Here is a 230,686-nt window from a genome sequence, read left to right as displayed (position 1 = left end):
ATGGATCATAGTGGCGGCACCCGCCTCTCTGGTACGCTAAACCTCTTCCCGGTGTCCAAGATCGATTCGATCTAAGCCCCAGGAACCCTCCAAAATGAGCTCATTCTTAATCGTTGGAACGGGCGGAGTCGGCGGTCTGCTCGGTGGCCTTCTCGGCCTGGCAGGGCATGATGTCGCCTTCGTTGCCCGCGGTGCACATCTCGCCGCCATGAAGGAGCAGGGCCTCGTCCTGCGCGGTCCCGACGGAGAGCAGACGCTCCGCGTCGAGGGACGCATTCGCGCGGGAGAAGATCCCGCAGCCTTCGGCAAGGTCGACTACGCGCTCGTCACCGTCAAAGCGTGGCAGGTCGAAGAAATGGCTCCCCGCATTCGCGCGGCGTCGGCCATCGTCCCTCTGCAAAATGGCGTCGATGCCGTCCCCACGCTCGCGCGGGCGCTCGGCGACGAGCCGGTTCTCGGCAGCCTTTGCCACATGCTGAGCTGGATCGGGGGCCCTGGCGTCATCCAATGGATGAAGCCCCAGCCCGTCGTGACCCTCGGCGCCCGCACCGCCGCGCAACGCGCCACCGTCGAGCGCCTCGCCGGCGAGCTCATGAAGGCGAACATCACCACGAAGATCTCCGAGGACATCGACGCCGCCCTTTGGGAAAAGCTCCTCTTCCTCGCGCCCATGGGATCCGTCGGCGCGGTCACCCGCTCCTTTGCCGGTGTCTTTCGCTCGGTCCCGGAATCGCGCGCGCTGCTCGCCCGCGCCATGGAGGAAATCGCCGCCGTGGCCCGCGCACGTGGCATCCGTCTCTCGGACGACGCCGTGACCCGCACCTTGGCCTTCGTCGATGCGCTCCCGGCCGAAGCGAACGCATCCACGTACCGCGACATCATCGCCGGGCGCCCTTCCGAACTCGGCAACCTGACCGGCGCAGTGGTACGACTCGGCAAGGAAGCCGGCGTTTCCACCCCGACCAACGATTTTCTCCTCGCGGCCCTCCTCCCGCAAGAGAACGCCGCGCGTTCGCTAAAATAGACGTCTCGCTCGTTTAGCGAATCTTGTACAACGGTTGACCCGTGATCCGATTTCAGAACATCCGCAAAGTCTACGGAACGGGCGATCACATCGTGAAAGCGCTCGACGACGTGAGCCTTCACGTTCCCGTCGGTGAGATCTTTGGCGTGCTCGGCCAGAGCGGTGCCGGCAAGAGCACGCTCATCCGCTGCGTGAACCTCCTCGAGCGCCCCACGTCGGGCTCGGTCATCGTCAACGGTCAGGAGCTCACCACCCTCGACGCGGCGGGGCTTCGCAAAGCGCGCCAGCAGATCGGCATCATCTTTCAGCACTTCAACTTGCTCCGCTCGCGCACCGTGGCCGACAACATCGCGTTTCCCCTGGAGGTCATCGGCCAGCCGAAGCCGCAGCGGGACAAGCGTGTGAAGGAGCTGCTCTCCCTCGTGGGCCTCTCGGACAAGGCCAGCGCCTACCCCGCGCAGCTCTCGGGCGGGCAAAAGCAGCGGGTCGGCATCGCGCGGGCGCTCGCGTGCGAGCCCAAGGTTCTTCTCTCGGACGAGGCCACCTCCGCGCTCGATCCGCAGACCACGCGATCCATCTTGGACCTGCTGCGCGATCTCAATCGCCGCCTGGGGCTCACCGTCATGCTCATCACGCACGAGATGACCGTGGTGAAACACATCTGCGATCGCGTGGCCGTCCTGCGCGATGGCCGCGTCATCGAGCAGGGCCTCGTCGACGATTTGGTCGTGCAGCCCGGCTCGGAGATCGCGCACGAGTTCTTCCCGCGCATCGTTCCTCCCCAGCAGAAGAACGGTGGCATCTTTGCGACCATCACCTTCGTGGGCACCGCCGCGGAGGAGCCGATCCTCTCGTCGCTCCTGCGCAAGTTCGACGTCGGCGTGAACATCCTCGGCGGGGGGATCGAGACGGTGCGCGACAAGCGCGTGGGGCGTTTGCTCTTGGAGCTGTCCGGTCCCGACGCCGCCGCAGCGCGGAGTTTCTTGCAGGAACGAACCGGCTTCACGGTGGAATCATGAGCATCGACACGATGCTGTCGATGTTGTGGGAAGCCACGCTCGACACGTTTTACATGGTGGGCGCGTCGACCTTGCTCACCGTCCTGTTCGGCCTTCCGTTGGGGGTTCTTCTGATCCTCACGGAGCGTGGCGGTTTGCTCGCGGCCCCGTGGTTGAATCGGGTGCTCGGTGCCATCGTGAACGTCGGCCGCTCGCTGCCGTTCATCATCTTGCTCGTCGCGGTCATCCCGTTCACGCGGTTGCTCGTGGGCACCACCATCGGCACCACCGCGGCTATCGTGCCGCTGACGCTGGCCGCCGTGCCCTTCTTCGCGCGCGTCTGCGAAACGTCGCTTCGCGAAGTGGATCGCGGCCTCATCGAAGCGGCGCAGGCCATGGGCTGCACCGAAGGGCAAATCGTCTACAAAGTCCTCATCCCCGAGGCCCTCCCGTCCCTGGTGTTGGGCGTCACCATCACCATCATCAGCCTCCTGAGCTACTCCGCCGTCGCGGGCGCCGTGGGCGCGGGTGGCCTGGGCGATCTGGCCATTCGCTACGGCTACCAACGCTTCGACACGAAGGTCATGGCCGTCACCGTCGCCCTGCTCATCATCATGGTCCAAGCCATCCAGTGGCTCGGCAACGTCCTGTCCCAGCGACTGCGCACGAGCTGAAGTCATTTGGCGTCATTTGGAAGTGCGCGTGGCGTGAGGCACATGCATACGCATGGATCGTTGTGCATGGCTTCTGGCCGCTGGGATGGTGCTCTCTCCGTGTGTTGCGTACGGGCAAGAGCCGCAAGGTGTTCGCGTTCACCTCGACGATGGCGCCACGCGCCTCGAACGAAAGACGCTTCGAGGTTGGGAGCTCGCGTGTAGCTCGGGGTGCGATCGCGAGGTGCCGGCGGGAACCTATCGGCTGACGCGCGAGGAGGCCCCGGTGGATTCCACGAAGCTCGAGGCCGCATCGGTGCGCCAGCCCTCCGCCGCCGCCACGGAGCGGGGCGTTCGCATCGTCCCCGTGGGCGAGCCATTTTTCCTCAACCCGCAGCACAAACAAGACGTCAGCATCCACCCCAATGGTCAGCGACCAGTCTTCATCGGCCTGGGCATCTTTGGCTTGGTGTCCGGCAGCATCGCGGCGACGGTCGGCTCAGTCCTTTTCTTCGTCGACAGCCTCCGCTGCATATACGACGACTCGACGAGCTCCTCGTGCGAGCAAGACCAGAAGCTTCGGCAAACGGTGGACGGCATCATCGTCGGCGCGGGTGTCGCCGTGATCGTCACCGGCGCCGTCTTGTTGGCCGTCGGCGCCCACCAGCCCAAGGTCACGGTCACCGAGCGAGAGCGCAGCATCGCGGAGCACGTGTCGTCGTTCTCGTGGCGCACGCCCGAACCGAGCCGCGTTCCCGCTTCGACGGGCGCGATGACCTTCCCCCTGCTCAGCGGGAGCTTCTAGTCGACCGTCGGCCAATCCTCGCGCAGCGTCTCCGCGGCCCGCGCGATGTCGATGGCGTCGGGTGCACGTGGGATGTCCACCTTGTCGCCGCGCACCACCCCGTCGATGGCCGCGGCGAGCCCGGCCTCCACGGCGACCAAATCGTAGCCGCCCTCCAGCACCAACGCGATGCGCCCCTTGGCGCTCGCGTTCGCCTGGGCTGCCAGCGCATGCGCCATCCAACCGAACGCGCGCGACGTGAGCTCCATCTCGGCGAGCGGATCGCGCTTGGCGGCGTCGAAGCCCGCGCTCACCAGCACCAGCTCCGGCTTGAACGACTCGAGCACCGGCAAAATCACCCGCTCGAACGCCGCGCGGTAGACGCCATCGCCACCACCCGCGAGCAGCGGCACGTTCACCGTGTAGCCTTGGCCCTCGCCCTCGCCACGCTCGTCCGCCGCGCCCGTGCCCGGATAGAACGGGTACTGATGCGTCGAGAGATAGAGCACGCTCGGGTCGCGGTAGAAAATCTCCTGCGTCCCGTTTCCGTGGTGCACGTCCCAATCGACGATGGCCACCCGTGAAAGGCCGCGTGCCCGCGCATGCGCGGCGGCCACGGCCACGTTGTTGAGCAAGCAGAAGCCCATCGCTTGCGAGGCGCGCGCGTGGTGCCCCGGCGGCCGCAAAAGCGCGACCCCACGCGGGCAATCCCCGTCGATCAGCGCGTCCACCATCGACACGAGACCACCGGCGGCCTTGCGCGCCGCCCCCACGCTCCGCTCCGACACGTACGTATCAGGGTCCAGGTAGGCCCGCTGCCCGCGCAGCTCGGTGAGGGACTTCAGGTACTCGGGCTCGTGCACCCGAAGCAGCTCTTCGTCGGTCGCATCGCGGGGCTGCACGTGGGTCCAGCGAACACCGGGCCGCTCCAGCGCCGCACGTGCGGCGCGCAGCCTTTCGGGCCGCTCGGGGTGGTAGGCCAGCGGTACGTGCTCCTCGTAGACCGGATCGTCCAGGAGAAGACTCGAGCCGTGGAGTCGACGAGAAGCCGGGCCAGAAACGTCATTCGCCTTGGGGTGGATTTCTTTTTGCTCAGCCATCGTCCCTGGTCTTGCTCACATCAGTTGCGGCCGTCCCGACGCGAATGATAGCGTCCAAATGCGTTCGGGAGCAGCCCGGCGCACTCGCGGTCCGAGGGCGAATGCGAACCAAGATTATCGCTGTCAACGCGGTTATCGTTCTTTTGGTCGGGCTTCTGACGTTCGTTCTGGTGCGAAAAGCACTGGATTCGGCGGCTGGAAATCCCACCCAGATCATGGCCGAGGCCAAGCGCGACGCGCAGGCGGCATCGGCGCGACTGCAGCTCGATGGGCTGCGCATGGAAAGGTGGCTGGCCGGCAAGGCCTCTGAGCCTGCCACACTCGAGGTCCTAGCGAAAGCGAGTCCCGTAGCCCGGGGCGATGCGGCCACGAATCTGTGCGATGCCATCCTGAGCGCCGCCAAGCAGTCGCCGGTGTTTGCCGGCGCCGTGCCCTCCCTGGTCGTCCTGATCGACGCCCAGGGCAAGAGCATCGGGCGCAACGGCACCAACATAGGCCGGGGCGAAGACTACGCCGCCGCCTACGAGGGCCTGAAAACGGCGCTTACCAACGGCCAGAGCGGTTCCGACGCGTGGGCCAAAGCCGAGCGAAACGACCAGTACCTCGCCTCCTACGCCCCGGTGCGGGATGCGCAGGGCAGGGTCGTGGGCGCCATCGCCGCCGGCTTCACGCTGAACGACGAGCTCTCGCGCGTAAGTGACGCCACGACGGGGCGCGCCTTGCGCTTGGTCACCCCGCAGGGAAATGCCCTGCAAATCGCAGCGGCCGCCGCCGGTGGTGAAAACATCAACACGGCCATCAACGGCGACGCCAAGGACACCGTCAAAAACGCGCTCACCGCCGGGCGCGTCGGTGCGCAGCTGGTGGGCGACACCATCATCGCCGCCGCCGTGCTGGAGGGCTTTGGCGATGGCAAGCGTGCCGTCGTCATCTCCGCGCGCCCCGCGTCGCTCATCGAGAACGTGAACGGCCTGATTTTGCCCGGGATTTTCGGGGTGACCTTGCTCGGCTTGGTCCTCGTCGTCGTGGGCGGCTGGTTGCTCGGCAACTACATCACGCAGCCCATCGCCGTGCTCGAGGAGGGCTTGCTCGCCATCCTCAACGGGCAGGCGGACAAGCGCTTCCAGCTCGATCACCCCGATCTGGGTGGCCTCGCGTTCCGCATCGACCAGCTCTTGAACCAACTCATGGGCATCGAGGAGGACACGACCGACGAAGAAGGCCGTGTTTCCAAGGCCCCCACGGCGTCGAACTTCAACGACGCCATGTCCGTCGACGAGCGCCAGCTCGACAACGTGGCCCTGCAGCAGCTCGCCTCCGAGCCTGCGGAGCAGTACTACGCGCGCATCTACCGCGAGTACATCGCGGCCAAGCGCCAGCTCGGCGAGGCCGTCGAGCACATCACCGATCAGACCTTCCGGCAGCGCATTCAGGGCATGGAGCAGGAGGCTTCGCAGAAATACGGCAAGCCTGTCCGTTACCGCGTCCAACTCCGCGGGCGCGAGGTCACCCTGCTGGCGATTCCTCTGGGTTAAACCTGGGGAAGGTCGGTTGACTCACCCACGGTCTTGAAGAGGAGCCGGCTTCGCCTGGCGGCGAGCCGGTGGGCCCAACTTTGCGCCCGCTGGAATCCGTAGGGTGCTAAACAGGTTGCGCTCTTAGCAAGCGGGATCTGTTTCGAGGAGAACGTCGTGGGTTTGTTCGATCTATTCAAGGCCGGCTCGAAGGAAAAAGGCGAAAAGAAGGACCCCAAAGCGGCCGCGGCCGCCAAGTGGGCCGAGCGGGCCGGTGACAAGCGGGCACAGAATTACGACCGCCAAGAGGCCATCGCCGCCCTCGCCGAGATGAAAACGGGGGAGGCTGCGGCCGCGCTGCTGAAGCGGTTCACGTTCACGATCGACCCCTCCATCACGGATCAGGACGAGAAAGACACGGCGTTCGAGGGCATCATCGGCGCGGGCGAACTCGCCATCGAGCCGATCCGCGCATTCTCCGCCAAGGCCGCGAGCCTTTCCTGGCCGATGAGGATCCTGAAAGAGCTGCTCTCCGAAGAGCTCTTCGTCGAGGAGCTTCTCGCCTGGCTCGCGCGCTGGGACACCGAGTACGCGAAGTTCGTCGACCCGAAGATTCAGCTGCTCGCCGCACTCGAAGACTACAAGCACGCGAAGATCCGCGAAGCCGTTCAGCCCTTCCTCGAGGACGTGAACGAGACCGCGCGCTTCCACGCCGTCGCCACCACGTTCGCCCAAGGCGACGACGCCGCGACGCCATCCCTCGTCTCGCTCTTCATCGACGAAGAGAGCTTCCGCATCAAGAACAAGCTCGCCGACGGTTTCGTCGCCACCGGATGGTCCATCCCCGACGAGCAACGCGATTCGATGCGCAAGTCGCTCCCGCCTGGCTACTCGATCGACGCCACAGGCAAAGTCCGCAAGCGGTAGAGCGAAGAAGAGAATTTACAGGAAGACGGGAAGACGGGAAGGTCGTTCGTCGCGCGTGCCGCGGAACGCTTTTTTTGGAGTTTTCAGTGGGCCTACGGGGCCGACTGGAAACCTCAGAACCTTCCCGTCTTCCCGTCTTCCTGTGAATTCTCTCGAATCTCGAAATGCGAAAACGCCGGCCATCTCGTGAGAGACGCCGGCGTTTGCACGTTGGCAGCGGTGATGGCTACCGAATCTTCGGGCTCGTGGGGAAGTGGAAGCCCAGGGCGATGGTGATCATCTGATTGAACTTGAAGGTGCGATCTTCGCTGTTCACCTTGTCGTCCGGGAACTCGCCGTTGTTGCCGGTGCCGCGTGAATCGAAGCCGCCGCGGTTCCATGAGAAGGGGAAGGCGCGGTACTCGAAGCCGAGGGACATCAGCTTGTTCATGTAGAACGAGAGACCCAAGCCGAACGTCGGCGCGATGGCCGTGCGCGACGCGAGGTCGAACGAGCGTGCTTCGGTGCAACCCGGCTGCCCTCCGCCACCGCCACAGTCGCCGCGCTCTTTCAAGCCCACGAAGGCCACACCGCCGTGGATGTAGGCGTCCGTGTCGACGAAGATCTTCTGAAAGATCGCCAGCTTGCCGCGGAAGGGAACCAGCGTGATCTGCGGGGCTGCGATCCACTCCAACTTGCCGACTTGGTCGCCGAAGCTGCCCGGCGTCACGTTGCTCGACGTGAGCGGCGAGCCACGCGGCTTCGCCTTCTGATCGATCTGATCGGTCAAGTCCGTGGTGATGCTGCCCACTCCGTACGCACCCCAGACGCCGATGCCGATCCAGTCCTTGATGTTGTACTGGAGGCGCCCGCCGAGGAAGATCGTTCGCCGGTACTCGTCGAGGAACGTGAACGAAACCGTGGGAGCAAGCTCGAACCGACCTTCGCGATAGCGCCGCAGATCCATGACGGGCGGCTTGCCCGCGAGCGGTCCGGTGATCTGAATCTCTTGGGCTTCTGCGGTCCCCGTGCTCGCCATGAGCGTGCCCGCGAGAGCCGCAACGCCCGCCAACCGCGCAAAAAGAGCTCTCATTTGGGCAACCGGTAGTCCCAGCTAAAGGGAATGAAGACGCTCACACCGATTTGGGCCTGAACGTTGTTGGTGATCTGGTTGTCGCCGAACCAAGTACCTTTGTCGGATGCTGCCGATCCGGCGGCGACGGTGAGGTTTTCGAGTTTCTCGTTGAAGATGTAGTCCCGAACTTCCGCCGTGACCGCAAACCAACGATTGAGGAAGATGCGCAACCCGAGGCCCAAGTTGACCGCGAGCTTCATCTCGTAATCGAATTTTCGATTGTCCGGGTCGATGACCGGAATCGGCCGCGTGGAGATGGCTCCGACACCGCCCACTACGTATGCGTCGTAGTGGAAGATGAAGTCTCCGAACGCCGCAAACTTTCCGTACATCGGCACGTACGTGAAATTCAGCGCTGCAGAGAACTGATATTCATTCAGCGGCGCGGCGACGTGTGTGGCGCGGCGGTTTTCGAAGTTGAATTGCGAGTCGCTGTTCAACCCGGTGTACAAATTACCGTTCAAACCGATCGCGAGGACGTTCGTGAGATAGTAGTTGATCGCCAGACCCGGACCCGGGTGGCTCACGAACTGATCATTGAGCGTAAATCCGAAATACGGATTGAACTCGAAGCGGCGTGCGCGCAGTGCGTAAATCTGTTGCACCGCATAGATTTCCGCTTTGACGTCTTTCTTGGCCGCCGCTTTGACGTCTTCCGGCTTCGGACACGCCGAAGGATCGATGTCACAGATGCCGCCCGTGGCTCCTGCCGTCGGTGCGGCTGGCTGCGCAGAGGGCTGCGCGCCTGGCTGGGGCGAATCGAGTTCCAAGCCATCGGCGGGTGGGGGCGTAGCTGGTTGCGCAGGCTGATCGAGTTCGACCGCACCTCCTTGCGCGCCAGCCGGTGCACCCGCAGGCGGTGCTGCAGGCTTTTTACCGCCGGGCTTCTTCTTTTGCGCCATCGCGTTGGATGCGGACAGCACGAGCCCGGCGGTGAGCGCACCCGTAAGAAGCCACCGTGTGGCCCTCACCAGGTTAGGTCTCTCCCGCATGTTCTGCGGCCTTCGACATTGATTTGCCCGGACGTCCGCGGGCCTAGCCTGCTTCATCGTGACCCCTGTCAGGTTTATCCCGCCATAGCGGGACCCCGCTCACATTTGCCCCCGCTGTCGCGGGAGCCGCATCCGCACGCAACTTAACTTGCGAATAACCGTTTGGCCTTTTTCAAAAGTGCCAACCGAGCAACTTAACTGCTTATAAATATTGGGGAATCAGGCTTACGGCTAAAGTGTACACGACTATAGCATGTGCAAATTCAGCCAATCAACGACTATTCGCGATCACGCTGCTCTTGCTTCTTCATCCGGTTTGCCGAAGAGAGCCTCGACGAATTCGTCGGGGTAGAACTCACGGAGGTCTTCCGCGCGCTCACCCAGACCGATGTATCTTACAGGTAGTTTCAACTCGTCGCAGATCCCCAGCACGATGCCTCCTTTCGCGGTGCCATCGAGCTTGGTCAAGATTATACCCGTGGGGTCGAGAGCTTCTTTGAACAATGCTGCTTGGCTAAGCGCATTCTGTCCGTTCGTCGCATCCAGAACGAGCAGGATCTCGTGCGGCGCGCCATCCATCGCTTTCGCGATCGTTTTGCGCACTTTCTTAATTTCATCCATAAGTGGCGTTTTGGTGTGAAGGCGCCCAGCCGTATCGACGAGCAGAAGGTCGATTTGCGCCTCCTTGGCTTTGGTGGTCGCTTCGAACGCCACCGCGCCAGGATCCGAGCCTTCTTTGCCCTTCACCACTTCCGCACCTACGCGCTTGCCCCACACTTCGAGCTGGGCCACCGCAGCCGCACGAAACGTATCACCTGCGGCCAGCAAAACTGATTTCCCCTCGCCGGCGTACTTCGTTGCGAGCTTGCCAATGGTCGTGGTTTTTCCCACACCGTTGACGCCCACCATCATCGCAACCGACGGCTTGGTCGGAAAACGAAGCGGCCCGCCGTCGAGCGACAGAATGCGCATCGCTTCCGCGCGAAGTTCTGCCCAAACGGCTTCAGGATCAGCAAGCTCGTTGCGGTTCAATTTCTCTCGCAGACGTTCGAGCACCGTTTGCGTCGTTTTGACGCCTACGTCGCTCGTAAGCATGACTTCTTCGATCTGCTCCAAGATGGCCGGGTCGATCTCTTTCTTGCCGACGAACAGCGCCGTCAGGCGAGCAATGAAGCCCGTTCGCGTTGCCGCGAGGCCTTTGCGAATCCCCGCGACGTCGCGCTTGGCAGGCTTGGCTGCTTCCGGCCGCACCGAGTCGGCGGGCGCGAGATCCGTTTGCGAAAGCTCTTCAGCGACGGGGGGCGGCGTCGGCGCTTTCTTCGCGGGTGCCGGTTCGGCCTTCGCCGCGGGTTCGGCTTTCTCGCCTTTGGCTTTTGCCTTCGCCCCGGGGCCTGCTTTGGGAGGCGCACCGCTGTCGCGAAGGTTGGCCGGGCGCTCGAGCCGCTTGGTGGGCTCTTCGCGAGACTCACCGGTGGCTTTGCCCTCGGGGGCCTTCTTGCTGCGGAAGAAAAAGAGAAGCGCCGCTATCGCGACGACAACGACGACGGCGATGATCCATTCCATGGCTACGTTGAAGCTCCGTCCCGTCGTGCCAGGTCTTGCTGATGCTGGCCCCGGGGTTGCGACTATAGGAACCCCCACTGCCCCCGGTCAATTTGTTAAGGCCCGCGAAAAGATCGCCCGCCTAACCTTCCCCCCGCCTGCGGTAGTCGAGCTTCCCTCCACGGGGGGGTGTAGGTCCTAAGGATGGGGCGGGGTTGACCTGAGTTTGCTGCGCGGGGGGGATGTCCAGCTTCACCGCCCGGCCTTTCGAGGCGGGAGCGGCCGTGGGGGCCATTTTCTCGATGTCCTCTTCGCCCCGCGCGTCCACGTCTTCAGCACTGAACGCCGCGTGTTCGACCGCTTCTGCCCAGCGCGCCGTCACGAAATCGGCACCGGCGACGTCGCGCACGTGCCCAGGGGTCGGCTCTGGACGCTGGTCGAACGGCCGGCCCCGCACGCGCGCCCAGGCAATCAGCCGATCGAGCAGGGCCCGTTTGCGCGATACGAGGGAAATCTCGATTTCACCGGCAGGCGGTAGCTTTTGACGGAAGGCGGAATGGAAGGGCCCCTCGGCCACCAAACGCGCATCTTGTTCGATGCGGTTTGCATCGAGGGTAAAGCGTCCCTCCTCATCGGTGGTGATGCTGGCGGCGAGCTCGCGCTGGCCGAAGGTGGCATGTTCGATGACCACCCGCACATCGGCGATGGGCGTCCCATGGTGTGCGTCGATCACGCGACCGGTCCACCTACGCGGGTGAGCTGCGCTGGCCGGACGCACCACGTCCAGTCGTGCCTCGGCCGGTCGCTCCGCGGGCGCCTTGGCTTCGCGCGGCGGGAGCGTGCGCGCCGTGCGCCGTCCCAGCCTTCCCAACACCAAGAACGCCGCAACGGCGATCCCAGCGATCGCGAGCGGCAGTTGCCGCAGCGGGCTCGGACCTTGGAGCGCGACCATCACGGAGAGCGGTTCGTCCGGCTCGTACCAAGGTGCATCGGGCAGGTAGCGCACCGAGAGCATCGCGTTCGATGTCTCCGGCGATACGAAGCTCGAGACGACGTGCGCGTGTCCATTCTCCACGGGCGCGGCGCCGACGACGTGCTCGCCCAGGCGAACCTCCACGCTTCCTCCGGTGGCATCGCCCGCCCCGCGGATCTTCGCGTGCACATCGATGGGGATGCCATCCTCGGGGATGCCGGTGATGGTCGCGTTGCCCGCGACATCGACCGACAGCGTGACGTGCGTGTGCCGCTCGATGGGAATGGTGTGCATTCCGGTGCTGGTGTCGACGTCGCCCGCGTACGAGAGGTGAAGCTCGCCGGGACCCGGCGCACCGAGCTTCTTCGGATCGATGACGAAGTGCACGCGCCCGGCGGCGTTGGTGCTCGCATAACCGAGCGCGGCGTCCTTCTCGTTGCGCAATGCGAGCATGCGTCCCGCGAGGGAGCCGCCTTCCGTCTCGTCGATCGTTGCCACGGCATCGATCGCGAGGCTGCTTGCATCGATCATCAGCGAACGCGGCGCGGGATCGAAACGAAGCGAGATGGAGCGTTTGGCGAGATCGATCTCGAGATCCGTTTTCGCCCCTTCGAGAAGTGACGAACCTTGCGCGGAGAGGTGCGCGACGTAGTGATCGGCCGGCAATGGAAAGCGCGCACAGAAGCGTCCTGCATCGTCGACCTTCAGCGCACCCGCGCTGTCGGCGGGGGGGCGCGTCGGTGGATCCTCACACCCGGTGGGACGTTGCTCACCTTCCAGGCTCACCGCATCCTCACTTCGGGGTTGATCTCCCGTGCTGCGGACGCGCGCGAGTGAAACGGACACGGTCTCTCCGGCGAGGGCCTGACCGAGATCGTCCTTTAATGTGCCCGAGAGGACGAGCGCTCCATTTTGACGCGCAGCCCTCGCGTCGATCTTTGCGGCACCGCGCACGTGCACCCGCAGTTGCGCGTGACCCGTAGACGAAAGAAAGACAAGGGCACACACGCACGAGAAATACGTGCGACGTGCTCCGCAGAGGATGAGGCCAAGACGATGAAATGGATCCACGAGAGGGCTCTTCTTGAAGGAGCTCCCATGATACCTTGCTCAGCACGTTGATGAACGGAAAGCGCGGGCTCGCGTTGGCGTGGATGATGGGACTTTCGGTCCTTTTGCTCGTCGCCGCCGCCCCTGACATTGCGTTCGCCGAAGATCGCACGCAGTTCCTCATCGCGCGTCTCCAGTACCCGCCTGCGCCCGGTGTTGCGGACGACTTCCGTATTCGCACGAGTGCCGCACTCGGCCTGGGCTCCCTCGCCGACGCTGCCGAGCGGGACAAAGCCGTCACGCCGCTTTGCCAATCGCTCTCGTCCGATCCGAACGACATCGTACGCCAATCGGTCGCCGCCGCGCTCAAGCGCTTGAATCGGCCCTCGGCCGTGAGCTGCGTGCGCAACCGGCTGGGCAACGAGCCCAACGCGCAGGTGAAGATGCAGCTTCAACGCACCCTGGATGCGCTGGAGCCGTCGTCAGGAGGGGGCGGTGGCTCGCCGGGCCAGAGCTCGGGGCCGTGGACGCCCAAGTTCGTGCAAAATGCACGCTTTTACGTGGCCGTTTCGCCCATCACGAACAATACGGGCCGGCCGATCGAAGAGGTGGAGCGCGCGATCCTTCCCGCGCTTCGCAGCAAGATCGAGTCACTGGGTGGTTACCAGCTCGCCCCGGCGAAAGAAGGGATGGACGCCGCCCGCGCCACCATCGCGAAGCGTAAGTTGAAAGGCTACTACTTGGCCATCTCGGTCGAGAAGTTCGACTATGCGGGCGGTAACCTGCGTGTCCGGGTCAAGTGTGCAGTCTTCGATTACCCGGGCAAAAATCTGCGAGGGGAAGTGCCCGCGGGCCTCACCCAAGCAGGGGTTCGACCCGGCGATCACTCGGCGGAGCAAAACCTGATGGGTATGGCCGCGGAACGTGCCGCGGAGCTGTTCACACAAAATTTTCAGTGAGCAGTACCTCTAGGGGTAGGTGCCGGTCATGACTCGAAACTCTCCTCGAAGGCAAGCAGCGGCAGCGGGACAATCCCGGCGAGGCCGGCGTTTTGTCCACGGCCGGTTGCAAGGGCCGCGGAGCGTTCTGGCGGTTCTTGCTCGTAGAGTCGTGCATCTCACCGGCCCCGCCGGGATTGTCTCGCTGCCGCACCTCGCTGGCAGCCAAAGCTCAGGATTGGTACGAGATCCACGTTCGTAGAGTTAGATGTGATGTCGACAAACTGGCGCGGAGGGGTCGTGTCCGGCACCATGAAGGAAAGAATCCGATGACCACTTCCGCCCCCGTTGCGTCGTCCGCTCCCCCCAAGGCGGGTCGCCACCAACGTAACTTGCGCAACTACCTCATCGACTCGAGCTTTCAGCTTAAATACACGGGCTTCATCATCGCCGTGGCGCTGGTCATCAGTGCGATCTTGGGCGTCTTCCTTTTGAGCACGAGCCACAAGGTGGTGGAGCAGAGCGATCACGTTCTGGTCGAGAGCAAGAAGGTCTCGGACGTCGTCAAGATGACGATCCGCGACAACTACGCCGACAACCCCGAGCTCGCGAACGCCTTCAACGGCGAGGCCGTTCTCAACGAGCAGAAGCTCGCCGAGCAGCGCCAGTCGCTGGTGCAAAAGCAAAAGATCATGTTCGCCGCGCTGGTGGGCGGGCTCACGTTGATGGTCATCCTGATCGGGCTACTGGGGATCTACTTCACCCACAAAGTGGCCGGGCCGATCTACAAGATGACCATGCTTCTGCGCCAAGTGGGCGAGGGGAAGCTGTCTTTTCATGGTCGCCTGCGCCGGGGCGACGAGCTGCAGGACTTCTTCCAGACCTTCCTCGACATGGTCCAAAGCCTGAAGGCGCGCCAATTCCGCGAGTACCAATTGCTGGAGGCCGCCATCGAAAAGGCAAAGGCCGCCGGGGTAGGCGAAGACGCGCTCCACGACGTGGTCGTGGTCAAAGAAGAGATCAAAGCATCCCTCGACATCAAGGGCGACTTCTCGACCCCCGCCCTCTGACCCTCCGGAGAGAGTTCACAGGAAGACGGGAAGACGGGAAGACCAGAAGAGAGTTTCTGTAGGGTTTGCAGTTGGCCCGATTTCGCCGCTCGGCCCCCAAAAACTTCCCGTCTTCCCGTCTTCCTGTGAATCTCTCTTCAAGCCGTGATCGCGCCGGGGATGTACTCGACGTGAGGGCTGCCGTCGGGGGAGAAGGTGACGCCGGCGACGTCGATGCGCATGCGTGCAACGTCGGGGCGCTTCGAGAGGTGGCCTCGCCATAGGCGATCGGCGGCGTGGAGCAGGCGCATTCGCTTCTTGCCGGCCACGCTGGCGAGCGGCTTTTCGTAGGCCGTTGCGCCGCGGGTTCTCACTTCCACCAAAACAGCAAGGCCATCTCGAAGACCGACGATGTCGATCTCCAGATGGCCCAGTCGCAGGTTGCGCGCGGCGATGTCGAATCCTTGCGCCTGCAAGTACTCGACGACCGCGTCCTCTGCTTTGCGAGAGGCTAGGACCTTGCGGGCCTGCCTCTCGATTCGGTCAGCCGCCGCAGTCTTTCTTGTTCGTGGCACTGCACGGCACCGTCGACGTGGGGCTCGCGGAGTTGTACTTCGTGCCCGACTTGATGCAGTAGCCGCCGGAAAGTTCTTGGCTGAACTCTTTTCCGATGGAGGCCACGAGCTGCTCGCACGTAAATCCGTCGGGGCACTCGCAGTAGTTTGCGCCGTCGTCGGTGCTGCCGTCCGCGTTGGCGCAGCGGCAGGAGCAGTAAACAGCCTTCTCGGGGAGGCGATCGACCAGGTTCGGCTTCACCTCGGCGCCGATCTTCGGATCGGGGCTGCCGGTGACCTTCGAGTCGACCGTGCCCGGAAGGATGCAGTTGGGCAGGCCGTCTTCCCGCGGCGTTCCGTCGATCTTCTGGCCGAAGGGGCAGGTGACGCGGCCTTGGAAGTGATTCACCAAGCAAAGACGCGTCTGGCACTGGTAGCTCTTCGACTCGACGTTCACCTCGTCGACGTCGAAGCCGTTGAACGTTGCGTCGTATTCACGCTCCGGTCGGCACGGGTCACCGACACCTTGCGTGCTGTTACACCCGGGTGCCGCGATCGTGAAAAGAATGGCCGAGGCCACGAGGCCGAGCAGGCCCCGCGAAATGAGGAGGCGCGAGCTAATCATCGTGAGGGCTCTCTCTCTTTTGAAGCGGACTTCAAGGGATCCGCCGACCCAATACTAGATGCAGCTACCTGTTTTAACGGTAATCGACTTCTTCAAATAAGGTCAAGCGGCCCACCCATGCCTCGCAAATCTTTCACTGGTCACATCACTGGTCGCGGCGCTGATCATTGGACGTCGCGAGCGACGTACCTTTGGGCCGTTTCAATACATGCTTCGCCAGCGCTCTCGCGTGATGCCACCAGTCGGGTCGCGGTGGGAGAAGTAGGCCGAGGCTTCCATAAGTTCACTCGTCTCAATGGCCGATCTCGTCGCCATCTTTCTTCGCTTCGGCCATCTTGTTTTCAATATAATGACCTAAGCAGATCACGCTGTTGTTGGCCTTGTTTCACCTTGACAAGCAGCAAATCGCCTCCGTACCATCGCACGGCTCGGGGTGAATATCCTTTGAACATCGTTGACGTTTTTGGCTGCGTGGATCCCTTTTCCGGCGCGCTGTTTCGTGAAACGACGCGAGCATGAGGAGCAAATCGATGCGCATCTCCTGGTGGACGAGGGCGGGCCATGGCCGCGCTCTCAATAAGGTAGGCCTTGTTCTGCTGGCGTCAGCCTTCACCCTGGGCGCGCCGGGAATGGCCGACGCGCAAAAAGGAAAGCCGAAGAAGCCACCCGCGGCCCCCGCGCCTGCGAAGCCTGGTACTCCGGCGCCCCCGGCAACCCCTCCGACCGGGGGTTCGGATGTGGAGCTCGATCCCAAGGCGCCCGGAACGGCGCCCGCAGGCGGCCAGCCGGCCGCGGCGAAGCCGGTCGACAACTCACCGCCACCGCAGGCCGGTCAGATGACGCAGCAGGCGCAGGAAGCCAAGCGCCTCTTCGATGGTGAGAAGTGGCAGGAAGCCGCACTTGCACTCGACCGCGTCCGCAAAGGTGAGACCGGCGACGACGAGGGCAACAAGCAATTGGGGCAATACCACCTCGCCATTGCCCTCTATCGCATGAAGTTCTACCAGGCGGCCTACGGCATCTTCAGCGAGATCGCCGACAAGGGTAACCACCTGAAATTCAACGAGACGCTCCTCTGGCTCTCCAAGCTGGCCACCGACCTTCCCGAGCCGGCCGACATCGTCGAGCGCGTCGGTAAATACTCCGATGCACAAATCGAACGATTCAACAATGCCAATCAGCGCGATTTGTATTGGCAGCTAAATTATCTCCTGGGCCGGTACCGATATCGCAATCGCCAATATGAGGATGCGATTCGACTTTTTACCAAGGTCGACCGGCAATCGAAGTATTACGTCCAGTCTCAATTTTTCCAAGGCATCAGCTACGTCCAGCTGCGCAAGTCGGTGCCGGCGGTCCAGTCGTTCCAGCGCATCGTCGGCGCCATCGACGAGGGCGTGCAGGGCGTCGAGGACGAGGCGCGCATGCGCGACCTCGCGTTCCTCTCGATGGCGCGCACGTACTACTCGGCATCCGTTCGCCTCGACGAGAACAATGCGCCCACGATCGACAGCCAGAAGCTCTCGGCTGCGGTCAAGTACTGGAACAAGGTCGACGTCGCGAGCGAGTACTGGCTCGACGGTCTGTTCGAGGAGTCGTGGGCCTATTTCATGGCAGGCGACTACCCGCACGCACTTGGTAATATCCACACGATTGGCGCGCCGTACTTCCCCAATTCGCACTATCCGGAAGCGGAAGTCCTCCGTGCGGTCATCTACTTTGCGAACTGCCAGTATGACGACGCTCGCGTTATCGTCGCAAAGTTCCAGGGTAAGTATCAGCCCATCTACGACGAGCTGAACAAGGTTCTCGGGCGATTCAAAGGCGAGAACCAAGAAGAGGCCTTCTACAAGTTTCTCAAGGACGTGCGGGAAGACAAAGCCAACCTCGATCCTCGGATCAAGCCGATCGTCCAGAACGCGCTGTCCGACCGTCAGCTCCTGCGCAACCTCGAATACGTGAAGGTCCTCGACGACGAGGCCGCGCGGTTCAAGCAGCGGCCGGCGGGCTTCCAGTCGTCATCCCTGGGCGCGGACGTGAAGGATTCGCTCCAGCTCGCGCGCGACCTCGCGGTGCGCAACACGGGGCAGCTGGCCCGCGACCGCTACCAGCGAAACTTGGATGAGTTGAACGAACACCTGCGCAACGCCTCGAAGATCCTCATCGACATCACGGCGGCGCAGCGCAACCAGCTGGACGTAGCCATCTCCGGTGGGCAGGTCACGGCGGCCGAGTCGAAAGCCAACATCGTCAAGCCGGACGAGGAGCACGTCATCTGGCCGTTCGACGGCGAGTACTGGCGCGACGAACTGGGCTTCTATCGCCAGTCCATCACCTCGAAGTGCGGGAGGTAGTTTCTCATGAATAAGGTCATCGCGTTCGGGCTCGGGCTGCTGTCCCTCGCCGTGGTGCACTCCAGCACCACGCCCGTGGCGGCAGCCGAGACTGCGGGCGGCGCGTGCATCAACGATAGTGCACGCAAAGAGCTCACCGCATGTCCGGGGGCCGGTCCGAAGGAGTTCGACGTCGGCAAACACGGCAAGCAGCCGCAAGTGAATTTCCGCGGCGTCGCCCCGATTGATGCGAAGAAGAAGGGCGAAATCAAGCCGGGCGCTCCGACGGAGACGATTCCGCGCGATGAACGAAAGAGCCGCCTGCAGGCGCGTGCGCGCGCCCTGCTGGTGACGGAAATCCAGGGGTTGGAAAGCCTCTTCGCGTCGACGCCAAAGAGCTCGCCCGACCGGGTCGAGCTCGCGCGTCGTTTGTCGGAGGACTACGTCGAGCTCGAGAGCGCCGCCTTCAAAGAGAAGACGCAGGCCGAGATCGACCGCGACACGCTGAAGAAGACGAATCCGGCGGGCGCGGGGCAAAAGCAGACGCAGGCCAACTCCGCTGCGCAGATCATGAACGGCGCCCGCGGCAAGGCGCAGAACTACTACTCGCTCATCAAGAACGAGTACCCGAACTACTCGAAGCTGGACGAGGTCCTCTACTACCTCGCCTACGAGTACGAGCAGGCGAACGACAACGCCAATGCGCGAAAAGTCTACCTCGAGCTGATTAATAAGCGCCCCGATTCGAAGTACGTCCCCAATGCGTACCTCGCCTTCGGTGAGCTCTTCTTCAACGAGGCGATGGGCGATCCCAGCAAGTGGGACCTCGCCGCGCAGGCGTACACGGAGGTCATCAAGTACCCGCCCGAGAAGAACAAGGTGTACGGGTATGCCTGGTACAAGCTCGGGTACGTCTTCTGGAACCAGTCGCAGTTCGAGAAGGCCCTCAACGCCTTCAAGAAGACGATCGACTGGGGCAACACGTACAAAGAGCAGCCGGGCTCCAGCAAGCTGGCCGATGCCGCGCGCAAGGACACGATTCCGGTTTACGCGCTGAAGGGCAATCCCGCGGCGGCGTACAATTACTTCCACAACATCTCGGGCGATACGCCGGGCTCCGACACCAAGACGTTCCAGATGATGGACGACCTCGGCGTCAACTACCTGGACACCGGTCACTACCCCGAGGCCATCACGCTCTACCGCGACTTGATGAGCCGCGACCGCAACGGTGACAAGCACTGCGTCTACCAGGCGCACATCACCGAGGCGACGCTCGCGATGAAGTCCGGCAACAAGGACTTGGTCAAGACGGAGCTCGACAACCAACTCAAGAATTACAGCGAGTTCAAGAACGCCAACCACACCGCCGAGTCGAAGAAGGAGTGCGCGAACAAGACCGCGGCGCTGCTCACCGAGACCGGCATGGCCTGGCACTTGGAGGCCGTTGGTTCGCAAGGCCAGCGCGGTACGGGCGACCAGAAGGCGATGACCCTGGCCGCCTACCTGTACAAGAAGATTGGCGACACCTGGAACGCGCAGGACTTCGCGACCTTCGAGTTCCCCCGCATCGTCAAGGAAGACTGGCCGACGCTCTACAAGATCCGCTACGCGATGGCGGACCTCCTCTACTTCCAACAGAAGTGGGCGGAGTGCGGTCCGGCGTTCGACAAGGTCGTGGCCGAGAACCCCACGGGGCCGGATGCTCCGGAGGCCGCGTACGCCTCGGTGCTCTGCTACCAGAACATCTACGAGGCCGCCCACAAAGGCGGTGAGGCCCGCAAGGGCATGGGCAACGCGCCCGGCCAGACGAAGCAGACCGAGGCTCAGAAGAAGGCCGAGGAGGATTCGCGCCTTCAGCCCAAGCCGCTGACCGAGAACCAGAAGGGGATGATCACCGCCTTCAATCGGTACATCTGTTACATCAAGCCGGTCGACGCGCAGGGCCAGGAGCAGCTCGTCGAGGTCAAATACGCCCGCGCGCGTACGTACTTCGAGGCGCAGCACTGGGAAGAAGCCGGCGCCGCGTTCCGCGAGATCGCGCTGCAGAATGCCGACAAGGACGTCGGGATTTACGCCGCGCAGCTTTACCTCGAGGCCATCAACGTCATCGGCTCGCACTCGAACCCGCCGCGTCCGTCCTGCTACGACGACATGCAGAACGACGTGCCCAAGTTCGTCGAGCTGTATTGCACGGGTGAGAAAGAGAAGAAGAACGCCGAGCAGTGCGTGTCGCTCACCAAGGTGAGCTGCGACATCCAGCGCTTGAAGGCGCAGAAGCTGGTGGAGCTCGCGGACAAGGGCGGAGCCAACGCGGTTCAGACCTACGAGCAGGCGGGCAACACGTACTTCGAGTTGTGGCGTCGTTACGGCGAGGCGCAATTGAGCCAGGGGCAGCCCGGCCAGTGCGAGCGTCTGGACGAGATCCTCTACAACTCGGCCAAGGCGTTCCAGGCGGCCCGTCTCGTGGCGAAGGCCATCAAGGCGCGTATGACCCTGCTCGACCCGCGCTACAAGATGGACAAGTCGGACCTGGCGAAGAAGGCCACGTACGAGATTGGCGGGAACTACCAGGCCATCGCGGTCTACGACCAGGCGGCGGAGTGGTTCGAGAAGTTCGCCAAGGAGAATCCCAAGTACGAGAAGGCCGACCAGGCCCTTTCGGACGCCACCGTGCTCCGCCTCGGATTGGGTGACGAAGAGAAGGGCATCGCCGACGCCGAGATGTTCCGCAAGAACTACGGCGCGAGCAAGCCGACCCAGGCCGCGACGATCGCCTTCGCCATCGGCGCGCACTACGCCGAGAAGGAAGATTGGGACAAGGCGCAAAAGGCTCTGGAAGACTCCATCGGGTACATCGACCGCAACGCGGCGCCGGACATCCAGGTGCAGGCGCATGCGACCTTGGCCCGGGCGTACTTGAAGGTGCGCCATCAGAACAAGGATCGTTCGCACGCGGACTACGCGAAGGTGCGCAAGATCTGGGAGAACCCTGCGGACGCGGTGCGCAAGATCAACGATGCGTACCCGAACGAGGACGAGGCGCAGAAGCAAAAGCGCGTCGGCAAGGCCCTCAACGCGGTCGGCGAGTCGTACTTCGCGGCGGCCGAGGAGCTGAAGAAGGAGACGGTCGACAAGATCAAGTTCCCCGTCTACCGCGGCTCGGGCTCGGCGGACGACGTCCGGCGCCACATCAACACGCGCGTCAAGGAATGGCTCGAGAAGAAGGGCCCGGCCATCGAGGCAGCGGCGGCGGCGTACAAGAAGATCGTCGACCTGCAGCCGGACGCTCCGCCGAAGTGGGTCATCGCGGCCGGCTCACGCGTCGGTCTGATGTGGGGTGACTTCGTCGACTCGTTCCGCGCCGCTCCGATTCCGGAGTCGTGGAAGAAGGATGCCGAGATCCGCGGCGTGTACTTCGACGCGCTCGACGCGAAGAGTGAGCCCATCAAGGTGCAAAAGGCGAAGCCCGCGCTCGTGACGTGCCTCACCTACTCGGTGAAGTTCCAGTACTTCGACCAATACTCGCGTAGCTGCGAGGAGTGGCTCGCGAAGAACTACAAGGCCGAATACCACGTCGTCGACGAGCTGCGCGGTGCGCCGACCTTGTCGAACAGTGGTCTCGACGACAAGCCGCCGCCGATCACCCTCGGCGGGTTGATCTGGCACCCCGCGAACACGGGCCCCGCAGAGAAGGTGGCGGCGAGCAGCGTGGCGGCTCCGTCGGACGACCAGAAGGCGGACGCGAAGAAGGGTGACAAAGGCGCCGGTGGCAAAGGCGGGGTGAAGGCTTCGGCCTCTGCTGGTGGTGGCGGCGGTGGTGGTGCGCCGAAGCCGCCGAAGGGCGCGACGGTTCGGCCTCTACCCGGTGGGAAGAAGAAGTGATGGGGACCACGATGAATCGAAAAGTGAAAACGCTGGTGGCGTTGGCCGCCTTGGTCGTGGGTTCTTTCACGGTAGGTTGCGGCGGCGGGGCCAAGGGCGAAGGAGCGAAGTCTCCGGACACCGCGAAAGGCCCCACGACCCCGGGCAAGCCGGCGGAGGTCAACAAGGAGGCGCAGGACAAGTTCTTCGCCGCCATCGAGGTCCTCAACGGCCACGACAAAGCGGGCAACTGGAACGACGCGGCCTGCCAGGAGACGGCGAATCTGTTCAAGGCCGCCGCCGCCGAGCAAAAGGGCGGGAAGTTCCCCGAGGCGACCTTCAACGCGGGTCTCGCGTGGCAGCGCTGCGGGAACGACAAAGAAGCCAAGGCCATGTTCGAAAAGGCCTTGGCCGACGACCCGAAATTCCACCACGCCCGCGTGCAACTGGCGCTCTACCAGTTCAAGGCGGACGGCAACGAGGACGCGGCGATTTCATCGCTGCAGCAGTCGGTCCTCGACGCGCAGTTCCAGAACGTGCCGGCGCTGGTCAACTTGGCCATGTTCCAAATGCAGCGCGATGGCGCGGCGGCGGGCGATGGCTGCAAAGATGACATGGAGTGCGCGAAGAAGAATCTGCAGCGCGCCCTGGCCATCGACGACGCGTACATGCCGGCGTTCAACCAGCTCGCGCTCTACTACTTCCAGCAGGCGAAGAAGCGCGCCGGCGGCACGAAGGTGAGCTCGGGCCGCGGCAAGGGGCGCGGCATTGCGACCAACGCGGCGCTGGGCAAGCGCGCGGACGTGCAGCAGCTCGAGCTCGCGGCGCTGGTGTGCTCGCAGGCCGTTCGGAAGAATCCGAACTACGCACCGATCCACAACACGGCGGGGCTCATTCAGAACGAGCTCGGTCAGATCAACGGCGCGGTGAGCGAGTTCAATGCGGCGGCGAAGCTCGATCCGAAGTTCTTCGAAGCGCAGATGAACTACGCGTTCGTCAACCTCTCCTTCCGCGGGTTCGAGCAAGCGCAGGCGGCCCTCCGTCGCGCGCTGGACATGCGCCCGAATGACTACGACGCCCACTTGGGAATGGCGCTCGCACTTCGTGGACAGATCACCGACTCGAATTACGACGCGCAGGTGAACGCGGTGCAGGCCGAGCTCGATGCAGCGAAGAAGATCGACCCGAATCGCCCGGATGCTTTCTACAACGAAGGCATTTTGACCCAGGAGTACAAGGCCAAGGGCGGCGGTGGGAAGGACAAGACCATCGGCGCGCTCAACGCGGCGAAGAGCATTTATGGCGACTTCGTGGCGAAGGCCACCGGCCGCTCCGAATACGACGGCGCCGTGAAGCGCGCCAAGGAGCGTATGCAGGATATCGACGACACCATCGCCTTCTTGGCGGCGGGCGTCGACGACAAGAATGCCGCACCGCCCCCGGCTGCGGGCGCACCCGCTGCTGCTGAGCCACCGAAGAAGTGACCGGTTCCGAGGGGGGCCAACTATTCGGGAACTTGGCCCTCCGCGTGTTGTCCGTTCCAATAGGAAGAGTCGTTTTTGGTCAGCAAAGAAGTGAAAAAACATTGAGCGGAGAGATTGACCGTAGCGACTGGCGGGGGATACACTGTCACTGTAATCGCAACGTCACCGCATTGAGCGCAGGGCTCGCGGTTTTTATCGGAGAGACACACCCATGAACGGGAGCAAGCGGAAGTCGGTGATGGTCGGTTGCGTCGCGATGCTGGTTACGCTCGCTCTTAGCGTGCCTGCGTTTGCGCAAGCGCCTGCAGGTGCCCCGGCGCCCGGCGCCGGCGACACGAAGGCGGGCGCCAAGGCGTCGACGAGCAACGAGGGATACGGCTACGAGTTTTCCGACGATCCGTTGAGTGCGGGGGGATTCGGTCCCCAGGACGCGACCATCCGCGTGCGTCCGGGACCGGTGCGAACAACGCTGATTCGACCCCGTACATCGTTTGTGCCTGAGATGTTGAAGTCGGTGGAGAATCTGTAAACCATGGAAAGCCAAGGTAAGCCCAAGGTTGCGCTCACGTTTGCGCTCTACCAAGGCGATCAGCTCGTTCGTCGCGACACGATCGTCCAAGACATCGTCGTCAAGATCGGCAAGGACCCTCGAAGCCACCTGCGCGTGGACGACGAGCTCGCGTCGCGCATGCACGCGGTCATCGAGGTGGCCTCGCCCGCCGACATCACGCTGATCGATCTCGGCAACGAGCCCGGCACGATGGTGAATGGCCAGCGGGTCAACAAGTGCAAGATCCGGCCGGGCGATCAGATCCAGATCGGCTCCACCTTGATCCTGCTCGAGAGCGCCGAGCTCGCAGGCCAAGGCGCCACGAGCCAGATCGGGCAAATGGCACCTCCACCTCCGCCACCTGCACCGATCCCGCGCGTGCAAACGGCACAGGGGACGGGCTTTGCGCCGGTTCCCGCGTCGCAACAGGACCCGGGCTACACGGTGCCGGCATCGTCGGATCCGCGCGGCGCCAATCCGTTTGGCGGTCCGCCGTCTTCCGGTGGTGGCATCGCAGGTCGCGACATCCAGACCGGCGCTGCGGTCGCTGCCCAGGCTGCCCATGCCGGCGCTGCGGCGAATCCCTTCGCTGCGAATCCGTTCGCGGCGCCGCCGGGGTCGATGCCGTTCGCGGGACCGCCGCCGGGTGCGAGCCCGTTCTCGGCGTCTGCGCAATCGCCGTATGGACACACCGACGTCGATCCGAATGCGCCGCCGGGCACGTACACGTACAAGCTCGTCAAGAGCGGTCCGGAAGTGAACCCGGACGAGGTCGAGGTCGCGCACCTCGCCGCCATCGAAGTGATGATCCTGTGGGACACCAACGTGCTCCACGTTTCGCACCTCACGCCGCCGCGGTCGTTCTTCGTCGGCGAAGAGCAGATGGGCAACATCGGGTGTGACTACTTCATCCCGAGCGAGACCTTGGGAACCACGCGCGCGCCGATCGTGCTCGCGCGGGGCGGGAGTGCGGCGCTGGTCATCCTGCCGCGCACCACGGGCACCGTGGAAATTCCCGGGCAGCCGAAGCTCACCATCGCCGACTTGATCCAATCCGGGCGCGCGCGTCCGTCGAGCGAGATCAGCGGCGGGTACGAGTTCGAGCTTCCCGCGGGCGCCAAGGCCAAGATGGAGCTCGAGGGTTCGGGCCTCATCTTCCAGGTGAGTGCGGTGAACGCAGGCAAGGCCCCGCCGATGGGCGCCTTCGCGCAGTTCGAGCCGGCGGCGTACGCCTTCGTGGGTCTCTCGTTCTTGATCCACATGGGCATCGTGGCGGCGCTCGCGTTCTTCATGCCGAGCATGGGCGCGGACGACAGCGAGGCGATCGATCGGGATCAAATCCTGAAGATGCAGCACTTGCTGAACGCTGCGGCCGAGCGCGAGCAAGAGCAGCGCGACACCGAGGCGGTGCAGGACAACGCCGACAACAAAGAAGGCGGCACCGGCACGCGCGCCAAGGGTGAAGAAGGTTCCATGGGGAACCCGACCACCAAAGAGACGGGCCACCGCTACGGCGTGCAAGGTCCGCAGGACAACCCGGATCCGCACATCGCGCGCCAAGCGGCGCTGCACGAGGCGGCGGAATTCGGCATGATCGGCCTCCTCAACGTGGGCGGCGGTGCGGATCCCAATGCGCCGACGGCGCCGTGGGGTCGTGAAGATTCGCTCGGTACGGATCCGATGAGCGCCCGCGGCAACATGTGGGGCGACACCATCGGCGATTCGTTCGGCGCCGGCGGCCTGGGTCTCTCGGGCGTCGGCGAAGGTGGCGGTGGTCGCGGCGAAGGCATCGGTCTCGGCAACATCGGCACCCTGGGCCACGGCGCAGGAACCGGCACGGGCCAAGGCTTCGGCAACGGCCACGGTCGTCTCGGCGGCTCGCACCAGACGCGCGCACCGAGCATTCGCCAGGGCACCACGCAAGTGAACGGGCGTCTGCCGCCGGAGGTCATCCAGCGTATCGTTCGCCAGAACTTCGGCCGCTTCCGTCTCTGCTACGAGAACGGCATGCGCACCAACCCGAACTTGTCGGGCCGCGTCTCGGTCAAGTTCGTCATCGACCGCCAAGGTGCGGTGGCCACGGCCTCGGATGGAGGCTCGGAGCTCCCGGATCAGGGCGTCGTTCAATGCGTCGTCCGCGGCTTCGGGAATCTTTCCTTCCCGCAGCCCGAGGGCGGCATCGTCACCGTCGTGTACCCGATCATCTTCAGCCCGGGCGACTGACGTCGGTTACATAAGCAGCGTAGCGGCCGAGGTCTCCTGAGAAGGAGGCTCTCGGCCGTTGCGTTTTGTTGCTTCGAGCACGAGCGCGTGCGCGTGCAGGATCACGATCACGTGAACGTTCACGTTTCCGTTCTCGTGGTCGTGCTCGTTTTTCGTGCGCGTGAGCGTGGTCGTGCACACGCACGCGCTCGTGCTCGAAGACGCCGCGGTGCCCCCCTACGCCTCAACGCTCTCCTCACCCTGACATCCGAACCCCAGCAGAGTGGACTTTCTCCTGCTTGCCCCGCTACACTTTGAATCAAGGTTTTTAGGCGGATGTGGCGGGCTCTTTTCGCGGCCGTTTTCCTTCGGGAACGTGGCACATTCGAGGTTTTACGATGACGATGCGCATGAAGGTACTCGTGGGGCTCGTAGTCGGTGCGGTGGCCACGGTTTTCACGGCTGGCTGCAGCCGGAACAACATCGAGGCGGTGAACCTGTCCAACGAAGGGGACAAGGCGCGCGCGACGAACATCGATGAAGCGATATCGAAGTACGAGCAAGCCACCAATCTCGATCCGACGAACCATCGCATTCTCTGGAAGCTGGCGACGGCCTATCAGAAGAAAGAAGCGTGGGACAAGGTCGCATCGACGTGTGCGCGCGCCGAGAAGCTCGCGCCCAAGCACGCCAATTACTTCTTTTTGCACGGCTATGCGCTGGAGCAGCAGGCGGTCAAAGGCCCCACGGGCTGGGCCGATGCGAAGGGCCCGCTCCAGGCGGCCATCCAACTCGATCCCAATTACGCGGAAGCGCATTTCGAGTTGGCGCAGGTGCTTTTGCACACCGACGACGAGGCGGGGGCACTTCAAAATTATAGTGAGGCGATTCAGAAGAAGCCCGACGAGACCGTGTTTTACGGGCCGCTCGCGGACCTCTACATTCGACTCAACTTCTTCGAGCAGGCCGACGCCGTCCTCAAAGAGGCTGTCTCGTTCGCCAAGCCGGGCGACAAAACGCTCTTCATCATTCGCTCGCTCGCGGGCGAGGTGAAGGAAGTTCGAGGGGACTTCAACGGAGCCATCGCCGACTTCGACGCCGCAAAAGCAGCGTGCGGCTCCTGCAACGAGAAGGGCCAGCAGATCGCGTTCTTCAACTTGGGCTTCGCGTATTCGAAGGCGCAGCCTCCGCGAAAGAACGAAGCCGTGCAGCAACTCCAGAAGTTCCAAAACACGACCTGCAAAGGCGCAGCGGCCAATCGCTACGCCGATGAATGCGCCCAGGCTCAAGAAATCCTGAAACAGCTTGGCGGGAGCTGAAGCCTGAGGTTCGGAAGCAAGCCAGAACGCGCGACATTGCGCGACATGTATGGAGTCAGACCGACGATCTCTACGGTGGGGTCACCTCTTTTCGAGGTGGGCTCCCCGTTTGTCGCGGCGTTGGATCAAGGCTCACAGCACCTTCTGCGTCTGATAGCTTTACTGTCCGTGTCGTCCTCCCACAAAGGGCCCTCGCTTCCTTCCGCGGTGGCGGAAATTCGAGCCTCCCTAGGGTATGGGGGAGAGGCGGCCGCATGCCGGTTGTAATAGCCGAGGGATTTTCATGGATCTGCAAACGCGTATTTCGCTACTCGAGGCCAACCGGGATTGGCAGGGGCTGATCGAGGAGCTGGAGAAGGGCATCGCCGGGGCGGGGCAGAACGTCGCCAAGGCTGCGTTCCATCTCCGCTTGGGGCGCATCCTGGACGGCAAGTTCCTCTTGGGCGTGAAGGCGCTCAAGCACTTCCAGGACGCCTACAAGCTGAACCCGCAGTTGACCGAAAGCCTCGAGGCCGCACGCGGCATTTACTGGGACCTCGGCAAGCTGAACATGGTCCAGAAGCTCATCGAGTTGGAGCTCAAGGCCGTGCAGCAGGGCATGCCTGCGAGCCTCCTCCTCTGCGACCTCGGTGACGTGCTTTGCGACGTGGGCGATTACGACAAGGCGACGGCCACGTACGCCCGCAGCCTCGCGGCGAGCGGCGGCGCGAACAAAGAGGCCAGCGCGTGCCTCGAGGACGTGCAGGCGGAAAGCGGCTCGTGGCAATCGCAGGTTGCGGCTTTGCTTCGCGCCGGTCAGGCGGAGACGCAACCCAAGGCCAAGGCGCGCCTCTTTTTGCGCGCCGCGCGCATCACCAAGCGCTTCGCGCCGGACGAGGCCGAGTTGCAGCTCGGACGCGCGTACGCCGCCGACCCGCTGTCGAAGCCCACGGCCGCCGTCTTCGAGGGCCTGCTGTCCGAGCAGGGAAAGCTCGACGAGCTCGAGTCGGTGCAGCAAGAGATCCTCTCCGAGGTGAGCGATCGGCGCGAGCGCGCGCAGTACGCGATGATGTTCGGCAAGCGCTGGGTGCAGCGCCACCAGAACATCGACATCGGCGCCCGCTTCCTCGAGGCCGCGGTCAAGCTCGACCCGGACAACGAGGGCGCGTTTCACTTCTTGCGCGATGCGTACGGCAAGAAGGGCGGCGATTGGAACCGCGTCCTCACGTTGGCCGAAGAAGCGGCCACGCACGCGGGCGAGAATGGCAATGCGACGTTCCTGCTGGTGCAGGCGGGGACGATTGCGTGGCGCGAGATGGGCAATTTGATCCGTGCGCGCTCGTCGTTCGAGCGGCTGGTGACCATTGCGCCCGAGCACCCGCAGCTGCGCGCGTTCGAAGCGCAGATTGGTGAATCGTTGCACAAGGCGAAGGCGCCGCCGCAGGATGACGTGGCGTCCATCGCGCCGCCGCCGCAACTCTCGGAGCGTCCCCCCGCTTCGGAAGGTGTAAGCCTCTTGGATCGGTCCGTGCCGGAGGAGTCGCCTCCGCCGCCTGCGACCGACGTGGTGACCGAGCCTGCGCGCCCCGCGACCAGCGATGCGCCGTCGGCGGATCCCGAGCTGATCGTCGGCGAGACCACGGAGCAGGTCTCCATGGTCGACGAGGACGAGATCGGCCTCATCGAGTCGGTGTCGCCGCCCGCGGGAGCCGGGACGCTGATTGCGCCGCCTCCGCCCCCGCCGCCCGTTCCGTCGTCGCCGTCGTTGCAAGCGTCGCCTGCTGCGCCGGCCGTGCGCACGTCGTCGCAGCAGCTTTCCGCGGTGGGCCCCGCAAGCGCGCGCTTGCCGGTACCGCCGCCGAGTGGCCGCTTGCCGGTGCCGCCGCCGTCCACGCCCATGGTGACGGAGCCGCACATCTCCGTGCGCCCCGAGGCCGCGGCGCCGGCGACCGAGCCGCCGCCCGCGAAGCTCACGAGCGTGCCGCCTCCGGCGGTGAGCGCATCGCAGCCTCCCGGAGCGGCCCCCCAAGCCGGGCCTGGGGCCCCCGCGGACGAAGGAAAGATCGCCGAGCTGCGTGCCCTCGCGCAGAAGCAGGAGAGCTCGAAGCGCTTCAACGAGTACGTGAAGACGCTCTTGCAGCTCGCCGCGGCCGTGCCCGATGCGGAAGAGAAGGTCTCGCTCTACATGAAGGCGGGCGAGCTTTACGTCACCAAGTTCGCCAACCAGGCGGAGGCGGTGAAGGCCTACGAGCAAGTGCTGCTCTTGCAGCCGGAAAACTCGACGGCCGTCGACTACCTGCGGCAGATGTACGAGAAGCGCCGCGATTGGGAAAAGCTCCTCGGGCTCGAGCGGCGTGAGGCGGAAGCCCTCCCGCCGGGCGGCGAACGCGCGGCGAAGTACCTGGAGATCGCGAAGCTCGCCACCGAGCGCGTGAAGAAGCCCGACGTGTGCATCGTTCTCTGGAACGAAGTGCTCGCGAGCGACGACGCCAACGCCGAAGCCCTCGGCGCGCTCTCCATGCTGTACGAGCGCTCCAAGGATTACGAGAAGCTCGCCGACGTGCTCCACCGCCAAGCGGAGATCACGTACGACCCGAAGCAGAAGGTGGCCACGCTCACCAAACTGGGCACCATCTTCGGCGATCGCCTGAACAACGACGAAGGCGCGGTGCAGGCCTGGCGACAGCTCCTGGCCATCGACCCGTCGGATCGCAAGGCGCAGGAAGCCGTCAAGAAGAAGTACCTCGCGCTCGGCCGCTGGGACGATCTCGAGGTCTTCTACGCCGAGACGGGCAAGTGGGACGAGTTCATTCGCGTCCTCGAGCAGCAGGAAGGCAAAGAGCCGGAGCCGTCGGCGAAGATTGGTCTGCTCTTCAAGATTGCCCAGCTCTGGGCGGAGAAGAAGCAGAAGAACGATCGCGCCGCCAAGGCCTACGAGAAGGTGCTCGACCTCGAGCCGAGCAACCTGCAGGCCGCCGAAGCGCTCATCCCGATCTACACCGCGTCGAACAACAGCAAGGCCCTCGCCAACGTCATCGAGGTCAAGCTCGGTCACGTCGACGACGCGGAGATCAAGCTGCAGCTTTTCCGCGAGGTGGCTGGCCTCTACGAAGGCCGCGTTCGCGATCCCGAGCGCGCGTTCCAGCGCTACCTGTCGGCGTTCGAGCTCGCACCGCACGACGAGCAGGCGGCGCAGGACGTCGAGCGCGCCGCCAAGATCACCGGCGGCTGGGACAAGCTGATCGAGAGCTACACGCGGGCCATCGAGGCGGCGAGCCTCGAGCACAACGCGGAATTGGTCATCGTCCTGCGCCTGAAGCTCGGTCGCATCCTCATCGACGAGGTGGGGCGCATCGACGACGCGCTGGCGGCGTACCGCTCGGTGTACGAGGCGGACGGCGAGAACCAAGAGGCGCTGTCGGCCCTCGAGCGGCTCTATCGTGAGACGTCTCGTTACAACGAGCTTCTCGGCATTTACGAGAAGAAGCGCGACCTCGCGCACGATCACCAAGAGAAGAAGACGATCAACTACGAGATCGCCAAACTCTACGAGACGGAGATCAAGGACGTCGATCGCGCGATCGATACCTACAACGCCGTTCTCGAGGACGAGGCGACGGACGCGCGGGCCTTGGCGGCCCTCGACGTTCTCTACGGGCACCTCGAGCGCTGGCAGCCGTATGTCGACACGTTGCGCCGCCGCATCGACCTGGACAACCCGGAGGCGCAGCTCATCGACCTCAAATTCCGGCTCGGCACCGCGCTCGAGAAGCACCTCGACGATGCGGCGGGCGCGCTGGAGAACTACCGCGAGATCCTGTTCATCAACGCGCAGCACGAGGGGGCACGCCTCGCGCTCGAGGCGATGCTCGGTCACTTCTCCTTGAAGGCCGATGCGGCCGCCATCCTCGAGAACATCTACGAGGAGCGCCGCGATTGGGAGAAGCTCATCGAGGCCCTCGAGATCCTCGCGGTGAGCGAACACGACATTCAACGTCGCGTCCAACTCAAGAGGAAGATTGCGCGCATCAGCACGCAGTCGCTCTTCAACCACCCGCGGGCCTTCGAGGCCTTGTCGGCGGCGCTCCGGGACGACCCCGCGCTCCGCGACACGCGGTTCGAAATCGAGCAGGTGGCCGACGTCTCCGAGTCGTGGCGCCAGCTGGTCATGCTCTACGAGCACATCGCCGCGGAGCTCAGCGACGCGGTGCTGGCGCGCGAGTACTGGATGAAGGTCGGCGCCATCGACGAACGCCTCGGCGAAGTCGATGCGGCGGCGCGCGGTTACAACCAGGTGCTCACGCTCGATGCGGCCGACGCCGAGGCGCTGTCCGCGTTGGAGCAGCTCTTCACGCGCACCGATCGCTGGCTGGACTTGATCAACGTGATCCAGCGGCGCATCGACTTGGCCGTCGAGCCGGACCAGCGCGAGGCGTTCCTCGTGCAGACTGCACGTATCTACGACGAGCAACTGCACGATCCGCACGAGGCCGTGTCCTCGTACCGCAAGGTGCTCGAGCTCGACCCGTCGAGCCTGCGCGCGCTCGCGGCGTTGGATGCGCTCTTCAGCCGCCAGCGCATGTGGACGGAGCTGGCCGAGAACCTCGAGGCGCAGCTTGCGCTCGCGATCGACGACCAGGCGCAGCTCGCGCTCATGCTCCGCCTCGCGTCCCTGCGTGAGACCGAGATGGGCCAGATCGACGTGGCCATCGAGGGCTACCGCCAGGTGCTCGAGCGCGAGCCGACGAACGATCAGGCACTCGCCGCGCTCGAACGACTCGGTCAGGACGCGAAGTACGAGCTCACCATCGCCGATCTGCTCGAGCCGCTGTACCGGCACTTGGGCGATTACCAGAAGCTCATTGGCGTCCACGAAGTGCAGGTGCGTCGCAGCGACGATGCGATGCGCCGGGTGGAACTGCTGCACCAGATCGCCGAGCTGTACGAAGGTGCGGCGGGCGATCTCGATTCGTCCTTCGCGACCTTGGCGCGGGCCCTCAAAGAGGATCCGGGCAGCGCGGAGACGCAGCAGGGACTCGACCGCGTGGCGCGCGCCACAGGCCGCTTCCACGATCTCGCGCAGGTGTTCCAGTCCTTGGCGGCGGAGACCACGCCCTCCGACGAGGGCGGGCTCACCGAGCTTCCCAGCGCCCTCTACATGATGAGCGCGCGCGTTTACGAGTACGATCTCGGCGAGGTCGACACCGCGGTGTCGCTCTACCGCCGCGTGCTCGAGATTGCGGCGGGCCATCTGTCCGCGGCCGAGTCGCTCGAGCGCTTGTTCCGCGCGACGGAGCGTTACGCGGATCTGTCGCTCATCCTGCAAAAGAAGGCGGACATCCTCGAGGACCTGCCGGAGAAGAAGGAAGCCCTCTTCCAGGCGGCGGCCATCGAGGAGGACGTCCTCGAGCAGCCCGAGGCGGCGATTGCCGTCTACAACAAGGTCATCGACCTCGACAGCGACGATGTTCGCGCGCTCGATGCGTTGATCAAGCGCTACCTGGGCCTGTCGCGCTGGGCCGACTTGATGCGCATCTACGCGAAGAAGGCCGACCTGGTCGTCGACGCGGACGAGAAGAAGCGCATCTTCTACCAAGTCGGTGCGGTGTACGAGCACGAGCTCGGCGACGTCGAGAACGCGATCGACACGTACAACAAGATTCTCGAGCTCGATCCGGACGATCTGCAAGCGCTCTCGCGCCTCGACGTCCTCTACGAGCAAGCGCAGAACTGGCAAGAGCTGCTCGGCATCCTGACCCGCGAAAGCGAGATGACCGCCGACTCGGCGGAGGCCATCAGCTTCCAGTACCGCATCGCGGATCTGTACGAGAAGCGCCTCGACGACGTGCAGCGGGCCATCGAGCTTTACCGCGAGATCCTGCAGCAGATGCCCGACCACACGCCGACCTTGCAGGCCCTCGAGGGCCTCAAGTCGGGCGACCGCGATCCGCTCGGTGCGGCGGCGGTGCTCGAGCCGGTGTACGAGGCGGTCAGCGATTGGCCGCGCCTCATCAGCGTGCACGAAGTGCAGGTGCAGCACGCGAGCGACCCGTTCCAGAAGGTGGACCTGCTCCACCGGATTGCGCGTCTGTACGAGGACGCACTGGACAACCACCACTCGGCGTTCGACACGTACGCGCGGGCTCTGACGCTGGACAACGGCAACGAGCTCACGTTGCAGAACCTCGAGCGGCTCGCGATGGTCGTGAATCGCTGGCCGGAGGTGGGGCGCCTCTACGATGCGGAGCTCGACAAGCTGCTCGAGACGCCGGATCGCTTGGTGGAGCTCGGGCTGCGCACGGCGCAGATCTACGAGATGCAGCTCGACGACGTCGACAGCGCGATTGCGCGCTTCCGGCGCGTGACCGACTCCGACATGGAGAACCAGACGGCGATCCGCTCGCTCGATCGGCTCTTCCTGCAAACGGAGCGCTGGCACGACCTCGCGAACGTCCTCGAACGGGAGGCCGAGATTGGCCAGACGCCGGACGAGATCCTCGAGTTCAAGTACCGTTTGGGCCAAGTCGAAGAGACGCGGCTCGGGAACCTGGACGCGGCGATTTCCGCATACCGAGACGTCATCAATGCGGCGCCGGAGCACGAGCAGACGCTCGAGGCCCTGGAGCAGATCTTCGCGCGCGGTGAGAAGCAGGTGGAGGTGGCCGAGATCCTCGAGCCGCTCTACCGGCAGATGGGCGAGTGGAACAAGCTCTCCGATGTCATGGAGGCGCAGCTCTCGCACATTCCGCCGCAGCCCGTCGCCGATGCGGCGGGGCTCGAGCACGGTGGAGAAGAGGAGCGTCTCGCGCAGTACTACCGCATCGCGGAGCTGCACGAGGAGAAGCTGCTCGACACGGCGACGACCCTCGCCGTCTACATCCGTTCGCTGAAGGAGTACCCGCTCGACGAAAAGACGGGCGAGGAGATTCCGCGCCTGGCAGCCACCGTCGACGGCGGCTGGGAGGTCGTGGCCAACGCGTACGCCGACGTGCTCAGCGTGCACGACGACCCGAACGTCCAGCGGCTGGTCGGCAAGCGCCTGGCGAAGACCTTCGAAGACGAGCTGGCGGACGTCGGCAAGGCGGAGGAGACGTATAAGTACGTGCTCGGCGTCGAGCCGCTCGACGTCGATGCGTTGGCGAACCTCGATCGGATCTACCTCTCGCTCGAAGCGTGGAGCGAGCTGGCCCAGGTCCTCGAGATGCGCGTGCAGGCCACGAGCGACAACCTGGAGCTGGTGGAGCTCTACGCGCGCCTCGGCGAGATTTACGAGACGCGGCTCGAGCAAATCCCGGACGCGATCCGCGCGTACCGGCGCATCTTCGACGACCTCGAGAAGGCGCACGAGGGCGCGATCTTCGCGCTCGGGCGCATCTACGAGAATCTCGGCAACTGGGCGGAGCTCAATGCGGTCTACGAGCGCGAGCTCGAGAACGCGTCGGGCGACGTGCAGGAGGCGGACATCCGCGCGAAGATCGCGCACCTGGCCAGCTCGAAGCTCGGGCAGCCGGAGCGCGCGATCAACACGTGGAAGGTCGTGCTCGACTTGCGCGGTGAGGATCCGGAGGCGCTCGGCGCCTTGGCGAACCTTTACGAGAACCAGCAGCAGTGGCGGGACCTCGTGGAGATCCTCGAGCGCGAGTACGAGATTGCGCCGAACGACGACGATCGCGTGAACATCCTCACGCGGCGCGCGCGCGTCTTCACCGACAAGCTCGGGCGCGATGAAATGGCGCTCGAGGATTGGAACCGCGTCCTCGACATCGACTACGCGAACCTCGCCGCGCTTCGTTCGATTTCCGCGATTCGGCGGCGCCAGGACGATGCGAACGAGCTCGTGGCTGCGCTCCACCAGATCGTGGACCGCGCCTCGCAGCTTCTCGACGCGGACGAGCTGAAGGAGATCTTCCGCGAGCTCGGCAAGACGTACGGCACGGAGCTGCAGCAGCCGTACGACGCCGCCGATGCGTGGCGCAAGCTGCTCGAGGTCGGGGCCGACTTCGAGGCGATGGACGCGCTCGAAGCGATCTACCGCTCCGAGGAGAAGTGGCCGGACGTCATCGAAGTGAAGATGCTCCGCGCCGACGCGCTCGACGACAAGCACGAGAAGATCGAGGAGTACCGCACGGTCGCTTCGATCTGGACGGACACGCTGCTGGAGCCGGATTCGGCGACCTTGGCGTACCAGAAGATCCTCGACGTCGAGCCGACGAGCCAGGAAGCATTCGGCGAATTGGAGAAGAGGCACTCGGCCGGCGGGCGGTGGGAGCCGCTCATCGAGCTGTACCTCTCCTGGTTCGAGACGCGCAGCGAGACGCCGGATCGCACGGAGCTTCTGCGCAAGATCGCCCGCGTCTTCGAGGAGCACCTCGACGACAAGAACCAGGCCTTCGTGGCCTTGGTGAACGCGCTCGCGGAAGACTTCCACGATCGCGAGACGGCGAAGTACCTCGAGCGCATGGCGCAGGCCACCGGGCGCTGGGGCGAGCTCATTCAAACGGCAAACGGCTGGCTCAAGGAGCAGACGGAGAACAAGGAGAAGATCCGTCTCTGCCTGCACCTGGCCAAGTGGTACGGCGACGACCTCGGCCACCCCGAGTACGCGCAGCCTTACTACGCGCAGATCGTTGCGCTCGACCCGAACAACGTGGGCGCGCTTCGTCAGATGGGGCAGCTGTATCGGAAGAATTCCGATTGGCAGCGCCTCGGGCAATCGCTCACCCGTGCGCTCGACGTCGCGATCAACGACGTCGACCGCAAGGAGATCATGACGGAGCTCGGCGAGCTCCTCGATCAGCAGATGGCGCAGACGGACCAAGCCATCACGCAGTTCACGCGGGCCCTCGAGGTCGACGGGTTGTACATCCCGGCCCTCGAGAACCTGGAGCGGATCTACGCTTCACGCGGGCAGAACCGCGACCTCGTCGACGTGCTGTCGCGCAAGGTGCCGGCGCTCTCCGATCCGACGGAGATCGCGAACACCAAGCTGCGCATGGCCGGTCTCTACGAGACGAGCCTGAACGATCCTTCGCGGTCGGCGCAGGTTTACCGCGAGGTGCTCGACATCGATGCAGGGAATCTGCAAGCGATGCGCGGGTTGGTACGGGTCTACGAGACGCTCAAGCAGTGGCCCGAATTGGTCCGCGTGCTCGAGGCGGAGCTCGACGTGGTCTCCACGGAGCGCGAGCGCATCGACGTGTTGATGCACTTGGCGAAGCTGCAAGAGGAGCACTTCGTCAAGGCGGACATCGCGGCGCAGCGGCTCGAGCAGGTGCTCGAGATCGACGCGAACCACGAGGAGGCGTACTTCTCGCTCGAGCGCAACTACCGCAAGATGCGGCAGTGGCTGGAGCTGATTAACACCTACGAGCGCCACGTCTCGGCGACGAACGACCGCAAGACGAAGGTCGATCTCTACGGGTACATCGCGCAGGTTTACGCCGACGAGGTGCAGGATGCGGAGCGCGCGATCGACGCGTACCGCAACATCGTCGACCTCGACGAGGCGAACATCGAGGCGCTCGACGCGCTGGCGAAGCTCTACGACAAGGAGAACGACGCCGAGCAGTCGATCGAAATGATGACGCGCGTGGCGGAGCTCACGCAAGACACGCGGCAGCGCGTGGAGGCGTACTACCGCATCGGCAAGGCCCTCGACGAGAAGCTCGGCGACCGCGTGTCGGCGCAAGAGCGCTACGAGATGGCCATCGACATCGACCCGTCGCACTTGCCGTCGCTCGCGTCGGTGCGTGCGATTGCGATGGACAATGCCGACTACGACAAGGCGGCGCGCTACATCGACCAGGAGCAGAGCTACACGCAGGCGGCGCGTCAGCGGGCGCGTTTGCTGGTGGAACTCGGCAACCTGCGCGAGACCCAACTCGGCGATCACGACAGCGCGATTCTGGCCTTTGAGGCCGCGCGCGAGGCGGACGACGAGAACGAAGACGCCGCGATGCCGCTCATCGACGAGTACATCACGCGCGAAGAGTGGGACAAGGCGGAGCCATTGCTCGATCTGGTGGTGCGCAAGGCCAGCAAGCGCGATCGGATGGAGCAGCACGATCTGAACAACAAGCTCGGCCAGGTCTGCTCGGCGCTGGGCAAGGACGACAAGGCGCTCAAGGCGTACTTGGCGGCCCACCAGCTCGATCTGACGGACCAAGTGACCATTCGCGGTTTGGCGGAGGTGTCCTTCCGTCTGCGCGATTGGGGTGCGGCGCTCACCAACTTCCAGAAGGTGCTGACGTCGCTCTCCGAGAGCGAGACCGAGGAGCGCGCGAACGTCTACTACAAGCTGGGTTGCATCAAGCGCGAGCAGGGGCAACCGAAGCAGGCGATCAACAACTTCGAGAAGGCGCTGGGGGTCGACAACGCCCACCGCCCGACGCTCGAAGCGTTGGTGGGGCTCTACGCGGAGCTCAAGGACTGGAAGCAGGTCGTCGCGTACAAGAGGCAGATCCTCGACAACGTGTACGAGGGCGACGAGCGCTTCAAGATGCTGGGCGAGATTGCGGACATCTGGAACGACCAGGATCGCAATCCGCACAAGTCGATCGAGGCATTGGAAGAGGCGCGGGACATCAAGCCCGACAGCCATCCGCTGCTGCACAAGTTGCTCGCGCTGTACCAGGGGACCGAGAACTGGTCGAAGATGATCGACACCATCCAGCAGATTTCCGAGCTGGAGAAGGATCCGGTCCGCAAGAGCAAGTTCATCTACACGATGGCGCAGATCTACCGCGACAAGGAAGGCGATCACGATCGCGCGGTGGAGCTGTTCAACGAGGCGCTCGATCTGAATCCGACGTTCTTGGAAGCGTTCGAGCGCATCAACAAGATCCTCACGGCGAAGAAGGATTGGAAGGCGCTGGAGCGCGCGTTCCGGAAGATGCTGCGGCGTCTCTCGAGCGCGAACGCCAACAATCCGGACCTCGAGTACAACCTGTGGCACAACCTCGGGTTGATCTACCGCGATCGTTTGAACGACGTGGCGAGCGCCATCGAGGCGTTCAAGATGGCGACGCGCTACAAGCCCGACGAGGCGGTGGAGCGGCAGATCCTGGCCGAGCTTTTCGAGGCGACGGACCAGATGGAGGCAGCCATCGGCGAGCACGCCATCGTGCTGCAGAAGGATCCGATGCGGGTCGACCCGTACCGCTCCTTGTACAAGCTGTACTTGAAGCAGCACGAGTACGATCGCGCATGGTGCATGTGCGCGGCGCTGGCGTTCCTGCACAAGGCGGACGAGGAAGAGCAGCGCTTCTTCGAGGATTATCGCCCGCGCGGGATGATCCAAGTGAAGAGCCGGCTCGACAACGAGCAGTGGGTGAAGAATCTCTTCCACAAGGACGAGAACATCTACATCGGGAAGATTTTCGAGATGATCACGCCGGCCGCGATCGTCGCGAAGACGAACCAACTGCGCGCATCGCGGCAGCTGCCGGTGCTCGACAAGCGGTTCAAGCAGGATCCGGCGACGAGCACCGTGACGTTTGCAAAGACGTTCGGCTGGGCGGCGCAGGTTCTCGGTGTGAATCTGCCCGAGCTCTACGTGCGCAACGACGTGGCGGGTGCGCTGGTGGCGGTTCCGGCTTCGCCGCCGGCGAGCGTCGCCGGTCAGACCGTGCTCACGGGCTTCTCGCCGCAGGAGCTGACGTTCATCGTCGGCAAGCACCTCTCGTATTACCGCGGTGAGCACTACATCAAGAACTTGTTCCCGACCCTGAACGAGCTGAAGGTGATGCTCTTCGCGGCGATCAAGATCGTGATGAACGACTTCTCCGTTCCGGCGGAGATGGCCCAGGCCGTCGGGCAGACGGCGCAAGAGTTGGTGAAGTTCATGCAGCCGGTCCAGCGCGATGCGCTGCGGTTGGTGGTGCAGCGCTTCATCGAGGACGGCGCCAAGGCCGACTTGAAGCGGTGGATGCAAATGGTCGAAGTGACCTCGACCCGCGCGGGGTTGCTGCTCTGCGCGGACTTGGAGATCGCGAAGAAGATCATCAGCGCCGAGCCGCAACTACCGGGCGATTTGGCCCCGGCCGACAAGCTGAAGGAGCTCATCGTCTTCAGCGTGAGCGAGCAGTACTTTACCCTGCGCAAGACGCTGGGCATCGCGGTCGGCTAAGGAGAGAGAGAATTCACAGGAAGGCGGGAAGGGTTTTTGGGTTGGGCGCGGTGGCCCGGTTCCACGAACCTTCTCGCTTCCCGGTTTTGGTTTTGGATCCGTGACTGGGCCAACCTGCTTGCTCGAGACCTGAGCTTTGGGGTGCCGACGTTGGCATTTGCAGGCGCTCGGGGCTGGGATGAGCGACTCGCGGCGGTGGCGGCTGTCCGGGACAGGCGGATGGGCTGTCCGGGACAGGCGGATGGCTGTCCGGGACAGGGGGCGCCGGTGCGGCGCGGGCTCTTTTTCGGCGCAATACGGATTGGCACCGTGTTGGCAATGAGGCGGGTCAGACCTCGCGGGTGCGGAGCTCCGGAGACCAAGCTCGCAAGGTCGCAGATCAAGATGATGGGTTGCCGCAAGGTATGAGTGGGAGGCAACAGCCCTCCGCATGCCCGTTGACAGTTGGAGCCACCCCTACGGGGGTCCAGCCGGCGGGAACAACATGGGGAGCGGTGACGGGACGCGCAGCGGGTGCGGACCGGTGGCCGAAGACCTCGTTGGGGAAGCTGCGCAGTCAACTGCTCGCATCCACCGGACTTTTCTTACCCCTCATTTTTATCTGGCAGAGAGAACGCCAGAAGAAGACCGTCTGAGATTGCGCGGAGCGCGATCACGCACCCGTTTGTCCCCCCCTCCCACCGCCTTGCGAGTGCCACGCTCATCTGCACATCGGGAAACGATAGGGCGGGCGCCCTTGGTCCATAGGCCAACCAACAAGCGCACCGCTCACCAACAAAAAACTTCCCGTCTTCCTGTGAATTCTCTCTAGCGAACCGCGACGCGCTTGACGTATCGCTGGCACGGGACGGGGATGGGCTCGCCCGCGCCGCCGGCCATGTACACGAAATGGCCTTCGTCGTGCCAGCCTTGGCGCTCGTAGAACGCGCGGGCGCGCCCGTTGCCGGGAGAGACGGCGAGCCAGGCGCGTTCGTGGCCGTTGGCGGCGACGAGGCGTTCGGCTTCGTCGAGGAGAATGCCCGCGATGCCGCTGCCGCGGCGGTGGCCTGCGAGGTAGACCTGTTCCACCTCGTCGTCGACGACCATGACGAAGCCGACGACCTCGCCCTCGACGACGGCGACGACGGTGTCGCCGATGCGTTGGGCGGCGCGCTCGTAGAAGGATGCTTCGGTCCTCACCGCCACGAGCGCGTCCGGGATGTTGCCCAGGTGGCCGTCGCGCCAGCCTTGGTACCAGATCACCGCGACCGCCTCGGAGTCGCTGGGGATGGCGGGACGAAGGGTTACGGCACTTTCGGCGATCTTCGTCATCGTCGACGATACTAACGCTACTGGAGGTACTGGTCGATGAAGCTCGTATAGAGATCGACTCGCGTGTAGTTCGCCGTAAGCAGACAAAGAATGAGCCCGTAGGATGTCATGCCGACGATGGTCTCCTTGCCGTCGATGTTCAGCAGCGCGGGGCCGCCGGAGTCGCCGTTGCACGCTTTTTGAAGCAGATTTCCCGTCTCCAGCGTCTTGTCGTTCATCGACACGACCGACACGGTGACCTGACGCTTCGTGCCGGCGCCGGTTTGCGTCACGCCGTTGTCGAGTCCATAGCCCACGAGGCGCACGTTCTTGCCGACGACACTCGACGGAAGCGGTGTGCGGATGAACGGAATGGGCACGATGTTCGTGGGCTGGGCAAGGATCACGACGCCGATGTCGTGTCCGTTCGCGAGGTTCGAGGCATCGAAGGCCGGGTCCGCGTGGACCTCTTTGGTGGCGAGCCACTGCGACGAAGGAACCTGTTGGAACACCGGGCCGGGGACCACGTAGTGGATGGCGCCAGGATCGACCTCGGTGATGCAGTGGGCCGCCGTGAGAACGACGGTGGGCGAGATGACCTCGCCCGTGCAGAGGGCGCCTTGGGTGGCTCCCGGTGCGCGCGCATACACGGCGACGACGGCGGGATCGCCCGGGTCGACGGTGCCGCCCACGATCTCGTCCGACGTCTGCGCGGAGACGTCCGCCGTCTCGCCCCCGCACCCCGTGACCGACGCTGCCAAGACCGCGCTGACGTGAAAGATGAAAAGAACCGCGTGTTTCATCGCTCCCTCCAAATCGCGAATCGGTGGTGGAGGAAGGAGGTAACATGGCGGACTCTTCCATGTCCAGCGGATCTTTGTAGCTACAAATAGCGCTCGATGAAGTCGGTGTAGAGATCGACCCGCGTGTAGAACGCGTCGAACAGGCAGAAGATGTATCCGTACGACGTGATGCCGACGATGGTCTCCTGGCCGTCGATGTCGAGAAACGCCGGGCCGCCCGAATCGCCGCTGCACGCTTTTTGAAACAGGTTGCCCGTTTCCAACGTGACGTCATCCATCGAAACGATGGGAACGGTGACCGTGCGCTTCGTGCCGGCGCCCGTTTGGCGGAATCCGTTGTCGAGGCCGTAGCCCACCAGCCGGACTCGGTGCCCAACAGCCTCGTCGGGCAACGGCACCCGTAAAAATGGGAGCGGCCGGATGGTCGTTGGTTTGGCGAGGATCACCACGCCGATGTCGTGCCCAGCCTCGAGGTGCGCGGCATCGAAGGCCGGATCGGCGTGCACCTCCTTGACCGCGAGCCACTGCGACGCAGGAACACTTTGGAACTTGCCGCCCGGTACCACGTAGTGCACGGACCCCGGCGTAACCTCCGTGATGCAATGAGCAGCCGTCAGAACGACGGTGGGCGAGATGACCTCGCCCGTGCAAAGCGATCCTTTGGTTTCGCCGGGAACGCGCGCGTAGACCGCAACGACCGCGGGATCGGCGGCATCTTCGTTGCCCCCGATGATGGCGCTCTGGGACTGGCCGGTCATCTCGGACTCGGCGGCCTCCATGGTGCACGCCACGCACAGCATTGCTGCCGCGCAAATGAATGCGCCTTTCTTCATATATCGATATCCCCCTCGAGCAATAGGATGCGCTAACTCAAGAAAGGCGCAGCGAGTTCTTCGGAGGCTTTTCGCAGGCGCGCGCGTGCCGTGCGGTCGTAGGCCTGGGGGAGCGGGCGTGCCGTGCGCTGTTGATCGAAATAGAGTCCGTTGGGACTGTCGCTCAGGGCGTGGCGTGTGACGAAAAGGATCGCGTCGGCGCCTTCTCCCGCACTGCCGAGGGGGCGGACGCCGGCCTGGCGCACCATGTTCGTATCGAGGTACGTGCCGGGGTGAAGGGCGTGCGTTTTGATACGCGGGTGGCTCTCCGCGAGATCGAAGGCGAACAAGATTTGTGCGAGCTTGCTTCGGCAATAAGCTGACACACCCGAATAGTGGCGCTCGAGCATCAGATCGTCGAAATCGAGATCTTCCTGACCAATGGACGAAACATGGATGACGGCGCGCGGGATGCGACCTGCGGCGATGAGGTTTCGCGTCAGGACGAAGGTCGCTAGGTAATTGACGGCGAAGCGAAGCTCGAATCCGTCCTGGCTGATTTCGCGCTGGCTGCGGCTGCCGCCGGTGCCAATGCCGGCGTTGTTGATGAGCACATCGAGTTGGGGTACTTGGGCAACGATTTGTTTTGCGAGCTTCGCCGTGTCGGCCAGCGACGCGAGATCGGCTCGAAAGCCGCGCGGGGCGTTGACGCCGCGTTCGCGCAGGGAAGCGAGCGTGCGTTCGATTTTGTCGGCGTTGCGGCCGTGGACGTACACGATGGCGCCGGCGCGCCCGAGCTCTTCCGCGGTGACGGCACCGATGCCGTCGGTGGAGCCGGTGACGAGGATGTGGAGGCCTTCGAGGGAGGTCGCTTCCGTGTTCGAAGAGGGCATGGCGCTATTCTGGGGTTACGGAGGGGAATGCGTCACGCTCTTGAAGCAACGAGACGATGGCCGCCGTCGATTTCATAGACGGATCCGGTGACGAAGGCGGCGTGGGCGAGGAACCACACGAGCTCCGCGACCTCCTCGGGGGTACCCACGCGGCGAACCGGTAAGTTGGCGCGAGCGCGGTCGAAGAATCCAGCTTTGACGTCGGCCGGGACGTCGTTCCACCATGGCGTGTCGACCACGCCCGGAGAGATGCCGTTCACCCGAATCGGCGCGAGCTCCAACGCTAGAATGGGAATGACCGATTCGATGGCCGCATTGATGGCCGTGAGGCCCGCGGTGCCCGGAGCCACCGACCGCGCCGACGCGGCGCTGATGAAGGTGATGGAGCCACCTTCCTTCCTCAGCGTGGAGAGGGCGGCCTGCGCGACGTTGAGCTGCGGGAAGAACTTGCCCTCGAAGCCGGATCGCACGTCCTCGAGCGGTAGCTCGCGGAAGAGCCCCGCGCCTTTGCCGCCGCTGAGGGCAATGACCAGGTGATCGAAGGCGCCTTGGTCGCGAAAGAATGCATCGACGTCCTCCCGCCTGGATGCGTCGACCGATGCGATCTCCACGCCGCTCAGCCGGCCGCGAAGCCCTTCGAGCTTGGTGCGATCGCGCCCCACGGCCACCGTGCGTGCGCCGTGGCGATGGGCCAGGGCGGCCACGGACTCCCCGATGCCGGAACTGGCTCCGAATACGATGATGGTTTCGCTCATGATCGGGATCCTCTCATGGTGCTCGGGAAACTATTGTGAGACTAACAGTCTCGAAATATAACGAGACTCATAGTCTCGTCAACGGGTGGAGCCGAACATGGATCGTCCCAGGGTGGGCCGAAAGCGGAGTGAAGAGTCGAAAATGGCCATTCTCGCGGCCTCGCTGGAGCTTTTACGCGAGCGCGGATACGGCAAGGTCACCGTCGACGCCATCGCCGAGCGCGCGGGGGTGGGCAAGCAGACGATGTACCGCTGGTGGCCGTCGAAGGCCGACGTGGTGCTCGAGGCCCTCACGGAGACGGCACGTACCTCGATTCTCGATCGCGATTCGGGCGATCTGGAGTCGGATTTGCGCGCCTTTCTCACGGCGACGTTTCGCGCGCTGAATGGGCCGCAGGCTCTCGGTGTGGTGATGCGCGGCCTCATGGCCGAGGCCCAGCTCGATCCCGAGTTCGCTGTTCGCTTCGGCGAGTACATCGCCTGGCGTCGCGCGGTGCTCTCGAGCATCGTTCAGCGCGCGGTCGAGCGCGGAGACGTGGCCAAGGGCACGAGCATCGAAGCGCTGGTCGATATGCTCTTTGGAGCGATGTGGTATCGGCTCTTGTTGGACCGCCCCATTGGCCCAAAATTTGCGGCGACGCTGGCAGATTTGGCCACGCGCGCGGTGCGCTAATTAGCGGGGGACGGAATCGCATCGGAGTCGGAGGCCATCCTCCGACCCCGATGGCTCGATCTCGCTATTGCAAATACTGGTCAATGAACGCCGTGTATTTGTCCACGCGCGTGTAATAGCCATATCCAAGGCAGTAAATGATGCCGTACGAGGTGACGCCCACGATGGTCTCTTTGCCATCGATCTTCAGGAAGGCGGGCCCGCCCGAGTCGCCGTTGCACGATTTCTTGCTGAAGGTTCCCGTCTCCAGGGTCTTGTCGTCCATGCTGTTGACCGGGACGGTGACCTCGCGTTTGATGCCCGCGCCGGTCTGGCCGAAGCCATCGTTCAAGCCGTAGCCCACCATGCGCACGCTTTTGCCGACCGTGCTGTCGGGCAGCGGGGTGCGGACGAAGGGGAGCGGCGTGATCGACGTGGGCTGGGCGAGAATGAGCACGCCGATGTCGTGGCCGTTGGGCAGATTGCTCGCGTCGAATTGCGGATCGGCATGGGTCTCTTTGACGGCCAGCCATTGTGCTTCGGGGACTTCCTTGAATTTGAATCCCGGAATCACGTAATGCACCGAGCCGGCTTCGACCTCGGTGATGCAATGCGCGGCGGTAAGCACGACCGTGGGGGAGATGATTTCACCCGTGCAGAGTGCACCTTTCGTGGCGCCGGGAACCCGGGCGTAAATGGCGACGACGGCCGGATCGTTCGGATCGTCCACACCGCCTATGATCTTTTGGTCGGTCGACTCGTCCGTGGGAGCTTCATTGCGTGTTTCGGCGCTGCAACCCGCTGCCAACAGAGCGACCGCCCAAAGCCATGCTTGTTTCATCGCATTCCTCCATCACCACGGCGCACCGGCTTAGCCGTTCGCCTCACGGAAAAAATGGACGACGAGATCCCCGTTCCCCCGGGCAAACCCGTCGATGGGTGAAGGGATCGGCGTATCATGAACAATTCACACGCGTCCATCTCAAATCCGCAGATTGCCAATCAGCGAAACGCTATTTGCGGCGCTTACTAGCTGAAGAAGAGAATCACAGGAAGACGGGAAGACGGGAAGACGGGAAGACGGGAAGTTTTTGTTGTTTCCAATTCGCCCCGTGAGCGAATTGGAAACCTCAAAAAAAGCGTTCCGCGACGTACGAGCCGTAAATCCTTCCCGTCTTCCCGTCTTCCTGTTCAATCTCTCTGAGGCCGATTGACGCGCATGGTGTCGCGGTGGGTCGCGAAGTTCGTATTGGCTCGCGACCCTCGTGCGAAGTCGCGACTAAAATGCACCTTCGAGCGCCAGCCCTTTGGCGTTCGAAAGGACCATGGGGACGGGGCGGATGAATCCCGTCGACGGAGCCGGCGCGGCTTCTTTGCCGGCCTTGGAATTGTGCACGCCGGCGACGATGAGCCACGTGGCGCCGAATACTGCGCCGGCGATGCCCACGCCCAATGCGATATTGCCTACGGTTGCGTTCTTATCGACTTTGTCGTTGTTGTCGCGCAGCGCACTGCATGCCGCGCCGTAACGCGTCACCGTGTTTGGGTCGGTCGATGTGCAGGTTCCCTGGGTGCCACCGTTGCTTCGGATTTCGTTCGCCACGGAGTCGGCCGAATCCTGTGCGCTCTGCTTGAAGAAGTAGAACGCGAGGGCGGTGCCGAGGCCCGCGGCACCGATGCTGGCGCCCACGATACCGGGGACCAGCGACCATTTGCCGCTCGACTCGGCAGGCGGGGGCGTCGTGGTCCCGCCGATCGGTTCCGACGGCGGTGTGTCGAGTGCCGAGGGCGTGCTCGATGCGGGGCCACCGGGCGGCGTGGTCGTCGTGGGGGCGGGGACGGGCACCGGTGCAGCGGCGGCGGGGGCCTCGGGGGCGCTGAAGACGACCTTCACCTTATCGCCCGGGCCGGGGGTGACGCTCTTCACGTCGGCCGTGCCGTCGGACAGCTTGGCGCGGACCATATGCGTTCCCGGTTCGACATCCACCGCGTCGCTGAGTGGGGCGGCGCCGAGGGACGTGCTGTCGACGGAGATTTCGGCGCCGGTGGGGGCAGAGATTTCCAAGCGACCGAGCTTCGACCGCGCTTCGGTGAGGCCTCTTTCCGCGTCGCTGCGCTGGGCGGGGGTCATCGAGGTGGACTCCCGCAGGAACTGCTGGAAGTACTTCACCGCCTCCATCGGGTGGCCGCTCTTCAAACTGCTCTGCGCGAGGTTGAGCAGCACGGCGGGGTGCTTGCGCAGGGCGTAGGCTTGCAGGAACGCGGCACGTGCGTTCTCGTATTGGCCCTTGTCGTAATACTGGACGCCCTCCTGAAAGCGGGCGCGCGCGGCCTTCGTCGAGGCCTCGTCGGATTGAGCCCATGCCGGGCTGCCCACGCTCACGCTCACCAGGAGCGGCGCAAGCGCAACGATCAAACCCGCGGCGATGGATCGCGTGTGCCTTTTCATGTCGGAGCTAAACTAACCCACGGATTCGCAATCTTCGATCACGAATCCTCGTATCCCGAATCCGGTGGGTGTCGCTCGGTCAAAATGGAACGTCCCGCACGATCCCACCGGAGGCGTTCCCCTTGGGGGCAGGCTTGGATGCTGGCGATGGCGCGGGGGCAGCCGGGGCGGTGTTGTGCGAGGGGGCCACGGCGCGTGGTGGCGCAGGCCGGGACGGCGCGGTGTGCTCCTGCGCCGGCTCCTTGGGCGCGGGCCGCTCTCTCTCCTTCGCCACGGCGGGGTCTTTCGGCGCGGCCAGGGGCTCCTTCGGGGCCGCCACGGGTTCCTTCGGCGCGGCGACGGGGTCCTTCGGGGCGACGGCGGCGGCCTGCGGCTGCGCGGGCGGCGGAATGTCGACGCGGGCGTTGGAGACGCTCGGTGCCTTTTCGTCGGCCGGCGCGGTGACGCCGGCGCCGGCGCCGGGTGATGCTGCCGGTGCCTCCGGCTCCGAGGAACGCGTGGCGAAGAAGAAAACGGCGACGATGACGACCGCGGCCGCGGCCAGGCCGACGTAGAGACCTTTGCGCGATCGCTCGGCGGGGAACGGCTCGAGCTCCTCCGCGAGGCTCGTCTTCTGCCATTCCTTGACGGAGGCATCCACGGCCACCGCCACGTCCGACTTGGGCTGCGGTTCGCGCAGACCTCGGGACTGGGACGTCGACGGCTCCGGTGCCACGCTCCTGCGCGCCGGTGCCGGTTGCGACGGAGCACTCGCCCGAGGCGCCGCTTGCGGAAACACAGGTGGCGACGACACGCGTGGAGGCGGCGGCGCCGAGGCCAGTTCGCCGGCGGCCGGCACCGATGCGCGCACGATTTCCCCCGCGGCGGGCGCAGAAACTCCGTTGCGCCCGTGCGTGCCATTGTGCGACGACGCTTCCCCATTCGATTCGCCGCGCAGCTGGTCCCACTCTTGCGGCGTCAGACTGCGGTTGCCCATGGAGAAGGGGGCATCGTCGAGCTCCCACGACGGCTTGATGAGCGCCGCGAGACGGTCGAAATCCTCCGCGGAGGGCGCCTTCTCATGGGGCCCTGCCGGCTTGTGCATGGGCGAATCAGCCATGAGGGAGTAGCCTAACATCCGACGCGGTGTCCGACAAACGGGGCCCTTGCAGATAAACGGGCAAGCCCATCCACTCGCGTCGCGAATTCCCCGGGCGCCAGGAAGATGCGCTACCGAGAACGAAGTTCGTCGACTGCACGTGCGAGCTCCGGATCGATGCCGTTGTGGAAATCCTCGGCTGTGGGGGTTACCTCGATGTTAGGAACGATGCCGATCCCGTGAAAGCGAGACCCGTCCGTGTGAAGGATCTCCATTCCGGTGAAGGTGAAGGAGAGCGCACCGGGAAGAAATAGGGTCGTGATGTTGCCGTTCGTCCCCGCGCTCCGACGTCCGACGATGGCGGTGAGCCGTTTGGCATCGACGAGCATGGTCGAAAAGTTCTCCGCCGCCGAGATGGCCGATGGTCCGATGAGCAACACGATGGGGCCCGTGTACGACGGGTCCGTCAGCACACCGGGGTCGAACGACTGGGGAGAGAACGTCTGCGACGCGGGCCGGACCACGGGAACGTTGAAAATTGGCGAGGAGAACGAATACGGAATGAGCCGTGCGGCCGCCTCGTATAAGGAGACCGCCGGATAGCCGCGCATGTCGAGGATGAGCCCCTCGGCATCGCGAGCCTCGGCGAGCGTCTGGCGAAACGCGGCGGTGTCCGCAAGCGTCTCGGTCATCGTCGTGTAGTAAAGCTTCGGTGCACCCAGATCGCCGAGCCATCCGGGCGGGCGATGGGTCGCGGCGGTGCCGAACGCAAAGTAGTCGTCCGCCGAAACGGGTTGCACGGTGACGGCGCGATGCGTGCCATCGGGCGCACGAAGGCCGAATTCGGTGGGGCCGGGCAGCCTGAGCATGCTGCGCATGATCTTCAGGCGCAAACTGCCCTCGGTGGAGGCGGACGACAACGGCCTCTCGCGCGCATACCAATCGGCGACGGAGACGCTGCCGACGCGCACGATGGTATCGCCCGGGTGCACGCCTTCGGCGCTGGTGCGGCGCACGACGGGTTCGCCGTTCACGTCCTCGAGGACTGCCGCGAAGTAGCCGCCGGACACGGGGGTGGAGGAATAGTCCCCCGCGCCGACGTGCCCGTCGTGAAGCGCCTCGCCGAAGCGCCGCAGCAGGTTCCGCACGGAGACGCGATCCAGGCTGGGCAGCGCTTCCAGCGCGTCCATCGTTTCGTGCAAGCGCGCGTCGATGTGATCGCCCGTGACCTTGAAGTATGGGAAGAAGCGACGGGCTGCACCGTGCACGGCCAGCAAGGCTGCGCGGGCTTCGCCGAGGCCCAGCGCTTCGGGTTGTGGCTGCATCCCGGGAACGATGGGTTCGAGCTTCGGGCGGTTCGCCGGGCCGGTTGCCCGCGCCGGCGGTGTGCCGAGGTCCGCGGTCCGGCTTGCGCCTTGATCGAAATCCTGCGCCGGAAAATCGGCGGGCACTTCATCGGGCCAGCGCGCATCGCCGGCGTAGAGCTCTTGGGCGCGCCACGCGAGCCCGCCATTTTTTACGGCGGTCCATCGCGCCTCGGCCGCTTCGGCGCGCACGCCCTCGCCGGCGATCCATGCACGATTCGCCAGGCGCAACGTGATCGCGAGCTCCGCGGCCTCGGGGGCGAGCGCATGGCTCGTGAGAAGAACGATGGGAAGCTCCGAGGACCCCGTCGCCGGAACGGCGTTCTAGGCGACGGGTTGGATCGTGTTCTCGTACACGTTCTCCCGAACCTCGTCGGTCATCCCAAAGTGCTCGCGGACGTGGGACGTTGCGCGCGCCACGGGCGATGCGAGCGCAGGCGCCACCGCGGATTCGAGTGCGCTGCGCAAGCCGTCGGCGGCCGGTAGCCCGCGCAGATCGACGAGCACCGCGCGCGTGCTCGGCGGCAGCGATACGCGACCGGTTCCCGGTCGCACGATGGCGACCGGCCCCAAAGAGTGAACCCGCGCTTTGCCGAGTGGTTTCGCATCGGCCGTCAATGCGCACGCGGCCCCGCCGAGTTGCGCCGCATACGTCGACAGCGTGCGCTCGGACGGGTAGGGGCCGGGGCCGCCGAGGCTTGCGGCCAAGGCTTGATCGACTTCGTTGAAGGTCGGATGAACGCCGAAGTAGCGAACGTTCGCATGGGCGGTGGAAAGCGCGATGCGAGGATCGTCCGCGCTGGGCGGCCCCGCTGCGACGCGCGCGCACCAGTCTGCCGCGTTCAGCGCGTCGCGCGAGGAGGCCGGCTCGGTCGTGCCCGATGGTTCCGAGCACGCGAGGAGCGTGACAGCCGCCAGGAAGCTGGTGACCGTGAAGTTATAATATTTCATGACAGCCGAACTCTACGCTCCGATCCGAATCGGTCGGAAGGTAAAATTCAGCTTGAGCTTTAGAACTCTTTTCGGAGCACGTCGTCCCACTCATCGGCGACCTTGCCGACGGTTTCGAGCAGGTCCTCGAACTCCTCGTAGTCGAGCCCCGAAAGCCGGCGCAGGGCGCGGACGTACACTTCATCCTTCTGCGCGTCGATGGCGAACGAGGCATCCGCCGTGGTGAGGAAGGAGAGCTCGAGCAGGCGGCGGTAAAACCGTTCCTTGTGCGCCTTGGGGACGGCCATGACCGGTGCGAGCAGAAGCAGCACGCCGTGATCGCCCAGGACGTTGATGCCCACGCTGGCCGAGCCCTTTCGGACTTGCGTGTAGCCCGAGTCGTCGAGCTCATCGAGCGCCGAACCTGCGCGCTCGGCGAACTGCGCGAGGTACGCGTTGACCATGGTGCGCGCGTCCGGGAAAACCTGCCCGGTCGCGCGGTCTGCGTAGACGGGGGCGTTGGGCGACAAGACGTCCGACATGCCGCGAGATTAGCCTGCCGCGCGGGCTTACGGAAGCCTCGGCGCGGGCTCTGGACGCCAAGCGCCCCGGCGCATCACGAAGCGGGAGAGGCCGGCAATGCGCGGCTCACGCACCGAGTGCTCGGGATCGCCCGGGAGCACGAGCGCCATGGTGTCGCCCTCGGCGTCGGTGTGCCGAACGAGCTCCGGACAAATGGTGTCCAAGGTGGCGCCGTCCGCGAGGGCGAGCACCTCATCGACGCTCTTCTTCGTGGCGAGGACCTCCAAGGTGCGGTGCGTGGGGGGCGCCAGCTCGATGGTGCCCGCCTCGAAGCGCGCGAGCACGTCCGCGGGGGTCGCCCAGAAGCTTGCCACGGTCTCGCGTTCGTCGTGCGCCCCCTCCTGGCCCGGTGGCACGCGCGCGGCGAAGAACAAGGTGTCGAACCGCTTGCTCTGGGTCTTCGGCGTGAGCCACCGGCTGATGGGCCGGAGCGCCGCGAGATCCAAGCGAAGGCCGCTCGCGCGCACCAGCTCGCGCAGGGATTCGTCGTTCAGGCGCCGTCGCCAATCGAGCAAGGTCGCGTGATCCAAGGTGCCGCCGATGACCGGGAGGAGCGCGGCCTCCTCGAGGGCCTCCCGGCAAGCGGCCACGCCGAGCGGCTGCCACTCGGGGCGTCCCGGCTCGGTGCAGAGCGAGGTCCAAGCGGGATCGCGATCGGCTTCGTCCACCTTGCCGCCGGGAAACACGAGCATGCCGCCCATGAATTTGGTGTTCTGGTGGCGTTGAACGAAGAAGCACGAGACGGCATTTTCCGCGTCGCGCAGCAAGATCAACGTGGACGCATCGACGGGCGTGACGGCTTCTTCGGGGGGCATGGGAACGAGAGTCTACGCCCGGCGCGCGCGCCGTTGTTCTTCTTGTGCGCGCTCGAGCAGGTGCCGCTCGGCGTCGGCGTGATCCACGATCCACCACGTGTCGTGCGCCGCCGAGGTGCCGACGCACTCGAGCACCACCGTGGCTGCGCGATCCGGCTGGATGGCGGCGTCGGAGCGGCCGGGCAGCTCGACCACCGCACGCGGGACGTGCAGCCCTTCGAGGGTGCGCAAAAGGTGAAGCACGGTCTCGCGAAAGCGAGGTTCCTCGAAGTCGTCGCGCGGGCCGAGGCCGAAGACGAGCACTTTGTCGAAGGGCAAGCGCGGCCTGCCCGGTACACAGAGAACCTCACCGATCTCGCCGCGCAGGTAATCCGCGCGCTGGAGCGAGCTCAGTTTTCCGGCGAGGCGCCAGTCGAGCAACCCGGCGAGGCCGCGCATGGGCTTTTCATCCTGCCAGATGGCGCAAACCACGACTTCGGCGTTGGCTTCGTCGAGTCGGCGGAGATCGTGTGGCAGGTAGCGTAAGTCCATGCTGCGGCGGCTAGCGATCCATGTCCTTGCGGCCGAGTTCCTCGGCGATGCGATCGAGCACGCCGTTGACGAAGGAGCTCGAGGATTCGCTTCCGTAGGCTTTCGCCAGCTCGACGGCTTCGTCGAGGATGACCGCGCGCGGGACGTCCTGGCGGTGCTCGAGCTCCCAGGTTCCGGCGCGCAGCAGGTTGCGGTCGACCCGCCCCATGCGCTCGAGGCGCCAGTGCTTCGATGCGGCGGCGATGCGCGCGTCGAGTTCCTCCGTCGCCTCGTACACGCCACGCACGATTTCCTCGGCGTAGGCGCGGCCTTCCGGCTCGCCCTCGAAGTTGCGCCAGAAGAGGGCAATGGCCTCTTCGGCCGAGGCCCCGGACACCTCGATTTGAAAGAGCATCTGCAGGGCCGACTCGCGGCCCGAATGACGTGCGCCCATGATTTTACAGCCCCGCCTCGTCGAGCGCCTTGGAGAGCGACACCATTTCGATGGCCGAAACGGCGGCGTCCCATCCCTTGTTGCCGGCCTTGGTGCCGGCGCGTTCGATGGCTTGTTCGATGGTGTCGGTCGTCAGTACGCCGAAGGAAACGGGCACGCCCGTGGCGGCGGCGACGCTTCCAACCTTGGCGGCCTCTCCGGCCACGTAGTCGAAGTGCGGCGTGGAGCCGCGGATGACCGTGGAGAGGGCAATGATGGCGTCGAACTTCCGTTCGCCCCTAGGTCCGCTCGCGGACCGTTCTTGCTGCATCGCAACGTGGGCGAGGCGCTCGACCACCACGGGGATTTCCCAGGCGCCGGGGACGCGCACGATGGTGATGTTCCTGGGGTCGCCGCCGTGGCGGACGATGGCGTCGAATGCACCGCGCAAGAGCGGGTCGACGATGAAATCGTTGAAGCGGCTGGCGACGATCGCGAACTTGGCGCCGCTCGGCACGACGAGGTTGCCAACGATCGTGCGTGCGTCTTCGAGGGTGGGCATTTACGGAAGTCTCCCGGAGGAAGGTGCGGGCGGTACTTTGGATGTCATGGATCGAAGCGGGATGCTCTCGACGACCTCGAGCCCGTAGCCGGTGATGCCCGCAATCTTACGCGGATTGTTCGTCAGGAGACGGATCTTGTGCAGCCCCAAATCGAAGAGGACCTGGGCGCCCAGGCCGAAGTCGCGCAGTGGGTATTCTTTTTTCTCGTGGGGCGGTGCGGAAAGGGTGGCGTGGAGTTCCAGCTCCAGCTCGACGTTGCCCTTGGGTGGTAGGTACACGACGACCCCACGCCCCTCGGCCTCGATGTGGCGGAAGGCTTCCTTCAGGTTGCGTGCCCCCTCGCGCGGGGTGGAGGCGAAGGTATCGGCGATGAGCGAACCGGCGTGCATGCGGCACAAGACGGGGCCTCCGCCCTCGACGTTGCCTTTGACCAAGGCGAGGAGCTGCCGTCCGTCCGTGGCCGACTCGTACACAATGGTGCGCCACACGGTGCCGGTGGCATCGAGCAGGATGGACTGCTCGGTGAGGCGGCGCACGAGGCGCTCGGTCTGGAGCCGGTACTGGATCAAGTCGGCGATGGTGACGATGATCAGGTCGTGCTTCTTGCCGAAGATCTCCAGGTCCGGCATGCGCGCCATCGTGCCGTCCTCGTTCATGATCTCGCAGATGACCCCCGCCGGGGTGAGGCCGGCGAGGCGGGCGAGATCCACGGAGCCTTCGGTCTGGCCCGTGCGCACCAAGACGCCGCCGGTGCGGGCCTTGAGCGGGAAGACGTGCCCCGGGGTGACCAGGTCGTCGGGGCGGCAATCGGGGCTGGCGGCGAGGCGCGTGGTGAACGCGCGATCGGCGGCGCTGATGCCGGTGGTGACGCCGTGGCGTGCTTCGACGCTGACGGTGAAGGCGGTGCCCAGCGGAGGACCGCCGCGGCCGGGCGACTGCATCATGGGCAGGCCCAGGCGATCGATCTGCTCTTCGACGAGCGTGAGGCAGATGAGGCCTCGGCCGTGGGTGGCCATGAAGTTGATGGCCTCCGCCGTGGCGAATTCCGCGGCCATGCAGAGGTCACCCTCGTTCTCGCGGTCTTCGTCGTCCGTGAGGATGACCATTTTGCCGCTGCGGACGGCGTGGATGGCTGCGTTGACCCGCTCGAGAAGCCTCGGATCGATGTCCAACATGGGGGCCATGGTGTTAGCTCTTCTCCGCGGCGCCGACGCTGTCTACTTCGGCCGCGCGCAAAACGTATCGTGCGAGAACGTCGACCTCGAGGTTCACGCGGCCGCCGGGCTGCAATGCACCCAGCGAGGTGACTTGCGCGGTGTGCGGGATGATCATGACATCGAAGCGGTCGGCCCCGACGCCGTTGATGGTGAGGCTCACACCGTTGATACAGATGGAGCCTTTTTCGGCGATGAATCGGGCGAGGTTCGCCGGAAAGCCGAAGACCAATTTGGACATTTCGCCGACCGCTTGCCTCTCGAGGAGGACGCCGGTGGCGTCGACATGGCCGGACACGATGTGACCGCCCATGCGCCCGCCGAGGGGCATGGCTCGCTCGATGTTCAGGGTGGCCGGCAAGGTGAGCTCGCCAAGTGTGGTTCGCGCCAGCGTTTCCGAGGAGGCATCGCAGGCGAAACCTTGCTCGGTGATGGTTTGCACCGTGAGGCACACCCCATCGATGGCGATGGATTCTCCGATGACGAACGGTGAATCGGGCGCGTAACGTATTTCCAGGCGGGCATCCACGCCGACGAGGTCCCGTCGGATAAGTTGTCCCGTTGCTTCGACCAGTCCGGTAAACATGAGCAGATTTATTCCCCTAACCTAGCCGCTCAACCTCTAGGGGAAAAGGCCGTAGAGTAAAGGTAAACGTACATGGTGCCTCGACGGTTGCTTCTGTTCGCTTGTGTGTGCGTGGGGGCTGCGGCGTGCGGGCCGAGTTTTCAGACGATTTACGAGGGCGATGCGCGCTTCGAGCACTGCTACGCGCTGGAGGAGAATCCCAACGTTGCCCTGAAGCAAAAGGGGGAATGCTGGCGGGATTGGCTCGCCCATTACACCTACGGTCAAACGCACGATAAAGTGATGTATGCCGCCACGCGCGCGCAGGCCATCCGCCGCGCCCCCGAGCTGCCCACCGACGAAGCGTTGATGCACGCCGCCCCGGGCGAACGCGGTCAGCGCGACTGGACCGCCGGCCCCGCCCCCACCAGCGCGTTCACCCCTCCACCGAAGACGTGGGGGGATACCCCCGACGCGGGCTCCCCCAGCTGGATGAACGAGGGCAACTCGGCCTCTCCGGCCGCCGCGCACTCGGCGTCCCCCGATGCTTCCGCTTCCGCCTCGGCTTCCGTTTCCGGGCCGCCCGCCAGCGCGGAGCGCCCGCCTCTCGCCGCCTGCACCGGCGACTGCGAGGACAAATGGAGCGCCTGCCGCGGCGGCTGCAAAGGCGCCGCGTGCGAGGTGTGCACGCGCAGTTACAAAGGGTGCATTCGCAGCTGCGCGAAGTAGCCTATTCCGAATCCTTCGCCGGCTTTGGGTCGGACGGCAGGTCGAATGCGGCATGCAGTCGGTCACGATATTCCGCCGCAGTCATCGGACGCTTCATGGTATCGACAACACGCACGGCCAGCGTGATTTGCAGAACACGATGAACTCGTAAAATATGTCGATGTTCTCCGCCCAACCAAGAATATCGAATCGGAGACAATCCGGTGAAAGCCGGATTGTCTCGGGGCAGCAGGTTGAATTCCCAACTCACGGTGAAGCCTCCAACTCACATTCGGCCGCACTTGTGCTTGGGGTGCGTTTTTTTTTTTACTGGAAGCAAATGCTGGCGGCACGTGCCGCTGGGGCTCCTTCGACCGGAGCGGTGCTCTTCAAGGTCGGAGCCCCAGGACGATCATCGAACTAGTGCGCTTCTTTGGCGCGTAACTTCGTATAGCCGATGATGCCGTCGCGGATGACTTTGTTGGCTTCGTACGGGCCTTGGAACTCTTCCACGGTGACGGCTTTGTGTTCGAGGAGCTTGTAGTCCTCGAAGAATCGGCGCAGCTCGAGCAAGGTATGGCGGGGGAGTTCGCGGATGTGCGTGTACTCGTTGAAGGCAGGATCGTCGATGTGCACGGCGATGATCTTGTCGTCGAGTCCCTTTTCGTCGCGCATCTGCATCACGCCGATGGCCCGCGCGCGCATGATGCACATGGGGGCGACAGCCTCTTGGCAGAGGACGAGGACGTCGAGCGGGTCGCCGTCGTCGCAATAGGTGCGGGGGATGAATCCGTAGTTGGCCGGATAGTGGACGGCGCTAAATAGGATACGGTCGACCTTGAGAAGACCGGTGTCTTTGTCGAGTTCGTATTTGATGCGCGAGCCTTTGGGGATTTCGATGAAGCCCGGAAAGCCTTCTTCGATGGGCTCGGGAATGGGAATGTCGTGCCAGGGATGACTCATTCGGTAGCTCCGGTGTCGCGTGAGGCGTCTTGGTTCGTACCTGTATCGGCTGTATCGGGCAAACCCCCGTCAGGAAGCGCGGGATACGCTTCGATGACCACCCGCGTGAAATAGTCGGCGCACGTGTCGTTGTGGACTTGGATCAAGGGCGTTACGCCCGGTATCCCATTGTCCAACACCGTGATCTCGGCAAGGTTACCGCTTGCAAGTGTGTACTGTTTGTATTTGCCCTCTTCGCGAACGTTCGGGGCTTTGTCCGGGCTGATGTAAACGGATACCTTGGAGATATCGCGGCCCTCGAAGCCCCGCGCGCGGATGAACCACGAGCGTTGGGGAGAATAACTCAGCCATTCGGATGACTGAGAATTGCTCTCCCACGTGTTCGCATCGATGAGTTTTCCTTCGCCTTCATTCTCTCCGAAAGGACCGGCGCTGCCAACGCACTGATCGCCGTAGCAGCCGGTCGAGCCGCCGAGGAACATCAAACTACCGAAAAGGAACGTGAGCACCCCCATCGTTCCATAAGCCAAGAAGTTACGGCGCATTCAGCCTCCGAGAATCTCCGCCGCCCGCAGGGCGTGGTAGGTCAAGATGAAGTCGGCACCGGCGCGGCGGATGGATGTGAGGACCTCCATCATCGCGCGGTCCAAGTCGATCATGCCCGCGGCGGCGGCGGCGTGCAGCATCGCGTACTCGCCCGAGACGTTGTAGGCGGCGAGGGGGAGCGTGGTGGCTTTGCGCACCTCGCGGAGCACATCGAGGTAAGGAAGGGCGGGTTTGACCATGAGCATGTCGGCGCCCTCGGCCTCGTCGAGTGCGGCCTCGCGCAGGGCTTCGCGCAGGTTGCCCGGATCCATCTGGTAGCCGGCGCGGTCGCCGAACTTGGGCGCGCAATCGGCGACATCTCGGAAGGGACCGTAGAAGGCGCTCGCGTACTTCACCGCGTAGCTGAGGATGGCCGTGGAATCGAAGCCGTTCTCGTCGAGGGCATGGCGCAGGTGGCCCACGCGGCCGTCCATCATGTCGCTCGGCGCAACGATGTCCGCTCCGGCGCGCGCGTGCACGATGGACATTCTGGCGAGCACCTCGAGGGTGGCGTCGTTGTCGACCTCCAGCTCCTCGGTGCCCTTGCGCTTGCGCAAGACGCCACAGTGACCGTGGTCGGTGTACTCGTCGACGCACACGTCGGTGACCACGAGGAGATCCGGCACGGCGGCCTTCATCTCCGCCACCGCGCGCGGCACGGGCCCGTCGGGATCGCACCCGCTCTCACCGCGCGGATCCTTCGTTTTGGGCAGGCCGAACAAGATCACGGCGCGGATGCCGCGGCGGGCGATCTCGCGGGCCTGCGCGGCGGCGTGTTTGACGGGGAGCTGCGCCACGCCCGGCAAGGTTGCAATCGGATTGGGCTCGGTGACCGTGGCGCTGAAGAACAGCGGGTAGACGAAGTCGCTCGGTTCGAGCGTCGTTTCGCGCACCAGTTTGCGCATGTTCGGGGATACGCGAAGCCGCCTGGGACGAATGACGGGGAAACCCATGGCCCTCGTTTATCACGTAAGGTAAGCCGTAGAAATGACGGTCGTCTTCGTGGCTGCGCCGCCAGGTTGGAAAGATTGGCTCTCCGCGCGGGCCCACGACGCGCTCGCTAGCTGTGAGGCCGTGGTTCACGCGTCCGGGGTGGATCCCGATGTGCTCGACCTCGCCGCGAGCGCCACGCGGTGCGAAGGAGATGCGGCGCGTGCCATCGAGTTGGCGCGCGAAGGACGTTCCGTGGTGCGGCTGACGCAGGTCGAGGCGCTGGACGAGGTGGAGCTCGCAGCCAAGGCGGGAATCTCCTTCGAAATCGTGCCGGCGGCGCGGCCCGAGGGCGCGCTGACGCCGTTCGGTGGCGTGCCGCTCGGGGGCGAGGGAACGAGCTACGCCGTGCTGCACGCGCGGGACGGAGCGAGCCTCGCCGGGCGCGATTGGACATCGCTGGCGCATGCGACGGACACGCTGGTGGCGCACGCGTCGCGTGCGACGTTGGACGAGGTGGTGGCCGCACTGCTCGAGCACGGCCGTTCGCCGGATACGCCGGCCTTGGCGTTGACCGATCTCGGGCGGCCTTCGCAGCGCATCGAGGTGGGGCGGCTTGCCGACATCGCAACGCGGGCGCGTCGCCTGCCAGGGGATGCTCGCCTCCTCGTCGTGGGGGAGGCCGTGGCGCGCAGGCAGGTGTTCGCCTGGTTCGATCGGCGTCCGCTGTTCGGCAAGCGGGTGCTCGTCACGCGCACGGCCGAGCAGTCGCGCACCATGCTGACGATGCTGCGCGTGCGCGGGGCCGACGCCATCGCACAGCCTGTGATCGAGATTCACCCGCCGCCGGATCCGGCGCCGATGCAACGGGCACTCGGCAGGCTCTCCGAGGATTACGACTTCGTGGCGTTCACCAGCGAAAATGGCGTCGGGTGCGCCTGGGACGAATTGGTGCGGCAAGGCAGGGACGCTCGCGCCTTCGGAAAGGTGCAAATTGCAGCCATCGGCCCGGGCACGGCGGCGGCCCTGGAGCGTCGCGGTTTGCGGGCGGACATCGTCGCCAAGGAATTTCGCGGGGAAAGCCTTGCAGAAGGACTTATATCGCGTGCCGCAGGCGCGGCGGCGCCGCGCATTTTGATTGCCCGGGCGCTGGTCGCGCGGGACGCACTTCCGGAAGCGTTGCGCGCGGCCGGCTGGCAGGTGGACGTCGTGCCCCTCTACGAAACGCGATCGCCCGCACCAGAGAATGTCGCCAACTTGGCCCGAAAGCTCGAAGATGGTGCAATTGATGCCGTGACCTTCACCTCGAAGAGTACGGTCGACAATCTGTGCACGGCGCTGGGCGATGAAGCTTCGCGGCTTTTGGCGAAGCTCAAAGTCGCGGCGATCGGGCCTATCACGCGGGAGGCAGCCGAAGCGCGCGGGGTTCGCGTGGACGTGATGGCATCTCCCTACACCATCGAGGCCCTCGTCTGTGCCCTTGAGGCAAGCTTCGCGGGCGCGTATTCCTGAGATTAGCCTGATGTCACTCAGCTCGTTCGTCGTGCAGAACGAAATTGCGACGATGCGCCAAGCCGAGGAGGCGCTGGCGCGCCAGGTGCTTTACGGCGGGGACTTCATCACGAATTTGCTCGAGGTGGCCGCCATCGACGAGCGGAAGCTCACACGGGCCGCCGCCGAAGCCTACGGCCTGTTGCCTGCGCCCTCGGGCGAGCTTCCCGCGCCCGAGCGGCGTGCGCGCACCATGATTCCGGTGGATCTGGCCGCGCATCGGTCGCTCTATCCGCTGGCGCTTTCGTTCGATGGCGACGAGTTGGTGCTCGCGGTGTCGGAACCGCTCGCACCGGAAGAGGAAGAGCAGCTCAACTTCGCACTGGGGGTGCCCATCGTTCAGCGGATTGCCCCGCTCGTGCGCATCCGCCAGGCGCTGCACCGCGAGTTCGGTGCGCCGCTGGAGCGCCGGCTGGAGCGCCTGCTTTTGCGGCTTCACGGGGACAGCCGGGCCATTTCGAGCGATCTTCCGCCGCTGTTGCGTGACGCTCCTTCGCCCGAGGAGCCTCCGGCCCCGCCGCAGCGCACCGGCGAGCATGCGGTGATTCCGGACGTGACCCTGCCCCCGGCGCCGCCCGTGCCGGTGTTCACGATTCCCATCGAACCGCGGTTGCCCGACGAGGATCTGGACGAACCTGACGGGCCGCAGCAACACCTGAGGCAATCGGTTCCGCCGAGCGACATCCAATCGAGGATGGAAGTCGCCCCACCGCCGATGCGGACCACCCCTGTAGGTGCCGGACCGGTTTCGCCTCCGCCGTCTGTGGAGCCGAGTCCGAGCCGATTGGCGACCCTCGTTCGAGAGTCGTCCGTAATGCCGAGGCCCGTCCGCCGCCGGCGCGGGCCCCTCACGTTGGAAGCGGCGAGCGCCGAGCTCGAAAATGTGGCCGACCGCGACCACCTGATGGACCTCTTTTTCGACTTCGCGCGGCAGTACTTCGATTACTCGGCGATGTTCATCGTGCACACGGATCTGGCCGAGGGCCGTGAGGCGTTCGGTCCGGGGGCTTCGCGCGATCGCGTGGCGGGCATCGGTGTGCCGCTCGACCTGCCGAGCATCCTCGCATCCGCACGGGACATTCGCGCGCCCATCGTGGCCAATCCGGATCTGGGCGGGCTCGATGGCGTCCTTTTGAAGGATCTCGAGCGGCCGACGAAGCACACGATCATGTGCGTGCCGCTGGTGGTGCGCTCGCGGGTGGTGGCGGTTCTGTATGGCGATGCGGGCGATTTGGACATCGACCGCGATGCCGTGGCGGAGGTGCCGACGTTTGCGTTGCTCGCCGGGCAGACGCTCGAGCGGATGATTCTGAAGAAGAAGCTCGGTGGCTTCTCCGGTGCGGGGGCTGCAGGTGGGAGCGGCGGTGGTGCCGGGCGGCTCGCCGATCCGAGCTTGGTGCTGTCCAAGCGGGGCATGCGAACGCCGTCGGCCCAGGAGCGCGCGCTGCGTGCCGAGGCGCTCGGGCGGGCGCTCTTTTCGGGGGCGGCGACCATCCGTGCGAGTACGTCGACGCCACCGCCGTCGGCTCCGCGACCGGACCTCGTGCGCCAGGACGAGGCGGCGGAAACCGCTTCCGCTCCTGCGGCCGAGGAGCAGGAGCTGGCGGCGCTCGATGAGTCGGGAGGGGGAGCGGTCGAAGAACCCCAGCCCGAGCGCATTTCGTACAGCGAATCGGGCTGGGACGACGTCGTGTTCACGCCGGTGGCGGCGGAGGCCGCGCCTGCGGAGGCGGCGGCGCAAGAGCACGAGGAGCAGGCCCCGCGCGCGCAAGAAGCCGCCGCATCCGCCGGCCGGGCCCCGAGTCCGGACGAGGAAGAGATCTTCTCCGACGCAGCGGACGCCGTGGACGTGTCGGAGGATGCGTCGGAGGCCGAACAGCGCGCGCGTGACGCCGCGCTGAGCGACATCGTGGTGCCGCCGCGGACGCCGCCGATGCCGCACGCGGACGCGGAGGCGTTGCCGTCGGTCATCGTCGACGTGTCGCGCGAGCTCGAGCTCTTGGTCGAGCGCTACCTCGAGATTGGCGACGACGATTACGCCGAGGGCGAGCTGCTTCGCGAAGGGCATCAAGCGATGCCCGTGTTGATGGCGCGCTTTCCGGGACCGATTCTGCGCGAGCCCCCCGCGAACGAGAAGGAGCTTCCCATGGCCAGCGCCTGCGGGCCGGTGCTGCGCCTCATTGCGATGCAGCGGCGCGTGGCGCTCCCGTGGGTGCTCGAGCACGTCGACTCCCGCAATGAAGAAAAGCGCTATTGGGCGACGTTCCTCCTGCGCGAGCTCGCGTACGTGGATGCCATTCCGCGGCTGGTCACGCGCCTTCTCGACGTGAGCGATCGCGTCCGCCGCGCGGCGCGTTGGGCGACGGCGGGGATGGCGCGTCAGCACGGCGAAGAGACGGCGCGCGAGCTCGGCCGCGTGGTGCGCGATCCCACGGTGGACTCGAAGAAGCGCCTCACGATGCTCGAGGTGCTGGAGGAGATCCGCGAGCCGCTCGCCGTGCCGACGTTCATTGCGGTGCTCAACGACGACTCCGAGGACATCGCTGTCGCAGCGCGTCGTGCGCTTCTCGTCGTGGCGCGCCAGGACTTCGCGCGCGACACACGGCGTTGGACGCAGTGGTGGAATGCGAACTCGTCGCGCGACCGCATCGAGTGGCTCATCGATGCGCTCGTGCACGATTCGCAGGTGATTCGCCGCGCGGCTGGGGAAGAGCTGAAGGCCATCACCAAGGAGTACTTCGGCTATTACGACGACTTGCCGAAGCGCGATCGCGATCGCGCCCAAGCTCGGTACCACGAGTGGTGGATCACCGAGGGCCGCGCCCGCTTTATGCGGCCAACCTAGTCACCACTTTCGGGCGCAAAGCGACAGCGACAGGGAAAGAAGAAGTACCGGCGCACGCTTGCGGTCCGGCGATTCGGTGTCATCCTTCGAGGTCCCTTTTTTGGGGGAAGGGGCCGGGGTGAGGGCGTCAATGGCCGCGGTGGCATACGCGCTGCTTAGATAAATTGCGACGGTGCGAACGCGCATCGTTTTCCCCCGCATTACACCCATCGAAGAGGTCTTTCGTGTCGCAACTCCTTCACGCTCGTTGGCTCCTACCGTTCGCGGCTGTGGCAGCGGTTTCACTGTGCGCCCCCTCGCATGCCGAGGCTGCGAGCGAGGATACGCAGCTCGAGCGCCTGAACTCCGCAGGTCATACGCTGAAGTGGAATTGGAATCCGCCGGGTCGTCAGGAACGCTACGGTCACGCTGAAACGCTCGTGCAGGCCCCGCTCGCGGGTGTGCGCACGCAGGTTCTCGACTTCTCGCATTACAAAGATCTCTCGGGCGGCAAATTCAAACAGTCGCGCATGGTCGGCAAAGAGGGCGGCAACACCGACGTGTACTTCCAAGTCCCCGTGATGAAGGGACTGCTCTCGATTTGGTACGTGTCGCGTTTCACTCCCCCGCAGGTGCCGGCGCCGGGCGTCGAGATGGTCGAAGGCCGGTTCGTGCGCGGCAACATCAAGGACATGCACATTCAGCTGAAAATGCGGCAGATCGACGAGCGCTTCACGGTCATGTCGTGCGACCTGTACGTCGAGCCGAATCTGCCCGCCCCTCAGTCCGCCGTCGACGAGGAATTGCGCGATGCCTGTAAGGACGCCGTCGAGGCCATTCGCGACAAGTCCCAAGGCTTCAAGGGCGACGTCCCTTTCGTGACTCCCCCCGCGTCGACTCCCCCCGCGGCGCGCGCGGGGCAGTGACCGACTAGGGGCAAAAAAGCCCGCTGCGCTCTTCGTGAGCGCGGCGGGTTTTGCTTTTAACGCGCCGCGTAGGCGTGTCTTGCGTTGGGGGCGGCTACGCGCCGCGCAAGCGCGCGCGCCAGTCCGGGGGCAGGTCGAGGAAGCCGTCGTTGTAGAGGTAGTCGTACACCGCGTCGCAAACGAGCTCGCAGACGTCGCTGAAGATGCGCGGGTCGGCGACGAAGCGGATGGTCTCCGTGCGGAACTTCCCCTGGCTCTCGCGGACCTTCTTCAGCATCTCGTCCTCGGCAAAGGGCACGAGCCGCTGGAGGAAGCGCCGCTCGAACGCCTGCCGGAACGCCGGAAACGTGTTCGCCGCAATTTTATACCCGGCGCGGGTCTGCGCATCGCGCAGCCGCGCTTCCTTCACGACCTCCCACGCGAGTTCGCCGGTGGAGGGCGGGAGCTCGTGGGTGAAGAACTTCGTGAGCCCCTCGTTGAAAAGCGACACCAGGGCATTGAGCTCGGGGGTGGTGCGGCCAAGGAACTCGTGGCGGAGGTTCTTCATCCACTCCGCCAGCATGTCCTTCGAGCGGGTGAGAAGTTCCGGGCTGTCGTATTCGAACGACTCCAGTTGTTTCACCACACTGTCCTGATTTCGCATCAGTGCGTAGTAGAGCGCCTGCTCCGCTTGGCGCATGGTCTTGATCTCGGTGGTCGACCCGCGCAACTTCTCGTGGAGCTCGCTCTCGAAGAAGAGCCGCGCAAAGCGCTTCGAGGCCTCGCCCACCTTGCGCTCGATGACGCTAGCGAGCTTATCTTTGCGAAAAACCCGCGACAGCATGGTCTTGAGGCTCTGAATCAGCTCGATTTCGAGCTGCGCCTTGTCCCTGTCGGAGAGGGGCGCGCCGGAGGAGACGGGCCCTGGCAGGGATGCGCGGCTGATTCTCTGGAGCTCCTGCAGCTCGGCGACGACCTGCTCGGTGATGCGATCGAGCTCCGGGCTGGTCGCGAGCTCGACCTTGTAGTGCACCACCCGGGCAGCAATCTGCTCATCGCGCAGTGCCAGCGCGGCATCGGCGAGCAGGAGCTTCTGCATCGTCGACATCGTCCCGTCGGCAGCAGGCACCGGCGCTCTCACGGGAGGCGCCGGGGGCGCAGCCGCCGTGGCTTTACGCGCACGGGGCGGCAGTGGCGGAGGAACGGGCTTACTCATGGCGCGTGGGGAGAGGCTTCGGCGAAACCAGCAGACGAACCAAGCTTACTTCATGGAAGGCAGACTGATCATCGTTCAAAAAAACTTCGCACGCACGCACGGGTGTTGACACTGCCGTTGGGGTGAGTAAGGTGCGCCCCTGTCACGAAGAAGCAATTGGCGCGCGGTGGAGCAGCCTGGTAGCTCGTCGGGCTCATAACCCGAAGGTCGTAGGTTCAAATCCTACCCGCGCAACTGAAGAACCCCGGATAAAACCGGGGTTTTTGTCTTTTGTGGTCCAGTTTCTGGTCCAGTTTCCATTTTTGGACTCCGGCATGAGCAGGTGCCAAGGCACCTCGAACATCGCCTTCGGCAGCTCCGGAAACGGCTTGCCGACCATGTCGATGTCGAACATCTCGGCGACCTTGATGTAACCCAACGTCGTCGTGAAGCTGACGTGCCCGAGGCGTCTCTGGATGACGCGGTCCGGCACTTGACCGAGTGCCTGCCAGGTCGCGTTCGTGTCTCGACACGAACGGAAGTCGATGGGCTCCTCCGTCTGCGTTGCTTCAAATAGCCGCGCTCGCTTGATCCCGGCCATCCGGAGGTGGTCGCGGAACGTTGGCGCGAACACATCTTCGTCGAGCGCCATGAGAGGCATCACGAGTTCCTCGGGGTCGCGCTGGTTCGGGCCTTCTCCCCTCAGGGCGACGAGCAGCGGCAACAGGAACGGATGGATCGGAATGGTCCGGTGGCTTGCCACGGTCTTTGTCTTTTGGATCGTCTTCGTCTCCGTATCGAAGGCCTTGGATACGGTGATGGTGCGCGCTTCGAAGTCCACGTCTTTCCACTTCAGGGCGCGCAGCTCGTTCGGCCGAAGGCCTGTGTAGAGCATGATGGCGTAGAGCGCCCTCCAGATGATCGGGACCACCACGCACGCAACGAGTTTGAGCCACTCGTTTGGGTATAGCCACGGGCGCTGTTTACTCGGCCCGGAGTGCGGCGGCTTGACGCCGTCGCATATGGGTCTGTCGAGGTGCTCGTGGACGCGCAGCGATCGGTCTTTGGCGGCATGGGCCTCTTTGCAGAGCTTCGTCACGACAGACCAGTAGTTCTCAGCCGTCCCGAAGAGGAGCTCCTTTGCATCGATGGCTTTATCGAGCTTGTCGCGGACGTCTTCGATGTCGTTCTTGTCGACTTTGCGCATGGGCTTTTTCTTCGCCATGAGCACGGGCGAAATCCATTTGCGCCAGGCCGTGCGTGTGATGCGTTTCCAGCCCGCTCCGACCCTCAGGGTTGGGTGGTAGCGCTCGAACCATGCATCCGGATCTTCGTCTTCGTTCGCGAGGGCCTTCTCTTTGGCCTCCTGCACGGCCTCCGCCTTCTTGCGCTCGAGGAGCCCTCGGCCTTCAACTTCCTTGTCCTGTATGAACTGGACGTATCCCCGCGCTTGTTCCTCGGTGAGGTTCTCGGGGAGATCGAACCTCGTGGACTTCGTGCCATCTGCCAGGCGCACCCGTGCCTGAAACCGCGGCTTGCCATCCGGCCCTACTCCGGCGGGCAACAGCGCTCCTTTAGGCTTCGGTCCTCGGCGTTGATGTTTCTTCTTGTCGTCCATGGACTGCCCTTCTTTTTTTGTGTGGAGATTCGGAACCCTCTACTTCGAGCGCCATCGCCCCGCGGGCCGGGCCCCGCGCCCAGCCGCGAGGGCGGCACTGGCTTCGTTCAACGTGGATAACCGGGTGGAGGCCCACTCGGGTTGCCGGCGCCTCACTTGGACTTCGGCGCGCGTCGCGCGCCGATCAGCGCCTCGTAATGGGCCAATGGATCGTTCGTTGGCTTTGGTTTCGATTCCGCCTTCTTGGCCAGTTTCTCGACGAGCGAGAGAATGTCCGAACGGCGTGCGTAGTGCTTCCGGCCGATCTTGGCGGCGAGCAGTGTCTTCTTGCGAATGAGGCGCATGGCCGCTGCTTCTTCGAAACCGAACGGGAAAGCGACCAATTCATCGGGGGCCTGAACGGGGGGAACTTGTTCAATGCGAACAATCAGCGCCGTCGACCCATCGAGCGTAACGACGGTGGTCGGGCGCGATTCAGCAGCATCGGACGTCGTGCGCGCTGGGGCTTCGCCGCTCGTCGGGAGCCCGTCGTCCTCCCCCGCGCTCATTGTTTTTTCGACCCCGGGCCGTGTGCGCGCAGGAAGCGATCAAGCTCGGTACGCGCCCATAACCAAGTGCCCTTTTCGCCCCGCCGCCCGTAGGGCTCGACCTCCTTGCGCTTCCAAGCGAGAAACAGGCCTGCGGGGGTCTCGTATCCGCAGTACTCGGCCGCCAGGGTGGTTTTCAGAAGCGGCTTATCGAACTTCGATGTTGCGGGCTCGTCCGGCGCGGGACGCGAGCGGCGCCTGCGCACGACCGCAGGACCCTCCGTGGCAACGGGGCCCGCCTCCTTCGTCGAGTGCGCAGCGTTCGCATCGGCCGCCGGGGAGAAGTGTTGTTTGATGTCGGGCGCTTTATTTGTGTCCGATGACACATGTGATTTTGCATGTGTGTCATCGGGTCGCTCTTGAGCGGTACTCGTCCCAGGCTCCGCCGTCCCCTTACCGCTCTCGGCACGCTCGGGCGCACCGGTCCTTCGGGCATTGACCATGAAGACCGCCTTTCCGATGGATGCATCCAGGTCGCCCGCGATGGACGGCGTTGCATCCGTGTGTGTGCAAGACGGAAGGGTAGTAGCCGATACATGGTCGATGTCTATGACATTTTAGATGTCGTGAGCACAGTGTATGAGAGTTAGTGATCTTGATGTGTCCCAGAACGGACGTCACACCGTCGCGACTGCCCAGTCGCGACGTCACGACCGCCGATGCTCCATCAAGTTTCTTATTCCGCGATGCGCGATGCGCCGCCCGCCGTCCAAAAAAGCCCGACGCGAAGACCGTCATTCACTGGCCCGCGCTGTCCGATACATCCTGCTCATAATCCGGGCTTGCGGCCGTGACGATGCTTCGCCCTTGGACGACGTCAGCGCGGTCGGTCTTTCGAAGGGACACGTCCTGCTGGACCACCTCACGCATGCGAGCTTGCATCGCCCCGGCGTACGACGCGTCGTCCACCGAAAGACCGAAAAATGCCGAGAATTGCCCTTGAAGCAGGAGGTCGCTCGCGCGGTCCGCCCCCTTTTCCTTGTAGCTTCGCAGAAGGGTATCGAGTGCCGCAACGGGCTCAACCGCGTAGCTCGTCAACGAGAATTCGAGCGTCGCGGTGGGTGCTGCCCCGCGCGTTGTTGCGCCTACCAAGGTCAAGTCGGCGAGGAGCGCTGCGAGTCGATCGCGAGCCGCACCGACTTGGGTGGCGGTCGGGTTGGCGCTCGCTGTCAGCGGATTGATGTAGCGATGCAGATCGGTGAAGAACGAGGGGTTGCTCGAGGGGAGGGCGAGCCAGGTCCGCAGGCGCCGCTCGAGCGTCGCGAATGCCGCGCCGCGGGCGAACCGAACCCTCGCGAACGGAGGTGGCTCCTCTCCGAAGCGGAGCGTGGTGTTGCTACGGATCTCGGGGGATATGCGCAGAATCGGCGCTTGGGACTCCGCGTCCTCGATGCGAAACAACTGGGACGGGCTTTGGTAATCGTCGGCGTAGACCTCGAGGAGATCGCCCACGGAGACACCGCGTAGCGGCTGCGGCACACGCACGTAGGCGGTCGTGCCGTAGTTGGCGGTCGCGGGAGCCACGAAAAAGAGCGACGCGGCCGCTCCCCGGACTTCCACACGCGATGCCGTCGTCCGACTTGTTGCGGCGAAGACGATGGCCGTATTTCCGAGCGACGCGGAGAAGGTGAGCGATTCAGCGCCTTGCCCCACGACAAGCAGAGATCGCCGAAGTGCGATGTCCAGCGGCGTGTCGCCCGGGCCGCGCACCGGGTAATCGCCTTGATTGGGGCCACCTGTCACGCGCACGGTTTGATGGGCCTGAGGGGCCAAGTCGGGGCCGACGTCGAAGAGCACCTTTGGGCTACTCGCGCCGGGTGCAACCATGGTCGCTGTGAGCGTTCCTTGGGCGACGGTCGTGATTGTTCCGGAGAGCCCGGGATTGGCGCCCGCACGAAGAACGATTCGCTGGCCCACCGCGACAACGTCGGGCGTCAGGACAGGGCTGACGAGTGTGAGCACACTGCCCTGGAAAACGGCGCTGGCGCTGCCCGTGTAGGTGAAGAACGCGACCTGAAAGGGATTCGTCCTGCTTGCGCGCCCGGTCGTGCCCTCCACCAGCGGTAGATACTGGACGTTCACCGCCAACGCGGCCGTCTGCTCACGGATGCGATCTGTGACGTCCCCGGGCGTCGAGGGCGAGCATTCGCTCGCAAGGCCCGGAACAAACCCCAGGGTGGCTTCGCCGGCTCGCGCGACATCATCCGGCGCGCGCACGGTGAGGGTCGTAGCTGCCGGCAATTGGCTTTTCGGATCGACGCACGCGATGCGCAGCCGCCGTCCTCGAGGACCGATCTCGCAGGGGGCGGCCGCCTGGGCGAGGAACACACCGGTATCCCTTGCGATCCGAAGCTCTCGCGGGCTGGCTATCCCCTGCACCCTAAAGAGGCCCTCGTTTGGTCCGGCCGAAACGCTCAGCAGGTCGCCCGCGAGGACGCCGATGGCGCCGAAGTCGGTGGCGGGGGAAGCGGTGGCGCTCGTTTCCGGCCCGCTGGACGCCGCCACGTCGACGGTGCCCGCGTAGCGCCGGGGAACGAAAACAGCGCGTGCGCGCACGCCTGGTGGCAATGCAGCGTTGAGGTCTTGCGCAATCTGTTCGACCGGCGTGAGCGCGGTGAGGCTTGCGCTCACGGTGAGGTTTGCCGTGTACGTCGTGGAGACACGCCCGGCGCTCACATCGAGGACGAATTTGTTGTTCTTCGGCGCCGTACCGCCTCCCGGCGGGATGGGATTCGTGCCATCTCCAATGAGAAAGCCTCCCGGCGAGCCTTCGCTTTCCGGCGTGCCACCGTCCAGCGACGCCATGGTCGACGGAGGCAGGATGAGCGCAATAGGTGGGTTGCCTTCGTCGAGCGCGATCTCGAGTACATTCTCGCCGGCCATGATCGCGTACGCATTGAACTTCTCCGAGGTGAGTGCCGCCGGGGTCGCGAGGTGCGTCGCATCGGAATAGGGCCGTCCCACACCGCTTAGCGGGAGGAACTCGGAAGGGCCCGAGAACGAGCCAAAGGCCTTGAGGACGGCGCGCGTTGCGAGCACGTCGAGGGTAACCGCTCGAAGCTTCTCGAGACGGGCATCGCTTGAAACCGTGGCCATGGATTTGGTGTGCGCGGTCAGCACACTGCGTGATCGTCCGAGCGTACCCCGAGCAACGAGCGACGGAAGGTTGACACTCGCGTAGTCGTCTATGGCCCCCGCCAAATAGGTTGCGGCACGAACGATGGCGACATGGCGCTCGCGCAGGTCGGCGACAAGTCCCGGAAGGGCGCGCCGCGCTTGCTCGGGTGTCTGCACGATGGCGCCGCCCGCTCGGATATTGGCCGCCGGCCCTGCAAGAAATGCGGCGACATTGGCGTCGAACCGTTGGTATGCGGCCGTGCGTGCGATGTTGCGAGAGGCGCCGGCGCGGTTTGCGCTTACCGCTTCGATTTCATTCAAAGCCGCCGTGGCATTTGAGAGAGACGAGAGGTCCGTGATCGGCGTGGTATGGCGCCCCGCAGCTTCGATGGCATCGAGCACCTGTTGCAGCAGGGTGACTTCCGCAGCAAGCGCTTCGCGCAGACGCTGCGCTCCGAGGAAGATCACGCGGTAGGGCGCATTGGGATGGAGCAAGAAAACGCCCGCGGCGGCCTCTTGGAGATCGTCGAACGAAACGTCCGTGCGTCGCGCGCCGAGGGCATCGACGGGCCGTCGGATACTCGGTCGAACCAGCTTTTCGACGGCGGCTTGGATCTCCTCGGGTCGATACATCGCGATCGCGAGGGTAGAAGAGAAGGGCCCGAGAACCCTCCTCCGCGACACAGTGGCCGACGTGGTCAGCGTCGCCCGAGGCGACTCATCACCTTGTCCCACTCGTCTCGCTTCAACGACCTAAGCCAATCCTCGACCCGAGTATCGCGTGGCACGGCGGCCGTCGACATGCGGCGGACCTTGCCCGTCATCTGGGCGGTCGAGAAGCCTCCCCGCTCGAGCGCCTTCAGCGTTTTCGCGACCATCGCTTCCGTCGGTCGCCACGCGGGGAATGGCGGTTCGACGTGGGGTGGCTGAAGACACGGCTCCCGTCGAAGCTGGCTCAGGACCCGTACAACTTCGGCTGCTTCGTCGGGGTTGAACCCTCGATCCAGCCACGTGCTCGGGCTATCGTCCGCAACCACCAGCATCGGTCCGAAGATGGGGGTGCGGTCGAGCATGGCATTGAAGGCGAGACCCTGGCGAGCATGGTCCTCCCTCACATACACGATGCATCGATCTCCCCACGCTATCGGGTCAGGCGGCCCGCGAAGAAATGCCTGGTAGTTCTTGTTCTGAATCACGTACGTGCTGCCCACCATGAACCGTCGAGGTTTGGGAGCCTGACGGGGACACATGACGACGGCAGTCAACATGGGTTTCGACATCGATTTGCACCTCCGAACTCTTATTCCGGGGGCGCTCTTCGTTTGCGTTTCATGTCTGCGACGTCGTTGGCGCGCATCGCTTTTCGAAACGACTCGAGCACACTCTCCAGTTCTGACGGATCGCCCGGGGTGCTTTCGTACTTGAGGAGGTCGACGATGTAGCGGGCGGACGCGGCCGATCGAGCATCGGAAAGCATGTAACTGAGCGCTTCAACGATTTCAGCGGCCGCGGCGATGCGCTGCTTGGGGATCTTTGCAAACGCCCTTCGCGCATCGAGGAGGAAGCTTGGAAGCTCCCCGTAGATTTGAATCTCTGCAGACTCGGGTTTCCAGGATCTCATCGCCCACCCCGCTTCGCTGGACCTTCTTTCCGGAGCCGTGCTCCTGGTCGCGGCCTTGAGGAACTAGCGGAAGCGACGTGTCCTGCGCGCTCTGCCTTGCGAGCTGCCGAATCCCGTTGTGCGCGCTGTTTCGCAATCATCCCGCCCGCAGGCCGGAGTTGCTTGTTGAATGCCAGCAGCGTACGAGGCATCTCTCGCAGGTGCTGCATGACGGACATCAACTCCTGGGGTGTCAGCGCGCGCTCCTTGCCGCGCCCCGCATGGCCCGAGACGACCAGCGGTCCTCGGACGATATGTCCGTCGAGAGCGACGTTGAACGGCAATTCTTCGTAATCTCGGCCTTCGTTCACATAGGCGAGGAAGTCCGATCGCCACGGCAGTAGTTCGATATCTCCGCCGACGATCTGTTGATAGACTTCTAAACGGTCGTCTATTTCTCGGAGTTCGGGTATTTCGCCGACTCTTAGAACCACCACCAGAACTGGGTTCTTCGACATTGCATCTCCTTCCTGAGGTTTACTGACAATAGGGACTTGCCCCTCTTTTTCTCGGATTCAGAAAAGTCCACCGCCGCCAAGAGGCCCCGTCCCCGCGGCGAACGCACTCCAGGCGCCTGCACCGGGTAGCGACGCGGCGGACTCGGCGAGTTCGCCTGTCTCCACTCGGCGCCGACGGTACTCGGCGGGCCGACCGATGCTGACGACGTTGCGCCTCGTGAGGACGCGAATGCGTGCGCGCAACACCTCCGGTGCGATATCCAGCGTGTCACAAATCGATAGAAAGCTGGTTATCCCCTCTGCATCCTCCTCGTCGCCGCCGCTCCCTGGCGAATCTTCGTCGATTTCGAAGAGCCACTCGTACGCGTCCTCGGCAAGCGCTTTTTTGGCGGGGTGTGAGCTGTCGCGGTAAAGCACCCAATCGTAGGCAGCACGGCGAACGACCTCGAGGAGCAGCGTTCGACAGCCAGCAATATCGGAGGGATGCCCAGTGATGGGGAGCTCGGGTTCCTCGGCGAGTTGCTTGGGCTTGGGACGCGCGCTGGAAGCCTTGCTCTTGGGCGGTGGGATCTCCTCGACTGGGGCCGAAAGCTCGAAAGGGATACGCCAGCACGTTTCGGGGGCGCTTGAAGCTACGGCATCCTCGAGCAACTTGACGAGTGTGCTGACCACGCTGACGTCGCGCGCGAAAAGGTCCCGACGCGGACGTGGAGCCGCTAGGCGGAGAGCGCAGCGTTCGGCCTCGCGCCGCGCAAAGGAAACGAGCGAGGCAACGCCGGTCGCCATTACGACACGCGGACGGTGACGGGGACACCCTGAATGCCGGAATCCTGGACCCGAATCTGGCTCGGATTCAGGCGTTCCGCTCGCAGCTCGGCGCTACCCTTGCCAAGGCCACGCAAGGTGAGTGCTCCGCCGGCTTGGAGCGGCGCGAATACCTGTTCGTTGCTGCTTGACCATCGCACGTCGGCGGGGGCGGACCCCGCAAGGATGCGCCCGTCGCTTGCCACGACCTTGACGGCCACAGGAAGGTCTTGGCCCGTGCGCAGAGCGAATGGGCCCTCTGGAACGAACGCGACGCTCTGCACGACGGGAGCGAGGAGGTCCGGCAGGTTCACGTTGGCCGCATCAGGAACGTAGATCTCACGCGTGTTGTCCTGGTATCCCTGAATGCTCACGGCGTATGTCCCCGAGCGGAGAAGGTTGATCTGTCCGTACCCGCTGCCGTCGGTGCGCAGGGCGGCGCGTTCGGTGAGCACCAGATCTCCGTCCAACACGAGCGGCTTGAATAGCGCCGTGAAGTAGATATCGACGTGCGCGGCGGGCGCGCCCGTCGCACTACGGAAATAGCCGTACGCGCAGCAGAGTCGTGGGTCGGTCGGGACCGGGTCCGCGACCCGGTGCCCCTCAACACCAAAGACGTTGGGGCCGGCTTCCTTTGGTGTAAACAAGAGCGGGTTTCGAAAGGTGATGTGCACCTTGTAAAAACGCACCTGCAACGGGTGATCCGCTGGTAGCAGAAACGCCGCGCGTCCGGAGGCATCCGTTTCCGCCTGGGTGAGCGGTAAGGTTCCATCCCGGGAAATGATCTTCGCGATCACGCCCTGAATCGGTGTTCGCGTTGTCGAATTCGAGACGAAGAAATCGACGGCGACGAGGCTCACGGATGGTCTTCCTTCTCACGGGCACTCAATCGCTCGATGTCTTCGGCGACCGCTTGCTGATTCGAGCCATCGTCGAAAATGGGCATGTAGTCGAGATAGACATGAAGCGCACGGAGCACGGACAGGGCTTCCGATGCCCGGCCCCGTTGTTCCAAATCCTTCGCCACCGCGATGCAATCGCGGCATACAAAAGGCGTGAGCGCGCTCACAGGCTCCTCCGCACAGCGTAGTCGATCGTCGGATGCTGGACGCCAAACATGTCGTTCCCCAGAAAAGGGTCCAGCAGGTTGAACTCCGTTATCTCCGGATTGGTCGGAACGACGACATTGCGCCGGATCTCGGTGCCCGCAACGGCCACGATGACCTCAAGCCCCCGAACGAGTTGGAACTCGGCATGTCCATTCTTGTCCGTCGGCAGTTTGCGTTGCCCGGGAACGTAGAGCACCTTGCCGTCGGGGCTCTGGCCGAGCATGTTGCCCGAAACCAGAACCTCGCGGTTGACGAGGGGCGCCCCACTTTCGTCCGCGAGGTTGACCACCCCAACGACAATCGCGCTTGCCGGAGGCAATGGGGCCGGCGAAAGATGCTCACCGATGACGGCGCCCAGCGGTCCAAGGCTCGATCCGTACGCCTGCGCCAAGATCGGAGCAAGGGCGACAATGTCTCGCGCGAGCTGAGAGAGCCCTTCGGTGCATTGGAGGAACTGTCCCTCAATCTTCTCGCGTCGACGAAGGATGTCCTCGACCTTGGCAGCCAAGGCGTCGGTGGGGACGTCGTCGCCTTCATCGCCTGGCCCCTTTGGACTAATGGCGATGGGTCGTGCGCTCGCAGTCGCGGATACATGAATTTCGGAAGACATATCCATCGTGCTTTCTCCAATGACGTGTCGAGAATTCAGGGTGACACGAGAAAATCGGTAATCTCGTCGACAACGAGCTCGCTCGCAGCTTGGACCGAGGCTTGGGCGAGGCGCTCGGAACCGCTTCGCCCTTGGAGAATGCGCTTGCTTGAATCCAATCGATTCTGCAGCGCTGCGCGCCTTTGGATGGCCCAGGCATGCGTGGCCGCCAGGAGCTCATCGAGCCGGTCCGTGCGTCCGGACGCGCTGGAATCCGCCATGGCGCGCACTGTACGAAAACGCGTGTGGAAGAGGGAGCGACGACATGCCGCCCCTCCTCGCCCACACGGCTGTCATGTCATGCCGCGCGCTTCAAAGACTATGGCCTGCCCCGCGCGCCTTTGGTCTCCGGATCGTTCTCGACGCGCGCACGGATGCCTGCGGGATCGTGGACGATGCGGTCTCCCACTTTGCAAGCTCGAAGCGCGCCCTCGATAGCGAGCCTGTAGCGCGCGACGAGCGGAGCGCGATCGTCGGGCCGCACCTTCTCCCGTAGCGGAATTTCGATAACGACTTTGTTCATGGCATCTCCTTGCAGATGTCCTCGATAGGCAGCGGGCACCACGGGGAAGCCGACGGTGCGCCGGGGACGGCAGATGGGGGGTCGAGCGGCTCGACGTCGACCACCTGAAGGTCGTCTTCGTCGTCGTCGTGCCAGACGAGTTCGCTCGCGCGCGCCTTCGCGAGCTCGATGGCGTCGTCGCCGGATTTGGCTTCGATGTCGAGGCTTGCCACGGCGATCCGTTTGATGAAATGCACGCGATAGGACGTTGGCGGCCCGGCAGTGTCCGGACGGGTGCCAGGAGAGCGATACGGACTCATTCCGCATCGCCCTGTGTGAGGCCCTTGAGTAGCTTCCCTGCCTCATATTGGAGCTCGAGCTTCCGCCCCGGATCGGCCGTCCGCTTGGCGAGGTAGCCAATCGCATTGGATGCCCACCAGCGGGTCGGAACCCGCTCTCCGTTCTCGTCCTGACCTGCCGGTGGTAGGTCGACGACGCCGTCCGACGTGAGGAGGTCTTCGACGTGGGCGATCTCCTTTCGCGCGAGGAAAAGCGCAAGTTGTCGTCGCAACTGTCGCCATGAAAGCTGGTGCTCATGAGCCACTTGGATGCCGTGGAGAAGCCGCTCGATCGTTTCCTCATTGAGCAGCTTGAGCACCATGTCCCGTGTTGCATGCGCGAGGGCATCGACTTCTTTGGCGGCCGTTTCACTGCTGATCTCGAGATCGCTCTCCTCGATGATGGAACCGAGGTGAACACGGCTGATCTTGTGATCCAAGACTGCGTGGGTATCGCGCAACGGATCCCAGACGGTTTGGCTGATCAGAAGCTTTCCGGCGCCGAAATCACTGTTCGCCCATTCCACACCGACGCAGACGTACTGGCCAGGGAATGCCTGGAAGACCTGCGGCAGAAAGGCCTTGAGCGAGAACCGGATATCCGTGCTGATCGCTTCGACGGGTTCGGCGCAGCTTTTGCGACAAGCTTCGACGAAAGCACGCAAGAGCGGGATGGAGGCGAGGTGGCGCTTGAAGCGCCGCGTAAGAAAACCTCGCAGCTCCTTTCCAATGATCCTGTGGAGAAACCGTGTCGGCTCGCCCTCGGAAGTCAGAAACTGCGTGCGCTGAAAGAGCGTGTTCAGATTCGTGCAAACAAGCTGCTTTTCCCACTCCTCTCCACGGGCGCGTTTCAGTGCGAAGCTTGGCGGCAGACCCGCCTTCTCTGCCAACTGCGCAAGCGCGTGCGGATGGATGGTGAACACGTCATCGTTGGGCAAATAGCGAATGCAAACCTTTCCGTCTCGGACCTCGAAATCGGTTCGCGCCGGGTACGCGAGCTTGTCGACGATCACGGTGCTCGCGACGCGCTGGAGCAGCACGGCCTCCTGCTGGCGACCTTGTTCGAAACGCCGGCTGGCGCTGGCGTCGGCTTCCTCCTGAGGCGAAAGCGGCCTCTCTCTCCGACGATGCCTTTTGGACGGGGTAGACGAAGTGTGAAGTGCATGTCCCTGTGTCATCCAGTGCCTCCTCACGGCCCTTATGACGGCGAAGGAGGCGGCTTTTGTTTAAGTCGTTCACGGAGTGGTCGACCGTATAAGACGTTGACATGTGACATGTACAACAGGATGTGGATGGTCGCCAGTGAATCGCGGATTCGATGGCCTTCGGCGAAGAACTCGGCCAAATTTGGCGCTAGTTGCGTGCAATTGCTCGCGAGACAGTGAAGTCGCGGACAGTGTTGAACAATGTGCAATCGTATGCGAACGTGCATGATGTTAACGTGTCCTGACATTGTCGTGATCGATGTTGTCGGCGCGGACAGCCCGCTTTCGCGTCACGAATGGGCGTGCGACGTTCGGTGCATGCCGACGCGCGACGAGGACCACGTGACAGGAGGCGGCGCGGATCATGGGCAGGCGGCTTTGCGCGAGGCAAGGAATGACCGAGAACAGCTGCTCGAGCGTCTCTTCGACCGCATTTCGGAGCTTCGAAGACGAGCCCGCGCCGAGCTCGCGGCGCAATTCGACCTCGAGGCGCACGAGTGCATCGAGCCGCACTCACCCTTGCTCCGCAAGAGCGCCGGGCCCACGCGCTCTGGGCTGACCGTGCGTGAGCTCGTGCAGGACCTTCTTCCGTTATGAACCCGGCCGCCGAATTCCTCGCCCTGAAGACTGCGGAAGTCTCCGCTCGCAAGGAGCGCGACGTCGCGCTCTGGCGGACTTGGATGGACCAGGGACGGCGTCCCGAGCATCTGGAACCTATCCTCGATGCGTTCGCGCCCGTGCTGCAGCGAAAAGTCATGCAGTGGAAAGCTCCTCAGGTGTCGACGGCGGCGTTTCGTGCCGAACTCCAGCGACAGCTCATTGGCGCGCTCGAGAAATATGATCCGACGCGCGGAGCGGCGCTCAATACCCACGTGGAGATCTATTTGCAAAAGGCAAAGCGTTACAACAATCAATATGCAAATGCCGCCTATATCCCCGAGGGGCAGGCTGCTCAAATCGGGAAAATCGATAAGGCAAGTGATGAGCTAAAAGAAGAGCTCGGGCGCGATCCGACGCACGGCGAGATCGCGGGGAGGGTTGGCCTCCCCGCATCCCGCGTGGCGCGGATTCAAAGCGCCCGCGTGCGTGACATCCCCGCGTCTCGGTTCGAAACCGACCCGACCGAACGAGGCCCACAATACGCGGAGCAACAGCTCGAGTTGGCGCGCCACCTTCTTCCGCAGATTCTGCCGAAACCGGACTTGCAAACACTGTTTCGATTTACATACCCAACGGGAGCTGACCCGCAAGTGACGTCGACGGGGGAGCTTGCGCGCCGCATGGGCCGAAGCGCATCCCAAATATCACGTTTGAAGACGCAAATGGGGGAAGCGCTCCGTCCGTATCTGACGCCGCCGGATGCGAGAGAATAAGCGCGGCTGTTTGGAGGAGATCTATTCGGAATTGGGCGTCGCGTCTCGGCGCGCAGAGCCGTCTTCCTCGCGAACCTCTGGTGCAATGAGCGCTTCAACATCAAATAGACGCTGTTCGAAGGCCAGCTCAGCTTGACTGAAGAGTTTGGCCAGCTGTTCTCCACACCGGCGGCTGAGGGCCATTTCCTCCGCGCTGCCTTCGCGTGCACGCGAGTGATCGTTCACGTATTGCACGAGTTGCGCGGCCGTACCGAACACCAACTTCGCGCGCTCTACGTGTTCGCGGCGTAGGGGAGCCGCGCCTGGCTTTTCGCGCAGCGCGATTTCGATTTTTTCGAAGTCGCAGGACTCAATGAGATGATCGAAAAGCGCACGGTACGTCTGCGCCTCTTGGCGTTCGATGCCTAGCTCTGTCGCGAGGAAATACGATTCCGCGGCGGCGAACGCCAGAGCCTGCCGAGCCCGGTGTCTTCGCTCCTCGTAGCTCCGCTCCGTCGGTGGCGCGTCGCCAAGTCGCTTTCGCAGTGCCGTAAGGCGGTCCTCGATCGAAGGGGTGTGAAGCTCGATGCGGCGCGTGTACTCATCCTGAAGCGCAGAAAGAAGCGCGTCGCCAATAGGGCAGAGTTGCTCTGTGGATGAAAGTTCGGACATGGAACTCCTTTCGAGGCGCCGGGCGAGGCGCCTCACGATCCTTGTTCCGCATGCTCACGTCCTCGTTGCGCGAGCTTCGGACCAAGCTGTCCCGCACGAAGATCGACGGGCCCTTGTCCTCCCAGGCTTCCCGCAAAGGCGCCGGGGATACCGCTTCCGAAACCGGCCCCCCGTGGTTTGGCGATGTCGCGAATGCCCAAGCTCGCAGTCGGGCTCTTGGGCGGCATTACGCCAACGGCTTTCGCCGCCCGCGCCGCCGCGAACGGGGACGCGCTTGCGTACTTCGATCGCACGAAGTCACCGGCCTTGTACGTGACACCGTCTCCCAGGGCGCTGGCGCTGCTCGCGTGCTCGGGCTGCGCCGTTGCTTCGACTCGGAGTCGGCGTGATGCGGGCACGTCGCTCGCCATCAAGAAGCCCTCACGTGTGGGCGCTCCGGCTCCGGTCTTCTCTTGGACGTACTTTCGAAGGGTCCCCAACTCGGCGCGACGATCCAGGTGATTCTGAAGTACGGGGACGGCGCCCATGCCGAGGCTGCCCGCCACGGCATTGCCGGCGACGTCGCGCAGGTATTCCGTTCCACGGAGCCCGCCCCGGAAGCCCTTTCCGCGGACCGCGTTTCCTAGGGCGCCGATAACGGGCGCCGTTGCCGCGCCGAGGCCCGCGTACCGCGCAATCTGCCCCGTGGAGCGCCGGGTACGGTCCAGTGATTCGAGGCGATCGAGCGACGCCTGCGCATGCTCGTCTGAAATGGCGCCCAACTTTCGCAGCTCGTCGAAGAAGGCGTGGACGTTCATCGAGGGCTCGCTGCCTCGGCGATCTTCGGGAGAGGTAGACCCCGTCCTCGCCCGGTTAGGTGGGACGCCGCGCTCGGAATGGCCAGTACCCCGAGGCCGGCAATATCGGTGAGGTGGTGCCCCGTCTCACCTCCCAGGAGGCTTTTTTTCTGCCAGTCCTCACCGGGTTTGGCCCGCGCCCCCGCCTGGAGTCGATCGGCCGAGATGCCAGCGAGCATCCCCAGCCCCGCAAGCTCCGCCTTGTGGCTCGCGCCTTCCTCCGCAAGACGGCCGAGGATACCGGCGTATTTGGGATCGGCCGCGATCGCGAGGGTCTGCGCCGTCTTGCGGATCCGCGAAGCACGCGGGGTCGAAGCGGTCTTTGCTCGCCGGTCATGAGCCATCGCCTCGAGCTCCGCCAGGAACGAGGCTCGAAGTACGTCGAGGTTCATGCGTGCTCCGTCGGCGAATTCCATGCGCCGATGTTGCCGAAGGTCTGTCCCAGGCCGTGCACCGTTGTCGCCGCCTCGCGTGCATCGCGGCGGTTGGGGGCGTCCATGTCTTCCTTGCTTGGGACATCCCCCTTTCGCTTGGGTGCTCTTGCCTCGGACGGGTCGGCGGGGCCTTTCGCGAAGGGGACGACCGATCCCGTTTCGGCATGCTTCGAGAGCTCCTTCTTGTACAAGGACCCGTCCCGTTCCTTTGAGAGAAGGGTGTGCACGCGAAGCGCGGGGCGACCCGTGCGTCCCTTTGAGGTACGGTGGAGGCGCTCTTGGGCGATGGCAATCTTGTCGAGCTCGTCGATGAACGCGGAAAGAAGTTCTTTCACGTCGCGGGTGTAACACCCGGTGCGGTGAAAACCGAAGGCGCGACATGGAGCTTTGGCCGTGTGGAAGAGTTCTTCATCGCACCGAAAGTGCGGGGCGAGTCCATCAGGACTGGTCACCGCGCGCATCTGCCCGGACAGCGATCGGCAACCAATTTCAGGACGTCGACCGAGCCGACACCTCGTTGCGCGTTCACGTGAGCTTGGTATACGTGGGGGTGCGGCGTTGGCCGTCGGCGTCTCCTACGCCGGACCCCATCGAACCTCTCCCCGTGAGGTTCTCCAAGGGGGAAAGGGGCTGCGGTCTCAGGATGGTCGGCTCGTTCTGTTCTTGCCGGCGAGTGGGATGCGGGGACTCGCTCGACGGAGCGGAATGGAGCGGGTCATGACGAAGAAGAACGCAAAGAAGAAAGCAGCTCGCGCTCGGATGGAGGCCTTCGGTGGCAAGTATGAGGCGCAGCTCCGGCATCTCGGTGGCGGGGGCGAGGCGCGCCCGATTCTGATGAGCGGCAAAAATATCCGCACCCAGGGCCCGTGGTCGAACGAGCCCGATCATGCGGAATGGACAACGCGCGCTGGTCTGCCGGCACTCGCTATCCGAGGAGGCTATGGCGTGTGGTGCGGCTACGTGGGCGTTCCCCGCGGGCACCGATGCTATGGGCGCTCCCACGGTGATATCGAGGCGCTTGGCGTGATGGTGCATCTCGGCATCACGTACGCCAAAGCGCCGACCGAATTGATCGGAACCACATCAGCGGATGCCACCCAACCCGACGACCTCTGGTGGGTGGGCTTCTTTTGCGGGCATGCCGGAGACCTGCTCCCCGGAATGCTTGATGCGTTGTCTACGCTTCCATCGCCGTCGTTCGATGACCTCGTCTATCGAGATCTCGGCTACGTCCAAGAGCGAAGCGAAGAGCTCGCGACGCAGCTTGCGGTTCTGGACTGGGCAGAGCGGGTGACCGCTCCCGAAAAGATCAAAACGACAATGCCGGAGCTTGTGGCCGTTTTGCAGTGGGCCAACCAGGCGATCGCCGAGGCGGGATCTGTAGAGCGGGCCGAATACCTACGACCTATCGACGAAGCGTTCGCCAAGTTCGCGGAGACGGTCCGCGCGATCGCACACGACTTCCGAAAAGACAAGTCGTAGTTGGCCCCGCGACTTTCCTCGGCGCCGGCCGATGTAAGGTGTGATCGGCCTTAGCCAAGAATGGCGCGCGAAAACTGAAGCGCGGTTACGTAGTCCATCACGGCGTCTCGCTTTCGCTTTCGAGTGTCACCTCGTTGCGCCACGGTCGAGCCCCGCTTGACGCCGAGGACCGTGTCAATGTCGGGGGTCACGAGCCCGAACAAGTCGCTGAACGGCCCAAATGCGCGCGAATGAAATCCTTCGACGCCGCGGACGACTTGGTGGCCGTCCGGGGAGAATTGAAGATCCGCCGTGCCGAAGAGATCGGCGAGCGTAGCAATGGGCCTCCATGTGTAGGAACGAATGAATTCGTCGACGTCGAGTCCCTCGGCGCGAATGTACGAGTAGAGGTCCACGAGCCATGCGACGGCGGTCTCAATGCTTGCGCCCGAGCCAAGGGAGAGTGCTGGCGCCGAATCGGAATTGGGACCGCCTACCGTCGTGGCGACGTCGATGGCATCGGTGATGGCTCCGGTCTGGAAGAAGTGCGCGTACGCCTTTGTGATTTGGGCTGGATGCCAAATGTCCCCATACCACCCCGGCCGGATGTACTCCTCGGCGGGCAGGTCGACTACTTTGGTCTGGCCGATCGCGATCTCTTCCTCCACGCGGTAAGCGCGGAAACTCACGAGTGCGTTCGCATCCCCGACAAGGGCGACCACATCGCGCCCAAACGCGCTCGCAGTCGCGGCAATTCCAACCGGTACGCGAATGCGACCTCCCGGCGCGCCCGGGCGCTTCTTGTCCGCCAACAGAGGCAGGGCAAGTCCACTGGCAACGTCTGTGGCGCGATACACATCGGTGACGTCCGTGGCTCGCATGATGCTGCCCCCGAGGGGCCCTTTGGACATGGGCCGCGGTGCGCTCAACGCCGCCACGTCGCTGGAGCGCGTCGCCGTCTGCGCAGCCTTCGTCTGGACCGTCTGACTCTTCGAGATGCCGAGAAATTCGACGCTCTCCTCGGCCTGGCGCGCGTAGCTGCCCACGATCTCGGTCCGCCCCCCCTGCTGATCGACCGCATGACTGACTTCGGTGAAATTCGCCAGAAAGTGAGTGCCGGCGACCGTCGCGGATTGAGGGCTCGCGCTGCCGAACTGCGCGCTCAACTCCGCCCGTCGCTTGGCCGACGCAGAGTCGATGTACTTGTCAATGATCAAGCCCGGAAAACCAGGTGCAACGTACGGATTGAAGCGCGCGCTCACCTCGAGTCGACGTGCTGCAAATCGATACTTGAAATACAGAAAGTTCGCAGATCTCTGCGCCAGGCCAACCTTGGGCGCCTTCCCATCGACGGTACCGGATCGTGCCGCGAAAATATTGAGTTCGCCCATTTTTTCGAACACGGGAAGAATTCCGGAGAACAGTTCGTGGTCGAGCAAATCATTGGAAAGAACGCTGCGCAGCGTGGCCTGGTCTTTCTTGAGAGAGGGGCCTTTTGGCGCAAAATAGAATTGGTCGAAGAGCTCATCTTCGCCGAAGAATTCATCGTTGGTTTTGAGGAGAAATCGGGTGGGCTCTTGCAGGAATGACCGCGCGTACCTCAGTGAGGTGTATTGATCTGGAAATAGGACGTTGCAACATGGTGGAGCTGAAAACCACACGTCAGGTCGAAAGATTTGAGCATTGAGCCGGGCCGGAATGGCGTCTTTCCGGTTGCTCGTGATCTGATACTCCGAGACACGCTGAAGCTGAGTGATGGCTTCGGTGAGGGCATCCGTGAGCCCTGACGTGGCCTGCGAGGGTCGGCTTACGCTGGCCGTGCCGGCCTTGGCCCGCGCCTGATCAAGCGAACGCAGTGCGGATGCGAAAAAGGGACGCGTCTTCTGCACCGCAGGGTCGCGGATTTGCGAGAGCGTTCGGGCGCATTCGTTTCGCGCGGCCTGGATGCTCGCCACCATGGCGGCTCGGTCGGCAGCCGCATCCGCGCCGGCGGCGGCGGGCTTCAGCGTCGCGAGGAGGCTCCTAAGGCCACCGACGAGTGCCTGTGCAGACTTGGCGATGAACCCATTCTTCGGATCTTGCGCAAGCGAACGACGAACCTGCCCAGATACCGTTCCCGCGGTACCGGGGACGAACCGCGGGGACGGAATGGCGTAAGTCTCGTGGAAGATAACGGCCATGAGAGCGTTGATGGCCTGCCGAATGCTGACTTGCTGTCCAAGCCCTCCCAAGGTGCGCCCAAAGAGCGCATCGTAGCCGCTCGCGTTGAGCAACCGCGAGCAAGTCGGATCGTCTTCATACGCGGTGACCATTTGCGTGATATGCAAACGCAGTTCGGCCAGCGAAAAGAAGATGTTCTGACCGGCAAATTTCTTCTCGGTGTAGTACGAACCTCCAATAGCCTCCAACAAATGAACGAGGCCGCCGAGGAGCCCTTTCAACTTGGGATATTGTGCGCTGGGAGTTTGGATGATCCGCGTGATGATGCTCCCTTCATCCGACAAGAAGTCTGTAAAGAGATTCGTTGCGCCACCTGAAAAGAGCGCTCGAACACCAGGGCCGAACAGGTCCGTGTTCTGCCATTGGTATGCGTAGTCCCAATAGTTCGACCAGTCCAAGCACTGCAGTACCACCGAGCGACTGGCGGTATTTTTCGTCCACTGAAAGCCAACCACCTCTCCACCGAAGAGAAGTCGATAGTTGGTCAAGTCGGCATTGTGCTGTTCGCCATCGGACGCGGGCAAGTCTGGCAGAGCCTCATGCGACGCCGCCGATGCCGCCTCCTTTGATGGGAGGGGTCGGGGAGGTCCTTGGTAGCCGTCGAGAAAGAAGAGATGCACGAGCGTCCGGGGAAGGAGACGCGTGGCCTCGGCGAGGGGAGGGATTTGAATGGAAGCTGCCGCCGGAGCGTTCGGCGTGGTTTCGACGGTAGCCGCGATCACCGGCACCTCCACGCCTTCCAAAAAGAGACGAAGACGGAGCCTGCGTGCGGCGCCTGGCATATCAGAGGTTCCCCGTCAGCGGGGCTGGCGTGAGGCTGCCGGGGACGGATGCCATGGCGAAGCACGTCGGCGTACCGGAGACCGCGATGCTCGCCCCGTATCCAGCACCCGCGCCGCCGCCCAGATGGCCGTCGAACGATGTGCCTCCCGTAAGGACGCCGAAACGACTGGATGCAATGCCGCCGGCCACCCCACCGCCGATTCCGACGCCGCCGGCCAGGCCCCCGCCCACCTGCACGCCGTTGACGTAGACAGGTCCTCGCGGCGAGGCGAGTGGGCCCGTGGGGAATGCAGAGGCGGCATACAGAGGTGGGGCATAACCTGGCGCTCCGTATCCGGGCGAGCCGAGAGGCGGCGCGAACGGGGAGGACGGCGCTCCAGCGCCAAAGCTTGCCGGTGTGCCGAGAAAGTTCGGTGCTCCCGCGCGCAGGCCGGCCGCCCCGCCAATACCTGCTTCGCCAACGGCGCCTGCGTATCCCGCGCCTGCGCCAAACCCCGCGATAAAACCGGCAGGCACCCCGACGCCTGAGGGGACCTCTTGCGCGCCAAGCAATCCCCGCGCGGCGCCGGCGACCGCGGCGCCCACGTTCGCGAAGACATCGATTCCCGCGAAGATGCTCGCTCCGAACGTAGCGCCGGCGAATCCCGCGCCGGGGGCGAAGATCGGAGCAAGGCCAAGCTGGTCGTAGGCGCCCGGGCTGTTGAGATCAGCGCCATAAGGTGCTGCGAGTTCGGTGAGCGTTGTCGGAAGATCTCCTCTCGCCTCAGCCTGGCCCTGCTTCGCTTCCTCCGTTTCGGCGTCGTCCTTTGGGCGTGGCGGCAACGCAGTGTATTCATCGAGGTTGTCACTGATCTTTCCGCGAACGGGAAGGTGGCGAGCCAAGTCGGAACTCGTGGCTCCGCCGAAAAGGCTCTCAAGGGCATTGGAAGCAATGCCGCTTAGGTCGGATCCGGGGACAAGTCCGGAGCGCAGGGCATCGGAGAGCAGGTCCGCGCCGCCAAAGCCCCGTGCCTGCTGCGCCTGCCCCAGCGCGGCACGTCCCGCGGCCGCTTCCTCGAGGGCCGCGTCCGTCGCGGCACGCAGCGCCGCTCGCCCCACATCGAAGGCGTCTGCGGAACTCAGCGAGACGTCGGGGGGGAGATTTACGCTCGCCCGAACGGGGAAGTTCGGATCGCCGACAAACGTTACATTGGAATAGTTGGTTATGAAAAGGCGAAAGGAGAGCTCCACGCTGAGAGGGGCGTCGCTCACTTTGCGCGCCTGGGCACCGAGCATGTACCCCTCGACAATCGTATCGTCGAAAAATAGGTATGTCCTCGCACCCATCTCGACGAGGCGCGTTCCGCGAAAGTAGCGGTCGTAATTCGTCCAGAATTCAGCCTCCCACCCAAAGTCGGCAGAGTTCAGGACAATGGCTTGGCAATCGAGAAACCGTGGGTGCTCACCGAAGAAGAAGACATAGGCCTCGCCGAATGTATCGACGATCTGGCTCTTCTCCATTCGTGATTCGGTGACCGATTGTAAGATGAAGTTCGAATATTCCGTGCTTTGTCCCGTCTCGGAACTCGAGTCGACCAGCGGTATCTCGGAGCCGTCCGCAGCAATGACCTTCAAGATCGCGTAGGTGTCGTCTTTGAGCTCGAGCCCGCGCATGGGGCGGCGGGCCCGCGTTGTTCCCGCTCGCCGCCGTCGCCCCGCATCCGCAATGGACCGCGCCATGATCTCCTCGAACGTATCCGTGACGAGCTCGACGAACATCAGACCACCACGCTCGATCGGATCAAAAAGTCCCGCACGGACCGTGTCGGCGGGCGGCCCATGTACGGTTCGTTGGAACGAATCGCAAAGATGGCCGCCTTGACCAGCACCAGGTATGGGTCCTCAACCGTGATCTTGTCGCGCAACACCAACCGATACAATCGGCCGTGCTTGCGCACGGTGACGGGGACTTCCGTCCGTTGTGGCGCACAGCTCGGCGGAACGGAGTAGGGCAGAAGGCCCGAGAACAAGAGGGATTTGGCGCTCACGGTGGGGGCTCCGGGGTATCCACCGACATTGGCAGATGCATGACCGAAAACCACCATGCCCTATGGCGACAAGGCACGGAGCGGGGCACGTGGCGCCCACATCGTCTCAGGGCTTCTTCTTATCCTCGGGATCTCCCTTGGTGAGCTTCTCCAGGGCTTCGTTTGAGGTGCCGATCTTTTTCGAGATTTGCGTAAGAACCTCGAGGGACTTCGCCGACGAGTCCTTGATCGCCGCGGCGATGGGATCGCGCTCTTCGGCGCTCTCCATCCGGCGCTCCTTTTGCGCCTTCTGGTAGGAAGATGATTCGACGATCCGGCGGAGCGATTCGGCGAGATGGCCGGTCTTTGCGCCCGATTGCAACTCGTGGACGAGGGATTCGTCGCTTATGCCGGCCCGCAGCATGAGCTGTGCGGCGCCCGCGCCGGCCAGGTCCAGCCCTTTGCGATCCGCCTGGGAGAGCTCGACGCCCAGGATGTTCGCCGCCGCGCCTGCCGCGCCTCGTCGACGTGACAGCGCGCGAAATCGTTCGTCCATGGCCACCGCACGCCCGGCCTCCGAACCGATGTCGGTTCCGGCAAACATCTGAGCGACCTTGCGGCGTTCGCTCGAGGAAAGCCCCTCGAGCGCGCGCCCCCGCTCCTGTAGAAGGGCCGCGGCCGATTCGTCGAAGCCGGTGCCGGCATATTCGCGATTCGTCAGATCGAGGCTCTTCTGCACATACTCACGCGCCCCCGCGCTCATCTTGCTCAAGGACTGGACCCCGCTGTCGCTCAGCGTGCCCTTGCCCGGGTCAAAGACGCCAAGCGTGGCGAGCTTCGTGCGCTCGCTGACCGCGTACTCCTTCACCCGTCGCGCCTCCTCCCGGCGATCCCTTTCTTGGATCTGGCTGACGGCTCCGAACATGGCACCGACCCCGCGGCGAAGCTCGTCGACCGATAGCCCCGTTTCCTTCGCAATGGCGCTTTGCTCGGAATCGGAGAGCTTCCCGCCCGACTGAATGAGACGGTCAGAATACATTTTGTATTTGAGCATTTTCTGCAACTCGCCTCGGATGGGATCATCGTCCTTTCGTTTGAATATCTCGTCTTCAATCTGGCGCTCGGCGGCTCGCCGCTCGGTTGCATCGCTGCTCAACGCCCCGTAGGCCAAATCGCGAAAGGCTGCGCCCTTGTAGAAGGCGCCGACAGCCTGAATCTGTTCGTTGCTGTCCTCGGGCTTGGGCGGGGGAGGGCGCATGTACTTGATCGAAGGCGTCACAGGGCGCGCAGTGGCTGTGGACGGATGTCGCTCTTGCGGTACAAAGCCCATCGCCTTGGCGTAGGCCTCGTTCTCCGCGCCGGTTGAAGCGAATCCGCCGCGTTCGAGACCAAGTCCGAGCCCGCTCGGAAGACCGTAGTGATTCGAAAGGGCTGCCTGGTCTCCGATCTGGGCGCCGCGTTCGAGGTTCGCCATCATGCGCGACTTCTCGGCCGTGCTCGCGGTTTTCCACCCTTGGGCGAGGCGAGCGGCGCCGGGCTGCGATTTGGCATATCTCTCGAGCAAATCCCCAAAGCTCTGCAGGCGAAGATCTCCTTCTCCCCTCACCTCCCCCATCGCGTACGCCCTGCGGAGCCAATCGGCATTGGAGGCGCCGGTCGCAGCTTCTCCCTTGTCAAATCCCGTCAGTGCGAGTCGTGCTGTCTCGATGTCCCGCAGCTTGTCCTCGATTTGTCGCGAGTCCATTCCGGAAAAGTTGAATCCTGCCTCGCCCAGTTTCCCCGCGGCCGATTGGCCCCCGAGAATGTAACGAAGCGTCTGTCCGCTCGCGAGACTCTCCAAGATGCCCCCGCGTGTCCCTTGCGACAGCGTGCGCGCGAGGTCCGGCGCGGCAGCGGCGCCGGCGCCGCGAAAGCCCTGGCCGAGGGACGCGGCGTATGCGTTCATGCCACGGCCGCCGATCCCGAAGGCGCGCGACGCCGTGTCGCGGCCGAGCGTGCCGCCCGAGCGCACGCTTCGGTAGGCGTCGTCGATGTCGCCGCTGTACGTCTGGACGTAGACATCGAATAGTTTGTTGAAGAACTCGTCGATGGCTTCGGAGCCAGAGTTGAAGACGTCTTGCCCGATCTTCTGCAACTTCGAATTGATGACTTCGCGAGCCTGGTCGAATCGTTGTCCGACGCCCTCGAGTCCCTGCGATTTGCGTCGCTGGGCGAGGGATTGTACATACTGGTCGCGTTGATCGGAGCGTCGTTGTTCTTCAATAAGGCGCGGCATATTCTGCGCCATCTTGATCGCTTGATCGACTTCATCACGGCCCATTCCGAGCTGGCGGCCGGCAAACAACATCGATCGATCGTCCATATCGTGGATATCGATTCCCTTGGAACGTGCCCATTCCATGAGCTGCAGGCCAGGCAGAAACCCACCGAGTCGTTCGAGTGCCGCGCCGCGAAGCCTCCCCTCGTTGCGGATGAAATTGGCGCGGCCGATGGACGCCAGGTTTTCCCGATCGAGGCGCATGGTTTCCCCGATACTCATGCCGCCGGATAGAAGCTCGGAGACGGCGTCCTCGCGCAGTGTCCCATCTTTGCCCGCGATGGATGCCAAAAGCCGCCGTCCTCTTCCGGTTCGGAGAAATCCTGCCGTCCGCTGAAGCGATGATGCGGCATAGGCCTGCCGCCCCTCCGCACCCGTGAGGCCCGTAACGTTGTAGATGTCCTCTTCGCTCAGGACGCCAATCTGCTCCGCCGTGCCGATTTGCCCGATAGTCCGCACCCCACCGAGGGCACCCTGCCGGCCCAGCCCACCCACGGAGCGCGCGATTTGCGAGCCGATTTCGGCGGCGCTCGTCACCTCGCTCAGCCCGAGGCCGCCGGAGACCGTGGCGCTGCGCGCGAGCGTAGCGAAGCTCGCCGCGCGGCCCATGCCGAAAATCCCGGAGGCTTTCGAGGAGGCGGCAAACTCCATGGCTTCCCCCAGCGTCGTGTGGAGGGTGGACGCCATCTGCTTGAGCGACGAAATGGTCTCGCGGAATCGGCGGGAGAAATCCTCGACGTCGCGTACCCCTTGCGCGAGCCCCATTTGCGACATCTGGCCGGCAAGGCTCGTGAGCTCCCGAAAGGAGGTAATCTCTCCCGCCGGCCCGAAGTGCTCGCTCATCTGTCGAAGCTGCGAGCCAACGGCGGTCATGTCGCTGCGCGTGAAGCCTTGCCCTCCGTACCCGTTTGGAAAGGAGAACGCCGAGCGCAGGGTCGAATTGAGCGTCGCCTGCTGCTGAATACCGGACATCATTTGGCTACCCGCGTATTGCGTGGCCGCGAGCGCGGCCGCGGCGGGCAGGGCGACCGCGCCGGCGGCGAGGGCGGCGCCGCCAAGGCCCGCGCCCCCTGCAAACGCGCCGAAGCCCGCGCGTAGGCCGAGCGACATCGGATCGAGCCCGAGCAACCCGAGCCCTCCGAGCGCAAGGGGGCCGCCGACGGCGGAGCCTCGGTTGGCGAGCCCGCCCATCAAGGCGTCACCATGCGTGGCGTAGGCGGCCGGCGCACCGAGACCGGCCTGACCGATCATGTTCGAGTAGGCGACGTTGCCCATTGCCACGGACTGGTAGGCCCCTGTCATTTGGGCGATGTCGGTCGACGAAATCGGCATGGGCAGAGCCTATGGGCGCGTGGTCGGATAAACCCTCAAGGAGACCTGCCTGCTCGGCTCGGAAAGATGCCAGCCTTGCGCGGCATAAGGGGCTCGGAGGTCGTCATGTTGCAGGTATTGGTCGTTGGGCAGGTCCTTCTTGGGGCTGCGTGCGTTGCCCGCGTCGCCGCAGAGTATCGTCTGCATCTTCGCGTCGTCGCCAAGGCGAAGGCCGACATGGCCCGAACCGGTGAGGAGTGGGTGGAGGTAAAAGAAGCGTTCGTCCTGTCGCGTAGCGCACTTCGTGAGCTCGAAAGTCACCCCGCCTTTCGAGGTGCCATCGAGCTTGCGCGCGCGTTCCGTGCATCAGGGCGCATCAAGGGATGCCGCGCGTGCGGTAGCCATGTGCTCCGGGAGGTGGACGATCATGCTTAACGGGAGTGCGAACTGGAAAGAGACCATGCGCGAGTACGGACTCGCCTTTGCGCCGGGTGGCGCGCGTGAGCCGAAAAATCTTACTCAAGAGCGGAATAATAAAGATGAAGCGGCCCATCGCTTTCAACATCGGGAGATGAATCTCATGAACACGCCTGTCGAGAATGTGAAGCCGAATCACACCAATGGCATCAACCTTTCCTCGAACTCCGTCGCGGACGATTCCGCAAAGCAGCTGACCGCGGCCCTTGGCGACATCGCCAAGGAACTGCACGACGCAGGTTCACGGCAAGTACGCACGGTCAAGTCCGAAGCCTTTGACAATGTGTCGTTGTCTCTCAAGGCCATCGTCGCCACGGCGTCGGTCTATCTGACGTACCGAGGTCTCAAGACCTTGCTCCCCGGGCTGTAGGCCCCGGAGGGGCGCTCCATCCGGGGCGCTCTTTCGTACCTACCCATTCGCACGCGTCTCCACGTTTCCGACCCTCACGCAAAAGGAGGTGCAAATCGGGAATAAGAATCATGAAGGGGAATCCCTTCTTCTAAAAAGTGGGAGACGTGTCCATGAGTGCATCGAAGGAAAAGATGGGGCCCGAATTCGTGAAGGCATTGGACGACCTTAAGGGTCGTGTCGCAGAGATGCAGTCACTCGAGAAAGAGTGCTGTCTGGAAAAGGTCCAGCTTGACGCCGAGGTAGCCCTTGGGTTGGGCGACGAGGAACGCAACCGGCGCATGGTGGCGTTGAAGGAAAAGGTTCTCGAATTGGAAGGCCTTCGCGCGACCATCGAAAGGGACGCGAACGAGCTCAGTGCGCGAGTGCTCGCAGCGTTCAGGTCCACGCTCAATTGATCGATCTCGAAGAGGCGCCCGTCGACGGGTGCTTTTTCGTAGCTGCGTATTCCCTCGGAGCAAGCGCCTCCCTCGACGGCGTAAAACTCGATGGCGGGTGCGGAATAACAGAATTGGACGGCTCCTTCCCCCGTCCCGAAGGATTCCCATGCACTGCTTCGAGTTTATGGAAACCGTACAGAAAGGTTTCAAGATTTGGCCCGGCCCGCGCCCCCTGATTCGCGCAGTCATCAATCAGATGACTCCCACGCTCCTGCTCAGCGAAGAGCTGGTGGAATTCATACAGACGTTTCCATCGGATGCGCAGTTCATTCTGGAGCAGGCAACGCTGGTGGAACACCATGGATACGTCGAACTCGACCGGCGCGACGTCGAACTCGACCGACGCGACGGGCGCCGCAAGAGGCGCAAGGACGATCGTGCATTGGTGCTCCTGCAAACCGCGAGCACGGGGAACGTGTGGTGGCAAGGTGATCCTGCCGTTGTGCGCCCGGTAACTGCGATGCAGCGCAAAACCCACTTCGAGGAAGGGCAGGCCCTCGAACACTTGCTCGTGCTCGAGCGAGGGGCCCGCATTGTCATCGGGCGCTCGGGCATGATGGAAGCTACGTGCCCGCGGTTTTTCGACCTCCACTGGGACGGCGAACACCTCGTGAGCAAGGGACGCCTCGGCAAATCGCCGGAGTCGCCGCGCGTCGCCGCCGTCACCCACAATACAGCGACCGCCTGACCGTACGTTGGAAAGGAGTCTCCGGAGCTCGGAGGCTTTTTTCCTAGCCCCCCAGGCGGATGCCGTTGTCGGCGAGCTCGATCGTGCAAGGCGCAGGCTTCGGGCCATGGTGCATGAACCAGATATACGTCTTCACGACAGCTCGTTCAGAGCCTGTCAGCGGGGTATTACCGAGACGCGTTTGAAACCATTGGTCGAAGCGTTTGATCTCCGCGTCCACGTCCGCTTCGCTCGGTATTTCCTGCGGGTCGTTCATGCCGTCGAGGATGCGGAGGTGATCGTCGGAAACCCCAGTACTGGGTTCCAAGATGTTACTCGGTGTGCTCGCCTTCATCCGGGGCTGGCGGCGCTTTGGGGCGTCTCCGCGGGCGCGGTTTCTTGGGGGCGGGGGCAGCTGGGGACGGGTCTTTCTGTCGCATCTCGAAGCCCATCATCGTGGAGCGCTCGGCGAGCTCCAGCCGTTCAAGGAGCTCCAGAACCTCGAAGAACGACTCCTCAGGCACCAGTCGGTCGACGTAGAAGACCTCCTCGCAAAGAAGCTCCGCTTTCGCCGGCGGCGAGCCTTGGGCGAGGAAGCGGTCGGCCAGGTGGCGCCGAAGCTCCGCCAGGATCACCCGCCGATAGGCATGCCGTGTGTAGTCGTTCATGCATGGAGAAAATCGCTCAGGATTGCAGAAAGCCTAAGAACCGACGGAACAGATCGCCGCCATTGGCGGTGTCCTGGACAATGTGCTTGAGGGGGTAGATGGTGAGGACGCGTTCGCGTCGCACGCGCTGCAGACGCTCGCCCCGGAGCTCACGAGCTTGCTCGAGCCGGGTCGCTTCGCGCAAGTCATCCTTCGGAGCTTTGAGATAGATATCCGCATTGTGCCCGAGCCGCACGAAAAAGCGAACGAGATGCTCGGCCCAAATCCGTGCTGGGAAATTCCCGAGGAGTTCGCCGAGGACGTCTTCGCCGCGCCAGACGCATTTGCAGCTTGGGCAATGCAAAAAACCGTACCCATTGGCATGAGCAGGGATCACGGCCTCGCAGTCGCTTTGTCGCCTCTCCAGACCTGGACACCAATAGATCTTCACGTCCCCACCGCCGTGAAAGCTCGTCGCGCTTTCCCAGATCGACAGCAGGCCCGGCGAGGGGGCGTGAAGCCGCCGCTTCTTCGTGAAGAAGATTTCGATCTTGTACTTGGCGCGGTGTTCGCTCGCGAGAAGTTCGTCGGTGCGGCGGTGATGTGCGCGAACGACTTCTTTCTGGTCGTCCGAGAGTGTGGGGGCGTCGTCCAGCGTCCGTACCCGTTGATTCGCGCGGTCGGGGTGCACCATCGTTACCCTCCCATTCGTTTGACCTGGAGCGCCATCGGTCCCAGCGGCACGGTTCCGATCGGTCCTGCCCCACGTCGACCGCCGATCGGGGCGTTTCGATCGGCGGAGGCCCCCGGCAGTGGGTACTCATCGAGTTGCCCAGCATCCGCCGAGGAGGTGTCGGTCTCGAGGGCCGCGGTCAGAGTCGAGATCGCGCGCGCCAAGTCGTCGGCTTGGATGATGATGCGCCAGCCGAAGATCAATTGGCCTTCCGCAAGGAAGTAGACCTTTGACGTATCGACTTTGAACCCATGCGTCGCGGTATGGATGACGCGCATCGCGCGAACCCACGATGCCATTGCTGTGTTTTGGAGGCGGCCGAGGAACGAGAGACGTCCATCTCCCTCCACGACGGTTTCTGGCACCACGTTGAACGTTGCGGTGCGAAGCACCCGGAAGAGATCGTCGCGAGCAGACAAGGCCTACGTCCTCTATCCTTGGGAAATCACGATTTTGTACGACTTTTGGATCTCGGCGAATGTCGCTTGCCGGCCATAGCCTGCGGACAAGAGAAGGACGTTGTCTTCGACGAGCCGGTCTGGCAGGACGGGGAGTCCGTGAAAGTCGCCGGCCAAGGCAATCGCCGTCGCCCCCTCGTACCATCGCCACAGATGCGAGGCGGGGCTGGCGACCCACGCGACGGGGCAGAGGTGGTCGCGTGCGGCCGCTGCGAACATCTCCCCTACGACGGTCGCGGCGTGGGTGCTCTTTGGCATAATTTCTACGACCTCGCCTTGGCGCACTACGGCGTAGGGCATGAGTGCCTCGAAGTCGATCTCGAGCGGCGCCCGCTCCTCTCCTTGCCGAAGGAAGTGCGTGATGGTGATTTTTCCGCGCGCGTCGATGCGTACCTCCTGAAGGCGTGGTCGCCGGAGGGCGGCTCGCACGGCATGCATGAAGCCTTCGACGCCGGTCCCTTTCGGGATCTCGATTGTTTCCTCGACAGGCATATATTCCGTCATGTCGCCTCTTTATTGGGCGGCTGTTTCTTGCGTTGGTCGTGTTCTCTCACGACCCATTCGAGGGCGTCCTCGAGCACGCGCGTGAAGGTTACCTGCTGTTCGGCGGCGACCCGTTTTGCGTCCGCAAAGAGGAACGGGTTCACACGTGCATGGACATGGTGCTTTTTGAACGCGCCCCTCATTGGAATCGGCCCTTTGCTTCGAAGGCGAACAGGACGTCCGGCGCGCGGAGCATGCCCACTTCGTCCTCCCCGTGCTCACTTAGGATTCGGCGAACCGCCTGCCCGGGCAGATGCTCGAGGTGCTCGCGGTAGAAGGCAACCCGATCGCCCGGCTCCAGGCCGACCGGTGCTCGGCCGATGCCGACGACCTTCCCCGGTCCCACGCGGAGGACCGTCGCGGTTCGCACGCGCGCCGCGCTTGGGGCATAAAGAGAGCCACACATTTCCGAGAGCGGGTCGAGGCGCACGAGAACCCAATCGTGCAAAGGGCGAATCACGTCTTCGTCTCCCCGCCGAATACGTCGACGTCGGGAACTTGTGCGCTCTCGGCCCGCGGGCCTATGATTTTTTGCGTGATCTGCCTCGCAAGCCACGTGTCGGGCTTGAGCTGCCGCAGGGCGGCAGTCCACGCCTCTCCGGTCGGATGGAGGTACAAGTCATCGCCGACTTGAACGGCGATATTGTAATGGCGCTTGCCTTCGTCGTCGTCGTAGACCACGGCGTAGTGCTTGGCCTCGGCGACCGCATGAACCGTGTTGCGGCTCGTTCCAGGTTCGCTGCGCTGACCTGCAGGAATCCCAACTCCAACGTTTCGTACCTGACTAAACATGCTGGTCCTGCTCCTGGTCGAGGGGCTCTTCTGCCGATTGCGCGGGCTCTGCGAGCACGCGGGCCGTGTACGAAATGGGCGGCGCGATGCGGTAGATGACGGCGCCCTCGGCTCCAGCGCCAAAGTAGACGCGCGTTCCATTCTCGAGTTCGACGTGTTCGATGCGAAATCGCGCCGCGCAGGAGACGTCTTGGCCGGCGACGCGGCGGATTGGACTCGATTGCAGGAGCGCACGCACTTTGGACGCCGTGCAGGACTGCTCCTCGGGAAGTCCGAGACCGTTGAGCGCTGCAAAGGCCTCCTGTGGGGTCACCTCGACGACGCGTGCAGCTTCGAGGGCGCCCGGACTGGCTTCGTGCTCGATCAGGCCTTTTGCCTGCTTTCCGCAGGTGGCGCAGCGAAAGCCGTCGGGCCATTCGGTGGCACGTGGGCCGACCAGCGTTTCGGTCTCGGCATCATCGCCGAGGACGCGGAGGACGAGGCCGCAGTGGGGGCACGCGATGAGGGGGATCATAGCTGCGGAACTCCGTCCTCGTCGGGCCCTTCGGAGCGAGCCGGCGGGCGGACGACCATCGGGTAGCCCAGCTCGTCGCTCGAAACACGGATGGGCGTCGCCGCTGCCGGCTTGGCCGCGCGTGCATCGCTCAAGTCGTCCTGGCGCGGGCGCTCTTCGATGAGAGGAGCCGGTTCCGCATCGTTGGTAGACACGGCGGCTGATTCGGCAAAGCGCCGCACGATCGCTTCGGCGCTCGCATCCGAGACGTCGGCTCGCAGCAATTCTCCATCTGCCAGGCGCAATACGATGTAGTTCCGGACGCGTCCGGACTCCAGGTCGAAATCCTGCGAAAGCGTGGCGAGCGTTACTTGCATCGGGAGAGATGGGAGCCGGTCGGCAATGCGACGCGGGCGGTCGGGTTAGGAAGCATGTCGGGCTTTCTCTTGGCGTTGACGCTCTTCGATGACCGCGTTTGTCGCCGCACGGACCATCGCGACGAGGTAGCGGGCGAGAGACTGCACATCAGGTTCGGGTAGAAATCCCCATTTCTCGAGGACGCGGGCCATGCTGGCGGCAACGTCGCGTCCAAAGACGGCTCGCAGGTCAGTGAAGAAGGCCCGTGCCATTTCCTCGCTGGACCCTGACTCGTGAACGAACTCGTGGACGTGAAGCTCTTCGCGCACACCTTCCCATCCGCATAGCTCGCAGCGCGCCGGCGCTTGGGCAAGCGCCCCCACCTCCAGGCAAGCACTCGAGCATGCGGGGCAGAAAAAGGCCTTATCGGGCGTCATCGATCCGACCTCGACGTGTTGCCCGCGCGCGCCTTGAGACGGCTATGCATCGACGCCTCCCATAAGGGACGGATTGTGAGGCTGCCTCGAGCAATCTCGCTGCGCAGGTGTTCGATGGAATCCTCGTGTTCGCGGCGTTTTTGCGCCGCGAGCCATGGAAAGGCGAGATGGTGATACTCATCGAAGGCCTCCACGGCCTTTTCCTTGTTCACAATCGCCTGTGCGAGAGCGCGAAGTCGTGCGTGCTCGACCTGCTCGAGCCGTAGCACGTAGAGAATCAGCACAGACTCCCGAAGCGACCCCTTTTGCGGCGGCTCGCGCAGAGTTTGAAACAAGAGGCTGGCCCGTGCCCAACCTTCGGGAGTCTCTAGCCATTTCCCAACTTCACCGCGACGCAGAGTTTTCGAACGCGCTGGTCGAACCAGCCGTAGTTGATGGTGAGGCTCGCGAGCACGTGAATGTTTTGGTCCAACAGCCGATCGAGCTTTCCCCAAAAGAGCGTGTTGTCGAACTTGTGGCTGTGATCCCGGTGATCGGGAAGCGGCAACTTGTTGATGGCGCGCAGGCCCACCGCCAGAGTCATGAGCTGGAATTTGTCCAAAAAGTATCCGCTCGTGACATCGAGGGCGCGGCTCTCATCGAGGACCATGCGCTTGAGGGCAAGATCGGTCCTTCCCTCCATCGATTCGAGCTCCGCCTCGAATTTTCCGGGCACAACCTTGATGACTTGGGTCACATACCCGTTCATGACGAGATCGCCGATGTCCATCTCCATGGGATCGAGACGGGATTCGATGAGCGCTCGTTGCTCCTCGTTGTTCAAAGGGTCCTGCGCCATCGCTTGGCGAAAACGGTGAAAGTCGAAGTGATCGAGCTTCTCGAGGACACGCTTCATCGCCTCGCGCTCGGCGGACTCCGTCTCCGGCCCCGCGTCGGCGTTGGCCGGGGGGGGCGAGGCTTCGTCTCGTTTCGCGTCTCGCGCCTTTTCGAGCTCCTCGATGGTTTTCAAATCGCGGAGCGTTTCGGGTTTTAGGCCCGGACGCCCTGTCGCGAGTTCCTGGGGAGCAATGCGTTGACCATTGCGCAGAACCCCGTACTTTCGCGCGAGTATGGGTTGGCTCGAGGCGTAACGCGCGCCGGGCCCATCGCGGTACGCCGGATCGCGTGTCGCCACTTCGGGAAGGAGGTCGTGCGGTAGCAGGGCTGGGATCCGCTCCTCGAGCTCCTGGCGGGGAGACGTAGGGGGACCCGCGGCGACGGGACCTACGTCCCACGGGGGAACCGCCGCTTGATCTGCCATCGTGAGGCCCGTCTTCGCCTCGGCATCGAGCCGCGGAATCGGCGGGGATGGGCCGCCGCTGACGGGCCGCCGGTACGTGCTGCGACCCTGCATCGCGGCTTGATACGCGATGGCTGCTGGGTCGGGACTGATTGGCGCTGCACGGTTGGGAGGATCGCTTGCCATCGGACGGCGCCACATTGCGATGGATGTGCGCGACCGAGAAACATGGCCACACACATGGTTGCGACATAGACATTCGGGGATGTGCGCCGGTAGCCGGCGGCGCTCGAACGCGCTCGGTCGGTCCAATCCTAGGCAGGTGGGATGACGTCGTCGCTCGCCGTGACCGGCGAAGGAACGGCGACCACTCTCATTTCAGTGCGTCGGCATACTGGGCACCTGGCGTATTCGAACGCGGCTGGGTCAGGCGGCACGATGTCGCCGAGCTGAAGTCCCGCACTGAGAGCTTGCTCGAGCAGACGTTGACCACGGCACGTGGGATAGGTGCATGCCAGGGCATACGTCGCGTAGAGCGGATGGATGGGCGTCATGGCAGCGTTCGACGATGCCGGAGACACGGCGAACGTAGGAAGGGGCGCCGGGATTGTAACCGCGCAGCCATCCAAGTCCATCGCATCGCGTGCGGCAACTTGTCTCGAGCCCGTGGAGCATCGATACCACGCGCTGGATGTTGACCCGGGGATCCACCAGCGTGGCAATCCGCTTCGGATGGCAGGACCCGTAGATCTGGCCGAGGCCGACGGAGCACCCTCCGGCAGCTTCGTGGTTGACGGCGGTAGCCGTCCAACGGCTCTCGAGGTGAACGATTGCAAAGATCACCCACGGATCGATGCCGTCTGCTTCTTGGGTCACGATTTGGGCGTACGTCTCGGCCTTCTCCTGCGTCAGGGTTGGGTTGGTGCGGAGGATTTCGAGGGCAAGGTGGGCTTCGAGGAGCATAGCGACGGCGACAAGACCCGCCGCGCACCCCAGAAAGGAAGCCCCTGTTCCGGTCAGGCGCGGAAGTAGAGCTCGATTGGTGTCCATCCCACCACCGCGCCGGGATCGGTGGTCACCAGCACGTTAAGCGGCTTTCGAGCCGCCTTCTTCAGGACTTCTTCGACGTCGATGCGTGCGATGGGTCGCGAAACGAGTTCGAGGGAGAAGCGCATTTGTGGCGGCCAGGTTTGCGGGAACTCGACCGTCGGTGGAATGGGCCAGTCCGCCTCCTGCCATTGGATCCAGAGTTGATGGCGCTGAATGTCGTTCGACGCCTCGATACGCCGAAGGAACGCATCGATGTCGCGTAGAGCGTCCGGCGTTGTCGCCGACTTTCGCGCGAGGGCGACGAGGCCCTCGTATTGTTCGTTCGTCAGCACGAACGCCATGGCGCGCTCCTACGGGTCGAGGACTCCCTGCGCATCGAGCACCTCACGGATAAAGCCCCGCGCCACGTCGCATGGACGGCAGGTGACGTAGTGTGCCCCGTTCAATGTGGCTCCCAGAAGCTCCGTGGTGGCGAGTGTCTTTGCGAATGGCCGGTCTACACGCGGCCCTGCGGCCCACGTGGCGGCGATGAGCAGGCCGGCCTGCGAGACCGACACGTCGACGTTGGAGGCGCCGGTGGCGCGCTCGATGGTTCGGACCCACGCGCCGAGGCGGCGCGCGAATCCGGAAAGGAGAATCGCATCGCGGTCCACGGTCGAAGGTCTAGTTCGGGGGCGTGTGAAATCCCTCACGCCATCTCGGGGTTAGAAAGAAGCGCGACCGCGGATGCGGCCACGTTCCTCCCCAGCCGGAGCTGGTTGATGGGAGTCACGAGTGCGGGGAATCCGCGACCCATACGGGTCGCCCCCACGCCGCGGGCCTTCTCGTGTGCTCGCCGATCAAGCACCAAACGACCTGGAACTTGGGAGGCTCGACTGGGGCCGCCCCATCTCCGTCCGTGAAGTAGACGACGAGATCCGGGAATGGTTCCAGCTGGTGCGCGCGCGCGAGCGCGGGGCGAAAGTCCGTGCCTCCGCGGCCTGAAATGCGCAGGTTTCCCACGAGGCTTCGCGGCGAAACCCGCGCGAACGGCCGAGCGAGAACGGCGTCTGCCTGCGCGAGCCATACCTCGTCCAGATCCATGACTCGGGCAATGCGCGCGGCTTCTTGCATCGCCTTCTGGAAAAGCGGCAGCGTCATGGACCCGCTCGTGTCGATGACGAACGCCACTTCGGGCGCCCAGTCGACGAGGCCAGGACGGAGGACTCCACGCAACAGCGATCGTCGCGACGGTCGTCGTAGGGAGTAATCGGTCGCCCCCGACCGGATGCGCCCGACCGAGGCTGCGATCGCGCTCGAGAGCTCCTCCTGCCAGGTGGGTAGGCGCGGGGTGAGCTCGACGTGCGCCCATTCAACGAGGTCCGCGGGGACCGAGCCGTGCCCCGCGGTCTTCACGTGCTCGCGAATTTGTACGGCCACTTGCCGGCGGAGTCGCTCGCGAGCGGATGCCGAGCGCGCGTGTTCACGATCCAGCTCTTCTTCGATCTCCTGGCGATAGGGCGCTCCCGAGATGCCCCCGCAGCACCCGCCGCCGGGGATGGCGGGCGGGCCTCGGTGAGGCTTGGGCGAAGCAAGTTGCTTCGCGGTTGCTTCCGAGCTGCTGCGGGCTTGGTCGCCGTCGCCGGGCTTCTTCGGCGCGTCGTGAGCGTCGGCTCCACGCGCGGTGAGCTGGTCGTAGTAGACCTCCGCGCTACAGGCGGCCGGGAGCCCAAAGCTGTCCGGGAAGAGGAACCACTCCGGCAAAGGCCATTTCGCCCGCAGAAGCAGGTCATTGGTGGCGAGGTCGGCTGCCTTATTCCATAAGCGCGGTTCGCGGTGCTGGCGGCGGGCTGGGTGACCGAGGAGAAAGTGCACGATTTCGTGCGCCAAGCCGCATGCGACGTCGGCCTCGTCCTCCCTATCGACGAACTCGGGATCGTAGCCCAAGACACCCTTCGCCGTGACAAACATGGTCTTGCATCCCTTGACGGCGACGTACACGAAACCATGCAGGGCGCTGCTCCAGTAGGGCGCCTGCTCTTGCACCAATCGGCGCGCGAGCGCGAGCCTTTGGCTCAAAGACGGACCTCCAAGATCCCGGTCCGCTGGAGGCGCGCGAGCGTCTGCTTGGCCGCATTGGCCACGGCCTTGTCGCGGTGCTTCGCTCCGTAGCTGGTCGTGAGCCTCGCCGCCTGCTTCCATGCGACGTCGACCAGGCCGAGGTCGCATGCTTCACGCAGGCGGGCCCACGCCTGCTCGAGCACGTCACTGCGCGGCTGCTCCAGGGCGTAGGTGACCATTCCCGCGTATGCGCCGGTGCAGATGTCGATCCTTCCGGCGGATGGCGACCACTTGCCCAAAAGTACGTCCTCGGGAGATGGCAGATCGGATTGGGCAACGAACTCCTCGTACTCGTCGCCGGGGCCTGTCCCGACGATCGCGCGGACGAAGTCGAACATGGCGCACGCCTCTCCAAGTGCCTCGCAGGTCGCAGCCGCACGGATCGCCGTGTCCCACGAACGAGGGCTGGGCCAAGCCTTCCCACGGTTGGGATCGTCCTCGGGTGGCTGCTGGTGCAGCAACTCGGGGCGTCGCCGCAAGAAGGCACAATGAAGAGCCACGTGCTTTGCATAAACGCGCGGCCATGCATCGTGAACGCGCCGCTCCGCGGCATCGACGTTCAAATGCTCGACGGTGAGGCGCCCCTCCCTGTACGCAACGTACTCTTCGATGTCCGGCACTTCGACGCGCAGATGCGCGAGACGATTGCCGAGCGTTGTCAGGATCGCATGGCCCCCGTCACCCTCCTCAATGGAATTCGATGCGAGAAAAATGCGTATGTTCTTGTGCATCGTCACGTCACCGATCTGGCGTTCGAGCACCGCGGACAGAAGAGAAGCCTGCACCGCTCGCAAACCTTTGCTGAGTTCGTCGAACAGCAGTACCCCACCTCCCTCGGCATTGAGGTCACGAACGGCCTTCACCCCGCACTCCCACTTCACCCCGCCCCTCCCGTCGGGGACGGGTAGTCCCGCGAAGTCTTCGGGCTGTTTCGTAGGGATGTTGACGACGCGAAAGGGCAGTCCTCGCGCCCTGGCCGCGCTTTCCACTCTGGAGCTCTTGCCGACCCCCGGGGGGCCTTCGATGAGGCATGGAAGGCCCATTCCCTTCGGCATTGGGACATAAAGCGCAATCGAGATCACCTTCTCCAAATTCATGAATCATCTCCTTCGCCGGTCGCGTGGTGCCTGTGCTCACCCTGGGGAGGCGATCGACGTCTGCGTTGTCGCTCGCCCTGGGCGTTTGCGGCGTCGCTCGTGCCGAGTGCCCACTCGAGTAGCCCGTTCAGCAGACCTGCAAAGAAGGCCCACAAAAGCGTGCTCATGACATGACCCTCCTGGGGACACGCATGGACGTGTCCAAAACCCTTATGCCGGCTGGGCACGTATTCTGCGTTGGCCACAACGCCGCCTAGGCTGGGTGCACAGGCAACATGGCCGAGATCGACCCGCAGCAAACCTTCGTGCATCTCAAGGAACGAGTCCTTGCCGGAATCGCGAGCCACTTTCCCATTGAGGGGAAGTCGCAATCGCTCCATCTCGAAGGCCTCGAAGTCCAGGATGACCTTCGATCGGATGACTTTCGGGGACAGCACGAAGCCAAGGTGAGCGGGCAGAGTTGGTCTGTCCCTGTCTATGCGCGGTTGTCGCTGCGGGACTCAGCGACAGGGCGCGTTCTCCATCAGCGCCGCATGAAGGTTGCTGAAATACCGAAAACGACGCCTCGACAAAGTTACCTGGTGAACGGCCAAGAGTACCAAGTGGATAGCCAATGGCAGTTACGGCCAGGGGTGTACACGCGTCGTCGAAACAACGGCGAGCTCGAAACCACGTTCAATGTTCTCGGCAAGCGGTCGTTTGACGTCATTCTCGATCCCGAAACGAAAGTCTTTCAGCTCGAGTACGGGAAGACGCACGTTCCCATCTACCCGATTCTGCGCACGCTCGGTGCCGATGACGCGGAGCTCGAGCGAGCGTGGGGGAAGGACGTCGCGCATGCGAACAAGAACGCGCGCCTTTCTGCGACGGCGCTCGAGCGGATGTACAAGGCAGACCGGCGCGTGGCGCCTCCTTCGCGCGAGGCCGCAGCCGAGCACGTGTTCCGCACCATGGCTGCCTCGCGTCTGCGACCCGACGCCACCGAGCTCACGCTCGGGAAACCGTTTACAAACGTTACCGGCGAAGCCCTGCGCATTGCCACCGAGAAGATGCTCCGTGTTCAGAATGGACATGCGGAGGACGATCGGGATTCGTTGCTCTTCAAGGATTTGCGAGACGTTGGTGACTACGCGTACGAACGACTCACGAGTCCGGAGCAGAAAAGGGCGCTGCAGCTCAAGGCTCTGCGCAAGGTGAATTCGGCCAAGGAGGTAGGCGATGTCTGGAAGTCGGATTTTCTGACCCGGCCAATTAAAGACGTATTCTTAAAAAACGCGGCCGCGCGCACGGCGACACAGATTAATCCGCTTGAGATGATCTCAAGCGCCCAGCAAACGACCCTGCTCGGCCCAGGCGGAATTCAATCCGAAAGGAGCATCACCGACGAAGCCAAATTTGTGAATCCGAGCCACCTCGGGTTCTTGGACCCTATTCATACGCCCGAAGGTACGAAAACAGGGGTCACCCTTCGCTTGCCACTGGGCCTGCATAAGGAAGGGGCCAATCCAACCATTGCCGTTTACGACCGCACGACGAAGCGGCATGTCCGCATCACGCCTCGCGAGTTCATGCGATCCAAGGTCGTGTTGCCCGATCAGGTACGTTGGGAAGATGGTCATCCGGCCCCTCTGACGGACAAAGTGAAAATAGCCGGCGATGGCAACACCATTCGCGACGAGCGCTTCGATCAGGCGCGCTACGTCATGGAGCACGCGAGCCAACTTTTCAACCTGACGAGCAACCTGATCCCCTTTCTCGGCAATACATCAGGAAACCGTGCGTCCATGGGAAGCAGGCAGATGGAGCAGGCCATTTCACTCGTTCACCGCGAGGCACCGCTCGTGCAGGTCTCGAGCGGAGTGAGGAGCAAGGACGGGCAGACCTTCGAAGACATCGTCGGAGGCCTCGCATCGCACCGGGCGCCCGCGGCGGGACGCGTCACGACCATCACTCGGGATGCCATCCATCTCGAGGGCACGGACGGCAAAAAGCACGCTGTCTCCCTCTACGACCATTACCCGCTCAACGATCTGAAAAGCGTGCTGCATTCCACACCACGTGTCCGCGTTGGCGATCACGTGAGCGCCGGCGACACCCTTGCCGACACCAATTATTCGAAGAATGGAACGCTGGCATTGGGAACAAACCTGCGTGTCGCCTACATTCCATACAAGGGTTACAATTTCGAAGACGGGATCGTCATTTCCGAGTCTGCAGCGAAAAAGCTGTCGAGCGAGCACTTGCACAAGCCCGAGGTGGCGCTCGACCCCAAAATGACGGTTTCACGTCGCGCGTTCGAGCTGGAACACCCGACGGCTTTCTCGCGCGCGCAACTCGCGAAGGTGTCAGGCGATGGGATCGTCGAGGTGGGAACGAAGGTGCTTCCGGGTGACCCTCTCGTGCTCGCGACGAAGCCCGTCGAGCTGAAGGATCGCACCGGCCTTGCGGCGATTCGACGAAGCATGTCGGGCAGCCATACCGACAAATCGCTGCGATGGGACAGCGACGCGCCCGGCGAAGTCATCGCAGTCCATCGAGGCAAGGACCGCATCGCGGTTCATGTAAAAACGGTCGAGCCCATGGACGTGGGCGACAAGATGGCGGGCCGTTATGGCAACAAGGGCGTGGTCGCCGCCGTCCTTCCGGATAGCCAGATGCCTCACACCAAGGACGGGCCGATTGACGTCGCGTTGAATCCTTCGGGGATTCCAGGCCGTATGAATCTGGGTCAGGTGCTCGAAGTTGCGGCGGGCAAGATCGCCGAGAAGGTGGGTAAGCCCTACGTCGTTCGAAACTTTCAACCCGGTGTCGATTTCCGCGAGAAGATCGAGCGTGAGCTCAAGGCACACGGGCTGAGCGACCAGGAGGAGCTCTACGACCCGGTGACCAAGGTCTCTCTCGGCCGCGCCCTCGTCGGGCCGCAGCACATGCTCAAATTGGTGCATCAAGTTGACAAAAAGCTGTCCGTGCGTTCGGGGATGACCCTCCCAGGCCGCGGCACGGAGCACTACGATCTCAATCTTCAACCCTCGGGGGGTGGGTCCTCGGGCGGCCAATCGATGGGGACCCTTGGAATGTATGCTTTGCTCGCGCACGGGGCGCGGGCGAACATCCGCGAGATGCAAACCCTGAAGTCCGAGGGGGCGGATCCGGAGACAAATCCGGAGAAGCGATGGCCGAGTCTGCACAACGCGGCGTGGGCCGCGATTCAAACAGGCTTCCCTCTCCCGCCGCCGCGCCCGACATTCGCGTTCACGAAGTTTACGGAGATGCTCAAGGGAGCCGGCATCAATGTCGAAAAGCACGGCCACGAACTGGTGGCAAGCCCATTGACGGATAAGCACATTCTGGATCTCGCCAAAAATGCGCTGCCCAAACCGGCGGAGCTTCTGCAGATCGGGCGCACGGGAGAGGTCGAACCTCGCCCGGGCGGCCTCTTCGACGCGAAACTCACGGGGGGCCATGGGGGGCGAAAGTGGTCGAGGATCGCGTTGGCGGAGCCCTTGCCGAATCCGATCTTTGAAGGGCCGATTTGCCACCTCACTGGCTTGAAGAAGGCGGACTATGACGCCATTGTGAGAGGGGAAAAGTCGCTCTCTGCGTCTGGAAAAGTAGGCCCACTGGGTGAGGGACCGACGGGCGGAAAGGCCATCGAGGAACTCCTCGGGAAGATCGAGGTGCCGCGTGCGCTCGCCGATGCCAAGCGCGATCTTACCGCCGCCAAGGGAGCTGCCAATGTGGATAAGGCGTTGAAGCGTGTGAAGTACCTCGGCGCCTTGTCGGAACTCGGGATGTCACCCAGGGAAGCCTATGTGCTGCATCATCTTCCTGTCATGCCGCCGGTCATGAGGCCCGCCACGGTCATGCCAAATGGCAATTTGAAATACAGCGACGTCAACGGCCTGTATTCCCAATTTGGCCAGATCAACGAACAGCTCGGCGATGCTGGGCTCGGGCGACATCTCACCGATTCTTCGAAGCGCGAGCTTCGTGCCGACTACTACGACGGCGTGAAGGCGCTCATGGGGGTCGGCGTGCCGTACGCGGACGCGTCGCACAAGGGGATTCTGCACACAATCGCCGGCGCGCAGCCCAAAAATGGCTTCTTTCAGAACGTGTTGATGAACCGCCGGCAGGACTTGACGATGCGCAGCACCATCGTGCCCGAGCCCGCCCTCGGCCTCGATGAAGTTGGATTGCCGCGCCACGCTGCGCTCGATCTTTTCCGGCCGTTTGTCATTCGAAAGCTCGTCGACATGGGCGCCGCGCCAACGGCGCTGGATGCGCCCAAGTTGCTGGCCGAGAAGGACATTTCGCCCGTGGTCTGGAAGGCCTTGGACACCGTCATGGCGGAGAGGCCGGTACTGATGAAACGCGACCCAGCCTTGCACAAATACTCCGTACAGGCTTTTAAGGCTCGCGTCGCGTCTGGCAACGCGATCCAGATCCACCCTCTTGTTACCGGTGGGTTCAATGCCGATTTCGACGGTGACACGACGAGCATCTACGTCCCCATGGGCGACGATGCCGTCCTCGAGGCGCATAAAATGATGCCCTCGCGAAACCTTTTTGCAGAGGCGACCGGAAAACTCATGTACCAGCCCACGCTTGAATCTGCGCTTGGGCTCTACCGCCTTTCTCTCGCCGGCAAGGGTGAACCAAGATCCTTTGCGCACGCGGGAGAGGCCATCGAGGCGGTTCGGAAAGGGGTGCTTCGACACGACGACCGGATCGCCCTCGATGGGCGCACGACGACACCCGGACGGGTTCTCTTGGCCGCGGCGCTCCCGACGGCGTTGCAGAACGACGTCCTTTACAACCTGGATCGTCGGCTCGACCGAAAGGGCCTTGACCGGCTGCTCACGGAAATAGCAAAGAGCCCCGGCGTCGACTATGGGCACGTGGTGAATCAACTGAAGGACCTCGGCAACGGCGCGTCGTTCGGGGCCGTGGCCATTCCTCGCCCCACGTCCGCCGGTCATGGGTTGACGTTTTCGGGCAGTGCCGCGGGGCTCGACCCGAAAGCCCACGTGGTGGTTCCCATCGGCACGCATTCACTCGGTCTCGCCGACTTCAAAACCGACAAAGCCGCGCGTGATCCGATCCTTCTGAAAGCGACCAAGGCGGTCGAGACGATCGAGAAGGACCCGTCGGCGACGCGGGCCCAGCGGGACCAGCGTGCCATCCAGGTTTGGCAGGATGCGTCGGCGAAGATGAAAGAGGCTCACGAGAAGAGCCAAGAGGCGAACCCCTCGAACCTCTTTTTGATGCTACGGGCAGGCGTGAAGCCGGGCTGGGACCAATACCAGCAGATGCTCCTCGCCCCGATGCTTTTCCGGGACTCTTCGGGAAGAACGCTGCCGACACCGGTCACCCGCAGTTATGCCGAAGGTCTCGATGTTGCCGGCTATTGGCATCAAATGCCCGGAGCGCGGCGAGGCAGCGTGCAGAAGGTGCAGGAAGTTCAGGAGCCGGGCTACATGAGCAAACTGCTCATGAACAACATGATGCACATGATCGTTTCCCGCCCAGACTGCGGGACAGCGAAGGGCATTGCGCTGCCGATTACGGAGGCCGACGTCCACGACCGCTACCTCGCCGAGGACCTGCACCTCGACGCGGGCAAAGCGGGAGAAGCCATCCATCTTTCACGCGGGACGATTCTATCGCCAGATGTGGTGGCCCATGTGCGCGCTCGACATCCCGAGGCACATGTGTCCGTTCGCAGTCCGCTTCAATGTGAGGAGGCCCATGGCCTCTGCCAAACGTGCGCGGGGCTGTCCGTTTCCGGCCAGAATCACGGAATCGGCACGAATCTGGGGGTTCTGGCCGCGCACGCTGTGGGGGAACGGGCCATTCAGCTCGCCCTCAAAAGTTTCCACACCGGTGGTGTCGTCGAGCACGGTGGCGGATCAAAATTACTGAACCAGTTCTCCCGCTTCGAGCAGTTGATGAAGTTGCCCGAGAAGATTCCGGATGCAGCGAGCATCGCGATGAAGACGGGCAAGGTCACCCGCGTCGAGCCGACGGCGACCGGCGTGACCGTCACGATTGACGGAACGCCGCATCACGTCGGCAAGGATGCCTTGGGGCGGCCGTTGCACGTGGGGCTTTCGACACCCGGCGCGGGCTACCAGCCATGGAAACCGCCGACGGTTGGAATGCATATCGAGGCGGGAACGCCGCTGAGTGATCCGAATCGCACGGTGGTGAATCCTCGCGATCTTTTTCGGGCGACCGGGAGCATCGACCGCGTGAGAGACCACCTCACCTCAGAGGTATACGGCCTCTACCGAGACGAAGGCGTGCGACGCCGCGCGATCGAGACCGTGGTGAGGGCCATGAGCGACCTCACGCGCGTGGAGGACCCGGGTGATGATCCGCATGTTCTGCGAGGGGAGTTCCGCTCCCTCAGCGGAGTCCATGCAAGGAACCGCGAGCTCGAGAAAGAGGGCCTTCGTCCGATCGAACATTCCCCCACGCTGAAGGGCGTGGAGACCATGCCTTTGAGCCTGCAGGAGGACTGGCTCGCCAAGTTGCAGCACCGTGATCTGCGCGACACGCTCATGCAGGCGGCGGCCACAAGAGGGGTCTCGAACATTCACAGCCTCCATCCCGTCCCCGCCATGGCATACGGCGCTGAGTTTGGGCTTAATCGTGCGCTTGCCGCCCAGCCGGGGAGAGGACATCTCGCGAACGTTCCGGAGCACCATTACTGATAACCGGCGTCCGCGTGCGAAGGCTGCCAGAGAGATGGGTAGCCGTTTTCGAACATCGTTCACGCATCGCGAGGGGACCGATGCACCGGTCATCGTTCAAGGGCGCGTGGTCAATGTCAATTTGAAGAACTGGACGGTGGACGTCTGCTCGCAGTTTGACCGCAAACGCTATTTTGACGTGCAAGTGGCATCGCCGTACCTCCATTACCTGGGCGGCGAGGGAATCTACGCCGTCCCCGAGATCGGAGCGACTTGCGCGATCTGCGTCCCCGGTGATAGCTCGCCGCCCTTTGTCCTTACGTTTCTGATGCCGCACGAGGCGGTCAATAGCTCGAGTTCGGAGGCACCGGATGGCACCCGTTCGCGGGGCGATCGGGCCCAATACGCGACCGACGCAACATTTGGCGGAGGCCGTCCGATCCCGAAGCTGGGCGATATCGCGCTGCGAACGAGGGACGGGAACTTTGTGACCCTGCATCGAGGCGGCGTCCTGCAGCTCGGCGCGACCGAGCTCGCGCAGCGCATGTTCATCCCATTGCAAAACCTGGTCACTGACATTGCCGAGAATTACGCGATGCACAGTGCCGGCGGCTCGATCGTTTGGGGGCTCCAGGATGGGCCATCCGTTCAAAACTCGCCAACCCAGTACGTTCACACGTTTCGCGTTTTTGCCAACGAGCAGTACGCTGATATTCGACTTACGGTGGGCAAGGTCGAGAGCCCGCTTGCGGAGCCCGACGGCGGTATTTCTCTGGCCTCAGGTGGCCTTGGTTCCGGCGAAGGCAATCCGGTCATCTATGAACTCGCGGTTTCTCCGAGAGGATTCGTGGGCGAAAGTGGCGATGCGGCCTCCGCGGGCAGCGGCAAGGCAAGTGTCCTCAAGTTCGTATTCGATCGGGCGGGCAACGTGTTCTTTCGTTGCGCAGGGACGGTCACATGCTCGGTGAAGAAGAAGCTTGTGGTCTCGTGCGCGGGTGGCATCGCGCTCTCCACTGACGGCGCGGGTAGCATTGTGACGCGCGACGGAATCGATATCGACGGGGGTACCTACGCGCACCTAAAAGGAGGAATCGTCCGTCTCGGTGCTGGCGTCACGCCCGTCGCTCGTTTGGCCGATCTCGTCACGGTCCCCGTTACCGCGATGCCCGTATTGCTCGTCTTTGCCAATCCCCCCATTCCGGGCACGCCTGTACAGGCCGTGCTCACGACCGGGGTCGCGGGCGCTCCGATGCCTCTCGTGGGCAGCATCACGAGTGCGAACCAAAAGGTGCTGGCATGACGACGAAGGTTCTTGGGTCATATCGTCTTGCCGAAGTGAACATCGGTGCCGCGGGCGCGCTCACCGTGCTCAATCCTGCCCTGGGCCAGCTCGAGCTCCTGGTGCACGCAGGGCTGGGATCCGTGCTGGGCGATCTGGCCGCGCAACTTTCGGCGGCGCTCTCGCTCCAATCGCAGATTGCTGTTCAGATCGCAAATCCTTTGGCCGCGCTCGAAGAGGCATTGCGTGCGGCGGTCCAACTCGTGGCGCAGCTGACCGCGACCCTCGCTGTCGGTATTCCGGTCATTGCCGTGCAGGCAAGCGCCTCTGTCGGGGCGACGGCGGCCCTCGCAGCAAAGGTCGGCGGGCTGCAAGCCATGATGGACGCGGCGCTCGCCGTGAAGGCTCCGGCCGAAGCTTTTGTCGCGGGGCTTGCAGGCCATTTGAGCGCAGGGCCGATCGTGCTTCTGTCGGTGGGCGCGGACGAGGTGCCAGACACGCTTTCGTCAGCGGGGCGTGCCATCGATGCGCTTTGCCAGGGGGGCGTGGAGGGCATCGCTCCGCAAGAGCAAGTCTACGGCCTTGTCCTCCTGACCAAGGCCCCTTCCGCGTGGGCGGCGCTCGGCGCCACCATGCGCACGTCCTAGGGCGGAGTGCCCGAAGGCAAGGAGACGCGCAAGCCGTGGACCTGTTCATCGAGACATCCTTCGAAAAATCGTCCTCCGCCGAAGTGGCCCTGTCGGAAGATCCCAACGCATGGCCGAGCGAGGTGCTGCAACAGCTCTTCAAGGCCATGCCTTTCGTCGCAGACTTCGAGCCCCACGTTCAACTCGATCCCGTGGACGGCGAGCGAGGGTACGGATTCGGGGCGATTCAGGTCACGAACAAGACCGAGATGCAGCTCGGTACGCCCGAGGAGGCCATGCAAGAGGCCGGAGTGCGCTCGGCCAAGATACCGATCGTCATCCGTGATCGCATGCTCCAGCCGCTCGACCTTTTGGTGACGGACAATTCGGAAATGCTTCCGTTGACCGAGGCGCGCCTTCGCCAAGCGATCTTTCGTCCACAGATCTTCGACATCACCGGCACCACGCCGGGGGACATGTCGATGATCGGGCAGCTGTACCCACCGTATCGACAAAACTACGGGTTTGGTGGAGGCGGTGCGACCATGAGCGCGGGACCGATGGGGAAGGAGGGACGCCTCGTGTCGTCCTCCTCTCCCGAGCTCCTTACCGCGATTGCCCCGACCATCGAACGGGCCCACTACGACGAATGGAAGACGGCACTGGCCGAGAAGGGGCTTCAGGCGGCGTTCGTCAAGAACGCCCACGCGCGTCCTGCAGTCGCCATGTTGCTCGATTCGGAACCCATGGAGGGCCGCTACAAAATGGCCGAAGCCATCCTCGGACAGGTTAAGCCCGACGTCGCGCAGCTTGTGCGCATGGGCGAAGGCGAATACCTCGTCAAATCTGCGAGTGCGCGACTGTGGATGGTGCGCCAGGAGCGCATGTCGCGCCCGGAGGCCCTGCGCGTGTTCGGGCAAAAGACCGTGCTCGCGGCGGACATCAGCGGCTCGGCGACGCTGACCGCGGACGGCGCCGACGGCGCCGACGACGAAGAAGACCATCTCGAGGACACTCCCGCGCTCGTGAGTGAATTTGGGATCTATCGCGTCGAGGACCTGCGCGGTCGCTCTCTGGTTGGGTACGTGTTTCCCGCCTTGCTCGACACCGACGGTACATCGCTGCCAATCAGCCTCTTTACCGATGGCTCCGAAGCGGCGGTTCAGGGAGAGATTTTTGGGGTGCGCGTGGAGGGCGGGGCCAGCCTCTTCGAGGGGGAGCCGCGTGGCCACGGGGCCTTCTTTCGGACTTTCCCCGATGGTCACGGCGAAGCAACCCTGCCACTGACGCTGGAAGCCTCCCTCGGCAGCGGGCAAGGTGTTTCGTACCTAGGAAAAACCTTCACCGAGCGCGAGATCGACGTGCAGATCACGCCCGACGTTGCGCACGTCACCGAGGCGGGCGGCGCCATGCTCATTCCATCGGACATGCAGTGGCTCTCGCTGGACGAGACGTCACCCGTCATCCTTGCGTCGGCGAGGACGAAGACCGCAGAGGCCAAGGCATTTCTCGACTCGGTCACCATTCGCGCAGGCGGCGAGGGATCCTTCTCCTTCCAGGGCGCGCCGCTCCGCAAACTGGGCGCGGAGGCCTGCTCCTTTCTGGAAACCGACGACGCGCTCTTTCTGCTCGGTGCACTCGGTGTACCGAGCGAGGTTGCTGCGCGGAAGCTCGCCGAGGCAACCACCGGCGCCCGGCCCGTGACTGTTGGCGTGCGCCGCACGATCGAGCCGATTGGAAAAGCAGGCGAGCAGGCCAAGAAGCTGGCCGGCGAGCGCTTGCAGCAGCTTCCCAATCTGCGCAGGTCTCTTGTGAAGGAAGCGGGCGAGATCCCCGACCCGGTCGCGGTCGACACCGTTCTGGCCCTCGGCTTCTTGAACCCGGAAAATATTCGGACGTTCATTGAGTACCTGCCACGGATTGACAATGCGCAAAAGAAGATGTGCGAACTCTTGCTCGCAGCGCGCCTCGGTTTGCGTGACGTGCCAGTCGCCGCCATCGAACGCGCCATTCGGACGACGGAGGAGGTGATCGAAGGGCTGCGCATCATTGCATTCCAGACGTCGTCATGATTCGAAGCCCCGCCGAGTTTTACATCAAATTTCTGATCGTCTCGCCGGAGAACTACGAGAACGACGCTATCGAAAAGAAGCTCGAGTGGACCGGATTGGACTTTATCTCCCAGGAGTACGTCGATGGATTGCGGGACAGCCTCGCACCGCCCCGGCCCTTTCACCCGCGCGACCCTCTGCACGACAAGAGCCAGCGTTTCCTTTACAGGGAAGGACTGCGGGCCCTGTTCTTCCCGGACGACGATATGCGCATGGCGCAGAATGTCCTCGGCAAGCGGCGCGCGAAAGAATTCATTGAGACGATGCTCTTGTCGCATGCACCCCTGGGTGCGATTGCCATGGGGGTGACCCGATACCGCGGCGTGGGATGTTCGCCCCGCGCCATCGAACTCTATCGGCATTTCTACTGGAACGTGGACCTGCTCGATGGGCCCGAGGTCCGTACCTTGCTCGAGCTCCGATACCAGAAGCTTCTAAGGAGCGACAAGCCGGTCGACAAAGCACTTGCCGCCGCGGCGAAGAAGGCGCGAGACCCCCGCCAGATGGCGGCCGAACTGCCCTTTTCGCCATTGGGTGCCATGTTGGCGCAGATGCGCATGGGCATCGTGCCTCGGGACATCCGTGTCGCGGAACGGGTCGTGGCCGCTCGCAATCTCGCGGTGATCCGTGCCGAGGAATGTCTTTACGCGTCGGCCGCGAAAGACGCGGCCAATTATGCGATCACCGCCAAGATCATGACGGAGCTGCTTGAAACCGTCCAAAACCCGGACGACCAGCTCAGGGCCGAGCTATCCACCATCACACTTCGCGTCGATTCGGCCCCGGTCCCCACGCTTCACGAGCTCACCCGAGGACTGCACACGGTCGACCTTCAACCCAGCGCCGATGGAGACGTCGATGACGAACACGATTCCGCCGCCCCCGCCGACGCAGCTCCCGATCCAGACGATTGACTTCGTTCACGTCGAAGAGTCCGAGTTCATCGCCGAGTACGGCATTTGCGGCGAGGACATCGTGTTTCACTTCTTCCTCCCCCAGGGTCGGAGCCTTCGGTATTGGACTCGTGATTTTCCGAAGGTTCTTGAACCTGTGGCTCGACGAGTTTTTCGGGCCGATTTTCCGCGTATTTGCGCCATGCACATTGTGGAGCCCGAGCTCGGTATCGACTCCTGGTGGTTCCGTGCGTACGGGTTTGGTCGCCTCCTGAACGCGCGGGGGCTCGCCATCAACTTCCTTGCCCAACTCGCCAAAGCCCTCGCCGTCGAGGCGGAGTAGGAAAGGCCCACGCTTCCCTCTCTACGGGCCCTCGACCACCAAGACACCACGTTCGAAACGCGCATTCGGGACGAAGTGAGCCTTCGCCACGAACGGCAGCTGCACCACAACCACCTCGTCCTCATTCCGCAGAAGATGCAGCGTGATCACTTCCTTTCGAACGCAATATCCCATTGGAACGTAATCCTGGCCACCCCACCGAAGGCGCGCGGGTTTCCAAAGTGTCAAGGCGTCGTCCAGGTTCATGTCGGTCGCGCCGGATCGGGATCTACAGCATGACGGAGCGCGGCGCCGCAACACCTGCCGCGGGCCACGAACCGTGGCCACCCGCTCGCGCCGTCGTCGTGAAAGCCTGCAGCCCGCCGCCATGCATCGATTCCGCGGCTAGCTTTTATCGCGATCTTCCCAAGTCGGCTCATGCTCGCTTCAACCTGACCATCGAGACCTCCTCCTTAAACAACACCAGGTGACGGACCACGTGGCGAACCATCAACGGTGCGCCGCCCATTCCAGAGCAATGGTGGGACTTCGGCGCAAACGCTGGGTGTCACACTCCATGTGTGCGCGCCAGATCCAAAGGAATAGGCAATAGGCCCCCACGCACGCGAGAACGAATCGGCATGCACGCACGAGCATTCGCCACAACTGCCTCGCGAGATGTCGCAGTGGGAATCGTTCGGCGTCGATTTCCTCGTCGATCTGCTTATCGACGGCCCGTGCCCTCCGCGCCGCCAAGGCGTGAATCCGCAGCACGTCCAGTTCGGGCGCTCTGTCGGCGATCTGCAAACCGAGTACCTGGGTCAAGGCCTCCTTCGACGCCAGAAAGGCCACGAACGCCTCCGTGCCAAAGGAGGCTTCGGCCTCATCGAGATCACGAGGGTCGACCAAAACCACCGACGGGGCCTTTCGGGGAGATTTCTCATTCATGATGGCTCTCGGGGGTAATTTGGACGGTCGGGACCGATAGCCCGATATGGGATACGGCTTGCAGAAGGATTGGCCCGTTGCGCGACGGGTCCGGCACCGCCACGGCGACCACCTCCACGCCTTCCTTCCTAAGCCATGGCAGCGCGCCGACGAACGCGCGGACCCCATACTGCTCCGCCTCGAGGGCGGGGAGTGTGAATGCCGCGCGCGCGCGGGGGTGAATGGCGTGGCCTGCGATGCGCACGCTGAGCGCCATCCCGGGATGATTCATCGTTCCGCAGCCGTCGGCGCGCAGCTCGAGCTCTGCGGCGGGCGACGTTCGTAGACGGCGAAGCCATCCGCGCGCTCGACGGTCGGCCACAACGCTCACGCGAGCGAGCCGTGGATGGCCCCCCACCACGATGCGGGCAATCTCCTTGTCCACGGCCGATGACGTCGTGATGGCGTCGTTGCCCACGCGCACATGGCGCAATGCCGGTAGCGTTCGGAGCGCTCGAGCGACGACCGCCGGCGCAGGCGCCGCCGACATCGACCCTGTTGCTTCCGGCGGTACGAACCACGCGACCCTTTCAAGCTGCCGATGGACGGCACACGCTTCGAGAAGTGGGCCACCGTAAATCCCCGAGATCACCCGCAGGGCACGAAAGACGGGGTGCGCGATGCCCAATTGAGAGGACCCGGTCCGTCGGCATCGCCCACCATGTACGTGCTCGAACTCGAGGCTTTCGATCGTTGAGAACGCGGGGTGACCCTCAATCCGCTTCAGATCGATGTCCTGTGCAAGGATGACAAGATCAGCGGGAAATCCACGCCGGAAGCGCACTCCCGTGGTGATCGGGGCGAGTGGGCCAAGCCAATGGCGACCATGCGCCGCGAGGAGCGCGGCCTCCCTCGCAGCCTCCTTCGAGGTGAGCGGGCGCTTCACCGCGGCCAACTGCAGCTGGATAAATTCGCCGTGTGGGTAGCCATGCTCGTCGGCCCAATGGGCATACTCGGCCCGCGCCAAATCATTGCTGGGCTCCTCGTACACCGCCTCGAGCCGCCAATTGCGTGCCACCCCGGACCTGTTGCGAGCCACCCCGGACAGGCGTGCTTCTTTCACGGCCCGCTCCGACGGAAGGACACGGCGGCGATCGGTTGCCGCTTTCCATAGGTGAGCGAGCGCCAGACCCATTCGGCCGGACCGAACTGAAAGCACCGAAGCCAGACATCACTCACAATGACTTGAATGGCGTAAACAAACAGGCCCATGAGCACCACATCCACAACGCCGCGCTGCCCCAACAGACCACGCCCGTACCCGTAGAAGATCGTGCTGAAGATGGCGGATTGCACGAGGTAATTCGTAAGTGCCATTCGCCCGACCGGGGCCAGTGTGAGCAGGCACGCACGCGGCGCGTTGAACGACAATAGAATCAGGAGTACCGCTCCGTAGCCCATCGCCAATGGGACCAACGTCATGTTCCATCCAAGCCGGAGAAGCACGGTTGCCGGCGCGTTGGAGGTCGGTTCGAATTCAAGAAGCGCCCGATAGATCGCGTATCCGCCGCCGATCACCAAACCGCCGAGAGCAACCCCAAACAACCATTCGTGTCGCTGCTCAAACCAGGCACGCCAGATAAAAATGCCGACAAGCACGTTGCCCAGAATCTGCGCCAACCCCCGAACCGCCAAGAAGTGGGCACGGAGGGTCACGATGTCGGGCGCTCGGAACGCCACCACTTGCCCATAGGTCCCATGCCCGTAGATGGACAGAGCCTTCTGATAATGCGCGACCGCCGCGGGTCCGCCTTGGGGCAGGAGCCCAGGGTACTTCCAGGCGATCAGAGGGAATACCGCGGGAAGTGCGAGGCCCAGCACCAGAAGGAGCGCGTCCGAGCGGTGAATCACAAGAAGTGAAAGGAATCCCGCCACCGCATACGGCATCAGAATATCTCCCTCCCAAAGGAACACGGCATGAAGGAGCCCAATGAGGAGCAGGACGGCCAAACGCCTCGCCAGAAGGCGCATCGCATCGCCGTCACAGCCCGCGCGCAGAACAAACATCGCAAGGCCCATTCCGAACAACATCGAAAAAAGCGTCATCGCCTTGTCCTCGACAATGGCGTAGAGAACGTTCTCGACCACTCTATCGGTATAGGACAGGCTTTCTTTGGGAGCGACACCGCGGGCATAGGCGAAAGGTTTGCGAAATCCGTGGACGAGGTTCATCACGAGGACCCCGAGGAGGGCCGCACCGCGGATCACATCAAGTTCCTCAATTCGGGTATGCGTCGGCCCGGGCCGTTCCGTATCATCGACGGAAATCATCGTTGTCTCCGAGGGAAGGTACTGCGGATGGCGTGGAGGGCCCAGACCGACGCGCAAGGGCGATCAGCAAGCGACAGGCGGGCTCGATGGTGCTCACGGGGATGAAACTCGACGACCACGCGATGAGCACACGCAATGTCGCCCCCTCGTCGATGAATTCCATGACCGCGGGCAGGTCGAGAAGAGCACGCCGCGTGGAAGGCGTGAGAAGCAGGGCGGCTCCCTCCGCGGAGCTCGCGCGGACAAGAAACTGATCATCGAATGGACGATCCCCCGTTCGGCACGCCGGCAGGTCCAAAGGCGAATTGTCTTCTCGGGCAAAGTACGGATAGCGCGCAACGACTCGATGGGGCCAGGGATCGGCTTCCGCAGCGATTTCGGCAAATGCGTTCGAGACGCCGGGCACGTACGCAAACGAACGGATGACGAGGTCAACCCCATCCACCGTGCCGCGGAGTTCGGGGTATTGGGGTGACGCCGATACGTTCGTGAGCCCATATTGCGCGGCGAACGCATGGACGTCCTTGGCCTCGCGACGCGGCAGTTGGCTGCGGACGGCTCGCACGACGACGTAAAGCAGCACGGCCAGTGTCAGCAGGCCGTACGCCAGCATTGCACCGAGCGGCGCGCCTTCTTGCTCACCCTGGGCCGTCCAGGACATGCGTAGCTCCTCCTTCACCATGGCCGTATCCATTACGAGCTCGGAAGTTCAACGGCAAAAGGGAATGGCCGCGGAGCGCGGATCTTCATATCCTTCTCCGAGCCACGGGACCGTCCGGCGACGTGCTCGACACACCGTCGTGATCACGGCTCATGATGCGCTTCATCTTTCGCCAGAGAGTCGACCGATGAATGCCGAGCCGATGGGCAAGCTGTTGCCGCTCGAACTTGCCCGAGGCAAGGAACTCCCGAATGACCTCCCCCTCGACTTCCGAAAGGGCTTGCCGAAGGGATGCTACCTCACCCGGGTCACGGGTATCCGCCAAGCCCGCGAGTTCGGGAGCCAGCGCAACGAGCGTCTCGGCAGACACGGCGTCGCCCGAAGCGAGTGACAAGACACGCTCAAGGACGTTCCGAAGCTCACGAACATTGCCTGGCCACGCGTAGAGCTGGAGAATCTGACGAGCCTCGCTAGAAATGGCTACCGCGCCCCCTCGGTCATGGCTCGAATGAAACCGGTCGATTAAGGCATCGAGGTCGCGCGGCCGCACACGCAAGGGCGGCACCGCGATGTGGAACGTGGCGAGCCGGTAGTACAGGTCGTTTCGAAACCGCTTCGTGGCCATTTCGGCCTCGAGCGGGCGGTTCGTCGCGGCGACGACGCGCACGTCGACGCACACATCCCTCGCCGCCCCCACCGCACGGACCTTCCCCTCCTCGAGCGCCCGAAGCAGCTTGCCTTGCACAGAGGCTTCGAGCTCGCCGATCTCGTCGAGAAAAAGCGTACCGCGATCGGCTTCGACGAAAGCTCCCTTTGCGGTCGAAACCGCGCCAGTGAAGGCTCCCCGCACGTGTCCAAACAGGGCCGTATCGGCAAGCATCGCGGGAAGCGCAGCGCAGTTGAGCGCGACCAACGGGCCTTTACGCCTTGAGGCCACGTGAAGGCGTTGGGCGAGGAGCTCTTTGCCAACCCCCGTGGGCCCGGTGATCAAGACGCCGCTTCGCCGCTTTGCGGCCTGCTCGATCACGCGCAGGGCCGTCCGCAGCGGAGGGTCGATGGCTATGAGTTCGTCGTCTCGTTCCCCCCCCCGATTGGCCGCGGCCTCGATGATGGCCTGTACGAACTTCGCGACATCGAATGGCATTTCGATGTCCTCTCCGACCACGAAGAGCGGGGCGTGTTGGGCGCGAACCAGCGCCCACCGCGGGCCTTCACCCACGGTTCGATCGATAATCGTGAGGTCCACCGCGAACCGCCGCGCCTGCGCTTCCTTCAGATTGCAACGGTGAACACGAACGTCGCGTACCTTCGCGTCGAGCGCGTCGACAATCAGACGCCCAAGGTCCCCCTCAATGATCACGAGAACAGAGATCATGGTCGGAGTGCCCGTCGCGCTTCGTCGGGGCTTAATCCGAGCCAACGCCGAAGCGCAATCCGAAAGGGTTCATCCGTCGTGCCAACCAGGCTCGCGATTTCCGCGTTCGTGTACGTTGGCGAATGACGCAACAGCAGCAACGCGCGCTCCCTTCGAACCTCCTCCACGAGTGCCGGATAGCGCACCTCGTTTTCATGGCAGCGCGCCCGCAATTGCGACTCCGACACGCCCATCAAGAGGGCGAGCTCGGAAAACAAGGGTGTAGACTCGAACATGTGGACGCGGAGAGCGGCGCGGACGGCCGTCACGACATCGTCCGGCAGCCTCAGCCCAATCGGATCTTCCGCCGCATGGCGAGCGAAGGTCTCGGCGAGCTCGGGGCTAGCACCAATGACCAGCTTCTCCAGGTCGGTGTTCGCGAAAACCATGACGGTGATCCTTTCGTCAAAAAGGACCGGGTGCCCGAAGGTCGCGCGATACTGGTCACGGTATCGGATTGTATCGGGCGGAGGAAATGCGAAGGCCACCATGGCAGGCGCCACCCGCGAGCCCGTGAGTTGCTGGGCGATGGCCAGCACGGAAGCGGCGATGGCATCGGCCTTCTTTCTCGCAAAGGGCACGTCGCCGCCACTGTGGATCACGAGAGCCGTTTCGCGCTCGTCTCGCAGAATCCGAAGCTCGTCACCGAGCAGCGTGAGCTGCGCAAGTCGGCGCAGCGCGTCCGCCAGATTTTGCGAGAACCGCGCCGCGAGGCCGATTAGGCCCAAGGACTCGGCGCGCACCTGCGCGCCCAGCATCAAACCGAACTCGGAGGGCAACGACGGAGCGATCAGCGCGAGCCATTTCTCGATCTGAACTTCGGTGGCGAGCTCCCGGAATCCCGGCTCGAGGCCAAGGCGCCTAGCAGGCGAGGCGAAGTCAATGCGAGTGTGGCGCAGCGCCGCGACAAGCACCGCCGGAATACGTCGATGGCGGAAGGACATTCGCACGCGCCGCATGCATGCTGGGTTCAGAATAGGCCTGCTCGAGCACCACTCCGCATCGGCCGCGCACGGGAGGAACTCGCCCGTGTGTCCGACGCCCTCGAAGGGGAATGCCGTGATCGGATGGAATTCAGAACTCACGTTCTTCTCCACTGGGAAAGGAACTCGCGGTAGAACTCCGCCGCGAGAGTCCTCAGCCGTTCCGAAACGATGAGTCCAGCAGAGGTCCCAGAGGCATACTCCTCGTACATGGCCCCGCGAAGGTCATCGTGGATGCTCTCACCCAGCCGACTCGCGTCGTCTTCGCCAGACCCCACGGACATCGCAGGCCCAGCGACCGAAGAAGACGGTGGGGCGCCCTCCGCAATCTTGCGCAGTCGACCGGCAATGGTCGTCCGCCCATGGCTTTCCTCAGCGTCTGCCGTGGCGCGGAGCCACTCCATCATAGGGTCCGCAGGATTCTCGCCTTCCTCGGCGCTCCGCGCGTTCTGGGGACCGGTCGGCACCTTTGGGTTGCTGCCCATGCCAGCGCCTGCGCGCTCCATTACTCGTCCACCCCGCGGACGCTGTCTTCGGCGTCCTCTGCGGCCGCACGTATCTCGCGCAAAGCCTGTTCCTGAAGTGCCTCCATCCGCTCCGTCCATTCCTCGGCCGACAACTCCCGATTGCCGACACTCCAGAGTAGACCCACAATGACGCGTTCATGGTCTCTCTCGGTCAGCGCGGGGTCCCAAGCAAACGAGTGCTGCGCCACCTCGTAGGCAAGGTCGACGATCGCTGCATCGCTTCCTGTGTCCACGAGATGTGAGCCCGCCGCCTGGACTGAAGCCGATATATAATTTCGACCTTGGTCTTTCTCCATCATACTTCTCCGAAAAACGTTTACGAATAACGGATTGAGGACGCGGTCCCGCATGGAGCCCCCCAAAATCTCTCTACTCACCTTGCCGAGCGGGGGTTCACGAGAAGCTGAAAGTCCTTGCGCTCACGCAAACTCGCAAACTCTTCGTCTCTCGCGATGTCCTCCGCGTTCTGAGGATTTTGAGCGAGGTATACGCGCAAGTCGCCCATGGCTTGTTCGGGCCTTTCGAGGCGGACGTGCGCGCAGGCCCGCGCGCGGTACAACACCGCCGCATCCTGAATCGCAAACCCGCGAGAACACGCTTCATACGCGGATGCCGCTTGCCCCGCCGAGAGGAGGAATTGTGCGTGATAATATTGCAACTCCACGCTCTGCGCGAAGACGGTCAGGGCACGTTCCGCCTCCACAAGACCCTCGCGGTTCCGCTGCAGCGTCCGCAGTCCCCAGAGGACATTGAGCACCGAAAGCAGATGGTGCGGACGAAGCGCCGCTGCTTTACGAAACTGTTCGAGAGCCTGTTCGACGCGATCTTGCCTTCCCAGCGCGACGCCTAGATGGAAAGCGCGGTGCCCTTCGTCGTGGCTCGCGAGCGAAAGGCCTATCGAACGCCCGAATTCGTCCCGGCGGGACGGCATGCCGCGTTTGGCAACGAGTTCCGTGGCCTGCGGCATTTGCCAAACGGAATCCGCATAGAAGAGCGCAGCTTTGGCCGCACGCGACCGGTAAGCGTTTGTGTCGCTGTCGGTCGATTCGCGAAGACCGATGGCTAAGATACCACGAACAATGCCGAGTAGCGACACACCGTCCGTTTTGAGAGCCCTGAACAGTGGATACAAGGCGCGAAATGTCGAACGCCCCTCGACCCGTGCAAGGATGTGGCCGAGATCCCCCGGGAGCCCGTCGTCTCCAAAAGGGAGCCGCGCATACTCCGCTCGGAGGTCGCCGGGTGCCGGCGGAAAGCCACCTACCTCAGTACCGGCCGCGCCGCTGGCCGCGCAGAGCCCCTCCAGGAGCTCTTGCAGCACTCGGTCCGTGGCGTACTGCCATGTCCAAGCGAAGACCATCGCGGACACCAGGCGAACCAGATGAGAGCGATCCGTTTCGATGACCTTCAGAAGGAACTCCTCCGTCTCGTGATGCATGGGCGCGATCATCCCTATCGCGAACGCCAGAACCGCACGAACGTCGTCCACCCGCTCTCGGGCGAACAGGGCTTGCAGACTGGGCAAGATCCAATGGCGGTCGACGCGGAGCGCCGCGAGGAGGTACGGTGCCGTGCGCCGGACATCGTCGGATCCCGTCTCCGCGGCATGGAGGAGCGACGGCACGTGACGGTCTGCCGAATCGCAGCAGGCTTTCCAGAATTCGTACCTCGCGAACTCTTCCGAGGGCTCGGGCAGCTCGAAGAAGCCAAAGCGCGTCCTCAGTCCGTCCGAAAGCCGGAATCCATCGGCAAAGGCATCAGGCCCATGAACAAGATGAGCAATGATCGTTAGGGCGGTACCCCCATGGATCACGTGGGGGTCCAGCGCGATCCGCACTAAATAAGGGATCTGCACGGCGCCCGCCTCAAAATGCTCAACTTGCTGATGGAGTAAATCATACAGCTTCCGATACGCGGATGCGTGCGCGTCGGCATCATCGCTCATCGCGTCGCGAAACCAATCCGGCATCTCCGCCGGGGGTTCATGAGATGTGGCGTTCGCACGCCCATCGATTGCGCCAACGTCGTGGGGCATAAGCAATCTCCTTTCCGTATCTACTGGCGCCGGTATGCACCCGACGCCCACCAACGCTGCCGTACAATGGATTCGAGCCTTTCTGCCTCCGACGGCGGGCGAAGGCTGATTCGACTCCGAAGGAAATAGACGCCGTCATCGCGCGCCTCGATCCAATCGACGTACTTCAACGCGCCTGCCGCGGGCAGCCTCGGCTGCGTGGCGCTGAGCATCTGCAGTCTGCCAGCGCACGCCAGCGCGCGGACGAGCACCTCCTGAAAGCCGTACATCTCCTCTTGGGTCGCGATGCGGAATCCGCGACAATGCATTTGCATCTCGGAAGCCGTCACAACGATCCTCCACAAAGGCAGGTTCGTGCGCTTGTCGATAGCGGTCGTCGGGTGTCGGTAAAGGCGGGCCGGGATCGAAACAGTGCCATACGCAACCTCAAATCTTTGACTTCGCCAAAATGGCTGCATTTCACCCCGAACGCCGCGCGACCCGAACGTCGCACCACCATGCGCGCGTCGATCGGACGTCCTCCCGCACCGTCGCATCCAGTGGCCCGTTTGGAGTATCTCGTGGGGCTCGCGTAAAGGGTTCGTCACCGTATTCGTTGCCATCGAGCATGCTTTCGCTCTCGCTCAGTTCCAACCCGGGCCGCCTGCGTGCAGCCCAACGCATCCACCATGCCCACCAAGGTACGAAGTGGCACCGGCGGAGAAGCTTTCCGATGGACTCATACTCGTCTGCCAGCCGGTCGTCGCCGCGAATGCGCGCAGCAAGTGCCTCGAGCTGCGCCTCGAGCACGACGACGTGGATCACGTCGACGTAGGCGCCGACGAACGCGCCGCCGCATCGCTTCGCCGGCACCACGTTCACGACGCGGAGCAAACGTGCCGCGAGATAGTGCTCGCCCCTCTCACACAAACGGCGAGCCTTCTCCAGCGTCCACCGCCGAAGCGCGCGGCGCGCGAGCGCGTGACCAGTAGCTGCCGCACGCCACCTCACATTGGCCAGCATCGCTGCCGCCATTGACGTAGCTCGGAGATCGCTTTGAGAAGGTCGCGAGATCGCCCCCATGTGGTCCCCGGCGTGCGCAGAACCAGCGCCCTGCCGACGATCTCAACCTCCAGCGGCGCACCGCCGGCGCGCGCGGTCGCAACCTGCGATTTCGATTCGGTCGCGAAGTCTTTTGCTTCGTCCCATGCGTACAACAAAAGCCACCGGAAACTTTCGAAGTGTTTGGGTGTGGAAAGGGTCAATCCGTAGAGCTCAACGGAGACTCCGTACCCGCTCGCGATGACGAGATGCTCCTCGCCAAGACACACAAAAACGCTCCGCTCCCCTTCGACCCGCCTGCTCCAGGTCTTTGGGAAGGTCGGCGAATTTTCGTCGGAACTCATCGCGTCACGGGTCATGCAATCGGCCCCTTCCCGAAGATGGCCCGTGCGCGCGCGCCGCGGGTCTGCATCGCCTCCACGCCATCGACCGCCTCCAGGTTCGCGATGGGAATGTCCTTCCCACGGAGGAACGGCACCTTGGGTACCAGCCGTTGCCCGCGTCGGAGTGGCCCGCACGCCTCGCGCCACGCTAGCGCAGTCGCAAAACCGGTGGATGCGGGTTCTCGAATGACACGCCGTGCCCACTCCTCCAGCGTCGAAGCGAACAATTCACATTTTCCGGACTCGGCATCAAAGAGAAGAATGGCTCTATCTCCAATCACAAATTGGTTACCAAAAAGATCTTCAGCGAAACACACGCCTTTCGGCACAAATGGACTGTAATGAATTCGCCAGCAATACATGTTGTTCCACTTGTAAATACCCAGCTCGTCTTCCGTGTCCCAATCCGAGAATACGTGCAGCGCGTCTTCAAATGCATACAGACCGTTCATCACGCCCAATATTTGCTCGAGAACTTCTGCGGCGTTCTTGCCAAAGACCTGATGCAACCGCGGGATGTCCGGCTTCACCTCGGCAGTCGCGCCTTTGCTCAACGCACAGAGCTGCGTCAAATATGCCATATTTCCCACCCAACGAATTGTGTTCCTGACCGCGGCCCCCTGCGACGGGTATTTCAAACTTGACCCTGACCTCGCACTGCATCGAGTCGGTGCAGGTTTTTACCCTCATAGATGCTTTTCGAAGTCTTTTCTATAGTCCGATCGGACTATGCCGAGCACTTTCTATTGTTGAGCTATCGTCTACTTCGCAATGAGCCCTTTGCGGATTGCGGCAGCGACGGCGCCTCCGCGGGTTGACACGCCCAACTTCTCGTGGATTTTTCGCAGGAGCGCCTTCACGGTGTAGATGGATATTCCGAGGGCATCTGCAATCTCTTGATTCGTTTGGTCGCGCGCCACATGCTCGAGGACTTCCTTTTCACGCGCAGTGAGCAGGTCGCGAGGCGGATCAACCGGGCTGCGACGTGTCATGCCGCAAGCGACGGTTCGGGTCCGTCACCGTGAACGACCATCGCCGAATGTGATTCGTGGTCCGAGCGACAGCATCTCCGACATACCGAGGGCAAGAGGACGCATTACCTGCATGCCCTCTCCCCAGGAATTGTTTACCCATATTCTCCTCATTCGTTGAAGGAGCGCACGGAAGTAGTGCTCCGATTTCCGGCGCACGAAATGTGCTCCCCTCTTGGTGGTACTTTGCCGCGCGCGGAAGATCCGCGGCGCAGGCTGATGTGTGCAGGCTTCTCTTTTCGGCTGCGTTATCCTGCAGTGATGGATGCTTCTTTCGCCAGCCGTCGTACGTAACGTTCCCACGGAAACTCCCCTCCGGCGACGGCCCGTTTGGCCGCTTCGCGAAGGACGCTAAGGGCCCGCCCGGAGAGTTTCTGTCCGCGGCGGTGAAGGGAAACGGCAGACGCAGCGCGGACGAGGGCGTTCGCACTCAAATCGTCGGCCAACTCAGCAAGAGCCTCGTCCGGCAACGGCGCAAGGACCGAAAGGGCAATAATCACCGCAGCGCGTTCGCGAGGATGCAAGTCGGTCCTGTCCCACCGACGCAAGAGGGCGGCGCTCAAATCGGTCCGATAGTCCACGAAGAACGGGCACACCGTCACGGCGGCCAGACGCAGCTTGCGCGTTCGAGCGGCGACCAGCCGAGCGAGTTGCGGAATCTCCTGCCGCGCCGCTTCGTAGCAAGCACACCAGAGGTTGGCCTGTTCGGCGTCCTCGGGGGCTGACTTCACCAGGGCGTCGCAGCCCTCCCGGATTTGGACCATTGTCCAATCACTTCCAAGATTCTGGTCCGGATCGCCCACCGCAAGGCGAAGCATGAGGAGCAGTGCCTCATGCCGATCCGGAGCGGTACGATCGCAGGCGTGGCCCGCAAGGAATGGGATCACCGCGGGCGACGCCGAGAAGCGTCGTGGGAACGCTTCGCGTCCGTCGGATACGAAGAGCCTCTCGCGAAGCATCGCCCAGGCCGTGCCCCGCGTCTCCTGGGAAGAGGACCGTGTATCCACCAAGAGATCCGGCACGTCCCGCGCGGGGCCAAAGGCGTGCTCGAGTGCGGACCAGCTCGAATAATCATCAACGTCTACAATTCGCTTCATCTTCGTGCTGCAACCTAAATTTGTTGGGATGGTCGATCGAAATAGCCCGCGACCGATCCATGCAGAGGAGACCGCTACGACGGCCAGACCACCGCAGGTTCGCTCGTGAGACCTCTAAGCGGACATCCGCTCAGAGCATTTCTCTTATGCCGTTACGAGCCAAGGCATGGCGCACAAGCGGCGCGCATGCCGTCCGAAGGCGAGGTGCCCATGGCATGCAATGGCTTGACAAGAACCTGGACGGCAGCCGCCGGCTCGCACCAGCGATTAACCTGACCAAAGATTCTGCTTCTCATATCCTCAGCATTTCCGCCTCGTGGCCTTCAAACCGGCGATGAACGAGAGCGCGCGCGTTGACGTTTCGCCTACGCTCCAAACGAGGTTGTGCATACGACACATCTTCGTTCGCACTCGCACGTCGCCTTTGTGCGGCGTGGTGCCGCGCGATAGGCAACCTACGTACCACCGCCGCCACTTCGCGTTTTGTCGGACATTTGGACGGTCGCCTCGTCAGGCGGCGGGCGAAACGAGCAAGGTCTGCTCGCATGGCATGCACGCTGTGTACATCCGCCGCTCTACGGCTGGAACGAGAGGGAGACTCTGGCAGCGATCACTGAGCACAAAATGTCGGCCCGATGTACACGTCATGTACATCGGAACGGCCCCTCGACGCCAGGTACCGGAAAATCATCGAGGAAAGCGAATCGGTATACGACTTGCGTCTCCGCGCATCCTACCGTGGCCCACTTCAATCTTCGTCCAGAAGGTCACTCCAGTCGAATGCACCGAACTCAATAAGCTTCTTCTTCGCCGTCCGCCGATCCACGCCAGCCTGCGCCGCAATATGACTAACCTTGCCATTGTAGTATATCGCCATGCGCCTCCAGTAGTTCTTCTCCACGTCCTTGAGCGGCTCGGGCGGTGGATTGCTCGACGCCATTTTCCCAAGGGGATCGCTCAAACGTTGCTCCAAGGGCAGGGGTCCCCTTGGCCAGAGAACCAGGCCTGTCAGAACGACGGACCTCAGCTCACGGATGTTGCCTTGCCAGTCGTGCCGCATCAACCGGTCCATGCTCTCGGGCGAAATCCGCTTCACGATGTTCTCCGCCACGTCCTCGGCCTCCTTGGTAGGGCCACCGGCGATCCGGGCTTTCTCCTCCTCTGCGAGGCTCGAAAGGAGCAGCGGAAGATCTTCGATACGGTCACGAAGCGAGGGAACGTGCACGGTAAACTCGGCCGTTCGATAATAGAGGTCACTTCGGAACGAGGCTTCGTCGTTGATCTCTCGTATCAAATCGCGGTGGGTAGCTGCCACGATCCGCACATCGATTTTGATGTACTGATTGCTACCGACCCGTTTGATTTCACGAGTCTCGATGGCCCGCAAAAGTTTCGGCTGGAGATCCAGCGGCAGCTCCCCGATCTCGTCCAAAAAGATCGTGCCTCCCTTGGCCAGTTCAAACGGCGACGCCCTGTCCTCAGTGGCGCCCGTAAATCCGCCTCGAACGTGCCCGAACAACTCGGAGTCGGCGAGGGTCGCCGGGAGGGCACCGCAGTCGACGGTAACGAAGGGGCCTCGACGCCTCGCGCTCAGCGCATGAATGGCTCGTGCCACACGCTCTTTCCCTACTCCCGTCGGACCGGTGATCAGGATCGAAAGTTCGGTCGGGGCGAAGCTCCTGAGATTGCGGAAGAGGGCGCGCATGGGCGGCGACTTGCCAGTGAGCAACGGGAAATCTTCTTCACCGGAGGGTTCAGGATCGCTGTCCCGATTCGTGAAGTCGGCCTCGGGGAAAATCTTCAGTTCGCTATTCCCGCAACGGAGCCGAACGGGGTGTTTGACCCAGATTCTTTCTACGCGCTGAGCCTTCGTCCAATCGATACGCTCGCCGAGCATGTCCGTCGTGAGCAGCGTGCCATTCGCCGAATCCATGTCCTCGATTTCGATCCCCAACGCGGTCGCCGTGAGTTGCACATGGCTGGCGCTCGCTTCGGGGTCCTTCAGGACGATGTTGGTCCTCTCGTGGCGTCCAACGACGAGCGGCGTCGTATCAATTGGAAACCGGGTCCCATCCTGGCGCACGGCTACGCCAGGTATGACTTCCTTGCTCTGAGCCTGCTTTCGCGTGGAAGGGATCGCCCGCATGGTCGCAAGGGTAGTCGGTTGCATGCGCCTACGCAACGCTAAGGGGAATTGAGCCACCACAGTGCAGCGTATCTTTCGATGAGCCAACGTGCTCAATTCCGCGTTTCTTCGAGGCATCTACTTAGATTGATTCAATCAATTGAAGGCGGAATGTACGTGTATTGTTATGAACCCCCGAGGTCTGCGACCCAGGCCCTCCAAGGGCCGAGGAGCTGCGGCTCATCCGTGAACCAATCGGGTCATATTTTTTCGGCCCGCGCGCGGTTCCCTCCTCTACCATGACCTCAAGAATCCGACGATGTTTGCACGACACCTGAGAGATCATCACACGAAGCTCTGGGCAGCGCTCGCCGGCCTCGCGCGGCAATCACCACGTTTGAAACCGCTCTATACCCGAGGGGCCGACCCGCGCGTTGCGCGGTTGGTGCAAGCGACCGCGCTCGGTGCGGCGGTGGCATCGGCACGCTTGGACGATGATGGGCAACTGATCGCCCGTCCCTTGGTTGCGGGGGCGATGCCCGAGTGCCTGCGCCCGCGGCCAGCCAGCACGATCGTCCAGTTCGACCCGACCCGTTCGATGCCGCAACAAACCCGGGAATTGGTCATCCCCACGAAGGTGGACGGCATTGATGTCCACTTCGAGGTCCGATGGCCGGTCCACGTTGGACCATACCAGCTGGCGGAAGCTCGCATCGTTCGGGTCGACTCGGAACACCAGGTGCTGCACCTGGCGATCACCTCGATGGTCGGCGCCGATCTCGTTACCCGTCTGCCGGATCGTCTGCGGCTGTTCTTCAACGTGGCACCGGACCTCGCCGTCGACATCCTGCACGCGCTGCGCTCGTCGCGCGAGCCGGTGACAGCGGTAGCCTTCGATGCCGATGGCGAGCTGCTCACCGAGATGGCGCTGCCGCCCACCGTCTTTCAGTGGGTACGCTTGGATACGACGGAGCCTCCCATTGTCGGAGGGCCCCGAGATCGGTTTGAATCGGGCACCTTGCTCCGCGACTACTTTGACGCCGAAGAGACGTTCGCATTCGCGGATTTCAACGTCAGTGCGGTGCGGCCTCGCGCGGCAAGCATGACCCGGCTCGAGCTAACATTCCCGTTGGGGCGGCTCGTCGAAGGAGCATCGCGTGTTGCACGCGACAACGTACTCCTTTTTTGCTCCCCCGCGACGAATCAGTATCGAGCTCGTACGGTGCCGATTCAGGCTGGCCCCCACGACACCGAGTGGGTGCTCTCGGTGGCGCGACGGCCCCACGCGGAGATCCTCCATCTCGAGAGCCTTTACGTCGACCCGTACGATGGTGGGCCACGGCAGCCCCTCATAGCGTGGGAAGCAGCCGACGATGCGGAGGCTGCCGAAACGTTCGGCCCCTACTATTTGCTCGCGCAGTCGAAAGCAGCCAGCGAACCGCGCACGCTGATGCTCGTCACGTTCGCCGATGACAACGGGTTCTTCTGTGCCGCGCCTGCTGGGATCGTGCGCGGTGACGTGCTTGCAAGTGATGGCGCGTTGACCGCGTCGCTGAAGATGGGAGATATCCAAGTACGCGAGTTGGGGATTGCAAATGTCACCCGTGTCACGTCGTCTCGGAGGGCGGTCATTGGCAAGGAGTTATCCACACGCCTCGCAGCGTACGCCCGCCAAGGAGCTCACCAGTTCGCCAATCACGTCGCGCTCGCAGAGTTCCTTTCTCTGCATGACGGATACGCTCTCGCGGACGTTGAGGGTGGGTCGAAGCTCCACGTTCCCGACTTTGTGCGTGTCTCGCATGAGCATGTCCATGAACGAGCCGGAACCACAGCTCGTTTTGGGGATCGATTTCTCGCTACCGTCCGCGCGGGCGCGTGCCGGCCGGGTGAGATCTGGGCCATCGGAGAGTGCATGGCGCGCGCCTTCGCCGAACGGACGGAGAGACTTCGTTTCTCCGAGCTCGTCTTAAGAACCGATTCTGGCGGCAACGTCACGCCCCCTTTCTCGCGGCGGGCGGGCATCTGCCTACCGTTTCCATTTGGGTGAGGTCATGGCCAGAGTCGTCGTCGCATACATGTCCGCAAAGAGCAGTAAGCGCGGTGCGTTCGAAGAAGGATGGTCCCGCAAAGGGTCCAAGGAATGCGTCTGCTACAACGTCGGCTTCGCCGGCCAACTTCCCGGGAGCGATACGGGATACAAAACAACCGAGGGCGTCACAAAGCTCGTCAAGCCCGTCGGGATCATCCATGACAACGATCTCTTCGCCGCCCACCTGATGGACGCCAACTTTCAAAACAAGCGGCTCGACGAAGTTATCCTTCGTATGGTGCGAGGTAACGGCGAGGAGTGGGGCAAACTATCAATGTACGATGTCAAGGTGGTGTTGGCACAGCCCCAATGGGGCAATCTCCAGGACTTCTATGCTGGCGACGATTGGGACTCCCTGATGCGCACGGAGCTCTTGCCGGAACGGTTTGACTACGATTTCGGCTCTGGGCACGAGAAGTTCACGGCGTCGTACGCTGGACATGAATCATGAGTCTCTTCGACGACATTGCGACAGGTGACGAACCGAGCGAGCCGCTTCGAAGGATCCCCTCCGGATCCGAGGGCCTTGGTCCCACGACGGTCCCGTGGAGGGTTCGGCAGTCCGTTACCCAGAATGTGAGCGCCTTCTTCGCGTCTCCCCTCGGAGCGTTCGTGTTAGCCCCTACGTTCGGCGTCGAAGGCCTCGTTGAGATCATGCACTCCTATCCCGACGGTGTAGACGCCTGGTGCGCCCGCCACGCCGAACGGCTTGCATCGTACGAGCCGCGCTTGCGACACGTGGACATCAGCGTCGTTCCGCGCGGACGCCTGCTTTCGATCCGTCTTGAAGCGATGCTCGTCAGCGGAATGCAGTCCGCATCATTTTCCTATGAAACGGACATCGACCCGCACCATCACCGGAGCGGCCGGCCGAAGCGCACTCGCGAATTCCCAACCACGGATTTTCGAAACCTGCTCCTCGCCGCCGAGCATCTTGGCACCACGCTCCCCGATTTCGCGGGAGCCCTCGGTGGCACTGCGCCCGATCCCACCACGGAGCATGTGGCCGATGCCGCGCTGTTTCTCGGAGCGATCACCACGGAACAGATCCGCAATCGCGAACAGACGGATGGGTATCGCGGGCTGGCCGAGTGCGTAGATCGTTCGCTCTTGCGACCGCTGCCCGCTGCGACCATCGTTCAACTCGAGATCGACGAAGGCGCCGAGACGCTGGCGGCGAACTCGGAGGCGGCTGCGACGTCGACCCGATGGCGCCTCGTGGGTGAAACCGACGTCGGAGCCTACCGTTTCGAGCGGGCGTGTATCATCGCGCGAGAGGATCAAGGCAGCGCCCTGCAGTTCTCGCTGCGAGCCACCGGCTCGGCTCCACTGTCGAAGGTCATCGGCGGTCGGCCCGTCCGCGTGTACTTCGATGGGGAAGCGGGGAACGCCCTTTTGTGGTTGTCCTTCGTGCTTGAACACGGGAGGCGTGCATCCTTGGTCCCAGTATCGGCGGGGGGCGATGTCGCCGAGGGCCATCCCCTCGGCTCCATTGCTCAATGGGGGCTCCGGCCGGAGCAACTCCTCGCCGCCGATCCGGATGCGCCAAACGCGGGCATCGACTTGTTGCTCGACTATTTCCGGCTAAAGGAGAAATTCTTCTTCTGCGAGATCGGCTTCGACGCAGATGCGTGGCTTGCCACGCCGGACGCGCGTGAGGCGCGAATCGTCATCGACTTCGACGCCCCAGCACCTCCCGGGCCACCGCCGAAGTTGTCCGCCAACTGCGCGGTCATGGTGAACCTTTTCGACGCCCAGGCCGAACCGGCCATCTTTCCCCCAGCAGCGTCATTCCCGATCCGCGTGGCGGGCGAGGACACGGCCACGGTCTACGAGGTCACCGCGGTAACGGCGACCTTGGTCGAGGAATCACCCACCGGTGCTCCCACGGCGCCGCGCCCCATCGCCGTCCCGCCGATACGACGGTCCCGCGCCACCGCCGTCGACCCAGCTTTCCCGTACGGCTATTCCAGCGTTCCCGGGCCAAACCTCGAAGGCAGCGACCTCGAGGTGTCCGTCGCTCTCGTCGCACCGCGTGGCGACAGCGATCCGCACAAACCAGGGCGCCACGTTATTTCGGTCGACCTGTGGGCTTGCAATGGCGCGACAGCAAGCGCGCTGCAGCCCGGCGAGGCCATGTCACCGAGCGTGGGCATTTCCCCCGGCATCCGAATCCGCAACCTACTTCCCCCGACGCCGTACGTACCCGCGCCGTCGGGGTCCGTGTTCAGGCGGCACGCGCTCGTTGCAAGCCAGCTTCCGACGGGTGACGCCCATGGGACGCTGAAACAGCGGCTCGCGTCCCTCGCGCGACGAAGTAGCTCGGATGGCGCGCGCATTCGCGCAAACTTGGCGCAAGTTCGAGCCATCGAACAGCTCGTCGTCGAGCCAAGCGTCGATACGACCCGCGGCGCACTCGGATACGATGTAGTCATGCGGTTCAACGACGCAGCATTCGCCGGCCTCGAGGAGGTCTGGTTGTTCCTTCGTGCGGTCCATGCAGGACTCGAGCAGCACGCGGGGTTCGGGCGATTCTACCGATGCATCGCCTTGTGCCGATCCGGTGCCCGTCTCACGTGGCCTCCGAAGGTGCCCTAATGACGACGCGCTCGGATGTTCCCGCGCCGCAAGACGTCGAAGCAGGGCTCTACGAGCTGATTCGTTGGCTGGAATCAACGTATGGTCCCGCGGAAGACGGAGAGGACCTTCGGTTCGAGCACGCCAGCTCCTTGTCGTACCCGACGGCCAGCCTGGCGGAAGTCCGAACCGATTCCGGATACGCCCGCGTCGTCGTGACGCTCATCGGCCTGTTGGGTGCGAGCTCCCCGATCTCGCTCGACTGGCTCGAAGGCCTTCTGCATGAGGAGACGCTGCGGGACGACAACCAAACGCCGATCCGCGATTTTTTGGACGTCCTTCTGCACCCCTTTGTGACCCTTCTCTACACGGGCTGGAAGCAATACACCCCCGAAGGCGCCTACGATCCCGCGGGCAACGATCGCTGGAGCCAACGAATGCGCGCCCTTGCCGGCATCGACGCGTGGGCTCCAGCCCATTCGCCTGCCGAAGAAGCGTTGCCGTCGATGGCCGCGCACGGGTTGACCGACCATCTCAATGCGATGCCGCGCTGGATCGACGTCCCGAGCGCGACGGCCATCCTCCGCCGACGGTTTCCCGACTTGCACATCCGCCTTGAGACGGACACGCAGCGACGCGTCATCTTTGGACAATCGGAACGAACCCTTCTTGGTACCCAGCGCTCGACCCTCGGGCGCAATTTTCGCTGCGGCCGCGGTTGTCGTACGACCGAGGGTTTCGTTCGGGTGTGTGCAGGCCCGGTGGAGCAAGAGACCTACGACGCATTGATGCCCGGTGGACCTGTCTATGCTCGCCTGGCCGCCCTGGCGGAGCGCCTTTTGCCCACGGTCGCCCATCGTGAACTCGAGGTCACCACCGCATCCACGAGCGCACCGACTTTCGTTCTTGGCCGCCACGGTAATCGACTCGGGTCTACGGCCCGCATCAGTCGAGCCAAATCCGAACGGATACGCGTACGCGTTCCGCTGGTTGTCGAGCCCACCCCTCGCATACGCCGCACGTTCCTTTCGACCTAATTCGAGTGCTCAAATGAAGAAACTGCATTGGGAAAACAATAAGGATGTGTTCGCCGAACACTTTCGTGCGGCCGACCGAGGCCACGAGGAGAGGTTGGCCTACATGTTCGCCTCCCTCATTGAAGATCCCTGGGGCATCGAGCGCGTCGAATGGGATGAGCGGCAGATCCGCAACAGCATCATCAAGCTGAAATCCCTCAGCGTTATCTTTTCCGACGGCACGGTGGTTGACCTCGACGCCAACGACATTGCCGAAATGGCACCTCGGTACATCGTTCACGATGCCCGTGCTTCCATCGAAATCTTTCTCGCCCTGCCGAGGTGGCGTCCCAACTCCGAGGTATTTGATGGCGAACCGCAGCAAACGGACGCGCGCTACCGCGTCAAACACACCGTCGTCCCCGACTTTTCGACGGGGGAGCCAACCACCTTCGATTGGCTGATCCCGGCACCCCAGATTCTTCTGCAGGGCGAACCCGTGGACGACTTCCTGATCATCCCTGCGGGACGCGTCGTAAGGAATGTATCGAACCGATTTACCTTCGAGCGAGAGTACATCCCCGCCATCCTCACGATGGAGGCATCCCCTCACCTTCAGGAGTTGGTGCGCGAACTCCACGATCGCTTATTCTCCTACCAGACCACTCTTGAGCGACAGAAACTACGAGACGCGGCAGAAGCCGTGCGTCAACGCCTTCTGGACATCGTGACCGAGGCCCTTGTCGATCTGAAAGATTATCTCGAACAACCGCAAACGCGTCCGCGTGAGATTTACCGCACGTTGAACCGCGCCGTCATGCGACTTGCGGTGTTCACCCGCGCGGGCCAGGCGGAGCGTATTGCCTTCAAGTACGACGATCTCGGAGCGGTTTTTGGCCATCTCTCCGACCAATTGACGCTCGTATTGAGCCAATTGGGAGAGAGCCCCTTCCGGCGTTTCACCTTCCAAGACGTTCAACTCGGGATTGGTCGCATTGAAATTCGGGACCCGAGTCTTTTTGGAGATGATCTGTTTCTCGCCGTTGCCGGGGAAGACGAGCTACGCCAGATCGTGCCAAGGTCGGTGCGAATCCTGTCAATGCCTGACTTGCGCGCGAGCGATGGTGCTGCCACCTCCGGAATCCGCATCACGCCGGAACATCGCGCACCTGCCAATCTTCCGAGTGGGTACGTCTATTTCCGGTTGGACAAGAACGACGCCCGCTATCCCGCCCTCTTCAAGACACAAGAGATTGGAATTCACGCTCAGGGCCTTCTTCTGGACAAAATGGCCCTCTATATCACGAAAGCGCCGGGGACCAATGACGCCGAGGCCTGACCAGAGCAGCTCCTTGGCGACGAAACGAAACCCTGCGGTGGACAGGTACATCGAACGCATTCTCGCTCGCGTCGAGCAGCTGGCCTTGCATGACGAAGGCATTCAACGATGGGCCATCGATCAGCTCATCGCCGAGATCGACCGGCACGTGGGCGCGGTGCTTGACAACATCCTCCACCACGAGGACTTTGCGCGCCTCGAAGCTTCATGGCGAGGGCTGGACTATGCCGTGCGCCACATTGACTTTTCGCAGAACATCGAACTTTGCTGGTTAAATTGCTCCAAGGCGGAGCTCTCGAAGGACTTCGCCCAAGTGGAGAACATGGCTTCATCGGGCCTATTTCGAATCATCCACAGCAGCGACTACGGGATGTTCGGGGGGCGGCCGTTCTCAACAGTCTTTCTTCAGTTTCCGTTCGACCACGGCAAGGAGGATGTCGTGTTGTTGCAGCGGGTGGCGGCCGTGGGCGCCGCGGCGCACGTGCATGTCTACGTCGATGCAGCGCCGCGTCTGCTCGGCATCGACACGTTCGCCGCGGTGCCGCACATGACGGCGATCGAGGATGTATTTAACGATGGCGCACACGAGGAGTGGAACCGCTTTCGGGATACGGCCGAAGCGCGTTACCTCGGCGTCCTTCTCCCCCGTGTACAGCTCCGCATCCCCCACCGCCGCGCAGGCAAGCCTGTGCGCATCCTTGCGGTTGACGAGCACGGAGATCTGGTGAGGGACAGCCGAGGGAATCTCCTATGGACCCAAACGAATCCCTTCGTATACCAGGAACGCATTCGCGATCATCGCGACCTCCTGTGGGGTAGCCCGGCTTACCCCCTGGCGGTCCTCTTCGCCACCCACTTTGCGACGTTTCGCACAAGCGACGATCTCTTCGGCACGTTGGACGTTCCACCGCCCGTGACCGACCACTTTCCCGAGCTCGGCCCGAGATTTCCGAAGCCGCCGGTCGATGTCCTCATCTCGCACGAGACGACCGTCACATTGGCGCGCCTGGGCCTGCAAAGCGTGGAATTCGCTCGCTGGAGCAGCGCTTTGCAATTCAACATCGGAGTAAGCCTGCACAAGCCGCCAACGTTCGCTCTACACGAGGGCGGCGAGCTGGCGACATTCGAGGCTTGGCTCGGGAGCATGGTCTCGTACACGCGCATCGCGTCGCGGTACGTTCACTACCTCAAGGTGATGGAGAGAGAACGCATCGGCGCCAACATCGGTCGCCTAGACATCGAGCGCGAGCTCAATGAGTGGATTGCCCAGTACGTCACCAGCAGGTCGCGCATCTCGGCGGTGCAGCGACGGAAGTTTCCGCTCGCATATGCGCGCGTGCAAACGTTCGATACGAATCAGGAGGGCGTGTACCGCATCGAGGTCAAACTCCGGCCACATGCGAGGGTATTTGGTCAGTTGTTTGAGCTGGCTGCTGCATGGCAATCATCGCCCGCACCCGGAAGGAGAGCAGCATGAAGCCGCTGTATCCCGAGGAGTTCGACGTATTGCCCATCCACCTGCAGATGCGCGACGCATATCCGGAGATGCTGCTCGCGCGGCGCCTCGGTGCCGTAGACGCATACGCGTACGGGGTGGTGGAAATGTTCTTTGACACCACGTCCTTGTCCGACGGGCACCTGGCATTCACGAGCCTGCAGGCCATCATGCCAAGCAAGCTGCCCGTTCTGCACGTGGAGCCGCGCCGCGACGTGCTGAAGTCATGGCCGAAAGGAGCGACCTCTTTGGACCTTTTCCTCGCCGTCCGCCCCGTGACGCTGCGCGGCCCGAATGTCCGAACGCTCGACGGGCACGTGTGCGCCGCGCGCTACGAAGAGATCGCGACCGAAGAGGGATCGTACCTGCGTCCGATTGCAGAATTGCTGTTCGAGCATGAGCCCCTCCTCGAGCAGATGGAGAGCATCTTGCTCGGACGTATCCGACGAGAAGGGACGGCCCTCGTCGTGGACCCGGACGTCCTACCCACGCTCGCGGGGTTTCACGCCGCGGAGGCATGGCGTCCGCGGCTTGGAAGGTTCCTCGGATTCTTGGAGCAGCGGGAGCGGGAGCTCCTGGCTGACCGCGAAGATCACCCTCTGCAACTCGAATCGGTCACATGGGAGCAACTTCCGCCACTGCGCCTCCTCGTCGCACTTCGTGGGTACCTTTCCACGCTGACGGATTTCTATCTTCACGCCTCGGCGCGCCCGCGGGAGCTCCATCGAGAGCTCCATCGCTTTTACGCCGAGCTCCGGTCGTTCGGGGCGACGGAAACGATTCCTCCGTATTCACACGAACGTCCGACCGACGCGCTCTCCGCCCTTTTTGAGCATATCCGCACAACCGTTGACAAGGCCGCCCGCGATACCGCGATTCGGATTCCTTTTACGGCCGAGAATGTAGCTAACGTCGGACGTGTCTATCGAGCGACCTTCTCTTCGGCCGACGTTCACGGGAAGCGCCCGTACCTGGTCGCGGAATGTAGCGTCGAGGAGCTTCTGCAGAACGATGTGCCGTTGGAGCTGCGCATCGGCAGCCCCTCGAAGATGCGTGATATGCAAATTGCCCGCGATCGTGGCGTGGGTCGGGCCATCGTCTTTTCCGTCCCCCCTGAGATCCCAAACCGCACCGGGGTCGTGGCATACAGCTTCGACGAGGGCAGTAGCTACTGGTCGGACATCCTTAATGAGCAGGAGATTCTGATGGAGTGGGCACCGCAAACGACACGCTATTGGCAGCGCGTCGCCCGCCATCACCCGCCCGATGCATCCCCGCCGGACGTCAGTTTTGTCCTCTATTGGGTGGATAGCGCGCGATGAACGGATTCCCTGGTCTCGACAAAGTCGGCGCGGTCCTCAAGACCCTCACCGACCTTGGCGCGAAGCCGAAACTTCGCGATCCCTTCGAGCTGGTCGCGGCCGGGTTAGCCGAACGCAAGGTCGAAGTCCTCGCCATTCACGGCGTCGAACAGATCAACGACATCCCTCGGTACGATATCGTATTCGCGGCCGACGGAGATGCAACGGTCCTCGACGCCACCTTGCGGGGTAACCATGGCTCGCTTCGTATCCGCACGTCGGGTGAAATACAAGTCATCCAAGGTCTTGTCCTAGAGTATTCGACACTTGGGCCACTGGGAGGACGACCGGACATGCTTCGGCATCAGGTCCGCATCGAGCACAAGCTCGCGCTCCTAAGGACTTCGAAGAAGAATCGCTTCTTTCCGGACCTGACGGCTCCGGAAGTGCTCAAGGAGGTCCTGGCGCTCCACGGCATCGATCCCGAGGCGGAATGCGAATTCCATATCAAACGCGATTATCCTTCCCTTTCCTTCACGTGCCAAACCGATGAGACGGATTGGGAGTTCTTCTGCCGCGTAGCATCCAACGCTGGTATTCACTTCTGGATCGAGCACGCGAAAGCCCAGAACGACCGCCTCGCCGACGTTGGCTCGGCCATCGACACGCTCGGTGCGGCCGCGACAAAGTTAAGCGGTGCGCTCGGCAAAGCTGCTGGAAAGGTAACCTCGGCACTAAAAGTCCACCCCGTCATCCACTTCGGAGACGATGCCACGCACAATACCGCCTTGCAGGAGCTATCGGCCCTCAGTCAGGCGGCGGGTGCTCTCATTCAGAAGGGGGCGGAGTTCTTGGGGGTGGACAACATCGTCGAAGCCAACGTCGCCGAAACATTGCATTACGACGACGGGCGGCGAGCAAACACGGACGAAGAGCTGATTTTCGAGTTCAAGCATCGAAAGCGGGTGAGGGTAAAATCGGTCCGCTTGATGCAGTTCAACGTCCAGGCGGCAAGCCTCTGGCAGGCCGAGGCTACCTCCGCCGACGCGACCGTGTCCGTGAAGCCGAAGGTGGGGCTCGCGCTGACCTCCAAGGGCATCTCGGCGAAGGCGCGCGTGGACGTCGATGCTGACATCGATTCCCCTGCCATACGTCCTGCTCAGGCCCACCGAGACGAGGAACACGTCGACCCAACGCAGCGCCTCTATGGAGATTCGCAAGAGCGTGCTGAACGCGCCCTCGAGAGACAGCGCGTGAACTACGCGACCGCACGGGGCACCAGCAACTGCCGCCGTCTCTTTCCCGGGGCGCGATTCCGATTGGGCAGCTACCCCGTCGCTGCCCGAAATCGCGACTACACGGTGACCAAGATCGTCTGCGATGGCGTTCACCCCGAGTACGCGACGTCGCCAAGCGACCTCTACTCGGTCTCTTTTCAATGTATTCCTTCCGACGTCGCACCCATTCCGCGCGAGCGCAAAAGGCCAACACGCCTTGGGCTGGAGATCGCAGAAGTCCTCGACTTCACCGAGGCCGGCGAAGAGCGCCTGACGACCAACGCGCGCGGCTACATCCTCGTGCGACCGACCTGGGCGATCGATCCGGAGCCGACCACGGTCCAAGGTATCGTGGGCGCGCGAATCGCCGGCGCACAGGACCGCACCATGGGTTGGGTACCCGTCCTGCAGCGAATCGCGGGCCCTGGATGGGGAGAACAATCGCTCCCCGAAGCGGGGATGCACGCCGTTATCGGTTTTCTGCACGGCGACGCTGAACAACCCGTGGCACTAGGTTGCTACTACTCCGATGTCAACCCGATGCCGTGGCCGGACGAGAATCAAAAGTGGGGCCACGTCATACGATCACGGCACGGCGGGCCAGACCAATATTGTGAGATCTCCATCGACCGACGACTCGGAAAAGAACTCATCACGATTCGTTCGCAGCGGAACCTCGAGGAGCACGTCCTCGCGGACCGTCTTGCGAGCATTGGGAACGATTCCTTCACGTTTGTTGGGAACGATAGTTCCACATCGATCGAAGGAAACGCCGGCCTGGGTATCCGACGTGACTACACCCTGAGCGTCGGGGGAAATGTCACGACGACCATCGAGGAGAGCTCGAACACCACGATTCTAAAAGACCTGACGGAGCTCGTTCAGGGGTCGGTGGAAAGGACCGTTCGCGGCAGCCAGAAGCAGGAGACCGTTGGCGACGTTCACGCGAAGGTGCGCGGCGAGCTCGTCACTTCGGTGGACGACTCGCTCACGGCCAACGTCGGCAAGCAAGTGGGCCTGACCGTGGGGACCCACGGCACGGCGGCGATCATCAACGCCCACGTTCATGGAGATGCCCAACTCGTCGCCGGCCGGCACATCAAACTCTTTGCCGAGGAGTCCCTCACTATAGGTGTCGGCTCGAGCATGGTCGAGGTCCACAAGAACCGCGTACGCATCTCCGCCAGCGCCGTCGAAATCGTGGCGCACGACGGAGCTTCGCTCGCGGCAAAGCATGTATCCATCGCCGGGTCAGAAAAGGTCGACCAGCGCTCGCCGAAGATCCATTTGACCAGCGAGGGCGCCGATTTGACAATGGACACAAACGCTGCCCTCTCGGGCGCGGAGGTGCAGCTCAATCCCCCCACCAACCCGAGTCCCGAGAAGCTACAGCAGCTCACGTCGGCGCCTCTCGCGATGTTCCACGTCGAGTTGAACGATCCCCATCTGGAACCCTATGCCAACAAGCGATACGTGCTGGAGCTTGGGCCTTATCGATTCGAGGGCGCAACGGACGCCAACGGTGCCGTCACTCAACAAGTGCCACGGGACGCGCCCGACGGCTTTCTCACGATTTGGTATGTGACGCACCCCGTCGGCCCGACGCGAAAGTATCGCGTATCTATCCGTCCAATGCCTCCAATCACCACGCTCGAGGGGGTCGTGCGGCGTTTGAGCCATCTCGGATACTTCGAGGGGTCAGTGCCGAAGACAAAGTCCGCCGCCCTCACCGCGGCAATCGCACAATTTCAATCTGACCATCTACGCGACGGACTTACGATCACGGGCGAACTCGACCCCAACACTCTCAGCGTCGTTCAACGCTACCACGGCTACTGACACCGACACCATCGAGCAAGCGCATGTCTGACCCGCAACTCCCGCAGATTCAATCGCCTTTGGACACGAAGACCCGTGTTGCGGATGGCCCCTCACAGTCCGCCCCCTACGGCGGATTCCTACTCCAATACGGCGATACGGATATCGGACCTCGTTGGGGCGGTCTTATGAAAACAAGCCCGCTTCCAAACGACCCTATGTTGCCGCACCCATCCCAGACGGCCCATGCAGGAAAGACGTATATACAGGACCTCCTCGAAGATCTCCTGCTTCTTGGATACCTAAGCCTCTCGCGCGAGAACACGGACCCAATGGGTAAGAAGGCGTTCACTATGGATGTGACTGTCGCGGTTCTTGCCCTGAAGTATGACCTGACCCAATCTGTTTCTGCGAAGGGCCTGGACGATGGTTACGCAGTGCCATTCGTCCCCAAGTTGAGTCAGGTAAATTCAGCCCCATCAGATACTGCGCCGGGGCCAATTTACTTCACCCGCGACTGGAACTTTCCTCGAGATTGCTTCATCGAAGCAAAGCACGTGCTCAAGTATCTCGATGATGCAAAATTCACGCACGTTGCGGCCATCGAATCCGACGCGAAGTCGCGGACTTTCCCTGACGATGCCGGGAAACCGCAGTCATTCGAAAACGCAGAGCTCGAGTATTCCTACGTCACTAATTGCCTATCTCAAATCGGTCCAAGCGCCACCGTCAGCAAAGCCCGAAGCTCGTCACTAAAGCAACGCAAAGCTCAACTTGAGAAGCTTTTCACGTCGCTCATACAGCAAATCGATGCGGCGTCTGGTCCATTGAAGCAAGCTGCCGACAAACTTCGCGAATGTCGCGCAAACTTCCAAAAGCTGCGCGACTGCATTGATCGACCCGATCCGGACCTAGCAAACGAATGGATGAATCAAGAGCTCGACAACGCCTTTCATCAACGCAACGAACTTTCGCCCCAGGCAAAGGACGAGGTTGTACTCAACTATTATAACGGCCCACGTGACCAGTTAATAACAGTTCTGCAGCGAGACATGTCGAAGTATCTAGACAAGACCATTCCCGCTGCCAAATCGCTTGCCGAGCGCGCCAGCGCGGGTGGAAGCGACACCGCACGACTGTCAAATGCTGCCTCTGATTTTCGTGATGCACTCGTCGCGTTTCAGACCGGGATGACGGACCTCATCAATACCATCAAAGGTTATGATTTCCAGGCTGCTGCCGAGCGATACCATAAGATGCTTCGGCGATACAGCATGGTAGACCGCGCTACAGCATATTGCATAAAGTCGATGGTCACTCGCCGACGGGTGAATGGTCGACGGGTGCTCGTTCTCCCAACGGACCATACTCAATTTCTGAATGTTGATGGCGTCGAGGTAGGGAAACCGCTGGGTCCTCACGCCCCCGCGCCCTCGCCGGAGACAATGGAAAAGGCGCTGGCGACGATAATCCCAGAGGTCGAGCAGCAGGAGAAGACACGCATTCCGCCAAAAATCATTGCTTATGCCTACAAGAACGAAAGCGGCTTACAGCATGCCATCAATCGTGGGCGACTCAAGAATCTTCCGCAATGCGGAACAGATTTCGACAATGGCTATGACCCCTTTCACGTCAAGCGTGATGTCCTGAAGAAGGATTCGACAAGGCGCGGTTCATTCGACGAATGTGTCACGAGCCCAAGTCGCGGGTTTGTGATTTCCCGAGGATGGGGATTCACCCAACTGACACCACCAGGCGTAGACCCGAAGGTCGAGTATGGATATTTCTTGGTGTCTGACGACGGCTCATTGGAGGACCACTCACAAGACACCACCCGCCATATCCGCACTCGTCGAGGCCTTCCTGTCATTGAAGGCAACGAAGACTATATTCCCGCGTACATAGCTTCGACCGCAGGTTCGCTGCATGCGGGGATAAAACTATTCGCTCTCAAGTTCAAGTCCACAACCACCAAACGGGGATGCACCTTCACTCCCGAGCACGACTGCGACAACTGTCTTTCTCGTTTTCAGGAAAGCGATGTCACGTTCAAGCCGCAGGCGCGCGCTTCCCTGATGTCGGTTGAAGCATATCGAAGGATTCGAGACGGTCGCCAGAAGGGTGCGGGCGGCATTCCAGAGGGGGCCCCGCAGCCACCGTCACCCTCGGGTTCGTCGAACGAGCCAGAGGAGTCGCCCGGAGAGGATGAGAGATTGGATTGGCCCTGCGCATGGCCTACTGCCCGGATGTACTACGCTGGCATAAGCGTGGAGGGCTTTAACTACGTCCGACAGAGCATCAGGTTTGCCAGACTTAATAAGGGACTGTCTTCACCTGAGCCCAAAAAGAAGGGAACAAAGTGAATACTGCGATGCGGGTCGTGCTCCTTTTGGGAGCGAGTATCCTGGGGTCTTGCCGACCGCAGCAGGCGGTTGCGGAAGCGAAGCCCAGCGCCGAACCGGCGCCAGGTTCATTCGACGGGGGTGCGCCTCTATCAACGCCTCCGGCGACAAGCGCATCTTCGGTACATGCGCCTCTGCTCGATGTGCCAGCTGACGGCGGTCGCAATGCCAGTGTGAGTAGCGCGGCGGCGGCAAAACTGGCCTTGAAAGCATGCGGAGCAGAGGAGTTCGTGCGCACCGAGCGTAAGACCTTATCCGTGGTCGCTGGATGGCCTGACACATATCGCAAACTGGTGCGCGGTGGGGCCAAGGGCCGAATCGTGCCAGAGGCAGCGGCAAAGAAGGCTCTTTGTGCACCGGAGAAGAGCTGCTTGCATCAAGGCGCATGCGACACCAACGCCGGCGCCCTGTTCTGGACGACTAATTCCTCCAGTCCAGGAGATAGGGGCGCAGACTGGTTCGCGCACTTGCTAATTCCGCGTGGTTCTGGCGACTACTGGCTTATCGAAAGATACGAGGAGACCTATTGGGGCGGTTACATTTGTGACGTAAACCATTGTCAAGGTGCTCCACGCGTTGAAGTTATCCCAGGGCCGATCGTCCACCTGAGAGCGACATATCAGGTGATGAACGATACTCATGCAGGGTGCGATAGCAAGCTGGTCCTTGATGATGTTTTCATAGACGCCGCGAGCAGCAGCTTTATTTTTGGCTATGGGCAGTATTTCGAATCTAGCGATCCTAAAGATTCCGCGGGATGGCCTATTACACCGATTACATCAGTGCGGATCACAGGTGCAGGGGTTCAACTCCGTGCTACTCTTGACGGCACGCATTGCCACGTGGATGTCCCCCTTCAATGAGGCGCGCCTTCAACCGGTCCGCTGTTCGACTATCCGGAATCAAATGGGGCCTATGCCCGGTCGTTCTGGGCTTTGCGTTGCTTGGATGCGTGCGGAGGAATCACTCGGAGGTGAAGTCGACGCCTCATCTGCCGCCTATAGGAAGTGTCGAGCCCCATACGATCGACTCGCGAAATGGCACGTTTCATCTGGATCTTGAGATGCTTGACAGCGCACGGAAACCCTATTCCAACAAGCATTATTTGCTCGAGGTGGACGAGCTGAGGATCGAAGGCCAGACTGATTCGAGTGGCCGTCTCGTCGTCGACGTGCCCACCAGCTCTCGCGGAGGAATTCTGACCCTATGGATTGGTGTCTACCCTGGTGGCGAGCAAGAGAAGTACAAGATCAATCTCTCTGGTCTAGATCCCGTGGACACTCCCCGCGGCGCGGCCCAGAGGCTGTCAAATCTCGGGTACTTCCGCGGCGATATGCCGAGTACGATTACACCGAACTTGTCCGAGGCCATCCGCCGCTTTCAAATCGACCACCCACGTGTCGGGGTTCGCGTAACAGGGTATCTTGACACGCCGACGATCGAACTGCTCCGACAGGTTCACGGTAGCTGAATGAAACTCGCGGTCGACGGAGATCAACTTCGGTGCTCCTACGGCACCTTGAAGGCGAGATTGACGGTGCTACCCGGCACCAAGGAGAGTGCCGGCTCGGCTTCCAGCGCGCCGGGGAGCGGGGCCGGCGCGGCGCTGGCAACGGTCTCGGATCACCTATCGCCCGGGAATATCGGAAGCTTCGGGGAATGCAGCGCGCCCAAGAACCCGGCGGTTAAGGCCGCTCTGGGGGCACCCCAGCCATGTATCCCGGTCACACTCAAGGCCTGGACCTCGCCTCACTCAAACGTCGGAACGCACGGCGTCCAAGTGTTGGTGCAGGGCGCAACATGCGAATGTGAGCATGGCGGCAACATCACGGTGGTCGAAGCGGGAAAAGCCAGGGTCGGAGTTGGACCGAACCGCGGCGAGGCCTGGCGCGGGCCAGCATCCCACCCGGCGCTACGAACACCGGGGGCCATCATGGAGGAACCACCCCTCGACGGAACATCCGATTCCGGGTCGCGGGTCACGCTCCGCATCTTTCTTCGTGACGAGCACGAGCGGCCGATACCGTCCGCGCCCTATCGGCTACGAGCGAGCGGGGTATCGCGCGAGGGAGTTGCGAACAGTGAAGGCCTTCTCGTGGAGGATGACATATCGCTCGAGGGCGGATGCCATCTCGAGTGGGGCACGCCGGAGAACGGTGAGCATGGCTCGTATCGGTTCACTCGCACGCTGAAGAGTGAGCATCACGGGGACTAGATCTCGCACGAGGTACGGACGTGGACAGGAAGCAGATCACGCTTGTCGCAACGCCAAAGAAGCCGGCGTTGGTTCGCATTGCGGTCGTACCACCTCGCGAGCGCCAGCGTTCGCTCGTACAAGTCTGCGCTCCACTTCGGCTGCAGGCCGTCCACGTCAACGCATCATCGGCGATGCTGCGAACGATCTCATGGGAATTGACCGTGGGTGGGGAACCTGTCTCAGCGCCCATCGTCCGCGCTAAGGAAGATAAGCTGAAAGTCGATTGCGTTCCGGACGAGTGGGTTGACAAGTATGTCAGCGTTAGCGCGCGACTTCCGGGACAGCCTCCGATTGTTCTTCCCATTTCGCCCGCGCGCAGTGATGTTGCTGAGTACATCTCGCTTGTGCGGCGTGTGGAGAGGACATATCCAGATTGGGGAGCTGAGCGCGTTCTCGGAGCGCTACGCCGGGCGGCCGGCGTCGGACGCGAGCTATTTCAGGATGCTCTTTTCGGTAGCCCGGATCCCCTTCCGGACGTATTGAGGCCTATTGGCAGTCCACGGACGTCGAACTACAGCAATACCGGACTTACGACGGTGGACATTGCGCGACTCATTCAACTGAGCTCGCACGGCACGCAGGTGATGGCACCGAACGAAGATGGTGCGGAAAACGCGAGCGAAAGGAAGAGACTACGCGAAGTGGGCGTTGCAGCGGATATGCTCGGTTATCCTGTCGCCCTCGGACATGTACTCATTGGGATGGCGGCGGGAATGCACAGAAAGTCGACCACGAGCATTCACCTTTGGCGCATTCCGACACCCGCTATCCCTGTGGACAATCTGTACTTCGTCACGTTGGCGGGGGACCTTGGGCAGTCCGTCGTGGAAGTTATGGATCATCCCGGTGCACCTCGCGTTAGCGCACTTGAATCGGAGGCGACCGACGCGGAGATGATAGGTGACATTGATGGAATCATCCTTGGCTCGAGGGTGACCACCGGCCCGGGTTCCTTACCTTCCGTGAGCGAAGTTCTGCACGACTATTACTGCACACGCGCGAATGGGCATGGCAAGGCATTGGCGAGTGAACGGTTTGCCAATTTCAAGAAGCTCATACCAAAATCTCTATCGAACGATGTATACGAATTCGCCAAGAATTTCTATCGAGGCACGCACAAGGCGGAGACAGCGTTATTCTTTCCCATGTCGGTTTACACTTCGCCAGTGAAGAAGAGCGACGTCCATCAGACTCTTGCCGCGTTTGAGTCATGGCTCGACCGGATGGAAAAGGCCGAACGGGCGTGTGCGGACGAGGCGAACGCGGCGGACGACGCGGACCTCCGCGAAGGATGGCCATAACCCATGCGTGCCAGAACATTCGTCGCCGCATTTATTGTCGGCACGTCGAGTCTGCTCCTGCGTTTTTGCCGCATACCTTGGTCCATCGAGAATGACGTCGATGGGTTGAATGCGCTGGTCGTGGATTCGAGCGGGGCCGCTCTGTGGTCGACGTGCCACAAGGATTTGGAGGGCCGCGACGTGATCCAGCGCGGCGCGTTTCGGGACGCGACAACCACATTGCTTTCAGGTCTAACCTGCCCAGCCGTCGTCGCCTCGCGAGAAGGCGTGGTCTTCTTTCGGGAACGGGGGCACCTGATGCGGGCATCCTTCGACGGTCAAAACAGGGCCGTGCTCGTCGAGAGCCCCACTCGAGTTCTTGGCGTTAGTCGCTCTCGCGTCTTCTTCGTGAAATACGGGGCCATGTACTCGATTTCGACGGCAGGAGGAGAACCGGAGTACCTTGCGGCGCAGATACCGGAGTATGCGGACGTCAACGACGACTACCTCGTATGGTGCGACAAGGCAGATGAGCATATCTGGCGAATGGACCTTCGCGACCGTTCGATCAAGCAGCTGGCCTGGGCTATCGGCGTCGGCGACGGATCGGTAACGGGCCTAGCGATCTTCAAGAACCAAGCGGTGTGGAGCCTTGATGGCTCAGAAACTCTGCTGTATCCCCCGAACGACGGGGCGGTATGGGGTGTGCCGCTCGACGGCGGCCATCCGAAACTACTGGTGGAGGATCTGGATCATCCCTTCGGATTGGTAGCAGACGGCAATCGCCTGTACTGGATTCAAGAGAAGACGACACTCGCAAGGTCTACCGCCTTGCCATGGGTGTTCCCTAGCGTCGTGGGCGAAACCGAGTGGGGCGACCCGACGGTCGCCGCGGCCGGAGGGAAAGTCTACTGGACAACCCAGGGAGTTCCTGGTGGGAGCTCGCGCAGTATTCGGACATCGCTTTATCCGCGCTGAGCTCCTCCACTTGCTCCACCTCGCGTGCAATTACTGCGTGGCGAGGTCCTTCGTGGCCGCCTTCTCGCCAGGTTTGCCGTCACCGCCCGTATTGCCTTTGTTGCCACCTGAGAGAGCGCCCGACCCTGGATCACCACCTTGCTGGCCGCGGCCGAAGTCACCGCCGTTCCCCTGCTGCATGGTGGTCGAACCGTCGGCCGTGGGCTGCGTCCCCACGTACCCGATACTTACGCTTAGACCACCGGCGCCGCCACCACCGCCGCCACCGCCCGCGCCGTTGCCTCCTTCCGCGCCAGCGCATACGGACGTACCAGCTATAGCATTGCCACCGCCTTGGCCCTTTGCTCCCACGGCACCGTTCGCGCCGTTGCCGGCGTCATGGGCGATGAGATTGCTCGCTTCCAATCTTACTGTGGACTGAAAACTCAAAAGGGCGAACGACGACCCTCCCGATGCTCCGCCGGGGCCTCCGCCACCTCCGCATCCGCCGGAGCCCCCGCCACCTCCACCGCGTGTACCGGTCACCCGGCCGCCACCTCCGCCGCCGCCCTGCGCCGGATTTCCTGTTGGACCTGTTTCACCGGCTTGGTTAGACCAGCCAGTAACAGCCAAAACCCCCGGGCTGATAGCCCCCTTTGCGGCCGGCTTGGCTGCCCCGTTCGCCCCTGGCGTGCCCGGAGTGCACGAGGCTCCGCCGGTGCCCGCCGATCCATCCTGCCCAGCGGTTGGGGTGGTCGGCGGCGTTGAGCTCCCAGGCTTTCCGTTTCCTTCAGGCGTTGCAACCGCGTCCCCCCCATTTCCCCCGGCCGATGATGTTGTCGCGTCGTTGCAGGTGATCTTACCGCCGAGCCCCCCCGAGCCCGGGGTTTCCGTTTTGGGCCCAACGCCGTCAGGAGCTTTTGCATCATTAAAGTTCGCGGCGGGCGCCCCGACTGGGCCAGCGTTCGCGCCTTTCCCTGCCGAGAGCGTGACGGTACGGAACGTCACGTCTGGGGAGTTCGTGACAAAGGCAGCAACGCTACTTCCGCCCGGTTCCTTCGCGTCCACAGAATCAAATTCAAGGTTCTGCAGGACGACGCGTTCGCGCGTATTGATCGTCAGCGGAATGCCGGCCGTCGGCGCGATTGTCGTGACCTTCCCGGGAGACCAGCTCGTGCAATCGAAGCCGCCGACCACCTCGGTTCCCGCGGTGATGGTGATCGTCTCAGGGTAGGTCCCCTCGCAAACAGTCACGCTGGTGGGATGCCGCGCGAGCGCGGCCGCGAGGCTTTTGAACGGCTGCTCCTTCGTCCCGGGATACGAGTCCTGCCCGTTCTGCCGAGACACGAACACGGGACCGCCACCATTGGCGTCTCCAGCCCCGCCATCGCCTCCGCAGGTGTTGTAGTCCTGGCAGCTCTTATCGTTGTAGCTACCGCAGCCCTGGACAAAGCAGTAGGCACCTGCACCAACGGCAATAAGGAAAAGTTCGCGATTCATCGCATTCCTCGTCGAAGTTAAAATCTCGTCGTCCAATTCGCGCCGAGCATTCCAGGCCCGACCAGCGGGGTCGCCGTCGATCGCGATTCGCGCTCACTCGGGATAAGGAACCACGTCAGAACGGCTGCTCCCGCAAGGGCGCCGGCCCCGATGTACATACCAATGGAGATGGTCTGATTGCTGTTCTGCGAGTCAACAGCATCGCGAAGTGCATCGCACCGGGCTGTCGAAGGAGTCGCGCAAGCGCCGGGTGCCTGCCCCGACCGGATATCTGCCGCGTCGTCCTTCGCGCTCTTCGATTTCGCACCGAACAAGATTCCCCCTCCGAGCGCGATGAGGGCACCGCCCGCCAGCACGGCAGGAACCACGTAATGCGCCGAATTCGACGTCCGCGGTGTCGAGCCACTCCGGTCAATCATGGCGTCGAGGTCCTCGTCCTTCACCGATTTCTGCGGAGGAGAGGCACTGGTCGTCGTAGGGGCGGGCGCCGCAGCCGCGCTCGAAGCGCGTTCGAGGGGGAGGGCTACGCTGAGCGTTTGGCCGGCGCGTACCTCGATGTCTTTGGCAGCTTTGTCGCCGCCGATGCGGCTCTCCACGTGATGCGCGCCCGGCGTGACGGCAACCGGATCGGGAAGTGGAGCCTGGACCACTTGGTCATCCGCCGTGAGGTCGACGCCATCAATCGAAACGATGGCCGTAGGCGACGTCTCAATGGTCAGCTCCCCGACGTGGTTGAGCGCTTCTGGAATGAGCTCGGAATTGGCGCGCGTGATGTACCGCGAGTCGTCCGGATCCGGCTGCGCCTTTTTTGTCCGGGCTTGTTCCTCCTGCTGAAGGCGCATGTACAAGCGCAGGTGGCGCAGTCCCTGAGCGAAGTATTCAGGGTGATTCCGATCGTTGATCTTAATCTCCGAAAGCGCGAGATAGTAGGTAATCGTCGTGCTCCGCTTCACCAGACGAAATGCCGCCTCCAGCTTTGGACGCGCCTTGGCGTAGTCGCCACGGCTGAGCAGCTTGTAGCCCTCCGCGAACTGGGCCTCCGCTTCTTTCTTGTTCGCGGGATCGGTCGTCTGCTGCGCGAGTGTGGTGGCGGGCGGCATCAAGAGAGCTACCGCGAGCGCGGCACGCAGCGCCGTATGCCGAAGGCCCGGAATGCGCGTTACTACGTTACCGTTTTTCATCTCTCGATCTTGAGCTTGGGGATAGAGGGGTCATTGGCAGGTGCCTTCGGCTTGACCGGGTGGGCATTCGACGGAGCATCCGGTTTCGCCGACTTGGGGGGCGGAGGCAAGTGTTGCGCGTCGTCTGGAGCCGCGGGTACGGTTGGCTCCGGCTCCACGATCGCGCTCGGTGCGGACGTGACAACGTTCGAACTAGCAGGGGGCGAGGTAGGCAAGGCCCGACGCGTCTCGCCGACGGAGGGTTGCTCCGGCGCATCGGGCCGCTGCAAGACCCAGAAGGCGCCGCCAACGAGCAGCGTACTGGCACCGATGGCGACGAGTAGCACCGCCCATAGCGACCACCGCCGGCGCTCCGCTTTCCTCGAGGGCGTGGCCCGGGTCGATGGCGGCGGATGCGAGGACGGCTGGACCCGCCGCGTCGGCGCAGTGTCCGTCGGCTGAATGGGCGACAGGGCCGACTCGGACACCATCATCGAAGGCAGTGGCGGAGGCGTGTCGTTGCGCGATGGCGGCGCCATGGCTCCAACCACACGGTGCGGTTCCTCCGGTCCTGGGGGCACAGGATCGACGGGCCGTCGGTAAGCCATCTTCCCAAGAACATCGTCGGTTTCGGGATGCGACTGAATATCGACGAAAGGTACCGGCGACGGCGGATCGCCCACAGAGGAGGGCGCCGACGGAACTGCGGCCGCGGCGCTTCCGGCGCCGTTTGGGATCTCGGCGGGATGGGCGGTGGCGGCGATCTCCGCGCTCAACGGGGCAGCCGAGAACGACGCGGATTTCGGGGCCGGCGAGAACGGACCCATCGGAAGCGGTCCCGTCTCGGTTTGCCGGATCGGCGTTGCAGCCGCCCCGGGCTCGTCCGGAATTGAATCCGTCCAGGCGTCGTACAGACCACCGGGCAAGCGTGGTTTTTCATCCCCGAAAGGACTCTTCGGCCACATGCCCTCCCCCTCTAAGCCTTCCGAGACGGTTTGGTGGGCGGGTCGAGCGAAATACGAGCGGGAAGCTGACGGCCCTCTGGCGTGGGACCCGGCAGGACCCATTCGTCGCGAGTAGTGGATCCCGGCCTACTGAGCCCCTGTCTGTACCCCTCGCGAAACTCGCTCCCATGGACGAGGGCGTAGACGACGTTCTCGTCCTCAAGGTCTTGGAAGCGCAGCTTGAGTTCGGACCAGAGAGTGCGATAACGCCAAGGCCCCCAGGAAAACCGCCGCGGCGATCGCTGCTTGCCGCTCGCAACGATGCGCTCGATGTACCGCGGGGCCACTTCATTAAGCAGGGCGCGCGCCCCCGTGATTACGCTGCCCACATAACTCAGCTGGTGGACCATCACCTGATTAAGGATTTTGTGCAGCGCCGCATGGGCATTTGGGTGCGCATTGGGCCCCAGCAGAGCCTTCGCCACTTCCCATGGACCATCCGCATTTTCCAGTCCGCTTGGATCGGAAGCCGACCAATCGCCGACGCCCCCAACGGTCTCACCGAATTCACGCAATCCGTTCTTGAGGGGAACGAGATCGAGAATAAACTGCTGGAGGGTTTTGAGTAGGCGCTCCGCAAAGGCAGCAATATCGGCCGTCGACTCCAGTCGCATGCCGAGCATGGCCTGCGCCATCCGGCGTAGCTCCAATAGCGCGGCCGCCCCTTCTCGCTCCTCCACGCCGAGCCAAACCCCATACTCCTCGGCGAGCACCCGAAACTTCGGCTCTTGGAGAAGCTCTGGGTAACGGTGCGCAGCGCCCACGATCAGGGTGTTCGCCTGGGCTATCGGAACCTGGGCGCATCGACGTGAAATGCGCTCGATCATCCCTTCTATCGCCAGACGACTGGTGGAGTACGATTCCCTCTGCTCCTCGAGGAACGCATCCTCGTCGGTTCCCTTGGCCGCTCGTTCAGCGCCTTGAATTCGGCGTGTCTGAAAATCATCAATGGGCAGTCCAGTGATCAGCGAGTGCTGTTGCCCGTCTGCCGCATGAGGCTCTTCAAGATCGGCGCGCTCGACGCGGACATGGATTCGCCCGGCGACCAGAAACTCTCCGTTGTGCGCCTCGATATCGACCAATTCTTTGGGCGGAAGACGTGTGCCGTCGGTGAGGTAGGTCCCGTGAGTACTGGCGGCGTCCCAGATGAAAACCTTGCCCCCCCGGAAGCTAACGTTCGCGTGCAATTTGGACACGAACTTTAGCTCGGGAAACTTGACGTCGCACCAATCGTCCCGGCCGATGGCGGCGGGAGGCTTGTAGCACGTCACCGTCCGCTTGCGCCCCCTGAACGGCAGCTGTTCGTCCCCGAGTCGCTCGGTAAGATAAAAGATCAGCGCTAACGCCACGCCGCGACGATACTCGCCGCTACCGGTAGCGGCAATGGCCGTCCCATGAGAAAGTTCCCGCCATGGCGCTTGCCAATGCATCCGTGTACGGGAAACTGCGCAGCTCTCCAGAATTTCTGGGTTCGCTGCCCGGTGATGCCGGAACCGACTGGCTCGATTGGCTCGATCGAGCGAACGGCATGGCCTCTATGGATGATGCTTGGCTGGGCGCGTTCCACATGGGGGAGGCGCACGGTTTCACCTTTCGTCGAACAGCATCCACACGCGGCATTCTAGGAGCCATCACTCCGAGCCAGGACAGCTTCGGACGGCCGTTTCCACTCATGGTTGTTGCGAGCACGGGTGAGGATGTCGTTTCGCGCGCACTTTCGTACGTTCCAGTGGCTGGACACGTGTTTTTCCGAACCGCCTCCGACGTGTTACGTGATGCCCGGCGAGCAGCGTCGCCCGACCATCTCTCATCGGTGTCAAAGCTCGAGCCCCCCGATGGCAGCGCCATCTCCGTCGCAGGCGAAGAGTTCAACCACTGGGCAACACGTCCCGGCGTGCTGGTTAAAGCGTGGCGAGGCGTTTTCCCGCGGAGGGGCGCACGCGGATCGTTACCGGTGCTGACAGCACTCGCAAAGTTGCGCGATGAACCAAGCCATCCAACCCCTTCCTATGCACGATTTCCGTTGGGTGCGGGCGGAGCCGCAGCCGCGTCCTTTTGGCTTCGGTTGTTGGCATGCTTCGTCCCCGAGTCTCGGATCGCGATGGCATGCTGGGACATGCGTCCTCACGGAGACCTTTTTGTGGCCATTGGCGCCGAGACGCCGTTGGAATCATGGCTGCGGCTGTGGTTGCCCGATTACGTGGGAGCGGACCTCCTCGACGCCGACAAATTGAGTGACTTGGACATCGAATCGGCGAAGGGGCTAGGTGAAGCGGCCAAGCGAGCGGCCGTCTCGACCGAAGCGTCGGTCGCTGACCTGTTGTCCTGCCTGACTGGATGACTTTATCCGAACGTTAAGCGACCCGTCAAAAACACATCCATGCGCCAAATTACCGTTTCGGGCTTTGGAGGCGATCCACCTCTGATGATAGTTTCCCGCCGCGAAAGAGGGAACGCGTGAAGGTTCGAAGGAATGCTGTCTTACGAGGTGCGGCGATGCTGGCCATCCTGAGCGTATCCAGCGCCGCTGTTGGGCAGTCACGCAATGCGCCGGAGTACGATGAAGGGATCCGGCTCTTCGATGCCGGCAACTACGGGGACGCAGCCGACAAGTTCGCAGCTGCACTCGCTGCCAAGGGAGAAGCCAAGAGCTTATGGAGCCTCTCGTTGGCCGAAGTGCGCGCCGAACGTCCCCTTCGTGCCCTCGAACATCTCCGGCAGTACCAGCGGAGGCCCGATGCGAAACCGGAGAACGTTCGTCGAGCCGAGCGCTTGATTGCGGAACTCCAAAGCAGGGTCGGTCATTTGCGCATTATCGCGCCCGATGGTGCAGTGATTTCGGTTGATGAGAAGGTGGTGGGAACAGCCCCGTTGATCGCCCCGCTCGACGTCACCCCAAACGAAGAGCACTCGATCGATGCTCAACTCGGAGCAAAGATTGGCGACGCGAAGCGTGTGGCCGCGCCAGGGGAGGAGCTCATCGTAAACCTGGTACTGCGCGAAGTTCCTGCAGCCGCAGCCATTCAACCGCCTTCCGTCACGCGCGAGCCGGCGCTCGCGCCTGCCCCGAAGCCGCCCGAGCGCGTGGAGCTGCAGGCATCGAGTCCCGCGCTGTTCCACACGCTGGTGATAACCACCTTTGTGTCGAGTTTCGCACTCGGCGGTGTAGGCGCTTACCTTTACATGTGCCACCCCGACTGCGGTGATCACCGCGTCCTCGGAGGGGCTCTGCTCGGCACGGGCGTCGCCATGCACATTGGCGGGTACGTGCTGTACGCTGCTTGGCCACGTCGGCCCCACGTTGTCACCGAGTCGCGGCTCGGGATCGCGCCGAGCGCCCTGCCTGGAGGAGCTGGCGTCACGGTCGTCGGTGCGTTCTAGGAACATCGCGGGGAGACGCGTGATAGGCAATCTCATGCACGCTACGCGCGGCTCTATCTCCAGCCCGTTCGACGCGGTACCATATCGACCCGTGGCAGATCCGTTCGCGAAGTCTCTGATGGCGACCTTTTCCAAGAGCTCCCCCGTGCTCTTGCCAGCAGGGGCGCCCTTGCAGACGCGAAAGGACGTCGGCGTTTGATGCAGCGCAAGCCGGTCACCAATTTGGCGGCTGTCGTCGCCTCGACCCCGCAGACGCGGTTGGCCGAGGCGGGCGGCGATTATCCGGTGGACAGCAGTTACCTCGTGCCGGGCACCGAGACGATCATTCATCGCCTGCTTGGTCGCGGCGGCTATGGGTCGGTCTGGCAGGGAACCCACGCGACCTTCGGCGAAGTTGCCCTCAAGACTCTTCATCCGCACTTGATGGCCAACAAAGAGATCGTCGAGCGCTTCCTGCGCGAGCACGATATTCTGCGATACGTCAAACATCCAAATATCGTGCGCGTTTACGGCGCCGGATACACGGCGGACGAGTTTCGACCGTACATTCTCTTCGAGTATTTGGACGGCCTCGGCGGAAGGACCGCCCTGAAGAACAAGGGACGCCTCTCCATGAATCACGCGCTGGAGATCTTGATCGATATCGCCAGCGCATTGGCCGCCCTCCACCAGATGAAGATCGTGCACGGGGACGTGAAACCCGAGAACATCTACATCGCGATAGAGGATTCCGGCAAAGCTGTCCCCAAATTGATCGATTTCGGCGTCTATAAGCATTTTGTGCACGGCGTGCCGGGCATCTTGGTCAACGTCGAGGGGACGCTCCTCTACATCGCCCCCGAAAGTATTCTTGGCCAGGATGCCGGACCCGCAGGTGACGTTTATTCGTTCGGTGTTCTGGCGTACGAACTCATCACGGGCATCCGGCCGACCTACAAGGCCGAAGAGAAGGTCGCGGAGTTCAAACGCAACATGGGTATGGCCGGCGAGATCCCCGACTTCGTGCGCCACGCAGTGCTCAATGAGCCCGCGCCGAACCTGCACGACTACCTGCTCGTGCCACCAGCCGTCGAACGACTCGTCGCAGCGTGCTTGCAAAAGGATCCGCGCCGCCGACCGACTATGAGCCAGGCGGCTCACGATCTGCGCGTCGCCTACAAAAACCTCGATCCGATGTTCATTTCGTCGAACGAGAGCACGCAGGAGATCCTGACCGGAAGCGTCCGGGCCCTAAACCCCGAGAGCATCCAGCGCGCCGCGGCGCGCGCCCGCGCCCGCCGTCGCGACATTACAACGGACGAACCGACGACCGTATCGTCCGACGCAACGTCACCGCCAGTGTCGGTGAGCCGATCCATTCAGTGGGGAGTGTTCGCCGCCTTCGGGATCATGCTCTTCTTAGGCGGCGTGTACGGCGTCGCACGTCTCGTGCAGACGCGCGATGCGGCCAAGAGCAGCGCCCCGGCGCCGTCCTCGACGAACGCCGAAGGCCTCGCCGCCAGTGAAGAGAACGCAAAGAGCGCCGCATCCTCGACCGCGCCGCCGATCCCTCCACCCCAGCCGAGTTCCGACGTGACGCCGCCTGGTTCCGCGCACGAACCTGTCGCTGCGCCGCTCGCGACGTCTTCTCCTTCCGCCTCGTCGGCACCGAAGGACAAGGCAGGGCCCCCCGCTGGCTCCGGGAGCCCGCGAGTCGTGAGCAGCCAGGGGCGCGTCGACCTCGAAAGACTCGACGAAAGCGACGGCAGCAAGCCCAAGGCCCCCTCCAAACGGAAGCCGTCGTCTTCTAAGAAGGCAGGCGACGAATACTCGGGTTGGATGGACAAGTAGTCGCTAGGCAAACGTCCGCCGCCGTCCCATCATCCACATGACGCAGGGGGCATCGGCGCTCCGCAACGTCGTCGGCGCGGAGCAAGATGTCGATGGGAAGCTAAGTTGGAGGTGAGTAGCCGCGCGCAGAGGCCATCGTCATAGGACGGCCTCTGCGGCTTCGCGTTCGGTCCAACACCGAAAGGGTGGCGGAACGGCCCCCTGCGCCGAATCACAATGAGCTATGCGGCAACGAGGGGGGCGAGTTCTCGCTCCGCCTTGTCACCCTTCAGATTTTTCAGGGGGCAACGAGGGCAGTGTTGGCGCGTCGTGATCGACGTCTTCCGCCGCAACCCCGCCCTCGCTGTCGGAATCGGCATGGAGAACGTCCTCGCCCTCGTCGTCTTCGTCTTGATCGTCATCCTCACCCAGCACGATAACCTCCTCGTCATCCAGCACGATATCCTCCTCATCGAGATCGGTTTCAGCGGAAAGAGAGTTTTGGGGTCCGTGGTTCATCGAAGCTGCGTTGCTCATGTTGTTGTCCTTTTTTGCAATCGGGAGACGTTTGGAACGTTGAAGTCGGCAATGGCCATTGCGCGGCCGAGGAAAACGGTCCGCTGAAACCGCACACTCTGGTCAGCGCGGGATTTCCCCATTGAGTACCGCGCCAATGAGGCCTTCGAGCGCCGGGGCGCTCGCCGTCGTCCGAGAAAGAAATTGCTCGGGTGTTTCGCCGGTGCAAGCCGCGCCAGCCGACACCGCGCACGTGAGGGCGAGGTGCACCAGGTCACGAACTTGCTCGAGCCCTTCGCGCATTTCGCGAAGCTCACTTCCCATTTTCCCATCGAGATCGCGCATCCGTGATTGCATGGCGAAGGAGGGCGGCTCCAGCGCGGCGAACGGCGTTGGTTGCCCATGCTGTTGCGGAGGGTGCGCGTAGCCATGGGGTCGACCGGGCGGCATCGCTGTCGCTCGCGGCGGCACGGGACCCGCGGCACGACCATATGCACCGCGCCCGCGCATGCCGCCCGCACTCGATGAACGACCCTGCAGCGCGCCATGTGCCGCAGACGGAAGCATGGGCACGACGCGCTCAGGGTCCTGAAGGAACGGCGGCGCAGGCAGGGCCGTCCCGTCATTGTGGCGCATACTCTCCGGCGCGCCGTCGCGAGCTTCGAGCGCAGTATGCACCTCCTGAACCTGCTGCTCGTTCGACATCTCTTTCCAATGGGTCTTTTGCTCCGGCGTATCGAGCATGTGCAGTTGCTCTGCGAGTGAGCGCAGTCGGTATTCTCCGACCTGCAGCAAATCGGCGAGGTCGCGCGGTGCGTTCTCGGGCGTGTAGAAAACGTGGGCAGACACGGTCATGATGCCTCCTGAATGATGTTGATGAATGGCGCAACGGGACGTCGTGCACGTGCACAGCGCCCGCTCGAGGACGGTGAGCGTCAGGCTTTGCCCGACGTCCGCAAGTGCACAACCGATTGTCGACGAGGGGGGCCGGCCAATCGCGTTGGCTGGCAATCCCACGCGTAGGGGCAAAAGTCGCACGCGATCGACTCCTGCCGAGGGGGTGCTTCTCCACGGGCAGCATGCTCGTGGACAAGTCGGATCTTCGCCTCGGTCCCCGCCCAGACGACCGGGTCAAACGCCAGCAGGAAGGGGGCTTCGCTGGGCGTGATGTTGTCGGTGCCCTTGCAGTAATATACGAGCCACATCAGGGGTAATTCGAGCGCAGCCATGTAGGTATGCACCTGCTCGACGTGCTCCGGTTCCGGCGTGCGCAACGCCGCGAACTCCTCCTTGCCCATCGACTTCGTCTCGAGGCCGACGCGCACGATGGCAGGCCCGTATGCGTGCTCGCGAAAGACAAAGACACCATCGGCCTCCGACCAAATGTTCCACCGGGCGCAGAGCGGCTGGAGCTCCGGTGAGCAAAGCACATTGGCCTGAAACTCCACGATGAAGCCGTCGCCCGCGGGCGCGCCGGCACGGCGAAGCCGGCGCGTTCGGGCGGCCATACCCGCGAAGTCCCTCTCAATCATGGAGTGGATCGCTTTGCCGAGCTTGAATTTCTTCTTCCAGAACGGCTTCGTTGTCGGGATTTTCCGATGGTCGACCAGCGAGTAGAACGCCCACCGGACGCACCGACTTAGTTCGGACGAATGAATTCCCGGCGGACGTACGGAGTCATCCGGCTGAAATCGAATGTACTCTTCGTACAGACGGAACAGTTGTTTTGCGTCCTGGATTCGGGCGGCCACCTCGTCGGGCGGGCCCCAAAGATCGTCGATCGTGACCAGCGGCATGGTTTCCTCCCAAAGTGTCTGGCGACACGGACGTCGCTCCATGGCCGTTATTCCGTGTTCGGCAAAGCTCTTTCGAAGGGCTCGGATCCGTGCTCGGGGCAAACCAGAACTCGCCCTTTGACCTCAGGCTTCTTGCCGCACATGGGGCAGCCGTCCGCGGCCACCTTTTCGAGTTCGAGAGCGGCTCCTTGTTCCACGGCGAGTTTCTCCATTGGAAATGTTCCTTTCGGCGAGGGCGCGTGCCAGCACCCGGCCACGCGCAAAGCGCACGATGTTTCGTACATAGGGATATGGCACAATGTTGGAGGGTGGCTGGCGCGACGTGGACACGGAAAAGCGCCCGAGGCCCGCGATCCGGACCGCCGCCCCGGCCGCAAGCGCGTCGCGCAATCCATCGATGAACGCGCGGGAGATCATGCGTACGGTCTTGATCGGGACGCCCAGGCTGCGGGAAACCTCGCAATCCAGTGTCTCCTTGGTGACGAGCGGCGGCATCACCAGGGTCATCGCGCAACCTGCCGCGTAGCTCCCGGGAGGCGCCCGGCGCCGTCCAGGTGGAACCGGAGCGGCTCGCGAAATCGCGAGGGGGCCGGCGTCGGTGGGCCCGAAGTGGCCGCCTGCGGACCAACACCTCGAACGGCATCCCGCGCGAGCGGAAGTACGGCGGCACCATCGAGGAGTCGCCTGGCGATCCCCGAACCGTAGCGCTTGTCGAGGTCGGCCTTTGTGAGCCACGTCGTTACCCAGGTTGGTCGCATCCGAGCGTGCCGCTCGTAGATGACATCGGTGACCGCGTTCAGGGCGGAGTCCCGCTCACTTCCGAGCTCGTCGATCACCAAGATCGTGGCGTTCATGGAGTCGAGGACATCCGGAGCTTCGCCCTCGCCGAGCGGGTGCTGCGCGCGCGCTTTGGCAAGTTGGTAGGCACTCTTGAACCGCGCCCCACGCGCCCGCTCGAGGTCGGCCTCCGAAAGCGATGCCTCGACACCAACGCCGAGAACGTGCTGGAACATGGCGACCACAAGGCTCGTCTTGCCAGCACCGGAAGGCCCGAGCAGCGTCACTCGATCGGCCGAAAGCGCGTTCTTGGCGGATTCCACGGCCTCGGCGCCTACGAGCGCCCGAAGCGCCGGCGACTCCAGCTGAAAGCCAACGAAGCGCTTGGGCAGCCCCTCGCGGGCATCCTTCAGTTGAAGCCGGCGCGCGCAAACCTCGCAACGGATCGAACCGTCGGCGGGATTCCGGCGCTCGTCGGCAATGACACGCAGAGTGACATGGCAAGTGGAACATGCCGCCTCGCGATGCTGGCCCCCGGCGGGAAGGAACGAGGCGGCGCGCGACAACATCTCTCGGAATTCGGAATCCAGGCTCGGCGGTAATTGCAGATGGTCATAGTCTCGGTGTGTCATGAAGCTTCCCTTTCGTGTTTGAGCCAAGGAGCGGTGGGATCGGAATACTGCTGGCGCGGTGCAGCCGCGACGCTCGGAGCAGACGCCTCGCATAGGCTGCGCTCGTTGCACCATTCAACGAACTTGACCGGGTGAAACCCACGCTGGAATTGGGCTTTGGAGTGGGTTGCGATCACGTAAGCGACCGCTTTGCTCCGGAGCCATTCGATTTGCTGTTCCTCGCCGGCGTCGGGCGGCCCGTGGGCCCGAAGCGCGCGCTCGATGTCACGCCATGAGCGCGGATCGAATTCCGCGCACGTGGCGCTGGGGTCGCCCGTCGCCTGCTGCATGCCCGCAACGACCCCCTCGCGATAAGTCCCCAGAAGCATGCTGGGTTCCACGCGAAGCTTCCAGGGCGCTTTCACCGGCCCCGTCGCCCCCTTGGGGGGTAAGGGGGGTTTTTGATTCGGAGTGGAGAGGAGGGGAGAGGAGGGGGGTTCGTTTTGCTGCAGCGGGGACGCAGCAACGGAGGGAGCACTTGCTTCGACGTTGCTTCGCGGTTGCTTTCCCTTCCCTTCATCGATGCTGGATGCCCGCTTCGTCGCTTCTTCCGCAGGATGCGGCCTGCCCGCGACAGATGGCGGCTTGGGGTCCACCTTCCTTTGCTTTGTCTCCTTCTCTCCGCCAGTCCCCGTCTCCCGCCGGCGAGCTTCTCCCGAACGCAATCCCCCCTTGCGCCCGGCCTCCGCACGGACCGCGCTCAGTTCCGCACGCCGCTTCAGGACCTCGGCACGTGACGCGTGCTCGTTGAGGTAGTCGACCACTTCGAACCCCGTGGCGGTGCGGCGCCAAACGCCGTGTTCGCAAAGCTTCGCCGCGAGCCTGAGGTTGCGACGCCCCCTCCCTCGGCCAAACCGGCACACGGCAAGTTCTGGGATCTGCCCGTCGGTGAGATGGCGACCGCAATACGTGATCCCACAGGCGTACAAGCCGTAATGCTCCAGATCCCAGCCGGCCTCGGCGTAACGTGGGTCGTCGTCGAAGCGATCATCAAACTGCGCGTACGTCACTCGTCCCTCCGCACTCGTGAGCCGGTCCGCGATCGAAGGACGCGGGTGCTCAGCCCGTTCGCAAAACAAAGCGAAATCAGGAACATCAGCCACGCGCGATGAAGCATGTCGCGCGTGGCAAGCAATAGGGAAGCGCGGCTATGCGCATGCGCGCCCCTCGTCCCGCTCGAGCGGCGGCCCTCTGGCCGCTCGCCTATCCGTACGAGCGCGGCGGCGCCGTGCTCGGATCCACCAGCAGGCGCTCCTGCTCTTCCAGCGAGTTGGGAGCGAATGTCCTCTTCAGATCGAGCGGCCTCGCGAGACGCTGGAATTCGTCCGGGATGCTTCGGAAGGCGCTGACCTCGATGCCGAGGACGAACTTGTCCGCCCCCTTGGGAATGCGGGTGACGCGCAGGTCCGCGTCGAAGAGCGTCCGGCGTCGTGGTTCGGCCCGGCGTCGCGAACATTCGTCGCAACGAATGATCTCGTTCAAGAGGGCCTTCGTCCCGCAGCGGCACTCATGTGGCGTCTCCGTCAATCGGGCGATGGTGTCCGGAGGGTGCGTTGTTCCAGCCATGTCCACCACCGCCCGCCCGCACCGCACGCAGACCCAGGCGACGGAGCGCAGCTGCGAGTCACAGAGCGCGCATCTCGCACCGATCGCAGCGGCAAGGTTTCGAATCTCCGCAAAGTAGCTCCAGGGCACGGGCCAATGCACAGGGTGCCCGACTTTCGTCTGGGCCTTATGTACGCACCCTCCACATTCGGGTGCCGTGCACTTTTTCCATGCCATGTACGGCTTGCCGGTTCTCGTGCTGAAACGAACATGGCCTTCTTTGTCGACTTGTTCGACAAAGTGGTAGACGCCGTAATCGATGATCGAAAATCCATACTTGACGACCTTCGACACACTACGGTCCGACGTCCCGTCGGGGTCCGCCATCGTGGACATCCAATACAGATCGCATCCGGTGCAAGGCTCCCGGAGATCTCGATAGGATGCGCACGGCCCCGCACTGCAAATCGCCCCTCTCTGCGTCGCGAGACTGAAGTGATCGGTAAACTGCCAATATGGCAGTTCCGCGGAGTAGATCTCGACATTCGGCTCCCTGCCGCGCGCAAACCACTGCGGGTAGCGCCCTTCGAGGATTCGAATCGTATCGGTGGACTGAATAGGTGGCCGGTACGCACCGAAGATGTACGGGACCCTTCTGCCCTGACCTCGCGAGAGCCGCCCCGTGGCCGCGCTCCGTTGTCCGAAATTTCCGCCCACAAGCGGAGAGCGCACCTCTCCGCCGGCGAGTCCAAACGCCATGGCTCCTATCCTTTCTTGCAACTGTGGATGATCTCTCGGCCGCGCTCCCGGGCGAGCACGAGCAGTTCGAACGAATGGCGCGTTGCGCATGTTCAAGGTCCAAATCGCCATGATGTATCCCCAAACGGTATGGCTCTTGGTGGGCGGAACACATGGATGACCGCGACCGAGTGCAAGCGTCAACACAAAAGAAAATTGAGATGTCGATCACATATTCAGGTCATTACACATCGCTATTCTAGATTGACGGGACATCCCCCATGACATGCTCCATGAGCCCCGTCGCCATGTTGGCGGTCGCGACGCGAGCAGGCTCCACGTCCTCGGCCGCTTTCTCAAAGTGCAGGCGCGCAAGGTCCTGCTCCATCAGCACGCATAGCTCGGCGAGCTTGGAGACGACGTCGGGCGACCAGGCCTCGTTCGTGGTCCACCCGTGCGTCGCGCCACTGCCCGTGCTGACGAAGGCCGCTTTCGCGACGAGTTTCAGGCGGTCTTTTTCGAGAAAGCTGACCTCGATCTCGCCAATGGCTAACCCGTCGAACCGCGCGCGCCCTCGAATCATCGCACAATCTCTCCCGCGGCATCGAGGATCGAGAACGCGTCGCCTTGGTACTCGATCGCCTTGTAGAACGCCGTCCTTGCCGCCTCGTTAACCGTCTTTTCCCGCTGGTCGCATTCCAGTTCGACGAACACAGCCACCTTGATGAAGTCGGGCCCCACCACTTTGCTCAGGGTAAACGCAACCTTCGCGCGCGGCCCATCTCCGTGCGAGCAGAGGTTCTCCATGGGAATGCGCTCTTCCCGTACCGTGTGCGGGATATGTCCCCGACGCTCCGTCGTCACCTTGACGTTCATGGGAGCACGGCGGGTTTCGGGTTGTCGTACGCCGGCGAGGACTTTTGAACACGCTCGAGAACGTCGGGCGGCACTTGGTCGATCAGCGCTTCAAACCGATCGCGGTCGAGCTCGTACTCCACGGTCTGCCGGATGGATCCCCCAAGGCGTTTGAACTGCTCTTCCCCCAATTCGAGGTAGAGCGCGACGGCATCGTACTTTGTGGCGATATGACGGCATTTGAAGGGTCCGCACGAAGCGTGGTTCGGGCGAAGGACCTTGTCTGCCGCAATCAGCGCCGCATTGCGCTGTTCAACCAGCACACGAAATTCGTCAAATACAGGTCGGTATTCTCGTTTGAGCGCCGCAAGGCGCTCCTCCGCCTCCAGGAAGGCCATGACCTCGGGGACACGGAGCGGGTCAAGAACGATAGGTTTTGTCTTTTCCATGCAGCCAATTCTCCTTTGTGGCCCCCACGGCGGGGTCTTGTCGATGCAGGCGGCGCACGCGGAATGCGGCTCGGCGCCTGCGATCCATTTTCACCGGCGTGCGCACCGGCACGTGCACGGGCCCTTCTGCACGCGCCCGCGCCTCGACGGCAAACCGCCGGAACTCGGCGATGCTCTCGTCCCCCTCGGACCCGTCAAATTCATCGAGGAATGCAACTTCGACGGGGCGCAGTTGCACGCGAACGATCTCCGCTGCTGTAGGGCCCGGGTACTCCGCCGCTCGCCGGTGTACAAATTCCCATCCGTTCTCGACGGCAATCCGGAAAATCGCGAAGTCGCACGCGGGGTCGAGCGTCACCCATTGCGCCTCGAGGGTGGCGGCCTTTGTGGGATTGGCCTTGCCATCGACTTGGACAATGCGCCCCAGATACGTTGTCCGTGAGCTTGAGACAATGGCCCAGAGACCGCCGCGGCTATCCATTGGTTCTCTCCAGCCCACTACGATGCTCCCGAACGATCCCGAGGGGGAGAGATGCGTCGGCGCCGCCACTTGAGAGGCTGTGTGTCAAAGAAGACTCCGAGTGTGTGCGAGAGATTTTTTCCGGACGACCGGAGGATGACGGAGATGAGGAACGACAAAAACGATTCGCCCGCTGCACGCGTCTGAGGCACGGACAGAATGGGCGAACCGATCTGATTCGGCGCCGATCCGAACGGCTCGTCGGAAGTGGTGGGCATGATGTGTCGCCGATAGTCCGGGACATGCGGACGCACATTCTCTTGCTCATCATGTTGTCTCCATGCTGAAGCACCCGTAAGCGATGGCTGATACGGATCGTCGTGCGAATACGCGTCTCGTTCGTCACGTTCCTCATACGCGTCTCCCCCCTCGCGCCTGAAGGTCTTGGGTGGATACTTGTTGATCAATGGCCTACTCCTTTCGAGTCGGGAAGGCCCCTTCGTTTCCCTTATTCCTCTCGGCTACCGTCCGTTGCGCCGGTCGGATTTCGATTCCGGCACTTCGCGAGCGCGCATGCACACCGGTGGCCTTCTTCTCGACATCGATGACGATCCCCACGGAGAAACGCTCCGAATGGTATTCGCCGGGACGATGCCGGCCGCACTCAAACATGCCAGCGTTCCTTCGGCCGACCTGCGCGAACGGCTGCCCGATGACGTGTTCGCGCTCGTGCTCGTGGACGGTGGTCAAAGACTACGAAAGTTCGCGTGTGTCGACCGCGGCAGCACGATGGTCTCGACCATTTACTTCCTGAAGAACGGCCACAAGCTGCCCGACACCGCGCAGAAAACGGCGGCGCAGAACCTGGTGCGCGCCTCGAGCTGGTACGGCCTTCCCGTCCCGGAGCCGCTCGAGAAGCTCGCGCTCGGCGCGCTCACGGCATTGACCGCCGTTCCCGTTGTTACGGGCACCGCGAAACAGGTGCGCTCGAACCTAGGGGCGGTGCGCACGCTCGAACGAGCGGGGCACACCGTGGTGACGCCCGCGATGCGCGCAAGCGTGGTTGGACCGCCTGGGGGCGAATCGTGGAAGACCGGCGAGGCAAGTGGCACGGCCCTCATGCCTGTGAGCGAGCCGACACGGCCCGCCCGCCCGAAGACTCCGGTCGAGAAGACGGCATTCGGAGCAGCACCGGCGGCAGCGCTACGGAGCAATCCGGAGCGCGAGAGCGCGACGGGCGACCACGTCGGCGAAAAGGAAGCGGGCGTCTATGGGATTGGGGATCGGTACCCGATGCAGAGCTATGTCCAAGTGCAAGCCGCATCTCGCTATTTCGATGCGTTCCATCCGCGCTTTGCTCCCGACGAGCGTCACGCCTATGCGACCGCGCTGGTCAAACGTGCCGAGGCCCTCGGCATCGCCGTGAGCGACCTTGCGCGCAAGTATGGGTCCGCCACGTACGCTCCGTCCGAGGAGATCCTCGCGGCGCGCGATCTCCGCAAGAATGCGCTACCGGAAGAACGCCGCGAGACCATGTCTGGATTGCTCGACGCGCTCGTTGAGAAAAGGGCCGAGCTCTCCCCGGAGGCCTTCTGTGCCGCGCTTGAAGAGTTCGACCGGATGTCGGGGCTCGAGCATTCGCGGGGTATTCCCGATCCGTACTTCTCCACCTACGGGTTCTCGAAGCAGAGCGCCGCGCGTGAATTCACGGAGGTCATCGGCGCCGACTACGTGTCCGAAAACGACCTTCGCAGGCTCGCCCGGAGCGGGAAGCAAAGCCTCAGCGCGACATTCAACGAGGACTTCGTCGACGAATTCACCGCGGATCCGGTCGGGATCTTCAAGAGCCTGCCGCGCGCAGAAAAGGTTCTCCTCATGCGGATGGCGGCGGACACGGTGGCTGCGTGAAGGCTTCGTCGCTGACTGCGAAGACGATTTGGGATCGCGAGGACGCACACCCCATCGCGCTCGATACGCTTCTTATCGAACGGTACGGCGCCAACTGGCTTGCGTGGGAAGCCGAGACGCTATCGGAGGAGATCCAGAAAGACTTCGGGCCGGTCTCGGGCCTGAATTTCTCCAAGATCGAAGCTTGCAAGACGCTGCACCTCGTCGACACGTACTGGCAGCGCTGGGAGGTGTTTGTTTGGTGCACGATGCCGTGCAACTCCATGCCGCCGGACTTCCTGCTCATGCAGGTCCCGACCGTGGCGCAGGTCCTCGCAAGTGTCGATGCCGCCAACCGCATCCGCACCGATGTCGCGTTCAGCGAGGAGGTTCGGCTCTTCATGGCGAACGTGCATCGTCATGACGGCATCGCGCTCGCACTGCCCCCAGTATCTTTCGTCGAGCTCTCCCCGCACGACTTCGCGCTCTCCCCCGAGCAGGATGCTGCACTCAAGTCCGCATGGGCGAAACGGGATCAGCATCCACCGGACCCGATGGTTCGCGAGCAGATGGCTCGCCTCGTCACGGTATCCACGTACCTCGACGAGACCCGGGATCGGCTGCGCGAGCAACTCCATGCGGTGACCCATGCTGCATGAGCAAGCCGTCGCGGCATTCCACGAAGGAGTGAAGACCGCGGCGCCGGATATGCGCGCGCTCGTCGCGCGCTTGGCACCAGCGCTTGCCCCCATGCGCAGCCCTGATGGTCCTGGACGCGTCCCAAAACTGGCCGCACCCGACTTTGGTTCCCTTGTCGCCCGTGCGGCCCCCGTGCTGAAGAACGTTGGCAGTTTGGGCGGGGTCGGCGCCCTCGGGGGTGCTGCGACGGGCGCAGGCTACGGCATCCTGCGCGAATATGCCCGCGCTGGAGACGGGCCGAAGCGACGCGGCCAACGCGCCAGTCCCAGCCTTCAGCGCTTACTTGTCGAAGGCATACGGGGCGCCGGGACGGGGGCGATGGTCGGTGGTGCGCTCGGTGCGGGCGCGGGCGCGCTGGCGAGAGGCAACCTCTCGACCCTGGCCGACAGGGGGGATCCCGTAGGCGCCGCGGCCAGATTCGGCTTGAGGCAAGTGCACGGTTTGACGGGCGTCCTGCGCCCCGAAGAACTCGAGTGGGCACGCGGAGGCGCTTACGACGCTCGTCGGGCATTGCAGAAAGCCATCCTCCGCAGACCTGAGGGCCACGGGGCGATTCGCTTCGGGCTTGATGCACTGACCCAGCCGCCCATGGCCCATGGAGACAGCGCGGTCGGCCGTCGGGCCGCCGAATGGGGCGCCGCATTCAACCGGGATCTGAAGGAGCACGCCGAGGGTCTCGCGCAAAAGACCATGCGGGACCCAGAGGTTCGTCGGGCACAGAAGGCCTTTCGCTCTGCCGAAGATGCCCAGAACCTCGGCCTCACCAGCATCCCTGGCTACATTCGCGCAGTCCTCGACAAGAACGTCGGTCTCGGAAAGGCCGTCGGCACGAGCATTCGCGAGCAGTTCCACAATCAGCCCCGCGCGCTCACGACGCTCGGGATTGTACCCCCGGCCGTCGGACTCGCTGGGGCGATCGTGAACAAGACGCCAAAAGACGGGCAGGGGCGCGGCCGCGTTGAACGAGGTCTCGGCAGCGCGGCGGACCTCGCCGGCGGACTCGTCACCGGCGCGATGCCGATCGGTGCGGGCCAGCTCGTTTCCTCCGGCTTGCGACGCGTGGGAAGCCTGGTAGGTCGCGGCATCGACCGCCTCCATGCTCCGTCGAAGCGCCCCGCTACACCGCCTCCCGAAGCTTCGCCCGGGCAGAGCCTTCCCCTTGAGCGTGTGACAAGCGCTCGAGCGGCGAACTAGGCTCCGGGGCCCGCCGTGAGCTTTCTCGGTGGCGGTTTTGGCATGGCGACGGGGCCGGCGTCCGGCCTTCGATTTGCAACGACACGCGGGCGCATTCAAGGCAGCCCCGCTCAGGGGGTCCACTATCCTAGCCCCTTCTTCGATGTCGGTCACACGTATCTTCCCGTTACCGTCAAGCAACTCTTCAAATGGTGCAGATATTATTTTTTGACCAACCCGCTGATCAACGCGGTGGTCTTTAAGCTGTCGGAATATCCAATTACCGACGTCATCATCGACCACGACTCGCCGGGCGCACGCAAGCAGTGGACCGACTTCCTTCTCGACCATCTGGGTTTTCGCGCGTTTCAAGTCGAATGCGGCCTCGATTACCATGCGTACGGAAATGCCATCATCAGCCTCAGCTTCCCGTTTCAAAAGATTCTTTATTGCGTCCACTGCGACTTCCGCGAGCAAGCGTCCAAGATCCGAAGTCACTGGACCTTCACCAACTATTCATTTCGCCTCACCTGCCCAAGGTGCCACCAGATCGCCGACGCGCGCCCACATGACTTTTACTTAAAACACCCGTCAGGCATCAAACTCGTTCGATGGAATCCCGAAGACGTCGAAATCTCTTACAACGATATCACAGGCGAATACACCTATTACTATACTATTCCTGCGGTCATTCGGAACGACGTCGTGGTAGGTCGAAAGGACGTCGTCGAGTCCATTCCGCAGGTGTTCGTGCAGGCGATGCGCGAACAAAAAGGAATTATCTTCTCGAAGGACAACATCTTCCATCTACGCCGACCGACGCTTGCGACGCAAGACCGCGGCTGGGGCATTCCGTTGTTGCTGCCCGTTTTGAAAGATACCTATCATTTGCAATTGATGAAAAAGGCACAGGAAAGCATTCTGCTCGAACATATCGTTCCTTTCCGCGTTCTCTTCCCCCAAGCTGGTAGTGGAACCGCCGACCCCTACACCACCATCAATCTCGTCGATTGGCGGGACCACGTCGCAACGGAAATTGCGCGATGGCGACTCGATAACAACTACATCCCTATCCTGCCCCTTCCGATTGGCCAAGAGACGATCGGCGGGGACGGACGCGCTCTACTCCTAACCGGCGAAATCCAACAATGGTCCGAGCACATTATGGTGGGCCAAGGCGTACCTCGCGAGTTTCTCCTCGGTGGGCTTTCCTATGCGGGCACGAACGTGTCCATGCGCATGTTGGAAAATGCTTTTCTGGGCTACATTCTAAAACAGAAGAAGTTGCTCAGGTTCATCATCCAGCAGGTATCGGCCTACTTGGGCTGGCCCGAGGCAAGGGGCCGGTTTCGTCCCTTTCGCATGGCGGATGACCTGCAGCGCATGGCGTTCAATTTTCAACTCAATCAAGCACAGAAGCTTTCTGACACAACATTGCTCGCCACCTGCGACTACAATCAAGAGGACGAAAACGCGATCATGCTGCGTGAGGCGGATGTCCGGGCCGAGGCACAGAAAAAACAGCAGTTGGCCCTCGCGGCCATTCAGGGAGAGGCGCAGGTTGTCATGATGAAGTATCAAGCCAAGGCCCAACAGACCTTGGCCGAAGCGCAGGCCGCCCCCACGGCGCCTGGCGAACCCGGTTCACCAGTGGCCGAAGACGGCGCGGCTATAGGCACTGCTCAGGACCTCGCGACAGGTGCCGCGGCGCCCACGCTGGAGAGCGCGCCGACCGCCCAGCGCGGCCCAGTTCCCGCGGACTTTCTCGCCTCTGTGGGAAGCCAACTTGCGAGCAATCAGCGTATGCCCGTGACCACGCAAGGCGAGGTGACGACACTCAATGTCGACCTGCCGACCTACGCCGCGGCGCAAGCGCGCTTTCTCGCGCCGTTGCCGCCGTCGCAACAGGAAGCTGCGCTGAGCAACCTGCGCCTGCAAAGTCCCGAGCTTGCGGATATGGTCGCGCAAAACCTTCGAAGCGCGACAAACGGGAATGCGGTATCTAGCGGTGTCGATATGCGGCCACTGCCCGATCAGCGGCCGCCCCGCCGAAACGCTGCCCTCGTCTGAAATTCTGGGACGTCTTAAAGGACGTGCGCGACGGCGCCGAGAACGATCACGCCGTTTTTTTCAATGCTTTGACCACTTCGTTCAATTTGGCGGAAAGCTGAGCAAGCTGCTCTGATTCCGCACTTCGCGGAAGCGGAAGGTAGCCAACGGGCTGGACACCTTCCTGCGTCGGGCTCGCGCTTAGTTGGGCATTCAGCGCGTTCACGCCTTTCAGGGCTGCCGCGGCTGCCTGTTCCATCAACGCCTGCAGCGCGCGGCGATGCTCGTCAGCCTTGGCACTGTGCTCCGTGACGAGTGCGAGTTGTGCGAGCGCCTTTGAAAGAATATCAACCAGCTGATTCTGCGTTTCGACGACCCGAAGTATCTCCCCAAGGCCGCGCGCCCGAACGCGGCCGCCGTGCACCCCTCCGGAGAGAACTCTTCGACCTTCCCCAGCAAGCGCCGGTGGCGCGTCAACCAAAGGAGCCTTCGCTCGACCGCCAGAAACCGTCTGGGTCTTGAAGTGATCATTCAGAAGCGCCTCGAGCTCATCGATGCGATCGTCTGGGACGAGTTTGTCGGAAATGATCCGAGAAAGCGCGCGATGGGCGTCGTGCGGCCTCTTATAATGATGCTTCAAGAGTCTTTCTTTGAATCGCTGCGCGCTATCCTGAATAGGCGCTTCTTCCTTGCTCGAAAGTTTTCCGAATTTCGCAAGGATCTCCTGCAGCCCCAGTTCTTTTTCGGCGTCCGAGATTTCTTCGCTGCGCTTTAGGCCTCGGCGTGCATCTTCAGGTTTGTCGTACCGCTGGTCCTCATGCAGCGCTTTGAGCCATTGAGCATACGTACGTGGTCCCTGTATGCGGCCTGCCGTCGAGCGCCTCGGCTTGGGTACGCGGGGACCTAGGACCTCAATTGCTTTGGTGGTGCCCTCCCGACGTTCCGCTTCGGACAGGTCCAATTGCGCTAGCGAGTGGATTGCCGCCGTCAGCGACTTGTACACGCCCCGATTGAGGCTTTCGAGCCAGTGCTCGAGTCCTCCTTGACTCGGGGTGGCTCCACCCGTGTCATGCGACGCGCTCGCCCCTTCGTCCTTTCGCTGGCGAGGTTCGACGGGCTCGGGTTTCGCCGGCGATTCGACCGGCTCGGGTTTCGACTTGGTGGCCTTGGTCACACTGGCCTTGGTCTCGATGGCCTTCATCTCGGCTGCTTTCGGCTCGCGAGTCATTGTCTTGCCACCTTTCGCCTTGCCGGGCTTCGTCTTCGTCGGTGCAGGGCGCGAGGTAGCTTGCTTCCTGGGCATGTTCGTCTCCGTATGTACCCACGTCTATCTCGAACAGGAAGTGCGGACTAAGACACCACTCGGGTCGTCACTCGACATGTCATGACACTTGGCACAGCAACCAAGCATGTCCAGCTTCATGTCCATGGCACTTGGACAGACCACTTCCACCACGCCGAGACCGTACCGGCCGCGGCACAGAGCGTCAATGTCGAAAGTAGTGCCCAGTAATGATCCGCATCGACAAGCAGAGTGCGTGTCAGCAGGATGTCCGCACTGGTTTTCGCCCGCGCCAAGCTAAATTTTAAGGCGTTCTGACATACTGTGCGGAGTTGTTGGACACGCTGACTCCATCGCGAGAATGATTCTCATTCTCTCAGAGCAACTGGTGTGCAGAACTTAATGCACCACACAGCAAAGAGAGCTCAACCGTTCATCAGAGAGTGGCGCCGATCATCCGCGCGCGGCGCTCTCGAGCACCGGGTTCCGCTTGACCCTGTCATTTGGGAGCTGATTCAGCGATACGCACGTCTACTCAAGAGTGACTCCAAGTTGCGTCTCGGTCGCGCGCTCGGAGCGAGCCGCCTTCTGCAGATCATCGTGACGGACTTTTGTCTCGTGCATCATGGCGAGATGCTCCGGGACATGGACGAGGCCGAAGCCCGCGAAATTGAGCAGCGAATCGCAGCATCCTTCAAAGGCCGCGACCGCGCCCTCCTGGGGAGTGAATCCACCAGAGCCTCCGGCCGCCCCGCGTCTTCCGACTCTCGCCGAACTCGCGTCGCGAGAGGCGACGAGCGACGCGGACCATGAGGGAACAGCCCCCTATGGCCTTGCAGAGTCGCAGCAGGCCTTCGGCGACCGCAGTGGACTCTTTGAAGTCCTCCTGGGTGCTGAGCTCGAAACACTCCACCGAGACATGGAGCAACACGGCGAAAAGTATGACGCGAGCACGCGAGAGTTGGTTCGCGACTTGATGAGTCAACAAGACCGGAGGACTCTCTCTCACGCGGAAGGGGTCCTTCTCGACCTGGCAGTACTTGATTTCGTGCGGCCGTCCCCAAAAACGCGGGCCCCTCAGAAGCGCCCCGTACTTCCACGCCCCAGCACCAAGCGCGGAGACGCGAGCCCAAAGGTCCGGCCCTTCTGGTGGCAAGGTGGCTCGTCCCCTTCGGACACATGAGTGCCGAATTCCGCCGGGGACACTCGTCTCGTCAAGACATCAAAAGAGAGCGGCCCCACACTCGCGTGCAGGGCCGTCTGGGGTGTGGTCGACTTTCCTTCGGCCTATGCTTCGAGATCAACCAGACTCGCTGGTAGAGGCGTGGCGGGGGGAGAGACACGCGCGGCAGCGGGTCGGGAGGGAGGCACATGGCAACACTCCGAGGGAGGAGCTCCGCGGAATGTCTGGAGACAGACATACCCTCCCGACATGTCGCACGCAAGCGCGAATACGACGGACTACACATGTGTGGAGAACATAGACATGGCAACCCTACGGTGCGCGGGAAGCACCGGGGTCGCGCTCGTAGTAGACGGCAAATTTGTGTTGTCCATCGGGGGCGGCAGCCGGTGTGTACGTCCCGACTCCGTTGGTAACCTTAATCGTCCCCGTCGGGGGCACCAGTGCCGCACCATCCACGACCTCGTGAAGCACGACATATCCTCCGGTACGTGCCATAGGAACCTGCGATAGCTCGAGCAGTGAGCCGGCCGCCGGTGTCACGAACTCGTCCACGGTGATGGCCGCCTCCGGCCCAAGCGCCCGAGCGAGATCACTGCGAACGTCCATCACCTCCGCACTGACGCCGTGCGTGAGAAGGTGGGGCCGAAGAGCGCGGGCGCGCGACAAGAGCCCGGAGCCAGTTTTCGTTGCCTTTACAGAAGCCATTCTTGTCTCCTTCAGCGCGGGCCATTCTGCGGCACGCCGTACGCATTGACGTTCACGGGCAGCCGATAACCCAGGCTTTCGGGGTCGGCGCCGAACACTTGCGGTCGAGCCTCCCCGGACATGTGCTGCGTGGTCGCGCGAAGGCCTTTGGAAGCGAGGAGCCCGGCTCCGAGCGTGCCGCCGGCAAGCACCAGATTGCCTTTCGCTCCCAATCCCCCCGATAGCTTTCCCTTCGCTCGGGAGAGCCAATCGCCCGCGGGAGGCATCTTCATGGCGCCCGGAGCGCCGGTGAGTGCCGCCTCCTTGACGGCGAGCAACTGGACTGCGTCGCCCAGAATGGCAAGGGCAACCTCGGAAGAAAGGGGGAGTGAGGACATGGTGGATATCCTTGTCATGAGCCGGGGATCCCCGGGAATGTCGCGTTCGCACCGCCGGCATTCTGTGATGTCACTCCTGAAATGAGCGACAAAGCCGCAACAGCCACGGGGACGATGCGCTCAAATTGAATGGCCACTTGTTCTTGAATTAATACCCCTTGGGCATCGGTCGCCCACGAATGGTTTGGCAAATAGCAGGCCTCTGCGAAGACGGCGCCCAGTGTGTCGAGATTAATATCCCTTGTGTACATCAGCAGGCCAACGGGCTGCGCGAAGAGGTCGGAGGCGAGGTTGAGGTAAATATTTTCGTACCCCGGCGGTATCGCGACATCATGCGGATTCGACATGGCACGCGCGCCCGCATTCGGGAACAACGGAGGAACGAGCGTCGGCGGCAACAAGTCCTGGTAATACGCATACAGGACTCGCAGAAGAGACGGTCCGTGGTAGTAGACGCGGCCCAACCCGACCTGCCCAACCGTACGTCCTGCAATGAAGTAGCTTCTCTCGCTGCCTATTTCAAAAATGCGTGCAAACTGACGCGTTTGTGAAAGAGAGAAGCTCTGGACGATGCCCATGGGATAGACGATTTGATTGGCCGCCTGGCTTCGCCCCGAAACAGCGCCCGCGATGGCGGCTGCACTGCCAATGTTCGCCAACCTCGGGGGCCCAGCAGCCAGCATGGTAAATCCGGCCGTCGCATAGCGGCCGTCGTGCATCCCGGCTTGAACGTAGTTGGAGTAGGGAGCCCAATCGCTGAAATTCCCGGCCATCGAGGTGCTCCCTAGATCGCGATCGTGACGCGCAGATAGTTGAACGGATATGCAACTTCGAGTGTCGTATCGAGCAGGAGCCTGTCGGGCTCATCGGCGTCCTGAATCAAGTTATTCAGGTTCGCATCGAGGATGATCTCGTGCGCTTTGGCGAAATCGAACAGGCCCTGGATGACGTGGCTCAGGGAGTCGAGCAGACCTTGCGAGATGTTGAACCGCCCGATGAAATTCCGAACTCCAAGCCGGAGAATCTTCGCCATCATGTCGACGGCCTTCACAATCGAATCGGTACGCGTCTGGACCGATGTCATATCGGTCGTCAGCGCCATTCGTGCGGTCAGGGGCGCACCAGCGGCGTCCTGAACGATAACAATGTTGCCGCCACCGGCGACGATATCGAGCTGCTTCTCGGAGAAGTACCCGTTGGAACCGATGACTCGCGTGAAACCCGTGATCGGAAAGTTCGTAAATGATTGCTGCGGAGGTTGCGCCGCAATCATCCCGGCGACCGCCGCGGCGACATAGAATCCTTCGATCTGCTGCTCGACCCCCTGCAGGGTCACCGCGCACTTATCGGGAATCACTTGCCAGAAACGCCGATCCAACACCCCCTGCGCGAGCTGCTGATAGGTCAAGGCCATCGCGTCCTTGTCGGGCGATCCGTCGAGGCGCACGAGTGGGGCGCCGCGCACGCTCACCGCAAAGACATGCGAAATCAAGGGACCTGGCAGCGGGGTCACGGCATAGAACGCGTCGTCGTTCTCACCGGGGAGAAAGCCAGCGGTCTTCACCGTCACACGTGATCCGGTGACGTCGACGATCGCGTACCTGCTTCCGTCTCCAACGTTGAGGTAGATGCCCGCAGCCACCGCGACCGCCCCGACGGCGGTAATCCCCATGGCGAGGAGCAGAGAGCTGAGATTCGCGACGCTCGTATCGAATGTATTTGGCGCTGCGGCGCTATCGCCCGTGCCGGAGGCTACGAGTCGATCGACGCGCGATAGAGGACGCTCGGGATTGAAGAGGGTAATGCGCTCGCCCTTTTGCTCGGGCTCACTCATTGCGTCCACGTGAGCGCGAAATACCTGTCCGACCGTCGTGTTGTGGGTCAGCGGTGCGGTCGCGTACACCTCGTACGCTTCGAGAAATTCGGCGGCGCGGACGAAGGCCTCCACGGTTCCGTAGGGCTCCGCGCGACTTGCCGCATCGACCCCCAGGCCGGTCACCTGGGTCCCGGGCGCATTCAGAAGGGCGAGGTACAGCGCGAGAGCAAGCGGGTTTTCGGGGCTGATCGGGCCGAGCTCGTTCTCGAGAGTCGTGGTGTCGTCGTATCGAAGCAGGCCACCGTTCTTCCCCAACGCGGAAACGTCCCGGCGTACCGCTTTGTACGCGATGGCGATCTGCGTGCGCACAGGGGACGTGGTCCCCTGGATGTCGCGCACGAGATCGTTCTTGAGCGTGACGTTGCCGGCCGCATCGACCAGGAGATCGGGGGTGGGGCGATTTGGAGCCGGAAGGCCCGAAGCAAGCAGGTAATACGAGAGAGCAACGTTCGGACTCACGGCAATAAGGCGGTCCAGTTTCAATTGGTCCGCATTGCCGCCCGGGGCGGGCTGGGTGACCGTGCCGACAAGCGTTCCGCCTGCATAGAGCGCGTCGCCCGAACGCACGGGATAGGGCGATCCACGCACGCTCGACACACCGAGGCCGAGCGCGGCCAGCGCCGTTCCTCCTAAGACTTGGATTTGGCTCTCGATACCGAGCCGCGCGTTGGTCAGTACGAGATGTTGCGCGGCCGTCATGCTCGCGGTGAGAAGTCCTCCGCCCGCGAGACCGAACATCCCGTTCACCTGCAGGAGAATCGTCAGTGGGCTGTCAGCCCCCATGAACGTGAGGGTTTGCGGGCCAGTTCCATCGTCGACGGCGAGGGTCTGCCCATCGGGCACCATCGAAAGCGTGGCCGTGCCCACGAGCGACGCGGCCGTCGCCGGGGCCACGAAGTTCGCCCCCGGCGCCTGCACGAGGGGAGTGACCGCGGAAGCGGCACCGCTGTCGATGGCCCGAAGAGCCGGCCCGCCGGCGCTTGCGCCGGTGATGCCCAACACGGCGTGGGCGCTACCGGCGCCGAGCACGAGCCGTGACTGCGGACCGATGGCGATTGTCTGGAGCACCAGCCGGTTCCCGGCGTCGAGCACGGCATTCGCCACCGCGCCGATGACGGCGTTGATTTGCGCAAGCGCCGCGCTGGCCGAGGCAGGAGCCGCGAACGTGATGGTGAGCGGTGGATTGACACCATTGACGTTCAGAACGAGCGTCTTTTTGTCGAGCACTCCGCCTGCGCCGTATTGCAGCGTCGTCAGGTCGACGGTCCCGACAATCGACGCCGGTGAGCCGAGTCCTTGGCGCAAGAACGTTTGATCCCTGCGCACCTCGGTCAGCCCCGCGTTGCCGCCGAGAACGAGAAACGCCCGCACACTCGAAGCCTCGAAGGTGAGCTGAGACAGGTTCTTTCTCGGGTCTGGAAAGCTGGCCAGCGTGATGTTGGTGATGCGCTGGGTGTAGAAGCTCGCACCCGCATAAACGCGGTCGGCGCCCAACTGAAAGATGGCCAGCACTTCGGCGTCCGAGGCGTTCGGAGCCTGGCCCGTGGGATTTGGGCCGATCACATGAATATTCTGAAATTCGTTTGCGGCGACCGAGCGCAAACGCCACGTATTGCCGAGGACCTCGGCGGTGTATGCGGAGACGCCGGCCCCGGAGAATGCGGCGAGGACTTGGGCGACGACTTGCGCGGGGGTGAGTTGGACGCCGACGAAAGGAATGGCGAGGTTCGGTCCGCTATTCAACGAAACAACCAGGTGAAAGCCGTCCAATCCCGTGTACACGGCGGGCGTTCCCAGGGCCGGCGCCGCCGTGAATTGCGCGTGGAGAGGAACGACGGCTTCGCGGTTGGGCGTCCCATCCTGCGCGAGCGCGTCCACGATCTGACGGCACACGCCGATGCAACACGGGACGAGCGCGGGAACGTCGACCGTCGGAGATACCGAGCGAAACGTCTGGAGGACTTCCACGCCGGGGCGGGGAATCGATGCCGCCATTTCTGCACCAATCACACCTTGATGCGTTGATCAGGTGTCCTAACTGGCGGCGACTCTGGCATCGGCGATTGCCGTATAGGAATGGCCCGTCCGTTCATGGACGGCGGAAGCAGACCGGGTTGATTGGGCCGCACCGGGCGGATGTACACACGCACGGCGGGGTTTAGGGGGTGTGGCACGGTCGGCAGCGACGGCGGCGCACTGCCGGGCGAAGGGGTCGCACCGTAGATATCGGAGGCACCCGAGTAGTGCGGCGGCGCGTGTGTCTCGACCTCGAACCGATCGACGGGGCCCAGGGAACCCGCGGGAGGGAGAACACCATGCAGCTGCGCCCCAACCCCCTGCAGCACGGGCCGCCCGAGCGGCGTGACCTTCGTCGTACGGACGAATTGGAACGGGCATGTGACCGTCGTGACGACATATTCGTCGGCCATGTCCCCCGCAACGAGCGAGCCGGCCGGCGAAGGGCTGAGGATCTGCGGTGTCCGTCCGATATCGAAAAAGCCAGCCTGGAGGAGCAGATCGCGGTTTGCCCAGAGTTCCTCGGCAATCCACCAGGCAATGCGCTCACACTCGAGCGGGACGCGGGAAACGGCGTTTACGCTTATCGTTCCCGGAACCAACACACTCTTCTTTTTCGCGCCGGTCTGCGGCTCATAGACCAACACATCATCGAACCCGAGCGACCAAAACTGGACCGGACCACGTGTCACGGTCACGGCCGGTCGCTGGCCAAGGTTTGTCACATGGACGGGACTCTCGTCGGAGATGATGATCTCGGTCGTGTCGAAGTGCGGCTCCCAGTGGTAGTCCCCAACCTCTTGTCGGGCGAAGAGCCCCTGGATGAATCCGACAAACAGCGAGCGGAGGTGTTCGAGAGGGCTGTAGCGAAAACTATCCTCCGCGTCCCTCCCCTTTGGATTCGTCCGAGTCACCCGCGAGGGCACGATGCATATCCTCCATCTCCCGGGCCTTGTACATGCCGTACGCGACGCCCAGGCCGGTCCCAAGTACGGGAACGAGCGTGCGCCGCACCCCTGCGGGAATGGGAGCCCCGGTGACTCGCTGATGAAACTTGTCGGCGAGGACTCCGGCGCCCAGCCCGATCCCCGTGCCGCCCATGAAGCCTAGCGCCGGGACGAGGACGCTTTTCAGCGCCGCGCCGCGACCGCTCTTCCCTCGTGGATCCTCAGCGAGCTTGCAGATACAGAGGGCATCGCGCAGCGGGAGGTAGGAGAGCAACGTCGGGATCATGGCGTCGGACGTCGCCGGTACATGTGAAAGATCCTCTCGAAAGCCTCAAGATTGTTGGCATTCGCGAAGTTCTTCGGCGGCGACAGCCACAGATCGCGTAACGCCTCCTCCAGCCGAAGGGGAATCGCAAATTCGATATCTTTCGGCGGCACCTCGTGGAGCTCGACCTCCTGGTGAACGGCAGCCCGCAATTGTTCCGTCTGCGAAACCCGAACGACGCGCCAGCGGCGGTTTTCGCCCTCCACGACGACGTCACGCGGTCGAAGTGCGGGATAGTAGGCGAGCCGCGCCGTCGTATTCGACTGCTGCTGGGCCCCGGCCGCCGTCGTCTGCTCGCTCTTGGCCGACGGGTCGAATTGAATCCAGGTCTCGATCGGACTGAGGTACCCCCGAACGAAGCCCGTGTCGTAGCAAAGAAGGCAGCCGGACCGGCGCCGCTGTTGCAGAGTGGGATTCCAGCACTCGCAGCGCATCCCGAACGTGCGAACCGGCAAGATCCAACATCGCCGCCCTGCGAACTCGCGAAAGAGCAACGTCATATGCCTTCGGAGCTCGAGGGCGAGAAGGTCGGGATCGGGATCCTTCGAGACGGGTCCGACGTCGTGGACATCGCCCGACGGGACGTGCGCGATGCGCAGCTTGTAATAATAGCGACGCCATCGATGAACGACCTCAATGCGATCGTCGATGAAGACGTACTTGTCCGAAAAGGCGGGGCCAAGAGCTTCGAAAGGACCACTCGGTGATTCCGAGCGCAAGATCTGAAATCGGTAATCGAGAACATCCTCGGTCGTGGAACCGATGGCCCAGGAGACCTCATGGAAGTCGAGGTCCAACGACCGAACACGAAAGTCGCGGACCTCGATCAGGATAGGCATGACGCGGTCTCAATCACGCCGAGTCAGGCTTCTTGTAGCCTACCCGCGCACGGAGGCGCTGAAGCGCCTCGACACGAGTGCGCTCCTGGTCGCTGAGTTGGTCCATCGATCCCGTGCCGTCGAGGACAGCCCCCATTGGCTTTGAAATGAAGGGCCACCGTAGGATCTCCTTGGTCCCTGCTTGCTTGACCGCGCCGGCCGCGTTTTGCTGGATGGCGGCGCCCACGCCACGCGCACTTTCCGCCACGCGACCAACTGCGTTCGCCCATCCCTGCCCGTATGACTTGAGTGCATCACCGACGCCGCCTCCGGCGGCGACGGCGCGCCCCAGATGTCCGCCGGCGTGCCCGAGAGCTCCCGCCACCGCTCCAGCACCGAGGCCCTGGCCGAGAGCGCGCACGACGTGCCGTTGGCCGTGCTCATCGCGCTGGAGTCCGTGCGCCAGGCCTCCGATGGCCCCTGTACCCGCACTTACCAGCGTGGGCATGTTTCGCGGATCGCGAATGAAGTTTGAGGCGACGGGCGCGACGGCTTTGAGCGCGTTGGATGCCACAGGCCCGACCCCCTTGAGAGCACCCGTGAGTGCCCCAAGGGTCGATGCCTGCTTGCTCGCGCGTGCCTCATCTCCCTCCTCTTTCCCCTTTCCTCGGGGAAAGAGCGCTCGCCCAACTCGGCCCCCGAGGGGTTCCGCGACGTGGTGCCCAAGGAGCACGCCGGCGGGGCCCGCTGCGAGCAGCCCCACCCCCAAAGCCTTCATCGTTCGGCGCTTTTTCGGATCCTGCGCCCATCGCGGAACCGCGGCGTGCTTGGCCAGGATTCGCCCGGCCGCCTCCCCGGCGCGAACGATGTCCATCGCCGCAGCTGCCTTTCGGAAATCACTTTGCGCGAGCTCACGCCCGAGTGCGTCGGCAAACGGCGCCGTTACCCCAGCCATCTTCCCGACAGACGTCTCCCCCGCCTTCCCGGCAGCAGCGGGCTCTATCGCTTCCGTCCCTTGGGCGTCGGCCACCGGCGGCTCGGGAGGCTCGGGAGTCTGCGGCATGCTCGGAGGTGCGGCAGCTGCGGGCCCAGCGGTGATGCCTGCTTCCTCCTTCGCAAGCTCGAGCTCGAGGAGCCTCTTCTTGATACGAAGAGCATCCCGGGCCCCCCAGACGGCGTCCTGCACCTGACTTTCCATCCGGCGTTCCTTCTGCCGCTCGGCGTCCGCCATCTCGGCCTGGAGCTCCTCTTCCTCGAGGGCGAGGGCCTGCTCGATCAGCGGCGTGCCTCGAAACTGCGAGAGAAAGTCCCCCGCATTCGCGAGAACCTCGCCCGATGCCATCTTGCGAAGGTCCGCCTCCGGAAGCCGTTTAAGCAGGTCGATCGCGCCGCGCTCCTCGTGCCTTCGAGCCTCGTGCGCATACGCTACTTCGAGAAAGGTATCGAGCATCGGCTTGCCTCATATTTCTTTTGCGCGCCGAAGGGCGTCGGCCGTCCGCCGAATCTCCTTCACGATGCGGGGGCCATTGCTCGCCCCCATCGCCCCCCCCACGCCCGCCCCTATCATCACGGCGGCCCGAGGATGGCTCTCTTGAAATTCCCCGAGGGCGAGCCGCATCTTGGTCTGCGCGAGGTCCAACGATTGCCCGAGCGAGGGCTCGGTGCTTTGCCCCTCGATACGGTCGATCTTGCTACGAAGACCGCCAGTGTCGGGCCGATGTGCAGCGAACGCGCCTCCAAGTCCGGCCCCGACAAGCGCGGGTCCGAGTCGTTCCAGTGCACCGGAAAGCGCCCCCTGTTTAATGGACACCTGCGTCGTTCGCTTTGGCTCCCCATTCGCATCGGGGGAGGAGCGCTCGTGCAGATCGGCATCCCCCTCTGGATTGGGAGAATTCGGGGCTGCAGGCGGCGAAGGGGCCTGGCCGGCAGGCCCCGTGGTAGCCACCGCCTGGCCGGGCGCCGACGGATTACTGTTCATCGCAGTCGCGGCCGGCGCGCCCCCGCCCGCGCTGTCTGGCCCACCCGCTGGCGCCGCGGTCATCCCGGCCATGTCGGAAAGAGCCTGCGTGGTTGGAGGTTCTTGGCTCGCGATACCGAGGATCTGACCGCGCAACTGCTGGTAAGCCATCCGAAGCGCCGCGGAGGTCTGCTGCTCCTGGAGCACCTCATCCTGCGCCCTCACGGCGCGCTCTGTCGCGTCGGAAACCATATGCTGGTACTGCTGACCGAGGGCGTCAGCCTGCGCGAGCTGGGTTTGCAGACGTTCGAGCTCCGCGTCACGATCGGCGCCCTGCTCCTGCTCGGCCGCCAGCTGCTCGGAGATCTGCCGCGCCTTGTCGCGGTAAAAGGCGGCCGCGTTCTGTTCCTCGGCGGCTGCCGCGTCAGGCTCGTTCTGGAAGTACGTCGCCGGACTGGCCGCCGACCGTCCGAGTGTGTCCAGCGCGATTTTCGCAAGGCGCCGGTCCTCCAGGCTCGACCCCTTGAGGTTTACGAAGAACGCCGAGGCCTCCGCCAGGGGAAGCGCACCTCGCAGCGAGCGCTCGAACGCATCATGTGCCATTGTCACTCCCATGTGACGAGAACATGCGTCGTCTCGTTCACGCTGTAGCCCCACTCGTAGCAGGGCGGCGCTCCGCCTGCGATCGTTGAAGGCTTGTAAAAGCGCCCGACAACGCTTCCAGCTCGATCGAAACCGAGCAGGCCCTTGGCAACTTCGTCGTTTGCCGAAAGGGCAACCCCGTCCGTCGGCGTCTTCTCGAGAAAGAAGAGGCGGCCGCCGACCTGATGCACCGAAATGGCGTCGCTTTTGGATTCGATCTGCTCTTTGATGTCCGCAAAGCGCAGGCGCTCGGGCTCGGGCCCACGTGCGGGAGTGAACGTGACGGCAAAGGCCGGACGGATGAAGGTGAGAACTTGCCCGACGAGGCCGAACACCCCATTGGCAATGTTCCCTCCAAAGATGGCCCCGTTGAGAAACGACTGCGCTTCGAAGATGTCGGAAAATTTGTAAATGCGGTTCTGCGGCACGGCATCACCTCAATAGGCGGCATAGGTGGCGTTCACCGCCCAGAGCTCGCTGTGGACGCCGACGTTTGAAGGTCCGAGGATACTCTCAATATTAAGAGCCACCTTCACGCGCATCTTTTTCTGCTCGGTGATCGCTTTGAAATACTGCAGCCAGTTCATGAGCAATGGAGTCTTGTCGTTCACCCCCACATTGATTCCTCCATTGCTGTAATTGATGTGATTCCTCGTCTGAAGCTGACCGACGGACTCGATGAGCGACTCGATGGTCATCCGAAGCAGCAAATGATGTTGGTGCCTCTGCAGAAGATCGTCGAGAAAGAGATTGGTAAATGGCGGTGTCCCGTTAAAGTCGGAAACGGCGTCAAAAACAGCCCATGCGATCTGTCGATCGCTCGATTCTTCGCCCGACACGATCCGATTCAATTCCGGATAATCGCGTGAAAATGTGCGAACGAGCTGGACGAAGTCCTGCATCGTCTGCGACATACCGACGATTCCCGAGAGGGCCACGTCAGCCCCCCGCGCTCTTCCCGCCCTTCGGCGCTTCGCCCGCCACCGCGCCCACCGGATCCGTCGCCTTGGGCGGCTGCATGCGCGCCTGCGCTTGATTCGCCTTCGCTACCTGGTAGGCGGCGGGGAGATCCCCGACGGCACACGCCCCGGCGCTCACCAGGTGCTCGAGCCCGGACCCAAGCATGCGGGCATATTCCTCCGGGATATCGGCGCTCTCACCGGGTGCGAGCAGGGCCCGCCCCACCGCGAACGTCTGCGCGACGAGACCGTGCTGTCGGAGTTTGGGGGTGTCTACGTCGGTGAGGTTGGTCACTTTCATCGGATTCCTCGCTCTCGAGCTCCTCGCTTCGTGGTGGCGCCGGTGCGTCATCATCGTCCTCGGCGCCGCTGTCGGCGCTTCGGAGCAAGGCCGGAACGCCATCGCCGGCGATAGGGTCATCGTACTCACCCGGCAGCGCCGGTATCTTCTCTCCCCATGGGGGATCGCGTGCGATCGAATCCAAGGGCGGCGCCGGTAGCGGAGGCGAGGGCGGCAAAGGCTCCGCCGAAAATGTCTCGAGCTCCAACTTACGGCCGTCGAGCGTACGCACCTCGATATGCCCCTGGGCCGCCATCTCCCGAATCTGCGGCAAATGCAGTTCGAAATCGGCGTCCGTCATGACGAGCGTACGAGCCCGAAGCACGCGCAGATGGCCGATCCGCTGCACCAGCCGCGGGTGCGCGGGAGCTTGCGCACGACGTGTGCGTGTCTGGCGCGAACGAATCATGTTGTGAATGGCGTACGGCATCGACGTCAATACTGCGAAACTTGCGGAAATCGGAGCCCTTGTGCGACTCGGTTGTTCGCGGCCCCGAGCGCGTCTTCGGCAACGGGGATGAAGTTTGAAAGCAATTTATCCGCATTGGTGAGGGGGTTTGCGTCGGCGGAGTACAACTCGAGTTTACGAACAGCGGCGATATTAATCAGCGCCATCGCAATATCTTCCCACGCCTGAAAGGAAATCATGTTTGCAATTTTGTCGATGTAAAATTTGGTATTGTTCAGGATGTAGTATTTGCCAAAAAACTCAGGCTTTGTAAATATATACACATTACCTTGACGCAAAATGTCGGTCTTGATGCTACGAATATAGGACCGTCCCAATAGCGAGTTGTACTTGTATCCTTCAACCGCCGTTTCCGATTGAAGTCTGTCGCCAAAATCCTCGACCGTCCATTGCAGAATATCGTCCCAATCCACCTCGGTCATGAGCAGCCGCTCGGATCGGAGTCGATTGCCATCCAGCATCTTAAACAGCTGGACCAGATCGGGCCGCTGGATCGGCCGCGGCGTTGCGTCATTCACCCCAGCCGTGCGTGCCAACTCACCTTTTCGAATGGAAAACTCGACGGTCCCCCCGGCATTGGTGCTCGACCAATTCAGTGCGCGTGGAATGCCACCGTTGGCTTCCATTTGGAGCGCTTGAACGGCGGCTTCGACGTGTGAAATGAATTCTCGATCCTCAATTTCCTGAATATCTTTGACGCAATTTTCCTCGATTATCTTCGTAATCGGCATTTCATAGGCAAGGAGCTCTTGTTCTGTTTTTTGAAAAATCTCGCTCGAAATGGTAAAAAAAGGGACTTCGGCCCGGTCGCCGCGAATCAGCCTCGCCGTTGGCTGGCCCCGGAACGTCATGGCCATGGCACGGCTCTGCGGCTCGACATCGACGATTTTGACGAGGGTGTCGTGGTTGACGGACCGCTGGCAATCGGCACGCGTCACCTGCTCGGGGGGAATGATCTTCCGTGCAAACGATACTTCGCGCAGCTTGTCGCGGACGAAGCTGCCTGCGTATTCTGCGGTTTTCTCTTTGCCTTCGGTGGTACCCAGGCGCTGATTGAATAAATCGTTGAGAACTTGTGCCGGAACGCCCATGGATCGTCTCCTTGTCAGGCGCGCCAGCCCGAAATAAACCGGAGTTTCCCGCCATTGTTTGCGGGAAGCCTCGTCACATAACCCACGATCGGCGCAGGATCGGTGAGGCTCGCACCAACGAGCCCCGAGTAATTGCGCCCCCCGAGTGCGATCGTAGCGACTTTCAGCGGCTGCAACGGCGTCGTGATGGGCGCGCCGGCGAAGACCACTGCCGCCGAATCGAACACGCGCGTATCGAATTCGTATTCACCGCGCCATAGGATCGGCATTCGCGTCCCCGCAATCGCCTGAACGTCGTAGCGTCCTCGCTCAGCCCAAAGCGGGAAACTCCGCACTTGCGCCTGCGCCCCAGCGTTCGAAATGTCAGTCGCGCGCACGAGTTGGTAGCTCGCGTTCAACGTGAGCCATTCGCCGTCCACCAGCGCAAGGGCATTGAGTGGCTGCGCGAGGGTAGGATCGCCCAGCGGAAAATCCCGTCGCTGAATAGGAAGAACGTCACTAACGGGTTCGAAATTGATTCGTTGGATCGTCGACATGCGAATGCTCCCGGGCCGCTAGCCCACGCCCCCAACCAAAAATCTTTCGAAATCCCCCGCTAGCGCGCTGCCCTCGACGTCCAGCTGCGCGAGCCTTGCGCCCATATCTGGACTAACCAAGTCGACGGCCTGCTCGATCACCTCGAGGGATCTGCCTTCACCGGCGTCCTTCTCGAGCCGGTCGGCGAGCGCGGGCAAGCCGACGTCGAGGTGAATCCCCTTTTCGTGCATCGCACTCGCGAGCTTCTCGACGCGCTCGCGACGCTCCTTATGTGCGACCTTTTCGGCAAGCGCGCGGTTCTCGTCCACGAGCGCACGGATCACCGCCGGTGCCTCGCGCAGGACCTCCGAGATCTCGGCGTAGCTCAACTTGTTCATGCGTCACCTCGCGCGCCCTCGGCGGCAGGCGCCTTCAGCACGCTTTCGGCGAGCTTGTGCAGAAGGGCTCGCGCCGCTGCTGTTCTCGGCGATAGGATCTCCGGAGCCGACGAGATTTTGACGCCCGCGCGTGGCGTGTTCGCGAAGACGTCCTGAAGTGTCCTGTCGGTCGATGAAGTGAGCGCCGGCTCCGTCAGGTACTTGCGCAAATCCGTTTTACGGTTTGCGTAGGCCTGGCCCCTCGTGTAATGCGCCGACGATTCGTTGGAGGCGACGAGTTGCGTCGGGCCTTGGGGTGCGCCACCCGCGGGCTGGCCACCCTTCTCGCCTGCCGCACTGGTCTCCGGCGGAACGGCCCGCCCGGCCGAAATATGCGCGGGGTTAATCGCGTCTTCGGCCTCCTTGGTCCGCCGCGCGTAGTAGTCGACGAGGGAAGCCGCTTTTTCCCGCTCGTGGGCACGCTCGACCTTGGCGAGCCCTTTTTTGGCCTCGCTCATGCCCTCGCTCTCGGTCTCCTCGAGGTCCGCGCGCTCCGACGCGAGCTTGCGAATTCGGGCCGCAAGGGACGCTGTTTTTCCGCCTTGATTGCGCAGAACCATGCGCTCCCTGGGACCGGGCGGATGCTCGAGCGTGTTCTCGAGTTGCGTCGGTGCCTGCTCGGTGCGCAGCCCCTTCTGGAGGCCGGGATGCTCGGGCACTTGGTGGTGCGCCTGGCCGTGGTGCTCGGGCAAGGGGGTCGAGGCACGAACCTCACTCACCTGCAATGCGCCCGGCCCCTTGCCCGGCTCGACGAGACTCGCCCCTTCTTTGGACAGCTCGTCGGCGATGTACTCGAGCGCACTCGCGAGCTTCAATGCGAGTTCGGCCCTCTTTTCGTGCCCCTTGCACTCGTCCGCGCTCTTGCCGCAGGTGGCGCACGGTGATGCGGCGGCTTTCTCGCTGCCGGTACCCGACTGGCGAAGCGCCTCCCTCGTCACGTCGAGCCGCGCGAGGGACGAGCGCATGGCCGCCTTCACCATGTCCTGCAGCCGCGGGCGCTCGAGGGCCGCTCCTGCGCCGCTAGTGGGCAGCATTTCGAGCCCTCGTGGCGGAATGGACTTCTGTGCCGCGGCAATTGCGTCGGCGGCGCCCACCGCACCCGTGTTGACGCGCGAGTAGTTCGTACGCGGCGCCATCCCCCGAGGTCCGGACCTGCCCGGGGCGGGCGCGGGCCGGATCTCCGCCCGTGCCACAGGCGAGGTGGCCCCGTCGGACGCGGGCTCGGCGAGCTTCGATCGCCATGGCGTCACACCGCCCACTCGACGGGGTAGCCCGCCTGCTCGAGCAATTCGAGAGCGCGAATATCGATCGCGCTCTCGAAAGTCTCCGCCCGTGCAACCTTCACGCTGTCGGTGACGCGGTCGAGCGTGTAGAGCGCCTCGATGCGCTTCGTCGCAACGTTGGGATCAAATCCCGCGGCCGCGACTTTCTCTATGGCGCGCTTGAAGGCGAGGGAATCGAGCCCGGATGCCGTCTTCGGCGGCGGGAAAGGCGAGCCATGTGGCTTCTTCCGCTCTTCGTCCTTCTCCTCGTCGTCCTTCTTACCCCCTTTTTCCTTTTCCTTTTCTTGCTCCTCGGCTGCGGCCGCAATCTTGCGCAGCTCGTCCACATAGGCGTGGGCTGCCGTGCGCCCGAGGAGGTCAGACTGCGCGAGATCGCGCGCGGACGCGCGCTTCTCTTCCCACTCGCGAGCCGCACTGGCGGTCTTCGCAGCTTCGGCGCGCTTCTCCTCGAATTCACGCCGAGCACGCGCGGTCTGTTCTTCGTCCCCTGCTTGTTGCTGCGCGTCGCGTTTGCTCTCGGCGATCTTTGCCTCGAATTCGGCAAAGCGCTGCTCGAGCTCTGCGTCCGACAACTTCGCGAGGTCGATGCCTTGGTCCGCTGCGACTTTGCAGAAAAATTGGAGTTCCGCCTCCTTCTCGAGGCTCTCCGAGGAGGGGGTACCGCCGTCGGCGGCCGTCTTCGTGGTCCCATAAAAGTTCGCCAAGAACTCGTCCATGCTCATCGCGTGGACAGTCGCAGCGGCGTTTGAAGAAATAGAAGAAGGCGCGATGTCGCGAACGGTGTCGCTACATGCGTTTCAAATTCCGTCCGCCACCAGTACCCCGGCCCGCTCCCGCAAGCCCGACCCGCAGGGCCTCATCGGCCAACGAGGCTGCCTTTTCTCGAAGACTCCGGTCATCACGACCTTCATTGCGTCGAGCGCCCTTGCCTCGAAGATGCATCATGACCTTGGCCGTCTTATCCGCGCCGACAAAGACAAAACTGATGTCGAAGAAGTGCGGATAGTCGTTGTACACAAAGACCTTCTGCCCAGTCGGCAAGACAGCGTTCATGTGCTGTCGCGTGTGCTCGCAGTAATCGGCGCGCGTAATCGAAAGTCCCCGAATGCCATTTCCTGAACGTCTCTTGAGCTCGCGATGAACCTGGAGGACCGCTGCACCCGGATCGCGATGCACGGAGACGTCGAAGGATTCCTGCGCTCGGCCGTACGTATCCCAGTCGGTACAAATAGAGCAGAGGTCGAACGGTACCCGGCTCCCCATGCTGACGTCCGGGCATTGTCCACTCTCGAGCCGCTGCCACAGCCCCATTCCACCAAACGCCACGCACTTCGGTCGGTCGATGCGGATGACGAGCTCGACGCGTTTCATGCGATCGTTCCACGCCGCGAGCTCCACTTCGCCGTAACCACGCGTCGGGTCCTTGTTCCTGTGATGCAGGTACGGACACGCCGAATAGAATGTGGGAAACCCGAACGGCCACCCCCGAGCGATTGCACGATCCGCGAGCGGGTCGCCCGCCCAATTTGGCGGGCAGTGCATCAGACCGCGCGCCGGGAAATGGTCACCATTCACATTCGGGCCCCACCACTCCCCCGCCCCCAGGGCGTTGACCAGAACGTAGATCGCGTCCGCGCGGGGCGTGAGGCGCTCGATGAATCGGACTACTTCGCCGAGAAGGGCAGACTCAGCAGTCTTTTCGAAGTACGACTGTGCTTTTCCAAATAGCGGAAATGCTATTTCCCGTCCTCCCCCCCCGCAATGAAGAGATCTCTTCTCAATCACGTTTGAGGGTCGACTTCACGCCCGCTTCAAGCCCCCGCGCCATGGCGTCGTGAAGGGGGGAAGGCATCTTGTCGCGAAGCGACAGCGCATCGGTCAGGATCCCGCCGGGCAACGGACTATCGACGAGACGGCGCATGTACGACCCGCTGACGACCGGGTCCCGCGCAAAAGCCGGATTAAACGTCCGAAGCGAGGAATACAGGACGTTGAAGCGGCGCGGGTCGTTGTCGTGATGCGCTTGGAGATCGGGATTTTCGTCGAGCATCCGCCGAAAGTCGCGTGCCTTGGTGGCCGCGTCGAAGATCTTCGCCGCGGCGAGGGTGATCGCCGCCGCCCCGACGGTCCCCGCCGCGCCGGCGGCGGCGCCCTCCAATGCTCGCCCCATCGAGCCGGCAACCCGCCCCGCTCGATCGCCCCATCCGGAGGATTCCTTGAGAAACACGCGCACGGGCGTCTCAGATGCCATTTTCAATCTCCCAGGCGTGCTGCATCTGCTGCGTCGTCCCCGGGATATTGCGTAGGACGACATTCCCTGCGCTGCGCACGGCGCGCGCGGCGGGGCTCGGGCTGTGTTTGAGATGCGTGTAGGCTTCATTCGCGCCCAGGGCGAGGCCAACGTTGTGCGCGTTCTCGAGGACCTTTCTCGTCGCGAACTCCGCGCCGCCACCGAAAGCCTTCCCAACGAATGGACTCACCGCGTCCGCCACCGCCTCGGAACCACGCGCCGCAGCTCGGTAGGCAGACCCCATGACGGCGGCCTTCTTGACGAACGCGCTGATCGTTTCAAAGGCATGGCCGATTTCGGCTCGCGCACCACGAAGATGGGCAAGCTTCTGAAGGGCGTCGCTGAACTCCGCGAAGGTTGCTACGAGCGGATGCTCCCGGTTTACGACGCGATTCGACGCAGTCTTGTCGGCCGAGTTCAGCAAGTCGTCAGGAGAGAACACACCGTCGCGCACCAAGCGGGGCGCGACCAACTGGAACGCGGGGTCGATCCCCTCCCGCGACACGCTCGCCCACGCCTCGGCGATGTGCCCAAGCGGAACTCCGGATAGAGCGGCCTGCTTCACGTGTGCATAGAGCTGTTCGCCCAGATCGCGGTACATCCCCTCGAGTCCCCCAATCTGGGCCAGCACGTGCTCGTCGGCCGACGCGAGCTTGTCCCGCAGCTCGATGGCGTCCCCCAGTGGCCTTTCGAATGGGATAGACCCGCCATCGGTCCCGAATGCCGCCTTGAGTGTGCCTTCCCAAAGGGCCTCCCCCGAAAGACGGTCCGGCGGAGGCAAAACGTAATCGGAGAGCTCCGCTGCGGCGGCATCGACCGTCGATGCGACCTTCGCCGCATTCAGCTGCCGGACGATCGCATCAGGATCCGCGGGCCCGTTGGCGAAATCGACGACCCGACTTTCGGCGCCGCTCTTGTGAAACTGCGTCAAGAACGCGTCGATGTTCGCATGCTCGCATACGCGCCGGACGTGTTCGGGCGACAGCGCGGCATCTTTGACGATCTCGATCACCGCGTCCGCGAGCGAGGCCTGATCTCCGCGTTGAAAGGACCGTGCGGCCTGTTTGCCGAGCACCTCAAGGTCCTCCGCGCCGATGTGCCGCCGAGCGGGAGCGCTCTCGACGCCTTGCAAAAGCCCCAAAGGATCCGACATCGTCCCTGGGCTACCATGGCCGCCCAAAACATCGGAAGCAGCTGGGTCTCCGTCGAGGAAGCCACGGCCATGCTCAATCTGTCCGAAAACGGACTGCGTGGTTGGGTGCGCAAAGGCATTGTCCAGGTTCGCTATGAAGGCCGAAAACCGTACTTTCCGTTGGAGGAGATCTCGGCGCTCGCCGCCCTTCGCGGAACAAGGACCGACGTCGCCACCGGCATTCTGTTGGCCCAGCAAGCGCTCGCGACAACCCGGCGACTTGCCGACGAGGTCCGCGAGCTCCGCACTCTGGCAGGGCTGACGCGAAGACCACTCGACATGACGATCGAGGCCGCCTGCGAGCTCTCGAGCCAGGCCGAAGCCGCGATCCAAGAGGACGGCCCGATACCGGAGCGTGAACTTCGCGCGTGGGCTGACCGATTCCTGGACCTTGATGAGGCCTATCTCGGGTGGATCGCACAGGTCCTCCATTGCAATGAGCCTTGGAAGGTGTTTCTGGACCTCGGGGCGAGGCTCTCCGCACGCGCCGAGGTGTCCATGCGCCCCCGAGGTGGCGCGGAGGAGGGGCGGCTACATGCATGGGTCCACCTTGCACTCGCGCGCGACCACCTTCGGCGCGTGGCCTATTTCTACTGCCGCCAGAAATACGGCATTCGAGTCGCGCACCGTATGGTGGGCGACGATCTCGCCGAGCGCCTCCTTCGGCTCGCCGCGCACACGACGAAACCGGCCCGCCGCAAACGAGCGCGACGCCGTTCCCGCCCTCAACCCTGATACACGGGCCCGCTGTACGACGACCGCACCGCACCTCGATTTCGGTCCTCGCGCAGGGGCGCGATGATGTCGGGCCTTGGGACCAGAATCATCGATGCCAGAAAGCAATATAGGATCGCGTGAAAGGAATCGTCCGGTTTATCCGGCCGGTGCGAGTACTGCGTCATGCGCTGCGACACATTGTATTCGCTATAAATATTCAGCATATCTTGTGCGAACGGCTCCTTGAATTCGGGCCACCGCGGAAACTCAAATTGCTGCCGCTTGATCGCGTTGAAGATGTCCGACATCACCTCGGTACGCGAAACTTTCCAGCGTCGCAGCTTGGGATCGTGCTCCACCTTGCGCCGCATGCGCCCAAAATATTGGTACTTTTGGATGCGCTGCGGCCCAAACTTGCGCACGAGCTGGTCATTTCGGTCGAACCCCCCTCCATAATCCGTCCCGCAAATCGCGACGCGAAAGTAGAGGAGCATTTCAATAATCTTCACCATCTGAACGGGAGGATCGACCTCATCACGGTCAAATCGATGGAGGTAGAAAATGCGAAAGCGGGTCGTAATATAGGTACCCAATGCAAGCACGGTGAAGGAGTTCTCGCCCGTCCCCCAATCAATGCCAGCAACGATGGCCTGACCGGCCGATAAAGCACGGTACGTTTCGAGCGCCTCGGATGACATCCGAACGTCAGCGCAGCACGAGAGCATCAGATCCGCACTGGTGAGCGGGCGAAGCCCCGAATCGAACGAGACCCCCAAAACCTCGTTGTAAAATTTATCTCTCGGATATCGTTTGTAGTCTAATAGAATCTCGGCCCACGATTTCCATGGCACCATCAACTGCGGGATTCGAAAGCTCTCGAACGGAGCATCGGCCACCATGTTCGCCCACTGGGCGGCCGCATGCATGGGGTCGATCCGCCCGCCGCATCTCTCGCATATCAGGCCCTTCTTTCCAATATTCTTCTCGCCGAGGATATTCCAGTAACGCCCGCCCTCACCCCCATGGGCGTCGCAGGGGACGACCCATTCACCCTGAGTCGAGTGTTGCGCGCGGTAGTATTCGATCACATTGTCGAGACTCTTCGGCGTACCTGCATATACGTAAGCTTTCCATCGCTCGGGCGCGTGACTCGTGCACTGCTCGATGATCGGAATATTATCTGGCAATAGGTCTTGAAATTCATCGAGAAGAAGGCGCCAAGCCGGGATTCCGCGGGTCCTGTCGGCGTTGAGAAACGCGTATCTCAGCGTAATCTTGCTGAGATTCTTGAATTGCTTCTCGAAAACATTTTGCGCCAGCGCGGAACTGACGAACATCCGAAGGACTTCGCTCGTCTGCATCGGTTCCTTGATGCGGTCGACCGAAAATGTCTTCGTTTGCGTCGCCGACGGGCTGACGTACAGCGTTCGATGTCCGGCAACCAAGCATGAATGCGTGATGGCCGAATTGCCAAGAAGCGTACTTTTCTCGACCTGGCGCGCGCAAAAGAGAAGGATGCGGCGTGAAGGCGAGTCGTAAATGCGCCGCATGTGGCGCCTGCCTGCAAACGAAAACGGCTCGTACCCGAGGCCGTCCTCGCGCGGCATGCGGAACGCGAACGCGGCAAAGTCCGACGGCCGAATTCGCGAGACGTGGGAGACGTCACGTGCCTTGGGCGGGGCATTGAACGCTTCGTCGAAGGGCTCGGGCTCCGAAATCCACGCCGCCGCGTCTTCGTCCTCGAGGGTGGTCGGAGTCGACGCTGCGTCCTGGTCTTCGCGGCTCAATGAGCCACGAAACTAGGAGCGGGCTGCAGTGAATCCCCAGAGAGCCTCGAGGATACCGCACATGCTCATCATCTGGGACGCCTGGGGAGCGGGATCCGGGCCGACCGCGCGTCATTCGAGCGAGGTCCGCAAACGCTTTCGCGCGCGGTGAAGCCGGGAGCGGACGGCACTTTCGGTGAGCGCCAGATGTTCCGCGGTCTCCTGCAAACCGAGGCCCAGAATGTGATGGGCGACGAGAACGCCGCGATCGCTGTCGCATAGGTCGGCGAGTGCGCGACGCACATCCTGCCCGGGGCTCGCCGCGACGAAGGGGGCGTGGTCGGACGGACGCTTCGAAGCGGAGAGCGCCTCGAGCTCGTGGACTTCGAGGCCCGTCACAAAGCGTTCACGCAAGCGGCGCTCGGATCGCAAACGCATGAGCGCCTCGTTGGCCGTGAGGCGAAAGAGCCAGGTAGAGAACGCCGAGTCGCCGCGAAAGGAGTGGATGCACCGGACCACGCGCAGAAGGGTGACTTGCAGCACGTCGCGGCGGTCCTCCTCGAGCAAGGGGAAGCGACGAAGGTGCCGGTCGACATGCGGCGCGAGTGTCCGAACGAGCATGTCGAGCGCGCTTCGTTCGCCGGCTACGGCGCGCGCGATGACCGAAGGATCGAGGTGCGGCACCTTCGGCGTTGTCGAACCGGGCAACGGCGAGGGGGCCGAGTAGGCAGTACCTCCCACGCTAGCCAATGGGGGGAGTCGGCGTGGCCTCGAGGGCGGCGAGCGCGGCGCGAATCGCGTGCCGCGTTTGCGGCCCGACGACGCCGTCGACCACGCAATGGTGCTCGGGTACCGATTGGAAGTTTCGCACAGCCGTCTTGAGCTTGTCGGCGGGCCAGAAACCGAGACGACCGAGCGCCGACGCGATCTCGCATTCGGTCGCCAGGCACGGAGGCCGGTACCCGTCGACGAGGGACTCGAGGTTGCGCCGATAGGCGTCCAGGTTGCCCGAGAAGTATCCGCGGGACTTCAGGCCTTCGGCGTAGCCGACAACGTCCCCTTGGCGCGCGCACTCCAATGCCGAGACGTATCGACGTGCGAGCAGCGCCACGAACCCCTGAGCGCCTTCGTCGAGGGTTCGGTACGCGGCAAAGGCGCACGCAGGATGGTTGGGAAGGAAGCGGAGGGTCATCATCGGGCCGCCGTCGTCGGCGGCGAGCTCGCAGGGCGCGCCGGGGCTTGAGCGCGCAAGCGCGGCGTTTGCGTCTTTGCGCGGCAGAACTTCCAGCGTTGCCGCGTAGGTGTACAGCTCGGCGCCGTCCGCCTTGACGCCCCCGACGTTCCAGTTCTTGGACTTTCGGCCGTGGTCGGTCTCGATCGCGGACTGCGCGAGAAGAAGGCTGACGCCTTCGGCGTTTGGCTCCGTGCCGTCCAACTCGGACCACGCGCGCGAAAGGGCGGTTCGAAGGGATTCGTGATCGATGGGCGTGGTCCGAGGCGCCACGTACTCGCCGCGGGGCGCCACTATCGCACCAACGGCGGCACCGGGCCGCGCTGCGGGAGGGGATTGCGAGTCGGCGGCGTCGCCCTGTACGGCTTCTTGCGCTTGGTCCCGAAGTAGCCAAGCCAATGGTCGACGCCATCGTCCACGTAGCCTTCGAGGGCATCCCGTTGCTCATCGGGAGCACTCCAGCTGGATAGGATTTGGCTGCCGACCCGAGCCGCATCTTCGGCTCGGTCGGCGTGAACCTGAAACTGAGGAGGCATCCATTCGATCGCGGGGCTAACGAGGCAGGGGACGCCCTCGGCGACGGCATCTGCGGACGTGATGTTGAAGGTCTCGGTGGCGCTAAGTTGGATGTGGAGATCGCAGTGGCCAATGGTGTGGCGGAACTGTCCCCACGGTTGCCAGGGGATTTCTTTGAGATGCGCCCAGGGCAGGCCGGCGAACATCGCGCGAAGGGCGTCGAGCACGCCCTTGCCGTTCTCGACGCGTTCCACGCTGATGAGAAACTCGAGATCGCAATTGCGGTCGCGCGCGATGAGCATCGCCGCCGTCGCGTCGGCCGTGCGCATTTTGAGCAATCGGAGTGCGCCAAAACTCCCAATGCGGAGCAATCGGTGGTCGTGCGCGGTGGGGCGGCGGCGCCGCGGGCGCTCGAAGTCGTACAGGTTCGGGAGGTAAAGGCATCGGCCGGCGTAGCCTTGCTCCAACACGTGCTGAAGATGTTTGGTGTTGGCGGCGATATCGAAATTGGGGACGCTGTACTCGAGAATGAGTCCCTGGCGGATATCGCGAATCGCTCCCGCCTCCACCTGCAAAAATGACATGTTCGAGTGCGAGCGCACCGCGAACCGAACGTTCCGGAACTCGCCGAGCAGGCGCTCGAGCTCGGGGATAGGCACCCATGGAGCCTCGATGACCACGTGCGAGCAGGCCGGGTGCGCGCGCAAGCGGTCTCGAATTTGTGCCGGCGTCCAAACGCCGTAGGGGTGGATATCAACGCCGTGTTCACGAAGGACATTCGTGGTGTGGAGTGCTCCGACCCCGAGGCCTATATGGCACTGGCAATCCGGGTTTTCCTGGGAATTGAAATTGCGATAGAAGAGCAGAACGTGGGGGCGCGCCATGGCCCGTGGATACGGGCCACCATTTCCCTATAGGAAGGGCGCGCACATGCCGAGCCACATCGCCAAAGAGCACGGAGCGTGGTGAAACGCGCCCTGCGATGACTGCGACAGCGAGCCCTCGCCGGGTGCGTGGGCCGACACGTCTTGACTGGCTCGCGTCGCGCTATCCCCCGTGAAGGCGGGGGGAGGTCCAGCGCAAGGGCTCGGCGGCGACCATACGAGCCTGCTGGAGGTACCACCGCCAGAAGTCGCGACGGCGGTCGGCCAATCCCGCTTGCTCCCAAGGCGCGCCCTCGGCCGCTGCGATCGACGCCGCAAAGGCTGCGTCCCAGCCCCAGGGGTCGAGCTCATCGTCAGCCTTGCAGTGCGCGTATTCGGGATCGAGTCCGCGCTCGAAGATCGGGGTCTTAAGCGCGATAACCGCTGCTTGGCCCACGGAGGTGACGGAATCCTCCAAAGGATACTCACCCTCCAGGGTGGCAAAAAAATCATCCGCCAACGCGATGGCGTCATCCCGCCCGAGACGACCCTCGATGTACTCCCCAACGCTGGAGAGCAGCTTCTCGGGTGTCGTCTCATTCGGCCACTTGCTGCGCCACAGCGGAAGTACACGCGCGACCGCAGCGCTTGCAAGCGACGAGCGTCGGATGGCGCCCTCGCCAACGAGGACCAGGTTGCCTTGCCGCTCCACCGGTCCCAGGGCGAGCCATATTTGTCGGCGATGCTGCAGTGGGAGGGCTCCATCGGACGCAGCGCGCAGCGCTGCCTCGCCGGCGGCTACAGCCTCTTCAAGTTCGGCAGGGTTCATGGCGACAATCCTCGTTCGTCAGAAGGGTTTGAATTTGGGGTCGGTGGTGGTTGTACCATCGGGGTGGTGCATGGTGACCGTTCCGTCCGGATTGAACACGCGAGTCATTTTGGGATCCGTGACCACCTGCGGCTTGCCCATGTACTGGGCTTGCTGGCGGAAGAACTTTTGGCAGTCGGGGCACATCGGATGGGTCACGCCGAGCGGGGCACCCGGCTCCGCTACGGCCTGCTGTTTCTCAGCATGGCTTGCAAAGTATCGGCCGTGCTCACCATGATCGTTGGCGCCGCCGTTCGTCAGCGTATGGCCATTCTTGTCGCATTGTTTCCGGACGTCGTCGGTGCTCACATTCTTAACACCGCTCCCATCCTCATGCTTCCATCCGCTCTTGGTAAGGTCGGCTTCCGGCCCGTCCGCGGAGAAGCACTTGTCTTCGTTTCGGTCTTTCTTTGCCTGCGTGGCTCGCTGCTCCGCCAATCGTGATGCGGCGATCCTCTGCTGCAGATCATCCTCGGCGGGCAGAGCTTTCTCCTTGTTGGTCGACTCTCGTTTCGGTCTACCCTCCTCGTCTTCCTCCCCCGGTTTACCGTCTTTGCAGCCAAGGCCTCGGACGTCGACATCACGGAGCGGATTGCTTTCGGCGGCGTACGCATGCAGGTTGAAGCCACCGCGAATGCCGTCCGGATCGGTTTCGATAAACCGGCCCAACTCCGGTGAGTAGTACCGGAAACGGCAATACTGGAGCCCTGTCGCCGCATCAAAGTAGTGGCCCGCCCACCGTAGCGGCTGGTGGAAGTCGGCTCCGACCTCCACGTGCGCTGTTCCATAGGCCTCATAGCGCGCGCGCCAGACGACGTTTCCGCCATCGTCCTGAATCATCTCGGGCGCACCCAAGTGGTTCGCGAATACGAAATATCGGACACCGTCTTTCGGGTCTGCATGGCGGTCCGGGTAGTCGACAAACATGAGCGGCACGAGCGCCACCTCATCGGCGTACACGAAGACGCGCGTCATCCCTCCAGGAAGGACCTCCGCCGCGAGGCGATCGCCGTCCCAGAAGAAGGTCGTGCACTGCCCGTTGAAGTTGGTCTCGATGCGTCGTGAAAGAACATCGTATCGTGCCGTCCAACGTCCCCAGCCTGCGCCGTGGACGAGTACCAATTGATCAAGGGCGTCGCGACACAAATGCACGGCACCCGTCGGCGCACGACGCGTGCACATGTGTCCGCGATGATCGTATTCGAAGTCCGAGCCGTTTGCGCTGAGAAGACGATGGCGGTGTGTGTTGACGCTCTGAAGGCCGGGCGCGGCCACGAGGTCTCCGCCTGGGCTGTGAGTGAAGGTCCGTTTCACGCCCGATGGCAAGATCTCGGTGTCCAGACGATGCGCCGCATCGTAGGTGTATCGCGTGACACCTCGCGCGCTGTCTCGGATGGCCAGGACATCGGCCTCCCCCGAGCGATCAAAGTACCGCTCCCACCGTTTGTTCTCGTCGAAGTAGACAAGCTTGGCGAGGCAATGTCCGTGAGGATGAAACTGGGTGATTTCGGAGGCGCCGTTCGACATTTTTCGCCGAACGATTCCACCCCGGCAGCGGTGGATCTGGTGGCGTGCACCCGTTGGATCCACGATCTCGCACCGGTCCCGAAATCTCCACGCGTAGGTGGATACAAAACGGTCAAGCACGCGCACTTCGCCGAGGCGAGCGCCCTCAAACCGCCGCTGCACGCCCATCCCGTTGCGCGTGTCCAGGAGTCGCCGCCCCTCGTGATCCTGCGCGAAGGCGTACTGGTCTTGTCGGCCGTCCGCCGTCTCCACCCTCGCGGACCGGAGACGGCGAGCCGCGCTGTAGGTGAGATGGTGCGTCTCGCCGCTTGCAACGGACAGTGTGACCTTTCGGCCTTCGTCTTCGCGTTTCCAGCGAAGAAGCCAGTTGCCGAGTGCGTCGACCTTCTCTTCGAGCTCGTCGTCGGAGCCGTACGCGTACGTCTCGCGCACGCGACCGTCTCGTTGGACACCCACAAGGCGGTTTCGCAAGTCCCATGCGTATTCGCTCGTGACGCCGCTCGGATCGACGACCCGAAGCAATTCCTCGCGACGCGAATGCAGGAGCTCGGTGACGGCGCCAAGTGGGTCGGTGATCTCGCGCAGATGATTCCAAGACGCGCGCGTGAAGCGCCAGCTCCCGCCGTCGAAATCCGTGAAGCGCGAGGGAAGGCCATTGGCGTCGTAGCTCCAGGAGCGGCGGGAGCCGTCGGCGCGCTGGATCCAGAGCCGAAGTCCGTTCACGTCGCGCACGGTTGACTCGCTCCACCGCTCGGAAATGTCGAGGAAGGGGTCGCCCGATGAGGGAGGCGAAAGTGCGCTGACTGCGAAGCGCGGCAGGCCGTCGAGCTCCATGTAACGGCGTATCGGAAGACCGTGGGTCGCCGGCACGATTCCGCCGTACTCCCACTCGCGCGCCGTCGACGCGACGCGGTGGCCGGGCTCCGCGGGCGACTTTCCCAGCGGCCAGACCTGTCCCTTGGCGTCGCGGCGGGCGACCGCCTTTCCGTTCGGATCGCGAAGCGTGACGAGGGTTCGACCTGCGGGATCGGTCTCTTCAAGCAAGCGCTGCTCGGCATCGAGGACGCGCTGATGCTCACCGCCATATGGGTCGACAATGCGCTCCAGGAAACCGCTCGTGTGCTCGTAGACCCAGGGGCCACCGTCGGCTCGTACGAGGGTTGTTACGCCCGGGAGGTATTCGAGCCGGACTTCGTCAACGCCGTCTTCGCCGCCGGAGTGAATGCAGCGGCCCGTCGAATCGTATTCGTAGACAAATGCATATCCACGTTGATCCAGGCGGCGCGACAGGCGCGTCTGCGCGTCGTACTCGAAGACGAAGGAATGGCGATACGCATCGACACCGCCCACCAAGCGACCATGGGGGTCGTACTGGTAGGCAACGAGGGTGCGCTGCGGGGCAGTCGGATCGCTCGCGATCGGCGGGACCAGCACCAATGACGCGACATGCGGGGTTGGTGCAACTCGCCCATGGGGGTCGGGCAAATAAACCCATTCGACGCGAATCGTGCGTGCTAGACAATCCGTGCAATAAGCGAGTAGGCCGGCATCGTCGTAATAGAGCTTGGTCGTGCCTTCGGGACGCGATACGGCGGCAAGGCGCGCCGGCTGCGATGTTCGAAAGAACTCGAACTCCAGCACGTCGCCGTCCGGCTGGTGCAGCCGAAACCAATTGGCGGTCACGCGTTCAAGGACGTGTCCGCGCCGCGCCGAGCGCGCCCCATCGCTCATCAAGAGCGGAAACGCGACGCTCGTGCCGTCGAATCCCGTGTAGCGGATGCCATTGTCGATCGAAACGCGAAGGCTGCAATCGAAACCATGGGTATGGCCCCAACCGATTCCGCGGTCCCGGTCGTGGTTCGCGCTGCTGTAGTGCCGTCGAAATGCAAACGGTGTGGGCGCCTCGAGCCACACATCCCTCGTCGTATCGACCACCGCTCCGGTGATGACGTCGACGCTCACGGTGCTTTGCCCGTGGGGCAGGTTGTGCAGCCAACCGTACCCTCCTTGTCATCGTCTTTGGCCTCGGGCTTGTTGGGCTTGCGGCGCTTCATCAGCTTCTCGAGCAACAACATGACGGGGTCGGGAAAGTTGATCATTTGGAAGCCACCCACGAGCACCGTGGGCATTCCGACCATCATGACGCCCATCGACGGAGGGACCGCGGCGTCCTTGCCCATCGCCGCGGCGAGCGCTTGTGCGGCCGTGTCGACGGCCAGCGCCGCGGCGTCGAACCCCGCCGCCATCGCCGAGGCAGCCGCCATCTCCGGCCCGCCGACGCCCTCGGCCGCATCCATGGCATCGGCGGCCACGCCGGCCGCGCCAACGGCAGCGCCGGCGATCATCATCGCGCGTGCGAGTCCCCGGATGGGACCCCCTGTACTCGGGAGGCACGCCTTCGCGAGGTCCCCCATCCGCGCGGCGCGCATACCCGCGAAGAAGACATTGCTGCTTCCCATGAATATTTCGAACATCGGCATGATGCCGCAGCACGTGACGGCGAGGCCGAGATCTCCCGCGCGCGCCGCGGGCAATTCACATATGGCGACCTTGGGGGTGCAGCCAAGGAGCACGGGACCAAGACTGGGGAGTGGAACCGGCGCCGGCGTGGCAGGCGGCGTGAAGCTCGGTGGGTGAAGATGACCATGCGGCGGCCCCACGTAGAGGCAACCCAACGTGACCGCCGGCAATGAGGGATAGAGGGCGGCGAGGGGCGCGGTGACCATCGCGAAACCCGTGTTCATGAGCTCCAAAGGCAATCCGAGTAGACCCATCAGCCCGCCCGCCGCCTCCGCGAGCTTGCGGACGGGGTTCGGGGGTGGCGGAGGGGCTTCGCCCGGGGCGGGGGATGGCCCGCGGTCCGCTTGCGATTGGTAGCGCAGAGGCGAAACGGCATTGCTCACGACTTCTCCGAGCGCGGCGCCGTACAATCCGGGGTCGACCGCGTTTCGGGCGGCGTCGGTAACCGCCGCCACATGATCGGTCTCCCTCACATCGTCGACCGCCAGGGAGAGCGCTTGGATAACCGGATCGTCGCTCATGATCGGCTCCCGGATGGCCCGAGATTTCGGAGCTCCGCCTCGATAGCGTCGCGGCGATCGGTGGCGCCGACCTTGTCGTACGCCGCGCGCTGCCGCTCGAGGAGGGCGCGCAAGTGCTCCTCCGCCTGCACGGCGCGCGCGAGCGCGGTCCCTTCATCCCACGCCATTGCGGCTTCGGGGTACTGGGCGAGTTCGTAGTGGCACGCGCCGATGTTCTCGATGCACTGGATCTTCACGTGAACGTTGCGCATCGAATGGGCAATATCGCGGGCGCGCTCGTAGTACGAACCAGCCTCCGACCATCGTCGTTGCGATAGATAGAGATTACCCAAGTTCAAGCTCACGTTGAGCAGCACGGGGGCGGCATCCACGCGTCCGGGGTCGCTTTCCTGGCCCAAACGATACAGCGCCGGCGTCAGGGCGGATTCAAAGTGCCGTCGTGCCGACTCGGCGTCCCCGCCGCGCGCATAGACTTCGCCCATACCATTGATGGCCAGGGCATGCAGGGCATGTTGGTGCGTCTTTGCGTAGTAGCGGCTGGCCAGGCGATATTTCTCGAGGGCGGCTGGCAGGCGCGCGTGCGCGTAGTCGATGCCCGCGAGTGTGAGCACGGCCTGGACCCGTTCGTCGAGCGGGAGGTTTTTGTTGGCCGCCTCGTCTTCGAGGGCCTTTCGGATATCGTCGGGACCGAGTGGGGGCGCGCACCAATCCGCCGCATGCATCACGCTCGCAACATCGCGGAGCGCGGGCCGCGCGACGTCATCGCGGACCAGAACGCGCATGTGATGAAACCACACGGGGAACTCGTGCGTCATGAGCTCGAGCACGAACGCCCGATACCCGGCCGGATCGGCAATACTTGCCGGGAACAGGACCCATACGAGGTGCATCGTCTCGAGATCGGGAATCAGGTCGCGCGCGTACAGCATCAGCGCCCGCATCCGCTGTACCGGCGGGTTGGAGCGATCGCTGGCTTCGCGCGGAAGGTCCGGCCAAGGGGGCTTGGCTTCTTTGGCGAGGGCTTTGTTGGCCAGTTCGCGCCGGACGTAGACGCGATACGCGACGGCATCCACAAACGTGATGGCATTGCCGAAGTCATCGGCAAAGGCCCAATGCACATCCGCGCCTTCCTGATCGATCGTGTCGAGCATCTTGATCAGGAGGCCATTCGAAGCGTCGTTGGCTTCGACGACCAGAAGCCCTTTGTCGTCTTGCTCGACGAAGCCGCGCAAGCGGCCCACGAGATCGTGGATTAACGCTTTCATGGGGTTAGTTGATTTTTACGAGGGCGCCCACGACCTTCGCGATGGCTTTGGCCACCACGTCGGTCATCGGGCCTGTCAGCGTTGCCTTCGCAGGTTCAAGTTTGAGCGCGCTGGAGGCCGAGGCGGCTTCGACGGACTTGGGCCCCTTCATGCCGATGCTTCCATCCTTGCTGAGCCACATGGATGCCTTTCCTGCTCCGATCACGACCTCGTCGTCGGCAGAGATGGAGACTTTGCCAGCGTCCAGTGTGATGGAGCTCGCTCCGTTCGAGAGCACGATCTTGCTGGTGGTGGTCACGGTCGCCACGCCCGCCTCGAGCACCAACTTGGCGTCTCCGGGATGGTGAAGGGTGATCGACTGGCCGGCTTTGAGCTCGTAGGTGACGTCGATGGTTTCGACCTTCGATTGTGCGTGGTGCGTGTCGGCCAACTGAACTTTGACGTTCCGATTGCCCACCAGGACTTCCAACGTGTCGTCGCCGGTTTCAATGAGATGGGAGCGGCCTTTTTTGATCGTGACGTCCTCGCCTGCGCCGACGGTTTCTTTGCGATGCGCTCCAATGTCGATCGTCTCATTGGCGCCCGCGGTGACGGACCGATTGGCTCCGACCGTGATGCTTTGGTTGGCGCCCACCGTGCTGGTCTGATTCGCGCCCACCGTTTCCGCATGATTGTGAAGGACGACGGTTTTTCGGTCCTTCTGCGCGTGGAGGAAAATCTCTTCCTGGCCGGCGCGATCCTCGAAGGTTAATTCGTTGAACCCCTTTCCGCCCGGAATGGTTAGCGATTTGATCGTGCTCTTGGAGGCATCGCTGGGAAGGACTTGGGGCTGCGATTCCTGCGCGTTGTAGATGGCTCCCGCCACGTACGGCCGATCGATGTCACCGTTGAGGTAATGGACAATGACTTCGTCGCCGACCCGCGGCGGAAACCAGATGCCGCGATTGGCGGCTGCCGCGGGCGTCATCACGCGAAGCCAGCAGGAGCTCTTCTCGTTCCATTCGCCTTCCCGATCCCAAAAGAACTGGACCTTGACGCGTCCGAACTCGTCGACGAAGGGCGTGCCTTTCTCTGGCCCCACCACGCGCGCCGACTCCGACGGCGCGTAGGGTTGCGGGGGGCGCTCGGGACGGATCCGCGTCTTGCTGGGAATGCCCATGAACGTGCATGTGAAACCCGGGGCCTGACCGCCTTGGCCGGTATCGGCGAGGACGCCCGCCCGCTGGCCGCTCGACCTCAGCTCGGTGACCAGCAGCTCCTGATTGAAGGTGTCGTCAAGATGCTGCTGGACCGTGAACTTGCGACCGACCTGAAGACGCATGCAGGAACTTTGACCGTGATAGGCGATCGCCGTCGATCGCGACTCCTCGAGTCGAATGGCCGCGAGCGTCTTTCCCGGCTCGGTTGCATCCGTGTAGTCGCCGGGGAAAAGAAATACCTCGCGTTTCGGGGCGTTTTCGCCCGTGTGAGGAGCCTCGACTTCGCTGCGCGCCGTAAGATCGCCTCGCGACTTTTTGAAATCATAATCCCGCATGACGACCGAACCGGGGCGCAGGCCTCGAGCCCGGACGATGCTCCCCACGTGGTCGACGGTGACCGCCCCCCCCGTTTCCCGATAGGGCAGCTCGGGCTCTCCATCGATGGGCGCGTAGCCCTTGGGACTGTTCACGAGCATCACCTTGGCCTCGTCGGATGCGAAGTGAAACGAGATCCCCGCGTCTGCGAGGATTCGGCAGAAGAACGCGTAATCCGTTTCGTCCTTCTGGACGCGGTAGGGGCGTGGCTCTGGTCGGCGGTCCAAGCGCCATTCGAGCTCGATGTTGTGGGGTTTCACCAGCTCGGCCACGATGTCGTGAACGGGCATGTCTTGGAAGATCTTCGTATCGGCGGTGTATTGCAGCTCGGCGAGCTTCGGGACCACCTTGACGGTGATCAGCCGCTGCCGATCCGTCGAGCGGCGTGGCGTCACCTCCTCGACGATCCCGCGCACGGTCCGCAGGGGGGTGTCGTCGCGGAGGATCTGAAACTCGGCGTCTTCACCGAGGGTATCGTCGAGGGAGGGGATCACGTCGGGGTCGACGACCACGTCGACATCGAAGCGAAAAAGTTGCGAGAGTTTTTCATTCGCGCGAAAGCCGGCGACGACCAACGCGGATTCGCCGTACTTTCCCGCTTTGAGCTTGAACGAGATCGTGTCGACCGCACCCTCGAACATCGACATCAGGTTCTGCATGGCGCCTCATCCTATATTCGCGGATGGACGGGGGGCCGAGATAAAAGGTGCAACGACCGAGGGATGGAATGGGCGCGCGGGCACATGTATCCTCGTGGCCCTTGATGGCTGGTTGGCTTGTGCATGAACCGCTCGGTCCCATGCTGCTCGTGCGCAGCGAGGACGTGCGCGAGTACGCGGGATCTTCTCCGGAGTCGATTGCGCCGTGGGACGTCGCCCGCTGGCTCAGCCACAGCGGGAATCGGATCGCGTTGCTCGAGCTCCACGCCGCCCTGACGGGCGCCGCCCCGGAGAACGTGCTCTTTGCACATCGTGCGCAGGATGAAGCCGTCTGCCGCGCGATCGCGGCGGCCTTCGAGCGCCGGGAGCTCGTGGCGCTTCGGTTGCCGGCGCCCCAATTGGTCGCCAACTTCAAGAAAGAGGACCCTTTCAAGAAAGAGGATTCGGCCCGCCAGGACGACGAGACCTTCCTCTACAAGATGCGCCTGCACGACGAGAGGCACGGCCCCTGCGAGAACGTTGCCTACAAGCTGGAGCTCTCGACCGGTGAGATCGTTCGGGACAAGATGACCGGCGGCGGCGGGCTCCTGGAGCAGCGTCTTCCGAAACGGCAACACATGATTCGTGTGACGTACAAGCCCGCCGGATCGGACGTGGAGTTCGTGCGGGAGATCATGGTGGTGCCCGAGACGGTGACGGAAAGCGATTACGTGGCGCACCTTTGGAACTTGGGCTTCGGCTCCGACGAGCGGCGGGCCGTTCTGGCGTTCCAAGCCGCGCACAAAGACCTCACCCTCACGGGCAAACTCGACGACGCCACGAAGGCCGCCATCCAGTCCGCCGTGACCAACGATCTCCGGGCGGGAACGCGAGGATAGCCGATGGCCAAGTTTGAGGGGATCACCGCCGTGGCGCCCCAGTTTTTCTACTACGTTCTCATCGACGGCACGGACGCCGTGGACAGCGCGGCGTTCGGCGCGGAACTCGAAAAGAACACGGGGTGGCGAAACCTGTACGGTGAGTTTCTCGCGCGCGCGAAGAAAGATCCCCAGCGCCTGCACGATCCCGCGCATCCCTTTCTTCCGATCTGCCTGGTCGAGGCTGGCGGCAAGAAGATCGCCGTCGTCTGTCCGGGTGGGAGAAACGCCTACGGCAAGGATGCGTTCTGGATCACGTACCCGGGTAGGGATCCGAAGACCGGTGAACTCGATCCGGATGGCATTCGCGACTGGAGCGCCGAGATCCAAACCAAAGGTCGCCACACGGCGGCCGAGGAAAGCGCACGGTATACGCAAGATCTCTTTCTGCGGCCGCAGGTGGAGCTGGAGTTCGGAGGGGCCGGCGGAACGCAGGTGATTCCCCAATTGCCGGGGGGGCCCGCGTCGTCCAATGCGGTCCATTACAGCGCGGACCTTCTGTATTTTAGCTCGCATGGATGGCTCGGAGGCTTCGCGCGCGGCAACAGCATCGTGAGCTGGCAGTTGGCGAGCCCGCCCGAGGCGCGCGCGGCCTATACCCCCAGCGTCTATTTTTCGGTGGGTCGATACGCGGCCGAGGGGCGTGGCTTTGCCGGGCCGAAGTGGATTGTGCTTGCGCAGTGCTCCACGATCAACGCGGCCACGTGGGTCCTTTGGGCGCGGGTCTTCGCCAAGAGCCATCCGCACGTGCGAGGGATCTTGGCGTACGAAGAAGCCTCCCCGGGGGCAGACTCGTCGGTCAGCATCGCGCAGCGGTTTTTCCAGCACCTCAAAGACAAGAAGCCGTTTCTCGACGCGTGGCGGGCGGCCAACCAAACGCAGAAGTGGGCCGCGATCGTGCACAAGGAAGCCCTCGGGGATCGCCTCGATCTCTGGTCGCAGTTCAAGCCGCTCACGAGCGTGGAAACAACGGCGGACACCTTTAGCTATTACGGTTTTCTGTCCAGCCACTCCGGGCGGCAGGAGATCCGGGACAAACCGCCGCCCTTCCGTCTGAAGTTGGAGTCCTCCCCGGATGGGCAGACGTTCCAGGAAGTTTCCAGCGCCAACCTCGACGATCGGCTGGTCGCGCGCTACCAGCTTGGTTGGGTCTACCGCGTGACCCTCACCGTGCCCAAAGGGCACATCGTGCGGGGAACGATGCGCTGGATCCACATCCGGCCGACCTACCCGGAGCAACCGCTCCTCGAAGAACTGTTTGCGAGCGTGTCCTCGCGCGCCCAGCACGCCGTCATCGGGATGAATCGGGGTGCGCAAACCTTGGACATCGCCGCCCATGGAACGCCGAGCGAGATCGTGTTCGAACTCTATGCCGCCCCGGATCAGATCCCGTCGCACCTTCACGACTCCCATTCGTACCTGTGGCCAAGCGTGATGCTGGAGACGAGCGCGGGAAAGGCCACCTACGATTTCACGACGACGGGCCTCGGCTATTATGGCATTTGGTCCCCGCGCCGATGAGATGGCCGTGGCTCTTCGTGGCGCTGCTCGCGCCCGCGTGCCGCACGTCGCCGCAACCTGCGGCGGCGGTGGACGCGGCCGCACCGGTCGCCCTGGATGGGGGCACCCACGCCGGACCGCTGCGGGAAGGCAAGGCGTACGATCTGCGGGATGCGGAGGCGGGAACGCGACGCACGATCGTGCCACCCCTCACGAAGGATCCCTGGATCCGTCTGGCGGCCGTCACTCCGCCCCCGGCGGCCTCGTTCTACGTGGAGGACGATGGGACCGCCGTGTTCCAGGATGGGGCGCGCGTGTGGGTCGGGCGCATCGAGCTGCAGGCGGTTCGCGACGTCGAAGAGGTTCTGCGTCGACATCGAATTTGCGAGCTCGCCAACACCGAGGCGACGCACGAGCGGCAGGAGTTCACGGTCCTTTCGCTCCACGGTTTCGAGTGCGAGGTGGCCTTGTCGCACCAGACCTGGCTGACGAACCCGCGGGCGCGGGCCGCGTACCAGGCCGTGCGGGGCCTGATGAAGAGCACGTGCGCCGACGCCTGCATGTCCCAGGATCTTCCCGAGCTCCGTGATCGCTCGAGCGGCGAAGGCGACGCGACGCCCATGCGCACCGGTCGGCCCTAGCGGCTCGGCAGGAGGGACGTCGGCGGATGCGGTCGCCGGGCGACGCCCGCGGGTGGCAGCCTCGCGCGTGGGGTGGGCACGATGGATCGCCTGCTTGCGAGCCGCCTTCCGTCATGAGAGCCTCGAACCATGGACGTGATGGTGTTGGCTGCCAAACCGACGACGCTGGCGGCCGTGCGTGGCGCGGGCGTGCACCTGGCAACCTTCGACGAGGGGGCGGCGCTGCGCCTGGTGGTGGTGCTGATGCCGCACCCGGAGGAGGGGGGCGAGCCCGGGATGGTCTGGGCGGTGCAAACCGCGCTGCCCGATGGCCGCTTCGACAGCGTGATGGCCGATTTGGAAGACGAAGCGGATTGGGCGAATCAGGATCGCGTGCGCGCGCTGATGGCGCTGACGAAGGAGGAGGAGGCGGAGCTCGATCGGATGGCGCGGGCGGCCGCCGTGGGGTTTGCGCGGGGGTCGGCCGGTGACGCGTGAGCGGCGTGCGCACGAGTGGTTGGGCGCCCACGTCCGGGAAGCGGCGGTAGGCCGGGCGCCGAGCCGTCAGTTGGATTCGTGGGGCGAGCCGTCGGGCAGCGGCGCGAGCCCCGCGAGGAGGCGGGCGAGGATATCGCGCAGTTGCGCCTCTTGCGCAGCCCCGAGCGCGGCAGGACCGGATTGCACGATGCGCGCGAGCGCCTCGGTCGCGCGAGGGACGAAGTCCGGCTGGCCGAACGTCTCCAGCGCGCGCAGGACAATCGGCTCGAGGCCGTCATCGGCATCGTCGGCGAGGCGTCGAGCGAGCCAGCGCAAGTAGTTGTGCAGATCGGGCGGCGGCATGGGGGTCAGGGCCGAGGGCGTACCACGCCGGAGATGGGGTGCGCCGGCGGAGCGCCGAGGTTACCATGGGAAGCGGGACGAGAAAGCGCGGAGGGTAGCGATGCGGGCCGGAACGCGGTGCGCGCGTGGGGGGCGTCGGGGGGCACGGCGCGAAGGCGCGAGGGCGGGAGCCGGCACGGGACGTGACGCGGTGACGTAACGCGAGTTACGCGACATTCCGCGTGCCAGAACGTGCCACGCGGAATTTGACATTGGGTCGAGGGCAGAGGGCGTCACTTTGAGACGCCCGGCGGCTCAGGCAACGCGCGGGCCCTTCGAGGATGACCGCTAATCCTCTACGCTCAGGCACGTGGACATCTGGCAATTGGCCTCAAATGGGGTTGTGACGCTGCTCGTAGGCGGAGGAATCTTTGCATGGGTTCGAGGTACGCTCGGCAGAGCTGTCGATGTAGCCCGTGAACAAGCCTTGGCGGCGCTAAGCCGGGCGCATGCAAAACTGCTCGCCGATGAGAGGCAAGCGTGGGAGCGTGAACTCGAGAAGCAGCGGCAGGAGTTCACCAGGCTGCTGGAAAAGGAGCGAGAAGAAGCGCAGCGGCGCATGGAATCGTTCAAGATAACCCTTGGTCTTGGCGCTGAAATCCGCCGACAGGTTGCGGCCAAGAGGGTCGAGGCGGCCATCAAGCTCTTGGAGGCCGGTCGGCCACTCTTTCGCGCAGCGCTGAACGGTCGCATCAACAGTCCTGAGGACCGACGATTGTTCCACGAACGAATCACGGAATACATCGCGGTGTTGGCCGACTGGGAGATCTTCTTCGAGACTAATACCGCAGCGTCCTTGACAGAATTCATTGGGCAGGTTTCGCGCGCGCACAACGATTGGGTTCATAAGAATGACCCCGACGCACTTGGGCGCGCGATGACCGCCTTGAGTCAGTTTGTGAATCTGCTGCGGAAAGAGATGTTCATCGATGCGGAGGCAGCAAGCGACCTCTCTGTCTCATCCCCCTCGGCCTCATAAGAGTACCTCCTGCGACATTTGGAGCTGAGGCGTTGTCCGGCGACGTTACCGCATGTGCGTCGAGTGCACGCGCGCCGGTTCGCACAGTTGAGCGCCGGTACCACATCTGACCTTGGGACCTCCCGTGATATCGTCGTACTCGCTTTCCAACGGGAGAACCCAACTTGGCGATCAGAATCGCGATGTTCAATCACAAGGGTGGCGTCAGCAAGACAACGACAACCCTTCATCTAGCGTGGATGCTTGCAAGAAAAGGAAAGAGGGTGCTGATGGTCGACGCAGACCCTCAATGCAATCTAACGGGGCTGGTGTTGGGTTACGAGGGGGCCTCGGAGTTTGAAAATTTTTACCAAACGCAGGCCACAGCGAACTTCAAGGCAGGGCTCGCACCCGCGTTCGAGTCGCAACCTGTCCCCTTATCCGCCGTAGCCCGCGTTAAGGTTCCGAAACGCAGCGGGCTTGAGCTGCTTCCAGGACATCTCGCGCTTTCCGAGTATGAGGTTACGCTCGGAATTGCGCAGGAGCTCACGGGATCGATTCAGACCCTAAAGAACTTGCCCGGCGCAATATCTCATCTGATTGATATGACGGCCGCGGAAATGGAGGCTGATTACGTTTTTGTGGATATGAATCCAAGTTTGAGTTCGATTAATCAGAATATCCTCATGACGAGTGACTATTTTCTGATACCGTGTTCGCCCGACTTCTTCTCGCTCTTGGCGATCGATTCGTTGGCCTCCGTGATTCCCAAGTGGTGGGGATGGGCCGAGAGAGCACATCAACTTCCGGTTCTCCGGACCGCAGCATATGCTTTCCCAACTAAGGTGCCGCGGTTTTTGGGAACCATTATATCTAAGTATAGACCTCGCGACGGCCGCCCGACAGTCGACTTTCAACGTTGGATAAATCAGATTAACGGCGCGGTTGGGGCCAAGCTTCTGCCCGCCCTGACGCCCGGGGGAATGCTTGTGGCACAGGATAAGTGTGACCGTGTTGGGCTCGATTTGTCACGAAACTTGGCTCTCATCCCCGATTTTAATACACTAATTGCAAAATCGCAAAAGGCGCGGACTCCTGTGTTTGCTCTAACAAAGAAACAAATAAAGAGAGGTGGCGTGGTCCTTAGAAAAACCATCGAAAATCGCAATGCGTTTAAGGCATTGTTTTCCGAGCTTGCCGACAGGGTTATTGGGCTGACGTCTTAGGCGGAAGACGGTCGTGCAGCGGGTCTTGGACCAATTTTTGGAGAATCTGACGAGAGTGCGCCTCCTGGGAGGATTGCACGCGTCACTCACGTCAACAACGACGGCTGTCTTGGATGTATCTGATTTGCTGCGGGCGCAAATTGTGTTGGCTATTAGCGCGTTCGACACGCTGGTTCATGAACTTACCCGTCTAGGGATGCTGGAGGCCGCCGCAGGGAAACGGACGGTCGTCGACACATTTCAACGGTTTCAGGTCTCCTTTGAGTCGGTACAACTGTCAGCTGGTGCAAGTACTCTTGATTGGTTAGACGCCGAAATACGACGAAAACATTCCTTTTTGTCGTTTCAAACTCCAGACAAAGTGGCGGACGCTATTCGATTGATATCGTCCGTGTCCCTCTGGAATTCTGTGGGGAGCCATTTGGGAAAGTCACCGACGGATATCAAGAAGGAACTCCAGCTGATAGTCGACCGACGGAACAAGATTGCGCACGAGGCGGACGGAGATCCCTCCTTCCCCGGAACTCGTTGGCCGATCGATCCAATAATGGTAAATCGCGCAATTGATTTTCTCGAGGCCGTTGGAAAAGCGATATTCTTGAGTGTGTAGGTCGCGAGGGTGGCGAAAGCTCGAAGTACCCGTGACTTAATACCGGCCGGAGCGACGTGCGTCACCATCCGCGATGTGGCAGAACTAAGTCCCATGTGTGGCCGCGGGAACGTCGATTACAGCACGGAGAAAATTCGGGAGACCTTCGCGCACCTGGACGATCTGGCGATCGGCTACGATCTTTCGGCGCCAAGGCTCAATCTTGCGCCCACGGACTCGGTTCCCGTCGTCCGTCGCCAGGATCAGCGCCTTCGCCTCGACGGCATGCGGTGGGGGCGCGATAAAGGCGCGGGCCGGGGTCCGGTGATCTGGGTGCGGTCCGAGACCGCCGCGCGCGGGGCGCTCGCGTCGAGGCAGCGCGGGCTCATCGTCTTTGGGGCGTGCTACGAGTGGAAGGGTCCGAAGGGGACGAAGCGCACGGCCTACGCGTTGCGCGCGCGCCAGGGCGAGCTCTTTGCGCTGGCCGCGCTCTGCGATCGGGCGGTCACGTCCGATGGTGGGGTCGTCGAGAGCTGTACGATGCTGACGCAGCCTGCGCTCGGCGCGTTCGCCCCGATTCACGACAGAATGCCCATTCTCGTCGGCGCGGCGCACTTCGGTGTGTGGGTTGACGGCAACGCGAGGACGGCGGACCTTCTCGAGGTTCTGCGGCGCGAGCAACAAGGGATGGCCGAAGCCCTCGAGGCTCGCATCGAAGATCCGGTGGAGTACGCCCGCGATCACGGCATGTCCAGAACGACGACGCCCGCACGAAAGCGGGCGTCCAAGGCGGATGATTCCGGGCAGGGCAGCCTCTTTTGACGTCCCACTCCTAATGCGCAAACCAGGCCGGTTTCCACGGTGGAGCGGGCGGGCTAGTTTTCATTGAGGTTGACCGGTTTTTTGGGCGTACCGTAGACCTTCAGGATGCCGCTAGGCGCCGACCCGACCTCGCACAGCTCGACGGCACCCCGTCGCGTGTAACCGTTGGCGCAGAGCCAGTCGACCAGCTCGTTTGATGTCGCGAATACGGGGGATATGGGACTCCCCTCGCTGACCGTTTCCCAGAGCTGCCAGCCCACACCAGGCGGTGGCGGCTCCGGTTCCCAGGCTTCGGCCTTCTTACGTGTATCGTCGTCCGGCCAGAGTTCCCCCTCGCCGGTGCAGACTTCGCAGAGGCCATAAACGCCCAGACGCTTGGCCCGCGTACGAACCAGGATATGCTGGTTGACGGTGTCGTGTCCGAGGCCCTGCCTTGACCATGCGTTAACCTCGCGCGCGGTCGGCACGTAAGGCGGGTCCTTCTTTACGTACTGCCCTTGCACGAACGTGTGCGTGAAGGCACCGAGACGGTCTTCGTCCACGAGCGCTTGGACCTCGTCCTGCGTAATCGCATTGACCCATCGTCGCTTGGGCTTGGCAAGGCCGTAGAAGTCGTCCGAGATCTGCTTCGTCGCAGGATTCAGGCCGGTGCCGCCGCAGGCCACGCAGTGCGCGGACCTGTAGGGGCAGAGGAAGCCTTTCCAAACTTTGTTGAGCGGCCAGTCGAAATCAAGTGGCACGCGGCGAACTTCTCTTCCCATGATGATTCTCCGATGTTTTCATATTCGTCGACCCATCGCTATGGCGATAGGGCGCACACTGGTCGTATCGGCTGCGATGAGCGCGCGGGTGAAAGGCGAGGCCATCCTCATACCGAAGTCCTGACATCTTTTCGAGGCGGTCGGGTTGAAGCGTCAGACATGCTCAAGAGAGCTTTCGGGAGTGGGGTGATTCCTGGGGTTTGCGCTCTGCGAGTGCACGGTGACGCTTGCGTCGGTCAAGCTCGGCAAGGCGTTCGCGGACGACCTGCCGGCCAATGGTGTGCGATTCGCGAAGTGCGCCGCGCGACGCTCCCCTTCGATCAAAATGCCGCAGCAGGGATTCAAGCTCCTCTCGATGCATGACTGCGATGCGATGGGTCCACTTTTCTCGCCAGAAGTCGTCGTCTGCACTTTGTCCGTCTCGACGAGGCTCGGGCAACACCTTCGGCTCTGCTTCGCTCGCGGGTTTGGTGCGCGCCGTCATGCCGGCCGCCTTCGTGCCCGGTCGCGCGCTTTGCGCGTTACGATTGACTGATCGAGGTCGCCCAAGAATAGGTCCGTAGACATGGCTTTCTCCGGGTCATTTCGAATGTAGAGGTTGAAGCGTCTATTGGGACGGAATTCCACCGCCTCGTGCGGCATCATGCCTGCGGTTCGATGGATCCATTTTTCTCGCAACATTTCATCGACCATTCCGTTCTCCTCTCCTCCTCGCCGAGGGCGTACGGGGTTAGCCCCCGGTTCACGGCGTCCCGGCACACGCGCGCGAAGGTCTGCGCGTAGTCGAGAGCTCGATCGTTGTGCTCCTCATCGTACGGCGTGACCAAGACCCAAAGGTCCTCGTGACGGAATCCGGACGCGCGTGCGCCTCGAGCATCCGCCGCGAATTGGGTGACCTCCGGCGTTGGCGTTGCAGCATTCGTGACGCTGGTTTGCTCGGCGGATACGACGAACTCCAAAACACGCAGAGCGGTCTGCCTGCTGAGATCATAAAGTCTTAGCTCCACATCAATGTCGCCGGAGGAGCTGCAGTCGATACGTATTCGCCGAACCTGCATGCTGCCATGGAATTCCACATTCACACTGCCGTTTTGCCGCTGCTCTCGACTGCTGTCAGGTAGCTCTTTCCGAAGCAGACGTGCGATCTCCTGCGCCGTACGCCAGATTTCGTCTGCAGCATCTTCTTCGGCGCGGACCCGTTCCAGGGCAGCAGGGTAAGCTGCGGTGAAGTCCTTAATCAGCCTTCGTTCGAGGTCGCGCGCGATCGCTGCTGGATCGCGCGCGGCACTGCACGCGACGGATCCGCGCACGCCATGGTTTGGGCGTGCGACGGCCGGATCGCCGAGGCGGGGTTTCGGCCATTCCGGATGAAAGATGACGCGTGGAGGGCGGTGGGTACGGTCGATCTCGAGCCAGAGCTGTGCGCCGTCCATGTCGCGTTCAATCGTTGCCCAATATTGTTCGTCCGACTTGGGTTTATTGAGTTTCCAACGTCCGGGGCCAGGGAGTTCTTCTGCAATACGACGAGCAAGCTCGCGGATGTCGGGGGTCGAAATGGATGTCATGGAGCCTCCTTCCCGCGGCGGTTTCGCCGCGGTCATGGCTCTTATTCCGCCCTGCATGATCCCGCTGCGAGAGGTGACTGGCAATTACGAGTGCGATTCCGGAATAAGACGAATGAAGGACATCTTCGTCCTTCTTCCAAAGGAGAAGACCATGAACCACACGATGAATTTCAATACGACGGACGAATCGGATGCATTGGAGGACGAGGCATTCCGGATGGTGAAAGAGTCGTTGCTGCTGCGTGCGATTCGCGACCATGCGGCACGCACGCTGAAAACGCACCCCGGCCCAGGCACGCGCGCATTCTTGGAGAACTTCACGCGGAACTTCGCCTCGGGCCTTGCGTCCGCCATATTCATGCGCCTCTCGACTCCCGACGGCCGTCGCTCCTCGTACCCTGCCTTCGAGAACTACGGGGAAGAATTCCGCGCATTGGACGAGCGAAGCGCCGGGTACGCGGAAAGAATCTTCGCCAGGTTCGACCGCGGTATCGTGCGCGCCAAGAGCGAGCGAGTTCGAGGGATTGCTGCGGTTGCCGCGCCCGTGTGCGCGGGCGCGGTCGCGCCGTGGTGCGCCAGGGTGAGTTTGCTGCGTGAGCGCATGGCCGCAAAGCGCGCGGCCTGAGCCGCGAGCAGGAGCACCCCTCAAGGGGTGCTCTTTCTTAGCTGCGTGTTCCATCCAAACCCCAAAGGGCGGTGGCGTGAACGCGAGGTCGGCGTCGCTCGGCGCGTGCGTGCGCCGGCGCAATCCTCTCGGACCAACCGTCGACGATCATCGTCAGCGGCCGTTGAGAGAAGAGTGTCTCGAAAGGCGCCGTCGGGTGCGTTCGGGCTACCGGATGCAGCGCGAAGCCCGACGACGTAGGGACCAACAGCACCGCGCCGCGGCCTGGGGACGATTGCGCCACGACCCCCATCCCTACAAGTCCGTCGCGTTCAAGGCAGCCCCGCAGGAGCTCGAAGTCGATTCCATCCGCGGCGGAGTACTGCGAGAGAAGCCAATAGAGCGGCGAGGAAGCTTCGGGCGGCGCGAGCTCGCGCTGCTCGGCGAAGCCCACGATGCGCAGCGTCGCCTTGTCGGAATTGACCCTCAGGGGTCGACCACGAGGGTCGCGGGCAAAGGTGTCGTTGGGACGTGCGAGCACGTCGATGACTCGCGAAGAGGATGGACGGTGCACGGAGAGAATGTCGGCCGGTTCCCAGCGGGCGTTGCGCTACCTCGGACACAAGCACCCACCTTCACATGGAAGGAGAAGGATTCCATGGAGTTGCATTCTCACCGAGCGGCCGAGCTTGACCCTGAACGGACGTATAGTATTTAACGACCGCGATGGAGTACTGGCGCAAGAACGAGCCGGCCAAAGGCTACCCCGGCGCAGTGGGAGGTTTCGCCACGCGTATTGGCTTTCTCGCGGAGCAAATGGGCCTCACCCATTCCGTCGAGATCCGCGAGGCGCGAACGGCCAACGGCCGCCTGGCATGGCTCTTCGAGGTTTTGGTCGTCGCGCCCGATGAACACGAGGAGAAGCGCCTCAAACAGCGGCGATAGAGGAAAGATCATGATGAGAGCATTCTTGTTCGGAGATGGCGCGCTGCTGGACACAACGGCCCACCGGCTTCAGCAACTCGCGGAACGACATGGCGTGCACTTCGTTCGCGAACCATCGCGCTTTCGCGTGGAAGCCGAGAAAGGTTCCGAGAAGGCTGCGGCCTTCAGCAAGGCACTCAAGCGCGACGCCACGTTTTACGAGCAGCTGGAGAAGGAGGCGGAACTCGTTGGCGGAGGGACGGAGGACGAGGACGATATCCCGTGGTAGCCGATTCGATGCAACGCGCGCGCCGTGGGAACTCCGGCATCAAGAATCTGGTGTGCCCTCGGGCGCTGGCGGCGCAGTCTCCTTCCCCAATCTCTCACCTTCCCAATTGGAAGGTTCCTGAATCCATGCTTGATAGAATTCGTGCTTATTGATGCTTGTTACCAGGTAGCGCAGGTAGGTCAGGCTGGTCGTGTTGGCAATTATGTCAAATAGGGGCATTGCACTTGGGCGAACGAGGAAAAAGTTGGGTGGTATTATTCCGCTATTTGCCCACTGGATAATAAGCTTGTGCCCGGTGCGGTAGACAAGAACGGACTGCTGATAGGCCTGCTTTTCGGCACCAGGATGCAAGAGGTACCGATCGCCAAACCGTTTCTCCGCCGCATTGAAATCGATATCAGAACTTTTCAGCGGATCCATCCAGAGAGGGCGGGAAGGAGATTCGAAGATTCCCGCGTCCTGCAATGTCGCAAGTTCGGCGCCCGAGAGCCTTGCGTCATCCGGGGCATCCGGGCCAACGATGACATAGACATAACCGACCGCGAGAAAAGAGGCAGCTTTGTGAAGAAGCTTTGCTTCGTTGACGGTTAGGTTCCGAAGCGTGTCGAGAGTCCGTAAGGGTACACGTGAGGGTTGGGCCACCTCCGCGGCAAGCAGCTTTCCCCAAAGCCGCTGGAGGTCCTCGCGGGAGACATCCTTCGCGTTCGCAAAGAATCGTTCAATCCAATCCGGGTCCACCGGCTCGTCGGATACGTGGGGCGGGAGATTGTCGGCCGCTTCCGCCGCAATCGTTATCAGATTTGCACGCCGGCGACCCTGCTGCTCCGTCTCCATGAAGCGTGCCGCAAGGAGCTCCGAGGGTTCGGCCTCCTCGAACACAACGTCAATGTCGAGAGGCTCTTCGGGTTTTGGCCGTAGCGCGGGTGCCTTGGGTTCTTGCAACTCGGCGAGTTGGGCGCTGTGTTGCGCCTGCAATCTCTCCATTCGGTGGGCGTAGGCCTGGCGAATCAAGTTCGCCTTCCCATCGGCGTACGCGTTGATCACAACGAGAAACGGGCGGGTGACGTGGCCCATGCCTGCGCTCACGACGTCCACCAGTTTTTCGAGCGGCTTGCCCGCGGCGGCCACTGCTTTGTTGATGGCATCTGGATCCATGGATCGTTAGGGAAGATACCAGAGTGGCAGTGGTCTTTCCGCCAGTTCACAACCTCAGCCGCGCGACCAGTATGTCCCGCGATGCGCCGGGACCGAGAGTCCGGGACGATGCCGTTGTTTCCTAGAAGGAGGCTACGGAATCTGCTTGATCGCCGTTTGCGTTGACCTCGTGATGGGTACAGGCCGGCTAGGCTGCCAGAGCCTTGGCGCCAGCAGCGAAATCTCCTTCGCCGCGCCGTCGTCGTCCACGTGGATCATCTCCTCCGCATCCAGCGCGGGAGAGAGTGTGGTGCCAACGACGCATAGATGGCTTTCGCCCTTCACCGATAAGAGGGGGGCTTTCGACCCCATGTATTGAACGATGCCACCAGAAATGTGCGCTCCCTTGATGCTGTCGAAGGCAAAGATCGCATTCGTCGGAGGCGTCGTGCAGCCTTCGTCGTTGACGATCGGATTGCGAATGTCGACGGTTGCGTTGGCGCCGCCGGCGCCGGAGAAGACCGCGGCGTAGTCCTTCCAGACCTGGAAGTTGGCGTCCTCAAGGGAGACGGAGGAACTGTAGGAGATAAAGCCAAGACGAGCCAGAATTTTGAGTTGTGAAAAATGGTTGACGCCCGACGCATCGGTATTCTCGATGCCATATTGGGCGATGATATCGATGTTTCGGCCCGCCGAAAAGAAGCAGTTGTTCTTCAGACGCATCGCGCCGCGCTGGGTGACGAACTTTAGATTGTCGTACCGCCCATCGGGCGTGAGAAAGATATCGAGCGCGCCCGATGCGAAGCCGAGATCGGACACTTCGACGTTCGTGATGATGGCCTTCATGGAGAGGCGGCGAATGGCGCAATAGAAGGGGCCGCTGCTCGTGGCGAGAACGACGAAGGAATCGGTCACGCGGTCGCCGTTGATCACGACGAGCGTTTGGCCCGAGACGAACGGCAGCTTCGCGTTCGGTGCCGCGAAGCGTTCGGGATAGACGACCTTGTTGCTGATGCGGATTGAATCAAGATCCCCGCCGGCCTGATTGAAAAATGCCCCTCCCGTGCATGGCCAGCCGTAGAACGTGTAGCCGACCACCACATTCTCGTAATCGCTCTGTGTAATGGCGCCCTTACCGGGTAAGGTGAGGGAGGCGATCGGCTCGTTGGGGCCCGATCCGGGGGCGTGCACGTACAACCGAATGATGGTGTCGGTCCCGGAGCCGTCGAATGTCATGGCGACGTGGTAGACCGTGTCCACCGCAAGGGTACCGTAAGGTGAAACGAGCGAGTGCAACGTCCCGTTGACCGTGACGTGCGCCACGATGCGGTCGGCAAGTTTGAAGACCGAGAAGGCCGTGGCGAAGGGATCGGTCGAGAAGAGCCGACCATACGAGCCAAAGAGCTGTCCCACGACCGCGACATCCGTGGGGCGGAAGAAGCACTCCGCCGTGAACTGCGAGAGGCCGTCGACCTCGAGCGACGGGCAATCACGGAGGTTCAAGTAATGATCGTACTTTGCGCCGCGGAAGTCGAGGGCATTGCCAGCCCCTTTGACCAACGATGGGGCGGTGGGAAGGGGTTCCAGCATGGGGCCGACGAGCAGGATCGGGCCGACGAAGCCGGTCGCGTGGAGCGTCGACAGGCAACGGCCTGCGCCACAAACACGGATGTTTCCGCGCGCGACACGGATGGGCGACGTCAGGCGATACGTTCCGGGGGGAAAGTAAAGGATGCCGCCCTCGTGTGGCACGGCTTTGAGCGCGGCGCGGATGGCGGCGGTGTCATCCGCCACATCATTGCCGACGGCCCCGAACGATTTCACGTTGAAGATGTCGCGGCCGATGGGGAGCAGCGGCGCGCTCTCGGTGGATTCCATGGTCGCAACGCTGGAGTGCGCCCCGTCGAGAATGGAATCGGGACCGGCGCACGCGTCTCCGACGCCACATGCTCAGGATGGTCTCCGCTCCAGCACGGAGCGACTTCGTCTCCACAAAACCACCACCACACGAGGCTCCCTTTCTTGGAGACCGCGCTTCGTCATGGCTCGACGCGCGATTTGACACCCGCTGCTTTCGAAGATGCGTTAGGGGCTAGCACATGGCACTCACAATCGAGGCGTCCGTCATCGGGCGCGCGGTCGCTGGTGAGCGAGCGGCGATCGATGCTCTCATTCGCGCGCTCGTCCCGCACCTGGAGCACTTGGTTCGCCGCTATCGTTTGGCGGACGATGAGCGTATGGATCTGGCGCAGACGGCACTATTGCAAATCGTCCATCGTCTCGAGGCGTTCCCTGCTCGTGAGAGTTTCTTGGGCTGGGTCTTTCGCATCACGGTCAACGAGGCGAGGCGGATGATGCGTCACAAGCGACGTGCACGCGCCTACTTCGTGACGGGATTCGATCTCGACGAATTGGACGCGCTCGTGGTGTCTCACGACCCAGGGACGAATGCGGGTGGCAATCTGGATGAAGCCGAGCGCAATGCCTGGATCCGTAGCGCACTTGGCAAGTTGCCCGAGCCAGATCGCGGGGTTTTCCTCGCATATCATGTTCTGGATTTTCATTTAAACGAGGTCGCCAAGGAATTCGCGCTTACTCGCGATACTGTTCGCATTCGTTTGGGGCACGGGCGCCGCTGGTTGTGCGCGTTGCTCCTGAACGGCACCTCAGACCTCTCTCGTTTGAGGTATTCCGCTGCTGCTTGCGGGTCCCCATGGTGGGGAGCTGGCGCGTTGCGTGCATAACGGATGCACGATCCGCCGCGCACCTCCCTTCCGCAAGGGAGCGGCCGCCTTTCAGTGGACCACCGCTGTGGCCGTGGGACGCTATGCGACGTCGACGACGCGCCAATCCAGGGTTGCGTTCCCCAGGGCATTCGTTGCCTTCGACGAGTCATACGGAATCTCGCTTGCAAGCCCGAGGCGTTCGGCGGCATCCCGGACAGCGTCCCGCGTCGCATACAGGGTGTCGTCCACGAAGTCCCAACAGTGAGCGGCGGATCGGCGTGACCACGCTTGGAGCATGAACCCTCCGGGGCCCTCGGATTCGAGACGTACGGGGTACGAATACGCGCGCGCGCCCGTTTCGTCCGCGTAACGCACGGACCGGCACTCCAGGTGGAGGCGATTGCCGGCAAGGTAAAGGCTTGCCCCCACGGCGATGAATGCCTTGCAGTCTGGCCGTCCAGAGTGGCCGCTGGTCTCGAACGAGTCGTCGTGAGACCGGAACGTTTCCTCCGTATCGAAGTGGTACCGACGTCCGCCGATCACAATGGAGTACCGGCTAAGGCAACTCTCGACACGCACGACGTCATACTCGCGTTCGAACCCGAATCGGCGACCTTCACCGGTTCGCAACGAGTCCACCAGACTCGAGGAGGGTCCACCCACCGCTTCCAAAGGTTCACGCATGTCAGCCTACTTTGCCGCAGCAGCGGCTTCGAAAGAGGCCCGAAGGCATCGAGATCCGAACGACGATGACCGGAGGACATCCACCTCCGGCCGCGAGGCACAGCTATCCGCTGCGATAGCTAATCAAGTTTCGTACCCAAGGAAGACTCAAAACGGATCTGCCCAATTTCGGACTTTTTCAGAAGGCGGTTCCTCTGAACAACCACCAAATGTTGCAAATCAACAATGTGACGTTGCGCTCTGCAACATCGCACTACCTCTCGTTCCTTTGCTCGCGCGGGTGAATTCGGGTCTTCGCCAAGCGCCGGCTACGCAAAATGTCGTCGGCGACCTGCAATGTGGACGTAGTCCGATGCGATGACAAGCGTCGATTTTGTTTACGTCGCTGTGTAAAGACGTTGCCCCTCGAACGTGCGGATGAGCGCGGCCCGCGAATTCACACCCAGGCGTCGCGCCGCCCGGCCGAGAAGAACGCCCACTGTCGAGATGGAGATCCCGAGCTCGTAGGCGATGCTCTTGTTCGAGTGGCCTTGCGTGGCCAAGGCAACGACTTGATGTTCACGGGGAGTAAGACGCTCGTGGGGGGCGAGCTCCGTGGCGTTGCAGTAAGCGACCACATACCGCCGTCCGTCGCCATCGAAGTGGTCCAGCAGTGACCATCGCGCCGCCACGAGCACTTTCCAGAGCGCAACCGCACGCTCGGGCTCACTTCGCCGTAGGCGCCCGCGCGCCCGATCCATGGCGACCGTTGCGTCGCGAAGCGCATCGCGCGCCACGCGCGTCTTTGCGCCGCCCGAAGCTTCTTCGATTCGCCCCGACGGGGATAGGACCGCCTCGGCATCGTTCGGCGAGAGCACCCGCCCGGCCATCGCGCGACGGATTCGCAGCGCCGCGACGACGTGGGCTCCGGCGCGGGATAGGCTCTCCTGCCGCGCTTTCGGGACGACGACCCGCTTATCGAAGTAGAGATTCGTCATGCAGCCGAGGCCGGTCGCGTCGCTGCTGTTCAACAGGAGCGAGTCGGCCAAGGAATACTGGTCTCGCGCCTCCACCGACGGCGAGTTCCAGAATTCCGGATCGAGGTCGCCGAACCATGCCAACGACCGCGATTGAAAGATGCGGATCGCTGTCTTGGGGTAGGACTGAATATGGCGCGCAACGAGCCCGCGCAGCTCTTCCTGCGTTGGTAAACGCTTGGCCTCGATGAGGCAGTTGCGCTCCATGGCGATCTGCGTCGGCCCTGACCTGCGATAGATGTAGGTGTGGACGCCGCGTAGCCCCCGCTTTGGCAGCACCGCGTGAAATCCGCGGGCGACACCTTCGAGCCATACACCTTCGTCTTCGTGGCCGAAATTGTACGCCTGCTCGATGAGCGTGACGGGATCGGAGCTTTTCGCTGTCGCAGCCATCGCCTGTTTTCTCAGCATCCCCATCGGCTCGAGCGTTCCTCCGGTTGCGGCCTTTCTCAGCGCGTCGATACACCTGTGCGTTGCTCGCGGCGTCGCGACGGTGTTGCGTGGTGCAACGTTCGCGTTGCGACATGCAACATTGCCGGGAGTTCTGCGGGGAACATGAGCCGCTCGGTTCGGCGGCAACGGCGGTACGAGACTTGACGCTTCGGGACGGGTCCGCCGAAGAAGGATGCGGAGCTAAAAGAGAGCGCCTTTTGGGCGGCGCTCTCGGTCATCACCCCTGCAACGACCCGCGGTAATAGACCATGGCTGTCGCGTTGAGGGCCCACTCCGAAAACGTCTCGGCCGCTGCGCGCACCCTTGGATGTCGAATCCGGCGTGTCCCCTCCTCGAGCAGCATGACAACTTTGTTCTGGCCGGCACGGTCGAACGACTCGTCGAGCAGCTGCGCATATCGGTCGAGTTCTTGCAGCCTTTCAGCAAACTTCTTGTCGAACTCCGGGTCGTTGAAGTCGGCCATGGCTTGCTCGACGTTGCGCTCGAGGACCATGTTGAACCGCTTCTCGAGCATCTTATTGAAGAATGCATTGAACATCGTTTTCATGGGAATCTCCTTTTGGAAGAAGGGGTTGCCCCTTCATCGTTCTTATTCCGGATTCGAAAACGAATTTGCGCGCGAATCGGTGTGCTCGATGCACCGCCCCTTTCTCAGAAGTTGATAACCGCCATGACGTATTCGGGCGTGTCGAGGGTCAGCGATTTCGATGGGGGCTCGTTGGGCGGCTCCTTTTTCTGTGCCGCTGCAGTCACCATGGCCGCGAATTGGAGTGCCACCTCGGTGCATACCTTCGCATCGACGCGGTGGCAGACCATGAGGCATCCCGACTCGTCCTGCTCCACGATGGTCCATCGTTTACCGTCGAACGCTTCGCCCGAAAGCTTCGGCAACAAGCGGCAAACGTCTGCTCGCGGAATGCCCGTCTCGGATGCGATGGTGTCCCAGCGCACGTTGCGCAGGGTGACGTTTCCGTCCACCGTTCGGGCCGTGAACTCCACCCGAATTCCTGGCTCCGCCGTCCCGAAGTCGGAGCAGAAAAGCGTTGGCTCCATCGGATCGGGTTCTTCGGACTTCGATATCGATTGTGCGTTCTGGACGTGGGTATTCATCAGCTCTTCGGTCATGGGCTCCTCCTTGAATTGTCGCTTTTGAACACCCGCCGACCAGCGCGTGAGGGCGTTGGTCGGCGAGTTCCTTGTTCCGTGGCCGTATCGGCCCGCTTCAGAACGTCACGCGAAGTGGCGCCGGATGCGGCTCCTCGTCCACCGACATCTGACCGAGTGCGCCATTGCCGTTCTTGCCCCAGCACCAGACCCCGTGGTCCGTGAGCACCGCGCACGTGATCTCGAGACCCGCGGAGATCGACGCCGGCGCATGCGGCAGCCCTTCGACGCGACGGGGAAGGACCGAGGCGGGAATGCCAGGAGACGGTGTGTCCGCGGGGGAGGTGCCAATCTCGCCGTACTGGTTCGAGCCCCAGCAATGGAGTGAACCACTTTCGAGCGACGCGCATGCGTGCGCATAGCCGACGCCGAGGGCGGTGGCGCGATCGCCGCTAGGTAGCGCGGCGGGTGCCGGAACTTCATCGACGACTTCCGGCGTGGGGCGTCCGAGCTGCCCGTAGACGTTGTTGCCCCAGCAGCGCACCTCCCCCGCGCGCGTCCGCGCGCACGTCGTCTGCCACCCGGCGCCGATTTCTACGACGTCGGTCAGGGCCGCAACGACGCGCGGGGTGACGGCGCCCGCCTCCTTCGGTCGGGTCGCGTTGCCCCAGCAAGCCACGGTGCCGTCATCGAGAAGCGTGCAGGCATGCTCGCTGCCAAGCGTGACCACCGTGGCCGTTCGGCCGGCGGGGAGTGGCACCGCCACGGGCGACCGAACGATCCCCGGAGCATCATTGCCGAGGAGGCAGTACTCGTTGCTCCCCCAGCAGTGTACGGCTCCGGCATTGCTCACCGCGCACGAGGTGGCGCCATTCGTGGCCACGGCGACGGAGGGAGGAAGTCCTGCGACGATTGCGGCCTCCGGGTGCGGCCGATCCGAAAGCTTGGCGCTGTCGGGACCGCGGCCGAGGGCTCCCGTGCGATCATTGCCCCAGCACGTCACGTCGCCATTCGCCGCGAGCGCGCAGGTACTCTGCGCCGCGTAGGAGTCAGCGATGCCCAGCGCGAGCCCGGCGGCCGACGGAATCGAGGCCGGGCGCGGAAAGGACACATCGGAGCCATCGAAGAAGAACGTTCCGTCAGGATACGTGACGACTTGCGGGTTTCCGAGCTCACCCGACCCATTGCTGCCCCAGCACCGTGGCTCGCCGCTCTCCAACACCGCGCAGACATGTGCGCCGCCCACGGCGAGCAAAGGGCGAAAGGGGCCCGCGTCACCGCCATCTCCGCCGTCCGGTGGCGGAGGAGGAGGAGGGGGCGGCGGTTCGCCATCGGGGCCCGCGTCCGGAATCGGTGTCGGTGGCGTTGCGGAGTCGTCATCGCACGCCGCGGCGCATGTCCAGGCCAAAAGCGTAAACGCCATTGCAAGCGATCGGATGAAGGAAGAACGGACATTGGATGCGGAACGGGGCATGAGAATCCCTTTCTTGGCGGGCGCTCAGCGCTCGCGCGATTGGCGATGGGAGAATCGATTTGCGGAGGGCGGTCGTGACGTCAGCTCGGCATTACGACCAAAGGCGTTGTTGATTCGGGTGGGCGGGCAAGAGGCGCGGGCGGCGCTTTGGGAGCATCAGCCGACCCATGCCGAGCGCCTCGAGCAGCGCCTTCGCCTGCGGCCAGAGGAGCACCGATAGGTGGTAGATGCCCGGAACACGGAATTCCCGCCGAACGAAGCCGTGAATGCTCTGGATGCTCGCGGAGCACGCGTTTGCGGCCGCACGGCAGTAGAAGGCGACCTCCCGGCGCTGGATCGCGGAGTCGCCAACGCGGGGCCCGTGCGCGACCTCTGACAGAAGCCGCGCCGGGGCCGGTGGTTCAGGGGCGCGCAATTCCGAAATGGCCTGCCGGTAGACGCGGATCATTTCGTCGACCACGGCGTCGGCTTGGGGCGTCCGCAGGCGCGTGATCAGCTTCAACGTGCCCGACTCCGTCAACCAGAACTCTTCCTCGATTCTTTGCGGCATTCCCACCGCCCCCGGTTGGCGCGATGGGAAATTGTCGGAAGACGGCGCTCGTTGGTCTGAATGGGAGTCGTTTCTTCGGGAAATTCCCACCGCGCCAATCTGGCGCGATGAAAATTCACGGCGAAAATGCTCGCCCTCGCGCAGGGCTCTCTCGGCAATGCCGCGTCGAATGTGCTTTCGGACGTCGCGCGGGCGAGAGAGACCTGCGCGCGCGCCGATGATGAGGTCAAGTACGGTAGGCTCGGCCTCTTTAGAGTCGGCGTGGAGTTCGATGTCGCCGACGTGAAGCACGATCTGGCTGCGCATGACGCGGAACATGTTGCATGTGATGTCCGTAATGGAAGACGTGCACATCATCCACGTCATGCGCACATGGGTCATCACATTAGCGTCCTTCCCGCAAACCCCGCCGGAATTCGGGAATACGGAACGTGAAGGACGCCCCGCGTCCTTCTCACCGAGGAGAAGACGCATGAAACCGATCGAGCAGCGGGTGTACGAGGCTTACGCCGCCGTTCTCCGTCGAAGTTCGTGGAATGTTGCCACCTGGGAGAACCTTCCCGACGGCACAAAGGACTCTTGGGACGCGATCGCGACCGTCGTTCGCGATGAATCGGGCGACCGTGACGCGAAGCTCGCCGCCGCATGGCACTGCGCACGCGACCTGGGCATGACGAATGTGCCGCGATGGGCCGACCTGTCGGACCTTCGGAAATCAGCTTGGAACGCGGTGGTGGATACCGTGTTGGAGGCCCCGCCCAAGTGCAGGGACTGCGGGGAGGAGAGCCTTTTTGCCAAGATTGACCCATGGGAACGGGGCCTCTGCTACGCGTGCTCGCGTGCAGCGCCCGAACAGAAACACCCGTGCGCCCAATGCAGAAAACGTAGCCACCAAGCCGCGAATCATCCGAAGCGCCTTTGTTACGCCTGCACGGCACATGTGACGTGACCGAGTGCCGTAGCGGCGTCCGCTTGCTCCGGGCGGGAACCGTTGTCGCCATCCCTCCCAAGAGGCCGGCGGAGGATTTTCGCGTCGACGCGAGAATGCCTCCGACATGGGCCTGGTCATGCCAAACGGTTTCTTGGGAACCGAAGTGTTCGGACGAAAGTGACCAGCCGACACGCTTATCCGGCGACTTATGTCATTCACATTGTGTCATGAACGATCCGCTGGCTAATGTGTCGCCATGATGTTGCTGGATGCTTTGCTGAACGATTTGAGGCGGCAATGGCTTGCCACGGCTGCCGACGGCGACGCGCGGGTCGCGTTCGAGAACCGACTCGATGAAATCAGCGAGAGCCTGCAAAGCGAATACATCGCGTACGCGTGCGGCGTGGAGACCAAGGCCGAGCAGGACCCTCGGATCGTCGCCTACCACGACGTCCGCGAATGTTTGAAGTGCGTACGCCGGATCGACCAGACGCCCCAGTGGCTGGACATGGTATTGCCCAAAGCGTGCCGCAATGCGTACCACCGCGAGATCCTGCGTCTCGCCGTTGCGGTGAGGGCGGCTCTCGGCCTTGTAGCGGGCCTACGACGCTACAGAAAGAGAACTGCTTTCCGGCAGTCGCGCAACGGGCTCCGTGGCATGAGGGGGCGCCGATGCTTCGGGCGCGGGGCGGCTGCGCGCTCGACGCGCTCTCCTTCTTTGCTCGCTCGCGAGGAAGGCCATGAACTCTCCAAACGGCATCCGCCGGAGTCGCGCGGACGTCCAACCCAGGCGGCGAGCGACGGCATCGAGAAGGGCCAGATCCGCCTTCACTCGGCTGTCGTTGGTTGGCGTTCGCTTTATCGGCGACGGTAGCGCTGTCGGAGGGGCCGAGAGCCGATCGTCCTTCAATGCGTTCGAACCCGCCGGATGGCGCGTATCGGAAGCACGGAGCAGGTTCGCAAGCTTCTCAATCGGCATCGACAGAAGCTCGGCGGGGGTCTTTCCTAGGCGACCGAGGTCTTCCGGGAGCCCTGCGTCCGTCTCGGTTGGTTCTCTCCCTCGTTCGTATCCCAAAATGGCCCCGACCAGCGTGGATCGCGCGGCTCGCGACGTACGCTCCTTCCGTAGGAGGGCTTCCGGGGCGATTTGCAGATACGCACACAGGGCATCCCGCGTGTGCTGCGTGGAGTGTCCCTTCTGCGCATTTCGTATCGTTTGGCATCCAAGCCCGAGCGCTCCGGCCACATCCCCAACGCTTCCAAGGGAGCGGACCAGCGCCTCGATCGCGAGCCGAACGGCATCGCACTCGGCGGCCGAGCATGCGCCACCGCTCGGCGTGGCCGCGATCACCACGGCCGGCGAAGGGACGCTACGGGCGCGTACCTCCGCAAGCGATACGGGACGCAGCTCTTTGAGCGTACGGCCCTCCCGGCGGGCGACGGTCTCCGTGCGAACGCGCTCCCGGAAGTAGGTCAGGTGGACATTGCAGTATGCGCGGTTTTTCGCTGCCGGTTCGTCGCACGCATTGCAGAGGCCAAGCCGGCGATGCTCGGCGCGCCGGTTTCGCTCTCTCTCACGCTGGCCGACGAGACACGGGAGGCATTTGGTTCGATTCTTCGCCGGCGGCGCGCCGCAATACTGACACCTTCCCTTCTTGTACGGCATGGCACGGCTCCTCGAGGTCCGCAGCACTCGTTTCGTGCTTTCCCTGCCGCTATGGTACGTGACGTTCCGCGAAGCGCAATATGTCGTTTATTGAAACGACATACGTCGCTTGACGAGGCGACACGGTGTTGTATTGTATGCTCGCCAGCGAAATGCAGAAGAGAGCGCGCAAATCGAAGGTTGTGAGGACGACGAAGGCAGCGTCCAAACCAGCAGAGAGGCTGGCCAGAAGGGAAAGACGTGCGATGGCGGGCGACCCGGACACGGAGCGAGTGGTGCTCGCCAAGCTCGACCCCAATGAGGTGGCGGTCCAAGTCTGCCAGAAGGTGATCGATCACCTGATGGTGTTCAAGGTCGAATTTCTGGACACGCTGAAGATTGAGAGCCCGCGAGCGGAGGAGCTTGCGGTCGGGAGCGATCCGGGAAGGACGGCACGATTGCTCACGATTGCGGCGCAGCGAGGACTTCCCGTTGGCGATTGGACGCATACGGGAATGCTCGCCGATGCGATGAACACGATGTTCACCGTTCTCTTTTCATCCGCCGACGGGCCCACGGCTGGAGGTGGGCTTCTCGATTCGCCCGAAGTGGAAGCCGAAGATGCAATGCGAGTCGTGCTCCTTGCGTGCAAGTGCCGAATCGCCATTGATCAACGGGGCGAGGTGACGCCCCGCGAACTTGCTGCGGTCGCAGGATGTTCTACACGGACCGTCCAGCGCGACATCGTGGAAGGGCTGCTGCGGCCCGTGAAGGGCACCCGTCCCCAGCGCATTCCGTGGGAGGATGCGAAGGCATGGCTGCTTCAGCGTGAAGTCCCGGGCTTCGTGGAGGGTGACGATTTTCTGAGCCGAATGGAGCGTGGAGAGGAGCCCTATCCTCGTCCTCGTGAACGAAGCCCGGAGGAGATCGCCGCCGCGCTCGGCATAACCGTCAAGGCGTTGCGCGCCGCGGGATGGAGGCCGTCGTGAGCTGCATCGCTCCGCACTTCAGCGCTCGAAGGATTCGTGATGATCCTCAACACCCGTCTCGAAAGGGGTCAGATATGAAAGTATCCGTCAAGGTCGGCCATGTCACCGAGGAGTTCGCGGGTGACGACGATGCTGACGAGAAGGAAGTGAGTGATCTCGACGCGTATGTTGCCGTCGATGTGACGGTCAACGGCAAGGATTATTCAGTTGGCTGCTGCGTTGGCATTTACCCAAGCGAGCAGGGGTCGGCGCGTCAGAGCGGCGCGATGAGTTGCTACGGGGGTGGCCCGACGGCGTGGTGGTCCGACCCGTCCGACTGCGACATGCTCGAGATGGACCACTACGACG

The 230,686-nt window shown here is 63.1% G+C and carries 210 protein-coding genes and 1 tRNA gene (2 of these 211 running past the window's edge); 72 read left to right on the top strand and 139 right to left on the bottom strand.

The window, feature by feature from the left end; all coding sequences use genetic code 11:
• On the bottom strand, window positions 1–9 hold the 5' end (the start) of the coding sequence (gene map, locus LVJ94_35715; protein ID WXB02252.1) for a type I methionyl aminopeptidase. 756 nt of this gene lie to the left of the window's left edge; 9 of the gene's 765 nt are visible here — the first part of the coding sequence; it begins with the start codon at window positions 7–9; its stop codon lies off the left edge, out of view.
• A gap of 85 nt (window positions 10–94) precedes the next feature.
• Here map and LVJ94_35710 point away from each other — a divergent pair, with 85 nt between their 5' ends.
• From LVJ94_35710 to LVJ94_35695, 4 genes are read left to right on the top strand one after another with little or no spacing between them, the layout of a single operon-like run.
• Window positions 95–1,024 (top strand): 2-dehydropantoate 2-reductase, encoded by a 930-nt coding sequence (locus LVJ94_35710; GenBank protein WXB02251.1) that lies wholly within the window; start codon window positions 95–97, stop codon window positions 1,022–1,024.
• Window positions 1,025–1,065: 41 nt separating this feature from the next.
• The gene (locus tag LVJ94_35705; protein WXB02250.1) at window positions 1,066–2,043 is read left to right on the top strand and encodes an ATP-binding cassette domain-containing protein; all 978 of its coding nucleotides are present in this window, start codon (window positions 1,066–1,068) and stop codon (window positions 2,041–2,043) included.
• Window positions 2,040–2,696, top strand: a complete 657-nt coding sequence (locus LVJ94_35700; protein ID WXB02249.1) for an ABC transporter permease — start codon at window positions 2,040–2,042, stop codon at window positions 2,694–2,696. The genes LVJ94_35705 and LVJ94_35700 overlap by 4 nt, the downstream gene beginning before the upstream one ends.
• A gap of 52 nt (window positions 2,697–2,748) precedes the next feature.
• The gene (locus tag LVJ94_35695; GenBank protein WXB02248.1) at window positions 2,749–3,480 is read left to right on the top strand and encodes a hypothetical protein; all 732 of its coding nucleotides are present in this window, start codon (window positions 2,749–2,751) and stop codon (window positions 3,478–3,480) included.
• Here the strand turns inward: LVJ94_35695 and LVJ94_35690 are convergent.
• Window positions 3,477–4,559: a histone deacetylase gene (locus LVJ94_35690; GenBank protein ID WXB02247.1), complete on the bottom strand. Its 1,083-nt coding sequence runs from the start codon at window positions 4,557–4,559 to the stop codon at window positions 3,477–3,479. The two genes, LVJ94_35695 and LVJ94_35690, sit on opposite strands and share 4 nt — an antisense overlap.
• 101 nt (window positions 4,560–4,660) lie before the next feature.
• On the opposite strand from LVJ94_35690, the gene LVJ94_35685 reads away from it, so the two are divergent.
• Window positions 4,661–6,094, top strand: a complete 1,434-nt coding sequence (locus LVJ94_35685) for a cache domain-containing protein (GenBank protein WXB02246.1) — start codon at window positions 4,661–4,663, stop codon at window positions 6,092–6,094.
• Window positions 6,095–6,250: 156 nt separating this feature from the next.
• Complete coding sequence (locus LVJ94_35680; protein WXB02245.1) at window positions 6,251–7,000, top strand: HEAT repeat domain-containing protein; 750 nt, start codon at window positions 6,251–6,253, stop codon at window positions 6,998–7,000.
• Window positions 7,001–7,226: 226 nt separating this feature from the next.
• On the opposite strand, the gene LVJ94_35675 is transcribed toward LVJ94_35680, so the two are convergent.
• The 4 genes from LVJ94_35675 to LVJ94_35660 form a co-directional block, all read right to left on the bottom strand.
• Entirely contained in the window at window positions 7,227–8,072 is an 846-nt protein-coding gene (locus LVJ94_35675) for a hypothetical protein (GenBank protein WXB02244.1), read from the bottom strand.
• Window positions 8,069–9,106, bottom strand: a complete 1,038-nt coding sequence (locus LVJ94_35670; protein ID WXB02243.1) for an outer membrane beta-barrel domain-containing protein — start codon at window positions 9,104–9,106, stop codon at window positions 8,069–8,071. Before LVJ94_35670 ends, LVJ94_35675 begins: the two co-directional genes overlap by 4 nt.
• 288 nt (window positions 9,107–9,394) lie before the next feature.
• Window positions 9,395–10,669 (bottom strand): signal recognition particle-docking protein FtsY, encoded by a 1,275-nt coding sequence (ftsY, locus tag LVJ94_35665; protein ID WXB02242.1) that lies wholly within the window; start codon window positions 10,667–10,669, stop codon window positions 9,395–9,397.
• Between the two features lie 121 nt (window positions 10,670–10,790).
• The gene (locus LVJ94_35660; GenBank protein WXB02241.1) at window positions 10,791–12,692 is read right to left on the bottom strand and encodes a hypothetical protein; all 1,902 of its coding nucleotides are present in this window, start codon (window positions 12,690–12,692) and stop codon (window positions 10,791–10,793) included.
• Window positions 12,693–12,727: 35 nt separating this feature from the next.
• Between LVJ94_35660 and LVJ94_35655 the strand changes: the two genes are divergently transcribed.
• Entirely contained in the window at window positions 12,728–13,630 is a 903-nt protein-coding gene (locus tag LVJ94_35655) for a HEAT repeat domain-containing protein (GenBank protein ID WXB02240.1), read from the top strand.
• Window positions 13,631–13,938: 308 nt separating this feature from the next.
• Entirely contained in the window at window positions 13,939–14,679 is a 741-nt protein-coding gene (locus tag LVJ94_35650; GenBank protein ID WXB02239.1) for a hypothetical protein, read from the top strand.
• Window positions 14,680–14,816: 137 nt separating this feature from the next.
• Here LVJ94_35650 and LVJ94_35645 read toward each other — a convergent pair whose 3' ends face one another.
• Together LVJ94_35645 and LVJ94_35640 are read right to left on the bottom strand one after the other, a co-directional pair.
• Window positions 14,817–15,134, bottom strand: coding sequence for a YraN family protein (locus LVJ94_35645; GenBank protein WXB02238.1), 318 nt, complete (start codon window positions 15,132–15,134; stop codon window positions 14,817–14,819).
• A gap of 67 nt (window positions 15,135–15,201) precedes the next feature.
• Window positions 15,202–15,837: a hypothetical protein gene (locus LVJ94_35640; GenBank protein WXB02237.1), complete on the bottom strand. Its 636-nt coding sequence runs from the start codon at window positions 15,835–15,837 to the stop codon at window positions 15,202–15,204.
• Between the two features lie 515 nt (window positions 15,838–16,352).
• On the opposite strand from LVJ94_35640, the gene LVJ94_35635 reads away from it, so the two are divergent.
• From LVJ94_35635 to LVJ94_35605, 7 genes are all read left to right on the top strand, one after another.
• On the top strand, window positions 16,353–18,191 hold the full coding sequence (locus LVJ94_35635) for a hypothetical protein (protein ID WXB02236.1): 1,839 nt from the start codon (window positions 16,353–16,355) through the stop codon (window positions 18,189–18,191).
• A 6-nt stretch (window positions 18,192–18,197) separates the two neighbouring features.
• Window positions 18,198–22,055, top strand: a complete 3,858-nt coding sequence (locus LVJ94_35630; GenBank protein WXB02235.1) for a tetratricopeptide repeat protein — start codon at window positions 18,198–18,200, stop codon at window positions 22,053–22,055.
• 11 nt (window positions 22,056–22,066) lie between these two features.
• The gene (locus LVJ94_35625; GenBank protein WXB02234.1) at window positions 22,067–23,518 is read left to right on the top strand and encodes a hypothetical protein; all 1,452 of its coding nucleotides are present in this window, start codon (window positions 22,067–22,069) and stop codon (window positions 23,516–23,518) included.
• A gap of 211 nt (window positions 23,519–23,729) precedes the next feature.
• Window positions 23,730–24,047, top strand: a complete 318-nt coding sequence (locus tag LVJ94_35620) for a hypothetical protein (protein ID WXB02233.1) — start codon at window positions 23,730–23,732, stop codon at window positions 24,045–24,047.
• 3 nt (window positions 24,048–24,050) lie between these two features.
• Entirely contained in the window at window positions 24,051–26,291 is a 2,241-nt protein-coding gene (locus LVJ94_35615) for an AgmX/PglI C-terminal domain-containing protein (GenBank protein WXB02232.1), read from the top strand.
• A gap of 377 nt (window positions 26,292–26,668) precedes the next feature.
• Window positions 26,669–27,589 (top strand): tetratricopeptide repeat protein, encoded by a 921-nt coding sequence (locus LVJ94_35610; protein WXB02231.1) that lies wholly within the window; start codon window positions 26,669–26,671, stop codon window positions 27,587–27,589.
• 283 nt (window positions 27,590–27,872) lie between these two features.
• Entirely contained in the window at window positions 27,873–39,695 is an 11,823-nt protein-coding gene (locus LVJ94_35605) for a tetratricopeptide repeat protein (protein WXB02230.1), read from the top strand.
• An 807-nt stretch (window positions 39,696–40,502) separates the two neighbouring features.
• Here the strand turns inward: LVJ94_35605 and LVJ94_35600 are convergent.
• From LVJ94_35600 to LVJ94_35580, 5 genes are all read right to left on the bottom strand, one after another.
• Window positions 40,503–41,006 (bottom strand): GNAT family N-acetyltransferase, encoded by a 504-nt coding sequence (locus LVJ94_35600; GenBank protein WXB02229.1) that lies wholly within the window; start codon window positions 41,004–41,006, stop codon window positions 40,503–40,505.
• Window positions 41,007–41,023: 17 nt separating this feature from the next.
• Entirely contained in the window at window positions 41,024–41,788 is a 765-nt protein-coding gene (locus LVJ94_35595) for a trypsin-like serine protease (GenBank protein ID WXB02228.1), read from the bottom strand.
• Between the two features lie 80 nt (window positions 41,789–41,868).
• Entirely contained in the window at window positions 41,869–42,621 is a 753-nt protein-coding gene (locus LVJ94_35590; protein ID WXB02227.1) for a trypsin-like serine protease, read from the bottom strand.
• A 32-nt stretch (window positions 42,622–42,653) separates the two neighbouring features.
• Window positions 42,654–43,493 (bottom strand): SDR family NAD(P)-dependent oxidoreductase, encoded by an 840-nt coding sequence (locus LVJ94_35585; GenBank protein ID WXB02226.1) that lies wholly within the window; start codon window positions 43,491–43,493, stop codon window positions 42,654–42,656.
• A 32-nt stretch (window positions 43,494–43,525) separates the two neighbouring features.
• Window positions 43,526–44,248, bottom strand: coding sequence for an SDR family oxidoreductase (locus LVJ94_35580; protein WXB02225.1), 723 nt, complete (start codon window positions 44,246–44,248; stop codon window positions 43,526–43,528).
• A 97-nt stretch (window positions 44,249–44,345) separates the two neighbouring features.
• Here LVJ94_35580 and LVJ94_35575 point away from each other — a divergent pair, with 97 nt between their 5' ends.
• Window positions 44,346–44,921, top strand: coding sequence for a TetR/AcrR family transcriptional regulator (locus LVJ94_35575; GenBank protein ID WXB02224.1), 576 nt, complete (start codon window positions 44,346–44,348; stop codon window positions 44,919–44,921).
• A 64-nt stretch (window positions 44,922–44,985) separates the two neighbouring features.
• Here the strand turns inward: LVJ94_35575 and LVJ94_35570 are convergent, their stop codons facing one another.
• The 12 genes from LVJ94_35570 to LVJ94_35515 form a co-directional block, all read right to left on the bottom strand.
• On the bottom strand, window positions 44,986–45,741 hold the full coding sequence (locus LVJ94_35570) for a trypsin-like serine protease (GenBank protein ID WXB02223.1): 756 nt from the start codon (window positions 45,739–45,741) through the stop codon (window positions 44,986–44,988).
• A gap of 438 nt (window positions 45,742–46,179) precedes the next feature.
• Complete coding sequence (locus LVJ94_35565; GenBank protein WXB02222.1) at window positions 46,180–47,349, bottom strand: hypothetical protein; 1,170 nt, start codon at window positions 47,347–47,349, stop codon at window positions 46,180–46,182.
• Between the two features lie 79 nt (window positions 47,350–47,428).
• The gene (locus tag LVJ94_35560) at window positions 47,429–48,448 is read right to left on the bottom strand and encodes a hypothetical protein (GenBank protein WXB02221.1); all 1,020 of its coding nucleotides are present in this window, start codon (window positions 48,446–48,448) and stop codon (window positions 47,429–47,431) included.
• Window positions 48,449–48,558: 110 nt separating this feature from the next.
• Window positions 48,559–50,022: a S41 family peptidase gene (locus tag LVJ94_35555; protein WXB02220.1), complete on the bottom strand. Its 1,464-nt coding sequence runs from the start codon at window positions 50,020–50,022 to the stop codon at window positions 48,559–48,561.
• 93 nt (window positions 50,023–50,115) lie between these two features.
• The gene (locus LVJ94_35550) at window positions 50,116–50,742 is read right to left on the bottom strand and encodes a hypothetical protein (protein WXB02219.1); all 627 of its coding nucleotides are present in this window, start codon (window positions 50,740–50,742) and stop codon (window positions 50,116–50,118) included.
• A 59-nt stretch (window positions 50,743–50,801) separates the two neighbouring features.
• The gene (locus tag LVJ94_35545; GenBank protein ID WXB02218.1) at window positions 50,802–51,263 is read right to left on the bottom strand and encodes a YbjN domain-containing protein; all 462 of its coding nucleotides are present in this window, start codon (window positions 51,261–51,263) and stop codon (window positions 50,802–50,804) included.
• A 27-nt stretch (window positions 51,264–51,290) separates the two neighbouring features.
• Window positions 51,291–52,118: a hypothetical protein gene (locus LVJ94_35540; protein WXB02217.1), complete on the bottom strand. Its 828-nt coding sequence runs from the start codon at window positions 52,116–52,118 to the stop codon at window positions 51,291–51,293.
• A gap of 12 nt (window positions 52,119–52,130) precedes the next feature.
• The gene (locus LVJ94_35535; protein ID WXB02216.1) at window positions 52,131–52,649 is read right to left on the bottom strand and encodes a leucyl aminopeptidase; all 519 of its coding nucleotides are present in this window, start codon (window positions 52,647–52,649) and stop codon (window positions 52,131–52,133) included.
• A 10-nt stretch (window positions 52,650–52,659) separates the two neighbouring features.
• Window positions 52,660–53,082 carry a transcription antitermination factor NusB gene (nusB, locus tag LVJ94_35530; GenBank protein WXB02215.1) on the bottom strand — a complete coding sequence of 141 codons (423 nt, stop codon included), beginning with the start codon at window positions 53,080–53,082 and terminating at the stop codon, window positions 52,660–52,662.
• Window positions 53,083–53,086: 4 nt separating this feature from the next.
• Window positions 53,087–53,623 (bottom strand): 6,7-dimethyl-8-ribityllumazine synthase, encoded by a 537-nt coding sequence (gene ribH, locus LVJ94_35525; protein ID WXB02214.1) that lies wholly within the window; start codon window positions 53,621–53,623, stop codon window positions 53,087–53,089.
• A complete protein-coding gene (gene ribB, locus LVJ94_35520) occupies window positions 53,624–54,808 on the bottom strand; it encodes a 3,4-dihydroxy-2-butanone-4-phosphate synthase (GenBank protein WXB02213.1) in 1,185 nt (394 codons plus the stop codon).
• Between the two features lie 4 nt (window positions 54,809–54,812).
• Window positions 54,813–55,367, bottom strand: a complete 555-nt coding sequence (locus tag LVJ94_35515; GenBank protein ID WXB02212.1) for a riboflavin synthase — start codon at window positions 55,365–55,367, stop codon at window positions 54,813–54,815.
• A gap of 129 nt (window positions 55,368–55,496) precedes the next feature.
• Here LVJ94_35515 and LVJ94_35510 point away from each other — a divergent pair, with 129 nt between their 5' ends.
• Window positions 55,497–56,132: a hypothetical protein gene (locus LVJ94_35510; protein WXB02211.1), complete on the top strand. Its 636-nt coding sequence runs from the start codon at window positions 55,497–55,499 to the stop codon at window positions 56,130–56,132.
• 1 nt (window position 56,133) lies between these two features.
• Here the strand turns inward: LVJ94_35510 and LVJ94_35505 are convergent, their stop codons facing one another.
• From LVJ94_35505 to hemB, 4 genes are all read right to left on the bottom strand, one after another.
• Window positions 56,134–56,382 carry a hypothetical protein gene (locus LVJ94_35505; GenBank protein ID WXB02210.1) on the bottom strand — a complete coding sequence of 83 codons (249 nt, stop codon included), beginning with the start codon at window positions 56,380–56,382 and terminating at the stop codon, window positions 56,134–56,136.
• Window positions 56,383–56,531: 149 nt separating this feature from the next.
• Window positions 56,532–57,074: an inorganic diphosphatase gene (locus LVJ94_35500; GenBank protein WXB02209.1), complete on the bottom strand. Its 543-nt coding sequence runs from the start codon at window positions 57,072–57,074 to the stop codon at window positions 56,532–56,534.
• The gene (locus tag LVJ94_35495) at window positions 57,071–57,556 is read right to left on the bottom strand and encodes a hypothetical protein (protein ID WXB02208.1); all 486 of its coding nucleotides are present in this window, start codon (window positions 57,554–57,556) and stop codon (window positions 57,071–57,073) included. The genes LVJ94_35500 and LVJ94_35495 overlap by 4 nt, the downstream gene beginning before the upstream one ends.
• A 63-nt stretch (window positions 57,557–57,619) precedes the next feature.
• Window positions 57,620–58,612 (bottom strand): porphobilinogen synthase, encoded by a 993-nt coding sequence (hemB, locus tag LVJ94_35490; protein ID WXB02207.1) that lies wholly within the window; start codon window positions 58,610–58,612, stop codon window positions 57,620–57,622.
• Between the two features lie 34 nt (window positions 58,613–58,646).
• On the opposite strand from hemB, the gene LVJ94_35485 reads away from it, so the two are divergent.
• The 3 genes from LVJ94_35485 (at window position 58,647) to LVJ94_35475 (ending at window position 63,890) form a co-directional block, all read left to right on the top strand.
• Window positions 58,647–60,101, top strand: coding sequence for a uroporphyrinogen-III synthase (locus LVJ94_35485; GenBank protein ID WXB02206.1), 1,455 nt, complete (start codon window positions 58,647–58,649; stop codon window positions 60,099–60,101).
• A gap of 10 nt (window positions 60,102–60,111) precedes the next feature.
• The gene (locus LVJ94_35480; GenBank protein WXB02205.1) at window positions 60,112–62,985 is read left to right on the top strand and encodes a hypothetical protein; all 2,874 of its coding nucleotides are present in this window, start codon (window positions 60,112–60,114) and stop codon (window positions 62,983–62,985) included.
• 224 nt (window positions 62,986–63,209) lie between these two features.
• Window positions 63,210–63,890 carry a hypothetical protein gene (locus LVJ94_35475; GenBank protein WXB02204.1) on the top strand — a complete coding sequence of 227 codons (681 nt, stop codon included), beginning with the start codon at window positions 63,210–63,212 and terminating at the stop codon, window positions 63,888–63,890.
• A 94-nt stretch (window positions 63,891–63,984) separates the two neighbouring features.
• Here the strand turns inward: LVJ94_35475 and LVJ94_35470 are convergent, their stop codons facing one another.
• Window positions 63,985–64,977 (bottom strand): hypothetical protein, encoded by a 993-nt coding sequence (locus LVJ94_35470; GenBank protein ID WXB02203.1) that lies wholly within the window; start codon window positions 64,975–64,977, stop codon window positions 63,985–63,987.
• 268 nt (window positions 64,978–65,245) lie between these two features.
• Between LVJ94_35470 and LVJ94_35465 the strand changes: the two genes are divergently transcribed.
• Window positions 65,246–65,319 (top strand) — tRNA-Met (locus LVJ94_35465).
• Window positions 65,320–66,834: 1,515 nt separating this feature from the next.
• On the opposite strand, the gene LVJ94_35460 is transcribed toward LVJ94_35465, so the two are convergent.
• The 14 genes from LVJ94_35460 to LVJ94_35395 all read right to left on the bottom strand — a co-directional run bounded on the left by LVJ94_35460 (window position 66,835) and on the right by LVJ94_35395 (window position 76,946).
• The gene (locus LVJ94_35460; GenBank protein WXB02202.1) at window positions 66,835–67,230 is read right to left on the bottom strand and encodes a helix-turn-helix domain-containing protein; all 396 of its coding nucleotides are present in this window, start codon (window positions 67,228–67,230) and stop codon (window positions 66,835–66,837) included.
• Window positions 67,227–67,595 (bottom strand): hypothetical protein, encoded by a 369-nt coding sequence (locus LVJ94_35455; GenBank protein WXB02201.1) that lies wholly within the window; start codon window positions 67,593–67,595, stop codon window positions 67,227–67,229. Before LVJ94_35455 ends, LVJ94_35460 begins: the two co-directional genes overlap by 4 nt.
• Before the next feature lie 412 nt (window positions 67,596–68,007).
• Window positions 68,008–71,019: a hypothetical protein gene (locus LVJ94_35450; protein ID WXB02200.1), complete on the bottom strand. Its 3,012-nt coding sequence runs from the start codon at window positions 71,017–71,019 to the stop codon at window positions 68,008–68,010.
• 65 nt (window positions 71,020–71,084) lie between these two features.
• Complete coding sequence (locus LVJ94_35445) at window positions 71,085–71,666, bottom strand: hypothetical protein (protein WXB02199.1); 582 nt, start codon at window positions 71,664–71,666, stop codon at window positions 71,085–71,087.
• A 20-nt stretch (window positions 71,667–71,686) separates the two neighbouring features.
• The gene (locus LVJ94_35440; protein WXB02198.1) at window positions 71,687–72,007 is read right to left on the bottom strand and encodes a hypothetical protein; all 321 of its coding nucleotides are present in this window, start codon (window positions 72,005–72,007) and stop codon (window positions 71,687–71,689) included.
• Window positions 72,004–72,504 carry a DUF3846 domain-containing protein gene (locus tag LVJ94_35435; GenBank protein ID WXB02197.1) on the bottom strand — a complete coding sequence of 167 codons (501 nt, stop codon included), beginning with the start codon at window positions 72,502–72,504 and terminating at the stop codon, window positions 72,004–72,006. The genes LVJ94_35440 and LVJ94_35435 overlap by 4 nt, the downstream gene beginning before the upstream one ends.
• Window positions 72,505–72,561: 57 nt before the next feature.
• Entirely contained in the window at window positions 72,562–73,290 is a 729-nt protein-coding gene (locus tag LVJ94_35430; GenBank protein WXB02196.1) for a hypothetical protein, read from the bottom strand.
• Window positions 73,290–74,168 carry a hypothetical protein gene (locus LVJ94_35425; protein WXB02195.1) on the bottom strand — a complete coding sequence of 293 codons (879 nt, stop codon included), beginning with the start codon at window positions 74,166–74,168 and terminating at the stop codon, window positions 73,290–73,292. Before LVJ94_35425 ends, LVJ94_35430 begins: the two co-directional genes overlap by 1 nt.
• On the bottom strand, window positions 74,165–74,377 hold the full coding sequence (locus tag LVJ94_35420; protein ID WXB02194.1) for a hypothetical protein: 213 nt from the start codon (window positions 74,375–74,377) through the stop codon (window positions 74,165–74,167). The genes LVJ94_35425 and LVJ94_35420 overlap by 4 nt, the downstream gene beginning before the upstream one ends.
• Complete coding sequence (locus LVJ94_35415) at window positions 74,374–75,033, bottom strand: hypothetical protein (GenBank protein ID WXB02193.1); 660 nt, start codon at window positions 75,031–75,033, stop codon at window positions 74,374–74,376. The genes LVJ94_35420 and LVJ94_35415 overlap by 4 nt, the downstream gene beginning before the upstream one ends.
• A gap of 29 nt (window positions 75,034–75,062) precedes the next feature.
• Complete coding sequence (locus LVJ94_35410; protein ID WXB02192.1) at window positions 75,063–75,287, bottom strand: hypothetical protein; 225 nt, start codon at window positions 75,285–75,287, stop codon at window positions 75,063–75,065.
• 98 nt (window positions 75,288–75,385) lie between these two features.
• Window positions 75,386–75,589 (bottom strand): hypothetical protein, encoded by a 204-nt coding sequence (locus tag LVJ94_35405; protein ID WXB02191.1) that lies wholly within the window; start codon window positions 75,587–75,589, stop codon window positions 75,386–75,388.
• Window positions 75,586–75,825 (bottom strand): hypothetical protein, encoded by a 240-nt coding sequence (locus LVJ94_35400; GenBank protein WXB02190.1) that lies wholly within the window; start codon window positions 75,823–75,825, stop codon window positions 75,586–75,588. Before LVJ94_35400 ends, LVJ94_35405 begins: the two co-directional genes overlap by 4 nt.
• Before the next feature lie 59 nt (window positions 75,826–75,884).
• Window positions 75,885–76,946, bottom strand: a complete 1,062-nt coding sequence (locus tag LVJ94_35395; GenBank protein WXB02189.1) for a hypothetical protein — start codon at window positions 76,944–76,946, stop codon at window positions 75,885–75,887.
• A 483-nt stretch (window positions 76,947–77,429) separates the two neighbouring features.
• Here LVJ94_35395 and LVJ94_35390 point away from each other — a divergent pair, with 483 nt between their 5' ends.
• Both LVJ94_35390 and LVJ94_35385 read left to right on the top strand, forming a co-directional pair.
• Entirely contained in the window at window positions 77,430–77,708 is a 279-nt protein-coding gene (locus LVJ94_35390; GenBank protein WXB02188.1) for a hypothetical protein, read from the top strand.
• On the top strand, window positions 77,705–78,484 hold the full coding sequence (locus tag LVJ94_35385) for a hypothetical protein (GenBank protein WXB02187.1): 780 nt from the start codon (window positions 77,705–77,707) through the stop codon (window positions 78,482–78,484). Before LVJ94_35390 ends, LVJ94_35385 begins: the two co-directional genes overlap by 4 nt.
• A gap of 21 nt (window positions 78,485–78,505) precedes the next feature.
• On the opposite strand, the gene LVJ94_35380 is transcribed toward LVJ94_35385, so the two are convergent.
• The 4 genes from LVJ94_35380 to LVJ94_35365 are packed head-to-tail and all read right to left on the bottom strand — an operon-like array spanning window position 78,506 to window position 80,740.
• Window positions 78,506–79,135: a hypothetical protein gene (locus LVJ94_35380; protein WXB02186.1), complete on the bottom strand. Its 630-nt coding sequence runs from the start codon at window positions 79,133–79,135 to the stop codon at window positions 78,506–78,508.
• 32 nt (window positions 79,136–79,167) lie between these two features.
• Window positions 79,168–79,932 carry a hypothetical protein gene (locus LVJ94_35375; GenBank protein ID WXB02185.1) on the bottom strand — a complete coding sequence of 255 codons (765 nt, stop codon included), beginning with the start codon at window positions 79,930–79,932 and terminating at the stop codon, window positions 79,168–79,170.
• Window positions 79,929–80,363, bottom strand: coding sequence for a hypothetical protein (locus tag LVJ94_35370; GenBank protein ID WXB02184.1), 435 nt, complete (start codon window positions 80,361–80,363; stop codon window positions 79,929–79,931). Before LVJ94_35370 ends, LVJ94_35375 begins: the two co-directional genes overlap by 4 nt.
• The gene (locus tag LVJ94_35365) at window positions 80,360–80,740 is read right to left on the bottom strand and encodes a hypothetical protein (protein ID WXB02183.1); all 381 of its coding nucleotides are present in this window, start codon (window positions 80,738–80,740) and stop codon (window positions 80,360–80,362) included. The genes LVJ94_35370 and LVJ94_35365 overlap by 4 nt, the downstream gene beginning before the upstream one ends.
• 382 nt (window positions 80,741–81,122) lie before the next feature.
• Between LVJ94_35365 and LVJ94_35360 the strand changes: the two genes are divergently transcribed.
• On the top strand, window positions 81,123–81,887 hold the full coding sequence (locus tag LVJ94_35360) for a hypothetical protein (GenBank protein ID WXB02182.1): 765 nt from the start codon (window positions 81,123–81,125) through the stop codon (window positions 81,885–81,887).
• Window positions 81,888–81,937: 50 nt separating this feature from the next.
• Here the strand turns inward: LVJ94_35360 and LVJ94_35355 are convergent, their stop codons facing one another.
• From LVJ94_35355 to LVJ94_35340, 4 genes are all read right to left on the bottom strand, one after another.
• Window positions 81,938–84,610 (bottom strand): hypothetical protein, encoded by a 2,673-nt coding sequence (locus LVJ94_35355; GenBank protein WXB02181.1) that lies wholly within the window; start codon window positions 84,608–84,610, stop codon window positions 81,938–81,940.
• 259 nt (window positions 84,611–84,869) lie between these two features.
• The gene (locus tag LVJ94_35350) at window positions 84,870–86,627 is read right to left on the bottom strand and encodes a hypothetical protein (GenBank protein WXB02180.1); all 1,758 of its coding nucleotides are present in this window, start codon (window positions 86,625–86,627) and stop codon (window positions 84,870–84,872) included.
• Window positions 86,627–86,896, bottom strand: a complete 270-nt coding sequence (locus LVJ94_35345) for a hypothetical protein (protein ID WXB02179.1) — start codon at window positions 86,894–86,896, stop codon at window positions 86,627–86,629. Before LVJ94_35345 ends, LVJ94_35350 begins: the two co-directional genes overlap by 1 nt.
• Before the next feature lie 106 nt (window positions 86,897–87,002).
• On the bottom strand, window positions 87,003–90,524 hold the full coding sequence (locus tag LVJ94_35340; protein ID WXB02178.1) for a hypothetical protein: 3,522 nt from the start codon (window positions 90,522–90,524) through the stop codon (window positions 87,003–87,005).
• Between the two features lie 105 nt (window positions 90,525–90,629).
• On the opposite strand from LVJ94_35340, the gene LVJ94_35335 reads away from it, so the two are divergent.
• From LVJ94_35335 to LVJ94_35320, 4 genes are all read left to right on the top strand, one after another.
• Window positions 90,630–90,938 carry a hypothetical protein gene (locus LVJ94_35335; GenBank protein WXB02177.1) on the top strand — a complete coding sequence of 103 codons (309 nt, stop codon included), beginning with the start codon at window positions 90,630–90,632 and terminating at the stop codon, window positions 90,936–90,938.
• A gap of 25 nt (window positions 90,939–90,963) precedes the next feature.
• Window positions 90,964–91,350, top strand: coding sequence for a hypothetical protein (locus tag LVJ94_35330; protein WXB02176.1), 387 nt, complete (start codon window positions 90,964–90,966; stop codon window positions 91,348–91,350).
• Window positions 91,351–91,538: 188 nt separating this feature from the next.
• Window positions 91,539–91,787: a hypothetical protein gene (locus tag LVJ94_35325; GenBank protein WXB02175.1), complete on the top strand. Its 249-nt coding sequence runs from the start codon at window positions 91,539–91,541 to the stop codon at window positions 91,785–91,787.
• A 238-nt stretch (window positions 91,788–92,025) separates the two neighbouring features.
• Window positions 92,026–92,517 carry a hypothetical protein gene (locus LVJ94_35320; GenBank protein ID WXB02174.1) on the top strand — a complete coding sequence of 164 codons (492 nt, stop codon included), beginning with the start codon at window positions 92,026–92,028 and terminating at the stop codon, window positions 92,515–92,517.
• A 43-nt stretch (window positions 92,518–92,560) separates the two neighbouring features.
• On the opposite strand, the gene LVJ94_35315 is transcribed toward LVJ94_35320, so the two are convergent.
• The 12 genes from LVJ94_35315 to LVJ94_35260 all read right to left on the bottom strand — a co-directional run bounded on the left by LVJ94_35315 (window position 92,561) and on the right by LVJ94_35260 (window position 98,349).
• Entirely contained in the window at window positions 92,561–92,773 is a 213-nt protein-coding gene (locus tag LVJ94_35315; protein ID WXB02173.1) for a hypothetical protein, read from the bottom strand.
• Window positions 92,774–92,828: 55 nt separating this feature from the next.
• Window positions 92,829–93,164 carry a hypothetical protein gene (locus tag LVJ94_35310; protein WXB02172.1) on the bottom strand — a complete coding sequence of 112 codons (336 nt, stop codon included), beginning with the start codon at window positions 93,162–93,164 and terminating at the stop codon, window positions 92,829–92,831.
• Window positions 93,165–93,180: 16 nt separating this feature from the next.
• Window positions 93,181–93,837 carry a hypothetical protein gene (locus tag LVJ94_35305; protein ID WXB02171.1) on the bottom strand — a complete coding sequence of 219 codons (657 nt, stop codon included), beginning with the start codon at window positions 93,835–93,837 and terminating at the stop codon, window positions 93,181–93,183.
• Window positions 93,838–93,839: 2 nt separating this feature from the next.
• Window positions 93,840–94,295: a hypothetical protein gene (locus LVJ94_35300; GenBank protein ID WXB02170.1), complete on the bottom strand. Its 456-nt coding sequence runs from the start codon at window positions 94,293–94,295 to the stop codon at window positions 93,840–93,842.
• Window positions 94,296–94,307: 12 nt separating this feature from the next.
• Window positions 94,308–94,838, bottom strand: coding sequence for a hypothetical protein (locus LVJ94_35295; GenBank protein WXB02169.1), 531 nt, complete (start codon window positions 94,836–94,838; stop codon window positions 94,308–94,310).
• Window positions 94,835–95,020: a hypothetical protein gene (locus LVJ94_35290; GenBank protein WXB02168.1), complete on the bottom strand. Its 186-nt coding sequence runs from the start codon at window positions 95,018–95,020 to the stop codon at window positions 94,835–94,837. Before LVJ94_35290 ends, LVJ94_35295 begins: the two co-directional genes overlap by 4 nt.
• A complete protein-coding gene (locus LVJ94_35285) occupies window positions 95,017–95,337 on the bottom strand; it encodes a hypothetical protein (GenBank protein ID WXB02167.1) in 321 nt (106 codons plus the stop codon). The genes LVJ94_35290 and LVJ94_35285 overlap by 4 nt, the downstream gene beginning before the upstream one ends.
• A complete protein-coding gene (locus tag LVJ94_35280; protein ID WXB02166.1) occupies window positions 95,334–95,669 on the bottom strand; it encodes a hypothetical protein in 336 nt (111 codons plus the stop codon). Before LVJ94_35280 ends, LVJ94_35285 begins: the two co-directional genes overlap by 4 nt.
• Window positions 95,662–96,183 (bottom strand): hypothetical protein, encoded by a 522-nt coding sequence (locus LVJ94_35275; protein WXB02165.1) that lies wholly within the window; start codon window positions 96,181–96,183, stop codon window positions 95,662–95,664. The genes LVJ94_35280 and LVJ94_35275 overlap by 8 nt, the downstream gene beginning before the upstream one ends.
• Window positions 96,180–96,539 carry a hypothetical protein gene (locus LVJ94_35270; GenBank protein ID WXB02164.1) on the bottom strand — a complete coding sequence of 120 codons (360 nt, stop codon included), beginning with the start codon at window positions 96,537–96,539 and terminating at the stop codon, window positions 96,180–96,182. The genes LVJ94_35275 and LVJ94_35270 overlap by 4 nt, the downstream gene beginning before the upstream one ends.
• Window positions 96,540–96,584: 45 nt before the next feature.
• The gene (locus tag LVJ94_35265) at window positions 96,585–96,956 is read right to left on the bottom strand and encodes a hypothetical protein (protein ID WXB02163.1); all 372 of its coding nucleotides are present in this window, start codon (window positions 96,954–96,956) and stop codon (window positions 96,585–96,587) included.
• A gap of 367 nt (window positions 96,957–97,323) precedes the next feature.
• Window positions 97,324–98,349, bottom strand: coding sequence for a hypothetical protein (locus LVJ94_35260; GenBank protein ID WXB02162.1), 1,026 nt, complete (start codon window positions 98,347–98,349; stop codon window positions 97,324–97,326).
• A gap of 618 nt (window positions 98,350–98,967) precedes the next feature.
• Here LVJ94_35260 and LVJ94_35255 point away from each other — a divergent pair.
• Window positions 98,968–99,267 carry a hypothetical protein gene (locus LVJ94_35255; GenBank protein WXB02161.1) on the top strand — a complete coding sequence of 100 codons (300 nt, stop codon included), beginning with the start codon at window positions 98,968–98,970 and terminating at the stop codon, window positions 99,265–99,267.
• On the opposite strand, the gene LVJ94_35250 is transcribed toward LVJ94_35255, so the two are convergent.
• From LVJ94_35250 to LVJ94_35235, 4 genes are all read right to left on the bottom strand, one after another.
• The gene (locus LVJ94_35250) at window positions 99,252–99,626 is read right to left on the bottom strand and encodes a hypothetical protein (GenBank protein WXB02160.1); all 375 of its coding nucleotides are present in this window, start codon (window positions 99,624–99,626) and stop codon (window positions 99,252–99,254) included. The two genes, LVJ94_35255 and LVJ94_35250, sit on opposite strands and share 16 nt — an antisense overlap.
• Before the next feature lie 9 nt (window positions 99,627–99,635).
• The gene (locus LVJ94_35245) at window positions 99,636–99,938 is read right to left on the bottom strand and encodes a hypothetical protein (GenBank protein WXB02159.1); all 303 of its coding nucleotides are present in this window, start codon (window positions 99,936–99,938) and stop codon (window positions 99,636–99,638) included.
• Window positions 99,939–100,053: 115 nt separating this feature from the next.
• Window positions 100,054–101,343, bottom strand: a complete 1,290-nt coding sequence (locus LVJ94_35240; GenBank protein WXB02158.1) for a VWA-like domain-containing protein — start codon at window positions 101,341–101,343, stop codon at window positions 100,054–100,056.
• The gene (locus LVJ94_35235) at window positions 101,340–102,482 is read right to left on the bottom strand and encodes an AAA family ATPase (protein ID WXB02157.1); all 1,143 of its coding nucleotides are present in this window, start codon (window positions 102,480–102,482) and stop codon (window positions 101,340–101,342) included. The genes LVJ94_35240 and LVJ94_35235 overlap by 4 nt, the downstream gene beginning before the upstream one ends.
• A gap of 581 nt (window positions 102,483–103,063) precedes the next feature.
• On the opposite strand from LVJ94_35235, the gene LVJ94_35230 reads away from it, so the two are divergent.
• Genes LVJ94_35230 through LVJ94_35205 form a run of 6 tightly spaced genes read left to right on the top strand, consistent with a single transcriptional unit; the run spans window position 103,064 to window position 114,432 of the window.
• On the top strand, window positions 103,064–109,201 hold the full coding sequence (locus LVJ94_35230; GenBank protein WXB02156.1) for a hypothetical protein: 6,138 nt from the start codon (window positions 103,064–103,066) through the stop codon (window positions 109,199–109,201).
• A 34-nt stretch (window positions 109,202–109,235) separates the two neighbouring features.
• Window positions 109,236–110,480: a hypothetical protein gene (locus LVJ94_35225; protein ID WXB02155.1), complete on the top strand. Its 1,245-nt coding sequence runs from the start codon at window positions 109,236–109,238 to the stop codon at window positions 110,478–110,480.
• Complete coding sequence (locus tag LVJ94_35220) at window positions 110,477–111,106, top strand: hypothetical protein (GenBank protein WXB02154.1); 630 nt, start codon at window positions 110,477–110,479, stop codon at window positions 111,104–111,106. The genes LVJ94_35225 and LVJ94_35220 overlap by 4 nt, the downstream gene beginning before the upstream one ends.
• A gap of 35 nt (window positions 111,107–111,141) precedes the next feature.
• Entirely contained in the window at window positions 111,142–113,157 is a 2,016-nt protein-coding gene (locus tag LVJ94_35215) for a hypothetical protein (GenBank protein WXB02153.1), read from the top strand.
• Entirely contained in the window at window positions 113,154–114,110 is a 957-nt protein-coding gene (locus LVJ94_35210) for a hypothetical protein (protein WXB02152.1), read from the top strand. The genes LVJ94_35215 and LVJ94_35210 overlap by 4 nt, the downstream gene beginning before the upstream one ends.
• Entirely contained in the window at window positions 114,055–114,432 is a 378-nt protein-coding gene (locus LVJ94_35205) for a hypothetical protein (protein ID WXB02151.1), read from the top strand. The genes LVJ94_35210 and LVJ94_35205 overlap by 56 nt, the downstream gene beginning before the upstream one ends.
• 489 nt (window positions 114,433–114,921) lie before the next feature.
• Here LVJ94_35205 and LVJ94_35200 read toward each other — a convergent pair whose 3' ends face one another.
• The 15 genes from LVJ94_35200 to LVJ94_35130 all read right to left on the bottom strand — a co-directional run bounded on the left by LVJ94_35200 (window position 114,922) and on the right by LVJ94_35130 (window position 129,083).
• Window positions 114,922–115,359 (bottom strand): hypothetical protein, encoded by a 438-nt coding sequence (locus tag LVJ94_35200; protein ID WXB02150.1) that lies wholly within the window; start codon window positions 115,357–115,359, stop codon window positions 114,922–114,924.
• Window positions 115,352–116,461: a hypothetical protein gene (locus LVJ94_35195; protein WXB02149.1), complete on the bottom strand. Its 1,110-nt coding sequence runs from the start codon at window positions 116,459–116,461 to the stop codon at window positions 115,352–115,354. The genes LVJ94_35200 and LVJ94_35195 overlap by 8 nt, the downstream gene beginning before the upstream one ends.
• Window positions 116,458–117,669 (bottom strand): DUF418 domain-containing protein, encoded by a 1,212-nt coding sequence (locus LVJ94_35190; protein ID WXB02148.1) that lies wholly within the window; start codon window positions 117,667–117,669, stop codon window positions 116,458–116,460. Before LVJ94_35190 ends, LVJ94_35195 begins: the two co-directional genes overlap by 4 nt.
• Window positions 117,653–118,330, bottom strand: a complete 678-nt coding sequence (locus LVJ94_35185) for a hypothetical protein (protein ID WXB02147.1) — start codon at window positions 118,328–118,330, stop codon at window positions 117,653–117,655. Before LVJ94_35185 ends, LVJ94_35190 begins: the two co-directional genes overlap by 17 nt.
• Window positions 118,331–118,415: 85 nt before the next feature.
• Window positions 118,416–119,705 carry a sigma 54-interacting transcriptional regulator gene (locus LVJ94_35180; GenBank protein WXB02146.1) on the bottom strand — a complete coding sequence of 430 codons (1,290 nt, stop codon included), beginning with the start codon at window positions 119,703–119,705 and terminating at the stop codon, window positions 118,416–118,418.
• Window positions 119,702–120,829 (bottom strand): AraC family transcriptional regulator, encoded by a 1,128-nt coding sequence (locus tag LVJ94_35175; protein WXB02145.1) that lies wholly within the window; start codon window positions 120,827–120,829, stop codon window positions 119,702–119,704. The genes LVJ94_35180 and LVJ94_35175 overlap by 4 nt, the downstream gene beginning before the upstream one ends.
• Before the next feature lie 403 nt (window positions 120,830–121,232).
• Window positions 121,233–121,487 (bottom strand): hypothetical protein, encoded by a 255-nt coding sequence (locus LVJ94_35170; protein ID WXB02144.1) that lies wholly within the window; start codon window positions 121,485–121,487, stop codon window positions 121,233–121,235.
• 140 nt (window positions 121,488–121,627) lie between these two features.
• Window positions 121,628–123,199: a hypothetical protein gene (locus LVJ94_35165; protein ID WXB02143.1), complete on the bottom strand. Its 1,572-nt coding sequence runs from the start codon at window positions 123,197–123,199 to the stop codon at window positions 121,628–121,630.
• Window positions 123,200–123,309: 110 nt separating this feature from the next.
• Complete coding sequence (locus LVJ94_35160; GenBank protein ID WXB02142.1) at window positions 123,310–123,618, bottom strand: hypothetical protein; 309 nt, start codon at window positions 123,616–123,618, stop codon at window positions 123,310–123,312.
• 130 nt (window positions 123,619–123,748) lie between these two features.
• Window positions 123,749–124,303, bottom strand: a complete 555-nt coding sequence (locus LVJ94_35155; GenBank protein ID WXB02141.1) for a hypothetical protein — start codon at window positions 124,301–124,303, stop codon at window positions 123,749–123,751.
• On the bottom strand, window positions 124,276–124,689 hold the full coding sequence (locus LVJ94_35150) for a hypothetical protein (GenBank protein ID WXB02140.1): 414 nt from the start codon (window positions 124,687–124,689) through the stop codon (window positions 124,276–124,278). The genes LVJ94_35155 and LVJ94_35150 overlap by 28 nt, the downstream gene beginning before the upstream one ends.
• On the bottom strand, window positions 124,686–125,294 hold the full coding sequence (locus LVJ94_35145) for a hypothetical protein (GenBank protein ID WXB02139.1): 609 nt from the start codon (window positions 125,292–125,294) through the stop codon (window positions 124,686–124,688). Before LVJ94_35145 ends, LVJ94_35150 begins: the two co-directional genes overlap by 4 nt.
• 180 nt (window positions 125,295–125,474) lie before the next feature.
• A complete protein-coding gene (locus LVJ94_35140; GenBank protein ID WXB02138.1) occupies window positions 125,475–125,705 on the bottom strand; it encodes a LuxR C-terminal-related transcriptional regulator in 231 nt (76 codons plus the stop codon).
• Window positions 125,706–125,992: 287 nt separating this feature from the next.
• Complete coding sequence (locus tag LVJ94_35135; GenBank protein WXB02137.1) at window positions 125,993–126,841, bottom strand: hypothetical protein; 849 nt, start codon at window positions 126,839–126,841, stop codon at window positions 125,993–125,995.
• Window positions 126,842–127,589: 748 nt separating this feature from the next.
• Window positions 127,590–129,083 (bottom strand): sigma 54-interacting transcriptional regulator, encoded by a 1,494-nt coding sequence (locus LVJ94_35130; protein ID WXB02136.1) that lies wholly within the window; start codon window positions 129,081–129,083, stop codon window positions 127,590–127,592.
• A gap of 202 nt (window positions 129,084–129,285) precedes the next feature.
• Here LVJ94_35130 and LVJ94_35125 point away from each other — a divergent pair, with 202 nt between their 5' ends.
• The 12 genes from LVJ94_35125 to LVJ94_35070 all read left to right on the top strand — a co-directional run bounded on the left by LVJ94_35125 (window position 129,286) and on the right by LVJ94_35070 (window position 148,795).
• A complete protein-coding gene (locus LVJ94_35125; GenBank protein WXB02135.1) occupies window positions 129,286–131,013 on the top strand; it encodes a type VI secretion system baseplate subunit TssF in 1,728 nt (575 codons plus the stop codon).
• A 4-nt stretch (window positions 131,014–131,017) separates the two neighbouring features.
• Window positions 131,018–131,506 (top strand): hypothetical protein, encoded by a 489-nt coding sequence (locus tag LVJ94_35120; protein ID WXB02134.1) that lies wholly within the window; start codon window positions 131,018–131,020, stop codon window positions 131,504–131,506.
• A gap of 203 nt (window positions 131,507–131,709) precedes the next feature.
• Entirely contained in the window at window positions 131,710–133,653 is a 1,944-nt protein-coding gene (locus tag LVJ94_35115) for a type VI secretion system baseplate subunit TssF (GenBank protein WXB02133.1), read from the top strand.
• Window positions 133,653–134,669: a type VI secretion system baseplate subunit TssG gene (tssG, locus tag LVJ94_35110; protein ID WXB02132.1), complete on the top strand. Its 1,017-nt coding sequence runs from the start codon at window positions 133,653–133,655 to the stop codon at window positions 134,667–134,669. Before LVJ94_35115 ends, tssG begins: the two co-directional genes overlap by 1 nt.
• A 13-nt stretch (window positions 134,670–134,682) precedes the next feature.
• Complete coding sequence (tssK, locus tag LVJ94_35105) at window positions 134,683–135,987, top strand: type VI secretion system baseplate subunit TssK (protein ID WXB02131.1); 1,305 nt, start codon at window positions 134,683–134,685, stop codon at window positions 135,985–135,987.
• Window positions 135,902–137,464 carry a type VI secretion system contractile sheath large subunit gene (gene tssC / locus LVJ94_35100; GenBank protein ID WXB02130.1) on the top strand — a complete coding sequence of 521 codons (1,563 nt, stop codon included), beginning with the start codon at window positions 135,902–135,904 and terminating at the stop codon, window positions 137,462–137,464. Before tssK ends, tssC begins: the two co-directional genes overlap by 86 nt.
• Window positions 137,461–138,804: a type VI secretion system baseplate subunit TssK gene (locus LVJ94_35095; protein WXB02129.1), complete on the top strand. Its 1,344-nt coding sequence runs from the start codon at window positions 137,461–137,463 to the stop codon at window positions 138,802–138,804. Before tssC ends, LVJ94_35095 begins: the two co-directional genes overlap by 4 nt.
• Window positions 138,801–141,899 carry a phage baseplate assembly protein V gene (locus tag LVJ94_35090; GenBank protein ID WXB02128.1) on the top strand — a complete coding sequence of 1,033 codons (3,099 nt, stop codon included), beginning with the start codon at window positions 138,801–138,803 and terminating at the stop codon, window positions 141,897–141,899. The genes LVJ94_35095 and LVJ94_35090 overlap by 4 nt, the downstream gene beginning before the upstream one ends.
• Window positions 141,900–142,210: 311 nt before the next feature.
• Window positions 142,211–144,241: a hypothetical protein gene (locus tag LVJ94_35085; GenBank protein WXB02127.1), complete on the top strand. Its 2,031-nt coding sequence runs from the start codon at window positions 142,211–142,213 to the stop codon at window positions 144,239–144,241.
• 1,012 nt (window positions 144,242–145,253) lie between these two features.
• On the top strand, window positions 145,254–145,751 hold the full coding sequence (locus LVJ94_35080; GenBank protein WXB02126.1) for a peptidoglycan-binding protein: 498 nt from the start codon (window positions 145,254–145,256) through the stop codon (window positions 145,749–145,751).
• 764 nt (window positions 145,752–146,515) lie between these two features.
• A complete protein-coding gene (locus LVJ94_35075) occupies window positions 146,516–147,838 on the top strand; it encodes a hypothetical protein (GenBank protein ID WXB02125.1) in 1,323 nt (440 codons plus the stop codon).
• Between the two features lie 3 nt (window positions 147,839–147,841).
• Window positions 147,842–148,795, top strand: a complete 954-nt coding sequence (locus LVJ94_35070; GenBank protein ID WXB02124.1) for a DUF5050 domain-containing protein — start codon at window positions 147,842–147,844, stop codon at window positions 148,793–148,795.
• A 30-nt stretch (window positions 148,796–148,825) separates the two neighbouring features.
• Here LVJ94_35070 and LVJ94_35065 read toward each other — a convergent pair whose 3' ends face one another.
• From LVJ94_35065 to LVJ94_35055, 3 genes are all read right to left on the bottom strand, one after another.
• Entirely contained in the window at window positions 148,826–149,320 is a 495-nt protein-coding gene (locus LVJ94_35065) for a hypothetical protein (protein WXB02123.1), read from the bottom strand.
• Between the two features lie 971 nt (window positions 149,321–150,291).
• Window positions 150,292–151,455: a hypothetical protein gene (locus LVJ94_35060; GenBank protein WXB02122.1), complete on the bottom strand. Its 1,164-nt coding sequence runs from the start codon at window positions 151,453–151,455 to the stop codon at window positions 150,292–150,294.
• Window positions 151,456–152,410: 955 nt separating this feature from the next.
• Window positions 152,411–153,787 (bottom strand): FHA domain-containing protein, encoded by a 1,377-nt coding sequence (locus tag LVJ94_35055; GenBank protein WXB02121.1) that lies wholly within the window; start codon window positions 153,785–153,787, stop codon window positions 152,411–152,413.
• A 62-nt stretch (window positions 153,788–153,849) separates the two neighbouring features.
• Between LVJ94_35055 and tagF the strand changes: the two genes are divergently transcribed.
• The 3 genes from tagF (at window position 153,850) to LVJ94_35040 (ending at window position 157,649) form a co-directional block, all read left to right on the top strand.
• The gene (tagF, locus tag LVJ94_35050) at window positions 153,850–154,779 is read left to right on the top strand and encodes a type VI secretion system-associated protein TagF (protein WXB02120.1); all 930 of its coding nucleotides are present in this window, start codon (window positions 153,850–153,852) and stop codon (window positions 154,777–154,779) included.
• 155 nt (window positions 154,780–154,934) lie between these two features.
• Window positions 154,935–155,819: a hypothetical protein gene (locus LVJ94_35045; protein WXB02119.1), complete on the top strand. Its 885-nt coding sequence runs from the start codon at window positions 154,935–154,937 to the stop codon at window positions 155,817–155,819.
• A gap of 198 nt (window positions 155,820–156,017) precedes the next feature.
• Window positions 156,018–157,649 carry a serine/threonine protein kinase gene (locus LVJ94_35040; protein WXB02118.1) on the top strand — a complete coding sequence of 544 codons (1,632 nt, stop codon included), beginning with the start codon at window positions 156,018–156,020 and terminating at the stop codon, window positions 157,647–157,649.
• Window positions 157,650–157,910: 261 nt separating this feature from the next.
• Here LVJ94_35040 and LVJ94_35035 read toward each other — a convergent pair whose 3' ends face one another.
• From LVJ94_35035 to LVJ94_34990, 10 genes are all read right to left on the bottom strand, one after another.
• Complete coding sequence (locus tag LVJ94_35035; GenBank protein WXB02117.1) at window positions 157,911–158,165, bottom strand: hypothetical protein; 255 nt, start codon at window positions 158,163–158,165, stop codon at window positions 157,911–157,913.
• 102 nt (window positions 158,166–158,267) lie between these two features.
• Complete coding sequence (locus tag LVJ94_35030; GenBank protein WXB02116.1) at window positions 158,268–158,999, bottom strand: hypothetical protein; 732 nt, start codon at window positions 158,997–158,999, stop codon at window positions 158,268–158,270.
• A gap of 80 nt (window positions 159,000–159,079) precedes the next feature.
• Window positions 159,080–159,940 carry a hypothetical protein gene (locus LVJ94_35025; GenBank protein ID WXB02115.1) on the bottom strand — a complete coding sequence of 287 codons (861 nt, stop codon included), beginning with the start codon at window positions 159,938–159,940 and terminating at the stop codon, window positions 159,080–159,082.
• A gap of 123 nt (window positions 159,941–160,063) precedes the next feature.
• Complete coding sequence (locus LVJ94_35020; GenBank protein WXB02114.1) at window positions 160,064–160,435, bottom strand: HU family DNA-binding protein; 372 nt, start codon at window positions 160,433–160,435, stop codon at window positions 160,064–160,066.
• 8 nt (window positions 160,436–160,443) lie between these two features.
• Complete coding sequence (locus LVJ94_35015) at window positions 160,444–161,349, bottom strand: hypothetical protein (GenBank protein ID WXB02113.1); 906 nt, start codon at window positions 161,347–161,349, stop codon at window positions 160,444–160,446.
• Window positions 161,346–161,717, bottom strand: coding sequence for a hypothetical protein (locus tag LVJ94_35010; protein WXB02112.1), 372 nt, complete (start codon window positions 161,715–161,717; stop codon window positions 161,346–161,348). The genes LVJ94_35015 and LVJ94_35010 overlap by 4 nt, the downstream gene beginning before the upstream one ends.
• A gap of 874 nt (window positions 161,718–162,591) precedes the next feature.
• The gene (locus tag LVJ94_35005) at window positions 162,592–162,954 is read right to left on the bottom strand and encodes a hypothetical protein (GenBank protein ID WXB02111.1); all 363 of its coding nucleotides are present in this window, start codon (window positions 162,952–162,954) and stop codon (window positions 162,592–162,594) included.
• A gap of 976 nt (window positions 162,955–163,930) precedes the next feature.
• Complete coding sequence (locus LVJ94_35000) at window positions 163,931–164,254, bottom strand: hypothetical protein (GenBank protein WXB02110.1); 324 nt, start codon at window positions 164,252–164,254, stop codon at window positions 163,931–163,933.
• Entirely contained in the window at window positions 164,251–164,547 is a 297-nt protein-coding gene (locus tag LVJ94_34995) for a hypothetical protein (GenBank protein WXB02109.1), read from the bottom strand. The genes LVJ94_35000 and LVJ94_34995 overlap by 4 nt, the downstream gene beginning before the upstream one ends.
• Window positions 164,544–164,975, bottom strand: coding sequence for a hypothetical protein (locus LVJ94_34990; protein ID WXB02108.1), 432 nt, complete (start codon window positions 164,973–164,975; stop codon window positions 164,544–164,546). Before LVJ94_34990 ends, LVJ94_34995 begins: the two co-directional genes overlap by 4 nt.
• Here LVJ94_34990 and LVJ94_34985 point away from each other — a divergent pair.
• The 5 genes from LVJ94_34985 (at window position 164,974) to LVJ94_34965 (ending at window position 171,264) form a co-directional block, all read left to right on the top strand.
• Window positions 164,974–165,417 carry a hypothetical protein gene (locus LVJ94_34985; GenBank protein ID WXB02107.1) on the top strand — a complete coding sequence of 148 codons (444 nt, stop codon included), beginning with the start codon at window positions 164,974–164,976 and terminating at the stop codon, window positions 165,415–165,417. The two genes, LVJ94_34990 and LVJ94_34985, sit on opposite strands and share 2 nt — an antisense overlap.
• Before the next feature lie 591 nt (window positions 165,418–166,008).
• Window positions 166,009–167,343 (top strand): hypothetical protein, encoded by a 1,335-nt coding sequence (locus LVJ94_34980; protein WXB02106.1) that lies wholly within the window; start codon window positions 166,009–166,011, stop codon window positions 167,341–167,343.
• Entirely contained in the window at window positions 167,340–167,981 is a 642-nt protein-coding gene (locus tag LVJ94_34975; GenBank protein WXB02105.1) for a hypothetical protein, read from the top strand. The genes LVJ94_34980 and LVJ94_34975 overlap by 4 nt, the downstream gene beginning before the upstream one ends.
• The gene (locus LVJ94_34970) at window positions 167,971–169,215 is read left to right on the top strand and encodes a hypothetical protein (protein ID WXB02104.1); all 1,245 of its coding nucleotides are present in this window, start codon (window positions 167,971–167,973) and stop codon (window positions 169,213–169,215) included. Before LVJ94_34975 ends, LVJ94_34970 begins: the two co-directional genes overlap by 11 nt.
• A gap of 15 nt (window positions 169,216–169,230) precedes the next feature.
• Window positions 169,231–171,264, top strand: coding sequence for a hypothetical protein (locus tag LVJ94_34965; GenBank protein WXB02103.1), 2,034 nt, complete (start codon window positions 169,231–169,233; stop codon window positions 171,262–171,264).
• A gap of 46 nt (window positions 171,265–171,310) precedes the next feature.
• Here the strand turns inward: LVJ94_34965 and LVJ94_34960 are convergent, their stop codons facing one another.
• The 21 genes from LVJ94_34960 to LVJ94_34860 form a co-directional block, all read right to left on the bottom strand.
• On the bottom strand, window positions 171,311–172,546 hold the full coding sequence (locus LVJ94_34960; GenBank protein WXB02102.1) for a hypothetical protein: 1,236 nt from the start codon (window positions 172,544–172,546) through the stop codon (window positions 171,311–171,313).
• Window positions 172,547–174,020: 1,474 nt separating this feature from the next.
• On the bottom strand, window positions 174,021–174,416 hold the full coding sequence (locus tag LVJ94_34955) for a hypothetical protein (GenBank protein WXB02101.1): 396 nt from the start codon (window positions 174,414–174,416) through the stop codon (window positions 174,021–174,023).
• A gap of 11 nt (window positions 174,417–174,427) precedes the next feature.
• Window positions 174,428–174,793 carry a hypothetical protein gene (locus tag LVJ94_34950; GenBank protein ID WXB02100.1) on the bottom strand — a complete coding sequence of 122 codons (366 nt, stop codon included), beginning with the start codon at window positions 174,791–174,793 and terminating at the stop codon, window positions 174,428–174,430.
• Window positions 174,794–174,807: 14 nt separating this feature from the next.
• Complete coding sequence (locus LVJ94_34945) at window positions 174,808–175,566, bottom strand: hypothetical protein (GenBank protein WXB02099.1); 759 nt, start codon at window positions 175,564–175,566, stop codon at window positions 174,808–174,810.
• An 11-nt stretch (window positions 175,567–175,577) separates the two neighbouring features.
• Window positions 175,578–178,664 carry a hypothetical protein gene (locus LVJ94_34940; GenBank protein WXB02098.1) on the bottom strand — a complete coding sequence of 1,029 codons (3,087 nt, stop codon included), beginning with the start codon at window positions 178,662–178,664 and terminating at the stop codon, window positions 175,578–175,580.
• 11 nt (window positions 178,665–178,675) lie between these two features.
• Window positions 178,676–179,383, bottom strand: coding sequence for a hypothetical protein (locus tag LVJ94_34935; protein WXB02097.1), 708 nt, complete (start codon window positions 179,381–179,383; stop codon window positions 178,676–178,678).
• A gap of 175 nt (window positions 179,384–179,558) precedes the next feature.
• Window positions 179,559–179,918 carry a hypothetical protein gene (locus LVJ94_34930; GenBank protein ID WXB02096.1) on the bottom strand — a complete coding sequence of 120 codons (360 nt, stop codon included), beginning with the start codon at window positions 179,916–179,918 and terminating at the stop codon, window positions 179,559–179,561.
• Complete coding sequence (locus LVJ94_34925) at window positions 179,915–180,796, bottom strand: hypothetical protein (GenBank protein WXB02095.1); 882 nt, start codon at window positions 180,794–180,796, stop codon at window positions 179,915–179,917. Before LVJ94_34925 ends, LVJ94_34930 begins: the two co-directional genes overlap by 4 nt.
• A 13-nt stretch (window positions 180,797–180,809) precedes the next feature.
• Window positions 180,810–182,225 carry a hypothetical protein gene (locus LVJ94_34920; GenBank protein WXB02094.1) on the bottom strand — a complete coding sequence of 472 codons (1,416 nt, stop codon included), beginning with the start codon at window positions 182,223–182,225 and terminating at the stop codon, window positions 180,810–180,812.
• Window positions 182,226–182,234: 9 nt separating this feature from the next.
• The gene (locus LVJ94_34915; GenBank protein WXB02093.1) at window positions 182,235–183,335 is read right to left on the bottom strand and encodes a hypothetical protein; all 1,101 of its coding nucleotides are present in this window, start codon (window positions 183,333–183,335) and stop codon (window positions 182,235–182,237) included.
• Window positions 183,336–183,337: 2 nt separating this feature from the next.
• Entirely contained in the window at window positions 183,338–183,802 is a 465-nt protein-coding gene (locus LVJ94_34910; GenBank protein ID WXB02092.1) for a hypothetical protein, read from the bottom strand.
• A 9-nt stretch (window positions 183,803–183,811) separates the two neighbouring features.
• Entirely contained in the window at window positions 183,812–184,312 is a 501-nt protein-coding gene (locus tag LVJ94_34905) for a hypothetical protein (GenBank protein ID WXB02091.1), read from the bottom strand.
• A 1-nt stretch (window position 184,313) separates the two neighbouring features.
• A complete protein-coding gene (locus LVJ94_34900) occupies window positions 184,314–184,634 on the bottom strand; it encodes a hypothetical protein (GenBank protein ID WXB02090.1) in 321 nt (106 codons plus the stop codon).
• 474 nt (window positions 184,635–185,108) lie between these two features.
• On the bottom strand, window positions 185,109–186,233 hold the full coding sequence (locus LVJ94_34895; protein WXB02089.1) for a hypothetical protein: 1,125 nt from the start codon (window positions 186,231–186,233) through the stop codon (window positions 185,109–185,111).
• Window positions 186,234–186,247: 14 nt separating this feature from the next.
• Entirely contained in the window at window positions 186,248–186,769 is a 522-nt protein-coding gene (locus LVJ94_34890; protein ID WXB02088.1) for a hypothetical protein, read from the bottom strand.
• Window positions 186,770–186,787: 18 nt separating this feature from the next.
• Complete coding sequence (locus LVJ94_34885; GenBank protein WXB02087.1) at window positions 186,788–187,147, bottom strand: hypothetical protein; 360 nt, start codon at window positions 187,145–187,147, stop codon at window positions 186,788–186,790.
• Entirely contained in the window at window positions 187,144–188,322 is a 1,179-nt protein-coding gene (locus LVJ94_34880; protein WXB02086.1) for a hypothetical protein, read from the bottom strand. Before LVJ94_34880 ends, LVJ94_34885 begins: the two co-directional genes overlap by 4 nt.
• 110 nt (window positions 188,323–188,432) lie before the next feature.
• Window positions 188,433–189,191: a hypothetical protein gene (locus tag LVJ94_34875; protein WXB02085.1), complete on the bottom strand. Its 759-nt coding sequence runs from the start codon at window positions 189,189–189,191 to the stop codon at window positions 188,433–188,435.
• Between the two features lie 64 nt (window positions 189,192–189,255).
• Window positions 189,256–190,254 (bottom strand): hypothetical protein, encoded by a 999-nt coding sequence (locus LVJ94_34870; protein WXB02084.1) that lies wholly within the window; start codon window positions 190,252–190,254, stop codon window positions 189,256–189,258.
• Window positions 190,247–190,720, bottom strand: coding sequence for a hypothetical protein (locus LVJ94_34865; GenBank protein WXB02083.1), 474 nt, complete (start codon window positions 190,718–190,720; stop codon window positions 190,247–190,249). Before LVJ94_34865 ends, LVJ94_34870 begins: the two co-directional genes overlap by 8 nt.
• Window positions 190,710–191,912 (bottom strand): hypothetical protein, encoded by a 1,203-nt coding sequence (locus tag LVJ94_34860; protein WXB02082.1) that lies wholly within the window; start codon window positions 191,910–191,912, stop codon window positions 190,710–190,712. The genes LVJ94_34865 and LVJ94_34860 overlap by 11 nt, the downstream gene beginning before the upstream one ends.
• Before the next feature lie 15 nt (window positions 191,913–191,927).
• Here LVJ94_34860 and LVJ94_34855 point away from each other — a divergent pair, with 15 nt between their 5' ends.
• Window positions 191,928–192,686 (top strand): helix-turn-helix domain-containing protein, encoded by a 759-nt coding sequence (locus LVJ94_34855; GenBank protein WXB02081.1) that lies wholly within the window; start codon window positions 191,928–191,930, stop codon window positions 192,684–192,686.
• On the opposite strand, the gene LVJ94_34850 is transcribed toward LVJ94_34855, so the two are convergent.
• From LVJ94_34850 to vgrG, 9 genes are all read right to left on the bottom strand, one after another.
• Window positions 192,677–194,275 (bottom strand): phage terminase large subunit family protein, encoded by a 1,599-nt coding sequence (locus tag LVJ94_34850; GenBank protein WXB02080.1) that lies wholly within the window; start codon window positions 194,273–194,275, stop codon window positions 192,677–192,679. The genes LVJ94_34855 and LVJ94_34850 overlap by 10 nt on opposite strands.
• A gap of 291 nt (window positions 194,276–194,566) precedes the next feature.
• Window positions 194,567–195,142: a sigma-70 family RNA polymerase sigma factor gene (locus LVJ94_34845; GenBank protein WXB02079.1), complete on the bottom strand. Its 576-nt coding sequence runs from the start codon at window positions 195,140–195,142 to the stop codon at window positions 194,567–194,569.
• 34 nt (window positions 195,143–195,176) lie between these two features.
• Complete coding sequence (locus LVJ94_34840; GenBank protein WXB02078.1) at window positions 195,177–195,959, bottom strand: hypothetical protein; 783 nt, start codon at window positions 195,957–195,959, stop codon at window positions 195,177–195,179.
• The gene (locus LVJ94_34835) at window positions 195,959–197,065 is read right to left on the bottom strand and encodes a hypothetical protein (protein WXB02077.1); all 1,107 of its coding nucleotides are present in this window, start codon (window positions 197,063–197,065) and stop codon (window positions 195,959–195,961) included. Before LVJ94_34835 ends, LVJ94_34840 begins: the two co-directional genes overlap by 1 nt.
• 163 nt (window positions 197,066–197,228) lie before the next feature.
• The gene (locus LVJ94_34830; protein ID WXB02076.1) at window positions 197,229–197,873 is read right to left on the bottom strand and encodes an immunity protein Imm5; all 645 of its coding nucleotides are present in this window, start codon (window positions 197,871–197,873) and stop codon (window positions 197,229–197,231) included.
• A gap of 18 nt (window positions 197,874–197,891) precedes the next feature.
• The gene (locus LVJ94_34825; protein ID WXB02075.1) at window positions 197,892–201,401 is read right to left on the bottom strand and encodes a DUF6531 domain-containing protein; all 3,510 of its coding nucleotides are present in this window, start codon (window positions 201,399–201,401) and stop codon (window positions 197,892–197,894) included.
• Window positions 201,398–202,480, bottom strand: a complete 1,083-nt coding sequence (locus LVJ94_34820) for a PAAR domain-containing protein (GenBank protein WXB02074.1) — start codon at window positions 202,478–202,480, stop codon at window positions 201,398–201,400. Before LVJ94_34820 ends, LVJ94_34825 begins: the two co-directional genes overlap by 4 nt.
• A complete protein-coding gene (locus LVJ94_34815) occupies window positions 202,477–203,745 on the bottom strand; it encodes a tetratricopeptide repeat protein (protein WXB02073.1) in 1,269 nt (422 codons plus the stop codon). The genes LVJ94_34820 and LVJ94_34815 overlap by 4 nt, the downstream gene beginning before the upstream one ends.
• Window positions 203,746–203,749: 4 nt before the next feature.
• Window positions 203,750–205,978, bottom strand: coding sequence for a type VI secretion system tip protein VgrG (vgrG, locus tag LVJ94_34810; GenBank protein WXB02072.1), 2,229 nt, complete (start codon window positions 205,976–205,978; stop codon window positions 203,750–203,752).
• A gap of 104 nt (window positions 205,979–206,082) precedes the next feature.
• Between vgrG and LVJ94_34805 the strand changes: the two genes are divergently transcribed.
• From LVJ94_34805 to LVJ94_34790, 4 genes are all read left to right on the top strand, one after another.
• Window positions 206,083–206,856, top strand: coding sequence for a hypothetical protein (locus LVJ94_34805; protein ID WXB02071.1), 774 nt, complete (start codon window positions 206,083–206,085; stop codon window positions 206,854–206,856).
• A 3-nt stretch (window positions 206,857–206,859) separates the two neighbouring features.
• Window positions 206,860–208,416, top strand: coding sequence for a hypothetical protein (locus LVJ94_34800; protein ID WXB02070.1), 1,557 nt, complete (start codon window positions 206,860–206,862; stop codon window positions 208,414–208,416).
• Entirely contained in the window at window positions 208,413–209,036 is a 624-nt protein-coding gene (locus LVJ94_34795) for a hypothetical protein (GenBank protein ID WXB02069.1), read from the top strand. The genes LVJ94_34800 and LVJ94_34795 overlap by 4 nt, the downstream gene beginning before the upstream one ends.
• 135 nt (window positions 209,037–209,171) lie before the next feature.
• Window positions 209,172–209,513: a hypothetical protein gene (locus LVJ94_34790; GenBank protein ID WXB02068.1), complete on the top strand. Its 342-nt coding sequence runs from the start codon at window positions 209,172–209,174 to the stop codon at window positions 209,511–209,513.
• A 66-nt stretch (window positions 209,514–209,579) separates the two neighbouring features.
• Here LVJ94_34790 and LVJ94_34785 read toward each other — a convergent pair whose 3' ends face one another.
• Window positions 209,580–209,855 (bottom strand): hypothetical protein, encoded by a 276-nt coding sequence (locus tag LVJ94_34785; GenBank protein ID WXB02067.1) that lies wholly within the window; start codon window positions 209,853–209,855, stop codon window positions 209,580–209,582.
• Window positions 209,856–210,204: 349 nt separating this feature from the next.
• Here LVJ94_34785 and LVJ94_34780 point away from each other — a divergent pair, with 349 nt between their 5' ends.
• The 4 genes from LVJ94_34780 (at window position 210,205) to LVJ94_34765 (ending at window position 213,489) form a co-directional block, all read left to right on the top strand.
• Complete coding sequence (locus LVJ94_34780) at window positions 210,205–210,873, top strand: hypothetical protein (protein ID WXB02066.1); 669 nt, start codon at window positions 210,205–210,207, stop codon at window positions 210,871–210,873.
• Between the two features lie 164 nt (window positions 210,874–211,037).
• A complete protein-coding gene (locus LVJ94_34775; protein ID WXB02065.1) occupies window positions 211,038–212,078 on the top strand; it encodes an AAA family ATPase in 1,041 nt (346 codons plus the stop codon).
• Between the two features lie 13 nt (window positions 212,079–212,091).
• Window positions 212,092–212,688 carry a hypothetical protein gene (locus tag LVJ94_34770; GenBank protein WXB02064.1) on the top strand — a complete coding sequence of 199 codons (597 nt, stop codon included), beginning with the start codon at window positions 212,092–212,094 and terminating at the stop codon, window positions 212,686–212,688.
• 93 nt (window positions 212,689–212,781) lie between these two features.
• The gene (locus tag LVJ94_34765; protein ID WXB02063.1) at window positions 212,782–213,489 is read left to right on the top strand and encodes an SOS response-associated peptidase; all 708 of its coding nucleotides are present in this window, start codon (window positions 212,782–212,784) and stop codon (window positions 213,487–213,489) included.
• Between the two features lie 53 nt (window positions 213,490–213,542).
• Here the strand turns inward: LVJ94_34765 and LVJ94_34760 are convergent, their stop codons facing one another.
• The 3 genes from LVJ94_34760 to LVJ94_34750 form a co-directional block, all read right to left on the bottom strand.
• Complete coding sequence (locus tag LVJ94_34760) at window positions 213,543–214,250, bottom strand: hypothetical protein (GenBank protein ID WXB02062.1); 708 nt, start codon at window positions 214,248–214,250, stop codon at window positions 213,543–213,545.
• Window positions 214,251–214,413: 163 nt separating this feature from the next.
• The gene (locus tag LVJ94_34755) at window positions 214,414–214,734 is read right to left on the bottom strand and encodes a hypothetical protein (GenBank protein ID WXB02061.1); all 321 of its coding nucleotides are present in this window, start codon (window positions 214,732–214,734) and stop codon (window positions 214,414–214,416) included.
• A 157-nt stretch (window positions 214,735–214,891) separates the two neighbouring features.
• Window positions 214,892–215,815 (bottom strand): hypothetical protein, encoded by a 924-nt coding sequence (locus LVJ94_34750; protein ID WXB02060.1) that lies wholly within the window; start codon window positions 215,813–215,815, stop codon window positions 214,892–214,894.
• Window positions 215,816–215,966: 151 nt separating this feature from the next.
• On the opposite strand from LVJ94_34750, the gene LVJ94_34745 reads away from it, so the two are divergent.
• Window positions 215,967–216,440: a hypothetical protein gene (locus LVJ94_34745; protein WXB02059.1), complete on the top strand. Its 474-nt coding sequence runs from the start codon at window positions 215,967–215,969 to the stop codon at window positions 216,438–216,440.
• A gap of 37 nt (window positions 216,441–216,477) precedes the next feature.
• On the opposite strand, the gene LVJ94_34740 is transcribed toward LVJ94_34745, so the two are convergent.
• Complete coding sequence (locus LVJ94_34740; GenBank protein ID WXB02058.1) at window positions 216,478–216,960, bottom strand: hypothetical protein; 483 nt, start codon at window positions 216,958–216,960, stop codon at window positions 216,478–216,480.
• A 185-nt stretch (window positions 216,961–217,145) separates the two neighbouring features.
• Here LVJ94_34740 and LVJ94_34735 point away from each other — a divergent pair, with 185 nt between their 5' ends.
• Together LVJ94_34735 and LVJ94_34730 are read left to right on the top strand one after the other, a co-directional pair.
• Window positions 217,146–217,364, top strand: coding sequence for a hypothetical protein (locus tag LVJ94_34735; GenBank protein WXB02057.1), 219 nt, complete (start codon window positions 217,146–217,148; stop codon window positions 217,362–217,364).
• 10 nt (window positions 217,365–217,374) lie between these two features.
• On the top strand, window positions 217,375–217,632 hold the full coding sequence (locus tag LVJ94_34730; GenBank protein WXB02056.1) for a hypothetical protein: 258 nt from the start codon (window positions 217,375–217,377) through the stop codon (window positions 217,630–217,632).
• 39 nt (window positions 217,633–217,671) lie between these two features.
• Here LVJ94_34730 and LVJ94_34725 read toward each other — a convergent pair whose 3' ends face one another.
• Together LVJ94_34725 and LVJ94_34720 are read right to left on the bottom strand one after the other, a co-directional pair.
• Window positions 217,672–218,787, bottom strand: a complete 1,116-nt coding sequence (locus LVJ94_34725; GenBank protein ID WXB02055.1) for a DUF2806 domain-containing protein — start codon at window positions 218,785–218,787, stop codon at window positions 217,672–217,674.
• 132 nt (window positions 218,788–218,919) lie between these two features.
• The gene (locus LVJ94_34720; GenBank protein WXB02054.1) at window positions 218,920–220,644 is read right to left on the bottom strand and encodes a hypothetical protein; all 1,725 of its coding nucleotides are present in this window, start codon (window positions 220,642–220,644) and stop codon (window positions 218,920–218,922) included.
• Between the two features lie 221 nt (window positions 220,645–220,865).
• Between LVJ94_34720 and LVJ94_34715 the strand changes: the two genes are divergently transcribed.
• Window positions 220,866–221,510, top strand: a complete 645-nt coding sequence (locus tag LVJ94_34715) for a sigma-70 family RNA polymerase sigma factor (GenBank protein WXB02053.1) — start codon at window positions 220,866–220,868, stop codon at window positions 221,508–221,510.
• A gap of 81 nt (window positions 221,511–221,591) precedes the next feature.
• Here the strand turns inward: LVJ94_34715 and LVJ94_34710 are convergent, their stop codons facing one another.
• The 6 genes from LVJ94_34710 to LVJ94_34685 form a co-directional block, all read right to left on the bottom strand.
• Window positions 221,592–221,921, bottom strand: coding sequence for a hypothetical protein (locus tag LVJ94_34710; protein WXB02052.1), 330 nt, complete (start codon window positions 221,919–221,921; stop codon window positions 221,592–221,594).
• A 632-nt stretch (window positions 221,922–222,553) separates the two neighbouring features.
• Window positions 222,554–223,585 carry a helix-turn-helix transcriptional regulator gene (locus LVJ94_34705; GenBank protein WXB02051.1) on the bottom strand — a complete coding sequence of 344 codons (1,032 nt, stop codon included), beginning with the start codon at window positions 223,583–223,585 and terminating at the stop codon, window positions 222,554–222,556.
• Between the two features lie 277 nt (window positions 223,586–223,862).
• Window positions 223,863–224,192 carry a hypothetical protein gene (locus LVJ94_34700; GenBank protein WXB02050.1) on the bottom strand — a complete coding sequence of 110 codons (330 nt, stop codon included), beginning with the start codon at window positions 224,190–224,192 and terminating at the stop codon, window positions 223,863–223,865.
• A gap of 104 nt (window positions 224,193–224,296) precedes the next feature.
• On the bottom strand, window positions 224,297–224,770 hold the full coding sequence (locus LVJ94_34695; protein WXB02049.1) for a hypothetical protein: 474 nt from the start codon (window positions 224,768–224,770) through the stop codon (window positions 224,297–224,299).
• A 97-nt stretch (window positions 224,771–224,867) separates the two neighbouring features.
• Window positions 224,868–226,172 (bottom strand): hypothetical protein, encoded by a 1,305-nt coding sequence (locus LVJ94_34690; GenBank protein WXB02048.1) that lies wholly within the window; start codon window positions 226,170–226,172, stop codon window positions 224,868–224,870.
• A gap of 142 nt (window positions 226,173–226,314) precedes the next feature.
• Entirely contained in the window at window positions 226,315–226,773 is a 459-nt protein-coding gene (locus LVJ94_34685; GenBank protein WXB02047.1) for a hypothetical protein, read from the bottom strand.
• Between the two features lie 472 nt (window positions 226,774–227,245).
• On the opposite strand from LVJ94_34685, the gene LVJ94_34680 reads away from it, so the two are divergent.
• The 4 genes from LVJ94_34680 to LVJ94_34665 form a co-directional block, all read left to right on the top strand.
• Window positions 227,246–227,722 carry a hypothetical protein gene (locus LVJ94_34680; GenBank protein ID WXB02046.1) on the top strand — a complete coding sequence of 159 codons (477 nt, stop codon included), beginning with the start codon at window positions 227,246–227,248 and terminating at the stop codon, window positions 227,720–227,722.
• A gap of 238 nt (window positions 227,723–227,960) precedes the next feature.
• A complete protein-coding gene (locus LVJ94_34675; GenBank protein WXB02045.1) occupies window positions 227,961–228,578 on the top strand; it encodes a hypothetical protein in 618 nt (205 codons plus the stop codon).
• 1,037 nt (window positions 228,579–229,615) lie between these two features.
• Window positions 229,616–230,338: a helix-turn-helix domain-containing protein gene (locus LVJ94_34670; GenBank protein ID WXB02044.1), complete on the top strand. Its 723-nt coding sequence runs from the start codon at window positions 229,616–229,618 to the stop codon at window positions 230,336–230,338.
• Window positions 230,339–230,412: 74 nt separating this feature from the next.
• Window positions 230,413–230,686, top strand: partial view of a hypothetical protein gene (locus tag LVJ94_34665; GenBank protein ID WXB02043.1) — the 5' portion only. Its footprint extends 95 nt past the window's final position; only the first 274 of its 369 coding nucleotides appear in the window; it begins with the start codon at window positions 230,413–230,415; its stop codon lies off the right edge, out of view.

This window comes from Sorangiineae bacterium MSr11367 (assembly GCA_037157805.1).
GTDB classification, from domain to species: Bacteria; Myxococcota_A; Polyangia; order Polyangiales; family Polyangiaceae; genus Pendulispora; species Pendulispora rubella.
This window is presented reverse-complemented; position numbering and strand designations above follow the sequence as displayed.

What these genes read in the sequence shown, in the direction of transcription:
- LVJ94_35710 (WXB02251.1), top strand. Translation starts at nt 95, where the DNA reads ATGAGCTCATTCTTAATCGTTGGAACGGGCGGAGTCGGCGGTCTGCTC.
- LVJ94_35700 (WXB02249.1), top strand. Translation starts at nt 2,040, where the DNA reads ATGAGCATCGACACGATGCTGTCGATGTTGTGGGAAGCCACGCTCGAC.
- LVJ94_35695 (WXB02248.1), top strand. Translation starts at nt 2,749, where the DNA reads ATGGATCGTTGTGCATGGCTTCTGGCCGCTGGGATGGTGCTCTCTCCG.
- LVJ94_35690 (WXB02247.1), bottom strand. Translation starts at nt 4,559, where the DNA reads ATGGCTGAGCAAAAAGAAATCCACCCCAAGGCGAATGACGTTTCTGGC.
- LVJ94_35685 (WXB02246.1), top strand. Translation starts at nt 4,661, where the DNA reads ATGCGAACCAAGATTATCGCTGTCAACGCGGTTATCGTTCTTTTGGTC.
- LVJ94_35675 (WXB02244.1), bottom strand. Translation starts at nt 8,072, where the DNA reads ATGAGAGCTCTTTTTGCGCGGTTGGCGGGCGTTGCGGCTCTCGCGGGC.
- LVJ94_35670 (WXB02243.1), bottom strand. Translation starts at nt 9,106, where the DNA reads ATGCGGGAGAGACCTAACCTGGTGAGGGCCACACGGTGGCTTCTTACG.
- ftsY (WXB02242.1), bottom strand. Translation starts at nt 10,669, where the DNA reads ATGGAATGGATCATCGCCGTCGTCGTTGTCGTCGCGATAGCGGCGCTT.
- LVJ94_35650 (WXB02239.1), top strand. Translation starts at nt 13,939, where the DNA reads ATGACCACTTCCGCCCCCGTTGCGTCGTCCGCTCCCCCCAAGGCGGGT.
- LVJ94_35640 (WXB02237.1), bottom strand. Translation starts at nt 15,837, where the DNA reads ATGATTAGCTCGCGCCTCCTCATTTCGCGGGGCCTGCTCGGCCTCGTG.
- LVJ94_35635 (WXB02236.1), top strand. Translation starts at nt 16,353, where the DNA reads ATGAGGAGCAAATCGATGCGCATCTCCTGGTGGACGAGGGCGGGCCAT.
- LVJ94_35630 (WXB02235.1), top strand. Translation starts at nt 18,198, where the DNA reads ATGAATAAGGTCATCGCGTTCGGGCTCGGGCTGCTGTCCCTCGCCGTG.
- LVJ94_35625 (WXB02234.1), top strand. Translation starts at nt 22,067, where the DNA reads ATGAATCGAAAAGTGAAAACGCTGGTGGCGTTGGCCGCCTTGGTCGTG.
- LVJ94_35620 (WXB02233.1), top strand. Translation starts at nt 23,730, where the DNA reads ATGAACGGGAGCAAGCGGAAGTCGGTGATGGTCGGTTGCGTCGCGATG.
- LVJ94_35615 (WXB02232.1), top strand. Translation starts at nt 24,051, where the DNA reads ATGGAAAGCCAAGGTAAGCCCAAGGTTGCGCTCACGTTTGCGCTCTAC.
- LVJ94_35610 (WXB02231.1), top strand. Translation starts at nt 26,669, where the DNA reads ATGACGATGCGCATGAAGGTACTCGTGGGGCTCGTAGTCGGTGCGGTG.
- LVJ94_35605 (WXB02230.1), top strand. Translation starts at nt 27,873, where the DNA reads ATGGATCTGCAAACGCGTATTTCGCTACTCGAGGCCAACCGGGATTGG.
- LVJ94_35600 (WXB02229.1), bottom strand. Translation starts at nt 41,006, where the DNA reads ATGACGAAGATCGCCGAAAGTGCCGTAACCCTTCGTCCCGCCATCCCC.
- LVJ94_35595 (WXB02228.1), bottom strand. Translation starts at nt 41,788, where the DNA reads ATGAAACACGCGGTTCTTTTCATCTTTCACGTCAGCGCGGTCTTGGCA.
- LVJ94_35590 (WXB02227.1), bottom strand. Translation starts at nt 42,621, where the DNA reads ATGAAGAAAGGCGCATTCATTTGCGCGGCAGCAATGCTGTGCGTGGCG.
- LVJ94_35585 (WXB02226.1), bottom strand. Translation starts at nt 43,493, where the DNA reads ATGCCCTCTTCGAACACGGAAGCGACCTCCCTCGAAGGCCTCCACATC.
- LVJ94_35580 (WXB02225.1), bottom strand. Translation starts at nt 44,248, where the DNA reads ATGAGCGAAACCATCATCGTATTCGGAGCCAGTTCCGGCATCGGGGAG.
- LVJ94_35575 (WXB02224.1), top strand. Translation starts at nt 44,346, where the DNA reads ATGGATCGTCCCAGGGTGGGCCGAAAGCGGAGTGAAGAGTCGAAAATG.
- LVJ94_35570 (WXB02223.1), bottom strand. Translation starts at nt 45,741, where the DNA reads ATGAAACAAGCATGGCTTTGGGCGGTCGCTCTGTTGGCAGCGGGTTGC.
- LVJ94_35565 (WXB02222.1), bottom strand. Translation starts at nt 47,349, where the DNA reads ATGAAAAGGCACACGCGATCCATCGCCGCGGGTTTGATCGTTGCGCTT.
- LVJ94_35560 (WXB02221.1), bottom strand. Translation starts at nt 48,448, where the DNA reads ATGGCTGATTCGCCCATGCACAAGCCGGCAGGGCCCCATGAGAAGGCG.
- LVJ94_35550 (WXB02219.1), bottom strand. Translation starts at nt 50,742, where the DNA reads ATGAAATATTATAACTTCACGGTCACCAGCTTCCTGGCGGCTGTCACG.
- LVJ94_35545 (WXB02218.1), bottom strand. Translation starts at nt 51,263, where the DNA reads ATGTCGGACGTCTTGTCGCCCAACGCCCCCGTCTACGCAGACCGCGCG.
- LVJ94_35540 (WXB02217.1), bottom strand. Translation starts at nt 52,118, where the DNA reads ATGCCCCCCGAAGAAGCCGTCACGCCCGTCGATGCGTCCACGTTGATC.
- LVJ94_35535 (WXB02216.1), bottom strand. Translation starts at nt 52,649, where the DNA reads ATGGACTTACGCTACCTGCCACACGATCTCCGCCGACTCGACGAAGCC.
- nusB (WXB02215.1), bottom strand. Translation starts at nt 53,082, where the DNA reads ATGGGCGCACGTCATTCGGGCCGCGAGTCGGCCCTGCAGATGCTCTTT.
- ribH (WXB02214.1), bottom strand. Translation starts at nt 53,623, where the DNA reads ATGCCCACCCTCGAAGACGCACGCACGATCGTTGGCAACCTCGTCGTG.
- ribB (WXB02213.1), bottom strand. Translation starts at nt 54,808, where the DNA reads ATGGCCCCCATGTTGGACATCGATCCGAGGCTTCTCGAGCGGGTCAAC.
- LVJ94_35510 (WXB02211.1), top strand. Translation starts at nt 55,497, where the DNA reads ATGGTGCCTCGACGGTTGCTTCTGTTCGCTTGTGTGTGCGTGGGGGCT.
- LVJ94_35500 (WXB02209.1), bottom strand. Translation starts at nt 57,074, where the DNA reads ATGAGTCATCCCTGGCACGACATTCCCATTCCCGAGCCCATCGAAGAA.
- LVJ94_35495 (WXB02208.1), bottom strand. Translation starts at nt 57,556, where the DNA reads ATGTTCCTCGGCGGCTCGACCGGCTGCTACGGCGATCAGTGCGTTGGC.
- hemB (WXB02207.1), bottom strand. Translation starts at nt 58,612, where the DNA reads ATGGGTTTCCCCGTCATTCGTCCCAGGCGGCTTCGCGTATCCCCGAAC.
- LVJ94_35485 (WXB02206.1), top strand. Translation starts at nt 58,647, where the DNA reads ATGACGGTCGTCTTCGTGGCTGCGCCGCCAGGTTGGAAAGATTGGCTC.
- LVJ94_35480 (WXB02205.1), top strand. Translation starts at nt 60,112, where the DNA reads ATGTCACTCAGCTCGTTCGTCGTGCAGAACGAAATTGCGACGATGCGC.
- LVJ94_35470 (WXB02203.1), bottom strand. Translation starts at nt 64,977, where the DNA reads ATGTCGACGATGCAGAAGCTCCTGCTCGCCGATGCCGCGCTGGCACTG.
- LVJ94_35460 (WXB02202.1), bottom strand. Translation starts at nt 67,230, where the DNA reads ATGAGCGCGGGGGAGGACGACGGGCTCCCGACGAGCGGCGAAGCCCCA.
- LVJ94_35450 (WXB02200.1), bottom strand. Translation starts at nt 71,019, where the DNA reads ATGTATCGACCCGAGGAGATCCAAGCCGCCGTCGAAAAGCTGGTTCGA.
- LVJ94_35445 (WXB02199.1), bottom strand. Translation starts at nt 71,666, where the DNA reads ATGTCGAAACCCATGTTGACTGCCGTCGTCATGTGTCCCCGTCAGGCT.
- LVJ94_35440 (WXB02198.1), bottom strand. Translation starts at nt 72,007, where the DNA reads ATGAGATCCTGGAAACCCGAGTCTGCAGAGATTCAAATCTACGGGGAG.
- LVJ94_35435 (WXB02197.1), bottom strand. Translation starts at nt 72,504, where the DNA reads ATGTCGAAGAACCCAGTTCTGGTGGTGGTTCTAAGAGTCGGCGAAATA.
- LVJ94_35430 (WXB02196.1), bottom strand. Translation starts at nt 73,290, where the DNA reads ATGGCGACCGGCGTTGCCTCGCTCGTTTCCTTTGCGCGGCGCGAGGCC.
- LVJ94_35415 (WXB02193.1), bottom strand. Translation starts at nt 75,033, where the DNA reads ATGGATATGTCTTCCGAAATTCATGTATCCGCGACTGCGAGCGCACGA.
- LVJ94_35410 (WXB02192.1), bottom strand. Translation starts at nt 75,287, where the DNA reads ATGGCGGATTCCAGCGCGTCCGGACGCACGGACCGGCTCGATGAGCTC.
- LVJ94_35405 (WXB02191.1), bottom strand. Translation starts at nt 75,589, where the DNA reads ATGAACAAAGTCGTTATCGAAATTCCGCTACGGGAGAAGGTGCGGCCC.
- LVJ94_35390 (WXB02188.1), top strand. Translation starts at nt 77,430, where the DNA reads ATGCCGACGCGCGACGAGGACCACGTGACAGGAGGCGGCGCGGATCAT.
- LVJ94_35385 (WXB02187.1), top strand. Translation starts at nt 77,705, where the DNA reads ATGAACCCGGCCGCCGAATTCCTCGCCCTGAAGACTGCGGAAGTCTCC.
- LVJ94_35380 (WXB02186.1), bottom strand. Translation starts at nt 79,135, where the DNA reads ATGTCCGAACTTTCATCCACAGAGCAACTCTGCCCTATTGGCGACGCG.
- LVJ94_35375 (WXB02185.1), bottom strand. Translation starts at nt 79,932, where the DNA reads ATGAACGTCCACGCCTTCTTCGACGAGCTGCGAAAGTTGGGCGCCATT.
- LVJ94_35370 (WXB02184.1), bottom strand. Translation starts at nt 80,363, where the DNA reads ATGAACCTCGACGTACTTCGAGCCTCGTTCCTGGCGGAGCTCGAGGCG.
- LVJ94_35360 (WXB02182.1), top strand. Translation starts at nt 81,123, where the DNA reads ATGACGAAGAAGAACGCAAAGAAGAAAGCAGCTCGCGCTCGGATGGAG.
- LVJ94_35350 (WXB02180.1), bottom strand. Translation starts at nt 86,627, where the DNA reads ATGTTCGTCGAGCTCGTCACGGATACGTTCGAGGAGATCATGGCGCGG.
- LVJ94_35340 (WXB02178.1), bottom strand. Translation starts at nt 90,524, where the DNA reads ATGCCGATTTCGTCGACCGACATCGCCCAAATGACAGGGGCCTACCAG.
- LVJ94_35335 (WXB02177.1), top strand. Translation starts at nt 90,630, where the DNA reads ATGTTGCAGGTATTGGTCGTTGGGCAGGTCCTTCTTGGGGCTGCGTGC.
- LVJ94_35330 (WXB02176.1), top strand. Translation starts at nt 90,964, where the DNA reads ATGCGCGAGTACGGACTCGCCTTTGCGCCGGGTGGCGCGCGTGAGCCG.
- LVJ94_35320 (WXB02174.1), top strand. Translation starts at nt 92,026, where the DNA reads ATGACTCCCACGCTCCTGCTCAGCGAAGAGCTGGTGGAATTCATACAG.
- LVJ94_35315 (WXB02173.1), bottom strand. Translation starts at nt 92,773, where the DNA reads ATGAACGACCCGCAGGAAATACCGAGCGAAGCGGACGTGGACGCGGAG.
- LVJ94_35310 (WXB02172.1), bottom strand. Translation starts at nt 93,164, where the DNA reads ATGAACGACTACACACGGCATGCCTATCGGCGGGTGATCCTGGCGGAG.
- LVJ94_35305 (WXB02171.1), bottom strand. Translation starts at nt 93,837, where the DNA reads ATGGTGCACCCCGACCGCGCGAATCAACGGGTACGGACGCTGGACGAC.
- LVJ94_35295 (WXB02169.1), bottom strand. Translation starts at nt 94,838, where the DNA reads ATGACGGAATATATGCCTGTCGAGGAAACAATCGAGATCCCGAAAGGG.
- LVJ94_35290 (WXB02168.1), bottom strand. Translation starts at nt 95,020, where the DNA reads ATGAGGGGCGCGTTCAAAAAGCACCATGTCCATGCACGTGTGAACCCG.
- LVJ94_35280 (WXB02166.1), bottom strand. Translation starts at nt 95,669, where the DNA reads ATGTTTAGTCAGGTACGAAACGTTGGAGTTGGGATTCCTGCAGGTCAG.
- LVJ94_35275 (WXB02165.1), bottom strand. Translation starts at nt 96,183, where the DNA reads ATGATCCCCCTCATCGCGTGCCCCCACTGCGGCCTCGTCCTCCGCGTC.
- LVJ94_35270 (WXB02164.1), bottom strand. Translation starts at nt 96,539, where the DNA reads ATGCAAGTAACGCTCGCCACGCTTTCGCAGGATTTCGACCTGGAGTCC.
- LVJ94_35265 (WXB02163.1), bottom strand. Translation starts at nt 96,956, where the DNA reads ATGACGCCCGATAAGGCCTTTTTCTGCCCCGCATGCTCGAGTGCTTGC.
- LVJ94_35260 (WXB02162.1), bottom strand. Translation starts at nt 98,349, where the DNA reads ATGCAGGGTCGCAGCACGTACCGGCGGCCCGTCAGCGGCGGCCCATCC.
- LVJ94_35255 (WXB02161.1), top strand. Translation starts at nt 98,968, where the DNA reads ATGGCAGGACCCGTAGATCTGGCCGAGGCCGACGGAGCACCCTCCGGC.
- LVJ94_35250 (WXB02160.1), bottom strand. Translation starts at nt 99,626, where the DNA reads ATGGCGTTCGTGCTGACGAACGAACAATACGAGGGCCTCGTCGCCCTC.
- LVJ94_35235 (WXB02157.1), bottom strand. Translation starts at nt 102,482, where the DNA reads ATGAATTTGGAGAAGGTGATCTCGATTGCGCTTTATGTCCCAATGCCG.
- LVJ94_35225 (WXB02155.1), top strand. Translation starts at nt 109,236, where the DNA reads ATGGGTAGCCGTTTTCGAACATCGTTCACGCATCGCGAGGGGACCGAT.
- LVJ94_35220 (WXB02154.1), top strand. Translation starts at nt 110,477, where the DNA reads ATGACGACGAAGGTTCTTGGGTCATATCGTCTTGCCGAAGTGAACATC.
- LVJ94_35210 (WXB02152.1), top strand. Translation starts at nt 113,154, where the DNA reads ATGATTCGAAGCCCCGCCGAGTTTTACATCAAATTTCTGATCGTCTCG.
- LVJ94_35205 (WXB02151.1), top strand. Translation starts at nt 114,055, where the DNA reads ATGACGAACACGATTCCGCCGCCCCCGCCGACGCAGCTCCCGATCCAG.
- LVJ94_35200 (WXB02150.1), bottom strand. Translation starts at nt 115,359, where the DNA reads ATGAATGAGAAATCTCCCCGAAAGGCCCCGTCGGTGGTTTTGGTCGAC.
- LVJ94_35190 (WXB02148.1), bottom strand. Translation starts at nt 117,669, where the DNA reads ATGATTTCCGTCGATGATACGGAACGGCCCGGGCCGACGCATACCCGA.
- LVJ94_35185 (WXB02147.1), bottom strand. Translation starts at nt 118,330, where the DNA reads ATGTCCTGGACGGCCCAGGGTGAGCAAGAAGGCGCGCCGCTCGGTGCA.
- LVJ94_35180 (WXB02146.1), bottom strand. Translation starts at nt 119,705, where the DNA reads ATGATCTCTGTTCTCGTGATCATTGAGGGGGACCTTGGGCGTCTGATT.
- LVJ94_35165 (WXB02143.1), bottom strand. Translation starts at nt 123,199, where the DNA reads ATGAGCGATGATGCCGACGCGCACGCATCCGCGTATCGGAAGCTGTAT.
- LVJ94_35155 (WXB02141.1), bottom strand. Translation starts at nt 124,303, where the DNA reads ATGGCGGCAGCGATGCTGGCCAATGTGAGGTGGCGTGCGGCAGCTACT.
- LVJ94_35150 (WXB02140.1), bottom strand. Translation starts at nt 124,689, where the DNA reads ATGACCCGTGACGCGATGAGTTCCGACGAAAATTCGCCGACCTTCCCA.
- LVJ94_35145 (WXB02139.1), bottom strand. Translation starts at nt 125,294, where the DNA reads ATGGCATATTTGACGCAGCTCTGTGCGTTGAGCAAAGGCGCGACTGCC.
- LVJ94_35140 (WXB02138.1), bottom strand. Translation starts at nt 125,705, where the DNA reads ATGACACGTCGCAGCCCGGTTGATCCGCCTCGCGACCTGCTCACTGCG.
- LVJ94_35135 (WXB02137.1), bottom strand. Translation starts at nt 126,841, where the DNA reads ATGAAGCGAATTGTAGACGTTGATGATTATTCGAGCTGGTCCGCACTC.
- LVJ94_35125 (WXB02135.1), top strand. Translation starts at nt 129,286, where the DNA reads ATGTTTGCACGACACCTGAGAGATCATCACACGAAGCTCTGGGCAGCG.
- LVJ94_35120 (WXB02134.1), top strand. Translation starts at nt 131,018, where the DNA reads ATGGCCAGAGTCGTCGTCGCATACATGTCCGCAAAGAGCAGTAAGCGC.
- LVJ94_35115 (WXB02133.1), top strand. Translation starts at nt 131,710, where the DNA reads ATGCACTCCTATCCCGACGGTGTAGACGCCTGGTGCGCCCGCCACGCC.
- tssG (WXB02132.1), top strand. Translation starts at nt 133,653, where the DNA reads ATGACGACGCGCTCGGATGTTCCCGCGCCGCAAGACGTCGAAGCAGGG.
- tssK (WXB02131.1), top strand. Translation starts at nt 134,683, where the DNA reads ATGAAGAAACTGCATTGGGAAAACAATAAGGATGTGTTCGCCGAACAC.
- LVJ94_35095 (WXB02129.1), top strand. Translation starts at nt 137,461, where the DNA reads ATGAAGCCGCTGTATCCCGAGGAGTTCGACGTATTGCCCATCCACCTG.
- LVJ94_35090 (WXB02128.1), top strand. Translation starts at nt 138,801, where the DNA reads ATGAACGGATTCCCTGGTCTCGACAAAGTCGGCGCGGTCCTCAAGACC.
- LVJ94_35085 (WXB02127.1), top strand. Translation starts at nt 142,211, where the DNA reads ATGGGTAAGAAGGCGTTCACTATGGATGTGACTGTCGCGGTTCTTGCC.
- LVJ94_35070 (WXB02124.1), top strand. Translation starts at nt 147,842, where the DNA reads ATGCGTGCCAGAACATTCGTCGCCGCATTTATTGTCGGCACGTCGAGT.
- LVJ94_35060 (WXB02122.1), bottom strand. Translation starts at nt 151,455, where the DNA reads ATGAAAAACGGTAACGTAGTAACGCGCATTCCGGGCCTTCGGCATACG.
- tagF (WXB02120.1), top strand. Translation starts at nt 153,850, where the DNA reads ATGGCGCTTGCCAATGCATCCGTGTACGGGAAACTGCGCAGCTCTCCA.
- LVJ94_35045 (WXB02119.1), top strand. Translation starts at nt 154,935, where the DNA reads ATGCTGGCCATCCTGAGCGTATCCAGCGCCGCTGTTGGGCAGTCACGC.
- LVJ94_35040 (WXB02118.1), top strand. Translation starts at nt 156,018, where the DNA reads ATGCAGCGCAAGCCGGTCACCAATTTGGCGGCTGTCGTCGCCTCGACC.
- LVJ94_35035 (WXB02117.1), bottom strand. Translation starts at nt 158,165, where the DNA reads ATGAGCAACGCAGCTTCGATGAACCACGGACCCCAAAACTCTCTTTCC.
- LVJ94_35030 (WXB02116.1), bottom strand. Translation starts at nt 158,999, where the DNA reads ATGACCGTGTCTGCCCACGTTTTCTACACGCCCGAGAACGCACCGCGC.
- LVJ94_35025 (WXB02115.1), bottom strand. Translation starts at nt 159,940, where the DNA reads ATGCCGCTGGTCACGATCGACGATCTTTGGGGCCCGCCCGACGAGGTG.
- LVJ94_35020 (WXB02114.1), bottom strand. Translation starts at nt 160,435, where the DNA reads ATGCCGCCGCTCGTCACCAAGGAGACACTGGATTGCGAGGTTTCCCGC.
- LVJ94_35015 (WXB02113.1), bottom strand. Translation starts at nt 161,349, where the DNA reads ATGACACACCGAGACTATGACCATCTGCAATTACCGCCGAGCCTGGAT.
- LVJ94_35010 (WXB02112.1), bottom strand. Translation starts at nt 161,717, where the DNA reads ATGCTTCTGGGGACTTATCGCGAGGGGGTCGTTGCGGGCATGCAGCAG.
- LVJ94_35005 (WXB02111.1), bottom strand. Translation starts at nt 162,954, where the DNA reads ATGGCTGGAACAACGCACCCTCCGGACACCATCGCCCGATTGACGGAG.
- LVJ94_35000 (WXB02110.1), bottom strand. Translation starts at nt 164,254, where the DNA reads ATGATTCGAGGGCGCGCGCGGTTCGACGGGTTAGCCATTGGCGAGATC.
- LVJ94_34995 (WXB02109.1), bottom strand. Translation starts at nt 164,547, where the DNA reads ATGAACGTCAAGGTGACGACGGAGCGTCGGGGACATATCCCGCACACG.
- LVJ94_34985 (WXB02107.1), top strand. Translation starts at nt 164,974, where the DNA reads ATGCAGCCAATTCTCCTTTGTGGCCCCCACGGCGGGGTCTTGTCGATG.
- LVJ94_34990 (WXB02108.1), bottom strand. Translation starts at nt 164,975, where the DNA reads ATGGAAAAGACAAAACCTATCGTTCTTGACCCGCTCCGTGTCCCCGAG.
- LVJ94_34980 (WXB02106.1), top strand. Translation starts at nt 166,009, where the DNA reads ATGCACACCGGTGGCCTTCTTCTCGACATCGATGACGATCCCCACGGA.
- LVJ94_34970 (WXB02104.1), top strand. Translation starts at nt 167,971, where the DNA reads ATGCTGCATGAGCAAGCCGTCGCGGCATTCCACGAAGGAGTGAAGACC.
- LVJ94_34960 (WXB02102.1), bottom strand. Translation starts at nt 172,546, where the DNA reads ATGCCCAGGAAGCAAGCTACCTCGCGCCCTGCACCGACGAAGACGAAG.
- LVJ94_34955 (WXB02101.1), bottom strand. Translation starts at nt 174,416, where the DNA reads ATGGCTTCTGTAAAGGCAACGAAAACTGGCTCCGGGCTCTTGTCGCGC.
- LVJ94_34950 (WXB02100.1), bottom strand. Translation starts at nt 174,793, where the DNA reads ATGTCCTCACTCCCCCTTTCTTCCGAGGTTGCCCTTGCCATTCTGGGC.
- LVJ94_34945 (WXB02099.1), bottom strand. Translation starts at nt 175,566, where the DNA reads ATGGCCGGGAATTTCAGCGATTGGGCTCCCTACTCCAACTACGTTCAA.
- LVJ94_34940 (WXB02098.1), bottom strand. Translation starts at nt 178,664, where the DNA reads ATGGCGGCATCGATTCCCCGCCCCGGCGTGGAAGTCCTCCAGACGTTT.
- LVJ94_34930 (WXB02096.1), bottom strand. Translation starts at nt 179,918, where the DNA reads ATGATCCCGACGTTGCTCTCCTACCTCCCGCTGCGCGATGCCCTCTGT.
- LVJ94_34925 (WXB02095.1), bottom strand. Translation starts at nt 180,796, where the DNA reads ATGCCTATCCTGATCGAGGTCCGCGACTTTCGTGTTCGGTCGTTGGAC.
- LVJ94_34920 (WXB02094.1), bottom strand. Translation starts at nt 182,225, where the DNA reads ATGCTCGATACCTTTCTCGAAGTAGCGTATGCGCACGAGGCTCGAAGG.
- LVJ94_34915 (WXB02093.1), bottom strand. Translation starts at nt 183,335, where the DNA reads ATGGCACATGATGCGTTCGAGCGCTCGCTGCGAGGTGCGCTTCCCCTG.
- LVJ94_34900 (WXB02090.1), bottom strand. Translation starts at nt 184,634, where the DNA reads ATGAAAGTGACCAACCTCACCGACGTAGACACCCCCAAACTCCGACAG.
- LVJ94_34895 (WXB02089.1), bottom strand. Translation starts at nt 186,233, where the DNA reads ATGGGCGTTCCGGCACAAGTTCTCAACGATTTATTCAATCAGCGCCTG.
- LVJ94_34890 (WXB02088.1), bottom strand. Translation starts at nt 186,769, where the DNA reads ATGTCGACGATCCAACGAATCAATTTCGAACCCGTTAGTGACGTTCTT.
- LVJ94_34885 (WXB02087.1), bottom strand. Translation starts at nt 187,147, where the DNA reads ATGAACAAGTTGAGCTACGCCGAGATCTCGGAGGTCCTGCGCGAGGCA.
- LVJ94_34880 (WXB02086.1), bottom strand. Translation starts at nt 188,322, where the DNA reads ATGGCGCCGCGTACGAACTACTCGCGCGTCAACACGGGTGCGGTGGGC.
- LVJ94_34875 (WXB02085.1), bottom strand. Translation starts at nt 189,191, where the DNA reads ATGAGCATGGACGAGTTCTTGGCGAACTTTTATGGGACCACGAAGACG.
- LVJ94_34865 (WXB02083.1), bottom strand. Translation starts at nt 190,720, where the DNA reads ATGGCATCTGAGACGCCCGTGCGCGTGTTTCTCAAGGAATCCTCCGGA.
- LVJ94_34860 (WXB02082.1), bottom strand. Translation starts at nt 191,912, where the DNA reads ATGTCGGATCCTTTGGGGCTTTTGCAAGGCGTCGAGAGCGCTCCCGCT.
- LVJ94_34855 (WXB02081.1), top strand. Translation starts at nt 191,928, where the DNA reads ATGGCCGCCCAAAACATCGGAAGCAGCTGGGTCTCCGTCGAGGAAGCC.
- LVJ94_34850 (WXB02080.1), bottom strand. Translation starts at nt 194,275, where the DNA reads ATGCCGCGCGAGGACGGCCTCGGGTACGAGCCGTTTTCGTTTGCAGGC.
- LVJ94_34835 (WXB02077.1), bottom strand. Translation starts at nt 197,065, where the DNA reads ATGGCGCGCCCCCACGTTCTGCTCTTCTATCGCAATTTCAATTCCCAG.
- LVJ94_34830 (WXB02076.1), bottom strand. Translation starts at nt 197,873, where the DNA reads ATGAACCCTGCCGAACTTGAAGAGGCTGTAGCCGCCGGCGAGGCAGCG.
- LVJ94_34820 (WXB02074.1), bottom strand. Translation starts at nt 202,480, where the DNA reads ATGAGCGACGATCCGGTTATCCAAGCGCTCTCCCTGGCGGTCGACGAT.
- LVJ94_34815 (WXB02073.1), bottom strand. Translation starts at nt 203,745, where the DNA reads ATGAAAGCGTTAATCCACGATCTCGTGGGCCGCTTGCGCGGCTTCGTC.
- vgrG (WXB02072.1), bottom strand. Translation starts at nt 205,978, where the DNA reads ATGCAGAACCTGATGTCGATGTTCGAGGGTGCGGTCGACACGATCTCG.
- LVJ94_34805 (WXB02071.1), top strand. Translation starts at nt 206,083, where the DNA reads ATGGCTGGTTGGCTTGTGCATGAACCGCTCGGTCCCATGCTGCTCGTG.
- LVJ94_34800 (WXB02070.1), top strand. Translation starts at nt 206,860, where the DNA reads ATGGCCAAGTTTGAGGGGATCACCGCCGTGGCGCCCCAGTTTTTCTAC.
- LVJ94_34795 (WXB02069.1), top strand. Translation starts at nt 208,413, where the DNA reads ATGAGATGGCCGTGGCTCTTCGTGGCGCTGCTCGCGCCCGCGTGCCGC.
- LVJ94_34785 (WXB02067.1), bottom strand. Translation starts at nt 209,855, where the DNA reads ATGCCGCCGCCCGATCTGCACAACTACTTGCGCTGGCTCGCTCGACGC.
- LVJ94_34765 (WXB02063.1), top strand. Translation starts at nt 212,782, where the DNA reads ATGTGTGGCCGCGGGAACGTCGATTACAGCACGGAGAAAATTCGGGAG.
- LVJ94_34760 (WXB02062.1), bottom strand. Translation starts at nt 214,250, where the DNA reads ATGGGAAGAGAAGTTCGCCGCGTGCCACTTGATTTCGACTGGCCGCTC.
- LVJ94_34755 (WXB02061.1), bottom strand. Translation starts at nt 214,734, where the DNA reads ATGACGGCGCGCACCAAACCCGCGAGCGAAGCAGAGCCGAAGGTGTTG.
- LVJ94_34750 (WXB02060.1), bottom strand. Translation starts at nt 215,815, where the DNA reads ATGACATCCATTTCGACCCCCGACATCCGCGAGCTTGCTCGTCGTATT.
- LVJ94_34745 (WXB02059.1), top strand. Translation starts at nt 215,967, where the DNA reads ATGAACCACACGATGAATTTCAATACGACGGACGAATCGGATGCATTG.
- LVJ94_34735 (WXB02057.1), top strand. Translation starts at nt 217,146, where the DNA reads ATGGAGTACTGGCGCAAGAACGAGCCGGCCAAAGGCTACCCCGGCGCA.
- LVJ94_34730 (WXB02056.1), top strand. Translation starts at nt 217,375, where the DNA reads ATGATGAGAGCATTCTTGTTCGGAGATGGCGCGCTGCTGGACACAACG.
- LVJ94_34725 (WXB02055.1), bottom strand. Translation starts at nt 218,787, where the DNA reads ATGGATCCAGATGCCATCAACAAAGCAGTGGCCGCCGCGGGCAAGCCG.
- LVJ94_34720 (WXB02054.1), bottom strand. Translation starts at nt 220,644, where the DNA reads ATGGAATCCACCGAGAGCGCGCCGCTGCTCCCCATCGGCCGCGACATC.
- LVJ94_34715 (WXB02053.1), top strand. Translation starts at nt 220,866, where the DNA reads ATGGCACTCACAATCGAGGCGTCCGTCATCGGGCGCGCGGTCGCTGGT.
- LVJ94_34705 (WXB02051.1), bottom strand. Translation starts at nt 223,585, where the DNA reads ATGGCTGCGACAGCGAAAAGCTCCGATCCCGTCACGCTCATCGAGCAG.
- LVJ94_34700 (WXB02050.1), bottom strand. Translation starts at nt 224,192, where the DNA reads ATGAAAACGATGTTCAATGCATTCTTCAATAAGATGCTCGAGAAGCGG.
- LVJ94_34695 (WXB02049.1), bottom strand. Translation starts at nt 224,770, where the DNA reads ATGACCGAAGAGCTGATGAATACCCACGTCCAGAACGCACAATCGATA.
- LVJ94_34690 (WXB02048.1), bottom strand. Translation starts at nt 226,172, where the DNA reads ATGGCGTTTACGCTTTTGGCCTGGACATGCGCCGCGGCGTGCGATGAC.
- LVJ94_34685 (WXB02047.1), bottom strand. Translation starts at nt 226,773, where the DNA reads ATGCCGCAAAGAATCGAGGAAGAGTTCTGGTTGACGGAGTCGGGCACG.
- LVJ94_34680 (WXB02046.1), top strand. Translation starts at nt 227,246, where the DNA reads ATGAAACCGATCGAGCAGCGGGTGTACGAGGCTTACGCCGCCGTTCTC.
- LVJ94_34675 (WXB02045.1), top strand. Translation starts at nt 227,961, where the DNA reads ATGATGTTGCTGGATGCTTTGCTGAACGATTTGAGGCGGCAATGGCTT.
- LVJ94_34670 (WXB02044.1), top strand. Translation starts at nt 229,616, where the DNA reads ATGGCGGGCGACCCGGACACGGAGCGAGTGGTGCTCGCCAAGCTCGAC.